General features: G+C 61.6%; 214 protein-coding genes, 3 tRNA genes and 1 pseudogene (1 of these 218 cut by a window edge). 115 read left to right on the forward strand and 103 right to left on the reverse strand.

Annotated features, from left to right (window positions below; translation table 11 throughout):
* Positions 1 to 135 precede the first annotated feature (135 nt).
* From A9K68_RS15760 to A9K68_RS15795, 8 genes are all read right to left on the reverse strand, one after another.
* On the reverse strand, positions 136 to 315 hold the full coding sequence (locus A9K68_RS15760) for a hypothetical protein (RefSeq protein ID WP_348640721.1): 180 nt from the start codon (positions 313 to 315) through the stop codon (positions 136 to 138).
* A gap of 194 nt (positions 316 to 509) precedes the next feature.
* Positions 510 to 2,639 (reverse strand): ASKHA domain-containing protein, encoded by a 2,130-nt coding sequence (locus A9K68_RS15765; RefSeq protein WP_065012253.1) that lies wholly within the window; start codon positions 2,637 to 2,639, stop codon positions 510 to 512.
* A complete protein-coding gene (locus tag A9K68_RS15770) occupies positions 2,590 to 3,564 on the reverse strand; it encodes a methyltetrahydrofolate cobalamin methyltransferase (protein ID WP_065012252.1) in 975 nt (324 codons plus the stop codon). Before A9K68_RS15770 ends, A9K68_RS15765 begins: the two co-directional genes overlap by 50 nt.
* Positions 3,565 to 3,643: 79 nt before the next feature.
* Positions 3,644 to 4,735 (reverse strand): methylenetetrahydrofolate reductase, encoded by a 1,092-nt coding sequence (locus A9K68_RS15775; RefSeq protein ID WP_029351936.1) that lies wholly within the window; start codon positions 4,733 to 4,735, stop codon positions 3,644 to 3,646.
* Positions 4,732 to 5,331 (reverse strand): methylenetetrahydrofolate reductase C-terminal domain-containing protein, encoded by a 600-nt coding sequence (locus A9K68_RS15780; RefSeq protein WP_065012251.1) that lies wholly within the window; start codon positions 5,329 to 5,331, stop codon positions 4,732 to 4,734. Before A9K68_RS15780 ends, A9K68_RS15775 begins: the two co-directional genes overlap by 4 nt.
* Positions 5,324 to 5,626, reverse strand: coding sequence for a virulence factor (locus A9K68_RS15785; protein ID WP_065012250.1), 303 nt, complete (start codon positions 5,624 to 5,626; stop codon positions 5,324 to 5,326). The genes A9K68_RS15780 and A9K68_RS15785 overlap by 8 nt, the downstream gene beginning before the upstream one ends.
* A gap of 242 nt (positions 5,627 to 5,868) precedes the next feature.
* Complete coding sequence (locus tag A9K68_RS15790) at positions 5,869 to 6,780, reverse strand: fatty acid desaturase (protein WP_246811387.1); 912 nt, start codon at positions 6,778 to 6,780, stop codon at positions 5,869 to 5,871.
* 281 nt (positions 6,781 to 7,061) lie between these two features.
* Complete coding sequence (locus A9K68_RS15795) at positions 7,062 to 7,634, reverse strand: DUF4893 domain-containing protein (protein WP_065012249.1); 573 nt, start codon at positions 7,632 to 7,634, stop codon at positions 7,062 to 7,064.
* Between the two features lie 123 nt (positions 7,635 to 7,757).
* Between A9K68_RS15795 and A9K68_RS15800 the strand changes: the two genes are divergently transcribed.
* Entirely contained in the window at positions 7,758 to 8,681 is a 924-nt protein-coding gene (locus A9K68_RS15800; RefSeq protein ID WP_065012248.1) for an NAD(P)-dependent oxidoreductase, read from the forward strand.
* A gap of 8 nt (positions 8,682 to 8,689) precedes the next feature.
* Here the strand turns inward: A9K68_RS15800 and A9K68_RS15805 are convergent, their stop codons facing one another.
* Positions 8,690 to 9,319: a DUF1638 domain-containing protein gene (locus tag A9K68_RS15805; protein ID WP_065012247.1), complete on the reverse strand. Its 630-nt coding sequence runs from the start codon at positions 9,317 to 9,319 to the stop codon at positions 8,690 to 8,692.
* Positions 9,320 to 9,383: 64 nt separating this feature from the next.
* On the opposite strand from A9K68_RS15805, the gene A9K68_RS15810 reads away from it, so the two are divergent.
* Together A9K68_RS15810 and A9K68_RS15815 are read left to right on the forward strand one after the other, a co-directional pair.
* Positions 9,384 to 9,524 (forward strand): entericidin A/B family lipoprotein, encoded by a 141-nt coding sequence (locus A9K68_RS15810; protein ID WP_023798937.1) that lies wholly within the window; start codon positions 9,384 to 9,386, stop codon positions 9,522 to 9,524.
* A gap of 273 nt (positions 9,525 to 9,797) precedes the next feature.
* Complete coding sequence (locus tag A9K68_RS15815; protein WP_065012348.1) at positions 9,798 to 10,013, forward strand: hypothetical protein; 216 nt, start codon at positions 9,798 to 9,800, stop codon at positions 10,011 to 10,013.
* Between the two features lie 308 nt (positions 10,014 to 10,321).
* On the opposite strand, the gene A9K68_RS15820 is transcribed toward A9K68_RS15815, so the two are convergent.
* Positions 10,322 to 10,540, reverse strand: a complete 219-nt coding sequence (locus A9K68_RS15820) for a Flp family type IVb pilin (protein WP_029351922.1) — start codon at positions 10,538 to 10,540, stop codon at positions 10,322 to 10,324.
* A gap of 382 nt (positions 10,541 to 10,922) precedes the next feature.
* Between A9K68_RS15820 and A9K68_RS15825 the strand changes: the two genes are divergently transcribed.
* Positions 10,923 to 11,111 (forward strand): hypothetical protein, encoded by a 189-nt coding sequence (locus A9K68_RS15825; protein WP_156768591.1) that lies wholly within the window; start codon positions 10,923 to 10,925, stop codon positions 11,109 to 11,111.
* A gap of 85 nt (positions 11,112 to 11,196) precedes the next feature.
* The gene (locus A9K68_RS15830) at positions 11,197 to 11,361 is read left to right on the forward strand and encodes a hypothetical protein (RefSeq protein ID WP_156768590.1); all 165 of its coding nucleotides are present in this window, start codon (positions 11,197 to 11,199) and stop codon (positions 11,359 to 11,361) included.
* A 1,143-nt stretch (positions 11,362 to 12,504) separates the two neighbouring features.
* On the opposite strand, the gene A9K68_RS15835 is transcribed toward A9K68_RS15830, so the two are convergent.
* Positions 12,505 to 13,203, reverse strand: coding sequence for a B12-binding domain-containing protein (locus A9K68_RS15835; RefSeq protein WP_065012246.1), 699 nt, complete (start codon positions 13,201 to 13,203; stop codon positions 12,505 to 12,507).
* A 271-nt stretch (positions 13,204 to 13,474) separates the two neighbouring features.
* Between A9K68_RS15835 and A9K68_RS15840 the strand changes: the two genes are divergently transcribed.
* From A9K68_RS15840 to A9K68_RS15850, 3 genes are all read left to right on the forward strand, one after another.
* Positions 13,475 to 15,049, forward strand: a complete 1,575-nt coding sequence (locus tag A9K68_RS15840; RefSeq protein ID WP_065012245.1) for a trimethylamine methyltransferase family protein — start codon at positions 13,475 to 13,477, stop codon at positions 15,047 to 15,049.
* A gap of 89 nt (positions 15,050 to 15,138) precedes the next feature.
* Positions 15,139 to 15,828: a 4Fe-4S dicluster domain-containing protein gene (locus A9K68_RS15845; protein ID WP_065012244.1), complete on the forward strand. Its 690-nt coding sequence runs from the start codon at positions 15,139 to 15,141 to the stop codon at positions 15,826 to 15,828.
* 104 nt (positions 15,829 to 15,932) lie between these two features.
* Positions 15,933 to 16,664, forward strand: a complete 732-nt coding sequence (locus A9K68_RS15850; RefSeq protein ID WP_065012243.1) for a dienelactone hydrolase family protein — start codon at positions 15,933 to 15,935, stop codon at positions 16,662 to 16,664.
* A 101-nt stretch (positions 16,665 to 16,765) separates the two neighbouring features.
* Here A9K68_RS15850 and A9K68_RS15855 read toward each other — a convergent pair whose 3' ends face one another.
* Entirely contained in the window at positions 16,766 to 16,963 is a 198-nt protein-coding gene (locus A9K68_RS15855) for a hypothetical protein (protein WP_163603037.1), read from the reverse strand.
* Positions 16,964 to 17,017: 54 nt separating this feature from the next.
* On the opposite strand from A9K68_RS15855, the gene A9K68_RS15860 reads away from it, so the two are divergent.
* The 3 genes from A9K68_RS15860 (at position 17,018) to A9K68_RS15870 (ending at position 20,533) form a co-directional block, all read left to right on the forward strand.
* Positions 17,018 to 17,830: a hypothetical protein gene (locus tag A9K68_RS15860; protein ID WP_156768589.1), complete on the forward strand. Its 813-nt coding sequence runs from the start codon at positions 17,018 to 17,020 to the stop codon at positions 17,828 to 17,830.
* Between the two features lie 94 nt (positions 17,831 to 17,924).
* A complete protein-coding gene (locus A9K68_RS15865) occupies positions 17,925 to 18,485 on the forward strand; it encodes an RNA polymerase sigma factor (RefSeq protein WP_065012347.1) in 561 nt (186 codons plus the stop codon).
* Between the two features lie 2 nt (positions 18,486 to 18,487).
* Positions 18,488 to 20,533 (forward strand): VWA domain-containing protein, encoded by a 2,046-nt coding sequence (locus A9K68_RS15870; RefSeq protein WP_065012241.1) that lies wholly within the window; start codon positions 18,488 to 18,490, stop codon positions 20,531 to 20,533.
* 111 nt (positions 20,534 to 20,644) lie between these two features.
* On the opposite strand, the gene bmt is transcribed toward A9K68_RS15870, so the two are convergent.
* Together bmt and A9K68_RS15880 are read right to left on the reverse strand one after the other, a co-directional pair.
* Positions 20,645 to 21,661: a betaine--homocysteine S-methyltransferase gene (bmt, locus tag A9K68_RS15875; protein ID WP_065012240.1), complete on the reverse strand. Its 1,017-nt coding sequence runs from the start codon at positions 21,659 to 21,661 to the stop codon at positions 20,645 to 20,647.
* 89 nt (positions 21,662 to 21,750) lie between these two features.
* Positions 21,751 to 22,593 carry a helix-turn-helix transcriptional regulator gene (locus A9K68_RS15880; protein WP_065012239.1) on the reverse strand — a complete coding sequence of 281 codons (843 nt, stop codon included), beginning with the start codon at positions 22,591 to 22,593 and terminating at the stop codon, positions 21,751 to 21,753.
* Between the two features lie 228 nt (positions 22,594 to 22,821).
* Here A9K68_RS15880 and A9K68_RS15885 point away from each other — a divergent pair, with 228 nt between their 5' ends.
* Entirely contained in the window at positions 22,822 to 23,832 is a 1,011-nt protein-coding gene (locus A9K68_RS15885) for a fatty acid desaturase (RefSeq protein WP_065012238.1), read from the forward strand.
* A 237-nt stretch (positions 23,833 to 24,069) separates the two neighbouring features.
* On the opposite strand, the gene A9K68_RS15890 is transcribed toward A9K68_RS15885, so the two are convergent.
* The gene (locus A9K68_RS15890; protein WP_156768588.1) at positions 24,070 to 24,252 is read right to left on the reverse strand and encodes a hypothetical protein; all 183 of its coding nucleotides are present in this window, start codon (positions 24,250 to 24,252) and stop codon (positions 24,070 to 24,072) included.
* Between the two features lie 98 nt (positions 24,253 to 24,350).
* Here A9K68_RS15890 and A9K68_RS15895 point away from each other — a divergent pair, with 98 nt between their 5' ends.
* Both A9K68_RS15895 and A9K68_RS15900 read left to right on the forward strand, forming a co-directional pair.
* Entirely contained in the window at positions 24,351 to 24,509 is a 159-nt protein-coding gene (locus A9K68_RS15895; RefSeq protein WP_156768587.1) for a DUF1778 domain-containing protein, read from the forward strand.
* 235 nt (positions 24,510 to 24,744) lie between these two features.
* The gene (locus A9K68_RS15900; protein WP_065012235.1) at positions 24,745 to 25,068 is read left to right on the forward strand and encodes a hypothetical protein; all 324 of its coding nucleotides are present in this window, start codon (positions 24,745 to 24,747) and stop codon (positions 25,066 to 25,068) included.
* Positions 25,069 to 25,128: 60 nt separating this feature from the next.
* Here the strand turns inward: A9K68_RS15900 and A9K68_RS15905 are convergent, their stop codons facing one another.
* The 9 genes from A9K68_RS15905 to A9K68_RS15945 form a co-directional block, all read right to left on the reverse strand.
* Positions 25,129 to 27,588 carry a hypothetical protein gene (locus tag A9K68_RS15905; protein WP_065012234.1) on the reverse strand — a complete coding sequence of 820 codons (2,460 nt, stop codon included), beginning with the start codon at positions 27,586 to 27,588 and terminating at the stop codon, positions 25,129 to 25,131.
* A 69-nt stretch (positions 27,589 to 27,657) separates the two neighbouring features.
* On the reverse strand, positions 27,658 to 27,792 hold the full coding sequence (locus A9K68_RS32290; protein ID WP_281409503.1) for a hypothetical protein: 135 nt from the start codon (positions 27,790 to 27,792) through the stop codon (positions 27,658 to 27,660).
* Between the two features lie 14 nt (positions 27,793 to 27,806).
* Positions 27,807 to 29,723, reverse strand: coding sequence for a hypothetical protein (locus tag A9K68_RS15910; RefSeq protein WP_065012233.1), 1,917 nt, complete (start codon positions 29,721 to 29,723; stop codon positions 27,807 to 27,809).
* A 9-nt stretch (positions 29,724 to 29,732) separates the two neighbouring features.
* Positions 29,733 to 31,331, reverse strand: coding sequence for a terminase TerL endonuclease subunit (locus A9K68_RS15915; RefSeq protein WP_163603038.1), 1,599 nt, complete (start codon positions 31,329 to 31,331; stop codon positions 29,733 to 29,735).
* A 369-nt stretch (positions 31,332 to 31,700) separates the two neighbouring features.
* Positions 31,701 to 31,973 (reverse strand): phage head closure protein, encoded by a 273-nt coding sequence (locus tag A9K68_RS15925; RefSeq protein WP_246811388.1) that lies wholly within the window; start codon positions 31,971 to 31,973, stop codon positions 31,701 to 31,703.
* Between the two features lie 38 nt (positions 31,974 to 32,011).
* Entirely contained in the window at positions 32,012 to 32,428 is a 417-nt protein-coding gene (locus tag A9K68_RS15930) for a DUF3168 domain-containing protein (protein ID WP_065012229.1), read from the reverse strand.
* On the reverse strand, positions 32,425 to 32,676 hold the full coding sequence (locus A9K68_RS15935; protein WP_065012228.1) for a hypothetical protein: 252 nt from the start codon (positions 32,674 to 32,676) through the stop codon (positions 32,425 to 32,427). Before A9K68_RS15935 ends, A9K68_RS15930 begins: the two co-directional genes overlap by 4 nt.
* On the reverse strand, positions 32,673 to 33,038 hold the full coding sequence (locus A9K68_RS15940; RefSeq protein WP_065012227.1) for an HK97-gp10 family putative phage morphogenesis protein: 366 nt from the start codon (positions 33,036 to 33,038) through the stop codon (positions 32,673 to 32,675). Before A9K68_RS15940 ends, A9K68_RS15935 begins: the two co-directional genes overlap by 4 nt.
* Positions 33,038 to 33,340 carry a head-tail connector protein gene (locus tag A9K68_RS15945; RefSeq protein WP_065012226.1) on the reverse strand — a complete coding sequence of 101 codons (303 nt, stop codon included), beginning with the start codon at positions 33,338 to 33,340 and terminating at the stop codon, positions 33,038 to 33,040. Before A9K68_RS15945 ends, A9K68_RS15940 begins: the two co-directional genes overlap by 1 nt.
* Positions 33,341 to 33,466: 126 nt before the next feature.
* On the opposite strand from A9K68_RS15945, the gene A9K68_RS15950 reads away from it, so the two are divergent.
* Complete coding sequence (locus A9K68_RS15950) at positions 33,467 to 33,655, forward strand: hypothetical protein (protein ID WP_065012225.1); 189 nt, start codon at positions 33,467 to 33,469, stop codon at positions 33,653 to 33,655.
* A gap of 411 nt (positions 33,656 to 34,066) precedes the next feature.
* On the opposite strand, the gene A9K68_RS15955 is transcribed toward A9K68_RS15950, so the two are convergent.
* The 9 genes from A9K68_RS15955 to A9K68_RS15995 form a co-directional block, all read right to left on the reverse strand.
* Entirely contained in the window at positions 34,067 to 34,450 is a 384-nt protein-coding gene (locus A9K68_RS15955; protein ID WP_065012224.1) for a hypothetical protein, read from the reverse strand.
* A gap of 54 nt (positions 34,451 to 34,504) precedes the next feature.
* Entirely contained in the window at positions 34,505 to 36,085 is a 1,581-nt protein-coding gene (locus tag A9K68_RS15960) for a phage major capsid protein (RefSeq protein WP_065012223.1), read from the reverse strand.
* Positions 36,082 to 36,444: a gene transfer agent family protein gene (locus A9K68_RS15965; RefSeq protein WP_065012222.1), complete on the reverse strand. Its 363-nt coding sequence runs from the start codon at positions 36,442 to 36,444 to the stop codon at positions 36,082 to 36,084. The genes A9K68_RS15960 and A9K68_RS15965 overlap by 4 nt, the downstream gene beginning before the upstream one ends.
* Positions 36,441 to 37,634 carry a phage portal protein gene (locus A9K68_RS15970; protein WP_065012221.1) on the reverse strand — a complete coding sequence of 398 codons (1,194 nt, stop codon included), beginning with the start codon at positions 37,632 to 37,634 and terminating at the stop codon, positions 36,441 to 36,443. Before A9K68_RS15970 ends, A9K68_RS15965 begins: the two co-directional genes overlap by 4 nt.
* Entirely contained in the window at positions 37,615 to 38,049 is a 435-nt protein-coding gene (locus A9K68_RS15975) for a hypothetical protein (RefSeq protein ID WP_065012220.1), read from the reverse strand. The genes A9K68_RS15970 and A9K68_RS15975 overlap by 20 nt, the downstream gene beginning before the upstream one ends.
* A gap of 424 nt (positions 38,050 to 38,473) precedes the next feature.
* Complete coding sequence (locus tag A9K68_RS15980) at positions 38,474 to 38,740, reverse strand: hypothetical protein (protein ID WP_065012219.1); 267 nt, start codon at positions 38,738 to 38,740, stop codon at positions 38,474 to 38,476.
* Positions 38,741 to 38,840: 100 nt separating this feature from the next.
* Positions 38,841 to 39,938 (reverse strand): hypothetical protein, encoded by a 1,098-nt coding sequence (locus tag A9K68_RS15985; protein WP_156768585.1) that lies wholly within the window; start codon positions 39,936 to 39,938, stop codon positions 38,841 to 38,843.
* A gap of 361 nt (positions 39,939 to 40,299) precedes the next feature.
* On the reverse strand, positions 40,300 to 40,527 hold the full coding sequence (locus A9K68_RS15990) for a helix-turn-helix domain-containing protein (protein ID WP_065012216.1): 228 nt from the start codon (positions 40,525 to 40,527) through the stop codon (positions 40,300 to 40,302).
* 121 nt (positions 40,528 to 40,648) lie between these two features.
* A complete protein-coding gene (locus tag A9K68_RS15995; protein ID WP_065012215.1) occupies positions 40,649 to 41,734 on the reverse strand; it encodes a tyrosine-type recombinase/integrase in 1,086 nt (361 codons plus the stop codon).
* 115 nt (positions 41,735 to 41,849) lie between these two features.
* Here A9K68_RS15995 and A9K68_RS16000 point away from each other — a divergent pair, with 115 nt between their 5' ends.
* Complete coding sequence (locus A9K68_RS16000) at positions 41,850 to 42,662, forward strand: PhnD/SsuA/transferrin family substrate-binding protein (RefSeq protein WP_065012214.1); 813 nt, start codon at positions 41,850 to 41,852, stop codon at positions 42,660 to 42,662.
* 6 nt (positions 42,663 to 42,668) lie between these two features.
* Here the strand turns inward: A9K68_RS16000 and A9K68_RS16005 are convergent, their stop codons facing one another.
* From A9K68_RS16005 to A9K68_RS16020, 4 genes are all read right to left on the reverse strand, one after another.
* Positions 42,669 to 43,988, reverse strand: a complete 1,320-nt coding sequence (locus tag A9K68_RS16005) for a Xaa-Pro peptidase family protein (protein ID WP_065012213.1) — start codon at positions 43,986 to 43,988, stop codon at positions 42,669 to 42,671.
* A 25-nt stretch (positions 43,989 to 44,013) separates the two neighbouring features.
* A complete protein-coding gene (locus tag A9K68_RS16010) occupies positions 44,014 to 45,591 on the reverse strand; it encodes a glycosyltransferase family 39 protein (RefSeq protein ID WP_156768584.1) in 1,578 nt (525 codons plus the stop codon).
* A 208-nt stretch (positions 45,592 to 45,799) separates the two neighbouring features.
* Positions 45,800 to 48,373, reverse strand: coding sequence for an FAD-dependent oxidoreductase (locus A9K68_RS16015; RefSeq protein WP_065012211.1), 2,574 nt, complete (start codon positions 48,371 to 48,373; stop codon positions 45,800 to 45,802).
* Between the two features lie 178 nt (positions 48,374 to 48,551).
* Entirely contained in the window at positions 48,552 to 50,129 is a 1,578-nt protein-coding gene (locus A9K68_RS16020; RefSeq protein WP_065012210.1) for a trimethylamine methyltransferase family protein, read from the reverse strand.
* A gap of 228 nt (positions 50,130 to 50,357) precedes the next feature.
* On the opposite strand from A9K68_RS16020, the gene A9K68_RS16025 reads away from it, so the two are divergent.
* Both A9K68_RS16025 and A9K68_RS16030 read left to right on the forward strand, forming a co-directional pair.
* Positions 50,358 to 52,226 (forward strand): phospholipase D-like domain-containing protein, encoded by a 1,869-nt coding sequence (locus A9K68_RS16025; protein WP_065012209.1) that lies wholly within the window; start codon positions 50,358 to 50,360, stop codon positions 52,224 to 52,226.
* 125 nt (positions 52,227 to 52,351) lie between these two features.
* A complete protein-coding gene (locus A9K68_RS16030; protein WP_065012208.1) occupies positions 52,352 to 53,512 on the forward strand; it encodes an MFS transporter in 1,161 nt (386 codons plus the stop codon).
* On the opposite strand, the gene A9K68_RS16035 is transcribed toward A9K68_RS16030, so the two are convergent.
* Positions 53,509 to 54,066, reverse strand: coding sequence for a hypothetical protein (locus tag A9K68_RS16035; protein ID WP_065012207.1), 558 nt, complete (start codon positions 54,064 to 54,066; stop codon positions 53,509 to 53,511). The genes A9K68_RS16030 and A9K68_RS16035 overlap by 4 nt on opposite strands.
* 155 nt (positions 54,067 to 54,221) lie before the next feature.
* Between A9K68_RS16035 and A9K68_RS16040 the strand changes: the two genes are divergently transcribed.
* The 3 genes from A9K68_RS16040 to A9K68_RS16050 all read left to right on the forward strand — a co-directional run bounded on the left by A9K68_RS16040 (position 54,222) and on the right by A9K68_RS16050 (position 59,766).
* Entirely contained in the window at positions 54,222 to 56,285 is a 2,064-nt protein-coding gene (locus A9K68_RS16040; RefSeq protein ID WP_082982790.1) for a prolyl oligopeptidase family protein, read from the forward strand.
* A gap of 208 nt (positions 56,286 to 56,493) precedes the next feature.
* Complete coding sequence (locus A9K68_RS16045; protein WP_065012205.1) at positions 56,494 to 57,873, forward strand: aspartate aminotransferase family protein; 1,380 nt, start codon at positions 56,494 to 56,496, stop codon at positions 57,871 to 57,873.
* Between the two features lie 1,017 nt (positions 57,874 to 58,890).
* Positions 58,891 to 59,766, forward strand: coding sequence for a hypothetical protein (locus A9K68_RS16050; protein ID WP_065012203.1), 876 nt, complete (start codon positions 58,891 to 58,893; stop codon positions 59,764 to 59,766).
* 433 nt (positions 59,767 to 60,199) lie between these two features.
* Here the strand turns inward: A9K68_RS16050 and mmsB are convergent, their stop codons facing one another.
* Positions 60,200 to 61,084, reverse strand: coding sequence for a 3-hydroxyisobutyrate dehydrogenase (gene mmsB, locus A9K68_RS16055; RefSeq protein WP_065012202.1), 885 nt, complete (start codon positions 61,082 to 61,084; stop codon positions 60,200 to 60,202).
* 21 nt (positions 61,085 to 61,105) lie between these two features.
* Positions 61,106 to 62,272, reverse strand: coding sequence for an isobutyryl-CoA dehydrogenase (locus tag A9K68_RS16060; RefSeq protein WP_065012201.1), 1,167 nt, complete (start codon positions 62,270 to 62,272; stop codon positions 61,106 to 61,108).
* A 150-nt stretch (positions 62,273 to 62,422) separates the two neighbouring features.
* Between A9K68_RS16060 and A9K68_RS16065 the strand changes: the two genes are divergently transcribed.
* Together A9K68_RS16065 and A9K68_RS16070 are read left to right on the forward strand one after the other, a co-directional pair.
* Entirely contained in the window at positions 62,423 to 63,037 is a 615-nt protein-coding gene (locus tag A9K68_RS16065; RefSeq protein ID WP_065012345.1) for a dimethylsulfonioproprionate lyase family protein, read from the forward strand.
* The gene (locus tag A9K68_RS16070) at positions 63,037 to 64,506 is read left to right on the forward strand and encodes a cobyric acid synthase (RefSeq protein ID WP_065012200.1); all 1,470 of its coding nucleotides are present in this window, start codon (positions 63,037 to 63,039) and stop codon (positions 64,504 to 64,506) included. Before A9K68_RS16065 ends, A9K68_RS16070 begins: the two co-directional genes overlap by 1 nt.
* Here the strand turns inward: A9K68_RS16070 and A9K68_RS16075 are convergent.
* The 4 genes from A9K68_RS16075 to A9K68_RS16090 form a co-directional block, all read right to left on the reverse strand.
* A complete protein-coding gene (locus tag A9K68_RS16075; RefSeq protein WP_065012344.1) occupies positions 64,503 to 64,925 on the reverse strand; it encodes a VOC family protein in 423 nt (140 codons plus the stop codon). The two genes, A9K68_RS16070 and A9K68_RS16075, sit on opposite strands and share 4 nt — an antisense overlap.
* Before the next feature lie 117 nt (positions 64,926 to 65,042).
* The gene (locus A9K68_RS16080; protein ID WP_065012199.1) at positions 65,043 to 65,876 is read right to left on the reverse strand and encodes an AraC family transcriptional regulator; all 834 of its coding nucleotides are present in this window, start codon (positions 65,874 to 65,876) and stop codon (positions 65,043 to 65,045) included.
* A gap of 99 nt (positions 65,877 to 65,975) precedes the next feature.
* Positions 65,976 to 66,146, reverse strand: a complete 171-nt coding sequence (locus A9K68_RS16085) for a hypothetical protein (protein WP_082982788.1) — start codon at positions 66,144 to 66,146, stop codon at positions 65,976 to 65,978.
* 52 nt (positions 66,147 to 66,198) lie between these two features.
* Positions 66,199 to 66,984, reverse strand: a complete 786-nt coding sequence (locus A9K68_RS16090; protein WP_065012198.1) for a TSUP family transporter — start codon at positions 66,982 to 66,984, stop codon at positions 66,199 to 66,201.
* Between the two features lie 207 nt (positions 66,985 to 67,191).
* On the opposite strand from A9K68_RS16090, the gene A9K68_RS16095 reads away from it, so the two are divergent.
* Positions 67,192 to 67,623 carry a TerB family tellurite resistance protein gene (locus tag A9K68_RS16095; protein WP_065012343.1) on the forward strand — a complete coding sequence of 144 codons (432 nt, stop codon included), beginning with the start codon at positions 67,192 to 67,194 and terminating at the stop codon, positions 67,621 to 67,623.
* A gap of 20 nt (positions 67,624 to 67,643) precedes the next feature.
* Here the strand turns inward: A9K68_RS16095 and A9K68_RS16100 are convergent, their stop codons facing one another.
* The 5 genes from A9K68_RS16100 to A9K68_RS16120 all read right to left on the reverse strand — a co-directional run bounded on the left by A9K68_RS16100 (position 67,644) and on the right by A9K68_RS16120 (position 74,254).
* On the reverse strand, positions 67,644 to 69,308 hold the full coding sequence (locus tag A9K68_RS16100; RefSeq protein ID WP_065012197.1) for a dipeptide ABC transporter ATP-binding protein: 1,665 nt from the start codon (positions 69,306 to 69,308) through the stop codon (positions 67,644 to 67,646).
* Positions 69,305 to 70,174: an ABC transporter permease gene (locus A9K68_RS16105; protein WP_065012196.1), complete on the reverse strand. Its 870-nt coding sequence runs from the start codon at positions 70,172 to 70,174 to the stop codon at positions 69,305 to 69,307. The genes A9K68_RS16100 and A9K68_RS16105 overlap by 4 nt, the downstream gene beginning before the upstream one ends.
* Positions 70,171 to 71,118, reverse strand: a complete 948-nt coding sequence (locus A9K68_RS16110) for an ABC transporter permease (RefSeq protein ID WP_065012195.1) — start codon at positions 71,116 to 71,118, stop codon at positions 70,171 to 70,173. The genes A9K68_RS16105 and A9K68_RS16110 overlap by 4 nt, the downstream gene beginning before the upstream one ends.
* Before the next feature lie 253 nt (positions 71,119 to 71,371).
* Entirely contained in the window at positions 71,372 to 72,850 is a 1,479-nt protein-coding gene (locus A9K68_RS16115; RefSeq protein WP_065012194.1) for an ABC transporter substrate-binding protein, read from the reverse strand.
* A 129-nt stretch (positions 72,851 to 72,979) separates the two neighbouring features.
* Positions 72,980 to 74,254, reverse strand: a complete 1,275-nt coding sequence (locus A9K68_RS16120; RefSeq protein ID WP_065012342.1) for an acetylornithine deacetylase/succinyl-diaminopimelate desuccinylase family protein — start codon at positions 74,252 to 74,254, stop codon at positions 72,980 to 72,982.
* 228 nt (positions 74,255 to 74,482) lie between these two features.
* Here A9K68_RS16120 and A9K68_RS16125 point away from each other — a divergent pair, with 228 nt between their 5' ends.
* The 4 genes from A9K68_RS16125 to A9K68_RS16140 all read left to right on the forward strand — a co-directional run bounded on the left by A9K68_RS16125 (position 74,483) and on the right by A9K68_RS16140 (position 79,329).
* On the forward strand, positions 74,483 to 74,911 hold the full coding sequence (locus A9K68_RS16125; protein ID WP_029351843.1) for a L,D-transpeptidase: 429 nt from the start codon (positions 74,483 to 74,485) through the stop codon (positions 74,909 to 74,911).
* Positions 74,912 to 75,134: 223 nt separating this feature from the next.
* A complete protein-coding gene (locus tag A9K68_RS16130; RefSeq protein ID WP_065012193.1) occupies positions 75,135 to 76,217 on the forward strand; it encodes a substrate-binding domain-containing protein in 1,083 nt (360 codons plus the stop codon).
* Positions 76,218 to 76,301: 84 nt separating this feature from the next.
* Positions 76,302 to 78,557 carry an ABC transporter permease gene (locus tag A9K68_RS16135; RefSeq protein WP_065012192.1) on the forward strand — a complete coding sequence of 752 codons (2,256 nt, stop codon included), beginning with the start codon at positions 76,302 to 76,304 and terminating at the stop codon, positions 78,555 to 78,557.
* A complete protein-coding gene (locus tag A9K68_RS16140) occupies positions 78,550 to 79,329 on the forward strand; it encodes an ATP-binding cassette domain-containing protein (protein WP_065012191.1) in 780 nt (259 codons plus the stop codon). Before A9K68_RS16135 ends, A9K68_RS16140 begins: the two co-directional genes overlap by 8 nt.
* Positions 79,330 to 79,617: 288 nt before the next feature.
* Here A9K68_RS16140 and A9K68_RS16145 read toward each other — a convergent pair whose 3' ends face one another.
* The 5 genes from A9K68_RS16145 to A9K68_RS16165 are packed head-to-tail and all read right to left on the reverse strand — an operon-like array spanning position 79,618 to position 84,533.
* Positions 79,618 to 80,613: a lipid A biosynthesis lauroyl acyltransferase gene (locus A9K68_RS16145; RefSeq protein WP_065012190.1), complete on the reverse strand. Its 996-nt coding sequence runs from the start codon at positions 80,611 to 80,613 to the stop codon at positions 79,618 to 79,620.
* A gap of 37 nt (positions 80,614 to 80,650) precedes the next feature.
* Positions 80,651 to 81,679, reverse strand: a complete 1,029-nt coding sequence (locus A9K68_RS16150; protein ID WP_065012189.1) for a zinc-binding dehydrogenase — start codon at positions 81,677 to 81,679, stop codon at positions 80,651 to 80,653.
* A gap of 37 nt (positions 81,680 to 81,716) precedes the next feature.
* Positions 81,717 to 82,988 (reverse strand): beta-ketoacyl-ACP synthase, encoded by a 1,272-nt coding sequence (locus tag A9K68_RS16155; RefSeq protein ID WP_065012188.1) that lies wholly within the window; start codon positions 82,986 to 82,988, stop codon positions 81,717 to 81,719.
* A gap of 16 nt (positions 82,989 to 83,004) precedes the next feature.
* The gene (locus tag A9K68_RS16160; RefSeq protein WP_065012187.1) at positions 83,005 to 84,195 is read right to left on the reverse strand and encodes a beta-ketoacyl-ACP synthase; all 1,191 of its coding nucleotides are present in this window, start codon (positions 84,193 to 84,195) and stop codon (positions 83,005 to 83,007) included.
* 56 nt (positions 84,196 to 84,251) lie between these two features.
* Positions 84,252 to 84,533, reverse strand: a complete 282-nt coding sequence (locus A9K68_RS16165) for an acyl carrier protein (RefSeq protein WP_006335407.1) — start codon at positions 84,531 to 84,533, stop codon at positions 84,252 to 84,254.
* A gap of 377 nt (positions 84,534 to 84,910) precedes the next feature.
* Here A9K68_RS16165 and A9K68_RS16170 point away from each other — a divergent pair, with 377 nt between their 5' ends.
* Positions 84,911 to 85,078, forward strand: a complete 168-nt coding sequence (locus A9K68_RS16170; protein ID WP_156768583.1) for a hypothetical protein — start codon at positions 84,911 to 84,913, stop codon at positions 85,076 to 85,078.
* A gap of 589 nt (positions 85,079 to 85,667) precedes the next feature.
* Here the strand turns inward: A9K68_RS16170 and A9K68_RS16175 are convergent.
* Positions 85,668 to 86,216 carry a histidine phosphatase family protein gene (locus tag A9K68_RS16175; protein WP_065012186.1) on the reverse strand — a complete coding sequence of 183 codons (549 nt, stop codon included), beginning with the start codon at positions 86,214 to 86,216 and terminating at the stop codon, positions 85,668 to 85,670.
* A gap of 154 nt (positions 86,217 to 86,370) precedes the next feature.
* Here A9K68_RS16175 and A9K68_RS16180 point away from each other — a divergent pair, with 154 nt between their 5' ends.
* The 6 genes and pseudogenes from A9K68_RS16180 to A9K68_RS16205 all read left to right on the forward strand — a co-directional run.
* Positions 86,371 to 87,318, forward strand: a complete 948-nt coding sequence (locus A9K68_RS16180; protein WP_065012185.1) for an AEC family transporter — start codon at positions 86,371 to 86,373, stop codon at positions 87,316 to 87,318.
* Positions 87,319 to 87,521: 203 nt separating this feature from the next.
* The gene (locus A9K68_RS16185; RefSeq protein ID WP_065012184.1) at positions 87,522 to 88,979 is read left to right on the forward strand and encodes an NAD-dependent succinate-semialdehyde dehydrogenase; all 1,458 of its coding nucleotides are present in this window, start codon (positions 87,522 to 87,524) and stop codon (positions 88,977 to 88,979) included.
* Between the two features lie 85 nt (positions 88,980 to 89,064).
* Complete coding sequence (locus tag A9K68_RS16190) at positions 89,065 to 90,096, forward strand: aldose epimerase family protein (RefSeq protein ID WP_163603039.1); 1,032 nt, start codon at positions 89,065 to 89,067, stop codon at positions 90,094 to 90,096.
* A gap of 481 nt (positions 90,097 to 90,577) precedes the next feature.
* Positions 90,578 to 91,675, forward strand: coding sequence for a branched-chain amino acid ABC transporter substrate-binding protein (locus A9K68_RS16195; protein WP_065007538.1), 1,098 nt, complete (start codon positions 90,578 to 90,580; stop codon positions 91,673 to 91,675).
* A gap of 83 nt (positions 91,676 to 91,758) precedes the next feature.
* Entirely contained in the window at positions 91,759 to 94,227 is a 2,469-nt protein-coding gene (locus A9K68_RS16200; protein ID WP_065007537.1) for an adenylate/guanylate cyclase domain-containing protein, read from the forward strand.
* A 94-nt stretch (positions 94,228 to 94,321) separates the two neighbouring features.
* Positions 94,322 to 94,951, forward strand: a pseudogene (locus A9K68_RS16205) (aldose epimerase family protein); the annotation flags it as partial.
* Between the two features lie 44 nt (positions 94,952 to 94,995).
* Here the strand turns inward: A9K68_RS16205 and A9K68_RS16210 are convergent.
* Positions 94,996 to 95,751, reverse strand: coding sequence for an SDR family oxidoreductase (locus A9K68_RS16210; RefSeq protein WP_065007794.1), 756 nt, complete (start codon positions 95,749 to 95,751; stop codon positions 94,996 to 94,998).
* Between the two features lie 144 nt (positions 95,752 to 95,895).
* Here A9K68_RS16210 and A9K68_RS16215 point away from each other — a divergent pair, with 144 nt between their 5' ends.
* Entirely contained in the window at positions 95,896 to 96,786 is an 891-nt protein-coding gene (locus A9K68_RS16215; protein ID WP_065007691.1) for an AraC family transcriptional regulator, read from the forward strand.
* Between the two features lie 269 nt (positions 96,787 to 97,055).
* Positions 97,056 to 97,844 (forward strand): thioredoxin family protein, encoded by a 789-nt coding sequence (locus tag A9K68_RS16220; RefSeq protein ID WP_065007692.1) that lies wholly within the window; start codon positions 97,056 to 97,058, stop codon positions 97,842 to 97,844.
* Positions 97,845 to 97,965: 121 nt separating this feature from the next.
* Here A9K68_RS16220 and A9K68_RS16225 read toward each other — a convergent pair whose 3' ends face one another.
* Entirely contained in the window at positions 97,966 to 99,987 is a 2,022-nt protein-coding gene (locus A9K68_RS16225; protein ID WP_065007693.1) for an EAL domain-containing protein, read from the reverse strand.
* A 287-nt stretch (positions 99,988 to 100,274) separates the two neighbouring features.
* Here A9K68_RS16225 and A9K68_RS16230 point away from each other — a divergent pair, with 287 nt between their 5' ends.
* Entirely contained in the window at positions 100,275 to 101,309 is a 1,035-nt protein-coding gene (locus tag A9K68_RS16230) for a class I SAM-dependent methyltransferase (RefSeq protein WP_065007694.1), read from the forward strand.
* Between the two features lie 166 nt (positions 101,310 to 101,475).
* Here A9K68_RS16230 and A9K68_RS16235 read toward each other — a convergent pair whose 3' ends face one another.
* Entirely contained in the window at positions 101,476 to 102,396 is a 921-nt protein-coding gene (locus A9K68_RS16235) for a sugar kinase (RefSeq protein ID WP_065007695.1), read from the reverse strand.
* A gap of 58 nt (positions 102,397 to 102,454) precedes the next feature.
* Between A9K68_RS16235 and A9K68_RS16240 the strand changes: the two genes are divergently transcribed.
* Both A9K68_RS16240 and A9K68_RS16245 read left to right on the forward strand, forming a co-directional pair.
* Positions 102,455 to 103,054: a FixH family protein gene (locus tag A9K68_RS16240; protein ID WP_246811164.1), complete on the forward strand. Its 600-nt coding sequence runs from the start codon at positions 102,455 to 102,457 to the stop codon at positions 103,052 to 103,054.
* 13 nt (positions 103,055 to 103,067) lie between these two features.
* The gene (locus A9K68_RS16245) at positions 103,068 to 104,270 is read left to right on the forward strand and encodes a cytochrome c peroxidase (protein WP_065007697.1); all 1,203 of its coding nucleotides are present in this window, start codon (positions 103,068 to 103,070) and stop codon (positions 104,268 to 104,270) included.
* Between the two features lie 225 nt (positions 104,271 to 104,495).
* On the opposite strand, the gene A9K68_RS16250 is transcribed toward A9K68_RS16245, so the two are convergent.
* Complete coding sequence (locus tag A9K68_RS16250; protein ID WP_065007698.1) at positions 104,496 to 104,948, reverse strand: Lrp/AsnC ligand binding domain-containing protein; 453 nt, start codon at positions 104,946 to 104,948, stop codon at positions 104,496 to 104,498.
* Between the two features lie 162 nt (positions 104,949 to 105,110).
* Here A9K68_RS16250 and putA point away from each other — a divergent pair, with 162 nt between their 5' ends.
* Complete coding sequence (putA, locus tag A9K68_RS16255; RefSeq protein WP_065007699.1) at positions 105,111 to 108,722, forward strand: bifunctional proline dehydrogenase/L-glutamate gamma-semialdehyde dehydrogenase PutA; 3,612 nt, start codon at positions 105,111 to 105,113, stop codon at positions 108,720 to 108,722.
* Positions 108,723 to 108,755: 33 nt separating this feature from the next.
* Here putA and A9K68_RS16260 read toward each other — a convergent pair whose 3' ends face one another.
* From A9K68_RS16260 to A9K68_RS16275, 4 genes are all read right to left on the reverse strand, one after another.
* Complete coding sequence (locus A9K68_RS16260) at positions 108,756 to 109,070, reverse strand: antibiotic biosynthesis monooxygenase (RefSeq protein WP_065007700.1); 315 nt, start codon at positions 109,068 to 109,070, stop codon at positions 108,756 to 108,758.
* A gap of 62 nt (positions 109,071 to 109,132) precedes the next feature.
* Positions 109,133 to 110,179, reverse strand: coding sequence for a TonB family protein (locus A9K68_RS16265; RefSeq protein WP_246811165.1), 1,047 nt, complete (start codon positions 110,177 to 110,179; stop codon positions 109,133 to 109,135).
* A 64-nt stretch (positions 110,180 to 110,243) separates the two neighbouring features.
* A complete protein-coding gene (locus tag A9K68_RS16270) occupies positions 110,244 to 110,687 on the reverse strand; it encodes a hypothetical protein (protein ID WP_065007702.1) in 444 nt (147 codons plus the stop codon).
* A gap of 5 nt (positions 110,688 to 110,692) precedes the next feature.
* Positions 110,693 to 112,867, reverse strand: coding sequence for a TonB-dependent hemoglobin/transferrin/lactoferrin family receptor (locus tag A9K68_RS16275; RefSeq protein ID WP_065007703.1), 2,175 nt, complete (start codon positions 112,865 to 112,867; stop codon positions 110,693 to 110,695).
* 319 nt (positions 112,868 to 113,186) lie between these two features.
* Between A9K68_RS16275 and hemP the strand changes: the two genes are divergently transcribed.
* The 5 genes from hemP to A9K68_RS16300 are packed head-to-tail and all read left to right on the forward strand — an operon-like array spanning position 113,187 to position 117,374.
* The gene (hemP, locus tag A9K68_RS16280) at positions 113,187 to 113,408 is read left to right on the forward strand and encodes a hemin uptake protein HemP (protein WP_065007795.1); all 222 of its coding nucleotides are present in this window, start codon (positions 113,187 to 113,189) and stop codon (positions 113,406 to 113,408) included.
* Between the two features lie 8 nt (positions 113,409 to 113,416).
* Complete coding sequence (locus tag A9K68_RS16285) at positions 113,417 to 114,511, forward strand: hemin-degrading factor (protein ID WP_065007704.1); 1,095 nt, start codon at positions 113,417 to 113,419, stop codon at positions 114,509 to 114,511.
* Positions 114,512 to 114,558: 47 nt separating this feature from the next.
* Positions 114,559 to 115,431, forward strand: a complete 873-nt coding sequence (locus A9K68_RS16290) for a hemin ABC transporter substrate-binding protein (protein ID WP_246811166.1) — start codon at positions 114,559 to 114,561, stop codon at positions 115,429 to 115,431.
* Between the two features lie 11 nt (positions 115,432 to 115,442).
* Complete coding sequence (locus tag A9K68_RS16295; protein WP_065007706.1) at positions 115,443 to 116,543, forward strand: iron ABC transporter permease; 1,101 nt, start codon at positions 115,443 to 115,445, stop codon at positions 116,541 to 116,543.
* Between the two features lie 42 nt (positions 116,544 to 116,585).
* Positions 116,586 to 117,374 (forward strand): heme ABC transporter ATP-binding protein, encoded by a 789-nt coding sequence (locus tag A9K68_RS16300; RefSeq protein ID WP_065007707.1) that lies wholly within the window; start codon positions 116,586 to 116,588, stop codon positions 117,372 to 117,374.
* 7 nt (positions 117,375 to 117,381) lie between these two features.
* On the opposite strand, the gene rirA is transcribed toward A9K68_RS16300, so the two are convergent.
* Positions 117,382 to 117,843 carry an iron-responsive transcriptional regulator RirA gene (gene rirA / locus A9K68_RS16305; protein ID WP_027156154.1) on the reverse strand — a complete coding sequence of 154 codons (462 nt, stop codon included), beginning with the start codon at positions 117,841 to 117,843 and terminating at the stop codon, positions 117,382 to 117,384.
* A gap of 192 nt (positions 117,844 to 118,035) precedes the next feature.
* Here rirA and A9K68_RS16310 point away from each other — a divergent pair, with 192 nt between their 5' ends.
* The 3 genes from A9K68_RS16310 to A9K68_RS16320 all read left to right on the forward strand — a co-directional run bounded on the left by A9K68_RS16310 (position 118,036) and on the right by A9K68_RS16320 (position 120,601).
* Positions 118,036 to 119,331: a DUF445 domain-containing protein gene (locus A9K68_RS16310; RefSeq protein ID WP_065007708.1), complete on the forward strand. Its 1,296-nt coding sequence runs from the start codon at positions 118,036 to 118,038 to the stop codon at positions 119,329 to 119,331.
* A gap of 96 nt (positions 119,332 to 119,427) precedes the next feature.
* Positions 119,428 to 119,856, forward strand: a complete 429-nt coding sequence (locus tag A9K68_RS16315; RefSeq protein ID WP_065007709.1) for a phasin family protein — start codon at positions 119,428 to 119,430, stop codon at positions 119,854 to 119,856.
* 244 nt (positions 119,857 to 120,100) lie between these two features.
* Positions 120,101 to 120,601 (forward strand): MaoC family dehydratase, encoded by a 501-nt coding sequence (locus A9K68_RS16320; RefSeq protein ID WP_065007710.1) that lies wholly within the window; start codon positions 120,101 to 120,103, stop codon positions 120,599 to 120,601.
* A 34-nt stretch (positions 120,602 to 120,635) separates the two neighbouring features.
* On the opposite strand, the gene A9K68_RS16325 is transcribed toward A9K68_RS16320, so the two are convergent.
* Positions 120,636 to 122,039, reverse strand: coding sequence for a PLP-dependent aminotransferase family protein (locus A9K68_RS16325; RefSeq protein ID WP_065007711.1), 1,404 nt, complete (start codon positions 122,037 to 122,039; stop codon positions 120,636 to 120,638).
* 106 nt (positions 122,040 to 122,145) lie between these two features.
* On the opposite strand from A9K68_RS16325, the gene A9K68_RS16330 reads away from it, so the two are divergent.
* Positions 122,146 to 123,009, forward strand: coding sequence for a DMT family transporter (locus tag A9K68_RS16330; protein WP_065007712.1), 864 nt, complete (start codon positions 122,146 to 122,148; stop codon positions 123,007 to 123,009).
* 63 nt (positions 123,010 to 123,072) lie between these two features.
* Here A9K68_RS16330 and A9K68_RS16335 read toward each other — a convergent pair whose 3' ends face one another.
* Positions 123,073 to 124,113 (reverse strand): zinc-dependent alcohol dehydrogenase family protein, encoded by a 1,041-nt coding sequence (locus A9K68_RS16335; RefSeq protein ID WP_065007713.1) that lies wholly within the window; start codon positions 124,111 to 124,113, stop codon positions 123,073 to 123,075.
* 32 nt (positions 124,114 to 124,145) lie between these two features.
* Positions 124,146 to 124,796 carry a maleylacetoacetate isomerase gene (gene maiA, locus A9K68_RS16340; protein ID WP_065007714.1) on the reverse strand — a complete coding sequence of 217 codons (651 nt, stop codon included), beginning with the start codon at positions 124,794 to 124,796 and terminating at the stop codon, positions 124,146 to 124,148.
* A gap of 157 nt (positions 124,797 to 124,953) precedes the next feature.
* On the opposite strand from maiA, the gene A9K68_RS16345 reads away from it, so the two are divergent.
* Positions 124,954 to 125,637 (forward strand): response regulator transcription factor, encoded by a 684-nt coding sequence (locus A9K68_RS16345; protein WP_065007796.1) that lies wholly within the window; start codon positions 124,954 to 124,956, stop codon positions 125,635 to 125,637.
* 127 nt (positions 125,638 to 125,764) lie between these two features.
* Here A9K68_RS16345 and A9K68_RS16350 read toward each other — a convergent pair whose 3' ends face one another.
* The 4 genes from A9K68_RS16350 to A9K68_RS16365 all read right to left on the reverse strand — a co-directional run bounded on the left by A9K68_RS16350 (position 125,765) and on the right by A9K68_RS16365 (position 129,121).
* Entirely contained in the window at positions 125,765 to 126,157 is a 393-nt protein-coding gene (locus A9K68_RS16350) for a hypothetical protein (RefSeq protein ID WP_065007715.1), read from the reverse strand.
* 87 nt (positions 126,158 to 126,244) lie between these two features.
* Positions 126,245 to 126,637, reverse strand: a complete 393-nt coding sequence (locus A9K68_RS16355) for a hypothetical protein (RefSeq protein WP_065007716.1) — start codon at positions 126,635 to 126,637, stop codon at positions 126,245 to 126,247.
* A 3-nt stretch (positions 126,638 to 126,640) separates the two neighbouring features.
* Positions 126,641 to 127,981, reverse strand: coding sequence for a hybrid sensor histidine kinase/response regulator (locus tag A9K68_RS16360; protein WP_065007717.1), 1,341 nt, complete (start codon positions 127,979 to 127,981; stop codon positions 126,641 to 126,643).
* A 9-nt stretch (positions 127,982 to 127,990) separates the two neighbouring features.
* Positions 127,991 to 129,121: an FIST signal transduction protein gene (locus A9K68_RS16365; RefSeq protein WP_065007797.1), complete on the reverse strand. Its 1,131-nt coding sequence runs from the start codon at positions 129,119 to 129,121 to the stop codon at positions 127,991 to 127,993.
* A gap of 245 nt (positions 129,122 to 129,366) precedes the next feature.
* On the opposite strand from A9K68_RS16365, the gene A9K68_RS16370 reads away from it, so the two are divergent.
* The 5 genes from A9K68_RS16370 to A9K68_RS16390 all read left to right on the forward strand — a co-directional run bounded on the left by A9K68_RS16370 (position 129,367) and on the right by A9K68_RS16390 (position 135,142).
* Positions 129,367 to 129,798: a hypothetical protein gene (locus tag A9K68_RS16370; protein ID WP_065007718.1), complete on the forward strand. Its 432-nt coding sequence runs from the start codon at positions 129,367 to 129,369 to the stop codon at positions 129,796 to 129,798.
* Positions 129,799 to 130,056: 258 nt separating this feature from the next.
* Positions 130,057 to 130,560 carry a (2Fe-2S)-binding protein gene (locus A9K68_RS16375; RefSeq protein WP_065007719.1) on the forward strand — a complete coding sequence of 168 codons (504 nt, stop codon included), beginning with the start codon at positions 130,057 to 130,059 and terminating at the stop codon, positions 130,558 to 130,560.
* Positions 130,561 to 130,664: 104 nt separating this feature from the next.
* Positions 130,665 to 133,016 (forward strand): xanthine dehydrogenase family protein molybdopterin-binding subunit, encoded by a 2,352-nt coding sequence (locus A9K68_RS16380; RefSeq protein WP_065007720.1) that lies wholly within the window; start codon positions 130,665 to 130,667, stop codon positions 133,014 to 133,016.
* A gap of 95 nt (positions 133,017 to 133,111) precedes the next feature.
* Positions 133,112 to 133,909 (forward strand): xanthine dehydrogenase family protein subunit M, encoded by a 798-nt coding sequence (locus A9K68_RS16385; RefSeq protein WP_065007721.1) that lies wholly within the window; start codon positions 133,112 to 133,114, stop codon positions 133,907 to 133,909.
* 210 nt (positions 133,910 to 134,119) lie between these two features.
* Entirely contained in the window at positions 134,120 to 135,142 is a 1,023-nt protein-coding gene (locus A9K68_RS16390) for an acyltransferase (RefSeq protein ID WP_065007722.1), read from the forward strand.
* Between the two features lie 11 nt (positions 135,143 to 135,153).
* Here A9K68_RS16390 and A9K68_RS16395 read toward each other — a convergent pair whose 3' ends face one another.
* Together A9K68_RS16395 and A9K68_RS16400 are read right to left on the reverse strand one after the other, a co-directional pair.
* Entirely contained in the window at positions 135,154 to 135,651 is a 498-nt protein-coding gene (locus A9K68_RS16395; protein ID WP_065007723.1) for a GNAT family N-acetyltransferase, read from the reverse strand.
* A 19-nt stretch (positions 135,652 to 135,670) separates the two neighbouring features.
* On the reverse strand, positions 135,671 to 136,468 hold the full coding sequence (locus A9K68_RS16400) for a copper homeostasis protein CutC (protein ID WP_082982308.1): 798 nt from the start codon (positions 136,466 to 136,468) through the stop codon (positions 135,671 to 135,673).
* 210 nt (positions 136,469 to 136,678) lie between these two features.
* Between A9K68_RS16400 and A9K68_RS16405 the strand changes: the two genes are divergently transcribed.
* Positions 136,679 to 137,134, forward strand: a complete 456-nt coding sequence (locus A9K68_RS16405) for a carboxymuconolactone decarboxylase family protein (protein WP_065007799.1) — start codon at positions 136,679 to 136,681, stop codon at positions 137,132 to 137,134.
* A 52-nt stretch (positions 137,135 to 137,186) separates the two neighbouring features.
* Here the strand turns inward: A9K68_RS16405 and A9K68_RS16410 are convergent, their stop codons facing one another.
* Positions 137,187 to 138,095, reverse strand: coding sequence for a LysR family transcriptional regulator (locus A9K68_RS16410; RefSeq protein ID WP_065007724.1), 909 nt, complete (start codon positions 138,093 to 138,095; stop codon positions 137,187 to 137,189).
* 130 nt (positions 138,096 to 138,225) lie between these two features.
* On the opposite strand from A9K68_RS16410, the gene A9K68_RS16415 reads away from it, so the two are divergent.
* Genes A9K68_RS16415 through A9K68_RS16425 form a run of 3 tightly spaced genes read left to right on the forward strand, consistent with a single transcriptional unit; the run spans position 138,226 to position 140,316 of the window.
* A complete protein-coding gene (locus A9K68_RS16415) occupies positions 138,226 to 138,729 on the forward strand; it encodes a nuclear transport factor 2 family protein (RefSeq protein ID WP_065007725.1) in 504 nt (167 codons plus the stop codon).
* Between the two features lie 52 nt (positions 138,730 to 138,781).
* Positions 138,782 to 139,762, forward strand: a complete 981-nt coding sequence (locus tag A9K68_RS16420; protein ID WP_065007726.1) for a CocE/NonD family hydrolase — start codon at positions 138,782 to 138,784, stop codon at positions 139,760 to 139,762.
* The gene (locus A9K68_RS16425; protein ID WP_065007727.1) at positions 139,759 to 140,316 is read left to right on the forward strand and encodes a nuclear transport factor 2 family protein; all 558 of its coding nucleotides are present in this window, start codon (positions 139,759 to 139,761) and stop codon (positions 140,314 to 140,316) included. The genes A9K68_RS16420 and A9K68_RS16425 overlap by 4 nt, the downstream gene beginning before the upstream one ends.
* Before the next feature lie 28 nt (positions 140,317 to 140,344).
* On the opposite strand, the gene A9K68_RS16430 is transcribed toward A9K68_RS16425, so the two are convergent.
* Together A9K68_RS16430 and A9K68_RS16435 are read right to left on the reverse strand one after the other, a co-directional pair.
* Positions 140,345 to 140,779, reverse strand: a complete 435-nt coding sequence (locus A9K68_RS16430) for a cupin domain-containing protein (protein ID WP_065007728.1) — start codon at positions 140,777 to 140,779, stop codon at positions 140,345 to 140,347.
* Between the two features lie 23 nt (positions 140,780 to 140,802).
* On the reverse strand, positions 140,803 to 141,672 hold the full coding sequence (locus A9K68_RS16435) for an AraC family ligand binding domain-containing protein (RefSeq protein ID WP_082982309.1): 870 nt from the start codon (positions 141,670 to 141,672) through the stop codon (positions 140,803 to 140,805).
* A 110-nt stretch (positions 141,673 to 141,782) separates the two neighbouring features.
* On the opposite strand from A9K68_RS16435, the gene A9K68_RS16440 reads away from it, so the two are divergent.
* Both A9K68_RS16440 and A9K68_RS31745 read left to right on the forward strand, forming a co-directional pair.
* The gene (locus tag A9K68_RS16440; protein WP_246811167.1) at positions 141,783 to 142,598 is read left to right on the forward strand and encodes an amidohydrolase; all 816 of its coding nucleotides are present in this window, start codon (positions 141,783 to 141,785) and stop codon (positions 142,596 to 142,598) included.
* A gap of 20 nt (positions 142,599 to 142,618) precedes the next feature.
* Positions 142,619 to 142,954, forward strand: a complete 336-nt coding sequence (locus A9K68_RS31745; RefSeq protein WP_246811416.1) for a M20/M25/M40 family metallo-hydrolase — start codon at positions 142,619 to 142,621, stop codon at positions 142,952 to 142,954.
* A 104-nt stretch (positions 142,955 to 143,058) separates the two neighbouring features.
* Here the strand turns inward: A9K68_RS31745 and A9K68_RS16445 are convergent, their stop codons facing one another.
* Together A9K68_RS16445 and A9K68_RS16450 are read right to left on the reverse strand one after the other, a co-directional pair.
* Positions 143,059 to 143,502: a hypothetical protein gene (locus A9K68_RS16445; protein ID WP_065007729.1), complete on the reverse strand. Its 444-nt coding sequence runs from the start codon at positions 143,500 to 143,502 to the stop codon at positions 143,059 to 143,061.
* A 72-nt stretch (positions 143,503 to 143,574) separates the two neighbouring features.
* Complete coding sequence (locus A9K68_RS16450) at positions 143,575 to 143,874, reverse strand: DUF1236 domain-containing protein (RefSeq protein ID WP_065007730.1); 300 nt, start codon at positions 143,872 to 143,874, stop codon at positions 143,575 to 143,577.
* Positions 143,875 to 144,174: 300 nt separating this feature from the next.
* Between A9K68_RS16450 and A9K68_RS16455 the strand changes: the two genes are divergently transcribed.
* The 3 genes from A9K68_RS16455 (at position 144,175) to A9K68_RS16465 (ending at position 146,711) form a co-directional block, all read left to right on the forward strand.
* Positions 144,175 to 144,366 (forward strand): DUF3606 domain-containing protein, encoded by a 192-nt coding sequence (locus tag A9K68_RS16455; RefSeq protein WP_029353282.1) that lies wholly within the window; start codon positions 144,175 to 144,177, stop codon positions 144,364 to 144,366.
* A gap of 267 nt (positions 144,367 to 144,633) precedes the next feature.
* The gene (locus tag A9K68_RS16460; protein ID WP_065007800.1) at positions 144,634 to 146,037 is read left to right on the forward strand and encodes a sensor histidine kinase; all 1,404 of its coding nucleotides are present in this window, start codon (positions 144,634 to 144,636) and stop codon (positions 146,035 to 146,037) included.
* The gene (locus A9K68_RS16465; RefSeq protein WP_065007731.1) at positions 146,037 to 146,711 is read left to right on the forward strand and encodes a response regulator transcription factor; all 675 of its coding nucleotides are present in this window, start codon (positions 146,037 to 146,039) and stop codon (positions 146,709 to 146,711) included. The genes A9K68_RS16460 and A9K68_RS16465 overlap by 1 nt, the downstream gene beginning before the upstream one ends.
* A 1,403-nt stretch (positions 146,712 to 148,114) precedes the next feature.
* On the opposite strand, the gene A9K68_RS16475 is transcribed toward A9K68_RS16465, so the two are convergent.
* Positions 148,115 to 148,864: a DUF1236 domain-containing protein gene (locus A9K68_RS16475; protein ID WP_065007733.1), complete on the reverse strand. Its 750-nt coding sequence runs from the start codon at positions 148,862 to 148,864 to the stop codon at positions 148,115 to 148,117.
* Between the two features lie 1,468 nt (positions 148,865 to 150,332).
* Here A9K68_RS16475 and A9K68_RS16480 point away from each other — a divergent pair.
* The 3 genes from A9K68_RS16480 to A9K68_RS16490 all read left to right on the forward strand — a co-directional run bounded on the left by A9K68_RS16480 (position 150,333) and on the right by A9K68_RS16490 (position 153,003).
* Positions 150,333 to 150,635 carry a DUF982 domain-containing protein gene (locus tag A9K68_RS16480; protein WP_029353270.1) on the forward strand — a complete coding sequence of 101 codons (303 nt, stop codon included), beginning with the start codon at positions 150,333 to 150,335 and terminating at the stop codon, positions 150,633 to 150,635.
* 360 nt (positions 150,636 to 150,995) lie between these two features.
* The gene (locus A9K68_RS16485) at positions 150,996 to 151,172 is read left to right on the forward strand and encodes a hypothetical protein (protein ID WP_156768275.1); all 177 of its coding nucleotides are present in this window, start codon (positions 150,996 to 150,998) and stop codon (positions 151,170 to 151,172) included.
* Between the two features lie 1,531 nt (positions 151,173 to 152,703).
* Positions 152,704 to 153,003, forward strand: coding sequence for a DUF1236 domain-containing protein (locus tag A9K68_RS16490; protein WP_029353259.1), 300 nt, complete (start codon positions 152,704 to 152,706; stop codon positions 153,001 to 153,003).
* 668 nt (positions 153,004 to 153,671) lie between these two features.
* Here A9K68_RS16490 and A9K68_RS31750 read toward each other — a convergent pair.
* Positions 153,672 to 154,226 carry a hypothetical protein gene (locus A9K68_RS31750; RefSeq protein WP_246811168.1) on the reverse strand — a complete coding sequence of 185 codons (555 nt, stop codon included), beginning with the start codon at positions 154,224 to 154,226 and terminating at the stop codon, positions 153,672 to 153,674.
* Between the two features lie 739 nt (positions 154,227 to 154,965).
* Positions 154,966 to 155,322, reverse strand: a complete 357-nt coding sequence (locus A9K68_RS31755; RefSeq protein ID WP_246811169.1) for a hypothetical protein — start codon at positions 155,320 to 155,322, stop codon at positions 154,966 to 154,968.
* Between the two features lie 1,110 nt (positions 155,323 to 156,432).
* On the opposite strand from A9K68_RS31755, the gene A9K68_RS16510 reads away from it, so the two are divergent.
* Positions 156,433 to 156,723, forward strand: a complete 291-nt coding sequence (locus A9K68_RS16510) for a hypothetical protein (RefSeq protein WP_065007739.1) — start codon at positions 156,433 to 156,435, stop codon at positions 156,721 to 156,723.
* Positions 156,724 to 157,054: 331 nt separating this feature from the next.
* Here A9K68_RS16510 and A9K68_RS16515 read toward each other — a convergent pair whose 3' ends face one another.
* The gene (locus A9K68_RS16515) at positions 157,055 to 157,591 is read right to left on the reverse strand and encodes an MgtC/SapB family protein (RefSeq protein WP_029353246.1); all 537 of its coding nucleotides are present in this window, start codon (positions 157,589 to 157,591) and stop codon (positions 157,055 to 157,057) included.
* Between the two features lie 1,189 nt (positions 157,592 to 158,780).
* Positions 158,781 to 159,425 carry a hydrolase gene (locus tag A9K68_RS16520; RefSeq protein WP_065007740.1) on the reverse strand — a complete coding sequence of 215 codons (645 nt, stop codon included), beginning with the start codon at positions 159,423 to 159,425 and terminating at the stop codon, positions 158,781 to 158,783.
* A 152-nt stretch (positions 159,426 to 159,577) separates the two neighbouring features.
* On the opposite strand from A9K68_RS16520, the gene A9K68_RS16525 reads away from it, so the two are divergent.
* The 4 genes from A9K68_RS16525 to A9K68_RS16540 all read left to right on the forward strand — a co-directional run bounded on the left by A9K68_RS16525 (position 159,578) and on the right by A9K68_RS16540 (position 164,090).
* Positions 159,578 to 160,471: a LysR family transcriptional regulator gene (locus A9K68_RS16525; RefSeq protein ID WP_065007741.1), complete on the forward strand. Its 894-nt coding sequence runs from the start codon at positions 159,578 to 159,580 to the stop codon at positions 160,469 to 160,471.
* Between the two features lie 175 nt (positions 160,472 to 160,646).
* Complete coding sequence (locus A9K68_RS16530; RefSeq protein ID WP_065007802.1) at positions 160,647 to 161,582, forward strand: pirin family protein; 936 nt, start codon at positions 160,647 to 160,649, stop codon at positions 161,580 to 161,582.
* A 96-nt stretch (positions 161,583 to 161,678) separates the two neighbouring features.
* Positions 161,679 to 162,932: a DUF5996 family protein gene (locus A9K68_RS16535; RefSeq protein WP_065007803.1), complete on the forward strand. Its 1,254-nt coding sequence runs from the start codon at positions 161,679 to 161,681 to the stop codon at positions 162,930 to 162,932.
* A 417-nt stretch (positions 162,933 to 163,349) separates the two neighbouring features.
* Complete coding sequence (locus tag A9K68_RS16540; protein WP_065007804.1) at positions 163,350 to 164,090, forward strand: SDR family oxidoreductase; 741 nt, start codon at positions 163,350 to 163,352, stop codon at positions 164,088 to 164,090.
* Positions 164,091 to 164,543: 453 nt separating this feature from the next.
* Here the strand turns inward: A9K68_RS16540 and A9K68_RS16545 are convergent, their stop codons facing one another.
* Entirely contained in the window at positions 164,544 to 165,503 is a 960-nt protein-coding gene (locus A9K68_RS16545) for a LysR family transcriptional regulator (RefSeq protein ID WP_065007742.1), read from the reverse strand.
* 78 nt (positions 165,504 to 165,581) lie between these two features.
* On the opposite strand from A9K68_RS16545, the gene A9K68_RS16550 reads away from it, so the two are divergent.
* From A9K68_RS16550 to A9K68_RS16570, 5 genes are all read left to right on the forward strand, one after another.
* Positions 165,582 to 166,040 carry a cupin domain-containing protein gene (locus A9K68_RS16550; RefSeq protein WP_065007743.1) on the forward strand — a complete coding sequence of 153 codons (459 nt, stop codon included), beginning with the start codon at positions 165,582 to 165,584 and terminating at the stop codon, positions 166,038 to 166,040.
* Positions 166,024 to 166,275 carry a hypothetical protein gene (locus A9K68_RS16555; protein ID WP_156768276.1) on the forward strand — a complete coding sequence of 84 codons (252 nt, stop codon included), beginning with the start codon at positions 166,024 to 166,026 and terminating at the stop codon, positions 166,273 to 166,275. Before A9K68_RS16550 ends, A9K68_RS16555 begins: the two co-directional genes overlap by 17 nt.
* A gap of 67 nt (positions 166,276 to 166,342) precedes the next feature.
* On the forward strand, positions 166,343 to 166,912 hold the full coding sequence (locus A9K68_RS16560) for a GNAT family N-acetyltransferase (RefSeq protein ID WP_065007744.1): 570 nt from the start codon (positions 166,343 to 166,345) through the stop codon (positions 166,910 to 166,912).
* A 150-nt stretch (positions 166,913 to 167,062) separates the two neighbouring features.
* Positions 167,063 to 167,605 carry a DUF924 family protein gene (locus tag A9K68_RS16565; protein WP_065007745.1) on the forward strand — a complete coding sequence of 181 codons (543 nt, stop codon included), beginning with the start codon at positions 167,063 to 167,065 and terminating at the stop codon, positions 167,603 to 167,605.
* Positions 167,606 to 167,849: 244 nt separating this feature from the next.
* Positions 167,850 to 168,083: a hypothetical protein gene (locus A9K68_RS16570; RefSeq protein ID WP_065007805.1), complete on the forward strand. Its 234-nt coding sequence runs from the start codon at positions 167,850 to 167,852 to the stop codon at positions 168,081 to 168,083.
* A 646-nt stretch (positions 168,084 to 168,729) separates the two neighbouring features.
* On the opposite strand, the gene A9K68_RS32485 is transcribed toward A9K68_RS16570, so the two are convergent.
* Both A9K68_RS32485 and A9K68_RS16580 read right to left on the reverse strand, forming a co-directional pair.
* The gene (locus A9K68_RS32485) at positions 168,730 to 168,900 is read right to left on the reverse strand and encodes a hypothetical protein (protein ID WP_348640685.1); all 171 of its coding nucleotides are present in this window, start codon (positions 168,898 to 168,900) and stop codon (positions 168,730 to 168,732) included.
* Positions 168,901 to 169,602: 702 nt separating this feature from the next.
* Positions 169,603 to 169,851, reverse strand: coding sequence for a hypothetical protein (locus A9K68_RS16580; protein ID WP_065007747.1), 249 nt, complete (start codon positions 169,849 to 169,851; stop codon positions 169,603 to 169,605).
* A gap of 771 nt (positions 169,852 to 170,622) precedes the next feature.
* On the opposite strand from A9K68_RS16580, the gene A9K68_RS16585 reads away from it, so the two are divergent.
* Entirely contained in the window at positions 170,623 to 171,126 is a 504-nt protein-coding gene (locus A9K68_RS16585; RefSeq protein WP_163603040.1) for a methyltransferase domain-containing protein, read from the forward strand.
* Here A9K68_RS16585 and A9K68_RS32295 read toward each other — a convergent pair.
* Positions 171,123 to 171,257 carry a hypothetical protein gene (locus A9K68_RS32295; protein ID WP_281409477.1) on the reverse strand — a complete coding sequence of 45 codons (135 nt, stop codon included), beginning with the start codon at positions 171,255 to 171,257 and terminating at the stop codon, positions 171,123 to 171,125. The two genes, A9K68_RS16585 and A9K68_RS32295, sit on opposite strands and share 4 nt — an antisense overlap.
* Here A9K68_RS32295 and A9K68_RS16590 point away from each other — a divergent pair.
* Positions 171,256 to 171,549, forward strand: a complete 294-nt coding sequence (locus tag A9K68_RS16590; RefSeq protein WP_082982312.1) for a hypothetical protein — start codon at positions 171,256 to 171,258, stop codon at positions 171,547 to 171,549. The two genes, A9K68_RS32295 and A9K68_RS16590, sit on opposite strands and share 2 nt — an antisense overlap.
* Positions 171,550 to 171,605: 56 nt before the next feature.
* Here A9K68_RS16590 and A9K68_RS16595 read toward each other — a convergent pair whose 3' ends face one another.
* The 3 genes from A9K68_RS16595 to A9K68_RS16600 all read right to left on the reverse strand — a co-directional run bounded on the left by A9K68_RS16595 (position 171,606) and on the right by A9K68_RS16600 (position 172,294).
* Positions 171,606 to 171,836 (reverse strand): hypothetical protein, encoded by a 231-nt coding sequence (locus tag A9K68_RS16595; protein WP_156768279.1) that lies wholly within the window; start codon positions 171,834 to 171,836, stop codon positions 171,606 to 171,608.
* Positions 171,837 to 171,970: 134 nt separating this feature from the next.
* On the reverse strand, positions 171,971 to 172,096 hold the full coding sequence (locus A9K68_RS32300; protein ID WP_281409478.1) for a hypothetical protein: 126 nt from the start codon (positions 172,094 to 172,096) through the stop codon (positions 171,971 to 171,973).
* A gap of 123 nt (positions 172,097 to 172,219) precedes the next feature.
* Positions 172,220 to 172,294 (reverse strand) — tRNA-Asn (locus A9K68_RS16600).
* Positions 172,295 to 172,515: 221 nt separating this feature from the next.
* Between A9K68_RS16600 and A9K68_RS16605 the strand changes: the two genes are divergently transcribed.
* The 9 genes from A9K68_RS16605 to A9K68_RS16645 all read left to right on the forward strand — a co-directional run bounded on the left by A9K68_RS16605 (position 172,516) and on the right by A9K68_RS16645 (position 184,176).
* Entirely contained in the window at positions 172,516 to 172,776 is a 261-nt protein-coding gene (locus A9K68_RS16605; protein WP_029353198.1) for a hypothetical protein, read from the forward strand.
* Between the two features lie 329 nt (positions 172,777 to 173,105).
* A tRNA-Cys gene (locus A9K68_RS16610) sits at positions 173,106 to 173,179 on the forward strand.
* 107 nt (positions 173,180 to 173,286) lie between these two features.
* Positions 173,287 to 173,955, forward strand: a complete 669-nt coding sequence (locus A9K68_RS16615) for a protein-L-isoaspartate O-methyltransferase (protein WP_065007752.1) — start codon at positions 173,287 to 173,289, stop codon at positions 173,953 to 173,955.
* Between the two features lie 186 nt (positions 173,956 to 174,141).
* Positions 174,142 to 175,551, forward strand: coding sequence for a TolC family outer membrane protein (locus A9K68_RS16620; protein WP_065007753.1), 1,410 nt, complete (start codon positions 174,142 to 174,144; stop codon positions 175,549 to 175,551).
* A gap of 211 nt (positions 175,552 to 175,762) precedes the next feature.
* Positions 175,763 to 176,680, forward strand: a complete 918-nt coding sequence (locus A9K68_RS16625; protein WP_065007754.1) for a PopZ family protein — start codon at positions 175,763 to 175,765, stop codon at positions 176,678 to 176,680.
* 220 nt (positions 176,681 to 176,900) lie between these two features.
* Entirely contained in the window at positions 176,901 to 179,684 is a 2,784-nt protein-coding gene (locus A9K68_RS16630; protein WP_065007755.1) for a valine--tRNA ligase, read from the forward strand.
* Positions 179,685 to 180,116: 432 nt separating this feature from the next.
* The gene (locus A9K68_RS16635; protein WP_065007756.1) at positions 180,117 to 181,349 is read left to right on the forward strand and encodes an OmpP1/FadL family transporter; all 1,233 of its coding nucleotides are present in this window, start codon (positions 180,117 to 180,119) and stop codon (positions 181,347 to 181,349) included.
* A gap of 279 nt (positions 181,350 to 181,628) precedes the next feature.
* Complete coding sequence (gene ilvD, locus A9K68_RS16640; RefSeq protein WP_065007806.1) at positions 181,629 to 183,353, forward strand: dihydroxy-acid dehydratase; 1,725 nt, start codon at positions 181,629 to 181,631, stop codon at positions 183,351 to 183,353.
* Positions 183,340 to 184,176 carry a tetratricopeptide repeat protein gene (locus A9K68_RS16645; protein ID WP_065007757.1) on the forward strand — a complete coding sequence of 279 codons (837 nt, stop codon included), beginning with the start codon at positions 183,340 to 183,342 and terminating at the stop codon, positions 184,174 to 184,176. Before ilvD ends, A9K68_RS16645 begins: the two co-directional genes overlap by 14 nt.
* Positions 184,177 to 184,260: 84 nt before the next feature.
* Here A9K68_RS16645 and A9K68_RS16650 read toward each other — a convergent pair whose 3' ends face one another.
* The 5 genes from A9K68_RS16650 to erpA form a co-directional block, all read right to left on the reverse strand.
* On the reverse strand, positions 184,261 to 184,551 hold the full coding sequence (locus A9K68_RS16650) for a hypothetical protein (protein ID WP_065007807.1): 291 nt from the start codon (positions 184,549 to 184,551) through the stop codon (positions 184,261 to 184,263).
* Positions 184,552 to 184,649: 98 nt separating this feature from the next.
* Positions 184,650 to 185,444, reverse strand: coding sequence for an exodeoxyribonuclease III (gene xth / locus A9K68_RS16655; protein ID WP_065007758.1), 795 nt, complete (start codon positions 185,442 to 185,444; stop codon positions 184,650 to 184,652).
* A 7-nt stretch (positions 185,445 to 185,451) separates the two neighbouring features.
* Positions 185,452 to 185,844 (reverse strand): VOC family protein, encoded by a 393-nt coding sequence (locus tag A9K68_RS16660; RefSeq protein WP_065007759.1) that lies wholly within the window; start codon positions 185,842 to 185,844, stop codon positions 185,452 to 185,454.
* Entirely contained in the window at positions 185,841 to 186,356 is a 516-nt protein-coding gene (locus A9K68_RS16665; protein ID WP_065007760.1) for a hypothetical protein, read from the reverse strand. Before A9K68_RS16665 ends, A9K68_RS16660 begins: the two co-directional genes overlap by 4 nt.
* A gap of 4 nt (positions 186,357 to 186,360) precedes the next feature.
* Positions 186,361 to 186,708 (reverse strand): iron-sulfur cluster insertion protein ErpA, encoded by a 348-nt coding sequence (erpA, locus tag A9K68_RS16670; RefSeq protein WP_006335221.1) that lies wholly within the window; start codon positions 186,706 to 186,708, stop codon positions 186,361 to 186,363.
* Positions 186,709 to 186,801: 93 nt separating this feature from the next.
* On the opposite strand from erpA, the gene A9K68_RS16675 reads away from it, so the two are divergent.
* From A9K68_RS16675 to A9K68_RS16735, 13 genes are all read left to right on the forward strand, one after another.
* Positions 186,802 to 188,016 carry a deoxyguanosinetriphosphate triphosphohydrolase gene (locus A9K68_RS16675; protein WP_065007761.1) on the forward strand — a complete coding sequence of 405 codons (1,215 nt, stop codon included), beginning with the start codon at positions 186,802 to 186,804 and terminating at the stop codon, positions 188,014 to 188,016.
* A gap of 62 nt (positions 188,017 to 188,078) precedes the next feature.
* Entirely contained in the window at positions 188,079 to 189,836 is a 1,758-nt protein-coding gene (argS, locus tag A9K68_RS16680; protein ID WP_065007762.1) for an arginine--tRNA ligase, read from the forward strand.
* Positions 189,837 to 189,939: 103 nt separating this feature from the next.
* Positions 189,940 to 193,923: an SPOR domain-containing protein gene (locus A9K68_RS16685; RefSeq protein WP_065007763.1), complete on the forward strand. Its 3,984-nt coding sequence runs from the start codon at positions 189,940 to 189,942 to the stop codon at positions 193,921 to 193,923.
* Between the two features lie 156 nt (positions 193,924 to 194,079).
* Entirely contained in the window at positions 194,080 to 195,099 is a 1,020-nt protein-coding gene (gene nagZ, locus A9K68_RS16690; RefSeq protein WP_065007764.1) for a beta-N-acetylhexosaminidase, read from the forward strand.
* Between the two features lie 127 nt (positions 195,100 to 195,226).
* Complete coding sequence (locus tag A9K68_RS16695) at positions 195,227 to 196,027, forward strand: ScpA family protein (RefSeq protein ID WP_065007808.1); 801 nt, start codon at positions 195,227 to 195,229, stop codon at positions 196,025 to 196,027.
* Positions 196,024 to 196,803: an SMC-Scp complex subunit ScpB gene (gene scpB / locus A9K68_RS16700; RefSeq protein ID WP_029353166.1), complete on the forward strand. Its 780-nt coding sequence runs from the start codon at positions 196,024 to 196,026 to the stop codon at positions 196,801 to 196,803. The genes A9K68_RS16695 and scpB overlap by 4 nt, the downstream gene beginning before the upstream one ends.
* A gap of 180 nt (positions 196,804 to 196,983) precedes the next feature.
* Positions 196,984 to 197,205, forward strand: coding sequence for a twin-arginine translocase TatA/TatE family subunit (locus tag A9K68_RS16705; RefSeq protein WP_029353164.1), 222 nt, complete (start codon positions 196,984 to 196,986; stop codon positions 197,203 to 197,205).
* A gap of 28 nt (positions 197,206 to 197,233) precedes the next feature.
* Complete coding sequence (gene tatB, locus A9K68_RS16710; protein WP_065007765.1) at positions 197,234 to 197,911, forward strand: Sec-independent protein translocase protein TatB; 678 nt, start codon at positions 197,234 to 197,236, stop codon at positions 197,909 to 197,911.
* Positions 197,912 to 197,955: 44 nt separating this feature from the next.
* On the forward strand, positions 197,956 to 198,765 hold the full coding sequence (tatC, locus tag A9K68_RS16715) for a twin-arginine translocase subunit TatC (RefSeq protein ID WP_051695763.1): 810 nt from the start codon (positions 197,956 to 197,958) through the stop codon (positions 198,763 to 198,765).
* Positions 198,766 to 199,106: 341 nt separating this feature from the next.
* Entirely contained in the window at positions 199,107 to 200,642 is a 1,536-nt protein-coding gene (gene serS / locus A9K68_RS16720; protein WP_065007767.1) for a serine--tRNA ligase, read from the forward strand.
* Positions 200,642 to 201,400 carry a 5'/3'-nucleotidase SurE gene (gene surE, locus A9K68_RS16725; protein WP_065007768.1) on the forward strand — a complete coding sequence of 253 codons (759 nt, stop codon included), beginning with the start codon at positions 200,642 to 200,644 and terminating at the stop codon, positions 201,398 to 201,400. Before serS ends, surE begins: the two co-directional genes overlap by 1 nt.
* The gene (locus tag A9K68_RS16730) at positions 201,397 to 202,062 is read left to right on the forward strand and encodes a protein-L-isoaspartate(D-aspartate) O-methyltransferase (RefSeq protein WP_203546846.1); all 666 of its coding nucleotides are present in this window, start codon (positions 201,397 to 201,399) and stop codon (positions 202,060 to 202,062) included. Before surE ends, A9K68_RS16730 begins: the two co-directional genes overlap by 4 nt.
* A 214-nt stretch (positions 202,063 to 202,276) precedes the next feature.
* A complete protein-coding gene (locus A9K68_RS16735; protein WP_065007769.1) occupies positions 202,277 to 203,773 on the forward strand; it encodes a peptidoglycan DD-metalloendopeptidase family protein in 1,497 nt (498 codons plus the stop codon).
* A 151-nt stretch (positions 203,774 to 203,924) separates the two neighbouring features.
* On the opposite strand, the gene A9K68_RS16740 is transcribed toward A9K68_RS16735, so the two are convergent.
* Positions 203,925 to 204,800 (reverse strand): ATP-binding protein, encoded by an 876-nt coding sequence (locus A9K68_RS16740; RefSeq protein WP_065007770.1) that lies wholly within the window; start codon positions 204,798 to 204,800, stop codon positions 203,925 to 203,927.
* A gap of 289 nt (positions 204,801 to 205,089) precedes the next feature.
* Here A9K68_RS16740 and yajC point away from each other — a divergent pair, with 289 nt between their 5' ends.
* From yajC to A9K68_RS16765, 5 genes are all read left to right on the forward strand, one after another.
* Positions 205,090 to 205,428, forward strand: a complete 339-nt coding sequence (yajC, locus tag A9K68_RS16745) for a preprotein translocase subunit YajC (protein WP_065007771.1) — start codon at positions 205,090 to 205,092, stop codon at positions 205,426 to 205,428.
* A gap of 78 nt (positions 205,429 to 205,506) precedes the next feature.
* Positions 205,507 to 205,764, forward strand: a complete 258-nt coding sequence (locus A9K68_RS16750; RefSeq protein WP_156768280.1) for a hypothetical protein — start codon at positions 205,507 to 205,509, stop codon at positions 205,762 to 205,764.
* A 121-nt stretch (positions 205,765 to 205,885) separates the two neighbouring features.
* Positions 205,886 to 208,438 (forward strand): protein translocase subunit SecDF, encoded by a 2,553-nt coding sequence (gene secDF, locus A9K68_RS16755; protein ID WP_065007773.1) that lies wholly within the window; start codon positions 205,886 to 205,888, stop codon positions 208,436 to 208,438.
* Positions 208,439 to 208,453: 15 nt separating this feature from the next.
* Complete coding sequence (locus tag A9K68_RS16760) at positions 208,454 to 208,843, forward strand: Mth938-like domain-containing protein (protein WP_065007774.1); 390 nt, start codon at positions 208,454 to 208,456, stop codon at positions 208,841 to 208,843.
* 1 nt (position 208,844) lies between these two features.
* Positions 208,845 to 209,696 (forward strand): phytoene/squalene synthase family protein, encoded by an 852-nt coding sequence (locus tag A9K68_RS16765; protein WP_065007775.1) that lies wholly within the window; start codon positions 208,845 to 208,847, stop codon positions 209,694 to 209,696.
* A 24-nt stretch (positions 209,697 to 209,720) separates the two neighbouring features.
* Here A9K68_RS16765 and trmFO read toward each other — a convergent pair whose 3' ends face one another.
* Complete coding sequence (gene trmFO, locus A9K68_RS16770) at positions 209,721 to 211,130, reverse strand: methylenetetrahydrofolate--tRNA-(uracil(54)-C(5))-methyltransferase (FADH(2)-oxidizing) TrmFO (protein ID WP_065007776.1); 1,410 nt, start codon at positions 211,128 to 211,130, stop codon at positions 209,721 to 209,723.
* A gap of 150 nt (positions 211,131 to 211,280) precedes the next feature.
* On the opposite strand from trmFO, the gene A9K68_RS16775 reads away from it, so the two are divergent.
* Positions 211,281 to 211,832: a hypothetical protein gene (locus A9K68_RS16775; protein ID WP_065007777.1), complete on the forward strand. Its 552-nt coding sequence runs from the start codon at positions 211,281 to 211,283 to the stop codon at positions 211,830 to 211,832.
* Positions 211,833 to 212,207: 375 nt separating this feature from the next.
* On the opposite strand, the gene A9K68_RS16780 is transcribed toward A9K68_RS16775, so the two are convergent.
* Together A9K68_RS16780 and A9K68_RS16785 are read right to left on the reverse strand one after the other, a co-directional pair.
* Positions 212,208 to 212,348 (reverse strand): DUF1127 domain-containing protein, encoded by a 141-nt coding sequence (locus A9K68_RS16780; protein WP_023802557.1) that lies wholly within the window; start codon positions 212,346 to 212,348, stop codon positions 212,208 to 212,210.
* Between the two features lie 54 nt (positions 212,349 to 212,402).
* Positions 212,403 to 212,543: a DUF1127 domain-containing protein gene (locus tag A9K68_RS16785; protein WP_006335194.1), complete on the reverse strand. Its 141-nt coding sequence runs from the start codon at positions 212,541 to 212,543 to the stop codon at positions 212,403 to 212,405.
* A 237-nt stretch (positions 212,544 to 212,780) separates the two neighbouring features.
* Here A9K68_RS16785 and A9K68_RS16790 point away from each other — a divergent pair, with 237 nt between their 5' ends.
* From A9K68_RS16790 to A9K68_RS16800, 3 genes are read left to right on the forward strand one after another with little or no spacing between them, the layout of a single operon-like run.
* Positions 212,781 to 213,896: a DUF2157 domain-containing protein gene (locus tag A9K68_RS16790; RefSeq protein WP_065007810.1), complete on the forward strand. Its 1,116-nt coding sequence runs from the start codon at positions 212,781 to 212,783 to the stop codon at positions 213,894 to 213,896.
* On the forward strand, positions 213,893 to 214,474 hold the full coding sequence (locus A9K68_RS16795) for a GDYXXLXY domain-containing protein (RefSeq protein ID WP_065007778.1): 582 nt from the start codon (positions 213,893 to 213,895) through the stop codon (positions 214,472 to 214,474). The genes A9K68_RS16790 and A9K68_RS16795 overlap by 4 nt, the downstream gene beginning before the upstream one ends.
* Positions 214,475 to 214,526: 52 nt before the next feature.
* Positions 214,527 to 215,966 carry an aromatic amino acid lyase gene (locus A9K68_RS16800; RefSeq protein WP_246811170.1) on the forward strand — a complete coding sequence of 480 codons (1,440 nt, stop codon included), beginning with the start codon at positions 214,527 to 214,529 and terminating at the stop codon, positions 215,964 to 215,966.
* On the opposite strand, the gene A9K68_RS32305 is transcribed toward A9K68_RS16800, so the two are convergent.
* Positions 215,963 to 216,094: a hypothetical protein gene (locus A9K68_RS32305; RefSeq protein ID WP_280950420.1), complete on the reverse strand. Its 132-nt coding sequence runs from the start codon at positions 216,092 to 216,094 to the stop codon at positions 215,963 to 215,965. The two genes, A9K68_RS16800 and A9K68_RS32305, sit on opposite strands and share 4 nt — an antisense overlap.
* A 239-nt stretch (positions 216,095 to 216,333) precedes the next feature.
* A tRNA-Leu gene (locus tag A9K68_RS16805) sits at positions 216,334 to 216,416 on the reverse strand.
* 485 nt (positions 216,417 to 216,901) lie between these two features.
* Here A9K68_RS16805 and A9K68_RS16810 point away from each other — a divergent pair.
* Complete coding sequence (locus A9K68_RS16810; RefSeq protein WP_065007779.1) at positions 216,902 to 217,696, forward strand: hypothetical protein; 795 nt, start codon at positions 216,902 to 216,904, stop codon at positions 217,694 to 217,696.
* A 554-nt stretch (positions 217,697 to 218,250) separates the two neighbouring features.
* On the forward strand, positions 218,251 to 219,723 hold the full coding sequence (gene tig, locus A9K68_RS16815; protein WP_065007811.1) for a trigger factor: 1,473 nt from the start codon (positions 218,251 to 218,253) through the stop codon (positions 219,721 to 219,723).
* Positions 219,724 to 219,802: 79 nt separating this feature from the next.
* Here the strand turns inward: tig and A9K68_RS16820 are convergent, their stop codons facing one another.
* Entirely contained in the window at positions 219,803 to 220,129 is a 327-nt protein-coding gene (locus tag A9K68_RS16820; protein WP_065007780.1) for a hypothetical protein, read from the reverse strand.
* A 23-nt stretch (positions 220,130 to 220,152) separates the two neighbouring features.
* Positions 220,153 to 221,040, reverse strand: coding sequence for an alpha/beta hydrolase (locus A9K68_RS16825; RefSeq protein WP_065007781.1), 888 nt, complete (start codon positions 221,038 to 221,040; stop codon positions 220,153 to 220,155).
* A 286-nt stretch (positions 221,041 to 221,326) separates the two neighbouring features.
* Between A9K68_RS16825 and A9K68_RS16830 the strand changes: the two genes are divergently transcribed.
* Both A9K68_RS16830 and A9K68_RS16835 read left to right on the forward strand, forming a co-directional pair.
* Positions 221,327 to 221,707: a cytochrome c family protein gene (locus tag A9K68_RS16830; protein WP_065007812.1), complete on the forward strand. Its 381-nt coding sequence runs from the start codon at positions 221,327 to 221,329 to the stop codon at positions 221,705 to 221,707.
* 63 nt (positions 221,708 to 221,770) lie between these two features.
* A protein-coding gene (locus A9K68_RS16835) for a heme o synthase (protein WP_065007782.1) crosses the window boundary here: on the forward strand, positions 221,771 to 222,272 show its 5' portion. Its footprint extends 446 nt past the window's final position; only the first 502 of its 948 coding nucleotides appear in the window; its start codon is at positions 221,771 to 221,773; its stop codon lies beyond the right edge, outside the window.

Consider the following 222,272-nt stretch of genomic DNA (forward strand, 5'->3'; position numbering starts at 1 on the left):
AGCAGCTAGTCATGGCTCGCTGCAATGCTCAGCGCCGGTGCAGCAGTGCTGCGCGCAACCGAGGGTCGCTTGCCGCCGGAGCCATATGACGGCTCCGGCGCTTGGCCAGCAGCTTGCATTTGTCGGCGAACGTCATCAGCGCGCCGAACCCAGAAGCAGGGCCGAGAAGGTGACCTGTGGGTCTTCGCGCGGCGACACTGGCCAGCCGATGTCCCTCTGAATTTCGGGCGGTAGGCTCTTCAGGGCCCGGACGGACTTGTTCCTGTTGTGCGCATGCTTGATGGCCGTACCAAAGCGGCCGAGGCTTTCGAACATCGACATCTTCATCCCTTGGAGTGCTGCGGCGGCTGGAAGTTATTTCCTGCCTGCCGTTCGATGCCGGTTAAATGCGCCGCGCATGTATCTGGTGGATTTCACGAAAACAGCGCCTTGTTTCATTTTGGGCTGGTCCGGAAACATTTGCATGCAAACGAGAATGAGGGCGAAGTGCTGCTTTCGCCGGCGGGATATTACCCCCGGCCGCGCCGGGCCGCGTGGCCTTCGCGCGAACGCCGCCGGGGGGCGGCGTCGCGGGCAATGCCGTCTTCGCTGACCGTCTTGCGCGGTGGCAGTTTCACCGCCGCCGAAAGTTTCGGGAACGGGTCGACCTTGTTCGGCAGCGCCATGGCGTAGACGAAGTGCTCCTGGAATTTCGGCTCCAGCGCGGTCTCGATCTTCTCGATCCGGCTCACCGTTTCCTCGATCTCGCGGCGATAGCCGCGGTTCAAAAGCGCCATGCGCGCGCCGGCACCGGCGGCATTGCCGACGGCCGAGACCTTGTCGAGATCGCAGTCGGGGATCAGTCCCAGCACCATGGCGTATTTCGGATCGATGAAGGAGCCGAAGGCGCCGGCGAAGTGGATGCGGTCGACATGATCGGTGTGCTGCTTTTCCATCAACAGCTTGATGCCGGCATAAAGCGCAGCCTTGGCGAGTTGGATGGCGCGCACGTCGGTCTGGGTGATGGTGATCCTGGGCTCGCCCTCCTTCAGCACGTAGGAGAAGGTGCGGCCATTCGCGGTGACCCGCGGCGAGCGGGCGGAGAGCCCGCCATCGACGACGCCGTCCTCGGAGATGATGCCGGCCAGATACATTTCGGCGACCACCTCGATGATGCCGGAGCCGCAGATACCAGTGACGCCGGTTGCCTGGACGCTGTCGCGAAAGCCGGGCTCGTCGGACCACAATTCCGAGCCGATGACGCGGTATTTCGGCTCTAGCGTATCGGGATCGATGCGCACGCGCTCGATGGCGCCCGGCGCGGCGCGCTGGCCGCCGGAGATTTCCGCGCCCTCAAAGGCCGGACCGGTGGGCGAGGAGGCCGCCACGACCCGCTGGCGATTGCCGAGCACGATCTCGGCATTGGTGCCGACATCGACGATCAGCATCATCTCGTCCTGGCGGTGCGGGCCTTCCGACAGCGTCACCGCAGCCGCGTCGGCGCCGACATGGCCGGCGATGCAAGGTAACATGTAGAGCCTGGCACCCTGGTTGAGCTTCAGGCCGATATCCGACGCCTTGATGTGCACGGCGCCGGAGACGGCCAGCGCGAAGGGCGCGCCGCCGAGCTCGGTCGGGTCGATGCCGAGGAACAGATGGTGCATGATCGGATTGCCGACGAAGACGGAATCCAGGATGTCGTTGCGCTGGACGTTGCCTTCCGCGCAAACCTTATCGACGAGACCAGAGATCGCCTCGCGCACCGCGACCGTCATGCCTTCGCGACCGTCCGGGTTCATCATCACATAGGAAACGCGGCTCATCAGATCCTCGCCGAAGCGGATCTGCGGGTTCGACGTGCCCGACGAGGCGGCGACGCGGCCCGACAGCAGCGAGACCAGATGCATGGCGATGGTGGTCGAGCCGATATCGCAGGCAAGCCCGTAGGCCTCGTTCTTGAGGCCGGGCCACAAAGAGATGACCCGCGCGGTCTCACTTTCGGCATCCTTGTGGATGGCGGCGGTCGCGGTCCAGTTGCCTTTGCGCAAGATGCCTTGCACCTGCGGCAGCAGATGGACGTCGAAATCGAGGCTCTTGAGTCCCCAGTCCTTCATCAGCGCGATCTTCAGGCGATCGAGATCGCCTAGCGGCTTGTGCATGTCGGGCTCTTCGATCTCGACATAGCACATGTGGATTGCCGAATCGCGGGCGATGACCCTGGTGTCGGCGTCCTTGCGGATGGTCTGCGCGTTGATGACCGTGTCCTGCGGCACGTCGACCACGAGATCGCCGAGGATCTGCGCCGAGCAGGACAGGCGGCGTCGTTCGGGAAGGCCGCGCACGCGTTCGTAGCGCTCCTCCTTGGCACCCTTGGGCGAGATGTGGTCGTTGGAAGAGACGATCTTATGCTTGGCGAAATTGCCTTCCTGCACCTCGACCTGGCAGCGCCCGCAAGTGGCGCGTCCGCCGCACACGCTCTCGACATAGACGCCGAGCTGGCGTGCGGCATCGAGCACCGGCGTGCCGACCGGAAACCGCCCGCGCTTGCCGGACGGCATGAACAGCACGAGCGGATCGGTGATGTTGGCAGGAGAGTTCACGATTGCGCGCTTATCCCCGGGCCATACGGGCTTCACGGCCGCCGCGCCGGCGGGCGCCATTGCCATTGCCTTCACCCGGCGTATTGACTTGCGTGGGCGCTGCGATCGCCTGGCCGCCTTCGGCCGCCTTGTAGTCCTTGTATGTCCTGATCCAGTTGGTGCAGTTCTCGTCGGTGCCGTTCAGCACATTGGCGCCGCGCACCGCCTCCATCTCCTGCGGCCGCACCGGGTTCATGATCGCCGAGGTCATGCCGGCGCCGATCACCATCGGGATGAAGGCGGCATTGATGCCGTGGCGATGCGGCAGGCCGAACGAGATGTTTGAGAGGCCGCAGGTGGTGTTGACCTTGAGCTCTTCACGCAGGCGGCGCAGGAGGGCAAAGACCTGGCGGCCGGCGTCGCCCAGCGCGCCGATCGGCATGACCAGCGGGTCGACGACCACGTCATGCGCCGGAATGCCGAAATCGGCGCAGCGCTCGACGATCTTCTTGGCGACGGCGAAGCGCACGTCCGGATCCATGGAAATGCCGGTCTCGTCATTGGAGATGGCAACCACCGGAACATCGTATTTCTTGACCAGCGGCAGGATGGCCTCGAGCTTTTCTTCCTCACCGGTGACGGAATTGACCAGCGGCCGGCCCTTGGCGACCTTGAGCGCCGCCTCGATCGCCGCGGTCACCGAACTGTCGATCGACAGCGGCAGGTCGACCAGGCCCTGCACGATCTCCAGCGTCTGCACCAGCAACGCCGGCTCGGTGGCGTTGGGATCGACGGCGGTGACGCCGGCATTGACGTCGAGCATGGTCGCGCCGCAGGCCGCCTGTTCCAGCGCGTCCCTGATGACGGTGTCGAAATTGCCCGCGATCATTTCGGCGGCGAGCTTCTTGCGCCCGGTCGGATTGATGCGTTCGCCGATCACGCAGAAGGGCTGGTCGAAGCCGATGATGATTTCTCGTGTCGCCGAGGCGACGATCGTCCGGGTCATGAAGTCTCTCCCTCGTGATATAAAGACTTCTTTATATCGTTTCTGATTTCGATCAAGCGAATGGTGGTCGTCCGCGCCATCAATGCGCGGTCTTGACCATATCCACTTGGGTTTCGGTGATCTCGTCGTGCAATATGTGGTCGAGCCGGTCGGCGACGAGCTGGTCGTCGCGGCGGATCTCGCGTTTCCAGGGCTGGCGGCCCTTCAGCACGCCCGATTCATCGACGATCTCGGCGACGTATTCCTCCTGGCGATAGGCCATAACATGGACGCCGGAGACGCCAGGAATTTCCTTCACCTCGTTGATGATGTCGATGCAGAGCTGCTTGCCTTCCTTCTTCTGATCCTGGGCGCCTTCCAGCCGCTTGACGATCGAATCGGGGATATGAATGCCCGGCACGTTGGACCGGATCCATTTGGCGGTCTTGGCCGAGGCCAGCGGGCCGACGCCGCACAGGATGAAGCATTTTTCCGTAAAACCGAGATCGCGGACCTGCTGCATGTAGGTGCGGAACATCGGCACGTCGAAGCAGTACTGGCTCTGCACGAATTGCGCGCCGGCGGCGATCTTCTTGCCCAGCCGGTAGGGGCGGAAATCGATCGGCGGCGCGAAAGGGTTGATCGCCGCGCCGAGGAAAAGCTGCGGCGGCGTCGTCAGCTTGCGGCCGGACAGGAACTTGCCGTTGTCGCGCATGATGCGGCAGGTTTCCAGGAGCGACATACAGTCGAGATCGAACACCGGCTTGGCGCCCGGCTGGTCGCCGGCCTGCACGCCGTCGCCGGTCAGGCACAACATGTTGGCGACGCCCATCGCCGCCCCGCCCAGCACGTCGCCCTGGATAGCGATGCGATTCCTGTCGCGGCAGGCGATCTGCATGATCGGGGCATAGCCCATGCGGGTCAGCAGCGCACAGATGCCAACCGACGACATGTGGCAGTTGGCGCCCGACGCGTCGACGGCGTTGATGGCGTCGACCCAGCCGTCGAAGATTTTCGCGCGGTTGTAGACGTCCTCCGGATCGGCGCTGTCGGGCGGGTTGAGTTCGGTGGTCACCGCGAACTCGCCGCGCCTCAGAACACGCTCCAGCCGGCCGCGCGAGGTGTGGCCGGGCAGGGGATCGAGTGGCAGGTGGATGCCGGCCGGGTTCTCGTCGCGCTGGCGGCCGATCATGCCGATGCTCCAGGGTTAGAGGTGTTGCGCGAGGCTTCGCGGGCGGCGGCAGCCTGTGCGGTCACTCGCAGCCATGCCGAGGTCTCACGCAGCGACTGGTCGACCGGCTTCTGCACGTCGAGAATCTTGTCGCCATGCACCATGTTGCGTGAACCTTCCCAGGCCTTGACCCAAACGCACGGCATATCAGGCTCGACCTCGCAATTGCCGTTGGCGCGCACACCGCCGCAAGGGCCATTGCGCAATTGCTTGGGGCAATTCATCGGGCACGACATGCCGGTAGAAGAAAGGATGCACTGGCCGCACATGCGGCAGTCGAACATAAAACCCTTGACGCGTTTTTCGACAAATTTGATCGGACCTTCGACGCGGCCGTAACCGATGCGCTTCCACAGCGGATGGAGGAGCAAAAACATGTCGGAGAACTTGGCGTAGAACCATTCGAGGAGTCGCGAGTGGCGGACGGACCACAGCCTGACTGCGAAGGAGCGCTGCACGCGCCGCTGCGGCGACACGTCGGCCGGCTTGTAGTCGGATTTCGGCGCTGCCTTCTTGACCAGAGTGGCCTGGGTAATCGCCGGGGTCGTTTCAGACATCTTCTTTCCCGCCCGCTTTAACCAGAGCGACCAGCCGTTCGCGGTCGTATTTCGCGTCGATGTCCTGAAGGGCTTTTTCGGCCTCGCCTTCAAGATCATCGCTGACCGGCACGGGGTCGGCCTTGCGCCATTCGGCCAGGTAGTCGTCGGTGCTGCCGGCGCCGGTGCGCATCGCACACATGTCGATCGCCTCGGTGAAACGCAGCGGCAATTCGCGCTTGGCGTTCTGCCGGCCTTTCTTGACGATGACCTGGGCGGGGATGTCGCGCCAGTATACGACGATTAGATCGGCCATGAATTCCTACTCCGGTAGAGCGCCGTGCGTCCAATCGGAAAGGACGCTCTACTACTTTGGCTCAGCTGCATCGTACTTTTCCGGAGATCGTTCCGATCTTCGGGCCGATGCAGTGGTTCGGAGCATTGCCGGAAGCGCTGTTGGGCTGCTTGTTATGGGACGACGCGCGCGCATTCAAAAGCGACGCAATTGGAGGCCGCAAAAGGAAAGGTGAGAGTTTTCGATATTTGGCTTGGTTTGGGTCAGCCGGTGCGACGATCGAAGCTACCGACAAGCTTCCTGTGGAAGCGGATATAGCCTCGCTCGGTTGTTCGCAGGTGTTCGGCGACGATCTGATGGAAACGCGGCAGGCGGTGAAAGGGAACGGCCGGATAGGAATGGTGCTCGGAGTGGTACGGCATGTTCCACGCCACGAAGCGCACCAGCCGCGTGGTAAAGGTGGTGCGGGTGTTTTCGAGCATGTTGGCGACATGCGGGCAAAGCGCGTGCTCGGCCAACAAATAGGCCCGCAAGAAGGGCTGGCCGACAAGCACCGGCACAATCCAAACCCACAGCAGCAGCGACGACTGCACGGCCAGTGAGATCATCAGCAGCACCGCATAGGCGGTCAGAAATAAGCGTGCTTCCGAAATCACCTTGTCGCGGCCCTTTTCCGGCACGAAGCCGTCGCGGTTGCGGCCGGCCGCGTTGACGACGATCACGCGCGCCATGCTGGTCCAGTAGGGGGCGCCGGAGAGATAACGCAGGTACTGGACTATGGTCTCCGGTTTCGGCGCCATCAGTTCGGGGTCGTTGTCCGGATCATGCGTATGGCGGTGGTGCGCGAAATGGAAATAGCGGAACCAGGCCGGCGGCAGCAGGATCAGGAAGCCGGTCACGGTGGCGATGGTCCGATTGAGCCACGCCGTCCTGAAGGCCGTTTCGTGGATGGTCTCGTGCAACAGCGTGAAGAAGAAGACGATCAGGACCCCCTGCGGCAGCATGAGAATGGGCCAGAACGGAATCCGGGCGGCGATCAGCACGCCCAGCACGACAACCAGCCCGCCGTGAACGGTCAGCCGGACAATGCCGGGCCTGTCCAGTTTGGCGGTGAGGTCGCGACGATCCTCGACCGAAAGGCTGGCGATGATGGTGCGGTGGTCGATTTCGCTCATACCGGCAAGCTTATCGCCGGGGCGCCGTCCGGTAAATCGGCGCTCGGTAACAGACGCAGGTTTTACGCCGGTCCAGAAATAGAGCCAGATCGTAGGATGACCACTGTGTCGAGGGCAGGCCCGGGATATGATATGGCAAGCTTGCCGGCTGCGCATCCCTGACCGCCTCGATGCTATCGCGTGAGAATGCCGCCTGCCGCAGCGCGTAGCTTGAAATCATATCGCCTGCCTCAGGCTTGCCGCGCACCTGCCGCAGCCGCCGCAAGCCAGGGATCGCGCGCTCAGCGCTTGAATTCAAGGATGTCGAGCTTCGATTCGTAATAGGGCGCCGGGAACTCGATGCGCCATTCGTTGGCGCTGTTGCGAAAGGTATAGCCGACCTGATCGCTTTGCGGGCCGCCGCCATAGGGTTTTGCAGGATCGTCGTTAACAGAAAGGGAGCCGAGATAGATCGAGCGCTTTTCGCCGTCGTCGAAGAAACGCCCCTTGCTGCGCTGCGAACCGGTGATTTTTTCCAGCATCCAGCCCGAACCGTCGTCGCTCACCTTGCACTTGAACCAGCCATAGATGACGAGCGGGCTCAGCCCGCCGGCCTTGATCGTACGGCACTGCCAGTTGCCGGTCAGGTCCTTGTCGGAAAACGAGACCAACGGCTTTGCCAGCAAGGCGTCGAGCTGCTTGACATCGGCGGCGTCGCCAGCCCTGGCTTCGTCAAGGGCTGCCTTGCGCGTCTCGTCATATTTGCCGAGCCGCACCTTGTCGGCGGGCGTGATCAGCTTCTGCACCTCGCCATCGGCGAGCGCGGGCAGGGCGAAGCAGACAACGCCTGCGGCAATCAGGAGGCGAGCGATCATCGGTGCGTTTCCTGGTCGAAAGCTGGAACAGCCTGTTTTCTCGTTTGGCATACAACTTACCCGTTCGCGGTGACATGTCATCCGTGCTTAACAGCGATCAGCTTAAAAATCGTGGTTTCGCCGATGCAGATCTTGCTTACGGGATCGTCAGGGTGGCTGGGCAGCGCGCTAGCGCCGCGCCTGCGGGCTCTTGGCCATGGCGTCATCGGTCTCGATCCCGCCCCGTCGGCGCAAACCCAGGTGATCGGCTCGGTCGCCGACCGTGATCTGGTCATGCGGACGATCAGGGAAAACCGCATCGAGGCGATCATCCACAGCGGCGCGCTGCACAAGCCTGACATCGAACACCAACGTAATGAGGATTTCATCGACACGAATGTGCGCGGCACGCTCAACCTGCTCGACGCGGCGGTGGTATCAGGCGTTCAGCGCTTCGTCTTCACGTCGACGACCTCGCTGATGATCTCGAAAGCCATACGCGTAGGCTTGACCGGCGGTACGCGCAAGGCCGCCTGGCTGACGGAAGACGTGTCGCCCGAGCCGCGCAACATCTACGGCGTAACCAAGCTTTCGGCCGAGCATCTTTGCCGCCTCTATCACGCCCAGTCCGGACTGCCGGTGATCGTGCTGCGCACTGCGCGGTTCTTTCCTGAGGCAGACGACATGGCGCATGCGATCGAGCAGTCGGACGCCAACACCAAGGCCAATGAGCTGTTGTTCCGCCGGCTGACCGTGGAAGATGCCGCCGAGGCCCATGTCGCGGCGCTGGAGAAGGCGCCACGACTGGGCTTCGACATCTTCATCGTCTCGGCGCCAACGCCGTTCCGGCCCGATGATTGCGAGGCATTGATTGCCAACGCATCGTCCGTCGTCGCGCACTATTTTCCGGAATTTCCGGCGCTCTATGCGCGAAAGGGCTGGACGATGTTTTCCTCGATCGACCGTGTCTACGACGCCTCGCGGGCGCGGGACAGGCTGGGCTTCGTCTGCAAGACAAGCTTTGCCGATGTGATTGCCGCGCTCGCAGCGGACGAAGGGGCCGCCTGACCGAACCGTCAGGCTTGTGCCGCCGCGCTGGCCAGCTCCGTCGTCAGGTCGCCATAGCCGGTCGAGCGGCGCTCATAGGCCAGGCCGAGCATTCTTGCGGCCTTCTCGGCGACCTTGTCGAGTTCCGGGTCGTCGGTCTGGGCGATATAGACCAGCTTCTCGTAATTGCCGAAATAGTCCTTGATCAGCTCCGGATGCCTGTCGAGGCCGAGCGGCTTCATGAAGAAGGCGTCGAACTGCCGGCACAGGAAATCGGTCATGTAGAACGACATCATGTCGTCGTCGGCGACCTTAGCATAGGAGTCCATGCCCTGGTAGAAGGCAAAGCAGTGCGGCCCCGCCATGCGCTCGACGCCATGCTTCTCGCAGACACGGTCAAGCAGGCCGCCGGTGCCGCAATCGGCGTAGCCGACGAAGATGTTACTGTAGCCGTCTGCCTTGCCCTTTTCGATTGCCTTGTCCATGGCTGGCGCGATGCGGTCCGGGTAGAAATGGAATTCCGCCGGGAGGCAGGTCAGGTCGAGATGGTCGAGCCCCAGCTGCTCCTTGACGGCCAGAACTTCGCGCGCAATCATCCCGCAGGCGATGACAAGCAGCCTGTCGCGTTGATCTGGTTTTAGCTTTCGCGCAATGCTCATGGAACCAGTCTAACCGATTTTCGTTGCTGTCCCACGAATCTATCTGTTGAGGGAGATACCATTCATGAAACCGCTACGCATTGCTCCGATCGCCATTCTCGCTTGCGCCCTGGCACTTTCGGCCTGCGCCAACACCGTCCGTGGCGTCGGCAGGGACGTCAAATCGACAGCCAACGCGGTTGAGGACACGGTCGAGAACCCCTGATCCGCAGTCTCGCCAAAGCGCATTGCTCTCAAGATAGTTCAAGCGATGCGTATTAAGTCGTTGTAACATCTGGGAACGAGAAAGTCGTGCTGCAAGGCGCGGATCGGATTATGGTCCATGCCGAATTCGCCCAGACGAGGCCGAAGCGCGGACGTCGTGTCCGCCTATTGCAGTTATTTTCGTTGGGGCGGGCACGAAAAGTTGACTTTTCGAGCGGGGGATATGCCGTTAATCTTTCCCTGTACCCTCAACAACGAAGCTAGGAGCCATAGGATGAGGACCGCTCTCTTAGTTGTCGCCGCTCTGGGCCTTTCGGTGTCCGGCGCCGCAGCGGAATGTGTTGGCCACACTAAAACGACGGCTTCCGTAGATCAGCAAACCAAAGCTGCAAGCGTAGATCAGCAGACCAAAGTCGCAAGCGTCGCGAATACGCCGACAACTGCCGAAACGCCGATCCTGAAAAAGGAAGAGGCGAAAGAATCAGAATAGGCGCTTCAACCCGCCCGATCCTACCATAAGCACTCTAGCCGCTAGCGCCGGATGCTGTCATCGCGGCAGCCGGCGAGGTTAAGCCGTTTACTAACGGTGTCGTTCTTTGGCGTGACACTGGATGCCGAAGGCCAGTCGAGTGGCTGGCAGCATGCGCAATGGTTGCGGCCATGCAACTGGCGTTAATGCAACAAACACCTAACAGAGTATAGGCCTGGGTGGCGGTGTCGTACAGAAATTCGTAAAAAGGGGCCGGCGCGACGAACGCCGACCCTTCTCAGGCAGTAAGAGCGCTGGGTTTTAGCGTGTCAGGTTCCGACGCCCGTTCCCTCGTTGCAGGTGCCGAGCGGCGAGGCTTCCAACGCGGCGCACAGGCCGGTAAAACGCCCGGTGACCCAGCCACCAATCGCCAGGATCGCAAGTATCGCTGCTGCGGCAATGATGCCGACAAGGATCGAATATTCGACCATGGCAGCGCCTGAATCGTCTTGGCAAAACTGCCGGGCCGTCGTCATGAGTGTGTCCATGGAATTCCCCTTTTAGACCCGACGTGTCGACGTCGGTCCAGCAAAATGCGCGGGAGCTAATGCAATAGCATCATTCGAACGAGGGACTAGAGCCCCCTAGAACCCAATTCTGATAAACTGCGGGCAGCCAGTCACCGCATAGCTTGGCGTCGTGAATGTCCCAACGCCCGTGAAATAATGGCAGATGAACCCGTCCGTTGGATCCTTTTCGTCGTGGTAGAGAACTGCGGTCGACGTAATCAGCAACCCGCCAATCGCCCCCGCCGCTAGAACTGTCAGCACCCCCAGAGAGACGACTGCTTTCCGCATTTTTTAGCCCGTGACTCGCCTTCAACGCGTTTGTTGCCGATTGGAGTCCAGACGCGGCCAAGGTCGGCTTTAGGTGGCGCGCGCCAAGCCAACGGCTATTCTAAAGCCGATCCGCCCGCGCCTCATGGCGGGAGTGCAGGTTTTAACCTCACCGATCGAAGCCGACTTCATCACAATGAACGGCGACAATCTCAAAGAGTCAGGGCATGACCGGCGCATCGGAATTCTGCTGGATCGAATAGATGTGTTGGCTGGGAAATAGCACAATTAGGCGCTCCGCGAAGGTAATCGCTGAGGCCGAGTGCGCCGAACGCGCCGCAAAGACGGCAAGATTGAAATCGCTTCGCATGGCAACTCAGGGTGACCTGAAGGTTTCGTTTCCGGAGGAGCTCGATTGCTCGCTGCTTGTCGCGGCACTGACTCAAGGCGAATCATCGGGCCAGCCTTTCAACCGTCTCAATGATGGCTTTGGCAAGGGCTTCGCCTTCATGGACAGGCTCGGAACCGAATAGCACAAACTGCTTCCTCGCTCGGCAACATCCCGGCTGGGCGGGTTTGTTCAATAGTTATGCGAACCAGTTTGAGGGCGGCCCAGGCGCTGCGGATGTTCTCTTGGACTCTATGCTGGCCACCAAGTCACGCAGCGGCTTGTTGCGCTTCTGGGGCCGGTATTTCTCCACCCGCCTGGTTCTCGCGGACCCGCTTTCGCACTGTAGTGGTGATCGCCTCCACGTCACCAATACCCCCATGCCCCGCGCCATGAAATTTGAGTCTGGAGCGCGCTAGAGCTTGGTCAAGATGTTGCTAATGTGCGGGACAACGCTCTTCGCTTTAGCGGGGCCGGCCCAGCGGCTTGGTTGCGAGGGGGACTGGCAGCTGGAGGCCGCTGGGCCTTGACCACCAGCGAGCTTAAGAGGAGGCGCTGTGCTGGCTGACCAAAACTTGCGTTCAAGGCAACGGAATAGCATCATTCGAACGAACACTGTTCGTCAGTATGTTCCTCATGCCGGACATTGGGGGCGCTCAATCTGCTCAACGGCAGGCCAGCGGACGATGAGCAGCCGCATTTTGCCGCCATGTCGAGAGGCTGACGGAATCTATTGTTCGGTCGGCAGCGGCTCATGGTCGAGGAGCAGCACCTCGCCAAGGTCCCGCTTGTCGAACGTCTGGCCACAAACGGGGGCAGGTAGAACAGCCCGACAGCCAATCGGGGGTGACCAGCGGGCCGCCGGGCCTAACCAGCGGGCAATTGGGTCCGTTCGCCGGGAGCCGGGCCTATCCCGGCGCTTAGCCCCCACTGCAGATCGGACCCGATTGGCCCCGCTCGGAGGAGGAGCGCGGGCTTCTCCTTGTCGGTCCGATGCGCCAGATTAGGGACGGCCGGCGCCGCTTTGGGGGGCGTTGGGAATAGATTGCCTTGTAGGGCGCCGGCCAGGCGGCGTTGGGGTCTGCCGCACGAATAAGCTAACAGAGGTTGGGACCGTGGGCATGGCGTGGTCGCGGAAGCACCGTGCGTCCAATAGCTAGCCGGCCGGCGCCTGCCGACGGCATGCCTATGCCGATCGAGAAATCCAGTGGCTAGCTTGCCGCCGAGGTCAATGGGACAAAGGCGCCGAGGGCACCGCGCCAGTCCCTCGGGAAATTGGCTAAAAAGCTCAGGCCGACGCGCGGACGTTGTGCTTGCGCTTCATGAAGTCCTTGGCGGTTTCGACCGCCACGGCCGCGTCGCGGCAATACGCGTCGGCGCCGACGGCTTTGCCGAACTCCTCGTTGAGTGGCGCGCCGCCGACCAGCACGACGTAGTCGTCGCGGATGCCCTTTTCCTTCATCGTGTCGATGACGACCTTCATATAAGGCATGGTCGTCGTCAGCAGCGCCGACATGCCGATAATGTCAGGCTGGTGCTGTTCGATGGCGTCGAGATATTTTTCCACCGCATTGTTGATGCCGAGGTCGATGACGTCGAAGCCGGCGCCCTCCATCATCATGCCGACGAGGTTCTTGCCGATGTCGTGGATGTCGCCCTTGACGGTGCCGATCACCATCTTGCCCTGCTTCGGCGCGCCGGTGGCGGCAAGCAGCGGACGCAGGATGGCCATTCCCGCCTTCATCGCGTTGGCGGACAACAGCACTTCCGGCACGAACAGGATGCCGTCGCGAAAATCCTCGCCGACGATGCGCATGCCTTCGACCAGTGCCTCGGTCAGCACCTTGTAGGGCGCCCAGCCGCGCTCGAGCAGGATGTTGGTGCCTTCCTCGATCTCTTCCTTCAGCCCGTCATAAAGGTCGTCGTGCATCTGCTGCACGAGTTCGTCGTCGGAAAGCTCGGAAAGGATGATCTCGTCGTCGGCCATTTTTAATCCAGCTCCTTGCCGCACAGATGCAATTGCGGGGCCTCAAATATCACGCCAATACCTAACCCGCTACAGGCGTACGTCCATAGCTGATTTGCGACTTCCCGCAAAAGGAAAGCGACTGCAAATCTATTGGAATTCTTGTCGATTTTGCGACAGGCGTTGGCGCTGGCGGGCCGTTTCGAATAGGGTGCATGGCTACGATCCGGCCAGAAGCCGCGATATGCGGCCGTAATAATCAGGCCAGAACAAAAGTCAGGGAAGAACGATCATGAGTGAGAACGCGCCGGTCGACCAGGAAGCGTCAAACGCGCGGCGCGGACGCGCCGCCAGCGGTGGTGCCGCTGCCCGACGGGCGGCGCGCTCGGGTGGCGGCCCCGGCACCCAGCTCACCTACATCAAGCGCAGGATCAACGTCTATGAGGTGCTGGACGAGGAAGGGCTGGCGCTGATCGAGAAGAACACCGACACGGTGCTCGAGGAGATCGGCATCATCTTTCGCGACGACGCGGAGGCGCTGCAGCTGTGGAAAGAGGCCGGCGCCGACGTCAAAGGCGAGCGCGTGCATTTCCCGAAGGGCCTCTGCCGCTCACTTTTGAAAACCGCGCCGTCCGTCTATACCCAGCATGCCCGCAATGCCGAACGTTCGGTGCAGATCGGCGGCAACGCCACCGTCTTCGCGCCGGTCTACGGCCCGCCCTTCGTGCGCGACCTCGATGGCGTCAGGCGTTATGCGACGATCGAGGATTTCCGGAATTTCGTGAAGCTCGCCTATATGGCGCCGTCGATCCATCATTCGGGCGGCACGGTGTGCGAGCCAGTCGACGTGCCGGTCAACAAGCGCCATCTGGACATGATCTACAGCCACATCAAATATTCGGACAAGCCGTTTATGGGCTCGGTCACCGCGCCCGAGCGCGCCGAAGACACGGTGGCGATGGCCAAGATCGTGTTCGGCGACGATTTCGTCGAAAACAACACGGTTCTAACCAGCCTGATCAACGCCAATTCGCCGATGGTGTTCGACGAGACCATGCTGGGTGCGCTGAAAGTCTATTCGCGTCACAACCAGGCCTGCATCGTCACGCCGTTCATTCTCGCCGGCGCAATGAGCCCGGTGACGGTCGCCGGCACGCTGACCCAGGTTCTGGCCGAAGTGCTGGCCGGCGCGTCGTTCACGCAGCTGATCCGGCCGGGCGCGCCGGTGCTGTTCGGCACCTTTGCCTCGTCGATTTCGATGCAGTCGGGCGCGCCGACCTTCGGCACGCCGGAGCCGTCGCTGGTTTCCTATGGCGCGGCGCAGCTCGCCCGCCGGCTCGGCCTGCCGTTCCGCACCGGCGGCTCGCTCTGCGCTTCGAAGATACCGGACGCGCAGGCGGCCTATGAGAGCGCCAACACGCTGAACTCAACGATTCTCGCCGGCACCAATTTCGTGCTGCATTCGGCCGGCTGGCTCGAAGGCGGACTCGCCTCCTGCTACGAGAAATTCATGATGGACATCGACCAGCTCGGCATGACGCAGAAATTCTCCGATGGCGTCGACCTGTCGGAGAACGGCCAGGCGATGGACGCCATCCGCCAGGTCGGCCCAGGCAGCCACTATCTCGGCTGTGACCACACCCAGGCCAATTTCCAGACCGCCTTCTACCGTTCCAACATTGCCGACAACAATTCCTACGAGCAGTGGCTGGCCGAGGGCGAAAAAACCGCACCGCAGCGCGCCAACGAACTCGCCCGCCGCTGGCTGGAAAGCTACGAGGCGCCGCATCTCGATCAGGGTATCGACGATGGGCTGAAAGAGTTCATCGCCACGAAGAAAGCGTCGATGGCTGACGCCTTCACCTGAAAGGAGCCCGAGTCAGGCGGGGCTAAAGTCGCCAACATCATCCATAAGGAAGTCTGGCGGAGCGCCTTCTCCGACCCGGACAGGAAGGGATGATCCTCGCGCGCAGCATGATCGAAACCATCGCGGCAGCGCTTTCCGCTCACGGTCTCACCTTGCGCGGCGGTTTCAATTTTGCAGGCGACGAGGAAACGCCTTCCGGCCTCTCTGGCGGTGCCGCCAGATCCGTGCTGCTGGTGGGGCAGGCGGGCGCCGCGCCATGGCCGCATTTCCTGCGCTGGAAAGAAAGCCAATTACAGGCCGTCGCCAATCCGCTCGATACATGGTCTCGCGAAGTGATCGGCGGGGTGGCGAACGACTTCGGCGCGCGTGCCGTGTCTCCGTCCGACAGACCGTATCTGCCGTTCCAGCAATGGGCGATGCGGGCCGAGGGGTTGCGGCCGTCGCCGCTCGGCATCCTCATGCATCCGCAATACGGACTCTGGCACGCCTATCGCGGCGCGCTGCTGTTCGAGGTCGAAATAGCGCTTCACGAACCCCGCGGCGTGATTCACCTTTGCGACACATGTGTCGACAAACCTTGCCTGAAATCCTGTCCCGTCAGCGCGTATTCTGCGGATGGTTTCGCGTATGAAACTTGTCTGGCGCATGTGCGTGGGCAAAGCGGCGCGCCTTGCCGCACCGGCGGCTGTCTCGACCGCAACGCCTGTCCCTATGGTGTCGACTACCGCTATCCGCCACAGGTTCAGGCCTTTCATATGGCGGCGTTCGCGGGTCGGTAGCGTCGCCGAATGCCGCACGCAATCTTGAAAGAGGTTGCCTCATTGCGACTTGCCCTGTTGGCCTGCGTGGATATTGATCGCGCGACAATCAGAAGGAGTGGGTGATGGCGAAGCGGGACATTCAGATCAAGACCAGCGACGGCTTGGCAAAAGCCGGGCTGTTCCGCTCGGCGGCCTCGGCCAAGGCCGCAATCATCCTCTATATGGACGCTTTTGGCCCGCGGCCGGCGCTCGACCAGATGGCGGAACGGCTTGCAGGCGATAATTACGCGGTATTGGTCCCGGACCTTTTCTACCGCAACGCGCCCTACGGCCCTTTCGAGGCCAAGACCGCCTTCAGCGACGAGAAGCGCAAAGCTGTCATCACGGGTCTCCTCAGCGGCACGACACAGGACATGACCATCCCCGACAGCGGCGCTTTCCTCGATGCGCTCGATGCCGAAGGCGTTACCGGACCGGTCGGCACCGTCGGCTATTGCATGGGTGGGGCGCGGGCGCTGAACGCCGCCGCGACCTATCCCGGCCGGATCGTTGCCGCGGCTAGTTTGCATGGCGGCAATCTGGCGAGCGATGCCGCCGACAGCCCGCGCCGAAACGCTACGTCGATCAAGGCGCGGGTCTATGTCGGCACGGCGGGTGTTGACAGAAGTTTTCCGCCGGAGCAGTCGGCACGGCTGGCCGAAGCGCTGCGCACGGCTGAAGTCGACCATGTCATCGAGAACTATGCCGGCATGGCGCATGGCTGGTGCGTGCCGGACCACAGCGCCTTCGACGCAACGGGCGCCGAGCGCCACTCGAAGCGATTGGCGACGCTGTTCAGTGAAACGTTGGGCTAGCTCGTCGGGGCCGGCGACATAGTCTCGAAACATAGCTCCTGAATACCGGCGGCAGTCGTTTGATCAGGGATATGATGCGGGTTTCTCTCGGGAGCAAGATTCTAGGCCTTTGCCTGTTGACCAGTGCGATGGTCCAGCCAGCCTTTGCCGATCAAGCAAAATGTTCCTGCCGCAACCTGCGCAGCGTTCAGGAAGAACTGAAGAACGCCGAGTATGAGGCGATGTTCTTCGCCGATATGGCGGCGAAGCTCAAGGCGGTCGAGGATCCGCTGATCGAGGCGCACAAGAACCCGATCCATCCCGATTCAGACGTTAACATCCAGGACCGATCGTCCAGGGCGCGCGCCGACGTCATGCGCACGTTCAAGCTCCCTCACAACCCGGCCTACGGCTATTCGGGTCCTTTGACGGTGGACATGAAGTTTGGCAGCTGCGAGCAGAAGCCGGCCGATCTTGAGGCACTGCGCGCCGGCTCGCAGTGCAAGGAAATCGCGGACATCACGTTGGCTCACGAGGCCGCGCACAGGGAGAGATGCGCAAGGGAAACCGCTGCGGTCTATTGGGACAGGTTGCCCAGTCAGATCGCCGCCGAAGAAGCCGAACGCTATCGGGAGCAGGCCAACGCCATGCGGGCACAGCTCAAGCGCATCGTGGATGAGGGGACAATCACCGTGGCAGCGAAGATGGAACCCCGCATCAAGGGTCCACAGTTCGATGTCACCTATTCCTTTGTGATGCCGTCGATCGAGATGGAGGGCAAGAGCTCGCCCGGGTCGGACAGTTGGACGGTGAACGGAAAGGGCAAACAATCCGGCAAGATCAAGAACGCGAAGATTGGCGGCATGACGTGCAAATCGAGCGGGCAACTCAACGACGACATCGATATGGCTCTGGATACGGATGGCTTTGTTATGAGCCTCAAGAGCAAGTCGAAAGGCAGGCCCGGCGACGTAAAGCTTCGCTGCATGGGCGGCTACGGCATGTCGATGCGTCCTCAAGGCGAAGTCGGCAGCGGCGAGGTGTTTGCAGCAGAACGCTTTGCGAGCGAGGCGGACATCTCGCAAGATGTCAGCACGATGCCGTTTGCCAAGATCGTGACACAGGGCGGCATGTCGGTCAGCGGCAAGCACACGGTCACCGTGCGCCTGGTCTGTCCCGGAGAGTGAGGAGCACCCATGGTTGGTGTTCTCGAAGGCGGTTTGTCCTTTTCTTTCCACCACCCCAAGGAACCGCCACTAGCCTTCGTCCAACAGGCAAATGATGGCGATGATGCTGGATGAAAGCGAAGCCTCCGACGCCGAGTTGATCGGGCGGGCGAAGGGCGGAGACAGGCGGGCTTTCGGCAAATTGCTCGAAAGGCACTATGAATTCGTCTATCGCGCCGCATATCGCTGGTGCGGGAAGAAGGCCGACGCCGAGGATATCGCCCAGGAAGTCTGCCTCCGGCTCGGCCGGGCGATCCGCGACTATCATGGCAGCGGCGCCTTCACCACCTGGCTCTACACCATGACGCTGAATGCGGCACGCGACGTGATGCGCAAGACGGTCCGCGAGACGATCAAGATCGAAGCCTACGGAGCTTACGAACTGATCACGGGAGAAGCCCCGGCCGAGCCCGAAGATCCGGCCGAGGCGCTTTGGGCGGCGGTGCGGATGCTGCCGGACAAGCAGCGCGACGCGGTGCTGCTGGTCTATGGCGAAGGGCTCAGCCACGCAGCCGCCGCCGAGGCGATAGGCATCTCGGAGACGACGGTTTCCTGGCACATCCATGAAGCGAAGAAACGGTTGAAGACGCTCATGCGTTCAGCCGGGGAAGTGTGATCATGGTCGACGACAACGAACTCAACAGACTGCGCGACATCGCAGCACCGGCACCGGGTACCGACGCGAAGGCGCGTGCCTTCGAGGCCGCCATGCGGGCTTACGACCTGGACGAAAAAACCTCACCCGCCGCCCAAGGATCGGCGAAAGGGCTTCGTCTTACAGAGCGAGCACAAAAGCTCTGGAGCGAAATCATGCAAAAGAAACTCTTCGTCACTCCGGCCATTGCCGGGCTCGTCGCCCTACCGATAGCCGGATACGCCACCATCTACATGCTGCAGGAGCAGCCATTCCATTCCGGTGGCGACGAGAAGATCGCCGAAACGCTGGCCGACAAACCAGTGGCCAGGAAGAAAGCCGATGCCGACGCCGAAAGCCGCGACGCAGCCGAGGCGCTTGCGCCGGCATCGCCGCCGAAGCCAGAGTCGGCTGCCGCCGGCGGCCTGACAAGGCAAGGTGCGCTGACCAGCAATGCGCCTCCGCCGGCGCCGAGCGGCGAGTTCGCACAGGACGGCGGCGCAAGCGCCCCAGCGGTCAAGGGTATGGCCGGCACAACAGCCGAGTCCAAACTGATGGTACAACCGCTTATGCCGGCCGACCAGATGCCGTTGCCGGAGCAAAATCGCGACCGCGTCGAGGATTTCAAGAGCAATCCGGTGCGTGCCGCGCTCGAAGACCCGGTCTCAACCTTTTCGATCGATGTCGACACCGCTTCCTATTCTTTCGTGCGGCGTTCGCTCAGGGAAGGTATTGTGCCGCGAGCCGACACCGTCCGCATAGAGGAGATGATCAACTACTTCCCCTATGACTGGAAAGGACCGGACTCTGCCTCGACCCCGTTCAACTCGACCGTCAGCGTCATGCCGACGCCGTGGAACGAGCACACCAGGCTGATGCATGTCGCTATCAAGGGTTTCGACGCCAAGCCGGCCGAGCAGCCCAAAGCCAATCTGGTGTTTCTGATCGACGTGTCGGGCTCGATGAACGAGCAGGACAAGCTGCCGCTCTTGCAATCGGCCTTCCGGCTTCTGGTCAACAGGCTGAGGCCCGCCGACACGGTTTCGATCGTCACTTATGCGGGTGATGCCGGCACCGTCCTTGAGCCGACGAAAGTTTCGCAGAAAGACAAGATCCTCAATGCCATCGACACTTTGACGCCCGGCGGCAGCACGGCCGGCGAGGCGGGCATCAAGGAAGCCTATCGGCTGGCGCAGAAATCCTTCGTCAACGACGGGATCAATCGCGTAATGCTGGCCACGGACGGCGATTTCAATGTCGGCCAGACCGACGACGACGATCTGAAGCGGTTGATCGAAAAAGAGCGCAAGATCGGGGTGTTTCTGTCGGTGTTCGGTTTCGGTCGCGGCAATCTGAACGATCAGATGATGCAGACCATCGCCCAGAACGGCAACGGCACCGCCGCCTATATCGACACTTTGGCCGAGGCCGAGAAAGTGCTGGTCGAGGATGCGTCCTCGACATTGTTCACCATCGCCAAGGACGTGAAGATCCAGGTCGAGTTCAATCCGAACAAGGTCTCGGAATACCGGCTGATCGGCTACGAGACCCGGGCCTTGAATCGCGAGGATTTCAACAACGACCGCGTCGATGCCGGCGAAATCGGCTCCGGCCATTCGGTCACCGCGATCTACGAGATCACGCCGAAGGGCAGCGGCGGCGAGCAGATCGATCAGTTGCGCTACGGCCAGGCTTCGGTGAACAATGGCGGCGTCGCCAACGCCGACGAATATGCCTTCGTGAAAATCCGCTACAAGCTGCCGAACGAGGATGCCTCGAAGCTGATCACCACACCGGTGACATCAGCCAACGAAGTGGCTGATTTCGACCAGGCCAGCACCGACCAGCGGTTCTCCGTTGTCGTAGCGGCCTTCGGCCAGAAGCTGCGCGACGAGGATGCGACCGCGAAGTTCGGCTATGACAAGATCATGGAGATTGCCACCGCCGCCCGGGGAGCCGACCCGTTCGGGTACAGGTCCGAGTTCCTCTCGCTGGTGCGCCTTGCCTCGGCGCTTGGCGGTAACCGGTAATCGTGATGACGTCCGATTTCGTCAGATGGGATCGTTCGGATAGTGGAAACCGACCCACGGGCGGGGAGGCAGGCCGGCAGGGGAAACCTTACCGGCCTTTTTCAACATTTGTCAGGCGCGGCTGCGCCGGCGCTCGCGGCGGGCTTCGCTGGTCTCGACGGTGTTGACCGTGGCCTGCTTGTTGCGCATCGGGCCAATGCGCTCGACGATTTTTTCGATGCTCGGGCGATCCGACCGGGTATGCGCATCGAGCGCCTTGCGCATTGCGGCGAGGTGGGCGAACGAGGTGCCGCAGCAACCGCCGACGATCTTTGCGCCGGCATCGACGGCCAGCCTGACATAGTCGGCCATCAGCTCGGGCGTGCCGGAATAATGGATCTCGGCGCCGCGAAATTCCGGAATGCCGCAATTGCCCTTGACGATCACCGTTGCCTCCGGCGTCGCCTCGGTCATGTCGAGCAGCGAAGCGAGGATGTCGGAGGCGCCGACGCCGCAGTTGGCGCCGACACCGAGCGGAGCCTGCGACAAGCCATCGGCGACGCCGTGGATGTCCTTCGGCAACAGCCCCATCATGGTGCGACCGGCGGTGTCGAAGGAGCCGGTGTAGGTATAGGGCAAGCCGACGCGGATCGCGGCTTCGGCTGCGGCGCGGATTTCGTCCGGCGCCGACATGGTCTCGATCCAGGCGACTTCGGCGCCGCCGGCTTTCAGGCCCTCGATCTGTTCGGCAAAGGCCTCGACCGCCTCGTCATAGGTGATCGCGCCGAGCGGCACCAGCAACTCGCCGGTTGGGCCGACCGAGCCCGCCACGATGACCTTGCGGCCGGCTCTATCGGCGACAGCGCGGGCGATCTCGGCGGCGCGCTTGTTCAGCGCATGCACGCGGCCTTGCGCATGATGCAGCTTCAGCCGGTGGCGGGTGCCGCCGAAGGAGTTGGTCAGGATGATGTCAGCGCCAGCATCGACGAAGTTCTGGTGCAGACTGGTGATGGTGTCCGGCGCCGTCTCGTTCAGCAACTCTGGAGCCTCGCCGGCCTCTAGCCCCATGGCGAACAGATTGGTGCCGGTGGCGCCATCGGCAAGCAGAACGCCCTTCTCAGCAAGCAGCGCGTCAATTGGATTGGTCATTGGAAATACGCCTTCCGGGGATTCTTTGTCGAGATAAGGATATAAAGAAATCTTTATATGGCGTCAATGTCGGCGCGATAGACAAGCCGTCAAAATCGCATCTCCGCCAGCCTTTGCGTGAAGCTGGCCGCCTCATGCGCGTTGATGTCGGCGGCGCGGATCAGATTGTCGAAATGGCTGGTCAGCGTGCGAACTGGCTGGGTCGCGTTCAGCACGAGATACATGTCGCCGACATAGATGGCGGCACGATAGGGCCCGAATATGGTGTAGGGAATCGAGTAGCGCATCCGTCCGTCATAGAGAAACAGGCGGAAGGTGGGATAAAGGTCGTCGAGCAGCGTCGCCATGTGAAGAAGCTGCTGGTGGCGGTCGGCCTCAGGAAAACGGTCCCAGACGCCCAGTCCGCGCGCAAAGATCTCCAGCGTGTGGCGCGGCATGCAGACTTCCATGTCGGTTTCCGGCCGCCGGTTGTAGTCGATGCGGTACTGCGTCTCACCGGCCTGGGCCTCGCGGCTCTTGTTGGCGATACCAGCCTCGTATTCGACGAGCGCCTCGGTGCGCAGAAGGTCGGGAATGCCGGCCGGCACGTAACGGATTTTCGTACCGGCGGCCTCGGCATGCCATCTGGCCAGCAGCGTGCGGTCGAAACCGTCGGGCGCTTCCTCGATCTCCAGGCTCTCGCGGATTTCACCGGTGACGCCTTCGTCCTGGCTGAGGCCGAGCAGCCAGTCGAGCGACACTTTGAATTCGGCGGCAATGTTGAGCAGCGTTTCGGCGCGGGGAAGGCGTGTCGAGGCGCCGGACAGCAGCTGCGAAAGCGCCGAACGATCGATGCCCACCGCCGTCGCGAAAGCGGACTGGTTCAAGTCGGATCGTGTCAGGAGCATTTTCAGGCGCTCCCGGAAGATCGTCGATAGGTCGCGCTTGTCCATATCGTCATTCCGGCCGTTGGGAGGAAAAAAATCCGCCGAATGCGTTTAAGTGGCAGTTTAGGCGTAAATTAATCCTTCAATTCGTTTACAATCTATAACGCCTGCGGCTAAAAATGCGCAATCGCAACATTTTGTGCGCCTTGTCGCGTTGCGGCATCTCGATGCTCCTGACAAAATGCTGTCAGGAATCAAAACGATTCCGGCGACTGGAAGGGCAGTGGTCGATCCATGACGAGCATGAATAACAGACGACGCAATGCACCGGCCATCGAATGGCCGACCGTGTTTCTCGCGTTTTTCTGTTACGGCACCTGGCTTGCAGCCGGCCTATTCCTGTGGCCGTCCTATCCGCTGCTGGCGCTCATCGTTCTGGCCTTGATGGCCGCGCTGCAATCCTCGCTGGCGCACGAAGTCCTGCACGGCCATCCGACTCGCAATGCGCAGCTCAACGAAGCTTTCGTCTTCCTGCCGATCGGTCTCGTCTGGCCGTTCCGTCGGTTCAAGACCATTCATCTGCGCCATCATGCCGACGAACGGCTGACCGATCCGCTTGACGATCCTGAAAGCTACTACAAGGCGCTGTGGCACCATGACGAATTGCCGCCGGCGATGAAGTTCCTGCTGAAGATCAACAACACCATGATCGGCCGTCTCATTCTCGGCCCATGGCTGTCGTGCATCGGCTTCTTCATCGACGATGCCAAGCAGGTGCTCGCCGGCGACAAGATGATCCGAAAGGCATGGCTGCTGCACGCCGTCGGCCTCGCCGTGGTGCTGCCGGTCGTGCAGTTCGGCTTCGGCATCCCGCTATGGCTCTACATCCTGGTTCCGGTGTGGCTGGGCCAATCGCTGATCTCGATCCGCACCTTCGCAGAGCACCAATGGTCGGAGCATCCGGAAGGCCGCACGGTGATCGTCGAGCGTTCGCCGCTGTCGTTCCTGTTCCTCAACAACAATCTGCATTTCGTCCATCACAAGAGCCCGACCGTGGCTTGGTACCGGCTGCCGAAGCTGTTTCGCGAGCGCCGTGACGAGTGGCTGCGGATGAACAATGGCTACGCTTATCCGAACTATTTGGCGCTTCTCAAGGCTTATGCGTTCAAGGCGAAGGAGCCGATCGTCCACCCGGTGCTGCGGCGCACGCCGGAACCGGGCCGGGCGTTCAAGCCGCGCGTCAGAGCGCGCAGCCTCAATGGGCTTGGCAGTGCGCCGGTGCCCGCCGAGCCGCCGAAAGAATGAATTTTGTGGCATCGCCGGCGGCGATGCCCAGGTGCGCGTCAATGGTCTCGTCAGTTTCTCAGCGTAACGATCAAAATTTCGGCATGAGCGATTTCGTTGCCGCCTTGCCGATGTACGATGGGACATAACGCCCAGAAAATAAGCGGTCTGGCATTTTGTTGTACTTTTGTTGTACCGGCCGCTAAAAAAAAGCCCGCCGGAGCGGGCCTTTGGTGTTGATGGTGGCCAGAGAAACGATCAATCGTCAAAGCCCAGGTCGACCATATCCTCGGCGCAAAACCAATCATGCACGAGCTCACCCTTGCGCTCAAACTGGACCCGGTATGAGGTGCGCCCATCCGAGCGCAGGCACTCACCCACAACTATCCCAGTAATCTGAACAATGGCGCCCTCGCTGATGGCGGCTGCTTCATTAAACATGTTTGTGGCTCCTCGTTGCGCTTCAATGTTGAACGTTATATAACGATGTTTAACAACCGTCAACAACAATGTTTAACATCGTTCAACAGGAGAAGAAAATGGTCCGCGCAACGAGCATCGGGATCCGGTTGTCTGAGGAAGTCAAGGCGGCGCTCGATAAGGCAGCCAGGGCGGACCGTCGCACTATCTCTGCGTACGTCGAGCTTCTTATCGTTGCCGACCTTGAGGCTAAGGGTCTCCTGCCCAAGACTGAGTAAAAGAAGGCGCGCCGCTATTTTCGAAGTTGGCGGCGCGCCCTGATGCCGAGGCGTCGGCGATCGGTCCTCGCGAAAACCAGCCGCCCCGATCTCGGGCCGGCCGCAGACCAACCTACTGGGTTTGCTCGGATCCAGCAACCTTTTCGGCAAACAATTCCCCTCACTAATTTGGTAAATCGGTACAGCAAAACAATAGCTTGACTTAACATGCTGTACTGTGGAATTCCCTGCCGACATGGGTGGGTTAGAAGACAAGATTTTCACAGTGGACGAGGCTGCTGATTACCTTCGCTGGACACGGCGCGGGGTAATCAAGGTCGCGAAGCGGCACGGTCTGTGCATGGTTCGCGGGCGGGAAGTGACGTTTACCAAGAGCCACATACTGGGCATCATCGAGGCCCTACGGCCCGCGCCGAATGAGCCTCGTGCTTTGACAGTGCGCGGGCACATCGATCGCCAGCCAGTCGGTTCGGCTTCCCCTAAACTGCGAAAACTGTTTCTCGAGCGGTCCAATCGGAAATGGGCCAAGAAGCTCCTAAAAGAAGAGTGTGGCGAATGAGCCGTTGTCGGAGCCAGGAGACTTTCCATCCGCCATCTAAAAGTTCCCTTCTTTAAGAAATCAGAACTCCCGCCACTCTCCCTCAAGGGTCATCCAGCCGTCACTGTCGGTTGGCGTCGCGGCCGTTCGCGTCGCCATCAACTGACTACTAACCACGGAAAACGTGACAAAATCCTCGAACCCGGTCGCCGGCAAATTCGGACCGGCCCATGCAGCATTGATGCTGTCGCCCGCATTATCTAACAAGACACGATACTCGGCCATCTTCAAGGTGTTGACCGAGCGCTTGGTTGCCGTGACCCTCACCCAGCCATTGCTGTTTGCCGAAATGCCAGTGGCCGTAGCAGACGTTCCTAGAGTCATACGCCCGGTCTTTTGAATGCCGTTTTCATCGCGCCGCACGGCCATGGAACTAGCGTTGACGGTGCCTGCCAAGCAGTGCGGCAGATTGATGTTGCAACCTGTGGACTGGTTATTCCCGTCGATCACATTGCTACGCGATACGTTGCCGCCGCGGATGGTGATATTTGTGTTCGATGACATGTGCCGAGCGAACACGCCGCCCGTCTGGCCTGCGCCGTTGGTGGATTTATTGAGCTTGTCGAAATCCACTTCCGTTGCGATGCTGTCATGACTGTCGACAAGAACATCGATCGGCAAGGTATACTCTGCAACTACGGCAGAGCCGCCACCGGTTGTGGTGGCGTTAGCCTGAGCTGCGCCCTGCTGGATCGTGTAACTGTGGGCATCTACGACAGTGACCCTGAACTTGCCGTTCAAGGTCAGTCCGGCAACGGCAGTAGCCCCTTTCAGGTTGATTTCATCGCCGGTCGCGAGACCATGAGCGGTATGAGCCACAGTCACAACCGCCGAGGCGTTGGTCGTCGCGAATGGACTTGCCGCCAGCGTGACAGCCGCAGTCGGCGTCGACTTGCCGTTCTGCTCAAGGTGGGTAACCCCCAGAACCTTGGCCCGCATGTTATTGATGTACATGCCTGCACCGAAGTTGCCTTCGATGTCAGGCGTGTCGATGGACACTTCCGCGATGCTCGCTCCGGTATTTTTGAGGTGCAAGCCAGTGATCGTAGTGTTACTGATGCGCGGCTGAATGATCTTGCTGTCGTTTAAGCAAGCATTAGCTTCCCACCAGATGCCGTACTTGCCGCCGCTGCCAAAAACTCCCTGCATAGTGCTTGAGTACATAGGCACAGTACCGCGTAGCGCAGACACGCGGACGGCGTTGACGCCGCGGATGTTTCGGAAATAGCTGCCCTGTAGGATCAGGCCGCCAGAGCCGTCAAAGTTCGCTCCGTCCGTCGCCGTGCTGTTGCCATCAATCTGGAAATCTTCCCAGCCTATGAAAATCTGCGCTGCGGTATTGGCGTGAAAAACCGCATCGATAGCGCCGATGGCCTTGAACACCGTGTCGTACATGCCGGCGCCGCGAATAAAGCTGGTGTCTGTGACAAGGGCCTTCACTGACGTTCTGTAGGTGCCAGCTTTGGCAATGAGGCGGTAGCCATTCGCTTGGCAGTAGGCATTGGCGCCAGGCCAGCGCGCTCCATTGTCGGTCAGGTTATCGCCGACAAGGCCAAGCGTTTCGCAAGTTACCTCGCCGCGCGGTACGATCAATTCGCCCCACAGACCGCCGCCGCACGCGACCTTAGCAATGTGCGACGGCTCAGAGGCGCGGACGGCGTAAAGGCCCGCGCCGGCATCATCAGCTGCGTTGTAGCCGCGCGTTTCAAAAGCAAGGAGGCCAACCGGCAATGTAATCGCCGACATGCCTACAGCAGTGGAGTAGACTGGAACGTTGCCTTGGCTTACTGCGGCAGATGCATAGCCAGCCGCGATGTCACGAGCCGCTTCAGAAGCCAGCGCGCTTGCTGCGGAGTCGCTTGCTGCGTCCTCTGCGGCGGCCTGAATGGCTGCACTTGCCAGGTCCGATAAGAGCCTGAAGGTGACGCCCGAAATAACGCCAAGCACAGGCCCAGCGGCAAGACCGCCAGCCACAATGTCATTGCCTGCCGCGGACTTGATTGTCAGAGGTGCGGAATCGTTGAATGTGATGGTTACGGGCGAAGACGTATTCGCCTCAAAAACGTCCAGACGAACGATCTGCGAGCCTGAAGCAGAAAGCGCAACGGAGGTCGTTGCAATGATCGCGTTAGGCGTTCCTGCGCCAGCGTCTACGGCATGGACGGTCTGTGCGCCAGGAACAAAATCAGTTAGCTGCGTCCACGAGCCAGTCGTGGTCGCGCCTACCTTCATGTAAAGGCCGTCTTGTCCGACAATATCGTCGCCGATCACAAGCGCTGGAGTGTTGGCCGCAGGCACAAGGTCAGCAAAAAGATCGGCCTTGCTCGAATAGACCTTACCACTGGTGAAAGACAGGCTGGCTAGCGACTCAAGCCAAACACCCCATTCGCGAATCTTGGATTTCGGCACCTTATACGGCCCGCTCGCGGGTACACCATCCGTAACAAAATTGCGCCAGACCGACGCGGCTAAATCAACCATGATATCTCCGGATACAAAAAGGCCCGCTCGATGGCGGGCTGATCAGTGCTAGGGTTTTTTTGGCGTTGGCTATTCGAAGCCGGCCCCGTCATCGAAAGTTGAGCCGTCGCTGAACGGGATACCGTCCTGTTCTGCGAAGTGTTCTTCCGGTTCGATAGGCGCGAGTGCAGGCGTTTCCGCCGCGGCGGATTTGGGATCTGTCATCGATTTTCCTTTGGCTAGAGTCGCCGCGACTGTGCAGAGGCTATAAGACCCGGCATTTTGCCCGGCAGTGCTTTGTCGAACCGGCCGAGGCCTGCCTGCGTGACCTTGACAGCCACGTCCCGCGAGTGAGCTTGAATAGTCGGTATGAACTCCGGCCCCGGCTCGCCAACAACGTGAAGTTCCACCACCTGCGGCCTGTTCTGGTTGCCTGCTGGCGCGATGCGTGGTGTGGCCAAGCTAGGAATGGCAGAAACCAAGCCGCCAGACGCATAACCGCGGCGCATTCTCTCGACGTTCTCCGCTCCGCCAAAACGCTTGACGTCATCCTGGCTAAAAACAACCTCGCCCTTGTGGACGACGCCTGCAGGCTGGTTTTTGCTACCGTTTCCGGTATAGCCGCCCTTCGCAAAGCCCAAGACGCTAAAGATGCCGCCGAAGCCTCCACCGCTACCGCTGAAGAGACTGTCCAGGCCGATCTCCAACAGCTTGTTGGCCACCTTGTCCAATGCGCCCGCCAACGCTTCAGCACCCGACTGGCCTGCCCGGAGATCACTGATCATTCCGCCAAGAACATCCTTGCCGATGTCCCGCAACTCTTGCGATGCATCCGCCGCCGCTTCCGTTGCCGCGCGCTCGCGATAGATCGCTTCCACAAGCTGCTCTATCTCGGCACGCTGCGCAGCCGTTGCCGCGCTGCCTGCCTGACGAAGAGCGTTTGCCTTTTCGCGCTCGACCTCAGTGGCTCCGATAAGGGCTTGCTCTTCCTTCAGTCCTTCGATGACACTCAGAACTGCTTCGGCTTCACGGATAGCCGCTGCCGCCGCCGCGTTGCGCCCACCACCGGCTCCTCCACCGCCGCCCGATGATTTCTCACCGGGGATGATGGTGGCCTTGCTTGCCGCGGCGCCGTATCGCTTTTGGAGCGCATCGACCAGGGCCGTGTCCGCCTTCTGGATCTCGCCCCCGAACGCCTGCGCGATGCGAGTATCGATTGCGTCCGGCTTGTCACTCCTGCCTGGCCCGGTGACCACATCACCCGGTTGACCGACCAGCGAACCCGCTAAGCTGCCCATCTCCGCCGCTTGCCGTTTAAGCAAGAACTCATTCATCCGGCTATTGAGACCGTCTAGTCCCTCGATAGCGGTCAGGATTGCCGATTGCGCACTGACGCTAAACCGGCGCCACGCCGCGTCCCATCGGTCGCCCAGTTCCTCAGCACGCCGAAGCAACTGCTCGTCAATGACGCCACCTGCATCCTCGGCGGCTTTCTTCATGTTGTTAATGCCGGCCGCACCGTCGTTAAGAGCATTCAGGAAGTCGCCGCCACCTTTGCCGAAAGCTTCGGTAACGAGCACCATCCGCTCTTGCTCAGACGCGGCGTTGCGCACCAGTTCGGCGTAGCTGGCTAGTAGCTGTTCAGAGCTTTTGATTTGCCCGTTGGTGTCGCGAATGGCAATTCCGTTGGCCTTCAGGATATCGGCAAGACGTCCGCCTTTTGTTGCTGCTTCACCGATTCTTTTTGAAAACTGCTCCAGGCCAGTTTCAAAAGTGGCCTGGTCGACACCAGCCTGGCTGAACCCGAACGATAGTTCCTGCAGAGCAGTGGTCGTCAGCCCGATGCGGTCCGCCACGTCGACAAGCCGGCTAGCGTCATCGATAGTCTTGAGTGCGGTATTAAAGAGTGCAACGGGCGCCAGTGCAGCCAGCGCTCCGCTTCCAATGCCTGTGAAGAACCCAAGCACATTGCCCTTGAGACCACTGCCGATTTTGGCGAACTGAGCATCGAGCCGGGACGTCATAAGAGCGCCGCGTTTCTCGATTGCGCCCATGGAATCCGACGACACCTTCTTGGCCTTGGCCATACCCTTCTCGAGCTTGTCGATCCTGGCGATGACGTCGACCGCCAGTTTTTTGCTTTGATCGTTCGCCATAACGGCTCCTTAAAAGAAGAATGCCTCTTCTGAGGCTGTTTCGTACATGCTGAGGCCGGAGGAGCCCGCTACGGCGCGCGAAACCGACATGATGGCTGCCACGGCCAAATCGATACGATCGGCAGCGCGCGCCTTATTTGGGCGGCGGTTGTCGTTCTGGTCGCGCATCATGACGGTATTCCCGATGCACCAGCGTAGCGCTGGGCTATCGTGGACTAGCCGACGGTTGAGAAACATGTCCTCGAACGTGTCGACTGGCTTGGCGAAGTTCATAAGAGTCTGCGGAAAGGCCGCAACGGGAATGCCGTCCGCCTCCAGATTCTCCATCAACTCACGGGCCAAAGCGATGTCAAAGACGCATTCTTGCACATCGAACAAATCCACCATGCGCCTGATGTATTCTTCGACAATAAGCCGATCGACGATGTCGCCGGGACACGCCTTCATCCACCCTTCCTCGGACCAACGAGCATACGGCGCGCCGTCAGCGTCAGCGCGCTTTCGGATCTGCGCCTCAGGGGTAAAGCCCATGCAATGGACGGCGAAGCGGTCGTCATCCAGTTCGATGGTGCAGACGACGGCGCTAAGGTCGATCCGCTTCGAAAGGTCGACTCCGATCCATGCCTTGCGACCGCGAAGCGCCTCAAGATCGATTTCGCCATGCCCTTCATCCCAGATGGCCAAATCCCATTCGGGGTTCGCCGCGCCATCCAGATATACCGAGAGGTGGAGCCGCCGAAATGACTCTCTTTCGCTTGGGCTGTGCTCGCACTTGTCCCGGTAGCGTTTGACCTTCTTCAAGTTCGGATAGCCATACGGCAGACCGGGGTTCGTAGCACTGAGCCAGTCGTCGTCGCGCCAGTCTGCGTCGGCCGGCGCCTCGAACAGGATGGGCAGGAACGTCTCGTCAACCAGCCGCCCGTCAGTGATCTTTTTGGCGTGCTCGTACTTCGCCCAAAATGGTCCAGTGCGCCCGATGCCTGCCGTGGATGCGGACAGCAGCAGGGTATTAGCCGACTTGTTCAAGCCGGTCTCCACGGCCTCTAGCAAGTCGTCCTTCTTCTCGGCGTGGCCTTCATCCCAGAACGCGCAAACATCCGTCCTGCCGTGAGCGTTCTTCGCATCGGACGACAGCGCCTCATACGCAATGTCGAGCTTCCGGTAGGTAATGCGCTTTTCCGTGTCCTGAATGCGCACCGCTTCAAGGATGCGAGGAGTGGCGCGGCAGATGCCTGCCATCTCTTTGAAGGTGAGTGCGGCCTGTTCACGGCTGTTGGCAATGCTCGCGATAGTGCTGCCCGGTACGCGCTCTGTTCCGCACAAAAACAGCATGAGGCATGCGGCCATAAGGCTGGTCTTGCGGTTGCCGCGACCGACCATGAGGAAGAGTTCGTTTATGCGGCGTGCGCCGTCCGGTAGGGTGTCACCGAACACGCGTAGGACAATTCGTTCCTGCCATGGCGACAGGTCAAATGCATTGCCTGGGAGTTTGGATTTAGGATGCTTAAGCGCCTTGATGAATTTTACTGCGGCAGCGCCTTTGCCGTGCGGATCTGGTATCGAGCTGTCGTCAAATATCCACGCCAAACCTGGAAGCTTCTCCGTCACCTGGTGCGCCTCCCGAATTCTTCCCGCGGCTGGCAGGGGTCAGCCCTAGCTCGGCAGCTAACCGGCGAGAGGCCTCTAGGTTTTCTTTTAGGATGGTGGTCTCGGGCCGGCGCTTTGGTCCGGATTCGGACATGAATGTCATGCCCTCTCGCTCCACGACTTCCTGCGCTAGCCGCATCGTTGCGACAGCCAGGCAGTAGCTCTCGACCGTGCTCAACTCATGCGCTGCAATCTTGCGATCGGCGACAAGCTGCGGCACCACTCGCCGCCACTCTGCACGCCCGTAAGCGGGCAGCCACTTAGGAGCAGGCGGCGCTTTGGATAGCGCACCATCCAGCGCCGTTACTGTCGCCTTACGTCCGCGTGCCATCAATCGAGCCTCTTAGTTCGCAACTCCAAACCGCGCCTTCTGCCAATTTCCTTGATCTCGATAAGGTTGTGCGGCTGGCCGTTGTACGAGACGCGGTCGGCAAGCGTGACTTCAGCCATATATCGAGTGCGGAAGATCGTGGCGGTTTCCGAAGACGCGCCGTAAGAGCGAATGAATTCTTCGGTGCTGGCCTCGATTAGCTGCGCACGAAGCGTGGCTAGCGGCGTCCATGTTTCGGTCTGATTTCCTGTGCCGTCATCCACAAGCGTCACGCGCTCGATGACGATTTCACGATCTAGTCTTCCCGCTCTCAAAACACACCCACCGTATCCTCGGCGTGAACCGAAAAGCTGATAACCGCGTGCGAGTGCTCGCCGCTAGGGTCCCGCAAGAACACGGTGTCCTCAAAGTCGAACGACAGGTCAAAGCCGTCCTGCACGCCCTCCTTGCGGCGAAGCGCGCGGCGGATTTCTCCCGCGATTTCCTTCACTGCGACCATGCCGTTTTCCTTTGTCCAGGCATGGATTTGCAGGAAGACTTCGGACAGGTCCGCGCAGTCAATGTCATCCCCGACAGTCTGGCCCTCGCCGACAATAACGCACGGAAAGACCTCCGGCCGCGAGTTGCGATCGAAGATGTTGGCGTCCGGCACAAGCGCGCCGAGAGCAATACTCTGCCGCATGGTGATGACGGCCAGCCGTTGGGCTGCCAAACTGGCTTCGCTCATTGGATTGCCTCCCATGCTGCCACCGCTGCGTCACATAGCTCGTCCCGAAACGGACCTGCCGCGCAGATGATGCCGCGACCAGACGCTCGCCCCGGCGTCATCGCGTACACATTGCCGGTCTCATGGTCACGGAATATCGTCCCACGCTTGATGGAAAAGCCGTTCGCAAACGCGTCAAACTCGCCGACAACATCTCGCGTTTCTCCCGGAAACCAGTGCCGGGAAACGCTCTTGATCTCAAAGTTCATTTGAAGGTGTCCTTAATGGCCGTGTTTATGGCCCTGTCGACGCGACCGCGAACTCGCTTTTTCAACGTGTTGACGGCCGGCCAGAAGAAACTGTTCCGATCCATGTCCGCAGTCCCGAACTCTTGGTAAAGCGCGTGGTCGTTGTCGGTCGTAACGGTCGTGGACAGTTCGTTATTCTTGACGGCGTGGATGCTCGACTTCAGATCGTCGGCAGCGGTTTTGGGATCGTCCGGCGCCAGGTATTGCATCCGAGCCACAAGCTCATCCGCGCCCTTGTCGATCGCCTTGGAGATGCCCTTGCGGGCCGCTTTTGGTATAACGTCGAACGCCTTGAGCAGGCTGGCAAGATCGTCGCGCGCCATTAGAAGCTATAATTCCTGCGTTCGCGCACGACGTCCCAAACGCCAAGCGGTAATTCCATAGCCGATATCCCGACGACGGTTGCTTCGCGATTCTCAAATAGGTGCGCGGCAAGCGTCATAACGGCGCCTATAAGGTCGGCCGGAACGACAAGAGGTGACGCGAATTCTTCCGCGATTACGAAGCCTAGAAGCTGCTCAATGTGAGCTTGCGCGGCATCAATCTGCGCAGAAATCAAGTCGTCATCGCTGTCGAGCGTGACGCCAAGGTGTGCCTTTTGCTCGGCTAAGGTGACGATTGCCATAGGTTCAAAATCCCATTTAAGGTTTATTGCGAATTGTGCGGCGCGGGTGGTCAGGAAGGGGTGGCAAAAAGTTGCTGACCCGGCCCCCGGTGCGCTATGAGGGATCCGAAAGCGAGGAATTGAGAGATGTCGTCGGCGTATGATGTGCTCAACAAGGCCAAGGGCCTGTGGGGCGAGATAGTAGCACTGCAAACTAAGATTGAGTTTGACGAGCGAAAGCGTGAGCTGTTGGCACACGCTGCCGAAGCTAAGGCAAAAATCGAAACCATCATCAGCGACTTAGAGGCGCTTAATAAGAAAGACCTTGGCTTATAGCGCGCCCAAAGCCGCCCTCGCTCTTGATACTCTTACGCCTATTGCACAGCCCATTCATGGGCTGCCAATTGGTGCGATCCCAGAACAACTGCATGTCGCCTTTCGGCGCCTTGATGTGGTCCACCATATCGGCTGGCCTACCGCATCCACAGGCACACAGCGGGCCGTCTAGGACTGCTAGGAACGCCTTGCTCTCACGTGCCCACTTGCCGTCATATCCACGCTCAGAGGCGCTGCCGCGCGCCTTGTCGTTAGCGGCTTGCCGTGTCTTGGCGTTGCGCACCTGGCAGGGGCATTTGCTGCCCTTCGGCACGCTGAAGCCGCACGCGCATATAACGTTGGCCATGGTGGCTCCTATGAATTGAAAGCGGATGGCAGCGCAAAGCATGCCACCCGCTAAGCCCACCTAATTTAGGAAACAGGCTTATTGGCCGCGTTGCCCTTAACAACGATGGCGCTAGCCGCGATGGAGGTGCCGCTGTTAAGCGTGATAACGGTCCTCAGGTAACGCTTGTTGCCAATATACCCCTGCTTGGCAACGCTTGAAGCGAGGAGCACGGCAGGCAGGGTACCGACAAGGTCAGCAGCCGCGACGTCGGCAAAGCCGCTACCTGAAGCGTCCGATTCCTGTAGCTTGGCAGTGAAGTTGCCAGCGCCGACAATGGCACCCGTTTCGATGAAAACCGCAGCGCTATTGAAGCCGAGCAGGTCAATCGCTGCAGAGGTGTTCGTGGCAGTGAGAACGGCGGGCGCTACGGCCTGCACGGCGCCAATGTTATTTGCGATATCGCGCATATCTAGATCCTTATGAAAAGAGGCGGGCGGCTGAAGCCGCCCTAAATGGATTGATTAAGCCGCAGCGACTTTGAGCTTACGGAACGCCTCGGCCTGCGTATTGGCACCACCGACGCGGCGACGCGCATGGAAACGAACCTTGCCGGTCGTTGCTTGGCTGTACGGATCGCGGAGGATCGACATCGCCACGCGATCATAGATGCGATAGCGGGTGAAATCGCCGAAGATGATCGGGAAGGTTCCGGCAGCGATATCGGGCATGTCCGGCGCCTCAACAATCGGACGGCCGAGCAGCGTTGCAGGTTCGCCTGCCTGGATGGAAGGCTGCCAAATATATTGTTTCGTCGTGTCCTTCAAGCGCCTCAGCGCTGCGATCGTGGTGCCATTAGCCATCCACACGCCGTTGGCGCGATATGCAGGCTTCAGGGCGTACATCAGGTTAATCAGACCGTCCGCAGAGCCATCGGCGTCAGCGATAACCGCGGCCGAACCCGATACCGTAAACGGAATGCCTGCATCCGTCATAAACCCGGTAGGCTTTTTGAAGCCGTCGCCATTCACGAATGCAACACCTTCCAGGCGGCCAAATTCCTCCGCGAGGTCCATGGCCACTTCGGACTCGACGTTGACCGCAGCGTCTTCGAGCAACTGCAGCGATACATCCACATAGCAAGCCGCTTCGTTGATCGGGATTTCGATTTGGCCATACGCGCTTTCCGTCGACTGGCGGTCTTCAGTCTCACCCACCCACGATGCCGTTGGCGTGCCGGTACGCTTAGGCAAGATCACGGAGCTAGATGCAGTGCTGCCCACGCGGGCGGCCTGGCGCACTGGCGAAAACTGCACGATGTTCTTGATAACTTCGGCCTGAAATTCAGCCGTCGCCAGATATCCGCCGCGGGTGTCGTCGGAAACGACAAGCGACTTGGCTTCCTCGCCTGGCATGCGCTCTGGGCCGTACTTAAGGAACGACTTGAATGCCTTGCGCTCTGGCGACGGCTCGTTGTCGTTGTTGCCCTTAAGAATGGCCGGGCGGTTGAGCTTCACTTCGAAGGCAGCAAGGCGATCGGCCAGCGTCTTGTTGTCGTTCGCGGCCTTTGTCTCGGCAGCGGTAACTTTGGCTTCGGCGGCAATGAGTTTCTGCTCAAGGGCGGCCAGGTCGAGATTGGTATTTTCAGTGGACAATGGAAGATCCTTAAGATTGGTGATGCGTGCCGCTGGGTGGGCCGGAACGGCTACCAAGGAGCACTCTACGAGGTCGAGGTTTTGGATGGTTCTGCCTCCCCCGCGGCGGGGGATAGCCTTGGTCGTTACGAAGCCCACGGATAGGCCAGTTATTCCGCCCGCCCTGCACAAGGCGCGGACTTCCGCGGCACGCACCACGTCATTGACGAGGAGCTTTCCGCTTACCTTAAGGCCATCGGCCTCGACGGTTACTTGGTCCCATACGCCAACGGCTTGCGCCTGGTCGTGAGCGAATAGCATTGGTATGGACTTGCCGACCGCACCGGCAAAGGCGGCGGGGTCGATCATGTCGCCGACCCTGTCGGGTGAAGAGAAGTCCCATGCCTTGCCTGTGATGGCGCCAGCATCGTCCGTCGTGAAGGCAGCCTTAAATTCAAGCCGCTCCATCATGCTGCGAACTCCGCTGGCACGGCCTCGCCCTTGCCGAACAGGATCGCGCCAAGCACCTCAAGCGCGAGAGCGGCGTGCTCTGTGAGCGGCTCATGATCAAAATAAGTTTTGATCAGCGCGGCTGCTTCCTGCGTGGTAGCACCGCCGCCAATAAGGCCTGTGCGTATCACTTCCCGGATAACATCCAGGCGATAGGTGCCGCTGTAAATCTGGCGGAACAGAACGAAGATGCCAGCGTCAAACTTGCGCTCGAGTTCGCGCAGCAAGTCTAGGCTATCGCCCGTCTTAGACTTGAGGCAGAAGTCCTTGTCGCCGTCACCGAAATGTGCGGCGACCGTGAATTTATCTGACGCACTCATGCTGCGTCCTCCTGTTTTGGTGGGGTGTTGTCGTTGGCGGGCTTGCTGCCGGTGTTAGGATTTTCGTACTTGTCGCCACCGTCGTAAGGCGGCAAGCCTTCCCACTCGCGCGCTTCATTCGGATTGATGACGCGGCTAGTGATGAGCGACGAATAGGCGATTGCGCGCTGCCCAATGTCGGCCCGCGTAAGGTCGTCACGCTCGAACCAGATACGGAAAGACTTCCGATCCTCCGGCGCAATCAACGCGCGCCTCAGCGCGGCCTCCAGCGCCATCAGATGAGGCTCTAGGCAGTAGGTAAGGAACTCACGCCCCATCTGCTCACTGTTCGACCACGTGGCCCTGTCCAGGCTGTAAATCATTGATGGCGGGACGCGGAAGGCGCGCGCGATTTCGTCTATGGCGAACTTACGAAGCTCGAGGAATTGGCTGTCCACGGACGAGAACGTGAGCGGCTTCCACTCCGCTCCGTCCCAAGTCACGGCCGTACCGGAGCTATTTCCGGAACCACCAAAGGCGGCTTGCCACCCGGCCTTGATCTTCTTCAGTGCCTCGTCGCCTAGCTTCGCACCGGCCGGGAACTGAAGAACGCCAGCCGGACGTGCTCCATTGGTGAACAGCTTGGCCGCGTGCTTTTCCATCTGATAGGCAACGCCGATTGCTTCGGCCGCAAGGTTGAGCGGAGACTTGGCGAATGGGCCTGTTAGATGGATGATGTCTGTGGCCGGTACAGGCTTGCCGGAAAGCCTGTAGGTCGGCTCGCCTGTGTCTGCGTATTCGACCGAAATGACGTGGTCTCGATAATGGATGATCTCGGATGGCTTGCCGTTGACTCGATTGACCCACGCCAGGCCGCCAACGTCTCGCGTTAGGGACTCAGCGACTAGGTCACGAATAACTTCGAACCCCGAGAGCCAAGGGCAGGCATCGCCGCGCAGGAGGTGCCAGGCGGGATGCTCTTCGTCATCAACCCATGTGTCGCCGTCCCTACGCTGGACCTTCACCTCAAGCGTAGCGGCGGCCTCAGAGATGACGCGGATGGCTGCGGACACCGCAGGCACGGTCAAAGCCACGCTTGCCGAGACGGCGGCCACGCCGGTCACGCTGGCGCCCAAGATGGCTAGCAGTTCCTCGTCGGGCGCGGCTAGGCTCTTCTGTTCGATGGCGGGCTTACTTTTCCACGGCCACATTCTCGGCCTCCTTAACAATTGTCTGACAAATCAGGCCGATTGGCACAATGATTTCGGAGCGCTCGAAGTTGAGCCGCGGCACATCGCGATCTGAGATGATGCGCGGCAAGCCGCATCCACGGCGGATGACAGCTGGCGCTATCAACAGCGCGTCGGCAGGCGGCGGATGTTGGAGGTTGTCAAAGGCGGCGCCGATCGCCATGAGCCAAGAACGGCCAGCGCGCTCTAGCTCGTGCGCTATTCGAAGGACGCAGATGTCCTTAACTGAGAACCAGCGTTTGGTGCCGCGCTTCTCCGTGAAGAGCACAGACACATCGCGGGCACGATGGGTAAGTACGTCAAGCGAGCCGCGCGGCATCCCGCACAGCACCGCGCATTCGTCGCGCGTGTAGGCGCGGTGCGTCCATGCGTTCATGGTTTTCGTCCGTAAGTTTTTCGCTTGGGCAAAAAGAAACCGCTGCCCAGCATCACGCAGGGGCGCGGTTCAAAAAGTCAGCATTCAGCGAGGGATGAATGCCCTTCACACTTATAGGGTTGCGAGGTGGTCGCTTTCCCTACCTATGCCGCTTTGCGAGATTGCAGAAAGCGGCGCCTTCACCTTTATAGGGGTAGCGGAGTCGTAGAAAGTGGACCTCTTCACATACATACGCTACAAGTGGCGCACATTTTTCTACCCCTCATATACATACCCTATAAGTGGCCAAGATAGTCAGGCTACTTCGCACTTTTTCCTTTGCCTATTGTCATTAGCTGCAACCAGAGCCACCCTTCACCATACTCTCCACCAAAATCCGTTTTCCCTACCTACCCACACCATGGGAATCGCAGAAAGCGGCAACTCAGCCTTGCTGTAGCTCGGCCCGCACGAAGAACAGGCTCGCCGTGTTAATGATGATCTCTTCTCTCGGTTTGCTCCGGTCTGCTTCGGCCATGAATTCGTTAAACGGGCTAGGCTTCGACCAGTCCGGACCAAGGCACTTCACCAGCGGACCCTCGACGGCCGCGACCTCGTGAACAATGGACGACTCGTAAGTCGCCCACTTGCCTTCGTAGTTATCGCCCGTCTCCAAAGTGACGAACCTATAAGACTTCCCAACTTCAAACATTCTCAAGCTTCCCTTTGTTGCCGTGCGGCAAACCGTTTCTTTCAATGTCTCGGCGATTCGCCACGATATTCCGCCAATGCGCCCGCCGGCATTCGACTTGTCAAGTCGTTGCGTGCGCACCCTCCTTCGTTTCGCTGCCAGCCAGGCGGTTCATTTCCGCCACGATTTGGTGCCGGTCGGGTCTGCTGGGATGCCAGAAGGTCCTACTGCCCGCGTGTCGATCGAGGATGTTCGCCAGATCGTAAAGGTTGATGTTGTCGTGCATCGCCTTGTCATTGTCGGGATCGGGCATCAGGTCACCGTTGAGCATCAGAAGAAACGGGACCCCGTACAGTTCCGAAAAGTCGCTGATCTGGTCGATTGCTGTGACCCTAGTTAGGTCGTTCAGTTTTGCCTGTCCTTCGGCTTGGCGATCGGATCTATCGGCCTGCAGGACAATCTCCAACTCACCACAGGCGTCGCCGGTTGAATCGCTTAACGTCAGCCGCGCCACCTCGCCAGACGGTTCCAGGTCAGACGCCGTGACCGAGACTAGCCGCGCACGCATCGCGGCACCGGGCGGTGGCCGAAAGGCCCACCCGCCCTGGTCGCCAGCGATCTTTCTTTCCCCTTTAGGGGAAGAAAGGGTTTGGTCCCCCACCTGGGGGCCTCTATGGGCTCTAGAGTCCCCCAAGGCGTCACCCGGCTGAGGTGACCTTTTGGGGGACTCTGAGGGTGACGCCTTGGGGGACTCCGATCTTGACTCGCGGCAGTCCAAGATCGGCTGGCCGCCGTTCTTCAAACGGACGTAGCCGCTGCCTCGGAAGAACCAATTTACCGACCACAGCGTAGAGGCTGTCCCGGCGCCCTTCCTGATGATCGACACTCGATTGCTTGCGACGATGATTGGGACATATTTCCCGACCACCTTCTTAGTTGTCCCCACCGCGGCAGCCAGGAAGGTCAGGGAGCATTTCGACTGGCCTGTGGCGTTGTCGTAGTTCTTCGCGATGGCTCCGATTAGGCCCTTCTGCACACCCGACAGGGTCGGATCGGCTTCAAGATCTTCCGCGAAGGCCAGCTTCTGCCAAACAAGCGGCCCGCCGATCTTTCGACGCTTACCGCTGCGGGAAGTCATGCCGCACTCCCCGCGACCAATCGGCCGCCCAGCCCCGCCAGGCGCGATCGTGCGCATCGCCGCGCGAAAGGAGCGGCTCATATAGGTTCCCGCTTGCGTCGCCCCCACGGGCCGCCACGCGCACGAAGCCGCTGGCAATCAACCGAGCGACGCAGCGCACCGCATTGCGGCGCGTACAGGTCGCGCGCTTGGCTAGCTCGCCATAAGTGAATCGCGCCTGGCCGGTTCGTAGGTGTTCGCTGGCGATTGCCGCGGCTATTGCCATCTGGGCACTCGATGGCTTGCCGGTCAAAGTTGATGCATACAGAAAGTTCAAATACGGACGGACGCTCTCCGCGTCCGGAACGGCATCGGCCGTTGCGGATGGTTGCTTGGGCAACTTCATTCCCCAGTCTGGTTGGTGGTCGTGTTTTTGGCGCCGGCTCGGCGTCCTAGCGGTAAGTTAGGCGGCGCGGGTCTGGGGACGCATGGCTCGTGCGTTATCGTTGGCGTGGTCATATACAGCCGTCCGCCGCCCCGCGGCAAGCCACGCTTCAAGGTCGGCTAGGGCATATCGGACGGAGCCGCCGAGCTTCAGATAAACAGGGCCGTCGCCCGTCATGCGGCTCTTATTGAGCCAGGATGGAGATTTACCGATCCTGGCCGCTGCGTCTTTCGTGGAAAAAAGCATTTGACGTACCCTTGAAGGTGGCGTAGGTAATTAACGGAAGGTGGACTCTGCGAGGCAATCGGCCAACGCAAACCTATATGGTCCCCTTTACCAAAATAAATGCAAGCTAATTCTCGTGCTGTCAGTCGCTTTCCGGCTGCTGCGGTTTTGGTGCGACAACATCGAGCCATCTCCAGCCGTCCCACTTGTCGCCCGTCTGACGAAGGTGGGTGTAGCGCTGTAGGTTTTGCCACGATCGATGTGCACTGACAGATGCGACCTGTGGAATTGTTCGGCCCATCTCGAAGAGCCGGGATACCCCCTCGTGCCGCATGTCGTGGAATTTCAGATCCTCGATTCCAAGGATGGTGCACGCGTCACGCCAGGCCACGTAAATAGTGTCCTCCTTGTATGGGAAAATGACGTCACCAGCGTGCGGCGTTGCCTTGATAATGCGTAGCGCTTCCGGTGTGAGTTCAGTCCAAATGTGGTTGCCTGCCGCGCCTCGAGGGTCCTTGGCGTCCCGCACTAAGATGCGTGAGTGGAGCTCGTCCAAGTCATCCCACCGAATACGAACAATCTCACCTTCGCGGCGCGTGCTGAATAGGGCAAAGGCAGCGATGCGCATCATGGGAACGCTGTCGGCCTTTCTCCCGCTGAAGAACTCCATCAGACGATTCATCTCGTCAACGGTCGGGCGCCTATCGCGCTGATTGGATCGGCCCGTCATCTCCAGTTTCGCAGCGACCGTAGTCGCGTCACTCATCGCCTTCTCGTCGAGCGGGTATCCCCAAGCTGGCCGAGCGACTTTGAACACGCCGGAAAGAAAGGTGAGATACCCGGCAACCGTCGACGGGCGTCGAGTTTGTGAAAGCTCCCGCGCTAGTGCCACTATATGCTCAGAGCGAATTTCGGAGCACCGTTTAGACGCGATGTCGAATTCCTTGAGGCTCTTTAGCACCGCGGCTTTGGTGCGGCCCAATCGCTTTGCTTCTTTCTCGTACCGCTTGATGGCATCGGCCAGAGTGGGGTCTTCGCGATTGATTTCCTCAACCGCGCCAGGCTTGGACAACTCGCCCTCGCGGAATGCGCCCCATGCCGCAGCCTCACGCCGCTTAGCGAATGTTTTGTTTTCGCGGTGCACAGTCTTGCCGTCGCGCTTGATTACGATCTGCGCCAAGAAAGACGACGTGCCGTCCTTCTTCTTTCGCTCTATGATGCTAGCCACGGTACAACATGCCTCCGTTTCGGTACGACATGTTGTACTTTAAAAGAAAAAAGATTAAAAGCGCGGAATTGGTTGGATAAAGGTACGCACATTAAACAATTGAAGAAGCTACGAAATGACAAAACCTGAAACGAAATTCGTTGCCGCCTTGCCGATGTACGACTGGCCCGAAATGCGGAGCGAGGTCGATGCCCAATGGGCGCGGCTGCGTGATGCCTTCCGGCAAAAAGGCATCGAAGCGCCGCAGACCATCGCTCGCTTCAATGCCGATCTACGGCCTGTGGAAGGCGGCATCCGCGACGCCGCTGGAAAGGTCATCGCGCCCGATCCGGCGACGCTGCCGCCGGGCGAACTGTATTTTCATGGCCTCTGGCTGCATCCGGCGCTGCTGTTCGCACAGACCTGCTGGGGCCCGATGGAGACCGGCCTGTCGGAGCATGTCCAGGTGATCGGCCAGCCGAACTACGATGCTTTCGAAGGCGGGCAGGGCGAACTCTATTCGAGCGCCATCGTGATGCGGGCAGGTGAAGCGCCATCGGTTGGCTCACCGGCCGACGGCAGCCCTCTCATCCCGCTCGATATCCTGCGTGGCAAGCACTTTACCTTCAACAGCCTCGATTCCATGTCGGGCATCGTCGGGCTGACGCGTGACCTGGAGGCGCTGGGCGAAAGCCTCGACATCTTCTCTGAGCGCAGCGAAAGCGGTGGCCACCGTGCCTCGATCGTCGCAATTGCCGAGGGCAGGGCCGATGTCGCCGCCATCGATTGCCTGAGCTGGGCGCTGGCGCAGCGCTTCGAGCCTGCAGCGGAAGCGGTGGCGGTGGTCGGCTGGACAAGGCGGCGCAAGGGCCTGCCGTTCATCACCGCCAGATCGACACCGGAGAAAATCGTCGTGGCGTTGCGCGAGGCTGTCGCGGCGCTCGCATAAAAACAATCAGCCGCCGAGCAGCCGCTCGTCGAGCGGATAGTTCGAAAGCTGCTCGTTGCCGGTTTCGGTGATCAGGATCTGTTCCTCGATCTTGACACCCTCGTGACCGCCAAGCCGGCCGATATAGCTCTCGACGCAAAGCACCATGCCTGACACAAGCACGCCGTCGGGCGTGTCTTCAGTCCAGTCGATCGCATGCGGCAGCGTCGGGTATTCGTCGGCCAGGCCGACGCCGTGATAGAGCACGCCGTAGCGCGTCGGGAAACAATCTCCGGGCGGCACCGCCGAGCGTTCGACAAGGTCGCGGAAGGACATGCCCGGCTGCATCAGGCGGGTGTTGTGGGCGATCTGGTCGGCGGCGATGCGAAACAGGTCGCGTTGTTCGATGGACGGCTCGGTGTCGCCGCAGAGCCAGGTGCGCGACAGGTCGGCGCAGAAACCATAAGGGCCGATCAGGTCGGTATCGAAAGCGACGAGATCGCCGGCTTCGATCGTTCTCGACGAGCATTCCTGGAACCACGGATTGGTGCGCGGGCCTGACGTCAAAAGCCGGGTTTCGACCCATTCCCCACCACGCGCAATGTTGCCGCGGTGCAGTTCGGCCCACAATTCGTTTTCGGAAATGCCTGGCCGCAATGCTGCTTCCATCTCGCCTATCGCCGCCTCGCAAGCGATGATCGACCGGTGCATGGCTAGGATTTCGTCGGGCGATTTGATCAGACGAGCATTTTCCATCAGCGCCTCGCCATTGCCGATCGAGATGCCGAGGCGGGCGAGCTCTTCGACGCCTTCGGTATTAATGTGGTCGACGGCGATACGACTGATACCGCCGCCATGCTCTTTCACCAGATCGGCGATGCCGGCAGCCCAGCGGCGGACCTTTTGCTCGGTCAACTCGCCGCTGTAGAGATACATCCACGACACTGCCGGCCGCACCTCGTCGACCACGCCGGAGTGGTCGGAAAGGTGCTCGCACGAAAAATAGTCGAACAGCACCACCGGGCCTTCGGTGGCAACGAAACAATGCCTTGTCGGGTTGTGCGCGACCCAGAGCTGCATGTTGGTCGAGTCGGTCGCATAGCGGATGTTAATCGGATCGTAGAGCAGGGCTCCTGCATAGTCGCGGCGCTTCAGCTCGGCGCGGATGCGGTCGAGCCGGTATTGACGCATGGCAGGCAGGTTGGGGGCAGCAATGCCGGCGGCGTGCCACTCGGCTTCCGCCAGTGCGCCATAGCCAAGCACATGCTGGTTGAGCTCAGCGGCCTTCTGCCGCGACTTCAGGCGCAACACATCGGTGGAGCCCGCTTCGTCCGGCTCGAACGGCATGATCTTGCGATGACGAGGAGGTCGATCAGTCGGGTTCCTGTCCACCCTCGGTTCCTTTGCTAACGCCTTCGTCGGGCGCTGTGGCTTTTTCCGCAGCCGTTTTCTTCAATCTTATGTAGGCGCCGGGCCGGGCAGGCTTGTCCGTGCTAGGCAATAGCGGAACCATGATTTGCCTTGGTTGGCCGTCCGGCTCATAGCCGGCTTTTTTGAGCTGCTCCAAAATGACCGGCCGCGGATCGTCGCGGTCGAGCCAGACGAGTACAGCCGGCTCTTGCACTAGCCTGTCGAAATTCGGCACTTCCTGGTCAAGCGCGACCAATTTTTCGTCGACCAACCGCAGATTTCCGACCCATGCACCGTCGGATATTGCGGTTTTCACCGGCCCGTCAGCAGTCAGCTGGCGATAGAGGGCCGGGTAATCCACCCGGATCATCCGCGAGAGACCACTGGTCCCGTTTATCTGGAAGTACCAAGTGGCGGGCGCGAGCACAACGGCGATGACCGCTCCGGCCGCGATCACCAGGAGCTGGGCGTCCCTGCCGCGTGGTGAAAGCCGTTCCATATAGGCGGCCATCGCCAGCGGCAAGATGATCAGGACCGGCACCAGCCAACGGGCCTTGACCTCGGTCACGCCGGTGGCCAGCACAAGTGTCGCCAGCATGGCCAAGCCGAGCGCCAAGGTACGCCACAAGAGAACTTCCCTGGCCGGAGCTTTGGGGTGCCGCTCGGAAAAACGAAACCCCGTCAGCGCGAAAGCCAGCGCGGAAACGAACACCGGCAAGACAGCGAAATTGAAGGTCCCCATGATAAACTTGCCGGCGCCGGTGGCCGCGGCCGTCATGCGCGGCTGCTGTAGGTCTATTCCGAACTTCTCGCCTCTCGCCAGCAAATCGGCAGGATGCATGAGGCTCCAATATGTGGTTGGCGCCAGCACCAATATCGCGACGGCAACGCTGATTGCGAATTTCGGATCGAGGATCGCGCCGCGCAACTCGCGCAGCGACAACACCGCCGCAATAAGGGCTAACACCAGGAATACGTCGTTGTATTTGGCAAGAATTGCCGCAGCCGTTGCCAAGCCAAACACCGCATAGGCGATCACGCTTCGCCGCTCGATCAGATTAGCCATCGCGAGCAGGAGGAGTGCGCAAAAGCCGACAACGGCGACCGAATGCGACAAGGCCCGCTGCGATTCCCAGGCGATTTGCGGGATTGTGAAAAGTCCGAGCATGGCCGCCGATGCCGTCGCTTTCGTGTAGCCGAACCGCCGCATGGCGGCGAACACACTGCAGGCGGCGAGGAACAGCACGGAGTATTTGACCAGCTTCAGCGTGAAAATATTGGTGCCGAAAATTTGCGCGGCCAGCCAGTTGATCCATGTATAGAGAGGCGGTTGCGAGCCGCCATATCCAGCCCAAAGATATGGAAGATAAATCAGTTGCTCCGCGTCATCGACGCCGACGCCAGTTCCTGCCCAAGTGGCCAGAATGGACAATATGACGGTTTGCAAGGCCAAATAAGCGGCGACCATGACGATCGCCGCCGGGAAGGGGCCGATCCTGCTCTCGGCAAGCCATTCGTCCCATTTCATCGAATACTTCAACGAGTTCTCATCGCCCGTGCCAGTTGCCGCCGGCTCCGCTAGCACGAAGACCGTGCCCCGCACAATGTGGCAGCGCTGATCGCTTCCAGGGCGGCGGGCTTCAAGTCGAATCGTACCGCCGCTCTAGCTTTTTGGTTAAGCATCGGGCTTCTCCAAAATCGGTCGCACCCCGGGTCGGGCCGGAGGGCAGGCCTTTGGGTGCGGTGCTCTAGGTCCGCATCTTCTCGCCGCTCGGGTCGAAAGGCGGCTCGACATTGATGCGGGCCGGACGCCGGCTTCCGAGGATTTCGATCTCGAACAGTCCGGCGCTCTCTTCCCCGGCTAACGCCGCTGGCACATAGCCTTGCGCCATCGATTTCTGGACGTAATGGGCATAGCCGCCGGAGGTGACCCAGCCGACCACGCGCCAGTCGCCATCGACGATGCCGCGCACGGCCGAAGCGCCTTCCGCGGCCCTGGAGCCGCGCACTTCCTTGCCGTCCGTATCGAAACGCGGCGCACCATAGCCGTGCGGCTTTTCCACCGTGCCGTAGTCCTTGCCGCCGACCTTGGCCCAGATCGGTTCGTCGCCCATGACATCGGCGTCCGCGGCATCGACGATGAAAGAGACACGGCGCAGTTTTGGCCCTTCTGCCTGCTCCCTGGCTGCCGCTTCGCGTCCGATGAAGTCGTTCTTCTCCAGTTTGACGAAGCGGTCCATCGCGCCTTCGAACGGTCCGTAGATCGGGCGCAGTTCGCGGAACCAGGTCGGGAAATTCTTCTCCAGTCGCATCGAGAGCAGGGCGCGCATGCCGAAATCGACGAGGCCAAACTCTTCTCCGGCATCCTTGATCGCCTTGTAGACGAGGCGCTGGTATGCCGGCGCCATCCAGATCTCGTAACCGAGGTCGCCCGTATAGGTAATTCGATTGACCATGCAGGGCGCGCCGCCGACCGCCATCTCGCGGAAATCCATGAAGCGGAAAGCCTTGGTCGAGATATCGACATCGACCAGTTTCTGCAGCAGGTCGCGCGATCTCGGCCCGGCGATTGAGAGACCGACAAGCGTCTGGTCAAAGCGGTGAATCCGGACGCTATCATCCTTCGGCAGGTGCTTCTCGAACCAGCGCATATGATACTTCTGCGCCGCCGACGAGCTCCAGATCATGAAGCGCTCTTCACCCGCCTTGGCGATGGTGAAGTCGCCGATCAGCCTGCCGAACTCGTTCAGCATCGGAGTCAGCACGATGCGGCCGGTCTTCGGCATGCGGTTGGTCATCAGCCGGTTGAGGAAATCCTCGGCTGCCGGCCCGGAGACTTCGTATTTGGCAAAGTTGGCGATCTCGGTGACGCCGACCTTCTCGCGGGTCGCACGCACTTCCTCGCCGATCGGCCCGAAATCGTTGGAGCGATGGAAGGAAACGATGTCCTTCGGCTCCGTGCCTTTCGGTGCGAACCAGAGCGGGGTTTCGAGGCCCCAGCTATCGCCCATGACGGCGTTTTTGGCCAGCATCGTGTCGTAGAGTGGCGTCGTTTGCGCTGGGCGCGCGGCCGGCAATTCCTCGTTGGGAAAGCGGATGGAGAAACGGCGCGAATAGTTTTCGCGCACCTTGGCATTGGTGTAGCGCAGCGTCGCCCATTCGCCGAAGCGCGCCACGTCCATGCCCCAGACGTCGAAGCCGGGATCGCCATGAACCATCCAGTTCGACAATGCCAGCCCGACGCCGCCACCCTGCGAGAAACCGGCCATTACGGCGCAGGCGCACCAGAAATTGGTCAGGCCCTGCACCGGGCCGACCAGCGGGTTGCCATCCAGTGCGAAGGTGAAGGGACCGTTGATGATCTGCTTGATACCGGCCTTCTCGATGCCGGGAAAATGCTTGAAGCCGATCTCGAGCGACGGCGCGATGCGGTCGATGTCGGGCTGCAGCAGCTCATGGCCGAAATCCCACGGCGTGTTGACCGGAGACCACGGCTTGCAGGCCTTTTCATAGGTGCCGAGCAGGATGCCGTTGCGTTCCTGGCGGGTGTAGATTTCGCCCTTGAAGTCCATCACGCCGATCATCTCGCGGCCGGTCGACCTGTTGAATTCCTCAACCTCCGGCATTGGCTCGGTCAAGAGGTACATATGCTCCATGGCCAGCAGCGGCAGCTCGATACCGACCATGCGGCCGATTTCGCGCGCCCACAGGCCGCCGCAGTTGACGACATGCTCGGCCTGGACCGTGCCTTGTTCGGTAACGACGTTCCAGGTGCCGCCGACTTCCTGCGTCAGCTCGACGACGCGGTTGCGCAGCACGATCTCGGCGCCGAGCTTCCTGGCCGCCTTGGCGTAGGCGTGGGTGGTGCCGGAAGGGTCGAGATGGCCTTCGACCGGATCCCACATGGCGCCGACGAAATTCGTCTCGTCCATCAGCGGGAACATCGCCTTGGCCTCGGACGGCGTGATCAGCTCGGTGTCCATGCCGAGATAGCGGCCCTTGGCGTGGGCAAGGCGCAGGAAGTCCATGCGCTCGGGCGTGTCGGCCATCATCACGCCGCCGGTCAGGTGCAGCGAACAGGACTGGCCGGAAAGTTCTTCGATCTCCTTGTAGAGCTGCACCGTATAGGCCTGCAGCTTGGCGACGTTGGGATCGCCGTTGAGCGTGTGGAAGCCGCCCGCCGCATGCCACGACGAGCCGGAGGTGAGCTCCGAGCGCTCGATCAGCATGATGTCGGTCCAGCCGGCCTTGGCCAGATGGTAGAGCACCGAGCAGCCGACGACGCCGCCGCCGATGACAACCGCTTTTGCATGAGATTTCATGAAGATAGTTCCGTTTTTGAAGAGATTGAATCGAGTGAGCGGGGGGTGAACACAAAGCGGAGAAGGGCGCCGGCTTGAATGATCTCACGCCCTCCCTCTACCCTGTCGACCGGGGGAGAGGTGTCGGGTGACGCTCGACGGAGTGGCGGTCGACTGTTCATCAAACCAATACAGATATTTAAAAATCGGTCGGCGCGCCGCCTTCGGACCGGCGTTTGTCGACGAAGGCGTTGAGCTCCTCGCGGATAGCCGGGTCCATATACGGCTCTTCATAGGAGGCCAACCGCTCCTTCCAGACCCGATTGGCCTTTTCGAGAGCCGTCGGCGATCCGGCTTCCGCCCAAGTCTCGAAATTGCGCCAGTCGGAGATGATAGGCGAATAGAAAGCGGTCTTGTAGCGGTCTTGGGTATGCTGGGTGCCGAAGAAATGGCCGCCCGGACCGACGGACTGGATGGCGTCGAAGCCGAGGGCCTCCTCGGAGAGGTCGAGCGGGGTCAGGAACTCGGCCACCATCTGCAGCAGATCGATGTCCAGAATGGTCTTCTCGTAGGAGCAGCGCAGGCCGCCTTCCAGCCAGCCGGCCGCATGCATCATCAGATTGCCGCCGCCCTGGATGGCGCCCCACAGCGAGAACACGCTTTCATAGGCCGCCTGCGCGTCGACCGTGTTGGCGGCGCAGGTGTTGGAGGTGCGGTAAGGGATGTTGTAGCGGCGGGCGAGCTGGCCGCCGACCAATTGCGCCTTCATATATTCCGGCGTGCCGAAGGCCGGCGCGCCGGACTTCATGTCGACGTTGGAGGTGAAACCGCCATAGCCGACTGGCGCGCCCTTGCGCACCATCTGGGCGAAGGCAATGCCGGACAGCGCTTCGGCATTCTGCTGCACCAGCGCGCCGGCGATGGTCACCGGCGCCATGGCGCCCGACAGGGTGAACGGCGTCACGATGACGACCTGGCCCTTGCTCGACATCTGGATGATGCCTTCCATCATCGGCACGTCGAGCTTGAGCGGCGAATTGGTGTTGATGATGGTGAACACCGATGGCTCATCGACAAGCTGTTGGTCGCTGATGCCGCGCGCGATCCTGGTGATCTCGATGCCGTCGACATTGCGCTCCTTGCCGAGCGAATAGATGTGGAACACCTTGTCGGTTAGCACGCTCAGATCGCGGATGCATTCGAGGTGCCGGACGGACGGATGGATGTCGATCGGCTCGACCGGATAGCCGCCCGTGCAGTTTAGGATGTTGTGCATCTGCGCAAGCTTGAGGAAGTTGCGGTAGTCCTGCTGATTGCCCGGCCGGCGGCCGCGGTCGATGTCGGAACAATTGGGCGCCGACGCCATCATCGAGATGATCAGATTGTCACCGCCGAAGCGGACATTGTGCGCCGGATTGCGGGCATGGATGGTGAATTCCGACGGGCAGTGGGAAACCAGCTCGAGGATCATGTCGCTGTCGAAGCGCACCCGCTCGCTGCCTTCACGGACATCCGCGCCATGCGCCTTCATGATGCGCCGGGCCTCGTCGTGCAGCACGTCGACGCCGATTTCCCGCAGCACGCGGAGCGATGCGAGGTGGATCGACTCCAGCTCGTCGTCGGAGACCAGCTTCGTCGGCGTCAGCGGGATTTTCAGTTGGCGGAAAGGCGGCTGCTCGAACGCCGCTGATCCGCCGGCGCGCTTTCCCGCGCGGCCGCCGCGACGGGCGCGGTCGTTTGCCAATGCCGGTTCGGCGGGATGAAGGGCGGCGGTCATGATAGTCCTCGTACGCTGCGATAAGTGCGGCGGCATAATGGACCGCCGGCTGTCCCGCCATTGCGGAGGCGACGACCACTAGGACGAGGGAAGCGACATGACAGCTCGCCAGCCGGACGCACCAGGGCGAAACCAGGTCTGTGCCCGAACTGTGAAACATGTCACGTTGCGATCACGTCATATTGAGTAAGTACATTGAATAAAACCGCCCTGAGGGAGACTATTTCCGTGTCGGATGTTGTCAGCGTGCGTGCAGCGACCAACAACGAAGTCGCCTTCATTGCCTGGGATATTGACGGAATGATCGACGGCTGTCTCGGCTTCGAAATCGTCCGCATCTATCCCGGCACCGGCGAGGAACGCTGTCTGGCGTCCTGGGTGCCTTTCAAAGGGCAACGCAACAAGGACTGGATTCCGCAGGATACCGGCGTCTGGCCGGTGCAGAAGACATTCTGGCGCGATCTTACGGTGCGGCGGCGCCGCGACAGCCTTGAGATCAGGCCGGATGGCGAACTGGTCGCCTACCGGGTGCGTCCGGTCGGTGACATGAGGCCCGGGCTCGATCCGGTGCCGGTGCGCCCCGAGAAAGCCTATACCGGAGCGGCGCGGCCGCTCGGCTATCTCGGACAAGGTGCCGTCAGCCCGACCATCTTTCTGGGATCGATGTTCGGCAAGGCGCGGCTCGCCTTCACCAACGGCGTACTCTCGACGCAATGGTTGTCGCGCGCCCTGGAAGACGCCGGCATCAAGGTCGGGCAACGCGATAAGATCAGGGACGAGCTTCAGCGTCCCGGCAGCAAGATACGCGCCTATCTACACGGCGAGGTTCCGGATGTGCTCACCAGCCTGATGAAACGGGCCAAGGCCGAGGGCGGCACTGTCAGGCTTGCCCTCTATGAACTTGCCGATGACGAATTGTGCGACGCGATCATCGACGCCAAGGATGTCGTCGACGTCATTCTTTCGAATTCGGGCAGGGATGAACAAACGAAGGCGTGGGACGCGGGCAACGCGCCCTTCAGAAAGCGGCTTCGCGAGGCGGGCGTCGTGCTGACCGACCGTCTGTTCAACAACAACCATATCGGCCATAACAAATTTGCCGTCTACCGCGATGCCCAGGGCAATCCGCAAGCGGTCATGACCGGCAGCACCAACTGGACGTCGACGGGCATTTGCGGACAGTCCAACAACGCCTTTATCCGCGACGACCCTGCCATGGCCGAAGTGTTCGATGCCTATTGGGAGCGGATGAAGGCCGACGTGTTCCCGCCGCCGGCGAGCGAAAGCGCTGCCGGACGTGTGGCGCAGAAGCAAGGCAAGCCGTTTCGCCTGAAGAATCGCACACCGAACCATGTCAGTGGGACCACCATCTGGTTCTCGCCAAACGATCCCGACCGCAGCAAAAAGGACATTTCGGTGCGGCCTGTCGATCTCGAAGACGTTTTCGCACGGATCAAGGCGGCGAAGGAGGCGGTGCTCTTTCTCGTGTTCAATCCTTCGCGGCTTGGCAACAATTCGGTCGTCGATCAGGCGGTCGCGGCGGCGACGGCGAATCCAAAGCTGATCGTGCAAGGCGCAATCAGCGATCACACCGCCATGCCCAACTATGTTGCCCCGACCAGGGATCCGGTCACCCGCAAATCGAACAAGGACGGCAAATCGCCATTCGTCTTTCCGGAGAAGGTCTGGGAGGCGCCGAACGTCTCCATCGTCAGGGCGGCGAACCTGACGGGGGCATCCGTTGCGCGGGATTTCCAGGCGGAAGTGCTGACCGTCGGCCATGCGATCGTGCACGACAAGATCGTCATCATCGATCCGATGGCCGACAACGCGACCGTCATCGCCGGCAGCCACAACCTTGGCTACAAGGCGTCCTATGAAAACGACGAGAACATGGTGATTGTAGAAGGCGACAAGACGTTCGCTGCGGCCTTTGCGGTGCATATGCTCGACGTGTTCGACCACTACAAGTTCCGCGCCTGGCGCAGAACGATTGGAGAAGGACCGTCGGACAATGATGGGCTCTCAATCGACGACAAGTGGCTGAAGCCTTACGCGGAGGGCAGGAAGGGGGCGATTGCCCGGTATTTTCCGTAGTAGTCTGAATGGTGCCGGGGACTCTTGACAAGTCATGCTCTGGCTGGCGCAAGCGGTTCTTGCCGCCGGTGCTTCCCGGCACGGCGCCGAAACGCTAATCGTGCAGGTTCTTATTGGTGCGGATCATGGACCTGGCGGAAGAGAACAGCGGCGAGACAATGCAGTGGGCGGCGATCACCGGCGTGATCGCCACCGTTTCGGTGTTCGCCATCGCGCAAGGGCTGAGCTATCCGCTGTTGAGCTTCATCCTGCAGCGCCAGGGCGTCTCGCCGGCCATGATCGGCCTCTCGGCGGCAATGACGCCGGTCGGCTTTATCGTCTCGTCGCCGCTGATCCCGTCGCTGGCGCGCCGGTTCGGGGCGGGGCGCACGGCGCTCACCTGCGCAGCTCTTTCCGCGATCATGCTGGCGCTGATCGGCTGGACGCAAAATGTCTATCTATGGTTCCCGCTGCGCTTCCTGATCGGCGTGGTGACCAATCCACTCTATGTGCTGAGCGAGATCTGGGTGATCGCGCTGGCGCCGCCGTTGCGCCGCGGCCGCGTGATGGGGGTCTATTCCACAGTCATTTCGGCTGGTTTCGCCGCCGGCCCGCTGTGCCTGCTTGCCGTCGGCACCGAAGGCTGGCCGCCGTTTCTCGTCGGCATCGCCGCATTCGTTTTTTGCGGCGCCTGCCTGGCGCTGGTGCTGCGACGGCTGCCGAAAGTCGATGAGGCCGGGCACCGGGTTTCGGTCATGGGGTTCATGCCGATGGCATGGCTGCTGTTGTCGGCGGTCGTCGTGGCCGCCGGGTTCGAACAGGGAGTGCTCGCGCTGCTGCCGGTCTACGGAGCGCATTATGCCATCGCGGAAACCCGAATGTCGGCGCTGCTGTCGATGATGATCGCCGGCAATATCGCCATGCAGGTGCCGCTGGGTCTGCTGGCGGAACGGCTGACGGCGCGTCTGGTCCGATTTATCTGTGTATCGCTAACGCTGCTCGGATGCGTGCTGCTGCCGGTTCTCATCGAGACGCCGCTGATCTGGCCATGCGTGTTTATCTGGGGCGCAGTCTCCTACGGCATCTACACGATGTCGATCATCGAGCTTGGCGAGCGGTTCACCGGCTCCGCACTGGTCGCCGGCAACGCCGCCTTCTCGCTGATGTGGGGCGTCGGCGGTATCGCCGTGCCGCCGCTGGCGGGCGGCGCCATGGATATTCTCGGTGCGGACGGCCTGCCAATCACGCTTGGCGCCATTTGCCTGGCGCTGGCGGTCACAACCGTATTGCGGGGGCGAGCAGTCTAATACAATTGCGGCGTGCCTTCATTTCCTTGCCATCTGGAAATCGCCCATAAATCACAATTGGCGTGGTATTCAGAGGGATGGATCCCGCGTAGACGGTCTCGAATTTCAACGGCACGATCAAAGTCGGGTATCAATCCAACGTCAGACAGTTCCGTGTTCGCAAACACGTCAGGAAATCCTCCGCAGTTGGTCAAAGCGCTTATGGAGACGTCTTGATCCAACAAGTCGTAGCCCAGGAAGGTAAATCCGTTCCAGTCGAGTGAACGGACGTCAACCGATGGTCTTCGGATCACATTGAGGACATTCAAGTCGCCCGGATCCGCCAACTCCGAAAGGAGGAAGTCCAGGTCCACGAAGAAATCGAGCATGTAGTCCTCGTTAACAATATGGGGCCAGTAGCTGTCCTTTATCTCTCCCAGAGCGACCGGCCCGAGCATTCCATCGAGTGAAACGAGCTCGCTTAATTGGGTCAGGCCGGACCAGTTGATGTACATGGTCCACGCAGTGCCGCTGAAAGGACCGAACTTCTCTTTCGCAATGTACAGATGTTGCATGAGTTCCCTCGTGGCCTGCGGGCGGCAGGAGGCCCCACCTTAGAGCGGCCAACAGCGCAACGGCTCGTTTTGCGCGTTCCAAGTTGAATATAGGTCGTCGCAAGACGATGTTTGCAACACCGAGCCTTGATGAGTTTATCGGAGACCATTTGACGATGTCGAACACAAAGACGCAGGCGAATTCGGCGGACGAAGATCCCTTTCTCTGGCTGGAGGACAGGACAGGCAAGCAAGCGCTCGACTGGGTTCACCGTCAGAACGAGGCTACAACAGGTGAATTGCAGGGTGATCCGTCCTACCAGGCCTACTTCCAAACCGCACTCGACCTGATGACGGCCGAAGACAACATTGCGGTCGGCTCTGCGCTCAACGGCCACGTCTACAATTTCTGGCAGGACAAGACTAACGTGCTTGGCCTCTGGCGGCGCACGACGGTCGCTTCCTACAGGACCGAGAAGCCGGATTGGGACACGATCATCGACTTCGACCGTCTTTCGGCCAAAGAGGGCGTGAAATGGGTGTTCAGCGGCGCCAGCCGGCTTTACCCCGACTTCAGCCGCTGCCTGCTCAGCCTGTCGCCGGATGGCGGCGACGCCAGTGAGATGCGCGAATTCGACATCGACACCAAGTCCTTTGTCGAGGGCGGCTTTCGTGCTCCAGCCTCGAAGTCGGGCTTCCGCTGGATGGACAAGGACACGGTCATCGTCTCGGCTGCCTTCGAAGAGGACGAAAAAACCCAGTCCGGTTATCCGCGCGTGGTTAAGCTTTGGCAGCGCGGCACCAGGCTGGAGGATGCGACGCCGATCTTCGAGGCGCAGAAGCAGGATCTCGCCGCCGGCGGTTCCCTCGAGTTCGACGGCGACAAGCGGCATCTGTTCCTGACCCGGACGCTCGATTTCTTCGCCTCGCACAGCTTTCTGCGTCTGCCTTCCGGCGAAAACAGGCGTATCCCGCTGCCGGACGACGTCACCGACACGATGCTGTTCAGGGATCAGCTCGTCTTCGGGGTGCGCAGCCCATGGTCGGCGCCGGACGGCACGCGATGCCGACCCGACGGCCTCTATTCGCTGGACTTCGCCCGCTGGATCGAGACCAATGCGCTCGGACCCGTCGATACCGTCCTCGAGCCGGCGGATCGTGTCTCGATCGCCGGCATCGCCCGTACGCAGGACCGGTTGTTCATTAATCTGATGGACAATGTGCGCGGCAGGGTCGTCGCCTGCCAACGCGGCGGCAGCGGCTGGTCGCTGCAGCCCGTGGCGCTGCCGAAAAACGGCAGTGTCGGCATCAGCCACGCCGAGCGTTTCGGCTCCAGCGTCTCCTTCTCGTTCACCGACTTCCTGACGCCGAGCTCGATCATCTGGTCGGATGACAATGCTGCGACGCTTATGACGGTGAAATCGCAGCCGGCGCGTTTCGATGCGTCGTCGCTTGTCTCGGAACAGTTCGAGGCGCGCTCGAAAGACGGCACCATGATCCCTTACTTCGTCGTCAGGCGACGTGATCAGAACGGGCCGGTGCCGACGCTGCTTTACGGCTATGGCGGCTTCGAAGTGCCGCTGTTGCCGGGCTATGCCGGCGTGCGCGGCCGGCTGTGGCTGGAAAAAGGCAATGCCTATGTGCAGGCCAATATTCGCGGCGGCGGCGAGTTCGGCCCGAACTGGCACCAGGCCGCGCTCAAGGCCAATCGCCAGAATGCCTTCGACGATTTTATAGCGGTCGCGCAAGACCTGGTGAAACGCGGCATCGCCACGCCGGCGACGCTCGGCATCCAGGGCGGCTCGAATGGCGGCCTGCTGACCGGCGTTTCGCTGACCCAGCATCCGGAGCTTTTCGGTGCGGTGATCATCGACGTGCCGCTGCTCGACATGCTGCGCTACACCGAGCTGCCGCCTGGCGCATCCTGGATGGCCGAATATGGTGATCCGGCGAAGCCGGAAGAGGCCGCGTGGCTGGCCGCCTACTCACCTTATCAGCATGTCGAGACCGATGCGGCCTATCCGCCGGTCCTGCTGACGACGTCGACCGCCGACGACCGGGTCCATCCCGGCCATGCGCGCAAGATGGCCGGGCGGCTGCAGGCTGCCGGCCACACCAAGACACTATTCTTCGAAGAAACCGAAGGTGGCCATGGCGGGCGCGGTGATCGCCGGCCGCAAGCGGCACAGGCGGCGATGAAGTATGTCTTCCTGCAACGGGCGCTGAACGGAACGGCTTGAACTGATCGCATCAGACCGCCTAAGGTGCTGCATGGCTCGGATGAAGACATGTCGCGCATTTGGGATGGCGGTGACGCCGTCGCCGCGCACGCTTCGCGCCGAGCTTTTGCGGCTTTGCGCCCGCATCGGCTATTCGCCGCCCGCGCTCCTCTGAACGAATCCGCCCCGGCAGCAAATTGCCGGATTGGTTCAAGAGGAAAGATCAGACATGACGTATCAGAATTATTCGCTGAAGCAGCTTCAGCAGATCGATGCTGCGCATCACCTTCATCCGTTCACCGATCACAAGGAGATGCGCGAGGCCGGCTCACGCATCATCACCCACGCCAACGGGCCGTTCATCTACGATTCCGAAGGGACGGAAATCCTCGACGGCATGGCCGGGCTGTGGTGCGTTAATGTTGGTTACGGCCGCGATGAACTGGCCGACGCAGCTTACGCCCAGATGAAGGAACTACCCTACTACAATTCCTTCTTCAAATGCTCGACCCCGACGCCGGTGCTGCTGGCCAAAAAGCTGGCGGAACTGGCGCCGAAGCACGTCAATCAGGTCATCTACGGCTCGTCCGGTTCGGAAGCCAACGACACGGCGCTGCGCCTTGTCCGCCACTATTGGGCGTTGGAAGGCAAGCCGGAGAAGAACCGCATCATCTCGCGCAAGACGGCCTATCATGGCTCGACCATCGCCGGCGCGTCGCTGGGCGGCATGGAGCCGATGCACAAGCAGCTCAACGGCGCGGTTCCAAACATCGTCCATGTGATGATGCCTTATGCCTACGAGCTGACTCTGCCCGGCGAAAGCGACCATGATTTCGGCCTGCGCGCGGCCAAGGCCGTCGAGGACGCCATCCTCGAGGCCGGCGCCGACAAGGTCGCCGCCTTCATCGGCGAGCCGGTGATGGGGGCAGGCGGCGTGAAGATACCGCCGATGAGCTATTGGCCGGAAGTGCAGCGCATCTGCCGCAAATACGATGTCCTCCTGATGCTGGACGAAGTCATCACCGGCTATGGTCGAACGGGCGAGTGGTTCGCGGCTCAGACCTTCGGCATCGAGCCCGATACCATCACCACCGCCAAGGCGTTGACCTCCGGTTATCAGCCGCTGTCAGCCCTGCTGGTCGGCGACCGCGTCGCGGCGACGCTGGTCGAGAAGGGCGGCGAGTTCAACCACGGTTACACTTACTCCGGGCACCCTGTGGCCTGCGCCGTGGCACTGAAGAATCTCGAGATCATGGAGCGTGAAGGTCTGGTCGATCGGGTCAAGAACGACACCGGACCCTATTTCGCCAAGGCGCTGCAGGAGCACATTGGCGGTCACGATCTGGTCGGTGAGGTGCGCTCGATCGGGCTGATGGGGGGAATCGAAATCGTTAGGGACAAGGCGACCAAGGAGCGCTTCCTGCCGGCCGGAAGCGCGGCCGTGCTTGTCCGCGACCACGCAATTGCGCAGGGCATGATGCTGCGCGCCACCGGCGATACGATGATCCTGTCGCCGCCGCTGATCTGGACGCGTGAGACGATCGACATGGCCTGCGACCGCATCGCCAAGGCGCTTGATCTGGCGCAAGCGGATTTGCGTAAGCGGTAAGATAGACGGATCGCCGGGCATCCTGCAGTCGGACGCCCGGCGTTTGAATGCTGCATTCTGCCGAAGAGTTCGCCAGGCGAGGATCAGCTGTGAGGGCGGCAGGTCTCCTACACCTTGGAGGAGCCGCTCACCAAGGGCTGCTACGAGGCGATCGCTTCGTCCGTCGCCGCGATTTACCTTGTCCGTCAGGACCTGTGTTTACCTGCCCTGGTTGTCGGCCGTAGCGTCGGTGCTGCTACGCTGGGCGTTAGCGCCGTCGCTCTGTTGCTCGGCCCACCCACCCGGACCGGTCGGAAAGCTCGGCTCTCCTTCCGCCTCTAGGCTCTCGTGGAACTCAGTGGCAGGTCTTCCTGGGTATACGCGGCCGCTCGACAGGTGCCCTTGATGGGCGGGATGGAGCTTTGCGTCATCGTTGCGGGCATGGTCCGGCGGCATAGGCTGCCGTGGCAAACAACGATCCGGCGCCGATGAAGAGTGCAAATGCGAGAACGTGCTTCATCGTGCTGTCCTCCAGTATTTGGACTCAAGATTCAGATAGAGCCCATCCAGGCTGTGTTGGGCAGCTTGGAATGAAATTGATTAAGGGGGGGCAGCACCTGCACATCCCCGGCCGTACGGTATGGCTTGCCCAATTTCGGCAATATCGACGAACCGAGCCTCGAGCCGATGATGCCTTCGGCGGACCGCATCGGCCGTCCGCGCAAAGGCGACTGGCTGGTGTTTCGATTAGACTCGCTTAGGCGTCGTTTTCGAACACCAGCCTCTCGCGGGCCGCCCGAGTACAGCGTCACGGGATGTGCGGAGTGCTTTTCATCCGCAGTACGGCTCCAAGAACAGTTGACGTTGGAACTGCCATTCATCTGGGGAATTGTAAAGTTGGCGAGGCTAAGCAGAAATTGCTTGGCAACGAACCTGTCAGAGCAATCGAAGCGTCAACCGTAAGCTTTTCAAGATCGCCTGCGCAATTTGCGGTTGCACTTTACATAATAGGTCAAAAAACAACATAGGGAGGTTATCATGATCAGGATTCAATCAGTTCTATTTTCTATTCTACTACTAGGAGTGGCAGGGTCACCCGCGACAGCGGAGGAGGTCTGGTCGCTTGACGGCTTAAAGGCCCCGGAGAGCGTACTTTTCGACACCAAGCGGAACGTCTTCTACGTTTCCAACATTGTTGGCGAGCCCGCCGGCAAGGATGGGGTCGGATACCTTTCGAAAGTTTCGCCTGACGGAAAGTTGCAGGCAGCCGAATGGGTGACCGGGTTTAATGCGCCCAAGGGATTGGTGATGCAAGACGATACGCTTTTCGTCACCGACATTGATCGACTTATGGCCGTCAACGTCGAGAGCGGTCAGATCACCGGAACATGGCCCGCAGAAGGCGCTCAGTTCCTCAATGACCCCGCCGTCGACGAGGCGGGTCGCGTCTTTGTTTCCGACATGCTGGCGAACAGGATTTATGTTCTGGACAATGATGCTCTCACCGTCTGGCTGGAGAGCGGGGATCTCCTGCATCCGAACGGTCTGCGCGTCGAAGATGGTCGCCTCCTCGTCGCCGGCTGGGGTCGCGATATCCAGCCGGATTTTTCGTCCAAGACACCCGGCCATCTGATCGCGATCGACCTGAACACGAAGGCTATCTCTGACATCGGGTCCGGCGAGCCTGTTGGAAATCTAGATGGTCTAGAACCGGACGGATTAGGAAATTGGCTTGTTACGGATTGGGTCGCAGGGGCGCTCTTTCGCATTCATCCGGATGGAAAAGTCGAGCAGCTGATGGACCTCAATCAAGGCAGCGCCGATCTGGAATTCCTGGAAGAAAAGAAGTTGGCAATCATCCCGATGATGATGGACGGCAAACTGGTCGCAACTCGATTGGGTGGAGCAACTTGAGAAGAGGCTCGCATAGTCCTCTCCCCAATTGGCCGTACAGGGTCATGACTTGCACTATCGAAGGGCCGGATCAGCGGCCCTTTCCACATCTGTGCCAGCTCTTGCGCGGTGCCGTTCCGAAACGCAAAAACCGCGCTCCATCGGGAACGCGGCTTTGCCAGATACGCATGGCGCTTCGCCAACAGAACACTTGCGAAACTTACGGGCTCCGGTACGCGAGACCTGATCCGGAGCGCCGGGCGGATGCGATATGCCGCCTCGCACTCCGTTCTACAGGGACATCGTTACCGGGTGGTTATCGATAGTTTAAGCAAATCTAAATTTCCGATGTTTCTCTTTGCCGGGAACGGAAAAGCCCGTCGAGTTCGAGGCTTAAGCGCGTCGCGTCTGAAGGGACGGTCAAGCCCGAGCGCAAGCTCTTGGGCGACATGCGTTACGCCGGGGTACCGCGTAGGAAATTTATGATGCCGGAAAAATCGGCACCGGCATGTCCCTGGGCGTTGAACAGCGCATAAAGCTGGGCGGCCTCGGCGCCCAGCGGCGTCACCGCACCGGCGCTTTGCGCGGCTTCCTGCGACAGTTTCAGGTCCTTCAGCATCAGTGCTGCGGCAAATCCCGGCCTGTAGCCATTGTTGGCCGGCGATGTCGGCACCGGACCGGGCACCGGGCAATAGGTGGTCAGCGACCAGCACTGGCCCGACGAGTTCGAGGCGACGTCGAACAGCGCCTGATGCGACAGGCCGAGCTTTTCCGCCAGAACGAAGGCTTCGGCGACGCCGATCATCGAAATGCCGAGGATCATGTTGTTGCAGATCTTTGCCGCCTGTCCGGCGCCGTCATCGCCGCAATGGACGATGCGGCCGGCCATCGGCTTCAGGATGGGTTCGGCCTTGGCGAATGCGTTCTTCGAGCCACCGGCCATGAAGGTCAGCGTGCCGGCTGCGGCGCCGCCGGTGCCGCCGGAAACCGGCGCGTCGATCGACAGCAGCTTATGTTTGGCGGCAATGGCGTGGGCTTTTCGTGCCGATTCGACGTCGATGGTCGAGGAATCGATGAACAGCGCGCCTTTTTTCGCCTTGGGCGCGATGTCCTCATAGACCGACAGGACATGCCTGCCGGCCGGCAGCATGGTGATGACCACATCGGCCTCTTTCACTGCGGCAACAGCATTGGCCATGACGACGACGCCATGCTCCTTGGCGATGACGAGATTCTCCGGCATCAGGTCGAAGCCGTGCACGGCATATCCAGCCTTGACGAGATTGGCGGCCATCGGGTTGCCCATATTGCCGAGGCCGATGAAGGCGATGGTGGTCATCGTTTTCTCCCGGTTTTGCCGTCAGCGGCCGATCAGGGCGCGTGCGATGATGACGCGCATGATCTCGTTGGTGCCTTCGAGAATCTGGTGAACGCGCAAATCGCGGACCAGCTTCTCGATGCCGTAGTCGTGCAAATAGCCGTAGCCGCCATGCAGTTGCAGCGCGTCGTTGGCGACATTGAAGCCGATGTCGGTGACGAAACGCTTGGCCATCGCCGACCATTTCGAGGCATCGGGAGCTTTGCGGTCGAGCTTCGAGGCGGCGGCGTAGAGGAAGATCCGTGCCGCCTGCAGCTCGGTCTCCATGTCGGCGAGCTTGAACTGCAGCGCCTGGAACTGGTTGATCTTGGAGCCGAAGGCCTTACGCTCCGCGGTGTAGGCCAGTGCCTTGTCGAGCGCCGATTGCGCGCCGCCCAGCGAACAGGCGGCGATGTTGAGCCGGCCGCCGTCGAGTCCGGCCATGGCGATGCCGAAGCCGGCGCCTTCGACTGAGAGCAGGTTTTGCGCCGGCACCTTGCAGTCCTCGAAGATGACCTGGCGCGTCGACTGCATGTGCCAGCCCATCTTGTGCTCGTTGGCGCCAAAAGACAGGCCGGACGCATCCTTCGGCACGACGAAGGTGGAAATGCCCTTCGGCCCGTCGGCGCCGGTGCGCGCCATGACGATATAGAGGTCGCTGTCGCCGGCGCCTGATATGAACTGCTTGACGCCGTTCAGCACATAGTCGCCGCCGCTTTTCACCGCGCGCGTCTTCAGCGCCGCAGCATCCGATCCCGAGCCTGGCTCGGTCAGGCTATAGCTGGCCAGCCATTCCATCGAAGTCAGCTTCGGCAGGAAGCGTTGGCGCTGCTCGTTACTGCCGAAGCGGTCGATCATCGAGGCCACCATGTTGTGGATCGAGATGAAGGAGGAAAAAGCCGGATCGGCGCGCGAAAGCGCCTCGAAGATCAGCACGGCGTCGAGCCGACCGAGCGCCGAGCCGCCGACATCGTCGCTGATAGAGATGCCGCCGAGACCGAGCGGGCCTGTCTCGCGGATCACGTCTGCCGGAAAATGCTTGTTGCGGTCCCAGTCGAGCGCGTTCGGCGCGACGCGGTCGGCGGCGAAGGCCTCGGCCATCTCCTGGATGGCGCGCTGGTCCTCGTTGAGTTCGAACTGGCTGGTGCCCGCATCGACAGCGGCGTCCATGGCGTGCTCCCTGATGTTGTCGGCCGGCTGGCCTGTCGTTTTTGGCTTTGCGCGCGGTTCAATCTAGACCAATGATGCCGCCGCGCAAGCTGACCGTCTGCATCCAACCATCTGGGAGCGCCGTGCGCGAATGCGTGTGTGGAGCAAGGCGTGACGACAGATTTCAATGAACTGTTCGAGTGTTTCCATGCCTATCTCGAAAGGTTCGATGATACGCTGGTGCGCGATGCCGTGGCCCGGATCGGCTGGGCCATGCCGGCGCGTCGGCTCGAGCCGCATCCGCTCGCCTGCCTGCGCCAACTCGACCGTATCGCCGAGCTCGCTCCGGCAAACGCCAAGCCGCTGGCGCGGCTGCTTGCGAAGCGTCGCGGTGAACTGCGCTGGGGGCAGACCTACAGCGAGGCGGATTTCGGCAAGACTTTCATCGACAATTATGGCTGGCTGGAGGTATTCGGCACGCGCGGCCATTTCGTCAACGACGAGGTCGCGGCCGGGCTGCTGATCCTTGGACCTGATGTCGTCTATCCCGACCATCATCATGTCGCCGAGGAGATCTACATTCCGTTGACCGGCGGCACCGAATGGCGCATGGGCGAAGGCGGTTTTCGCACGCGCGAGGCGGGTGAGGTGATCCACCACGCCTCTGATGTCAGCCACGCGATGCGCACCGGCAAGGAGCCGCTACTGGCGCTCTACATCTGGCGTGGCGGGCCGCTGGCGGCAAAATCCACGATCACCGGAACGACGGTACAGGGCAAGGACTGATGGCCAAGGCGATCATGCTGCAAGGCACGGGCTCCGATGTCGGCAAAACAGTGCTGGTCGCGGGCCTCTGCCGCGCGGCCAGGAAACGCGGGCTGCAGGTGCGGCCGTTCAAACCGCAGAACATGTCGAACAACGCCGCCGTTGCCGATATTCCGGGCGACAAACTCGGCGGTGAGATCGGCCGCGCCCAATGGCTGCAGGCGATCGCCTGTGGCGTTGCGCCCTCCATCCACATGAACCCGGTGCTGCTCAAGCCGCAGACCGATATCGGTGCGCAGGTAGTGGTGCAGGGCAAGGTGTTGGGGGAGGCGAGGGCACGCGACTACCAGGCGCTGAAGGGTCGGCTGATGGATGCCGTGCTGGACTCCTGGGCAAAGGTCGGCGAGGGCGCCGATCTGGTCATCGTCGAGGGCGCCGGCTCGCCGGCCGAGATCAATCTCAGGAGCCGAGACATTGCCAATATGGGCTTTGCGACGCGCGCCAATGTGCCGGTGATTCTGGTCGGCGACATCGATCGCGGCGGCGTCATTGCCTCGGTCGCCGGCACGCATCTGATCCTGCCGGAAGAGGACCGGCGCATGATCGTCGGCTATCTCATCAACAAGTTCCGCGGCGATGTCTCGCTGTTCGATGACGGCATCAAGGCGATCGAGACATTCACCGGCTGGCGCTGCTTCGGGGTCGTGCCGTGGCTGAAGGCGGCGGCGCGGTTGCCATCTGAAGATTCCGTGGTACTCGAACGCCTGGCGTCCGGCGAGAAACGCGCGCTGAAGGTCGCCGTGCCGATGCTTTCGCGCATCGCCAATTTCGACGACCTCGACCCGCTCAAGGCCGAACCGCAGGTCGAGGTGGTATTCGTGCCGCCTGGTCAGCACCTCCCCGAAGATGCCGGGCTGGTGATCATTCCCGGCTCGAAGTCGACGATCGGCGATCTCCTGAGATTTCGCGAGAACGGCTGGGACCGCGACCTTGCCGCCCACCGCAAGCGCGGCGGCCACGTCGTCGGCATTTGCGGCGGGTTCCAGATGCTCGGCCACGTCGTGCGCGATCCCGACGGCATTGAGGGCAGCGTGACCGAGACCACAGGGCTTGGCCTGCTCGATGTTGAAACGGTGATGGAGCCGGAAAAGACCGTGCGCAATGTCAGCGCGCGCTCGGTGCAGTTCGACCTGCCGCTCGAGGGCTATGAAATCCATCTCGGCCGCACTACCGGTCCGGATACGCTGCGGCCGTCCGCCGTCATCAACGGCGTCGATGACGGCGCCATCTCCGCCGACGGCAAGGTATCGGGCACCTATCTCCACGGGCTGTTTTCCGCCGACGCCTTTCGGGCGAAATTCCTGGAAAACCTTGGCGTGAAAGGCGGCGGCGTCGACTATCGCGCCGAGGTCGAACGGGCGCTGGACGAGGTCGCAGCCGAGTTGGAAACTCACCTCGACTGCGACGCCATCTTTGGCCTGGCGCGTTAGCTGGCGGGTTCGGTGGCCTTGGGCCAATAGGTGCCAAACGACCAGACATTGCCTTCCGGATCGCGGCAGATGAATTCGCGGCTGCCGTAATCGCGGTCCGTCAGTTCTTCCAGTATTTCGGCGCCGGCCTTTTTGGCTCTGGCATAAGCAGCATCGGCATCGTCGACGGCAACATAGATCGATCTGCCGCCACCCGGGCCCGGTGCACCGATCATCTGGCCAAACTTGTCGTCGCGCGCAGTGCCCAGCATGATCATCGAGGAGCCAAAAGTCAGTTCGGCGTGATGGACAATGTCGCCTTCGCCGTAGCGGGCATGAACGGCAAAGCCGAAGGCTTCGCCCAGCCAGTCGATCATGTTGACTGCATTGCGGTAGCGCAACGTGGGATAGAGCCTGGGCGGTTCCACATTTATGGTCATGGCGATCTCCTTCAATTGGATTGTCGATAACCCAGTCTGGGCGAAGGCTGTTCGCACGTCTTGAAGAAATGTTACCACGCGCGCGCCCGTTGGGCGTCGCAAGAGGCGTTCCAGAACCTATGCCTGGCCGGCAAGCGTCGTCGGCGTTTCGCCGGCAAGGTCGCGGAATTCGCGAACAAGATGCGCCTGGTCGGCATAGCCGCAATCGGCGGCGATATCAGCCCAATCGGATTTGTCCTGCCTTGACAGCCCGAGCGCCCGATTGAAGCGGACGATGCGCGACAGCGTCTTAGGGCCGACGCCGATCGCGTTGGAGAATTTTCCTGCGAGATGCTTGCGGCTCCAGCCCAGCCTGTCGGCGAGCGATGAGACGCGAATGCGGCCGCCCGAGACGATGATCCGGTCATAGGCCCAGGCGATTTCCGCCTGCGTTTCCCGGGCTTTGTCCAGCCGTGCTGCGACGAACGTCTCGACGATGGCAAAGCGTGCGCTCCAACCGTGCGCATTGCCAAGTCTTTCCCGCAGCGCGATGCCTTCAAGTCCGAGCACATCGTCGAGGCCGACCATGCGGTCGGTGAGTTCGCTCATCGCAAGGCCGAAGAAGCGGCGGGCGCCGAGCGGGGTGAAATTGACCTGGACGCAGCAGGCGCCACCGAAGGATTCGATCACCACCGGACCGACAAAAAGGCCGGCGGCGAAACTGGCGAAGCGGTCGTTGTCGCCCGGATGCTTGCCGAGTCCGATGGCGAAGGGTTCGGCAAAGCTGATGACCAGCGGCACGGTCAGCGATGCATATTCGACGTTGCGGAAACGGCCCGGTGCCGTTTCGCGATAGCCGCAGATGTCGGTGACCGCGCCCCGGAGGCAAGGGCCGGACGTACGCCGCACCATCTCGAACCGGTCGAGACCGGGATTTTCATGTCGGCTGCCGTCTTCGCTCTTGGCGGGCATGGGCTTTCCTTCCGCCCAAGGAGTCTAACAGAGCAGCCCTCAAAATCAAAAGCGCCCGGCTTGTGGCCGGGCGCTTCGAGTTGCCTGAGATTTGATTACTTAAGCGCCGCGAACCAAGCAGCCGCCAGCAAGCACAATATAAGCGATGAGGACGATCCACACCGCGGCCAAGGGAATGAACGCAAAAACGCCGAGAGCGGCGAGAAGGCCGATAATGGCGACAACAAGGGATATGATGAAAACAAGCTGCGTAGGCGCACTGAGATTCATGTGTGGCTCCTCCGACATGATTCGTACAACCGCATAGTATCAGGCGCGCCGTTCACGCACCAATCAGCGTGCGCAGCGGGTTCGCCGGATCGGCCAGCAGCTTGATGGCCAGCGCCAGACAGACCATCACCAGCAGCGGCTTGATCAGTTTTGCGCCATTGCGGATGGCGAGGCTGGCGCCGACGCGGGCGCCGAGGAACTGGGCGACACCCATCATCAGGCCGATCTTCCAGTAGACGACCCCGGCAGCAGCGAAGACGATGAAGCCGCCGATGTTGGAGGCGAAGTTGAGCAGCTTGGTGTGCGCCGTCGCCTTGAGCACGCCGTAGCCGGCTAGGGTGACGAAGGCCAGCATGTAGAAGGAACCGGCCCCCGGCCCGAACAGGCCGTCATAGAAGCCGACAATCGGCACCAGGATCAGCCCGAACAGGAACGGCGACAGGCGCCGGGCGCGGTCGACGTCACCCATGTCTGGCTTCAGGGCGAAGTAAAGGGCGATGCCGATCAGCAGGACCGGCAGAAGAGCGCGCAACAGGTCGCCCGGCATGAATGTCGCCAGCAAGGCGCCGAGAGCACTGCCGGCAAGCGCCAACAGGGCCGAAGGCAATTGCCGGCGCAAATCGACATGGCCGTTCGCGGCGTAGTGGATTGTCGCCGAGCCTGAGCCGAACATGCCCTGCAGCTTATTGGTTCCCAGCGCCTCGACCGGCGAGAAGCCCGCGAGCAGCAGTGCTGGAATGGTGATCAAGCCGCCGCCGCCGGCGATCGAATCGACGAAGCCGGCAGCGAAGGCGGCGGCGCCGAGAATGACGACGGTCTGGGTGGCAAAATCGAACATCGGATGGTTGCGGGAGGGGGGTTCCGGCCAGCGGGAAAATATCGCGCGTTCGACCACAGCCGACCCGTTTGCGCAAGACCGATTCCGCGCTACCTATGCCAAGCGCGCCGCGACGCGCTTGGCTCTTCTGTTTTATGCATGTCGTTATCTCAAAACCGCTGCGCACTTTTGAGCGACATGCATTTGACGAATCGGAAAGGGACGCTGATGGCATTCGCATTGCTTGACCAGATACGCTCGATCTTCGACGGCGACCCCGGCGTGCGCAAGGTTGCGGACGATCCTGTGCTGTCGGCGGAACTGCTGATGCTGTTTCGCATGATTCTGGCCGACGGCACGGTCAGCGAGAGCGAAATGGCCGCCTTCAGACGCATCTGCCGGGAAGCCTTCGGCATTCCGGAAGCCAGCATCGACAGCGTCATCGAATATCTCAACGAGTTCGGCTACGAGACCAACAGCTCGCAAGCCATCGCGCAGTTCCGTGACCTCGACGTCGAGAGGCGCAGCCTGCTTGCTCGCCATATGGCCGAGATCGCCAAGGCCGATTCGCAACTTGCCGGGACCGAGATGCAGCTCTTGCGGCGCACGCTCGACTTGCTCGGCATTAGCCCAGCCGATGTGGTGAAGCCGCAAGAGTAAGCCTCTGAACGGTCGGCTGTTCACCCCTGTTCCTGTAACCGCCGAGCAATCGCGCGGTGCAGGTCTGGGGCCGCAGCGACCAGCGCCTTCGCGGCTTCGGACTGCGGATGGTCGAGAACCTCCCTCGTCCTGCCGCGCTCGACAATCTTGCCGTCATGCATGATCATCACCTGGTCGGTGATGGCGCGGGCAACGGCCAGATCGTGGGTGATGAATAGATAGGCAACGCCGAGCTTCTGGTTGAGCTCGGCGAACAGGTCGAGAATCTGGGCGCGGATCGAGACATCGAGCGCCGAGACCGGCTCGTCGGCGACGACCAGTTTGGGGCGGGTGATGATGGCGCGGGCAATCGACAGGCGCTGGCGCTGGCCACCCGAAAATTCGTGCGGATACTTGTCCATATCGCGTGGGCTGAGACCGACCTCGTGCAGGGCCTTTGCCACCATCTCGCGCCGCTCCGTGTTCGTCGGCTTCTTCTCCAGGACATGCAGTGGTTCGGCGACCAGTTTTTCGACCTTCTGGCGCGGATCGAAGGAGCCGTAAGGGTCCTGGAACACCACCTGCATGTCGCGGCGCGCCGGCTTGAGCTCCGCCTCGCTCTTGCCGGTGATGACTTCGCCGCGAAACCGGATCGTTCCCGATGTTGGCCCGTCCAACGCCAGGATCATGCGGGCAAGCGTGGACTTGCCGCAGCCCGAACGCCCGACCAGCGCCACCGACTGGCCGGGATCAATCGAGAACGAGACATCGTCGACGGCGCGGATCGGGGCCGCCCGCTTCAACAGCGATTTGCGGCGTCCCTGATAGTCCCGCGTCACGCTCTCTACCTGAAGAAGAGGTTTGGCCACCTGAAGATGAGGTTTGGCTACCTGGAGCAGGGGGTTGTCTTGGCCGACCTCGTTTGTCCTGGCACGCGCTGGCACATGCGTCGAGGCCTGCGCCAGCTGTCGCGTGTAGGGATGAAGCTGTTCTGACAAAGTGCGCGCCGTGTCGCCGGCCTCTATCACTTCGCCGTGGCGCAGGATGGTGATGCGCTCCGCCATTTCCGTCACCACCGCGAGGTCGTGCGAGATCAAGAGCAGACCCATGCGATTTTCTGCGACCAGGTCGCGCAACAGGTCGAGGATCTGCGCCTGCAGCACGACGTCGAGCGCCGTCGTCGGCTCGTCGGCGATCAGCAGCTTGGGTTTTAGCGCGCAAGCAATGGCGATGACGACGCGCTGGCGCTGGCCGCCGGAAAGCTCGTGCGGATAGCGCGACAACGGGAATTGCGCCGCCGGCAGGCCTACCCGGTCGAGCATTTTTCGCGCGCGGTCTTCGGCGTCGGCGCGGCTTGCCCTGGTGTGCCAGCGTATGCCTTCGGCGACCTGCTCGCCAATGGTCTTGACCGGGTTCAGCGCCGTCATCGGCTCCTGGAAAACCATGCCGATATCATCGCCGCGCAGCGCGCACATCTGGTCTTCGCTGGCCGAAAGAACGTCGATGCCGTCGAAGGTGACGCGCCCGGTGGCGCGCGCCGCCCAGGGCAGAAGACGCATCACGGTCAGCGCCGTGATCGATTTGCCCGAGCCGGATTCCCCGACCAGTCCCATCACCTCGCCGAGCGCGACGGAGAGCTCGACATCCCGCAGGATCGGCGTGTCGCCGATCGTCAGCGACAATTTCTCGATTTCGAGCAGGCTCATCGCTGCCGCCGCGATTTGGGGTCGAGGATGTCGGCAACACCGTCGCCGAGCAGGTTCAGTCCAAGCACGGTGACGACGATCGCCATGCCTGGAAAGATCGCCATCCACGGCGCCGCCACCATACGGGTCTGCGCGTCGAACAGCATCCGCCCCCAGCTCGGCATCGGTGGCTGGGTGCCGAGCCCGACATAGGAAAGCCCGGCTTCGGCCAGGATACCGAGCGCAAACTGGATAGTGCCTTGCACCAGGAGCAAGGTGACGATGTTGGGCAACACATGTTCCAGCGTGATCAGTGTCCTGCCTTTGCCGGCGGCGCGCGCGGCGAGGATGAACTCGCGCGGCCATATCGCCAGCGCGCCGGCCCGGGCAACGCGGGCGAAGACCGGGATGTTGAAAATGCCGATGGCGATGATGGCGTTGAGCGCGCCCGGCCCGAAGATGGCGGTGATCATGATTGCCGACAGCAGGGCAGGGAAGGCGAAGACGAGGTCGTTGAGCCGCATCACGGCTTCGTCGACGATACCGCCGCGCGCCGCGGCAAAGGCGCCGAGCGGCACGCCGATACCCATGCCGATGCCAACCGCCACCAGCGCTACGGCGATCGAATTGCGGGCGCCGACCATGATCATGGAAAGAATGTCGCGACCGAAATGATCGGTGCCGAACCAGTGCGCCGGCGAGGGCGCTTGGGTCTTGTCGGCGACGATCAGCCTGGTGACGTCAAAAGGCGTCCAGAAGAACGAGACGATGGCGACCGCTGCCACTAGTGCGGTGATGACGAAACCGGTGAGGAACGAGCGGTTGGTGAAAGCCTTGACGAGGATGTCGGCAAAATTTTCCTCAGGGATGTCGAAGCGCAGCGTCATTGGCGGCTTCTCAGGCGCGGATCGACGACCGCATAGGAGAGATCGACGAGGAGGTTGACCGCGATGACGGCGGCGACCAGCAGCATGACGACGCTTTCGACGACGATCAGATCGCGCTGGGTGATCGCCTGGAACACCAGCCGGCCAAGGCCGGGCAGGTAAAAAACGTTCTCGATGATGATCGTGCCGGCGAGCAGAAAGGCGAATTGCAGGCCGAGAATGGTCAGCACCGGGATCATGGCGTTGCGCAGCGCGTGCCGCCACAGCACTGCGCGATAGCGCAGGCCCTTGGCGCGGGCGGTGCGGATATAATCCTCGTTCAACACTTCGATCAGCGCCGAGCGGGTGACGCGGGCGAGGATCGCCGCTTGCGGCAGAGCGAGCGCGATCGCCGGCAGGACCAGCGATTTAAGCGCCGGCCAGACGCCGGCGCTCCAACCAGGAAAGCCGCCGGCAGGCACCAGCCGCAGCCAGACGGCAAACAGGTAGATCAGCATCAGCGCGAACCAGAAGTTCGGCACGGCAACACCAAGCTGGGCGGCGCCCATCGCGATCGTGTCGCCGGCCCGCCCGTGCCGGCCGGCGGAAAACAGCCCGACCGGAATGGCAATGATGGTGGACAGCGCCAGCGCGATCAGCGCCAGCGGCAGCGAGACGACGACGCGCTCGCGGACCAGCTCGATGACCGGCACCGAATAGGTGTAGGAGCGGCCGAAATCGAGGCTCAGCAAGCCGCCGGCCCAGTGCAGATAGCGCGCGGCAAGGGACGCGTTGAGGCCCATCTGGTTGCGCAGCAGCTCGATCTGTTCGGCGCTGGCGTTCATGCCGAGCATCAGCCGCGCCGGGTCGCCTGGAATGATCTCCAGCACGGCAAAGACCACCATCGAGGCCAGAACCAGCGTGATGAGAGCGATAGTAAGGCGCTTGAGGAGATAGGCGGTCATGACGGCAGGACCGCTGCGCCGCTCAGCGCGACAAATGGATGAAGGTCGCGTTCCCGCCAACCCCCCTCTGTCCTGCCGGACATCTCCCCCGCAAGGGGGGAGATTGCGCGCTCAGCCGCTTTCGCCAATTTTGAACGTGGTAGGAGAGGCGTGCCGCCGAAACTGCCGATCTCCCCCCTTGCGGGGGAGATGCCCGGCAGGGCAGAGGGGGGTGGGAAGGATCGCAAGCTTCGCCTCTTTGGCCAGCAGTCCCTCACTCCGTCCACTTCACCTTGGTCAAGTCATTGGCCTGGATCGGGGCGTTTTCCCAAAAACCCTCGAGCTTGGCGTCCCAGACACCGGCTTTCGGCAGTTCGTAGAGGAAGCCGACCACGGCATCGTCGGCCAGGATCTTCTGCGCCTCGCCGAGCAGCGTCATGCGCTTGGCCTCATCCGAGGTGTGGTTCAGATCGGCGATGATCTTGTCGAAGGTCGGATTGTCGTAATTGAAGTAATAATCCTTGCGCGAATAGATATCGATGTCGTTGGGCTCGGTGTGGGAGACGATGGTCAGGTCGTAGTCCTTCTTGGTGAAGACCTGGTCCAGCCACTGCGCCCATTCCACGGGCACGATCTGCAGATCGATGCCGACATCGCGAAGCTGCGACGCGATGATCTCGCCGCCAAGCCGCGCATAGGAAGGCGGCGGCAGTTTCAGCGTCGCCTTGAAGCCGTTCTCCAGGCCGGCCTCCTTCAGCAGTGCCCTGGCCTTTTCGACATTGTGCGGATAGAGGCCGGTGAGGTCGACATAGGCCTTGTTGGCGGGCGACATATGCGAGCCGATCGGCACCCCAAGGCCGGCCGAGGCGCCGTCGATGATCGCCTTGCGGTCGAGCGCAAACGAAATCGCCTGCCTGACCTGCAGTCTGTCGAAAGGCGGCTTCTTGTTGTTGATCGAGAGAATGGTTTCACCCTCGGTCGTGCCGATCACCACCTTGAAGCGTGGATCGCCCTGGACCTGGGCGACGCTGTCGGGATCAAAAAAAGGGAAGGCCTGAACATCGCCGGAAAGCAGCGCCGGGACGGCGGCCGCGGCATCCGTGACGATGCGGAACTCTGCCTTGTCGAGGGAGATCGGGGCGCCCCAGTAAGCGTCGGATTTGATTAGCGTGATCGACGAGCCCTTGGCCCAGTTCTGGAACTTGAACGGGCCGGTGCCAACAGGCTTTTCCTTGTTGGTGTCGGCTGTCTCAGGTGCGACGATGACCGCGTCGCCCCAGCCCATGTTATAGAGGAAGGAGCTTTGAGGGTTCTTCAGCGTGATCTTGACCGTCGCCGGATCGACCACCTCCACCGCATCGATGGCGGCGAACAGGCCCTTTTGGGCGTTGACGGAGTTGTCGGCACGGGCGCGGTCGAGCGAGAATTTCACGTCGTCGGCGTTGAAGTCGGTGCCGTCGTGGAATTTCACGCCGGTATGCAGCTTGAAGCTGTAGATTTTGCCGTCGTCGGAAACGGTCCAGCTTTCGGCGAGATGCGGCAGCACCTCGCCGTTCGGACCGATGCGGGTCAGCCCCTCGAACACGTTGGCGTAAAGCACTTCGTCGATCGCAGCCGCAGCACCGGCGGTCGGGTCGAGATGCGGAGGTTCGAGCGGAATGCCGATGACCAGATCGGTCCGCGCGGCAAATGCCGAGGCGCCTGTTGCCAGCACCAGGCTTACAGCGGTGAGAATGGTTTTCCACAACTTCATCGTGCACTCCCGATACGCTCAAAAAAATGCTCAAAACCCGGTGGATAGAAGCGTGATTTCGCCAAGGAGTAAATTGCGTTTCGTGCTTTCCGGCAGCGCCGGCAGGAATGTTTTTCCGCCCATCACCGATCAGCGGGCGCCCCTGAGCAGAATGTTCAGCCCGATCGCCATCACTTTGGCCGCGTCCATCATGTCTGATATCCCAACCCATTCGTCAGGCCTATGGGCGAGGTCGAGAATGCCCGGGCCATAGGCAATGCAGTCATAGATGTGGCCAATGCGGGCAATGTGTTTCTGGTCGTAGGTGCCGGGCGAGATCACGTAGTCGGGCTCGTGGTCGAATATCTCCATGATGCCTTGCGCCACCGCCTTCACCACCGGCGCATCGCGCTCGGTCATCAGCGGCAGCACCTCCATAAGATCGCGGATCTCGTAGTCGAATTTTTTGCGCTCGCGCTTCAGCCGGTCGAGGATATCGGTCACCTCGCTCTTGACCGCGCCGAGATCTTCTTCGAGCAGGAATCGGCGGTCGATGGTCAGCCGGCAGGAATCGGGCACGTTGGGCGAGGGCAGGCCGGGCCGGAAATCCTCCGTCTGGCCGCCATGAATCGAGTTGATGTTCATGGTCGAGCGCCTTGCCCCATCGGGCACGACCGGCATGCGCGTCATCTTGCGGTCGAGCGCCGGGAACAGCTCGTCCTCGAAAGCGGTTAGCACGGCGCCCATATGGCGCACCGCATTGTCGCCGAGGAACGGCATCGAGCCGTGCGCGATCTCGCCCTTGGTCTCGATCTCCGCCCACCAGACGCCGCGATGGCCAAGGCAGATGCGATCCTTGTTCAACGGCTCGGGGATGATGACGTGGTCGACCTTTGGCCTGGAGAAATAGCCGAGCTTGGCCAGATGGGCGACGCCGCCAAAGCCGCCGGACTCCTCGTCGACCGTGCCCGAAATCTCGATGGCGCCGGGAAAGTCGGGGAATACCTCCATGAAGGCTTCAGTGGCGATGATCGAGGAAGCCAGGCCGCCCTTCATGTCGCAGGCGCCGCGGCCATAGACCTTGCCATCCCTGACGATGCCGGCGAAGGGATCGAGGCTCCAGCCGTCGCCGGCTTCGACTACGTCGATATGCGAGTTGAAATGCACGCAGGCGCCGGGCGAGCGGCCATCGAAGCGGGCGACGACATTGACGCGCGGGTAGCGGTCGGTGTCGCCGGGCGTGTCTTCGGCGCGGATGAATTCGACTTCGAAACCGCGTTTCTTCAGCCGCGCTCCGACGTATTCGGCGCATGGCCGATAGGCTTCGCCTGGCGGATTGATTGTCGGAAAGCGGATCAGATCCGCGGTCAGCGCGACCAGGTCGTCGACCCGATCATCGACCGCTTTCAGGAGCCGTTCGTTCATTTCGTTCATTCGACGAATTGAGCAGCCAACGGTGCGCTTTGGCAAGCCTCTTGGCGGACCGCGCCGCTGCTGCGTGTTGTAGCGGCAACTATCGCGGGAAATCGTTCAAATTCGCTGCTTTGGATTGGCGGATTCGTCAAGGAGTATGTGGTTACCTCACTTGTCATTTAAAAAATCAAGAATAGCGTGAAGGCAGGCGGGCAAGGGCAATCAAAGGGGTTTGATCGCATGAAAAAGACCGTTCTCATGGCAGCGTTACTGGTAACGATGCTGTTCGGTTCTTCGGTCGAGGGCTGGGCAGCCAAGCTGGTTGCAAGGATCGACGTGTCATCGCAGACGATGACTGTAAGATACGGTCAGGCGGTTTACCGATGGCGCGTATCGACGGCGCGCAAGGGGTATATCACGCCGCGCGGCAGCTACCGGCCGCAACGAACGGCACGGATGTGGTATTCGCGCAAATACGACATGTCGCCGATGCCGCATTCGGTGTTCTACCGCGGCGGCTACGCCATCCACGGCACCGGCGCGGTAAAATCTCTCGGGCGCCCGGCGTCGCATGGCTGCGTGCGGCTGCACCCGGCCAATGCCGCCGCCTTTTATTCGATGGTGCGGCAAGCCGGCTTCCGCAATACGCGGATCGTCGTGACCAACTAACTTTAGGTGGTTGCAAGCTCGTGGTTCCTACAAGAAGTCAGAACGGGCGCTTCTTGTGAGGCAACGCCGGCTTTCCGCTCTGAACCAATTCGTCGGCGAAAGTGGGAGCACTATTTACGTGGGCAGGCTTTGGGCAGAATATACGGGGTGGGAGGAAGCATTCGGAATCCCTGAATAATGCGCCCGAACGGCTTCCGACCGTTGGTTGCAAGGGAGGATATTCATGAAACGTATTTTCTCGCTCGCGGCGGGTGCCGCGGCGTTATCGCTCGGCGTATCGAACGCCTACGCACAATCGGGCGGCGTCGATAAGGCGGTCGGCGGCTACAGCTTCGAAGAAGCCGCAAAGGAGGCCCCTGGTACGAAGGACTTCCATTCGGCCGATGGTCACCTCACTTTCGCTATCGTGACACACACTGCCGGCAATGGTTTCTTCGATCCGGTCTACGTCGGCGCGACCGTCGCCGGCAACCTGATCGGCGCCAAGGTCCTGCTGCTCGGCTCGGAATCGCCGACCGACGACCCTGCCCGCGAGATCGAAATCCTGAACCAGATCGTGCAGGATCCGACGATCGACGGGCTGATCATGACAACGCCCCAGGTCGGCGCCTATAACGACATCGTCAAGGCCGCCGAGGCGAAGGGCATACCGGTCGCTACGACCAATTCCTTCGACGGAACGATCCTGAACCGCAGCGGCATCGGCCACACCGGCCAGGACGCCTCCGCTGCCGCAATCGCCGGCGAGGCGCTCGTCAAGTGCCTCGCGGACAAGGGTATCGAGAAGGGTTCGATCGTCCTGCCGTCGTCGACCGCAATGGGCAACATCGAGGTGAACAATCGCGTCACTTCGGCTTTCAACGCCATCGTCAAGGGCTTGAAGGATGCCGGCAAGCTTGATGCCTTCAAGGTCGACGCGGGTCCGGAGAACACCGGTATCGACACCAATCCGAATGACCCGGTGAACGGCATCGTGACGCTGTTCGAATCGCGAGGCGACGTCGTTGGCGCGTTCGCCGGCAATAATGTGTTCACGCCGGCGCTTGCCAAGGCCGTCGCTCAGACCGGACTGACCGGCAAGATCTGCGCCTACGGTTTCGACCTCGGCCCCGCCCAGCAGGATGCGATGAAGAGCGGCGATCTGACCGGCGCGCTCGGGCAGCAGCCCTTCTTGCAGGGCTTCTGGCCGGTCATGCAGCTCTATCTGGAGATCGATCGCGGTATCGCGGCATCCAACCTCGACACACGTGCCCAACTGGTGACGAAGGAGACCGTCGAGGATGTCGGCAAGCGCTTCGAGAACTGAGTCCGCTCGGAAGGTCTGAAATCATTGCGGGAGGGCGCAAGCTCTCCCGCAATGCGGCAGCAGGGAAATCGACCAGAAGAGACCATGGCGCTTACCGCGACCACATCACTCGGCCGTGCGCCGTCCCAGATTGTCGGCGGCTGGGAGGTGGGGCTCGTTGCCTTGCTTTTGCTGCTCTATCTCGGCGGCGCTCTCGTCAATCCCGCGTTCTTCGGGTCGACAGGAGCGTTTCACTCGCTGCTCCGCGACACCTCGCGGGTTGCCATCATCGCGGTCGGAGTGACCTTCGTCATCGTCAACAAGGACCTCGATCTTTCGGTCGGTTCAACTTACGGCCTAGTCGCCGTCGTCTTCGCCAGGCTGTTCGCGCCGAGCTTCCTTGACCTCGGCGTCGTCACGTCGGTGATCCTCTGCATGCTTCTCGGTGTGTTGATCGGTCTCGTCAATGGCGTGCTCGTTACCATCCTGAAAGTGCCTGCATTCATCGCCACCCTGACGATACTTTTCATCGGCCGCGGCTTCGTGCTGGCGCTCACTCACGGGCAGGCGATCTACTATCCTGCCAAGGCGACCGGCTATCCGCTTTTTTTTCACCTCGGCGAGACTAACCTCCTCGGCTTCAACAACCAGGTCGTGATCTTCGTTGTTGTCGCAGTGATCGGCGCCTATGTGCTCGCCAAGACGCGCTGGGGCTACGAGACCTTCGCCACCGGCGGCAACGAGCAGGCGGCGTCCTATGCCGGCATCCCGACCAACTGGGTGCGCATTCGAGCTTACCTGATCTCCTCGCTCTGCGCGGCGCTTGCCGGCCTGATGTCAGCTGCCCAGGACAAGGGCGTGACGCCCCTCTACGGCGTCAGTGGTGAGCTGACCGTCATTGCCGCCGTGATCATCGGCGGCGCCTCGATCCTCGGCGGCCGCGGCCGGGTCGCCGGATCCTGCCTTGGCGCCCTGCTGGTGGTGCTGCTCGACAAGGTGTTGCGCGAGGGCTGGCCGATCACGCGCACCATCAAGATCGACGACGAGGAGATCACGGTCAACGCCGTTTTCTCGCTGCCGGTCGGCGCGGTGCCGGTGTTCCTCGGACTGCTGCTCGTCGTGGCGGTGCTCATCGAGCCTTATCTCATCCGCCGCCAGGTGGCAGGGCGCCTCTGGGCCTGGCTCCGCGGCCGGCCACCGCCACCGGCCTACGAGATCGGTGGCATCGCGATCGAGGGAGTGCAGACCAAGGGGGCAATGGCGACCGACATGGCGCTGTCGGCCACCGGGTTCGGCAAGTTCCTCGCCCGGCGCGACGCGCTCGCCATCATCTTGACCGTGCTCCTGTGGCTGACCGGCCTCGCGCTCCGGCCGGACTACTGGTGGAACCTGTCCAACAGCTTCGCGATCCTGCTCAACTATACCGAGCTTGCGCTGATCACCATCGGGCTCACCTACGTCATCGCCGCCGGCGATATCGATCTCTCCGTCGGGGCGGTGCTCGCCCTCGCCGGCAGCACCGCCGCCTATTTTCTCAAGGTTCTCGGCGCCGACCCCGTGACCGCGGTGGCGATGGGCCTGCTCGCGGGCATGTGTGCCGGCCTCGTCAACGCGATCGTCACCGTCGGCTTCAAGCTGCCGGCCTTCATCGCCACGCTCGGCATGTTCTACATCGCCCGCGGCCTCGCCGCCTGGTTCGTCGCCGGGCAGCAGCTCACCGGCTGGCCCGAGGGCTACAACCTGCTTGGCCGCAAGGTGAACGACATCCTGCTGCACTACCGCATCTCGCTGCCGGACGGGCTGCTGCGCTCGACCGCCGAGGTGGTGAGCGTCCAGACCATCTGGATGCTGGTCGTCGCCGTCATTGCCGGCGTCGTGCTCGCCTATATGCCGTTCGGGCAGAAGGTCTATGCGACCGGCGGCAACATTCGCGCCGCCGCCTACGCCGGGATCAACACCAACCGGGTGCGGTTTCTCGCGCTTATGCTGGCGGCGCTCTGCGCGACAATGGCCGGGATCATCAACGTCGCCTACTTCCGCAGCTTCAACCCGGTGGCCGGCCAGTTCCGCGAGCTCGACGCCATCGCTTCGGTGATCATCGGCGGCGGTTCGATCTTCGGCGGCTACGGCACCGTGATCGGGGCGCTCGCCGGGGCGGCGGTGATCACCCTGATCCGGGCGCTGCTGCAGCTCAACGTCCAGGGCTTCACCATGCCGCAGCACTGGATCAACGTCTTCATCGGCGGCATCCTGATCGTGGCGGTGCTGATCGACATCTGGGTGCGCCAGGCCAACATCTTCGGCCGCCTGCGGGCGCGCCTCGCACGGCGCACAAGAACGGCGGAGACCACCCATGCGTGACCCGACCACGCCTGCACCGATCGTAGAAATGCGGGGCATCGAAAAAGCCTTCGGTGCAGTGCAGGCGCTCCGCAACGTCGACCTCGTGCTCTATCCCGGCGAGATCCTGGGCCTCGTCGGCGACAACTCGGCCGGCAAATCTACGCTGATGAAGATCCTGACCGGCGCCTACCAGCGCGACGCCGGCGAGGTTTTCGTCGCCGGGCAGCCGGTGCACTTCAAGAGCCCGCACGAAAGCCGCGATGCCGGCATCGAGATGATCTACCAGGATTTCGCTCTTTGCGGGAATATGGATGTCGGTCAGAACATCTTTCTTGGCCGTTGGCCGCGCAAGGGCCTTTTTGTCAATCGGCGGAAAATGTACGCGGAAGCCGACAGCGTGCTGAAGCGGCTCAAGGTCGACGTGAACTCCGTCTATCAAAAGGTCGAGAGCCTGTCAGGCGGACGCCAGCAATCTGTGGCGATTGCCCGCGCTATCTCCTTCCAGCCGCGCGTGGTGATCCTCGACGAGCCGACCGCCAATCTCTCGGTGATGGCGACCGAGCGGCTGCTCGAGACCATGCTGGAACTGAAAAAGCAGGGCGTTGCCCAGATCATCATCTCCCACCGCCTCGTTGACATATTCGCTGTGGGCGATCGCGTGATGGTGCTGAAGCGCGGCGAGAACGTCGGCGATCGCTACGTCAGGAACACCGGCGAGCATGAGGTCCTGGAGATCATCGTCTCCGGCACGCGAGAGCACGCACTTACGGCCGATGAGGCGAGGCCTTGACCGATCAGGTTCACTTTTCTCCAGGCGTGGCTGTCAAACAGCCCTTTCATTTCGGACGTGCTTGACGATTGGCGGTGAAACTTGCCACGCCGAAAGACCGAAACTTGAAACAAGGCCGCCATCGAGCGATCCGGCCGAAACAAAAAACCCGCCTCAGCGGGCGGGTCGTTGGCGCAGATCAAGAATGCTTAAATTCCTAGCATAAACTGCCGTCACTTGTCAAGTCGAAACTACCCATAGTTGCAGGGCAATCACTTCACGCTGCGCTGCATCTCAATACTTGCCGTTTCAGGCCGCTTCGCCGCGCTGTCTCGCCCGGCGATGCTTTCCGCGCGGGCCGCTGATCTCCCACCTTTTGTGGAACCACATCCACTGGCCGGGATCCTCGCGCACCCAGCGCTCGACCACGTCGTTGAGCAGCTGGGTGGTGCCGTGGACGTCGACACTGCCGCCGGCGGTGCGCGGCAAGGTCAGTCTGTCCTCGATCTCGAGCCGGAAGCGGTTGCCGGGCAAGCGCACGCAGCGCGCCGGATAGACATCGCAGTCATAGTGCCGCGCCAGGGTGCCCAGAACCCGGTTGCTCTCGCATGGGCGGCCGAAGAATGTCGTTTCGAGCCCGCTCGAGAATTTCTGGTCGACGAGCACGCCGATATTGCCGCCTTTCTCCAGGATTGCCGCCAGCGCGAACGAGGCGCCGGTGGAGGAGGGCAGAAGCGACCCCATGGTCGAGCGGCGAGTCGAGAGGATGTAGTCGGCAAGGTAAGGGTTGTTGGGCGGGCGAAACAGCGCCGTGATGTTCATGCCGAAAGTGGCTGCCGCCACCGGAAGCAGTTCGAAATTGCCGAGATGCCCGGTGAAGATGATATGCGGCTTCTGTTCCTCGGCGATATGCACGAAGTGCTCGACCCCCTTGACCTCGACGCGGCCCGGTTTCGTCGCGGCGGGATCGTAGTCGAACAGGGCGTCGAGAAAAATGTATTCTGCGGCAAGGCGGGCCATGTTGCCCCACATATCGGACGCGATGGCCTGGATTTCGCTGTCGCTCTTTTCCGGGTAGGCGTTGCGCAGATTGGCGATGGCGACATTGTGGCGTCCCACCCACGGACCAATGAGGCGGGCGGCTCGGTCGGCGAAATTGAGCGCTCTGTCGACCGGCAGCAGACGCAGCAGCCAAATTATCGTCATCGCGGCGCGCGCAAGCAGCCAATAGTTGAACTGGCGCAGCCCCCTGCCGTGGCGGAACGCCAAGTCCCGGCGGAGCTTCTTGAAGGTGTTGCCGACCATGCCTAGCCCATGACGTTTTTAGACAGCAACATCATGGTCAACCGACGCGCAGGATGATCTTGCCGAACACGTCGCGGCCTTCCATGCGCTTCAGCGCGGCGTCGATGCCGTCGAAGCCGACTTCGGTGTCGATAACCGGAAAAACCAGCCCCGCCGCCATTTTCTGCATGGCGTCGGCCATGTTTTGCATACGGCAGCCGAAGGAGCCGAGCAGCTTCAGCTGCTGCTGGAACAATTGCATCAGATTGATCTGCGTCGAGACGCCCGAGGTCGAGCCGCAGGTCACCAGGCGACCGCCGCGTTTCAGGCACAGCATCGAGGCGGCAAAGGTGTCGGCGCCGACATGCTCGAAGACGACGTCGACGCCCTTCTTCTTCGTCAGCTTGCGCACCACGCCTTCGAAACGGTCCTCGCGATAGTTGATAACATGGTCGGCGCCAAGCGCCTTCGCCTTGTCGATCTTGTCGTTCGAGCCGACCGTGGTGATCACAGTGCAGCCCATTTTCTTTGCCAGCTGGATCGCGGCGGAGCCGATGCCCGAGCCGCCGGCATGGATAAGGATGATCTCCCCGGGCTGCAGCCTGGCATTGTCGAACAGCATGTGTTCGACCGTGCCGAAGGTGACGGGCGCGACGGCCGCGCCGATGTCCGTCACGCCGGGCGGGGCGGGGACCAGCAGGCGCGCCGGCAGGTTGATCTTCTCTTGCGCAAAGCCATCGAGATGAAAGCCGTGAACGCCCGAGACATTATCGCAGAGATTGTCGCGGCCTTCGCGGCAGGCGCGGCAAAGCCCGCAGGTGCGCGCGCCGTAGATCGACACAAGCTGTCCGGGTACAAGGCTGGAGACGCCGGGGCCGACCGCCTCGACCTCGCCGGAAGCTTCGGCGCCGACGACCAGCGGCAGCTTGCGCTTGGCGAAGGCCATGCCGCGCCAGCCCCAGACGTCGATATGATTGAGCGCCACGGCTTTGATGCGCAGCGTCACTTCGCCCAGCGCAGGCTGCGGCGGAGGCGGCAGGTCCACCGTTTCAAGGCGGCGGTCCTCGATAAGTTGCAATGCGCGCATTGAGCCTGTCGGTTCTGTTGAGCGGGAAAAGGCTCGCTTAGACTGGTTCCCGCGCCATGACAAGGCAGGTGTTCTGGCCGCCGAAGCCGAAGGAGTTCGACAGCACCGTGCCCACCTCGGCGTTGCGCTTCTTGTTCGGTACCACATCGAGCACGATCGCCGGATCTGGATTGTCGTAATTGATGGTCGGCGGGATCACGCTCTCGCGCATGGTCATCAGCGAAAACGCGGCCTCGACGGCACCGGCGGCCGACAGCGTGTGGCCGATCATCGACTTGTTCGACGAGATCGGCATCGAGCCGATCCGCTCGCCGAACACGGTTGACAGCGACAGATGCTCCATCTTGTCGTTTTCCGGCGTCGAGGTGCCATGAGCGTTGACATAATCGATCTCGTCCTCGCCCAAGCCGGCATCGGCGAGGGCGGCGCGAACGGCGGCGATCGCCGGCGAACCGTCCGGCTTCGAGCGGGTGCGGTGGAAATCGTCGGCCTTCTCGCCGCAGCCGCGCAGGATGCCGAGGATGGTCGCGCCGCGGGCCAGTGCGGCCTGCAGCGATTCCAGCACAAGCGCGCCCGAGCCCTCGGCCAGCACGAAGCCGTCGCGATCCTTGGAGAACGGCTTGGACGCCCTTTCGGGGATGTCGTTATGCGTGGAGAGCGCCGAAAGCAGGGAGAAACGGATCAGCGCCTCGGCCGTTGCCGAGCCGTCGGCGCCGATCGACAGCGCCCTGTCGCATTCGCCGCGGCGGATCGCCTCGACGCCGAGTTGGATCGAGGTGGCGCCCGAGGCGCAGGCCGTCGACAGCGTGATCGGCAGGCCGCGCGTCCCAAAACGGTCGGCGAGCCGGTCGGCGATCGAACCGAACTGGGTGGTTTCGAAAACATCGAGTTCCTTCAAGCCGCGCGCCACGCGAAGCAGCCGTTCGGCGCCGATGTCGTGCTTGTCGGAATTGTAGAGCGAAAAGCGCTCGCTCCAGTCGAGTTCGACCGGCGGCGAGGCGAGGAAAAGCGGCCCGCCGAAATCGCCCGAATCAATGCCGGCTTCGGCCACGGCTTCCTGCGCGGCGATCTCGGCGAGATCGTAGGTAAGAAGACTGGCGCCCTTGGAGCTCGACGGCAGGAAATCGACCATGCCGGAGATGCGGGTGTTCAGATGCTCAACCGGAAAGCGGGTGATCGGATGGATGCCGGACTTGCCCGCGGTGAGCGCTGCCCAATTGTCGGCCTTGCCGACACCCAGCGAAGTCACCACGCCGATACCCGTGACGGCGACGATCGGCCTGCCCATGTGGTCGTTCAGATTGGCCATGACTTGTCCCGGATCTTTAATCGGCGGCGTTGACCAACGCCAAGCCCTCGAATTGGTGATAGCCGACCGCCGTTGCAAGGACGGTCCTGGGAATGCCATTGAACGGCTTCTCGGTGGCGGGGTCAAAAGCCGGGTAGGCGGCCTTACGTTCGACAGCCAGTGCCGCCAGCGCCACGGCGAAGGGAAACTGTGCTTCCTTCATGTGGCCGGTCAGCGTCGAAAAGCCGCGTGCGGCAATCGCCGGATTGGCGTCGAGCGCCGATTTCTCGGCAGCAGTAGCGGTATGGGCACCCGAAGCGCCCGAAATCGTCAGCAACTCGCCGTTCGGCAATGCCGCCTGCCTGAGCAGGGCGGCAATCTTGGCATCGAGTTCGCCCTGCCGGCGTTTTGCGCGTCCGGATATGACCGGGCCGAGTTCGGCATAGATCTTTCGCCCGCGGCTGATCGCATGTTCGCGCTGTTCCAGGACAAGAAACGCGCCGCCTGATCCAGTCACCACGCCACCGCCTTGCAGGCCTTGTCTCTGCCAGACCGGCCTCCAGGGGCCGCGATGCAGATAGCCGGCCAGTTCATAGCCAAGCAGCATGTCCGAATGCTCGGTCTGGAAGGCGCCGCCGACCAGGATATGCGTCGACTGGCCGGAGCGGATACGTGCGGCGGCCGTTTCGACGGCAGCGACGCCGGCGCCTTCCTCGCCCATGAAGGTGCGCGACGAGCCGGTCACCTTGTGAACGATCGAGATGTTGCCGGCGAGCAGGTTGGAAAGCTGCGCCAGAAACAGCGTCGGCCGCAACTCGGTGGTCAGTTTCTCGTTGAGCAGGACGTCACGGTCGTTGCGGCTTTCCGAAGCGGCGAGAATGTCGGCGTCGACGGTTTCGTCGCGCTCGCCGCCGCCGGCAGCCACCACCATGTCCATGGTCGTGCAAAGTTCGTCATTGCCCTTGATGCCGGCGTCGTCGAGCGCCATGCCGGCGGCGTAGGTGCCGAGCCTTTGCCAGGTTTCCATCTGCCGCTGGTCGCCGCGCTTGGCGATCTGCAGGTTCCAGTCGATCTCCGGCAGCGGGTGGATGGTGTAGGGCGAGAAGCGCGATGCTTCGAGCACGGGTTCCAGGCCGGGCTGGGCGAGTTTGCGCCAATGCGCATCCGGACCTTCGCCCAGCGAAGAGACAAGGCCGATGCCTGATATGACGACGTGGTGGGGACTCATGGGCGGTTGTTGTGGGTCAGGTTTGAAGGCGCATCAAGATCGCGGGCTGAACCATTTCAGGCGTTCTTGGCCGCGACCAGAGCGTCGATCTTGGCGCACAGGTTCTTCATGACGAAGTAATCGTCGGTCGAGGCCTTGCCGTCATTGACTTCTTGCGTCCACTTTTCCAGCGGCACCTTGATGCCGAATTCCTTGTCGATGGCAAAGACGATGTCGAGGAAGTCGAGGCTGTCGATGCCGAGATCGTCGATAGTGTGGCTTTCAGGGGTGATCGTGTCGATATCGATCTCACTGGTGTCGGCGATGATCTTGGCGACTTTGTCGAACGTGGTGGACAAGGGCTTTTCCTTCGGTTGCGGGCGGAATCTGTCCGCATGTGTTTGCGCGCTGTCTAATCGGTTTTTCCGGGCAGGAAAAGGGCCTGATACGTCGGGCGCAGATGGGGTGGCTGTTCTGCCAGGCAATAGGGTCGCGGGAACCTCCCGGCGATATGCCGCAACCATCCCATCTCTGGTCATTGCGTGAAGGTGCTCAGGGCCTTGGCCGAACATCGCGACATGAGCCTGAGTGACGCCGTCGAGGCATCGTGCTTTTGAAGGCCAGACGCCGTTTTCCCCGGTGACCCTGGAAACGATCGGCCAATTGAAGCGCATCTACGGGGCTGGAGCTTGGCGCAGCGGACAGCCACGGTCTGGCGGAAACCGGCGGGAGGAGGATGACGAACCATCTTGAGCGCAGCCACGGCATCGTGCTTTCGGGGCCGATGCTTTTCCCGTGTAGCGAACGCGAACGTCCGTTCAGGGCAGCGAGCGGCGCGACTGAATTTGCCACATCTACGTACCTTGCCGATGTCGATTCCGGCCACGACGCGCAGTATCATTAACGTGGGAGAAGTAGAGAGACATTGGCACGAGGTGCGAAAAAGCAACGCCAATACAGCTGATTTGTTACGACGTAGGTACTCTCGCAGATATGGTATTGGCCGTCCGGGGATTCCTGTACACGGTCCCGGGGGATGATGAAATTATGCGGCAAGTAAGTGTAACCACCGTCTATCCTGGACCGCACCGAAGACCGTGGTATGGCGCGGCAATCAGAACCACCGCAACACTTGAATTTCGTCTGTGGGTCAACCTTGTCCTCGTACCAATCGTGGGCGCTAGCGGCTGTCGCGGTTGCGATACACATTGCCGTGAAGATTAATCTTCGCATGGCATTCCTCAAGTATTTGGCAGCCGCTGCTCGTTCGAGCGTCTATGTATATTAGCGTTCCATTAAAAATACCATTGGCCCCCGACCGACTAACGCAGCTCCAGCAAGCGACGCTCGCAACTGAAAGACCGCAACGGGTCATGGCTTCCCCTTCAACTTTCTCCGAACAATGGCAAAGAAGGTCGGAACCGGTATTCCGCTTAGGGTACCAGCGCTAGATTTTCACCACTAGCGAACGGTTCAACCGCCTTCAGGGCAGATTAGAAGGTGACTCGGCCGAGCACGCGCAGGCCGTCGCCTTGCAGCTCGACGATCACGGCTTCGCCTTCGCGCGGCGAGATGCCGGTCAGAGCCATGATGTTCTCCAGATGGGTGACCATGACCACATTGTCGGAACCGGAATAGCCGCGGATCTCGTTTATGATCGCCTCGAGCTGGGCGGCTTTCTCGCTCGCGTCTGTCTTCAGAAGGTCAAGCGGCGCGAACGGTTCGGGTTCCGCTCTGAAAGCGATGCGGGCCGTGTCGAGGCAGCGGCAATAGCGGCTAGACAGCATGCGCTCGATGGGTGCGGCGCGGGCGGCGAACAGCGCGCCGATCTTGCGCGCCTGCTGCTTGCCGCGCACCGAGAGATTGACCTGGGTCGCGCATTTCTCGATGTCGAAATTCGCCGGATCGGCGGTGCCGGTGACCATGGCATGGCGAAGCAGCACGACATGTCCGCCGTCGCGCAACAGCGCCCAGCCGGCTTCGGTCGCACGGGCCGACGCGGGAATGACGAGCAGCATTAGCGCCAGCATAAATCGAAGCATCAGACGTCCTTTGCGGTCACCGCAGGTTGCATATAGGGACGGCAAAGCCGGCTGAAAAACAAGGCACCACCGGGCCCGGCTGTTGGCGAGGGCAGGCCGCTTCAGACGGCGGGGGTGATTGCGCTGCAATCCCGGCTCGCCTATCAGGAGAAAAATGTCTCCACTCATCGAAACCGTCCTTTTTGTCTTCGGCCTTGTCGCGCTCGGCTATCTGGCCGGGCTCACCGGCTATCTGAAGGCCGAGGCGGGCGAGGCCATCGCCGAATTCGCCGTCGGGGTGGCGATGCCGCTGCTTCTGTTCCGCACCATGGTCAATGCCGATTTCCATGGTGCCGCGCCCTGGTCGTTCTGGGGAGCCTATTTCGCGGCGGCGGCAGTCACTTGGGCCGCAGGCCATCTGGTCATCACGCGGGTGTTCGGGCGCGACGCGCGTGCGGGGGTCGTCGGCGGCGTGTCGTCGGCTTTTTCCAATCTCGTCCTGCTCGGTATCCCGTTCGTCCTCGGCACATTCGGGCCAAGTGGATTCGAAGTGCTGTCGCTGCTGATTTCCGTGCATCTGCCGACGATGATCATGGCGTCGATCATCTTGTTTGAAATCTTTGGCCGCGGTGACGAGCATGTGCATCCGCTGCGTATCATCCGGCGCTTCTTTCGAAAGCTGCTCTCCAATCCGCTGATCATCGGCATCCTGGCCGGATGGGCATGGCGTATCACCGGCCTGCCACTGCCGGGGCTGGCCGTCCGGCTGGTCGACGCATTGGCCAACATCGCCGGACCGGTCGCGCTGTTTGCCATGGGGCTTGGCCTGTGCCGTTTCGGCATCTCCGGCAACGTGCGGCCGGCGCTGGCGCTGTCGGCGCTGAAGCTGTTGCTGATGCCGGCCGTTGCACTCGGCCTGGTCTGGCTGTTCGGGCTGCCGCCGCTGTCAGCGAAGGTCGCGGTCGTGGCCGCCGCGCTGCCATCCGGGGTCAATTCCTACTTGATTGCGACGCAGTTCAACACCGGCCAGGCATTGGCATCGAACCAGATGACCATCGCCACCGCCTGCGCGGTCGTCACCACGGCGTTCTGGCTGACGGTCGTCGTCCACGTGTTTGGATAGCAACGTGTTTGGATAGCAATTTGGGCGCAAGTTGGCCTCGCCTTGCGCTGGCCCAAACCCTATATGCCATCTTGCGATTGATTGCGGGGCTTGCCCTAGGTAAAGAGCAGTGGCTCCCGGCGTGCCGGCACCGATGCCATTGCGCACGCCCACCAAAGAAATCCAGATAGCGGCCCGTCAGCGCGCCGAACGGAGGCTAGACCATGCTTCAGAAAACCAGCCATTTCATGCGCCAGGCCAATCTCATCAATGGCGAGTGGGTGCAGGCCGACAGCGGCCAGACGGTCGACGTCAACAATCCGGCCACCGGCCTCAAGATCGGCACTGTGCCGAAGTCGGGCAGGGTCGAGACGCGCCGCGCCATCGAAGCCGCCGACGCCGCTTTCAAGACATGGCGCAAGACCACTGCGCTCGAGCGTTCGAAGTTGTTGCGTAAGCTGCATGACGCGATGATGGACAATCAGGATGTGCTGGCCGAGCTGCTGACCATCGAGCAGGGCAAGTCGCTGTTCGAATCGAAGGGCGAGATCGGTTCGGCCGCCTCCTACATCCTGTGGTTTGCCGAAGAAGGCCGCCGCACCTATGGCGATGTAGTGCCGTCGCCCTGGGCGGACCGCCGCATCCTGGTGACCAAGGAGCCGGTCGGCGTCATCGCCGCCATCACGCCGTGGAATTTCCCGTCCTCGATGCTGGCCCGCAAGCTCGGCCCGGCGCTTGCCGCCGGCTGCACCGCGGTGGTCAAACCGGCCTCGCAGACGCCTTATTCCGGCCTCGCCTGGGGCGCGCTCGCCGAGGAAGTCGGCTTCCCCAAAGGCGTCATCAACATCCTGACCGGCGCCGCCGGCGAGATCGGCGACGAGATCTGCGCCAACCCGCTGGTCAAGAAGATCACCTTCACCGGCTCGACCGAGGTCGGCAAGATCCTGATCCAGAAGTCGTCCGTCACCGTCAAGAAGGTCTCGATGGAGCTCGGCGGCAACGCGCCGTTCCTCGTCTTCGACGATGCCGACATCGAACGTGCCGTCGCCGGCGCGATCACCGCCAAGTACCGCAATTCCGGCCAGACCTGCGTCTGCACCAACCGCTTCCTGGTTCAGGCCGGCGTCTACGACAAGTTCGTCGAGAAGCTCGCCGCTGCCAGCAACGAGCTGAAGGTCGGTTCCGGCCTCGAAGATGGCGTGCAGCAGGGGCCGCTGATCGACGAGAAGGCAGTCGAGAAGGTCGAGGAGCTGATCGCCGACGCCACCGCCAAGGGCGGCAAGGTCGTCGCCGGCGGCAAGCGCCATGCGCTCGGCGGTTCGTTCTTCCAGCCGACGGTGATCGCCGACGCCACGCCGAAGATGCGCTTCATGAAGGAAGAGATTTTTGGCCCGGTCGCGCCGGTGTTCAAGTTCGAAACCGAAGAGGAAGCCGTGGCGCTTGCCAACGACACCGAATTCGGCCTCGCCTGCTATTTCTACACCGGCGATCTCGGCCGCGCCTTCCGGGTCATGGAAGGGCTGAAATACGGCATGGTCGGCGTCAATGAAGGCCTCATCACCACGCCTGAGGCGCCGTTTGGCGGCGTCAAGGAATCGGGCCTCGGCAAGGAAGGCGGACATCAGGGCATCGAGGATTATCTCGACACCAAATATGTCTGCATCGGCGGCCTCGGCCTCTGATTTGGCAGGGCCTGTTGACCGTCAACAGACCCAAGCCGGCCCGAGAGGCCAGGCGGGGATGGATCAACCAACTGGCGTTTCGGGCATGGCGATGAAAGACGGCGAGGTCTTCGGTACGACGCAAGCGGGTGAGGCCGTCCGCCGCTTCACCATCCGCGGCGGCGGCCTCACCGCCAACATCATCGGGCTGGGCGCCATCGTCCAGGATCTGCGCCTGGCCGGGCACGATGCGCCGCTGGTGCTCGGCTATGGCAATTTCGAATCTTATGAAACGGATACGGCCTTCTTCGGCGCCGTCGTCGGACGCTATGCCAACCGCATCCGTGATGGCCGCTTCACTATCGCCGGCCAGCGTTACCAGACCGAGCGCAACTTCCTCGACAAGCACACGCTGCATGGCGGCTCGCAAGGTTTTTCGCACCGGCCATGGGAGGTTTCGCTGCATGGCAGGGATTTTGTCACGCTGACACTGCATGATCCCGACGGCACGATGGGCTTTCCCGGGGCGCTCGACGTGACCTGCACCTACAGGTTGAAAATCCCCGGCACGCTCAGCGTCGAGATGACCGCCACCTGCGAGGAGCCGACGCTGTGCAACCTCACCCAGCATTCCTATTTCAACCTGGATGACGGCGGCGCCGGCGATATCCTCGACCACCGGCTGATGCTGAACGCCGGCGCCTATCTTCCGGTCGATGGCGACCTGATCCCGACCGGCGTCGTGAAGCCGGTCGATGGCACGCCGTTCGATTTCCGCCAGGCGCGGCCGCTGCGCATGGAGAGCGAGGGCAAGCAGCTCGCCTACGACCAGAATTTCTGCCTTGCCTCGATGCGTGGGCCGCTCAAGCTGGCATCATGGGCGCAAGGCGCAAATTCCGGCGTCGAGATGGAGCTCTGGACCACCGAGCCGGGCGTTCAGCTCTATACCGGCCAGTATCTGGCGCCGCCTTCGCCGGGGCTCGAAGGACATCGTTACAAGGCTTTTTCGGGCTTTTGCCTGGAGCCGCAGGTCTGGCCGGACGCGCCGAACCGGCCGTATTTCCCACAGGCCACGCTATGGCCGGGCCAGATCTACCACCATGTCACGGAATACCGGTTCCGACTGCCTGGCGCCTGACACGGAAGTCGGGTGGTACCGGTTCTTGCTGCGCTACCTCCGGTTCGGACAGGATCGTGCGCAAGTTCAAAGGCCGTCGTTTGCGTTCCGATTGGACGCGCGACGCTCTCGGATCGGAACCCAATCACTGTCAGCGATCGAGTTCGGACCGTTCTCGAACATTTGAAGCCGATGGCCGGGACGAGGCAAGTTGACCCGAAAGCGACCTTCGTAGGTCGGGCCGGAACGTCTGCAAAAGGGACAATCCAATTTATAGCACGCGATGGCAACAACCACTTAGCACCCAATTTTGTTGAGAACCTCGGCAAGCGCGAGCGCTTTAGCCATCAACTAACCCGCGCAGGGATATGGCAAATCCAGGTAGAAGCCTAATCAACGACGAGACGAGTGCGCTGTATGACCAGCCAAGATATCTACGCTCGCGGAAAGGACTGTCGGCGTTGCCGGGATTGGCGTAAACTACTCGCTTGGGGTGTCATCCATGTACCGTATCATCACAGTGGCTTTTGTGGCGCTCGCGGTCGCGCTTAACTGTCCTGCGCAGGCGGAGGTGCTGATCGGGGTCGCAGGCCCGATGACCGGAAAGCTTGAGTGGACTGGCACGCAATTGAAGCGCGGCGCAGAGGTAGCTGTGGCCGACATCAATGCAGCGGGTGGCGTTCTAGGCCAACAGGTGCGGCTCATCACGGTCGACGACTTCTGCGATCCCGAGCAAGCAGTGGCTGCTGCCCAAAAGCTGGTGGCTGACGGTGTAGTGTTCGTCGTCGGGCACTACTGCTCTGGAGCCTCGATCCCAGCTTCGAAGGTGTACGAGGCGGCGGGAATTCTGCAGATTTCGCCATCCTCGACCAATCCGATGTTGACCGAGCAAGGTCGCGCCAACGTTTTCCGCGTCTGCAGTCGCGACGATGCGCAGGGCTTCGAGGCCGGCAACTACTTGGCCGATCATTGGAGCGACAAGAAGATCGCGATCCTTCACGACAACACGACCTATGGGAAGGGTCTCGCCGATGAGACAAGAAAGCAGTTGAACAAGCGGGGCGTGACCGAGACAATCTATGATGGCTACGCTCCCGGGAAAGACGACTACTCGGCCGAGATCAGTAGGCTACAGGGGGCGGATATCGCCGTGCTTTATATGGGAGGGTATCATACCGAGGCTGCGCTTATGGTTCGTGCGGCGCGCGACCGGGGCTACTCGCTTCAGCTGATCTCGGGTGACGATACGGCGACCGAAGCGTTTGGGCTCATTGCCGGCCCTGCCGCCGAGGGCACGCTCTTCACCTTTGTCCCCGACCCACGTCGAAATGCCGAAGCGGCGCAAGTCGTCGAACGATTCCGTGCCGAGAACTTCGAACCCGATTCCTGGACGCTGCATAGTTACGGTGCCGCCCAGACTTGGGCGCAGGCGGTCGCGAAGGCAGGCTCATTAGAACTCCAAGCCGTGATTGCGTCGCTGCGGAGCAATCAATTTGATACTGTGCTGGGCCGTATGGACTTTGATGACAAGGGCGACCTCACTGTTCAGAGTTGGGTATGGTATGTTTGGAAGGGCGGCGAATACGTGCCGTTGGAGTAACGGACCACCGAGCTGGCGGATCGCATTGAGCCAATCTGTGCAGATCTTATTGGCCGCGCCAGCTGATTCAACGCGTCGCCGCGATGCTTAAGCGTCTCGGCATACGCGGCCGCCTGTTGCTCGCTTTTTTCGGTATCAGCACCTTCGCGGTGCTCGCGACAGCAGCCGCTCTTTATGCCTTTCTCGAGGTGGGGGAGGTTCTCGACCGCATCACTAAGGACCGAGTGCCATCGGCGCTCGCATCCCTTCAGCTGTCGCGGCAGGCCGAGCGGGTCGCCGCCACTGCGCCCGCCGTACTTGCTTCGACCAGCAAGGCTCAGCATAACGAGGTGTCGGCTGCGATCGCGGCCGAGATGACGCGCCTAGAGGAACTGCTTGCCGCTCTCAAAGGCGCCAAGCCTGGCGCGGCGGTGGTGGCTGAGATCGAGGCTGCGGTGCTTGGTCTGCGCCGCAATCTCAATGCCCTCGATGACCTTGTCGCCGCCCGCCTCTCCGTGGTGGCGCACAAAGAGGAACTGTTACGCCGCCTATCGGCTACGACAAATGCAAGCCAGCGCCTTGTAGCGCCCGGTATGCTCGTGATGAATTCCAAACTCCAGCAATGGCGGGCGGTCACAGCCGGCACGTCGCTTGCGTCGGACCGAGGCACGGAGGCGACGGCCGACCTGGTTCAAGCGATCGCGGCCTACATCCCGCAGCAGAAGGCGCAGCAGGAGATCTCGGCGGTCAATGACGCGCTGGTCAACACGGCGGACGCGCCTACGCCAGGCGATCTGGCGTTGATCATGTTTCCGCTGCGCCGGTCGTTCGCCGTTCTAGATACGATTTCCGACGAGATCGACGAGAGGCTGCGAACCCGTTTCCAGCAGCGGGTCAACGAGTTCAAGGCATTGATCGACGGTGGAAACAGCATCCCGAAGACGCGGCAGGACGAGTTCGCCGTCCTTGCGCAGGGCGAAAAGCTTCTGGCCGAAAACCATCAGCTGTCGCGCAGTCTTACCGCTGCCGTCGATCGCCTGGTCGCCGCGGCAGACCGCGAGATCGCGGCGTCCGGTCTCGAAGCCGCGGTCGTCCAGCGCTACGGGACCGGAGTTGTCCTTGGCTCCGCCGTTCTCAGCCTCTTGAGTTCCGTTCTGTTTGTGTGGCTCTATGTCGACCGTAGCCTCCTCGCGCGGCTGGGAGGGTTGAGCCAAAGCATGCTCGCGATCGCCGGCGGCGATCTTCGTGCGCCATTGCCTGCCGCGGGCCACGACGAAATCGGCCGCATGGCCGAGGCGCTCAGGCTCTTCCGGGATACCGCAGTCGAGGTGGAGGAGAAGAACCTGCGCGAGGTCGCCGAAGCGCGTCAGCGGCTCATTGATGCCATCGAAAGCATCTCCGAGGGATTCGCTCTCTACGACGCGGAGGACCGGCTCGCCCTTAGCAATAGCCGCTACCGCGAACTGCTCTACAGCGACCTTGCGATCGAACTGACGCCCGGCACGGCCTTCGAGTACATCATCCGCCGATCCGCTGAGCGCGGCTATATCAGGGATGCTGAGGGACGGTTAGAGGAATGGGTCGCCGAGCGCCTCTCCCGGCACCGCAACCCTGGCGAACCGTGGCTGCAGCGGCGAGGCGACGGGCGATGGATTATGATTAGCGAGCGGCGGATCACCGGCGGCGGCACAGTCGCGGTCTACTCGGACATCACCGAGCTGAAGCAACGGGAGGAGAACCTCGCCGAGAAATCCGCGGCTCTCGAGGCGCTTTCCAGCAAGCTGGCGAAGTACCTGGCGCCGCAGGTCTACAACTCGATATTCACTGGCCGTCAGGACGTCAGGATCGCCAGCCAGCGGAAGAAGCTGACGATATGCTTCTCCGATATCGCCGGCTTTACCGAGACCACTGACAAAATGGAGTCCGAAGTTCTCACCCAGCTCCTCAATCACTATCTGACGGAAATGTCGAAAATTGCTTCGGATCACGGCGCGACGATCGACAAGTATGTCGGTGACGCGATCCTGATGTTTTTCGGCGATCCGGAGACTCGCGGCGTCAAGGAGGACGCGTTCGCCTGCGTGCAGATGGCTCTCGCCATGCAGAAGCGGATGAGCGAACTTGCCGAAATCTGGCGCGACATTGGAATTGAAACACCGCTGCGCTGCCGCATCGGCATCCACACCGACTACTGCACTGTCGGCAACTTCGGCAGCGAGGACCGGATGGATTACACGATAATCGGCGGCGCTGTGAATCTCGCCTCACGTCTCGAGCAGGAGGCGCAGCCAGGGACGGTGCTCATTTCTTATGAGACGTTTGCGCAAGTGAGGGACATGATCGACTGCGACGAACTGGGGCACATCCACGTCAAGGGGATCGCCTATCCGGTCGCCACCTATCGCGTCATCGATCTGAAGGCCAATCTTGTCGCTGCCCATCGCTCCTTTCGAACCGAACTGCCGCATCTCAGACTAGAAGCTGAGCCCGAGCTGATGTCTGCTGACGAGCGTGACCAAGCCGCCACTGCGCTTCGAGACGCGCTCGATCAACTTTGTCACAAGCCTAGGTAGTAGGGCCCGTACCTGAATTCTCCAGCGCTCACCTCGTCGACCAGCCCACAGCCAGGCATGCCTGTCGGCCACGTGTTCTTTGGGATCGAGACACGACGGCACGATGGGCTTTCCCAGGGCGCTCGACGTGACCTGCACCTATAGGTTGAAAATCCCCGGAACGCTCAGCGTCGAGATGACCGCCACCTGCGAGGAGCCGACGCTGTGCAACCTCACCCAGCATTCCTATTTCAACCTGGATGACGGCGGCGCCGGCGATATCCTCGACCACCGGCTGATGCTGAACGCCGGCGCCTATCTTCCGGTCGATGGCGACCTGATCCCGACCGGCGTCGTGAAGCCGGTCGACGACACGCCGTTCGATTTCCGCCAGGCGCGGCCGCTGCGCATGGAGAGCGAGGGCAAGCAGCTCGCCTACGACCAGAATTTCTGCCTTGCCTCGATGCGTGGGCCGCTCAAGCTGGCATCATGGGCGCAAGGCGCAAATTCCGGCGTCGAGATGGAGCTCTGGACCACCGAGCCGGGCGTTCAGCTCTATACCGGCCAGAATCTGGCGCCGCCTTCGCCGGGGCTCGAAGGACGTCGTTACAAGGCTTTTTCGGGCTTTTGCCTGGAGCCGCAGGTCTGGCCGGACGCGCCGAACCGGCCGTATTTCCCGCAGGCCACGCTATGGCCGGGCCAGATCTACCACCATGTCACGGAATACCGGTTCCGACTGCCTTAACTCGGACCCGGTATCAGTTTTTCAACGATGCCCTACCTGCTTCGTTAGATGGCCTGGCCGCCGGACACTTCGATCCGCTGGGCATTCACCCAGCGATTATCCTCGGATAACAAGCTGGCGATCATTGGCCCGATATCGTCCGGCATGCCGACGCGGCCGAGCGCGATCATATCCGCGAACACCCTGTTGAGGTCGGGCATGTCACGGACAGCGCCGCCAAGGAAATCAGTTTCGATCGCGCCCGGCGCCACCGTGTTGACCGCGATTCCGCGGGCGCCTAACTCCTTCGCCATGTAAACGCTGAGCACCTCGACCGCGCCCTTCACCGCGGAGTAGGCGGCAAAGCCCGGGTAAGACATCCTGGTGAGGCCCGAGGAGAGGTTTACGATACGTCCGCCGTCCGCGATCAGCGGCAGCAGCCTCTGGGTGAGGAAGAACACGCCCTTGAAGTGGACATTGACCAGCCGGTCAAACTGCGCCTCTGTCGTCTCTGCCATCATTGCCATGTCGCCATGGCCGGCATTGTTCACCAGATGATCGAACGTCTCGCGCTGCCAGGTCTCGCGCAACGCCGCCTGCAGGCGCTCAGTGAAGGAAGCGAAGGTGGCGACGTCGCCGGTGTCAAGTTGCAGGGCGACCGCCCTGCGACCGGTTGCCTGAATCTCCGCGACAACGGCCCGAGCGTCCTCGCTCCGGCTATGGTAGGTGAGGGCAACGTCACCGCCGCGGCGTGCGATGTTGAGTGCGGTGTTGCGCCCGAGCCCGCGGCTGGCGCCAGTGACGAGGGTGATCTTGGTCATGGCCTGCTCCTTTGTTTGCACCACTGCTGTGGCCACGCCGATATCGGCGCGGTGGGCAGGCTTTTGTTGCCGGAAGCTCGACCGTTTTTGCCTAATCCTCCAAAATGCTTTGCGTGTCGGGCAGCAAAGGAATAGCTTCGGTCCATGACCGCGCTCCTCAATGCCGTGCGCCGCTACGCAGACACCAATGCCGACCCAGACGGCATGGCGCACACCCCGATACCGGGTCTCAACACGGTGCGGGCGACGGCGCCCAGCGATCTGGTCTACGACATCTCCCGACCGCTTGCCTGTCTGGTGGTCCAGGGGAGCAAGCACGTCACAATGGGTACTCAAGGCTTCGCCTTCTCAGGCGGAGATTCGCTGCTGATCACTGCGGACGTGCCGACGGTGAGCCAGATCACCCGTGCCAGCATCGCTGCCCCCTACTACTCGCTTGTTCTGGAACTCGACCCGGCGGTCATTGCGGAACTGAGTGTGCAAATAGGCGCCCAGCATATGGCCGACCACGCGCCCGTGCGGGTTGACCCGACTGACGCTGAGGTCGCCGATGCGGCCCTGCGTTTGATGCGGCTGCTCGATCGCCCGGCATCGGTCCCGGTGCTGCAGGCCCAGCTTGTGCGCGAGATGCACTATTGGCTGCTGGCCGGACGGCATGGGTCGGCGATCCGACGTCTGGGGTGGCCAGACGGTCACGTGCAGCGAGTGGCGCGCGCGGTCGCCGTGCTTCGGGCAGAGTTCGCGCGGCCTTTACCGGTCGAGCGCCTGGCGGCTGTGGCCGGGATGAGTACGTCGTCGTTCCACCAGCACTTTCGCGCAGTAACCTCGCTCTCTCCCCTGCAATTCCAGAAGCAGTTGCGCCTGATTGAGGCGAGGCGGCTGATGCTATCGGAGGGAAAGACTGCGAGCAGCGCGGCGTTCGCGGTCGGCTACGAAAGCGTGTCGCAGTTCACCCGGGAATATGGTCGTCTGTTCGGCCGGACGCCTGTTCGGGATACCAAAGAAGCGAGAGGCAGAACCTTAGCCGCCGCTTGAGGCCGATACCCTGGAGGCGCAAAGCAGCCACGAAGCGTGAGCGGATGAGCACGGTCGCGCAGCGCCATGCGGTTCGAGCGCAGAGGGGATCACCCGCTTCGGGCGAACGCGCGGCGCCTGTAATCGGCGATTACCGCCACACTTGTTACTCCCACTGTTCGCTTTCCGGTGCCAAACTAGCTCACCACCAACGCGCGGTGAGCAGCGAATGGAATGGCGCTTCAGTCACGAGGCGCGGGAATTCGCCAAAATCAGGAGGTATCGAAGCCATGACTGCATCAGCCCAAAACGGACGGAAAAGCGGACAGCCTGCCATGCAGACACCACCGGTCGTGTCGCCTGAGGCGTGGGAGGCGGCCCACGAGCAGCTGCTCGTGAAGGAAAAGGCCCAGACCCGCGCCCGTGACGCGCTGGCCGCCGAGCGGCGGCGGATGCCGTGGATGGCCGTGGAGAAGACGTATGCGTTCGAGGGGCCTGACGGAAAGGCCAGCCTGCTCGACCTGTTCGACGGCCGGCGTCAGCTGATCGTCTACCGCGCCTTCTTCGAACCGGGAGTGTTCGGCTGGCCCGACCACGCCTGCCGCGGCTGCTCCCTGGTAGCCGACCAGGTCGCCCACGTCGCCCACCTGAACGCCCGTGACACCACACTTGTGTTCGTCTCGCGTGCGCCTCAGGCTGATATCGCGCGGCTGAAGGCGCGGATGGGCTGGGAGATGCCGTGGTACACGCTCACCGACAGCTTCGACGCCGACTTCGGCGTGGACGAGTGGCACGGCCACAACGTGTTCATCCGCGACGGCGATCGCGTGTTCCGCACCTACTTCATCAACAACCGCGGCGACGAGCAGATGGGGTGCACCTGGAATTATCTCGACATCACCCCGCTTGGCCGGCAGGAGGTCTGGGAGGACTCGCCCGAGGGCTATCCCCAGACCCCGACCTACAAGTGGTGGAACTGGCATGACAGCTACGCCGCGGATCCAGCGGCCGACAAGAAGTGGGCCGAGGTGTCGGACGCCGGAGAGGCGGCGTTCCGGGAGGCGAGCACGAAGCAATGAGCCCGGCCTGGTCCGGTGGAGATCGACGGCGGCGACGGTGGGTCGGCTAATACAAAGCCGCTGGACTATTGCTGAGGGAAGCGGCGACGGCTTGCAGGAGCGCAGGTCGCTCCGCCGCTGTTCATGCGGACTTGACGACCGAAAATGGGCGTTTGTAGGTGACCGGTCTCGCCCGGAAACTGGCGGCGGGAGCAGGGCGGCCGACGTGGAAGCCCTGGATTTTATCTATGTCAAATTCGCGTACAATGGCCATCTGCTCGTCGGTTTCAACCCCTTCGACCAGGATTTTATGGCCGCGATTTCGGACCAGGGCAATAATGTCTTGCAGCATCGCCTTGCCCCTCGGGGTGCCGCAGTCATGCAGAAACGAGCGGTCGATCTTCACCGTATCGAAATCGATTAGACGAAGCCATGAGAGGCCGGCGAAGCCCGTCCCGAAGTCATCGAGCCATATCCTGATCCCTAGCAGCTTCAGGTCGCTGATGCAGCGGAGAACGTCGGAGTGCATCTCCATCTCCAGCCCTTCGGTGATTTCGAGGGCCAGCCTGCTGCCGGCTACGCCAGTCTCGCTCAGAATGGCCGCAACAGAGGTTGCGAAGCCGGGCGTCTTGAGCTGAATCGGAGAGACGTTGACGCTGACGACACGGACGTGATCGTCCGCCAGAAGCTCAGTGCACACTGTCCTTATTGCCCAGCGCCCAAGCGCCAGGACCGCGCCAGTTCGTTCCGCGACGGGAATGAACAAGCTCGGCGGAACCGATGTACCGTCCAGCATTTTGAGGCGCATCAGAGCCTCGACGGCTTCAACTCGGCCGGACGTGACATTCTGGATAGGCTGATAGACGAGTGAAACGAGATCCTGGCCGATCGCGATCTTCAGCAAAGCCGCAATATTCTCGCTCTCGTCGCTGCTCTGGGGATCGTTTGGATCGAACAGCCAGGTACAATTTCGACCGCCTGCTTTTGCCAGATAGAGTGCGCGATCGGCCTCATGGATGATTTTTTCCAGCTTGGCGCCAGTCTGCGGCCTGGTGAATGCAGCACCAACGCTCACCGTCACAACCGAGATACCGTCTCTGCGCTGCTCGTGGGGAAGCGCGAGGTTCTCCACCGTGCTTCGAATGGCTTCGGCAATATCTGCGACCTGTTCTCTTTTCTCCATGCGAGCCAGAACTATGAATTCCTCACCGCCATAACGGCCGATTGAGCCATTGTGCTGCTTAATCATTTCGGCAAGGGCATTGGCGACGAGAATCAGGCAGCGGTCGCCTTCTTGATGTCCGTAATAGTCATTGAACCTTTTGAAGAAGTCCACGTCGATGAGGATCGCCACAAAACTGCTGCCAGACCTTTGCCAGTCGCTCCAGTAGTCCCGCAGCTTCTCATCAATCGCCCGCCGATTCTCCAGACCCGTAAGCGGATCGGTTCTCGACAGATTCAACAGCGCCTGTCCGCGCTCGGTGGCTTCCTTGTGCTGGATTTTGGCTTCGAGGGCATTGAGGAAGACGTTGTAGCGCTCCTCGTTCAGCTTCCAGTTAACGTAAGACGTAAACGTGAAGCATGAAATGTAAAAAGTTCCAAAAACCAGTTTGTACATCAATGTGGAAGGCACAAAGTAGTTTACGGCATACAATATTACTAAAATTATTGCAGACGTTACAATAGACAGGCTGAACTTAAATGTGAAGAAGAGATTGGCGCTCATCATGAAGATGGTGCCGAACACCATGTAATAAGAGACGCTTTCCTTGTCTGCACCCATCACCGCTGGGCACAGCCAGCCAACATAGCCAAAGATGATGGCTCCGGCGCAAGTGACGTCAATCCATTCCGTTCCGACGCCCCGGCGAAGTTGTGCCTCCAAGATCAGGAGTGCAGTCACTCCGACCGCGAAGCGTGCCATGATCGTATAGAGTGCCACATCCGGAATCAGCAGCAGATCCGTTGCCGAAAACAGCAGATAGATGGCAACAGCGATCCAAAGCCCTGGCCTGGCGTCCATTCTTCGCTTCGCTTGGCCTTCCTCTCGGTAGAGGTGGCGGAGCTCGTCGGACCGCGGCTCGTAGCGCGGTTCGAACGGCTCCGCATGGGCTATATCGGCCAATGCAGATGACGCGCATTCGTTCGTCACCACAAACCCCATCCGAACGGGACTTTGCATTCCGAACTCATTTCTAGCTTCTGCCCCCAATGCCGGCCGACTCCTCAGGCGCGACAGCGATTGCGGCGCCTCGCAAACAATATGCAGTCGCGCAAATAGGTTTTCGTTAACTCGTATCCGGAATCCCACCCACAAGGCGTCCAAAGAACCAGCATGGTTGGCGGGAAATTAACGACACCGCTAAAATGCCGGGGATGTGGCTTGGCAAAGGTAAAATTTTACGCAATATCTAAATAATATCTAGCTAATTGTAACTATGGGGTTATGTGGTGGCAACCATCCTTGATGGCAAAAGTCTGATTACTGCCGAGATGATCGCCGCCAGTCTCCCTCGAGGAAAGCTCGGGCCTCATAGCGAAGCGTTCGAAACTGCTCGCGTAGAGCTTGCGCTCATTCTCCACACGACACACCAGCAAATCGAGCAACGAAAGGATCCCGCGGAGATCATTCGTCGTCTGATGGCGCATCTCGAAGCAACCCGTTCCAAGGTTCATCCAGACGTTTGGCAAGCATTGATACCGGTGGTGCAGAACCACCCGGTCCTGGAGTACTTTCTTGAGGATCCGCTCACGCGGTGGTCCCATGACAAGCCCAGAGGTTATTCTGGCGACGCGCAGTTGCTCGACTATATCTATTGTGACCCGCACGTGGCCGAGAGCGTGGCAAACGCCTCGGAAATCGGCAAGGCGCTCTATAGCCATACCAAGGATGTCCCATCGTGCATCGCGGCACGGGAACGACGCGATCTTTTAACCCGATATGTCGATGAGATTGCGACCAAGAATGGACCGGAGGCCGAGATCCTGGCGATCGCGGCCGGCCATTTAAGGGAGGCCAATCGCTCGACCGCCTTACGGGAGGGCCGTCTCAAGCGCTGGGTTGCGCTCGATCAGGATCCTCAGAGCGTTGGATTGATCACGCGCGACTTCCAGGGCACCGCGGTAGAGGCGATCGACGGTTCGGTACGAACCATGCTCACGCGGGGCCACAAGCTTGGCAAGTTCGACTTCATTTACGCCTCTGGCCTTTACGACTACCTTGCGCACAACGTCGCCGTGAAGCTCACGAAAACCTGCCTGCAGATGTTGAAGCCGAACGGGACATTCCTCTTCGCGAACTACGCAGAGGGCAACCCTGACGCCGGCTACCGGGAGACGTTCATGAACTGGGTGTTGCTGCTGCGGTCGGAGGCCGATATGTGGAACATCATCAACGCCAGCGTCGACCGCAACACCGTCGAGGCGCAGGTGTTCTTTGGCGAGAACCGCAACGTCCTATATGGCGTCATCGAAAAGCGCGGATAGCGACCGCCTTGGGCTGCAAGGTTGTCGCCCATTGGCGGCAGCCAGTCTGATTGCGTTTTGACCCTAAAGCGCGTCGCGTTTGAATGGATTCATGCAACGCGCCTTAAGGTCTTGTTTTATGCATGTCGTCATCGCAAAACCGCTGCGCACTTTCGCGCGACATGCATTAATCTTCGAACGCCGCCCTTAACGTTTCGAATGGCGCCAGCGCGCCGCGCACCTGAACGACGGCCGCGGCGACGCGATGCGCGCGCAGCACGGCCTCAGTCGGAGCGTGCCCGGCGAGCCGGGCGGCGAGATATGCGCCATTGAAGGAATCGCCAGCGCCGGTCGTGTCGACGGGGACGGCGACTTGCACGGCCGGAACGGGTTGCAGGGTTCCGTTTGCGGCGATCAGCGCCGGCTCCTCGCCGTTCTTGACGACGACTTCGCCGACCAGCTTTCGCAGCCGTTCCGCGGTTGCCTGCGGCGCCGCGTCGCCGAACAGCATCTGCTCGTCGGGAAAGGTCGGTAGCGCTAGGTCGGTGACTGCGAGCGCATCGAGGATCGCGGCCTGCGCTTCCTCGCGCTGGCGCCATAACCGCGGCCGGTAGTTGGGATCGAAGGCGACAAGCGAGCCGGCGGCGCGTGCCTTGGCCACCGCTGCCAGCAATGTCTTGCGCGCAGCGCCATCCAGAATTGCCAAAGTGATTCCGGAAAAGTAAACAAGCGCCTGATTTTCAAGGCTTTTCGCCAAAGCAGCCGGGTCGGAGGCAAGCTGCCTTGCAGCCGCATCGCCGCGCCAGTAGGTGAAGGAGCGTTCGGCTCCGGTCAGCGTGATCGCATAGAGGCCGGGCCGGGCGCCTGATATGATCGGGCTGGCGCCGACGCCGATGCCGTTTTGCGCGAAGAAACCGATCTGGTCGCGCGAGAACGGGTCGTCGCCGAAGGCCGACACATAGGTCGCCGGCCGATCGCCGCTCAGCGCATGCAGCGCCCACAGCGTATTGAACGTGTCGCCGGCAAAACCCATGCGCCAGTTCGGCCCCGCCTGGCCTGAAAGTTCGAGCATGCATTCACCGATCGAGGCGACGCCGTTTCCTGTCATGAATCTCTCTCCTGGTGCATGTCGCCCAAACCTTGCGCAGCGGTGTTGGGATAACGACATGCACAAAACCAAGACCCGGTGCTGTAGCTTTTTGCGAGCGGCAGCGCCATGCTTGGCCATGGCGGATTTTGCGCCAACGGCGTTTTCTCACGCGGAAGGCGGGACGCAATCTGCCCAGCGAGACGTTATCTCCGGAAGAGGAAACGGTTTGGCATCGTTATGGCGTTATGTTCTGGCAGGTCTTGGTCTGGCTGCCTTGCTGGCCGGCATTCTCGCTGCCGTCTATCTGACCGCGCCGCAAGCGCCTCGGCTTGCGAGCCCCGAAGTCGCCCGCTCGAAGAAGACGACGAACGGGCTGTTTGTGGCCAGTTTCGAGCCGGAGCGGGGTGTCATCAGGCAAGGCGAGCTGCAATCCTGGCTGCTGACCCTGAAGACAGGTGCGGGAACCCCGGTGGAGGGCGCCGGGATCACGATTTCCGGGGGCATGCCGCGGCACAGGCACGGTCTACCGACCAGCCCGCAGGCGACCGACTATCTGGGCGACGGCTGCTATCGCATCGATGGGGTGAAATTCACGATGAGCGGATTGTGGCAATTGCATTTCGCCATTTCCGCGGCGGCCGGATCCGATACGGTGGTCTTCAATGTGTTGCTCTGAGCGCTGGAGCAAGATGAACCGCTTTGCGCGTCTTTTCGGGCTGCTGGCGATGGGCGTGCTTGCCGGCTGCGGCAAGCCGGAGTTTTCCGATGCCGAAAAGAAGACCATCGCCTCACTGGCTCTGTCGGCGCTACCGCCGCCGAAAACCGACACCACCAACCGCTTCGCCGACGTGCCGGCCGCCGCCGCCCTCGGCGCGACGCTGTTTTTCGACGTCGGGATGAGCGGCGACGGCAAGGTTTCCTGCTCGACCTGCCACAAGATCGACCGGCAATTCCAGGACGACCTGCCGCAAGCGGTCGGCGTCGGCCGCACCAACCGGCGCACCATGCCGCTGGCTGGCGTCGCGCATGATCCATTCTTCTTCTGGGACGGGCGGCGCGACAGCCTTTGGTCGCAAGCGCTGGCGCCGCTGGAGAATCCGCTGGAGCAGGCCGGCAATCGCGCCGCCTACGCGCATTATATCAAGGCGCGATTCGGCGAGCGCTATGAGCGCATCTTCGGGCCGCTGCCCGACCTTTCGACTGTGCCGGCCAATGCCAGCCCGCTCGGCAGCGATGCCGAGAAGGCGGCGTGGAGCACGATGACCAAAGCGCAGGCCGAGGGCGTCAATCGCGTCTTCGCCAATATCGGCAAGGCGATCGCCGCCTTCGAGCGGTCGATAGCGCCGCCGCAGACGCGCTTCGACCGGTTCGCTGCCGCCCTGGCTACCGGTATACAGTTGCCGCAAGGCGACGTTGCTTTTTCGCCCGAGGAAATCCTCGGGCTAAAGCTGTTCATCGGCAAGGCCAATTGCGTGACGTGCCACACTGGGGCGCGTTTCACCGACGGCAGCTTTCACAACACCGGCGTGCCGCCGGTTGCAAATCTGCCTGCGGATCGCGGCCGCATAGATGCGGTGGCGCAGGTCGAGGCCGACCCGTTCAACTGTTTCGGCGCGTTTCGCGATGGCGACGCCAGCGCCTGCGGCGAGCTGCGCTTCATGGTCAAGGCCGGACCGGAACTCGCCCGCGCCTACAAGACGCCGTCGCTGCGCGGTGCCGCCACCCGTCCCCCCTACATGCATGCCGGGCAGTTCTCGTCGCTCGAAGAAGTGGTGGCGCATTATTCGACGGCGCCGGCGAGTGTCGAGGGCATATCCGAGATCCATCCGCTGCAGCTTTCCGACCGCGAGCGCGCCGCGCTGGTGGCGTTTTTGAAGACATTGGCGGAGTGAAGGACTCGGAATAAAGGCCGGTCGGTAGCGATCCTTCGCGCCCCCTCTGTCCTGCCGGACGTCCCCCCACGAGGCCCCACGAGGGGGAGATTGGCTGTCCCCTCGGCTTTCGCCAATTTTCAACGTTGAAGAAAAGGCCGCTGTCGTCGAAGCCGTCGTTCTTGGAGATGTCCGGCAGGACAAAGGGGGGGCTGTCCCGCCGACGTTCACCGCAGCAGCGCTCTACTACCGATCCTTGACCGTCTCCATCGCCACAAAGGTTGAAGTCTGGGCGACGTGGGGCAGGGCGGAGATGCGCTCGCCGAGCACGCGGCGATAGGTGGCGATGTCGGTGGTGCGGACTTTCAGGAGGTAATCGAAGCTCGACGCCATCATGTGGCATTGCTCGATCTCCGGCACCGCCTGCACGGCGCGGTTGAAGGCGTCGAGCGCGGCCGAGCGGGTGTCGGACAATTTCACCTGGACGAAGGCGACATGGCCTTCGCCCATGCGCTCACGGTCGATGATCGCCTGGTAGCCGCGGATGATGCCGTCCTTCTCCAGCCGCTTGACCCGCGCCTGCACCGGCGTCTTCGACAGGCCGACCTTGGCCGCGAGTTCCGACATGGAAAGCCGGCCATTGGTGCCCAGCGCCGACAGGATGTTCCTGTCGATGCGGTCTAATTGGTCTACTGTCATCGAATTTGTGGTCGAACTGGAGAAAATCAGGCCCCACGATAATCCAATCGGCCTCTCCTGTCGATTTCTTTGGACCGATCGAAACCAAGCTTTGTGTTAGCTTGCGCCATTCGGTCCGGTGACCGCCGGACCGCTCCCTGATGCTTGCTCTATAGGACCGTCATGCCAGCGCTCGATGCCATCCGCCAGCAGATCCGTGCCAATTACTTGCCCGACGAAGACGAGGCCGTGAAGCGGCTGGCCGAGGCGACAGGGCTTTCGACGAAAGAGCGGAAGGCAATCTCGGCCCGCGCCGCCGACCTGGTGCGGGCGGTGCGCGGCTCGTCCGATCCGCGGCTGATGGAAGTCTTTCTGTCCGCTTATGGCCTTTCCACCAAGGAGGGCGTCGCGCTGATGTGCCTGGCCGAAGCGCTGCTGCGGGTGCCCGACACCGAAACGATGGACGACCTCATCGCCGACAAGATCGCGCCGCACGACTGGTCAGCGCATTCAGGGGGCTCGAGCTCGATCTTCGTCAATGCGTCGACCTGGGCGCTGATGCTGACCGGCCGGGTGCTCGACGAGGGCGAGGGCGGCATCGAAGGCACGCTGCGCGCCATGGTGCGCCGGCTGGGCGAGCCGGTCATCCGCAAGGCGGTCGCCGCCGCCATGCGCGAGATGGGCGAGCAGTTCGTGCTCGGCCGCACGATTGCCGAGGCCGTCAAGCGCGGCCGGCCGATGACCCAGAAAGGCTATTTCTATTCCTTCGATATGCTGGGCGAAGCGGCCCGCACCGAGGCGGACGCGTTGCGCTATCTCAAGGCCTATGCCGACGCCATCTCCTCGCTCGATGCCGGCGCCAATGGTCCCGACATCCGCCAGAACCACGGCATCTCGGTCAAGCTCTCGGCGCTGCACCCGCGCTATGAAGTGACGCAAAAGGAAAAGATGCTGCCTGTGATGGCCGAGCGGCTTTTGTCGCTGGCGCTGGCGGCGCGCCATTCGCGCATGGGCCTCAACATCGACGCCGAGGAGGCCGACCGCCTCGACCTGTCGCTCGAAATCATCGAGCGGGTGCTGGCCGAGCCGGAGCTTGCCGGCTGGAACGGTTTTGGCGTCGTCGTCCAGGCCTATGGTCCGCGCGCCGCCTTCGTCATCGATTGGCTCTATGCGCTGGCGAAGAAGTACGACCGCACCATCATGGTGCGGCTGGTCAAGGGCGCCTATTGGGACACCGAGATCAAGCGGGCGCAGACGCTCGGGCTCGACGGATATCCGGTCTTCACCCGCAAGGCCAACACCGACGTGTCCTACCTCGCCTGCGCGAAGAAGCTGCTGTCGATGACCGACCGCATCTATCCGCAATTCGCCACCCACAACGCCCACACCGTCGCCGCCATCCTGTCGATGGCTGGGGATCGTGACTCATTCGAGTTCCAGCGCCTGCACGGCATGGGCGAGGCGTTACATGAGACGGTGCGGCGGGCCGAGGGTACGAGCTGCCGCATCTATGCGCCGGTCGGCGCGCATTCCGACCTGCTTGCCTATCTGGTCCGCCGGCTGCTCGAAAACGGCGCAAACTCCTCCTTCGTCCACCAGCTCACCGACGAGGAGGTCGAGCCGGAGGATATCGCTCGCGACCCACTCGAAACCGTCGAGAAACAGGGTCCGGCCAGCAATCCGGCGATCCCCAGCCCGTCGGCGATCTTCGGTGCTGGCCGCCGCAATTCGAAGGGGTTCGACATCACCGATCCGGTGACGCTGGCCGCGATCGACAAGGCGAAGGCCGAGTTTGCCGGGCCGGACCGCTGGCACGCCAAGCCGATCACCCGGGCCGCCGGCTATGGCAAGCAGCGTCCGGTGGTCAATCCGGCAAAGCCGGAAGAGGTGGTCGGCACGGTCAGCGAGGCCACCGCCAAGCAGGTCGCGACCGCCGTGCGCATCGCGGTGGAGGCGCAGCCGGCATGGGCGAGGCGCGCCGTCGCCGAGCGCGCCGCCATCCTCAACCGCGCTGCCGACCTCTATGAGGCCAATGCCGTCGAATTCTTCGCGCTCGCCGCCCGCGAGGCCGGCAAATCACTGGCCGACGGCGTCGCCGAAGTGCGCGAGGCGGTCGATTTCCTGCGCTATTACGCAACCGAGGCCGCCAATGCCGAACCTGGAACCGAGGCGCGCGGCGTCATCGCGTGTATCTCGCCATGGAATTTTCCGCTCGCCATTTTCACCGGCCAGATTGCGGCAGCTCTCGTCACCGGCAATTCGGTCATCGCCAAGCCGGCCGAGCAGACGCCGCTGATCGCCTTCCGCGCCGTCGAATTGCTGCGCGAAGCCGGCGTGCCGGAAGACGTCATCCAGCTTCTGCCCGGCGATGGCCCCTCGGTCGGCGGCCCATTGACATCAGATCCACGCATTGCCGGCGTCTGCTTCACCGGCTCGACCGAGGTCGCCAAGCTGATCGAAAAGCAGCTGGCCGAGACCGCCGCTCCCGACGCCATGCTGATCGCCGAGACCGGCGGGTTGAATGCGATGATCGTCGATTCCACCGCGCTTCCCGAGCAGGCGGTGCGCGACATCCTGGCCTCGGCTTTCCAGAGCGCCGGACAGCGCTGCTCGGCGCTGCGCGTGCTCTATGTGCAGAAGGACGTCGAGAAGAAGATGCTGGAGATGCTGAAGGGCGCGATGGAAGCGCTCAGCCTCGGCGATCCCTGGCGGATATCGACCGATGTCGGCCCGGTCATCGACGACGAGGCACAAAAATCGATCCGCGACTATTGCACCGACATGGGCCTGCAGGGCCGGCTCATCGCCAAACTCGAAGCGCCGGAGGATGGCCGCTTCGTCGCGCCGCATGTCTTTCGGGTCAAGGGCATCGAGGACATGGAGCGCGAGGTGTTCGGGCCGGTGCTGCACGTCGCCACTTTCGACGCCGACGATATCGACGGGGTCATCGCCGCGATCAACCGCAAGGGTTATGGCCTGACCTTCGGCCTGCATACCCGCATCGAAGACCGCGCCCAGCATTTCGTCGACGGCATCCATGCCGGCAACATCTATGTCAACCGCAACCAGATCGGCGCCGTGGTCGGCTCGCAGCCGTTCGGCGGCGAAGGGCTTTCGGGCACCGGGCCGAAGGCCGGCGGACCGCACTATCTCAGGCGGTTCCGCAAGGGGCCGGAGGCGGGCACGCCTATTCCTGACGGCCGCAAGGTGACGGCGAGCGAACTCGCCGACAATCTGCCCGACCCGACGCTGGGCGGCTGGTCGACGCGGGCGGACCGCATTGCGGTGCTGAGGAAACATTTGCGCGGCAAAGGTGCGGCGGCCATCGGTGCCGCCGGCGGCATCGATTTCGGCCAGGTCGATTTGCCCGGCCCGACCGGCGAGGCCAACACGCTGTCGCTGGCGCCGCGCGGCCGCGTGCTCTGCCTCGGGCCGGACGCCGACACGCTGCTTGCCCAGACCATCCAGGCGCTGGCGGCCGGCAATGCGGTGCTGGCCGTCGCGCCCGATGCGCCGGCGGCACTGTCGTCACTGACCGGCAAGGGCCTGCCGCTGGCGGCAATCGACGGCCGGCCCGACCCGGTCGAGGCACGCGCGCTGCGTGTCGACCTCGTCGCCTTTTCCGGCACGCACGAGGCCGCGCGCATCGTGCGCAAGGTGATCGCCGACCGCGCCGGCCCGATCGTGCCGCTGGTCAGCGAAGTGCTCAACCCGGCGGCCTATGCACATGAGCGCGCCGTCTGCGTCGACACGACGGCTGCGGGCGGCAACGCCAGCCTGCTGGCCGCGGCTTAAGGCGGCTGCTTCTATCTGTTAGGCGAGGTCACCTCACGCGCCGTGGACGACCGAAAAGCCCTCGAACTGCGGATGACCGAGATAGTGCACCTTGCTGGAGCCAGCGTTGCGGTGCGCGGCGCGAAAGTTCTCGGATTTGGTCCAGGCGACAAAATCCTCATGGCTCGCCCAAACGGTGTGCGAGGCGAACAGCGTGTAGCCTTCGGCCTCGTTGACCGGACCGCGCAGCAGATGAAATTCTTTAAAGCCTTTCATCTGCGAAAGGCTCGAATCACGATTTTTCCAGACGTCCTCAAAAGCATCCTCAGAGCCGTTTTGTACCTTGAAGCGGTTCATGGCTATGTACATTGGTGGTTCCTTTCGGGATTGGCAAACTGTGGCGGAAGCTGGAAACGACGAGGCGAAGACTCTCAAAACGGACCGATCTCGCCTGTAAACACCAGATTGTTGCCGACCTTTGTCGGGATGGGAGGGAAGGGGGCTGCCTTCCGCACGATGCCGAGCACGACCTGATCGAAGTCTGACGATCCGGAGCTTTGCAGGATGCGCAGTTCATTGATGCCGCCACGATTGCCAATGACGAATGTGACTACGGCATTGTTGCGCGCGGTTGCTTGCACCGACGGCGGGACGCCGCGATTGACGCGGCTGAGCTTTCTTATGACGTCGCTGCGGTAGCTGGATTCCGCTGCGATGCCTGCTTCATTTTGTTTCTTGCCCTTACTCGCCGCCTGAGCAGAGCGGTCCTGGCCATCTGCCGTGCCACGCTTCTCATCAGCTTCGCTTGCTCTTGAAGGGGGACTTGGTCTGGCGCTGGGGATCGGCGGCTGCCCGGCAAACGCAGCAGGCGCCTCGGTGCTTTCTGTCTGAACAGTCGGCTGTGCTGGCGTCTTCGGGACCACGCTCTGGTCATCGGCCGCCCCAGACACCAATATGTCTGGCATGGCTGCCGACTGTTTGACAGCTTCCGGCAGAGGCTCAAGGGGCTGCTTCGTTGCTTCCGTGGTGGGCTGAGAAGGCTTTGTTGGCGGCACCGGTTTTTCGGCCTTTGCCGCCGCTGGTTTGGTCGGCTGCGGGTTAGGCACCAATGTGACCTTCATTGCCGGCGCTTCCCGATCCAGCGCGCTGCCGACCACGTTGGCGCCCGACTGATCGCTGCCCTCCGACTGAGTGGCATCCTGGAAGTCAGATGTTCCGGCAGGCGTAATCAGAAAAACCGCCGCGACCGCCGCATGTGCCAGGCAGGAGACGATGATCGCCGCGGCCCATCCTCGCTCTGTCGGCGCCTGTGCGAGCGGCTCGACCGGCGTTACGCCAATTTCGGCGCCGGTGTCTTGGCTGGTGTTTGGGCCGGTGCCTGGGCCGGTAGCTGAGATGGAGCTGATTTCCTGCATGTCGCGGAACGGAAACTGCAGCGACCCTCTTGTCAAATCAAGATCATTTGCCCCCAGCGGCAAGAGGCCGGCCAGCGGTCTCGCAAGGGTGTTTCGGGCGAGTGCGGGCTCCAGTCCCACTGTCTTCTCAGACCCCGAAGGCGATGCCGGTCTTGGTCTCTGTCTTCAGCCCACGTATGCAAGCGCCCGGCTCGATGCCGGTGCCCGCGCATTCGGTCGCGCTGTTGATCAGCACACGGCTGACCTTGGCGCAATCGGCGCCGGCAAGATCGAAACGCGTCACCTTGGTCTTGCCCGCCGGCAGGTCCTTGAAGTCGAGCACGGTCAGCCGGTCGACGACGCCGGCCTCGTTGAACAGCGCGATCTCGAACGCTGCTTTCGAGAGGTCGGCGCCAAGAGTGTTGTTGACCACGAACGTCAAACGGCAGCCCTTTTCGGAGGCCTGCGCACCATTGAGCTCAAGCGTGAGAGCAGGGACCGGCGCGGACTCTTGCGCCCACGCCGGACCCATCACAAGCGGCATGGCCAGCACCGAGGTCAGCAGGCGAAGCGATGCCGTCAAGCTTATCATTGTCGTCAGCCTCCAAATCGCATTGTCGCCGCCAGCTTGAGCGTGACGCCGGGCTCGTAAATTACACTCGTGGCCGATGCATTCAACGGGTTGGTGTATTTGACGTCGAACAAATTGTCGGCGCGGAAGTCGACCTTGAAATTGTCGGTCGCCTGGTAGCTGGCGAAGGCATTGACCAGCGTGTAGTCCTTGGCCACTGGGTTGCCCTTCGGCTTGCCATTGTACTGCACCTCGCCGCCGACGGTTAGCTTGTCCTCCAGAAAGCGGAAGCCGAGCTGCGCGGTGACTTGGGAAGACGGGACGGTGACGAGGTCTGCCCGCTCGCCGTCATAAGAGATGGTGTGGCCATCGATGATCGACGCCGAAAGCCCGGCGAAACCCCAGCTGGCGTCATAGACGCCTTCCATTTCAAAGCCGCGAATCTTGGCTTCTGCAAAGTTCTGGTACTGGAAGCAGATCGGGATGCCGGGGCCGAATGGGCAGCCGCTGGTCGGGTCGAATGCCGACAGGGTGACGCCGTCGATGTAGTCTTCGACATCGTTGTTGAAGTAGGCCGCCTTGAAACGAAACGCGTCGCCGGCTTCGAGGATGTCGTCCAGCTTGTGGTTGACACCGAATTCGACGGTCTTGCCGATTTCAGGTTTCAGATCGGGATTGGGGAGAAACGGAAAGCTGACGCCTGCCGGATGATTGCCACTGATGAGGGTTTCCGACAGCGACGGAGAGCGATATCCCTCCGCATAGGTGCCGTAGAATTGCAGCCCCGAAAGGCTGGCGGTTTCGAACGGCGAGAGGCCGACGGTGATGCGCGGCGACAGCCGGTCGCCGGAAGTTTCGCCGACATCGCTTTCGAGCTTGTAGCTGTCGTAACGCAGCCCGGCGATGACTTCGAGCCAGTCCCAGGTGAGCTTGTCCTGGATGTAGGCGCCGGAAACGTTTCGCTTGCCCGAAGGGGTGTAGAAACTGGCGCCGCCTGCGGCGCCACCCGTCTCGACGTCGTCGCCAACCCAGTCGCCGCCGTAGGTCAGCTCGTGCGCAATGCCGGCGGTCTCGAACCGCGAGGTGTTCCAGATGTCGATACCCGAAGTGGCGATATCGAAAGTCGACATCGAACCCACCGGCAGGACGATGGGAAGACCGGTGACCGGATCAAACCGGTTTTGCGGAACGAGGCTTGTCATCTCCAGCTTGGTCTTATTGTAGGAAGCGTTGACGTTAAGATCGAGCCAGCTCTTGTCCTCATCGGTGATGTTGTAGCGCGCCGTGAAAGTATTCGCCTCCAGGTCGACGTCATTCACCGGCGTGCCGCCGCTGACCTCGTTCCAGCCGTCGCTCGTGCCATTCCAGCCCAGTTTTAGTTCGCTGTTTTCACTAGAGCGGATGGTCGTCTTGAGAAGACCGCTTAAAACGTCGAAGCCGGTGCCGTTCACCGTATCGCCGCCACCATCCTTGTAGTCGTCATAGTCGCGATAGACGATGTTGCCGAGGACATCCCAGTTTTCGTTGAAACGGTAGGCGCCGGCGGCGCTGGTCGTCCAGCCTTCGCCGTTGCTCTCGTAGCGCCCGGTCGCGGACGCGGCCCATGTCTCGCCGTCGCGAAGATAGTCTTCCGCGTCCTTGGTCTCAAACATGACGACGCCGCCGATGGCGCCCGAGCCGTAGGTGTTGGCGACCGGGCCGCGGATCACGTCGACTGATTTGATGAGCTCCGGGTCGATGTAGAAGGTCGATTGCGTGCCGTGGTCGGAGCGCTGAAAATTCTGCCGCGCACCGTCGACGATCACTGCGACGCGGCCGAAATCCTGCAAGCCGCGGATATTGATGCTGGAGCTGACGCGCCTTGCGTCTGCCTGGACCGCTACACCCGGCACACCAAACAGCATTTCGTTGGGCGTCGTCGCCATGCGGCGTTCCAATTGCTCCTGATCGACATGGCTGACGGAGGCCAGGGCATCGATCGCCGTCTCGCCGGTGCGGCTGATGACCAGGATCTGGTCGAGCAGCGTTGCGCCTGCCGGGGCCGGCGCAACCTGTTCAGGCGTCTGCACTTGCTCGGCCTGCCGCTGGTCTCTTGCAGGTTGGGCGGCCTGTTGAGCATTGGCCGACTGAGCACTGGCCGACGGGGTGAGCAGCGCGATCGCCGCAGCACCCGCCAGCAGTGCGGCTATGCCCTTTGCCATTGATCGATGCGCCGGACTTCGATGCGCCGGATCTCTATGCCCCGGAACTCTATGCCAAGGATCTGGGCTGCTATTCGCCAGACCCAGCTGTCCCCAATTCGCCAACCCCATGCCCCAACTCCAAAGTCCAGGTTCGATGCTGGCTGGCGTGGCGCTTGCTGGCATTTTTCGTCGTGTCCGGCGTCTTAAATCTTGACTCACTTACTCCTGTATTGCACTGACTAATAAACATGATATTTCAAGTCAAGAAATGAATCGGCGTATCACGCAAGCGTCGAGCCAGCCGACCAAGCCCGGCCCAGGAAAGGGATCGAACCAGATGAACACACACAATCCCAGTGACTTTCGCCCCAATGACTTTCGCGATCGCGTTCGCCGTTCCGACGACAATTCGGCTCGTTTCGATCGGGTCCCGTTAACCGTCAGGACCCTGTCCAGCAACACGCTGTTCCAGGGCGAGCACGAAATCGGCATCGAGCATCACGGAGCGCTCTACCGGCTGAAGATCACCCGCCAGGGCAAGCTCATCCTCAACAAGTAGGTAATAAGATGGACCAGCGCGTAAAACCCGCTCCGCACGAGATCCGGCGGGCGCGGGCAGACAATCCGAAGACGCGCGAGCGCGATCTCGCCGCCCAGCTTGGCATTTCGGAAGCCGAGCTGGTTGCTGCGCATTGCGGCGACGGCGTCGTCCGCGTCGAGCCGCGCGTCAACGACCTTCTGACCGGCCTCGAAGCCGTCGGCGAGGTCATGGCGCTGACCCGCAACGAAAGCGCTGTGCACGAGAAGATCGGCGTCTACGACAAGGTCGTCACCGGCACCCACAATGCCATGGTGCTTGGCGAGAACATCGACCTGCGCATCTTTCCGAAAGTCTGGGCGCACGGCTTTGCCGTCGAAAAACGCGACGGCGGCGATATCAGGCGCAGCCTGCAGTTCTTCGATGCGGCAGGCGAGGCGGTGCACAAGGTGCATCTGCGGCCCGCGTCCAACCTCTATGCCTATCAGAAGCTGGTGGCCGAACTCGAATCGCCGAACCAGGAGTCAATGGTTGCGATTTCAGAGGGGGTCGCGATTTCAGAAGGGGCGATTTCAGAAGGCAGGCTCGAGAGCGAGGCCGGGCCTTCCTACGCTCCCGCTGATGTCGACGATCTGCGCGACCGCTGGAGCCGCCTGACGGACGTGCATCAGTTCTTCGGCATGCTGAAGACGCTGAAGCTCGACCGCCGCCAGGCGATGCGCATGGTCGGCCAGGATTACGCCTGGCTGCTCGACAACGATGCCGTCAGCGCCATGTTCCATCATGCCGCCGAGGGCGAGATGGCGATCATGTGCTTTGTCGGCAATCGCGGCTGCATCCAGATCCATTCGGGCCCGATCAAATCGATCAAGCCGATGGCGCCTTGGCTCAACGTGCTGGACGAAACCTTTCACCTGCATCTGCGAACCGATCACATCCAAGAGGTCTGGGCCGTGCGCAAGCCGACCAAGGACGGCCATGTCACGTCGCTCGAAGCCTATGGCGCCGACGGCAAGTTGGTCATCCAGTTCTTCGGCAAGCGCCATGAAGGCGAAAGCGAGCGCGGGGACTGGCGGTTTCTGGCAGAGAACCTGCCGCGCATTCCAAGCCCGACCGCAGCCTGAGAACAACGACAATGGCTCCTTTGCTTAGACGGGCGGGTGTTTTCAGTATGGCGCTTGGGGCCACCATCGGCCTTGCTCTGGCCTTTGCCGCATTGCTGCCGGTCCGTGCCGCCGAAGGGACGGAGGTCTTTGCGGACCCGTCGAGGATAGCGGCCATCGGCGGTTCGATCACCGAGATCGTCTTTGCGCTCGGCGAGCAGAATCGGCTGGTCGCTCGCGATTCGACCAGCCGTTATCCCGAGGCGGCGCTCAAGCTGCCTGACGTCGGTTACATGCGCCAACTGTCGCCGGAAGGTGTCCTGTCGGTCAATCCGTCGGGCATCCTGGCGCTGCACGGCAGTGGGCCTATGCAAGCCGTCGACGTGCTGAAGAAAACGAGCATTCCGTTCATCGAGGTGCCCGAGCGCTACGGCCATGAAGGCATTCTCGAAAAGATCCGCATCGTCGGTAAGGCGCTTGGCGTGGACGCCAAGGCCGATGCGCTGGCAGCCGAGATCGAGGCCAAGTTGAAGGCCGCCGAAAAGCAGACCGCTTCGATCAAGGACCGCAAGCGCGTCCTGTTCGTGCTGTCGATGCAGGGCGGCAAGATCCTCGCTTCCGGCAGCGACACTGCCGCCGACGGCATCATCAAGCTTTCCGGCGGTGTCAACGCGGTCGACGGCTTCTCCGGCTACAAGCAATTGTCCGACGAGGCTGTTATCACCGCCAGGCCCGACGTGATCCTGATGATGAACAATGCCGGTCCTGCCGCATCGGATGACGAATTGTTCGCGAACCCGTCTATCCTGTCGACACCGGCGGGTGCCGCGCGCAAGGTGGTCCGCATGGATGGCGGCTATCTGCTCGGCTTCGGGCCGCGCACGGCCGACGTCATCCACGACCTTGCCGCCTCGCTTTATGGCGGGCAGGCCGCGGACTGAGCGGGCACCCAATGGTGGATCAATCGATCGCTGGTGCGGGCACTATGGCGACAGCATCCGACGGCGACCGGTCGGGCCGTGCGCGCGTCGTCATCCTGCTTTTGTGCCTGGGGCTTGCCGTTGCCGTGCTGTTGTCGCTGACCTCAGGCGCATCCGATGCCTCGGCCGTCGGCGTCGTCGGCGACTGGCTGTCGGGTGCAGCACCCGGCAATGAGGCGCTCAGCGCCCGCGACCGCCTGATCGTCTACGACATCCGCCTGCCGCGCGTCATCCTCGGTGTGCTGATCGGCGCCGCCCTTGCCGTCTCCGGCGCGGTCATGCAAGGGCTGTTCCGCAATCCGTTGGCAGACCCCGGTCTCATCGGCGTTTCGGCTGGATCGAGCCTCGGCGCGGTGGCCGTCATCGTGCTTGGCGCCACGGTGCTGGCGCCGGCAACATCTCTGCTGGGCACGCTTGCCCTGCCGCTGGCGGCGTTCTGCGGCGGGCTGGCGACGACGTTGGTGCTCTATCAGGTCGCCACCAGGCACGGCCAAACCTCGGTCGCCACCATGCTGCTCGCCGGCATTGCGCTGGCGGCGCTTGCCATGGCGCTGACCGGTATCCTGATCTTCATGGCCGACGACCGGCAGTTGCGCGACCTGACCTTCTGGCAGCTCGGCTCGCTCGCCGGCGCGACCTGGCAAAAGATCGGCTCCGTCGGGCCTGTGATCGTGCTGGCGCTGGCGGCGATGCCGTTCCTGGCACGCGGCCTCAACGCGCTGGCGCTGGGCGAAGCCACCGCCGGCCATCTCGGTATCCCTGTGCAGCGGCTGAAATACACTGCAATCATCGGCGTTTCGGCGGCGGTCGGGGCATCTGTCGCCGTCAGCGGCGGCATCGGATTTGTCGGCATCGTCGTGCCGCATCTGCTGCGCCTGGCTATCGGCCCGGACAATCGTTATTTGCTGCCGGCCTCTGCCCTGCTTGGCGCTTGCCTGCTGCTTCTGGCTGACGCCGTCGCCCGCACCATCGTGGCGCCGGCCGAGCTGCCGATCGGCATCGTCACCGCGATCGCCGGCGCCCCGTTCTTCCTCTGGATCCTGCTGCGCAAGCGTGGCGTCATTGACCTGTGAGAGGGGACCTATGAGAGGGCTTTTCATGATCGAAGTGCGAGCATGATCGAAGCGCGGGATGTCTCGGTGGCAATCGGCGGCATGGGCATCGTCGCCAATGTCGATTTCGACATGCGGCCCGGCGAAATCGCGGCCATCGTCGGCCCCAACGGCTCGGGCAAGACGACCTTGCTGAGGGCGCTGTCCGGCGACCTGGCCTATTCGGGAGAGGTCACCATCAACGGCCGTGACCTGTCGGTGATAAAGCCGGTCGAGGCAGCCACGCTGCGCGCCGTGCTGCCGCAGGCGACGACGCTGTCTTTTCCGTTCACGGTGCGTGAGATCGTCAGGCTCGGACTGCTCGGCGGACGCTCGGGCGCGCTGCCCGGCGAGGACGAGCGCCTGCCCGAACGGGCGCTAGCGCGGGTCGATCTCGATGGCTTTGCCGGCCGTTTCTTCCAGGAGCTTTCGGGCGGCGAACAGCAGCGCGTGCAGCTGGCCCGTGTGCTCTGCCAGGTCTGGGCGCCGGTCCTCGACGGCAAACCGCGCTATCTCTTCCTTGACGAGCCGGTTTCCAGCCTCGACATCAAGCATCAATTGATCATCATGAATATCGCCCGCGATTTCGCCAGAAGGGGCGGCGGCGTGGTCGCCATCCTGCACGACCTTAATTTGGCGGCCATGTATGCCGACCGGATCTTCGTCATGCATCGCGGCAGGCTTGCCGCCACCGGCTCGCCGCAGGACGTGCTGAGCGACGATCTGATCGAAAAAGTATTCGATTGCCGGCTGAGGGTCGGCGTGCTGCCGGCTGGAGACATGCCGTTCGTGCTGCCGCAATCCGCAGCCTAAGCAAAAATCAGGCGGCCGGCGCCCTTTGCACCAGCATGTCGATGCCGAGCAGGTGCCGCACATTCGGGCGCGCCGCCACCATGTCGGCGATCGTATAGCGCTCGAGCACGGCGAAGAAGGCGTTGAGCGCCTCGCGCAGCGCTGAATTCAGTGCGCAACTGTCGACCAGCGGACATTCGGCGGCGTCGTTCTCGAAGCATTCGGCCATGGCGAAGCTCTCTTCGGTCACGCGCACGACGTCGAACAGGGTGATCGATTCGGCCGGGCGGCCGAGCCTGACACCGCCGTTCCTGCCGCGGACCGTCTCGACCAGACCATGCTCGACCAAAGGCTGCAGGATCTTGAAAAGAAAAAGTTCGGACACCGAGTAGGCGGCCGCGATCTCCGGGATGCGGCTCAGCCGATCGGTATTCGCGGCGCAATACATCAGGATGCGCATGGCGTAATTGGTCTGGCGTGTCAGCCGCATTTTGTCCTCACGAAGCAGTAGCTTGAGCCTAATATGGCCTATACCTTGGAATAATTCCAGACTGGCAGCGCAGAATAGCTGAATATCTTTATCAGGTTTGTGTGGGCGTTCGTGCAAACCATAATCCTGATATGGCGCGCATTCGGGTGGGCGGATTACTAATTAAGTCGATCGACCAGGAGCAGTTCATCCATGTCACAATCAGCACCGACTTTGGCATCCGCCCGGTTCGATGCCGACGCGGACGCCAAGCTTTCGGCGCTTCGGCGCACCAAGTTCGTCGCCACCGCAGCGCTCGCGCTCTGCGTCCTCGTCTTTGCGCTGGCCAAGTCTTTCGAGGGCCACTATCCGTGGCTGGCGTTCGTCGCTGCTTTCGCCGAGGCGGCGACGATCGGCGGGCTGGCCGACTGGTATGCGGTGGTCGCGCTGTTCAGACGGCCGCTCGGCCTGCCGATCCCGCACACCGCCATCATCCCGGAGAACCAGAACCGCATCGCCGACAATCTCGGCCGCTTCATCGAGGTCAATTTCCTGGCGCCCGAGCCGGTGCGCGAAAAGCTTGCCGAGGTCGATTTTTCCGCGCTCGTCGCCGACTGGCTGGCCGACCCCAACCGCGCCGCCGATCTGTCGCATTTCGTCGGCCGGCTGGTGCCGCAGACACTGGCGGCCGTCGAGCAGTCGGGCCTGCGCGGCTTCGTTACCAGCCGCATGCTGGAGCAGATCGAAAAGGTGCCGCTGGCGCCGCTCGCCGCCGAGTTGCTGTCGGCCCTGACCGATGACCGCCGCCACCGACGACTGTTCGACGAATTCACCAAGGTCGTCGGCCGGTTCCTGAGCGACGAGCAGGCGCTGGCGACGATGCGCGAGAAGATCCGCGAGGAACTGCCGTCGCTGTTCAACCTGTTTCGCGCCGACGCCTATCTGCTGAAGAAGATCGTCGCCTCGGCCGGATCGCTGCTCGACGAGGTGAGGGCCGATCCCGATCACCCGATGCGCGCCGAATTCGACCGTTTTGTCCTGACCTTCGTCGAGCGGCTGAGGACATCCAAACAATACGCCAAGCGCGCCGAGAAACTGAAGCGCGATTTCCTCGCCCGGCCGGAGCTGAAGGCGCTGGCCGGCGACATGTGGGAAAGCCTCAGCCTGTTCATCGAGCAGGACGCCAAGACACCGAATTCAAGGATCCGCGCCCATCTCGCTAACATGTTCGTCGAGGTCGGCCGCCATCTTGCCGGCGACGCCCAGATCAGGGCAGACATGAACCAGGGATTCGTCGTGGCGCTGTCTTCGTTCGTCGAAAGCCAGAAGAGCGGCGTCTCGAAATTCATCGCCGATCAGGTCAAGCGCTGGGACCTTGCCCAGCTTACCAGGCTGATCGAGATGAACATCGGCAGGGACCTGCAATATATCCGCTTCAACGGCATGGTCATCGGCGGCCTTGCCGGCGTGGTGCTCCATACGGTGGAACGGCTGTTCCTCGTCGGCTAAGGCGCGATGTGTTGCGCGGCCGAATGGACCGTGAGGCTCCAGTGCCCTATTGTTCTCTTCAGCTGCCGCATTCGCAGCAACAGGGGAGACGCCACCATGGCAAAGCGACCGGAATCCGACACCTTCATGGACATTTTCGGCAGGTTCGGCCGCGACCTGAAGCTGCCGAACGTCGATGTCGAGGCGATCCTCGACCATCATCGCAAGAACCTCGAGGCACTGGAAAAATCAGCCAGAGCGAGTGCCGCCGGAGCGTCGTCGCTGCTCTCCAGACAGCGCGAGATGCTGCAGGATACGCTGCACGAAATCGCCGATATGGCGCAGAGCTACCGGGCGCCGGGCGATCCTCGGGAGTTGATGGCCAAGCAAACGGCGTTCGCCAGGAAATCCTTCGAAACCGCGTTGAAGAATGCCGGCGAGGTGGCCGAACTGGCCAGGAAATCCGGCACCGAATCGGTCGAGATCCTGCGCGACCGCATCAAGGAGGCGATGGAGGAAATCCGCAGCGGCTACGACAAGAAGTAAGCCGTTCGCAAGCCAAAGCAGGCGGACTTTTCTCCCGTCATTTCGGTTCCTGAAAGCCGTATTGTTGGTCCTTGGCTCCGGCCAGGCGCACAAGGTTCCTCTTGCCCGGATAATCCTGTTCCGTCGCTGGACACCGGCATTGACGCGATCCGGTCTGGAATACCGCAGCGGAAGGCGCGGAGCGAATTGACAGAGGCGGCCGGTTCGTGGTCCGGACGCAGGGCAAGCGATCGGGAAAGCAGGAATGACGCAAACACGGCTGAGGACGCCGCCGACCTACGAACAGCTCAGGACGATGACAGGGCAGGAGCTTGGCGTGTCGGACTGGACGACGGTCGACCAGAGCCGCATCGACCAGTTCGCCGAATGTACGGGCGACCGCCAATGGATCCATATCGATCCAGAGCGGGCGAAGCGGCAGAGCCCGTTTCGCGCTACCATCGCGCATGGCTATCTAACGCTGTCGATCATCGGCGCGCTGGCGCTCGATATGGGCATCGTGCCCGAAAACACGCAAGCCGTCTTTAACTATGGTTTTGACAAGGTGCGGTTCCTGGCGCCGGTCAGGGCCGGCGCACGCATCAGGCTGCGCATCACGCTTTTGTCCATGGAGGACAAAGGCCCCGGCCAATATCTGATGAAGGCTGCCAACATCGTCGAGATCGAAGGTGAGCAGAAGCCGGCGCTGACCGCCGAAACGCTGGTTATGCTCTATGAGCGGCGGCGCAGGCGGGCAGGGGCGTGAGGGGCGAAGCGCTGCATTTTCGTGACAGCGAAAATCAACGCGACATCGCCTCTTCGAGCGTCCTGAAAATTCTCTCGTCTGCCGACTGCGCGACGTTGAAGCGCAGGAAACGGCTCGCAGTTTGGGACAGGCTGAACGCATTGCCGGGCGCCAGAACGACATTGGCCGACAAGGCGCGGCGGGCCATTTCAGCTGCATCCACGTCTTCCGGCAGGCTGCACCACAAAAACATGCCGGCCGGCTGGTCGATCCACGGCGTTATGCCGATTGCCTTCAGGCGGGTGCTTGTCTCAGCCATGGCGCGTGAAAGCCGCGTGCGCAGCAAATCCAGGTGCTTGCGATAGCTGCCGTCCTTCAGCAGCGTCAGCACCAGTTCGGAGGCAAGCCGTCCGCCGCCGAAGGACGTGGCGATCTTGAGGTCGGTCAGCCCTTCCATCCAGTCGCGCGGAGCCGCGATGAAGCCGCAGCGCACCGACGCCGAAAGCGTCTTGGAGAAGCTGCCGATATGGACGACGCGACCAAGGCCGTCGAACGCCGCCAGCCTGGGTGCGGGCGTGTGTTCGAAGTCGGCAAAGATATCGTCTTCGATGATCGTCAGATCCGATTGGTCGGCGAGCTTGAGCAATCGATGGGCGACGACCGGCGACAGAATTGCACCCGTTGGATTGTGAAGCGCAGAATTTGTGATGTAGAGGCGCGGCCGGTGCTCGAGCAGCGCCTGCGCGAACAGCTCGATATCCGGCCCCGACGGCGTGTAGGGAACGCCGACCACCTTGGCCCGGTGGGCGCGCAACAGGGCATGGAAGTTGAAATAGCAGGGGTCGTCCACCAGCACCGTGTCGCCCGGCTCGAGCAGGAACCGGCAGAGGAGGTCGATGGCCTGGGTGCCCGATTCCGTCAGCATGATCTGGTCGGGAGAGGCTTCGATGCCGTGCTCTGCCATGCGTCGTGCGAGCAGATGACGCAGCGGCGCCAGCCCGAGCGGGGTGCCGTAATCCGTCAGCGTGACATCATCGCCGCGTGCCATTGTTCGCAGTGCCCGGCGCAATCCAGCCTCCGGCATCCACGAGGCAGGCAGCCAGCCGCAGCCGGGTTTGAGCACGCCGTCGCCGGCTTCCAGCGACTGGCGCGAAACCCAGAGCGGATCGACAGCACGGTCAAGCCTGGGGCCGATCTCGGCCAGTGACAAGGGAGCCAGCGGTCCGGCGGCATAAAAACCCGAACCTGGACGCGAGCGGATGATCCCCTCTGCCGCAAGGCGCTCATAGGCTTCGACCACGGTGGATTTGGAAACCTGCATGGTTCTCGCGAAAGCCCGGATCGAAGGCAGTCGTGTTCCCGGTGTCAGGCTGCGCGCGGCGATCCTGTGCCTGATCGTCGACATGACACTTTCGACAAGCGTCCCGCTGCTCTCACTTGCCGTCGTCTCCTCGTCCATCCGTACTGCTCAACCTATCATGACAGTTTTATCGAACTGTACCTCATTGTCTCTGGTGGCGCCATACGTCCAGCCCGATAGAGGGCGAGAACATCAGGAGCATGCGATGGACAAGACGGCGGGTGGCTGGGTCAACGGATTCGTAGGCGTTCTGATTTTCAGCGGATCGCTTCCGGCAACGCGCGTGGCGGTGATGGATTTCGATCCGGCCTTCTTAACTGTCGCCCGTGCTGCCACGGCAGGCATACTCGGCCTCGCGCTTCTGCTCATTTTTCGCCAGAAGCGTCCGGAGCGGCGTGATCTGTTGTCGCTGGCCATCGTGGCGCTCGGCGTCGTGGTCGGCTTTCCCCTGCTGACCGCGTTGGCGCTCAAGCACATCACCTCGGCCCATTCCATCATTTTCGTCGGCCTGTTGCCGCTGGCGACCGCGATCTTCGGCGTCATTCGCGGCGGCGATCGCCCCAAACCGGCCTTCTGGCTGTTTTCGTGCCTTGGCAGCGCCCTTGTTGCCGGTTTTGCGGTGACGCAAGGCGTTTCGGCCTCGCCGGTCGGCGACATGCTGATGCTGGCCGCAATCATCCTGTGCGGGCTGGGCTATGCGGAAGGCGCCACGCTGTCGCGCAAACTTGGCGGCTGGCAGGTGATCTCGTGGGCGCTGGTGCTGTCGCTGCCGGTCATGCTGGCTATGACGCTCATCACCATGCCGCCGTCGCTCGAAAGCGTCGGCAAGGCCGCCTGGATCGGCCTGGCCTATGTCTCGCTGTTCAGCATGCTGATCGGTTTTGTGTTCTGGTATCGCGGACTGGCGCAAGGCGGCATCGCTGCGGTCGGACAGTTGCAGCTTCTCCAGCCTTTCTTCGGCCTTGGACTGGCAGCAATGCTGCTGCACGAGCGGGTCAGTCCTGCCATGGTAGCGGTCACTGCTGCCGTCGTGCTTTGCGTGGTCGGTGCGAAGAAATATGCGAGATAGGCGCCAGCCCTTCTTCCTTCTCCCCTTGTGGGTCCCACAAGGGGAGAAGGTAGAGCCGCACGGCTAGAACTTGGTCACCACGCCAATGCCGATGCCTTCGAAACCGCCCATCGCCATCAACGCCGCGGGCGCCTCGTCGAGGCTGATCCGCTTGCCGACCAGCAGTTCGGGCTTCAGCTTGCCGGTGCGGATCATCTCCATCATCGCCTGGTAGCGGTAGGCCTGCATGCCGTGGCTGCCGCGGATTTCGAGCTCGAAGGCGATCACCTTGTCCATCGGGATCTGTGGCCTGGCGTGATCGCCGAGCATCAGGCCGACCTGCACATGGCGGCCGCGCCGGCGCAGGTTCGCGATCGAGTTGAACGAGGTCGTCGGGTGGCCGAGCGCGTCCATCGACATATGCGCGCCGCCATTGGTGATCTGCTTGACCGCCTTGATCACATTCGGCGTCTTCGACGCGTTGATCGTCGCCACCGCGCCGATCTTGCTGGCGAAGTCCAGCTTCTCGTCGGTCAGGTCGATGGCAATCACGTTGGCGCCCATGGCACTGGCGATCATGATCGCCGACAGGCCGACGCCGCCGCAGCCATGCACGGCCACCCATTCGCCGGGCGTCACCCGGCCCTGGTCGACTATGGCGCGGAACGAGGTGACGAAGCGGCAGCCGAGGCTGGCGGCAGTGGCGAATTCCATTTCGTCCGGCAAGCGGACCAGATTGGTGTCGGCATGGTCGATGGCGACATATTCGGCGAACGATCCCCAGCCGGTGAAGCCGGGCTGGGACTGGTGTTCGCAGACCTGATGGTTGCCGGAGCTGCATTCGAAGCAGCGGCCGCAGCCGACGGCGAACGGCACGGTGACGCGCTCGCCGGTCTTCCAGCGGGTCACCTGACTTCCGGCGGCCACCACGACGCCGGCAAGCTCGTGGCCCGGCACATGCGGCAGGCGGATGCCGTCGTCATGGCCCATCCAGCCATGCCAGTCGCTGCGGCAGAGACCGGTCGCCTCGACCTTGATGACAACGCCGCCCAGTGCCGGCTCCGGATCGGGAACGGTCTGGATCGTCGGCGTTTCGCCGAATTTTTCGAAGACAACGGCTTTCATCGGCAATTCCTCACGCTTTAATCCAACCCGCTCTATTCGGCATCGATCTGGTTCTCGGGTGCTGCCTTTCGAAAGGCCGGCACCGCCATGCAGGCGGCGTGGACCCGTGTGATCGTCGGGTAGGGCATCAGGTCGACGCCGAAACGCGCATTGCTGGCGACCTGAGCCACCAGGCAAATGTCAGCCAGCCCCGGCGTGTCGCCGTGGCAGAATGTCCCGGTTTCGGACGAGGAAGCCAGAATCTTTTCAAGCGGCTGGAAACCTTCGTTCACCCAGTGCCCGAACCAGTTGGCGACGTCCTCGTCGCCGGCGCCGAACAGGGTGCGCAGCGAGGTCAGCACGCGCAGATTGTTCACCGGATGGATGTCGCAGGCGATCATCTGCGCCAGCATCCTGACGCGGGCCCGGCCAAGTGCGTCCTGCGGCAAAAGCGGCGGTTCGGGCCTGGTCTCGTCGAGAAATTCGATGATTGCCAGCGATTGCGTCAGCAGCGTGCCGTCGCCCAGGATCAGTGCCGGCACCAGCCCTTGCGGATTGACCGCGAGGTAGGCGGGCTCCAGATGCTCGCCGTGGCGCAGATGATGCGGCACGTATTGGTAGGTCAGTCCCTTCATCTCCAGCGCGATCCGCACCCGGTAGGAGGTGGAGGAGCGGTAGTAGTTGTGAAGGACGAGGTCGCTCATTTCTGCACATTCGGCCGATTTGGCCGACCGGGCAAGGCATGGTGGTCCGGAAATTGCCGTCTCCGCCCTTTAGGCCAGGATGGCGATGTACTATTTGCCAATAATCTGGCCATGGCCGCTGGGTTATTCTATCCTGCCTGAACCGAAACGAACGCCAATGACCGCAGTCAACGATCGCGCCCGGTTTCTGATCATCGACGACCACCCGCTGTTTCGCGAGGCGCTGCACAGCGCTGTGCAAATGGCCTATCCGGACGTCGACACTGTCGAGGCGCGTTCGATCACCGAGGCATTTGAGCTTCTGGCGGAGGCGAAGCCATTCGATCTCGCGCTGCTCGACCTCAGCATGCCTGATGTGCATGGCTTCGACGGGCTGCTGCAGCTTCGGACCCGCTATCCACGCCTGCCGGTGGTCATCGTTTCGGGGCATGAGGAGCCCAAGATCATTTCCGAAGCGCTGTCCTACGGTGCGGCCGGCTTCATCCCGAAATCGGCGCGCAAGAGCGATCTTGCCGCCGCCATCCGCTCAGTGATGGAAGGCGCGATCTACGTGCCCGAAACCTACGAAGGCCAGCCGCCGGACGCCGACAGCACCGACCGCGCCGAGATGGTGCAGCGGCTTGCCAAACTGACGCCGCAGCAATTGCGGGTGCTGCAGATGCTGCGCCAGGGCTTGCTCAACAAGCAGATCGCCTACGAGCTGCAGGTCGGCGAAACCACTGTCAAGGCGCATGTCTCCGAGATCCTGCGCAAGCTCAATGTCTACAGCCGGACGCAAGCCGTCATCGAGGTTTCGAAGCTCGACAATGCCGAGCTGTTTCGCGGCCAGGCGGGGTTTTGAACGGGTCGGTGCCGATACCCCTGCAAACGAAGCAGCAAGGCGCTGCGATCAGGTGAATGTCTCAAAGACGTTTGATCTGCTGGTCCCTATCCGAATGATATAGACGAAATGATTTCTCTCGTTTCGCCTAATTCCTCATCGATAAGATCGTATTCCTGCCTTGCGCGAGGTAGGTCACGAATGCAAAATCCTTTCCATTCGACAAATACCAGGCCGATAAGGTTTGATCTGTAGTCCGCGACGAAACGCCAACACACATTACGTCGCCAAATTTTCTCTCAAAAATCCGCTCGATATCTATGAAATTGTTTCGACAAAACTCGATCATAAACGTTCTAAGAACGTCGAAATCTGCGTTTGGCTTTTCCCCGCTTCGATATTTCGCAATAGAGAATTGAAGGGCGCCGCCGGCATCTGATCCTTTAACTAAGGTAGGCGGCGATCCCTCGGGGAGGTCGTCAGTTATGTCTTCCCATCCGACGGGCAAGTCGAAGGTGATGCCGTAGAACTGCACTATCATTGTGGGTTTCCTGGGTCCTCTCAGTCGCGCATGGGCATGCCCGGCATAGTCACGGCACCGCGTTGGCGCGCATAAGCGTCACCCTTGTTATCCGGTTTGCATGAGCGTGATATGAGATATGTATTGAATGATGCGCCTCGTCGAAGCGGTCCCAAGGGCCGTATTCACCCAAAAAGGATCTCTCCGTGCCGCGCCGCTTTTTGAGGGCACGCCCAATATACGCAACACATCGTTGCGGCTGAGTGAAAAGGAAATGTCCAAGAGGCTTCGATCCAAATTGTCAGCCTCTATGAATATGCTGTCTATTTTTTCATCGACATCGCAGATGAAGGAAAATTTGTTACGCGCAGAAACGTAGTCTATGCGGATTTCCGGAAGATCATTGTCAACAGTTCGTTTGAATTTCCAGGACTCGAACGGCGGTGACGTCAAAAGGGATGACGCCGGCTTTCCGAAGTAATCGAGGATCGCGTTAGTCATTCTCTAAGCCAGCAAATGCGCCAGCAGCGCGCGCAGTTGTGCCGGTTTCAGCGGCTTGCGCATCAGCTCGATGCCGGCCGCGCGGGCGGCTTTGGCTACGGGCTCCGAACCGTCGGCGGTGACGATCAGCGCCGGCACGGCGCGGCTGAGATAATCGCGGACCTCGGCAATCGTCGTGGTGCCGAGGTCGCCGCCGTCGAGATGCTGGTCGGCTATGACGATGTCCGGCACCCAGGCCGTATCGCCAAGCATATCGAGCGCAGCATCGGTCGAGGTGGCGGGGCGCACCAGGCATTGCCAGCGCTCGAGCAGGGATGTCATCGCCTGCAGCACCTCGACGTCGTTCTCGACCAGCAGCACCTTTGTGCCGAACAGACCGTAGCCGCGCGGCCGCTCCATGTCGGCGGTGCTGGCAATGGCATCGACGCTGGCGCCGATCCCGACCGGAACGTCGATATGGAAAATCGTGCCGTGCCCGACCTTCGACGAAAACGTCACGGGATGGCCGAGTGCGGCTGCGATGCGGCGCACGATGGCCAGGCCCAATCCCAGCCCGCCGCCGGCAAGCCCGGCATCGGTCGGGATCGTGCCGCGGTGGAATTCCTCGAACACCGCCTCGCGCTGGTCGTCGGGGATACCGCAGCCGGTGTCGGCGACATCGATGCGGATCGTGTCGCCGCGATGCCTGGTGCCGACCAGCACCCCGCCGGAGCGGGTGTAGCGCAGCGCGTTGGAAAGGATGTTCTGGAGGATGCGGCGCAGCAAGGTGCGGTCCGAATGCACGACGGCGTTGACCGGCCGGAATTTTAGCGTCAGGCCCTTCATTTCGGCGACCGGCAGGAAATCCGAGCGCAGCGACGAAAACAGCATCTCCAGGCTGACATCGCCGATATCGGGCTGCACGACGCCGGCGTCGAGCTTGGAAATGTCGAGCAGGGTGCGGAGCAGATCCTCCATCGTCTCCAGCGACCGCTCGACCTGCCGGACCAGTTTTTTGCCTTCGTCGCTGGTCTGCACCTCGGCCAGCGCCGAGACGGAGAGATGCGCGGCGTTCAGCGGTTGCAGCACGTCGTGGCTGGCGGCCGCCAGGAACCTGGTCTTGGACAGGTTCGCCAGTTCGGCGTTTTCCTTGGCGGCGCTGAGATCGATATTGGATTGTTCCAATCTACGCAGTGTCGAGTGCAGTTCCTCGGTGCGCGTACGCACTCGATTCTCCAGCGAAATCGCGGTCTGGAACAGCGAGAACGCATTGGCCTGCTGGTCCATCGAGCGCTCGACGCGGCTGACAAGGGCTGCGTTGATCTTCTTCAGCTTCTCCAGGTCGTTGATGTTCCTGAGCGGCATAAGAACCTCCTACTCCGCCGCCTGCCGCTCTCCGAAGGCGATGCCGGTGAAAGTCTGGTTCAGATGCATCGACCGGTACTGTTCGCCATAGGTGCCGAAGCCGATGACGTTGTTGACCTTGTAGAGTTCCGAAATCTCCCGAAAGACCTGGCGGTTGAGCGCGTCGAGCCTGCGCAGCACGCAGTCGAAACCGAGGATCATGTCGATGCCGCCAAGCCTTTCCTCGACATCCCTGAAGGCGGCACGTGTCGATTCAACCATGTTCTTGGGCTGGGCTATGGAAAGGACGACGCCATCGTCGATGGCGCAGAAGAACGACAGCGAGCCGTCCGCGTGCATTTTCTGGATCGAGCGGCAGTAAAACTCGCCGCCCACTTTCACCACCACCGGGTGCGACGCAAAACTCAGTGGCGTCAGCATCTGCCGGATGACGCCGACCGAGGCGGCATATTCCTCCGCGGCATTGGTGGCGTTGAATTCGCGTACGGTGCGGTGATCGGGATCGGACGCGGTCACCACCAGCTTCTCGTCGGTGGGAACGAAATTGTCGGTCTTGAACACGTGGAAAGGAATTTCCGTGGTGATCAGCACGACGATGGCGCAGTCGGAGGCAACCTTGCCGTTCGAGATCAGCCGCGTCGTCTCGAATTTCAGATCATCGCCGGCCGAACCGCCGATCAACGGAATGTCGTCGAGCCCCCAGTGGATGGCGGAGGTCACCGCTTCCTCGGCATAGGACAGCCCGTCGATGAAGCAGAGCGCGAAGGTGGTGTTGGACCGTTCGTACCCGACGCGGCCTTGCAGCGAGCGCCGCAGCGCCCCGACTTCACTGGTGATCCTGTCCATGCCCGACGTAGAGAGACTGTCGACCATGGTGCTCGCGACCGAAAACGATGCTGACGGAAGCAGCAAGGCGAGGATCTGGCCTTCCTCCAGACCGCGCGGCGTGATTTCGCCGGCGGTGGAGCAGCCGGCATAGGCAAGTGCCGGCGCGTTGATCTTCAGCGCGTCCGACAGGGCCGCCGCATCGACAAGGCTCTGGGAGAAAAACAGCAGGGCGAAGCCGGCATCGATGGCTGCGGCTTCGGCCGCGACCGCCCGGGTGAACGCATTGGCGTCGGGCTCATCCGTGGTGAGCACCGATAGGCCGCATGCATAGCGCGTCCGTGAACTGGCCAGCGGCTTCCTCCTCGATTCCTCCGACGCTCTTTTTGTGCGCGGCTCTTTTTCGTGTGCGTTTGGCGCGCCGGCGTCGAAGTCATTGTTGTCTTCAAGTGCTGCTTTGGCAATGAGCCAACACGATGGATTTGAAGTTTCTGCTATTTTGACGGCATCAGCGCTGAGAAACTTCGAATCAAAGACCACACCCGAAGGGAGCGTGATCCATGGAAGCGCAGGTCAGGGAGCTGTTCGAACGGTACGAGCAGCTTTTCCGGAAATCTCTCGCCGGCGATGCCGACATGGACGAAGTCACATCGGTCTATGCCTCCGCCTTCATTGCGGCGTCGCCTGCCGGCGTCATGGTCGGGAAGAACGACGACGAGATCAAGCAAGTTATGGAGCAAGGCTATGCTCATTATCGAGCGATCGGCACGAAGGAGATGCGGATACGGGATGTTCGCATCTCGCCGATAGACGAGCATCACTGCGTTGCCCACGTCGCCTGGACGTCGATCTATGCGCGCAAAGGCCAACCGGACGTCACGATAAATTTCGACGTCCACTACCTCGTGCAGAAGCTGGACGGAGAGCCGAAAATATTTGGGTGGGTGTCAGGCGACGAGCAGGAGGTTCTCAGAAAACACGGCGTCGTCTGAATCGGCTTGCCGTGCTAGCCGTTCGTGGCCGCAAGGCGGCATCGCCACAGCGATCGGGGTTTCGCTTTGCTCCGCCGTTCCGGCCTTTGCGTGACCGAAAGTACAATAGGCGGATGTTCGGGCGAACTGCATTCTCACGACTTCGGGATTGCAAGCTGCTTTTTCGGCACGTTATACGGGAGGGGAAGAGCGGCAGCCGGGAGCACTCACGCGGCATCGGCGACAAGACGACCAAGGTAAATTACCCAGGGAGGTTTCATGTCGGACAAATCGTTGACGGTGAACGGAAAGCGGGTCGGTGGCGTCACCGAAGACCGCACGTTGCTGGTTCATTTCTTGCGGGAGAATCTTGGACTCACCGGCACGCATGTCGGTTGCGACACTTCGCAATGCGGCGCCTGTGTGGTCCATGTCGACGGCAAGGCGGTAAAGTCCTGCACAATGCTTGCGGTGCAAGCCTCCGGGTCGACCATCGCGACGATCGAAGGCTTGGCGGACGGAGCCGACCTGCATCCGGTTCAGGCGGCGTTCAAGGAGCATCACGGACTGCAGTGCGGTTTCTGCACGCCGGGCATGATCATGACGGCGACCGACATGATCAACCGTCACCCCGAAGGCCTCGACGAGGCCACGGTGCGGGCCGAGCTCGAAGGCAATATCTGCCGCTGCACCGGCTACCACAACATCGTGAAGGCGATCCTCGCCGCATCCGAGACGATGGCCAAGGGAGCCGCCAAGGGCAAGGCTAGGCAAGCTGCGTGAGTAGGGGAATAGGGGAGTAGGGAGTAGCGATTTGGCTCTTAATTCCCTACTGCCCTACTCCCTTACTCCCCTATTCTCCTACTTTTTCGGGAGGACTTTCTGCGATGGGCATTGAAGGTGTTGGCGCTCGGGTAGCGCGCAAGGAAGACAAGCGGTTCATCACCGGCGCCGGCCGCTATGTCGAAGACATGGTGGTTCCCGGCATGAAGCATGCGGCCTTCGTGCGCAGCCCGCACGCGCATGCTGAGATCAAGAAGATCGATGTCAAAAAGGCCCAGGCCATGCCGGGCGTCATCGGTGTGCTGACCGGCAAGGAACTCAAGGCCGACGGCATCGGCAATCTCATCTGCGGCTGGATGATCCATTCCAAGGACGGGTCGCCGATGAAGATGGGGGCGTGGTCGCCACTGGCCTTCGACAGGGTCCGCTATGTCGGCGACGCGGTGGTCGTCGTGGTTGCCGAAACCAAGGGGCAGGCGCGCGACGCGGCCGAAGCGGTCGACATCACCTACGAAGAACTGAAGGCGGTCGTCAATGCTCCGAAGGCTCTCGAAAGGAGCGCACCACAGATCCACCCGGAAGCCGACGGCAACCTGATTTTCGACTGGGAGCTCGGCGACAGCACGGCGACCAACGCGGCAATCAAGGCCGCAGCCCACGTCACCCGCATGACGATCGTCAACAACCGGCTGGTGCCCAACGCCATGGAGCCGCGTGCGGCACTAGGCTATTACGACAAGGCCGAGGACCACTACACGTGCTGGACGACCTCGCAGAACCCGCATCTTGCGCGTCTGGTGATGAGCGCCTTCTACAATGTCGCGCCCGAAAACAAGCTGCGCGTCATCGCGCCGGATGTCGGCGGCGGCTTCGGCTCGAAGATCTATATCTATCCGGAAGAAATCATCTGCCTGTGGGCCTCGAAGAAGACCGGCGTGCCGGTCAAATGGGTCGCCGACCGCACCGAGAGCTTCCTCACCGACGCCCATGGCCGCGACCATGTCTCGACGGTCGAAATGGCCTTCGACAAGGACAACAGGATCACCGGGCTGAAGGTCGACACCATCGCCAATCTCGGCGCCTACATGTCGCTGTTCTCGTCCTGCGTGCCGACCTATCTCTACGCGACGCTGTTGTCGGGCCAGTACGATATTCCGGCGATCCACGCCAATGTGCGCGCCGTCTATACCAACACCGCACCGGTCGACGCATATCGCGGGGCAGGGCGGCCCGAGGCCACCTATCTGCTCGAACGCACGATCGAAACCGCCGCTCGTGAGATTGGCGTGTCGCCGGCGGAGCTTCGCCGAAAGAACTTCATCACATCGTTCCCGCACCAGACGCCGGTCATCATGAACTACGACGCCGGCGATTATGCCGCTTCGCTGGACGCGGCGATGGAGGCTGCCGATTATGCCGGTTTTGCCCAGCGCAAGGCGGCCGCCAGGGCGAATGGCAAGCTGCGCGGCATCGGCATGAGCTGCTATATCGAGGCCTGCGGGCTGGCGCCGTCGGCGGCGGTCGGCTCGCTCGGTGCCGGCGTCGGCCTGTGGGAATCAGCCGAGGTACGCGTCAACGCCGCCGGAACGATCGAAGTATTGACCGGCTCGCACAGCCATGGCCAGGGCCATGAGACGACTTTCGCGCAACTCGTCAACCAGCGCTTCGGCGTGCCGATCGACAGTGTTTCGATCGTCCATGGCGATACCGACAAGGTCCAGATGGGCATGGGCACCTATGGCTCGCGCTCGGGCGCCGTCGGCATGTCGGCTGTCGCCAAGGCGCTCGACAAGGTCGAGGCCAAGGCCAAGAAGATCGCCGCCCATCTGCTCGAGGCCGACGAGGGCGACATCGTCATCGAAAACGGTGCATTGAAGGTCACCGGCACCGACAGACAAGTGCCGTGGTTTCAGATGGCGCTTGCCGCCTACACCGCCCACAACCTGCCTGATAGCATGGAGCCGGGGCTGAAGGAGACTTCATTCTACGATCCGTCAAACTTCACTTTCCCCGCCGGCTGCTATGTCTGCGAGGTCGAGATCGATCCGGAAACCGGCGTCACCGAGATCGTCCAGTTCGTCGCCGCCGACGATTTCGGCAACATCATCAATCCGATGATCGTCGAGGGCCAGGTGCATGGCGGCGTCGCCCAAGGCATCGGCCAGGCCTTGCTGGAGGGCACCCGCTACGACGCCAGCGGGCAGCTTTTGACTGCGAGCTATATGGACTACACCATGCCGCGCGCCGACGACCTGCCGTCGTTCAAGGTCTCGACCTCGAACACGCCGTGCCCGGGCAATCCGCTCGGCATCAAGGGCTGCGGCGAGGCCGGCGCCATCGGCTCACCGCCGGCAGTGATCAACGCCATCACCGACGCCATCGGCATCACCGATATCGCCATGCCGGCATCGCCGTCCACGGTCTGGGCAGCGATCCGGGCGACGACGAAACACTGAAAAAGGAGTGATTGGTCAGTAGTGAGTAGTCAGTAGAGAAACACTGAAACTACTCACTACTGACTACTCACCAATTCACTTCACGGGAGCATCCCATGTACTCAGTCAACTATCACCGTGCCGCCTCGGTCGCCGATGCGGTCAAGCTGCTCGAGACCGGCGATGCGAAGCTGCTGTCGGGCGGCATGACGCTGATCCCGGCGATGAAGACGCGGCTTGCCGCACCGTCCGATCTCGTCGACCTTTCGCATATCGAGGAATTGAAAGGCATCGAGGTGTCGGGCAGCACCATCACCATCCGCGCCGGCACCACACATTACGACGTCGCCCGCGACGAGAGGCTGAAGACGGCCTGTCCGGCTTTGGCCCACATGGCTTCTCTGATCGGCGATCCGGCCGTACGCTACAAGGGCACGATCGGCGGCTCGATCGCCAATAATGACCCGGCGGCTGATTATCCGGCAGCACTTCTTGCGCTTGACGCCACTATCGTCACCAACAGGCGCGAGATCACTGCCGACGCGTTCTTCACCGGCCTGTTCGAGACGGCGCTGGAGGACGGCGAGATCGTCACCGCGGTGACCTTCACCGCGCCGGCCAAGGCGGCCTATGAAAAATTCCGCAATCCCGCATCGCGCTATGCGATCGTCGGTGTGTTCGTGGCCAAGGGCGCCGGCGGGGTCCGCGTCGCCGTCACCGGGGCCGGCGACAACGGCGTCTTTCGTTCGAAGGAAATCGAGGCGGCACTTGCCACAAATTTCGACGCCGCTGCCCTCAACGGAGTGAAAGTGCCGGCGAATGATTTGATGACTGACATCCATGCCTCGGCCGATTATCGCGCCAATCTGATCGTGGTGATGGCCAAGCGCGCGGTGGCTGCCGCCAACGCCTGACGATACCGATCGCCGGGTCTTGGGTTTGTCAGCTTTGGGAAGGGGCCTTCGCGGCCCCTTCGGCGGCCGTACAGGCCAAAGTGTGGCCATCTCGCACTTGCACAGTGCTCTATTGCACTGCAATATGCATGGAGGAATGCGAGCCGGGGCTCGGAGCGCACGGTTACAGCCTGCAGCCCTTTCGCATCATTCAAATGCGAAAGGACCGGCATGACGGATATCTCCGCGGCGCAGCTTGTCGTGTCCCGCTACGCCGCCGACACGTCGTCGAGAACAAGGCTGGCCTATCTCGACGGATGGCGCGGCCTGTCGATCGCACTGGTCCTGATCGGCCACTTCTTTCCCGTTCCCGGAATCAACCTCGGTGTCATGGGCGTCGAGTTCTTCTTCGTGCTCAGCGGCCGGCTCATGGCCGAGATTCTCTTTGTCGAACGCTATCCGCTCAAGGCGTTCTTCAAGCGCCGGTTCTCCCGCATCTATCCGGCGCTGCTAATTTTCGTCGTCGCTTCGATGGTTGCCTTGTCCGGCACGTTTGTCGCCTTCAAATGGAAGGCGGCGCTGACGGCGCTGACATTCACCTACAATTATGCCGGGATTCTCGTCAGCCGCGCCGGCGCGCTCGACCATATCTGGTCGCTATGCGTCGAAGAACATGCCTATGTCATCCTGGCACTGATCAGTTTTTTCGTTTCAGGGCGTGCCCGCGTCGTCATGCTGCTCAGCGCGCTGTCGGTGCTGGCCATGGCAAACGGCGCGATTTCGTACTGGGTCTTCGCAATGGACTACGAGACCACCTACTGGCGGACCGACGTGCACATCGCCTCGATCCTGCTGTCGGCGGTGATATGCCTGCTCAAGGCCGACGACAGGCTGCCAGCCTTGTTCAAGGGGCCGCATGTCGCCGTCGCGGCGTCCGTCGGGGCGGTTCTTCTGTTCATGGATGCGGTGACGACGCCGATCCATTATCTGGTCGCGGTGCCGCTGTTGGCGCTCGCCGTCAACTCGCTCGATTTCAGCACACGGTACCTGACCGGATTTTTGTCCTGCTGGCCGATGGCGACGCTCGGACTGTGGTCGTATTCGCTCTATCTGTGGCAGCAGCCGTTCTACAAATTCGTCTATTCACAGGGCAGTGCGCCGCTGCTGATGCTGGCCGGGGTGTTCGCTTGCGCTTTGTGCAGCTATTACATCGTCGAAAAGCCTGCCCGTGGCTGGCTGAACCGCAATTGGTAGGGCTTGTCGCCTCAGCCGGTGATCTGCCTGGTATAGTAGCGGACCGCCTTCTTGCCGCCGTGGATCACCGCGTCGCCGACCTCGACAAAGCCAAGCGCGGCGTGAAAGGCGTCTGAAGCCGGATTGGGCGGCTCGGCATTCACCTCGCAAGTGACGATGGTCTGGCCGGCATGCAATACATGGTCGAACAGATCCTCATAGAGCCTGCGGGCATGGCCGCGACCACGCGCTTCTCCTGCAACGACGACACGGTCGACATAGACGAAGCGCGGATAGCGCTCGCGAAACCACAGGAAGTTCGGGCTGTCGTAGCGGGCGTTCTGGTCGAAGGTCATGATGAAGGCTTCGTGCGCACCGATGCGGCGCGCATAAAACGCTTCGCCGAGCAGGAAGGACAGGCGCTCGGGTTCGAGCCACGACAACTCGGCCGCGTGTTCGTTGTTGAGGGCGAGAACGGCGGGCTCGTCCTGCGGCGAGACCAGGTCAATCGGCACGCGTGCTTGCGTCACGTGTTTTCTTTCTTCGGGATCATGCTCTCGCCGCCGCAATCGTCGCCGCCACCAGCGCCGCGTCGGTCACGGTGTTGCGGTACTCGCGGTCGAGGTCGGTGCCGCCCATGCCAACCTGGGGATTGCGGTAGCGCATCGCGCTCGGCACGTCCTTGAGCGCGGCGAAATGCATTTCCGTCAGTCCGGTTCTTTCCCGCACCTCGGCGATGTTCCTGGGGTTGAGCCCGCCGCAGCCAAGAATGACGATGCGCTTACCGGCCTGCTGGACGAGGCCCGCCAGCAGGGCCACGCCCTCCAATGCGGTATCGCGCTGGCCGCTGGTCAGCACGCGGCCGACCTTGCTGCGGATCAGCGCTTCCAGCGCTTCGGCCGGATCGCGTGTCATGTCGAAGGCACGGTGGCAGGTGATGTTCAAAGGCCCTGCCGCCTGCACCAATTCGCTCATGCGCTTTTCGTCGACGGTACCGTCGGCATTCAGGCAGCCGACGACGACACCAGCCACGCCAAGTTCGCTCAGCGCACGCACATCGGCGAGCATCGAACGGTACTCGGCTTCACTGTAGAGAAAATCGCCGCCGCGGGGCCGCACGATGACGTGGAATGGGATCGTCGCCAGCTCAAGGGCGGCACGCACTGTGCCAAGACTCGGCGTTATGCCGCCCTCGAAGAGGCTGGCGCAGAGCTCGACCCGGTCGGCGCCGGCGGCTTGCGCGGCGAGCAGGCCATCTATGCCTTCGACGCAGATTTCGATCAGCGGCAGGCGAGGGCGTTCGGTGTCGGTCACAGGGCGATCCGTTGGCGAATTCGAGTTGGTCATGCCCTAGCATCGGGCTCCTTGTAGCGAAAGCCGGAACTATTGGCTCAACGCGACGGGTCGTTGCCGTTTGCATTGCCGCCAATTTCCTGCTTGACACATTCATAACTGCAGAGTTATGGGTAAATCCATAGCTATCTAGTTATTGATTTGGCAGACAGGGCGCCGATCCCGGATGACTGGCATCGGGATCGGCAAAACAAGGAGACCACGATGCAAGCTAGACTGAAAAATCCTGTGCTTCTCATTCCCGGCGCCCTGCAGGCGCTGCTCGCGCTGGACAAGTCGACGGAAACGGCTGACCTGCCCTACGTGACGCGCAAGCTCGTCCATTTGCGCGCCAGTCAGATCAACGGATGCAGCGTCTGTATCGACATGCATGCGCGTGAATTGAAGAAGGCCGGCGAAAAGGATGAGCGCGTCTTCACCGTGTCCGCCTGGCGGGAGACGCCTTACTTCACCGACGCCGAACGCGCGGCTCTTGCGCTTGCCGAGGCAACAACCCGGCTCTGCGACCGGCCCGACCCGGTGCCCGACGCGATCTGGGACGAGGCCGCCCGGCATTATGACGAGAAGGTGCTTGCCGCCCTGGTGGTCCAGATTGCCCTGATCAACGCCTTCAATCGCCTCAACGCCGCCACTAGGCAGATGGTTGGCACCTGGGGATGAGGCGGCGGACCGGCTCGCCGATATGCGCCGTGGCTGGTTTCGCGGCGGCGCATCAGATCCGCAAATTGTGAGCGTTCGCGCGCACGAAATCGATGAAGGCCCGCAGCTTGGGCGGGACGAGGCGGCGGCTGGGATAATAGAGGTGGAGCGGTTCGTAGGTGGGACAGAAAGGCTCCAGCACCTTGACCAGCGCGCCTGAGGCGAGAAGCGGCGCAGCGAGGCCTTCGACGGCAAAGGCTAGGCCAAGCCCTTGCGCGGCGGCTGTGATGCAGAGCGGAAGTGTGTTCACGACCAGACGTGCGTCGGGCGTGAACTCGACTTGGCATCCGTCCACGACGAACTCCCAGGGCGAGATGGCGCGGGTGCGGGTGAAGGCGAAGGCGATGCAGCGGTGGGCGGCGAGGTCGGCGGGCCGCTTCGGCGTACCGTTACGCGCCAGATAGTCCGGGCTCCCCAACACGACCGTCTGGAGCGGCCCGCCCAGACGCGCGCCGATCATATCCTTCTCGAGAAGCTCGCCGATCCGCAGACCGGCATCGAAGCCCTGAGCGGCGATATCGACGAAATTATCGTCGAAGATCAGGCTAAGCCGCACCTCCGGGTAAGCGTCCATGAACGGCCCCATCAGCGGCTCGATCAGCAGTGGTGCGGCGATCCATGGCAGGCTCAGGCGCAGTGTGCCGGCGGGGCGGTCGCGGGTCTCGCGCAGCGCCGCGCCAGCCGCCCGGATCTCTTCGGCCGCTGGGCGCACGTGGTCGAGGTAGTGGGCGCCGGCTTCGGTCAGGCCAACGCTGCGGGTTGTGCGGTTGAGAAGCCGCACCCCCAGACGCTCCTCGAGCCCCTTGACCGCCTCACTCAAAGAGGCCGGAGCGACGCCAAGTTCGGAGGCGGCGCGGGTGAAGCTCCTGGCCTCCGCTACCTTCACGAAGGCGACGATGCCGCTGAACTGGTCGAGGCGCATTATGAGGTTATTCCAAATAGCCTTGTCGAACTATACGGGTTTTTCCGGCGAAGAAAAAGCCTCATGCTGGGTTTAGCCTCGCCGTTGCGACGGCTCGAAAGGCAACTCGAAAGGCAAGGAGACAGGATCGATGACCAGGCTCGCTTCGCTTGCCGCCGGCGCTCTCCTGGCGGTGTCTGCCGCTCCCGCGAATGGCGGTCCGCAGGAAGACCGCAACATCCAGCTGATCAAGGACTATTACGCAGCTTATGCGACCGGGAACCCGGAGGCCGTCCGGCCCTTCCTCGCGCCAGACATCGTCTGGCGCATTCCGGGCCATCATCCGCTGGCCGGCGACAAGCGCGGGCCGGAGGAAGTGGTCGCCTTCTTCCGTGGCCTGGCCGATGGCAAATTCAGGGCCGAGCCGATCTTCTTCCAGGCGCAGGGCGACCTCGTCGTCGACATCCATCGCGGCTGGTCGAACGTCGGCTCAGGTCCCGAGATCGACCAGCTCTACGCCCTGATGTTTCGCATCAGGGACGGAAAGATCGCCGAGGCGCAGAATTTTTTGACCGACATGTACCAGTCGGACGCCTTCTACTGGACGCATTACCCGCTGAAGCCACTGCCCGGCCGACTGGCGGATGACCGCTAGACGGCGGCGTGCCTCAACCTGCCGCTCCCGCGCCAAGCAAAGGAGATTTGCGATGCTGAAAACCCTGACATTAGCCGCAGCAATCGCCGTCGCGCTCGGCTCCAGCGCCTTCGCCGCACCGCGGGTCGAGCACGTCACTTTCACTTCGCACGGTGAGCAGATCGTCGGCGACCTTTATCTGCCCGAGGATCTGGACGCGGCGAGAATTCGGCCCGCGCTGGTCGTGACCGGCGCCTGGATGACGGTAAAGGAACAGATGCCGGCCCGCTACGCCCGCGAAATGGCCGACCGCGGATTCGCAGCCTTGACCTTCGACTTTCGCGGTTGGGGCGAGAGCGGCGGCGCCCGGCGCCAACATGAGGATCCCGGCGCCAAGATCGCCGACATCGAAGCGGCGGTCGCCTATCTCGCTACCCGGCCCGAGATCGGCAAGGATCGCATCGGCGGGCTCGGCATTTGCGCCAGCTCCGGCTACATGGTCACTGCCGCCGCTGAAGATGCCGCGATCAAGTCGATCGCCTTGGTCGCCCCCTGGCTGCACGATGCCGAGGTGGTCGAGCAGACCTATGGCGGCAAGGAAGGCGTCGCCAGGCTTGAAGCCGCGGGCGATGCGGCCGAGGCTGCGTATCGCCGCACCGGCAAGCAGGCCTTGCTGCCCGCCGCCAGCCCGACCGACGAGCGTGCGATCATGTTCAAGGTACCTTACTACACCGAGGCCGATCGCGGGATGATCCCGGCCTGGCGCAACGAGGCCGATCCGGCCTTCTGGCGCGGCTGGCTGACATTCGATGCGATCCAGGCTGCTCGGCGCCTGCATCAGCCCTTTCTGATGGTGCACAGCGAGGCGGCTGCCATCCCACAGGGTGCGCACAAATTTTACGCGCGGCTGACCGGGCAGAAGCAGGAGCTGTGGCTCGACAACGTCACCCAGTTCGACTTCTACGACCGCGCTGCGCCGGTGAAGGCCGCGAGCGACGCCGTTGCCGCGCACTTCAGCGCCACACTAGGCGATGCAGGGGAGGCGGGACAATGAGCCCCGTTACCCGCCGGCAGGTCGTGGCCTCGGCAGTCTTCGCCGCGACGCTTGCAGCTACCTCCTTGCCGGCCTTGAGCAAGCAGTCCACGGCTGCGCTGACAATCGAAGACAAGACCGCCATCGCCGAGGCAGTGGCGGGGATCGGCCTCTATGCCGATTTGCGCGAATGGAACCGGGTCAGATCCTATTTCGCGGCCCGCGTCACGACCGATTATACCAGCCTTGTCGGTGGCGAGGTTTTGACCAGCGACCGCGACGCGCTGATTGCTCAGTGGCAGGGCCTTCTGCCGGGCTTCGACGCCACCCAGCACCTCATCACCAACATCGTTATCGAAGGCGCGGGCAATGATGCGGTTGCGCGCAGCCACGTCCGCGCCACCCACTGGTTCGACACCCGGTTCTGGACAGTCGGCGCCAGCTATCTACACCGGCTGGTGCGGACGCCCGAAGGCTGGCGCGTCAGCGCCATCGCTATCCGCCGCCTGTACGAGGAGGGCGACCGCGCCGTGCTGGCCGCCGCCGCTGATCGGGTGAGCGCGGCGGCGAAGTGAGCAGCCGGCTGGTAGCCACTGTTGCCAGCTACTGGCGCAACACCGTGTTCTTGGTGCCTTCTTCGACCTGGTCGATGACCAACAGCTTGACTGGATCGGCGCCGACATTGGTGGCCTGATGCCACTGCCCGATCATTTCGATGATGAAATCGCCTGAGTTGTACGTGGTGCTCTTGCCGGTCTCGACATTGGTGACCTGAAGCGTTCCACCCTCAACATAGGCATAGCGGGGAAACGGGTGCTTGTGGACCGGTAACGTCGCGCCCGGCGCGATCTCATAGGACGAAACCAGGACCTGCACGTTTTTCTGAGGCAGCGTGATCGGCTGGCCGGACGCCGTCTCGGTGCGCGAGGCAAGCGGGGTCACGACGACTGGGGTGCCGCTGGCGTCCAGCGCGTGCGCGGCGGTTGCGGACAGGGCTGCCGTTAGCAGCAGCGTCGTCGATATCAGAATTTTTCGCATGATTCCCCCCCCCAAGCCCAACTTCACCATCGCGCAGCAAATTTCCGCGCGCAAGCGTCTCCTTTCGGGAGCACCCAGCCGCCTCTCCTGAACATGCCAGGCGTCATGCCGCGCGTCGCCCGGAACGTGCGGGAAAGGTGGCTCTGGTCGGCGAAACCTGCCGCGATGGCGGCATCGGCGAGGCCGAGCCCCTGTTCTATCAAGGTGCTGGCGCGACGCAATCTCCGGTCGCGGATATAGGCCGCGGGCGTCAGGCCAATCGCCTTCTTGAAATCCCGGATGACCTGGAACCGGGTGACACACGCGACGTCGGCAAGCCGCTGTAGGTCGAGCTGCGAGCCAAGTTCGCATTCGATAACGTCCTCGTAGATCGAGAACCTTTGTCGCGATCCCGAACTTTCGACCTCTTCGGTTCGCCCGCCCCAATCGCCATGCCGAACGATGAGATGCCTCAAGGCGACGAGCAGCGACGCCTCAGCCTGCGTTGAGTCGTGAGACGTCGAGCCCTCATGCGCCGCCGCCAACGCTGCGGCGAGGTTGCCGTCTTCGATGATCGCGCGTGAAAAAACCGGAGCGTCAGCCCCGCCCAACTCGCGGGCGACGGCCGTCAGCAGCGGCACCGAGGGATAAAACGTCCGGTAGGCCCAGCCTTCATCGGCACCTTGTTCGCCATCATGCCACTCCTCGGGATTGACGACGGCAATTGCGCCTGCCGGAGCGAGAACGCTGTGGCGCCCGATGCGAATACGTTCGCAGCCAGAAGTAATCAGTGCGATCACATAGGTTGGGTGCGTGTGCAGCTCATAACGGTGCTGCGTGAAGCGCGCCTTGAACAGGCCAAGGTCCGGGAAGCAGGGATGGCGCCAGTATTTCCGGATCTCTGTCGCGTCCACGTATTTCGTCCCCGCTGCGGTCAATCTGGTTCAAGACGCCTCTTGCGCGACCTTCTAATCGTGATCCCGGATCAAACCATGACCGCCTTTGCCGGCGTGGAAGGAGCATCATGCTGCATAATGACCCCATCGCCGCTCTGACACCAGAGGTCATAGCCTGGCGCCACCATATCCATTCCAATCCCGAACTCGGATTCGATGAGAACGAAACGGCACGTTTCATTGCCGAGAAACTGCGCGCCTTCGGCTTCGATGAGGTGCATGAGGGGATCGGCGGAACCGGGGTTGTCGGCGTGCTGCGCAACGGCGCGGGCAAGCGCGCCATCGGTCTCCGCGCCGAGCTGGACGCGCTTCCGGTCGTCGAGAGGACCGGCTTGCCCTATGCCTCCAGGAACGAGGGCGTGATGCACGCCTGCGGCCATGACGGCCACACAGCCATGTTGCTCGGCGCCGCAAGGCTGCTCAGCCAATCCCGCGCCTTCGACGGCATCGTCTACTTCATCTTCCAGCCAGCCGAAGAAAATGAAGGCGGCAGCTTGCGCATGATCGAAGACGGCCTGTTTAGGCGTTTCCCAGTCGAGGCGATGTATGCCGTCCACAACTGGCCGGGCGTCAGACTGGGGACCATCGCCGCTCGCGTTGGAGCGCAGATGGCCGCCGTCGACAATTTCGAGGTGACCTTCGAGGGTCTTGGCGCACATGCCGCCATGCCGCAGCTCGGCGACGACCCGATCCTGGCCGCGGGCGCCTTTGTCCAGGCCGTCCAGCGCATTGTCAGCCGCTCGGTCGATCCGCAAAGCGCGCTGGTCGTCAGCCTCACCCAAATCCATGGCGGCAATGTCGGCAACATCGTGCCTGGGAAGGTCTGGCTGCAAGGCACCTGCCGGTTTTCGAGCCCGGTCATTCCGATCATTGCGAGAAGCTGATCGGCGAGATCGCTGGGGGCATTGCCGCAGCCCATGCGCTCAAAGCCACGCTCGACTACCACAAGGGCTATCCGCCGCTCATCAACACGGCCGACGCGACCGCGCGCGCCATCTCGGCAGCCGCCGCCACCGTCGGCAGCGAGAACGTTTCGACCCAGTTCAGCCCGAGCCTCGGCTGCGAAGATTTCGCCTTCATGATCCGTGAGGCAGGCGGCTGCTACGCGTGGGTCGGAGTCGGCGATGTCGGGCCCGGCGAGGGCCTGCACGGCGACCGCTACGTCTTCAATGACGAAATCGTGCCGACCGTGCTGCGCTACTACGTCAATCTGGTCGAGCAGACGTTTCCCGCCTCCTGAACCGTCAGAGGGAAAACTGTCGGCTCAGCGAGAAATTCCGATCTGATGCGCTTCGTGGGCGATAGGCCGGGAAATAATCATGCGCGACACCAAGCCGACGCGCCTCACCCGACTGTGGCCACGAGTTGCGTTACCCGAACAGGATTTTCTAGCGCTGCCTGCGCGGTGTCGGCCTGGTTTTCATCGACCTGCGCCATCACAAAGATGACGCCTTGTTCAACGTTCGGCTCAGCCGGCTTTTTGGCAACATCGGCAGATGCCTGGAGAAGCCCACCAGCAAAGCCGCCGCAGGCCCCACCGACGAGGACCATGCCAGCCACGGCTCCGACAGGATCAATGCCGGTGGCTCCAAAAGCACCCAGGCCGATTAACAGACCAGCGACCGCGCCAAATGCGACACCGCCCGGACCGCGCAGGACAGCGCTGATTTCGTCGTCGTATGGTCCGATGACGCTGATCTGTTCGTGAGAAATTCCTGCCGCCTGAAGCGCGGCAACTGCACGCGCTGCCTGGTCGCGGGAATCGAAAAGTCTGCTGATTGTTCGCATTTGACAGAGCCCATAGCATAGTCTCCCGCCGCTCATTCGAAGCGGCGGGCGTCTCTCACCCTCGCGTTCAGGTCACTGAATGATCTTGACGATCTTACGTGTGCCGGGATCAACGACAACGGTCCGGTTGTCGACGACGACATAGCGGTATTCGGTGTCGGGAACTTCGTGAAGCACGACCGTCTCGGGCAGCGTTGAACCAATATTGAGTTCCACCCCCGGGAGTTCCACGGATGCGAGCGGCTGCTTTTTCACATATTCCCTGATGACTGTCTCCTGCTCAGGCGCGATGATCACGTCCTGAGCGGCAACGGCGCCGATACCTGCCAATAGCAGAAATCCCGCGGCTGCAGTGGAAAGACGCATTTTCATAGTTGCCTCCTTATGTGAGCTCTCTTGGCATCCATCTTCGCGCTAGGCTCGCTCAAACATGAGACCGCTGCAAACGTTCCTTGGCTGGGCTTCGGTCCGATCCGAGAAGCCTTGCCGTTGGACTTAAGTCTGACCTGCCGCGCGCAATGGGTCCGGCTATCGAGCCGCCCGGAACCGCGACCGCTCGCACTCGTTCGCCGCAAGTTCACAGGAGGAGCTCATGGAGAGAGTGTCCACCATCCTTCAGCCTGTTTCCAACCGACATTCAGCCCCGTGTTAGGCTTCGCCAGGAGAAAGGAAATGGCCGACAACAAGTGCAATCGAGACTTCCTCGACCACGACCGCCTGTCAGTCGACGAGTACTACGAGGTGGAACATTTCGCGCGAGAAAATGGCGTTTCGCCCAGCCAGGTCAGTAAGCTGATCAAAAAGAACGGTAACGATCGAATGACCCTTACACAAGCGGTGAGAGAATTGCGCGACCGGAAGTGAAAAATACGCCGCATCTTGTGCCTGGGGAGATCGAAAGCGTTGTGGTTGCCGCGTCATGACTTGCCGCCTCGCTCGACGAGACCGTGGCGCTTACGCAAAAAAACCGCTGGCTGCGGTTTCCGTCCCGTCTGTAAGCCCTAAGTTCCCTTGCGATTGATCGGTTGCAGATCAAAGATGGCGTCGCTAAGCGTCGTTCGACAACAGATTGGCCGGTTCTCTCGAATCGTGCCGCTGGCGCGACGCGCCGCCTACCGGGCCGTTGGGGACATGGCGCGATACAGAGCGACAAGACTGATCGATCGATGGAATGCACTGTCGCTGGCCACCCAATTTCTGCTCGCCGGCGGGCTGTTCTCGCTGTCGGCGATGATCGTGGTGGGAATTTCAGTGACAAGCCAGATAGAAGCAGCGGTCACCCGGAACTCGGCTTCTGCGACCGCTCTTTACGTCGACAGCGTTATCGCGCCGCTGCTCCCCGACATGCGCAGGAGCGAGGTGCTGGAGGAGAGCGTTGCCCACGCGCTGGATGAGACGCTGGGGCAAGGCGCACTCGGCACAAGGCTCGAATCCTTCAAGCTCTGGCGCCGCGACGGCACCATCCTCTATTCAACCAATAAAAATTTGGTCGGGAAGCGCTTTCCACTCAGCGACAATCTCCGGGCCGCATTCGCAGGCGACATAGTTGCTGAATTGGACAGGCACTATGATAACCAGGCTGAGAGGGACAGCGGCTTGCATCTTCTTGAAATCTATAATCCGATGCTTCAGCCGTGGTCGGGCGAAGTCGTAGCTGTTTTGGAATTCGACGAGATCGCTACCGATTTTGAAAAGGACCTCCGGCAGGCACTCGTTCGGACCTGGTTCGATGTCGCTGCCGTTACCGCACTTTTTTTCCTTGGGCTTTCGGCGATCGTTTTTCGTGGCAGCCGCACGATTCGTTCCCAGAGCCACTCCTTGAAGCGGCGCATTGCCGAACTTTCCGATCTGGTTGCTCAAAACAGAATGTTGAGATTGCGGGTGCAGCGTGCTTCGCAGCGCGCCACGGCACTTAACGAACGTTACCTCAGGCGGATCGGCGCGGACCTGCACGACGGGCCGGCGCAACTGGTTGCCCTCGCTGCGCTAGGGATTGACAGCCCCGTGCTAGCCGATCCTGCCACGCCGGCCGCGGCGCGCGCACGGGAATTGCAGGTGGTCAAAGCGAATTTGGACGATGCGATGCGAGAAATCAGGAATGTCAGCAAGGGCCTCATGCTGCCGCATGTCGAGAATGCCGAGTTGACGGAAATCCTTGAGCTTGCCGTGCGAGCGCACGAAGAACGGACCGGCGTCAAAGTGATGCTGTCCATGACCGGGGGGCACGCACCCTTGTCACCAGCGGCCAAGATCTGCATCCTTCGCTTCATTCAGGAGGCGCTGAACAACGGCTTTCGCCACGCCGGGGGTGCCGGTCAATCGGTCGCGAAACATTTCGACGGGGAGCGCGTTTCTATCGAGGTTTCCGACACCGGCCCAGGTTTCGACCCGAAGATCATCCACCCTGAAAGGCTGGGGCTCATCGGGCTACGTGAGCGGGTAGAAAGCCTCGGCGGCCAATTTGGTGTAACATCTTCACAGAATGGCACGGTGGTGAAAATGGTTCTCAACATAATTGAAATAGGACAGGCGTGATGGCACCCGCCATAAAGCTCGCCATCATCGACGACCATCCTCTGTTCAGGGAGGGCGTCGTGCGCACTCTCGAGCAGATCGGCGGGTTCGAGATCGTTGCCCAAGGCAGCAGTAGAGACGATGCCTTGCGGATATCGGGAGACAAGCAGCTCGATATTCTCCTGATGGACATCTCGGTGCCTGGAGGGGGCCTCAGTGCGATCGAACCGGCTCTGGAGCGGCATCCGGATCTGAAAATCGTAATGCTGACTGTTTCGGAGGAAAACCAGCATGTCATGACCGCCTTGCAGAGCGGGGCAAGAGGCTATGTCCTGAAGGGGGTCGGGTCGAGAACCCTGGCCGCCATACTGCGCACGGTGGCTATGGGCGAGCGGTATGTTTGCCCGCAATTGTCGGCGCGTGTGCTGGTCGACTTGTCTGCCCAGTCAACAGCGACCGCGAAACCCGACGCGCTGGCCGAACTCACCAGCCGCGAAAGAGAGATCCTGACGCTCGTTGCCGCGGGATTGAGCAACAAGCGGATCGGTCTTCAGCTGAACCTGCACGAGAAAACCATAAAGCATCATATGACGCGAATTCTCGCCAAGCTCAATGTGAGCAACCGGACCGAAGCCGCGATGACACTGCGCGACGCAACCGAACATCAGCATCCGCCTGCCCGCCATCCTGCGTGAAGCAAGGTAGCCTTGCGGCCTGTGAACTCGCCATCACTCGATCATGCCGAGCAGTCTTGCCCGATCGGAGTTCGTTGCCTGCCGCCGAATGATGGTGCGGCCCATCGCATCCCGCATTTCATAATGGCCACCGTCGATGCGCTCGCTGAGCCCATTGGAATGCACTACACCCACACTTGGCCCGCGCACTTCGATCCGGTCTCCAGTGGTCGCGTTGACATATACTTTTGGCTTGTTGGCGGGGTTTACCGCGGCAACTGGATTTGCAGGGGGATTGCCTTTTGACGATTTTGATTTGCCCTTGCCCGCGTTGGCATTGGAGTTCGAGCTCCCGGGAGTTCCGGCGTTCCCGGAGTTTCCAGCGTTCCCGGAGTTCCCGGAGTTTCCAGAGTTCCCGGAGTTCCCAGAGTTCCCGGAGTTCCCGGAGTTCCCAGAGTTCCCTTGTGCCTGGGCGGCCTGCGGGCTAAGCGTCAGGGACAGGCCGTCCTGTGCCACACGGTAGGGGCTCACGACGAGAATCAAGGTCGATGCGGTGAGGCAGATGGCGACGCGAAGCCTTCGAAGAGATTTGAGCCTGCGCTGCGATTGAGAGCACGAAGGCCGCACATTCATAATGGCGAGAACTCTTGCCTCACGAAGCCTCAGGCGTTGCGGCCGTATCGCGTCTGTGGTCAATGAATTTGCCAATAGCACGCTAGAACATCCTCTGACCGTTACGGTCTGCGTTGCATTTCCACCTGTTTCGAATTCGCCCGAGCCATTCCTCTGTACTCTGCACCATCTATCACGCTTTCGCCATCATCAGGCGGTGTCAAGACCCACCAGTCTCACGGGGAGAAACCGGTGGGTCTCGCTAGCGCAGGAAGGGACTCATTACTGCGCAAGTGTGTTGCCTTCATTGATCGGGCCCATCAGCCGATAATAAGCCGGACGGCCGCGACCCCGAACACCAAGCCAAATACCGGAAAAAGCAGCCAGCGTGCTTGGTGAATGCTGGGGTCCATTGCAGCCTCCTGTCACGGGTTGGCATCGCAACGACGCGTGCAGGAGCTCGGTTCCTGAAAACTCTCCCATCTCAGGCTTTTGCGATAGCGGTCCGGGACCAAAGCACTGCCTGTGCCAGCCCATAGTCTACCAGCGGACAGACTGAAGCCTTATCTCAGGCCTTTTCGACAAGGCCCTATCTCAGACCTTTTCGACAGGAAGGGCGCCGTCGAGGGTGATCCATGAGGTTACGGCTGGGAGGGTGCTCCACCGCAAAAGCCAGCCAGCTGGAACGGCGGGTGTACTGGGACGTAAATAGCCGCCGTTCGAGAAATGGAGACTCCTCTCCAACTTCAACCGATGCATGTTGAAGGGGACCGCCGTGGGGCCGCGGACCCCTCCTTTACGCCGAACAGGGGTTAGGTCAGAATAAGGACGATCTTAAGCGTACCCGGGTCGACGATCACGATTCGGCCATCGGCCAATACGAAATACTCATAGGATTCGTAAACCGGGACGATCTCGACGATTCGCGGTGGCAGACGACGCAGCTTAACCTTCTGCCGCGGAACCTCGACACCCACTGAGATATCAAAATCGACGCTGGCAACCGGTTCGACCCTTTCCTGCTTGAGGATTTGGGTGATTTCCGTTTTCTGTTCAACGGTCACATTGCTGATCGCGCCGGTCGAAGTCTCATCCTGAGTAGAGGTCGTGCCCTGAGTCTGCTGCTCGGTGGTGGCACCGGCCTCGCCCTGGGTCTGCTGCTCGGTCTGGACCTTGGCCTTGTCCTGCGCCTGTTGGTCGGTTGTGGCACCCGCCTCGCCCTGGGTCTGCTGCTCGGTCTGGACCTTGGCCTTGTCCTGCGCCTGTTGGTCGGTTGTGGCGCCAGCCTCGCCTTGGGTCTGCTGCTCGGTGGTTGCGCCGGCTTTGCCCTGGGCTTGCTCATCGGTCTGCATCTTCGCCTTGCCTTGAGCTTGCTCCTCGGTGATGGCGCCGGCCTTACCTTGGGACTGTTCGCCCATCGCACCTTCCGGGCAACCGGCCGAGCCGGCCGGGCAATTGGTGTCGGCGCCCGACTGGGTTTGCGCCGGCTGCTGTTCCTGAGCGAGCGCTGCTCCACAGCCAACGCCGATGGCCAGCATACTGGTGATCAGAACTTTTTTCACGAGACGTCTCCTTCGAAAAGTCTGTCCCTTCACGGGGAAAACCACCTCTGGAAAGTTTTGTTCCAGGCGAATTGACCGGGCGGAAGCGATCGGAGCCTGTTGGAACAAACAGTCCGCCTTCATGCGCGCTGAGCCATGGTGGGCGCGCCGAATAGGGTCCGTGTCTTTGTTCCAGCAGCAGAGGTGCGGGTTCCCTTATTCGGCCGACGCCAGGTCCTGGTAGGGGGCCGGAGATTGAAAAAATCCGCGCTCGCTGCCGGGCGAATCTCTTCCAACCGCCGGTTGGTAGACGCCGGGCAGCCGGCACGCGTATGATTTTTTTCGGTCCGCGCGCACCGGGCACATCCCAGCCCCCCAAGCCGTGCTTGGTGACCGCTTGATCGCCCCGTCGCACCTGCAGGTACGGCGGGCTTTTTTTGTCGGTGCTGGAACTTGCTGCATTCAGCACAGCATGTTCTTACGCAGACAATGCAAATGGCCAGCGCTCCATTGCACGACGCAGCCCTGGGAGTCAGACACCGTGGAAGAACCTATTTGGGAAACCAACAAAATCCATGCGGCGCGCGTTCGGCAGACCGCCGAACGCGGAAGGGCGCTCGTTGAGGACCTTCGCTACACACTGGCCCTGTCCAACGCTTGGTGCGGGCGTCGCGTGCGCTGCTGAAGCGGTCCAAGGACCAGGGCGTTGCGCCGAGCCTTGAAACCGAAAGCAGCCGAAATGGTCGGACCGGACCATCTTGCCGTAAAAACTGCCGAAAGCTAAATCTATACATTAGCAAGTTGGGACAGAGTTGAAGCAGAAGACTTGTTGGCGAAATGGACAAGAACACTGGCCGCAGTCTCCCTGAATGGCTTCAGAGGCATCTGCCCGATGATCCGCTGATCGCATGGGATGTTGCTACCAAGATTTCGAAAGAGACTCTGGGGAAAATGGGCTTGGCCGCAGCGTTATCAGGAAGGGCGCTCGAAACGAGAATTTGAACGAGAAACAAGACGAAGCTGACGACGTCGTCGGCGAGCCATACCCGGTCGCCTTGCTCCTGGTTCTTTCTATACTCTCGATGGTGGGCGGGGCAGTGTACGCGGTCCTTCGTCGGGAGGAGTTTCTATAGCGGCGGTATTGTCCCTCATACAAATGCTGTGAGATCGGTGGCCCCGACCAGCCCGCGTCCTCTCCCGGAGGGCGCGGGCTTTCTGCTGCCGCGTCTTTCCGTCGCCGCGAATTGTGCCGCCGGGCGGTCTTTGCGGTTTTCATCGGGAGCAATGGAGTTCAGAGCGTCCTCGGCTGCAGGTTGCAGCGGTACACAGCGACATTGCGCATGCGGTCCCAGTCCTGCGATGCGTTTTGCTTCAGTCCCGAATTGGTCCTTCCTTGACAGCAAAAAGCGCTCTTCACATATTTCCCCGCAGCCGTCGCTCACGGCTCTCGTGGAAGCTCAAACACTCGTTCAGTTGAATGGAGGTTCTAATGAACGACAGGACTTTCGACCGGCCTGTTTTCGTCAAGAGAGGGGAGTTCATGGTGGAGGAAATCGAATGCTTGGCTGATGCTTTCGAGTTCCTGCAGGAATGGCCGAAGAATCGCAGAGGGCCAATCTTTGACACGGCGTTCCGAGCTTGCCAGCGCGCCTACGATGGCCAAGTTCCCATTTCAGTTGCACGCGAGGCTTTCGCCGGCTTCGCGAGATCGGCCAAGATCCTCGAGGACGTCTCTGCAGCTATGCCCTGGATGACGGCACCGAAAACCGGTCGCGGTGGCGTGACGGCATAACCCATGTAGGTCCTTGGCGACGCCCTTGTGAAAATCGCCGGCATGGACAATCCGCCAAGCAGTTCCTGGCCGGTAGCGATGCCGTTACTGCGACAAGGGCGGCGCTTGAGGCACGGCTTGAGGAAATTCGCGCATTCGAGGACCCGTTCGATTCGACAGATGAGTCTTTCTAGGTCAGAGCCCGGAGAGCGGGGCCACGCTGGGTCGAACAGGCCCCGCGCGAATCTCGATATCGAGGAGACGAAACCGCCCCGGCCTCTGCGGGCTGCCGAGTCTGTAGCGGCAGGGCAGGGCACAGCGCGGGACATTCGCAATCTGGCCTCGTCGGGCATTGATGCTGACCTCGCGAGAAAGATCAGCATGGAGTTCGCCATTTATGGCGACGAGCAGGATGGCATCCTCTTGGCCAAGGCGGGTGACTGGGACGATGCGGCGCGCGCGAAGCATTCCGCGTCGCTGTCGTCCGCGACGTCGATAGGACCGTCGTTTGGATGCTGGTGGGGAGTGTTCCTCAAGCGGAACATTACCGTCCGCTAACGGTGTGTGGGATCAGTGGGTCTACCCCACGCTTAGCCTGCTGGAGATCGGGCTGCATCCGGTCGGCGCGCGCCCAGAGGAGTAGCGCCGGCTTTTGCTTGCGCTTACCGGCTCAGACTTTCGACCGTCTCAATTATGGCCGCAAGAGCCGTCGCCCTCGTGGATCGGCTCGGGGCGGTAAAGGAACAGGACGGCTCTTCGCTCGGCAGCACGCCGGCAGGGGCATGGCTGTTCAATAGCCTTACGCACGGGCTTGAGGGCGGCCCAAGCGTTGCTGATGTCATCGTGGCCGTCCATGCTTTCTTCGCCAGATGGACTGTCTCAACGTCGACCGTGAAGGCAGGGGCCCGGACGAGGCGAGGCCTGTTCCATCAAAGTCTAACAACTGCGAAAGCGCACTGGAAAGCACGTGCGGTAACAGTTGATTCAACCATTGCTGGTATTTGAGAGCAGTGTGGTGGCGGCTCCGGCAATGTGAGGCGGGGTGCTGAATTGCCGGAGCCGCCTGCGCAGTCCGGTTGGGTTTGACCGCGCCGTCCTATTCTGGGACAGCGCGGTCAACGATTCGTTAAAATGAGAACTAATTAAGCGTATGCTAATTGAGTCGCGGTTTTGCGGGTCAATGCATGCGCTTGAAGTTTGTCCCGCCACTAATGCCGACTTTGATGGAGAAGCCTCCCGAAAGCGGCGTCTGGCTTCATGAGCTCAAGTTCGACGGCTAGCGTCGCAAATGATCATTGACGAATGCGGAACGCGCATTTTCACCCGCCGTGGCTTGGACTGGAGGACCTCCGCCACGCGTCGCTGCAGGATTTTTGGGAGGGAGAATAACCGGAATTCCGCCTCGGTTTGCGGGAGTGTTCGTCAAGCGGAACATAAGCTTGTGCTACGGTTGTGTAGGATCAGTGGGCAACCCCCAAGATTTAGCCCCCCTGCAGATCGGGCTGCAATCCGGTCGGCCCGCGCTCGGAGGAGTGGGCGCGGGCTGTGCTTACGCTATTACCGGCTCTCAATCATCCTTCGCAAGCGCTTCGCCTCAAACTGGTTCTCATGTCGATCGAACAGACTTGCCCGCCAGCATGTTGCCGAGCAAGGAAGCCGCCTGTTGCATTGCGGGGCCTACAGGGGATCGAGCCGCGCCCAATTGAACGCGAAGAAAGGTTTATAAATGTCGGGGACGCCCCATATGTTAATTCGCTCACCAGGCGCAAGCGCGTAAGCAACGTTATACTGCTTAGTGGTGCCATGGAACCCTGAAAAATAACCGCGTTCCACCGTTCTGGATTGGTATTCCTAGCCTCCCACCATTCTTGTCCTGGCACGGTATGCTTCCAGATTTCGAGACGACCATGCGCAGGGGCGGTTCCGGGTGGCGCGATGTCGGCCTATTACGCCAAAACAGGCGAGACTTACGTCCCGTCGCGCATCAGACCAAAGTCCCGCAACAGGAACATTTGCAGCTGCCTGCGGTTTGGTAAATCTGGCGCGAAGACGCGTTCAGCGGAACATAGCTCACATAAAGGAGGCCATCATGAGAATGCATCTTTCCACTGCAGCCGCGGGATTTTTACTGCTGGCAGGCATTGGTGCTGCTGCCGCTCAGGACGTAGTCATCGAGCCTGAACAGGAGACGGTCATCAGGGAGTACGTGAAAAAGCAGCCGCTCGCCTCAGTGAAAATCCCTGGAGTGGAGCTCAATATCGGCTCAACCCTGCCCGAGACGGTCGAGCTTCATGAAGTCCCCGACACAAAATACCGCACCGTTGTCGTCGACAACCGGACCGTTGTCGTTGACCCCGGCACTCGCAAGATCATCAAAATAATTGAATGACTTAAGCGACTGGGAGGAAAGACCGCCGCGCCGAAAGGTGCGGCGGGCTTTTTTTGATCAGCTTATGGAGCGAAGTTGCCGGTGATGACGGCGAGTAAGAAAGCAACAACTCGGAACACATGCCAGCTACAGTCAAGCCGAGGCCGATTAACACAGCCCACGCAATCAGCTTACCTTAATTTCTCTCCGGCAGTTTCTTTCCACTTCGGTCGTTATCTTGCGGTTTAGCGAACAATCCCTCGTTATCATCCGATGCGGCAGGCCACTGCGCTTGCGCGGGCATCTCCGGCCTACGAATGGAGCCATGCGCCATCGACTGTTTTGGCGTCGAAAGCTACGGGCACGCTGTGAATCACGCACGCTGCCGCCAATATCTCCTCCAATTCGTGGTCGGTCGCGTTGCAAGCCGGCATAAGTTTCCGAAGGGCGCAGATTGCCTGTCCGATCGATAGGAAGCGGGCCTTGCCTATGGAAAGAACGTAGACTTCGGCGACTGTTTCTACCGTGACTGTGGGAAAAGAGTGAGTCATCGAGAATTCCTCCCTGAAACCTGACCAACACGATTTCCGGCCAAATGTGGCGGCCTTCAACGCTCTGTCTGATTGCGGACAGTTAGGCTCGCCGCCATTTCGGCCATTGTCTGTAGGCAATTCATTGAGTTGCTGATCCTAGAGAGGCCGGCCGGCGCGGCTCATTGCACGTGCGATCGCAAGCTGCGCCTCGACCTTGGCATTTTCCTTTTGCGTCATGTTGTCTGCGGAGATCAGCCGGCGTAGCGAGCGCATGATCTCTCCACGGGCCCAGCCCGCTTCCAGCATGCAATCGACGATCGCCTGAAAGCTTGGCTCAACGGCCTTCTGACAATCGATCTCGCGATCGGGATATTCGCCGGGTCGTTTCGGCGGGTTTCTCACCCGGTGCCGTTTTGTCCAGCTTGCGATTGTGATCCCGCAGGCCATGCCAGCACAGTCGGCAATCCAGTCGAATGCATCCGGACCGCGCCCTATCAGTTGCGCGCCCTGAACAACTTCAATCGCCACGCCCGAAAAAGCGAGGAGAACAATCAGCTTTGCCTTGTGTTTCGTCCAGCCAAGACTTGCCAAGGCCGCCAAAACGGTGAATGCGGCGGCGTGGATGAGCTTGCCATGATGCGTGAAGCTCACTCCCAAATTCTGCAGGAGCCACGCCGGAAAAAGGGCGAGCAGCAGGAGAACGCCGGCCAACGCGGCAAGGAAAGCAACCCTTGCCACGATCGGATATGAGCTTGCGCGCAACAATATAGGATAGCCCTTCATCCGAAGTCTGCAGAGGCGACCGCCAGCACGAAGCGGTCTAGAGCTGGGGCAGATTGTCAATTTCCAGCGGATCGGCGCATCAGCCGAATAGATGAAAGCTTTGAAGCTGCGGCCAAAGGAGGGCAAGATGCTATTCCCTTCGGACTGGGGTCCTTACCAGCCGGCTAGGAGCTCTAGTCAGAGCAAAACGCTCCCCCTCGGCACGGTGCTCGAAACAGAACCAGTGGGGCGTCTGCCTCGGCTTCGCAAAAGCCCATCCTGCATTCTTCCCGCAGCCGATGCTCGCACCTATGGTGCTGATGCCAAGGCGCGTGACGGGCTCCATTGCACTTGCAAGGCGGATCAGCTCGTCACTCATCGAATCTCACTTCAGTCGTGGAAGATTCGACAGCCGATCTTGACGAGCCCGGACGGCAAGATCCACTGGCTCACGGAAAAATTCCGGGGATGAACGGCTGATCGTGGCTCCCAGGAAGGTGGCCGGCGCCGCTTGGGGGGCGTTGGGGTAGATTGCCTGTAGGGCGCCGGCCTGGCGGATTGGGGTCCGCCGCACCAAGAAGCTAACAGAGCTTGCGACCGTGGATATGGCGTGATCGCGGAAGTACCGTGCTTGGAGTATGTTCCTATCCAGCCGCTTTAGCGCGATGGCCGACAAACCGGCGACAACTTACATCGTGAGTGTCTTCGAGAAACCGCACTGGCGAACGGTGCTGACCACGAAGGACAAGGCCAAGGCGGAAGCTATGGCGAGATCGGCGAGAAGGTTCAGATCGAAGAGATCACGCCGAAGGAGAAGCGCTAGCCGGTCAGCTTCGTGAAGTCGTGGCGGCGCGCGAACATGTGCCAGCAAATTCGTTTCATTGACCACCCCGGATTGGAAGAGAGTCAGCGTGGTCGAGGCCAGAATCTGGCCGTCTATCGAGGTGCTGTACCATTTAGCGTCGGCGGTTATCTGGTCGACCACCCGCTGGCAGATCGCCCGATCTTCAGGCTTCAGGAACTGGCTTTGCGGTGCTCGTAGCATCTCGACGCCTTTAAAGGGGAGTTACTGTGTCTCCCACGCGAAGCCATGCGTGGATCTCGGAGAATGGACCGTAAACACATTCAGACAGAAAGTTGCCATTCGTTCGACCCAAGAGGGTTGCTGCTATGCGGGACAACGCGCTTCGCTCCAGCGGGGACGGCCCAGCGGCTTTGTGTGGGGGGAGGCCGCTGGGCCTGACAAGCGAGCCTTCGGGGGGGCGCTCACCTGGCTGGCGGAAAACATGCGCTCAAGCTAATGGAGTCGAAACATTCGAACGAAGTATGTGGCGGCAATTCCGCTGTGTAGAAGCCATAAGGGGCGCCGCAATGGGTCAACACGTCTGGCACCGCAATTGCATGATCAGGTCTGGGGGAATGGGGTGGAGGCCCGTCGCTTCGCAAATGTAGCGGCGGGTCTGCTTCATAAAGGTGCCCCCGAGCCTGTGCGCTGCTTCCGTCTCGCTTCCTCGTCAATCGCCCGGACCGGCAGATAGGCGGCCGGCAACGCAATGGGTCAAGCCGGGGATCAAAGCCCGCGTGAAGCACGGGCGCGGCGAGAAGGACCTCCGCCACGTTTCGCTGCAGGATTTCTGGGACGAGGCCTAAAGCGGGACATCTCAGATCCCATACCTCAGGGCAATGAAGATCACTGGTGCAAAGATCAGGAAGATCGCCATTACTATAATCACCGCAAGGGCCAGGCACTCTGTTCGCCTGACGATTGCAGCGACCTCTTCGTCGCTCGGCGAAATGAGATCAACCGCCGAGAAATCTGTTGGGTCAGGAGTTTGATTGTCATTTGCGGGTCGGCTTGCGACCTCATCGACATTCTGTCTGCTCTGGGTAAGGGGCACAGTTGTTTCCGCTGTTAGAGAAATATCGGGCGCCCGCCGATGAGGGATACAGCGGGCACCCGGAACCACCGATGAAGGGACTTTGCTCGGCGGCCAAGACCAATCCGTTGGTAAGATCTTGGTTGCCAGCCTCAGCCCTCTGTCTTTAACGCAAAGACTTCAGTCTTACTGCATCATGGACCATAGCCCGGCGGCGGAACTAAGTGCCCGCCGGTCCCGTTGCCGACCAGTGATAATTCAGAATAGGAGAGATAGTCATGGCTGACGGTCCCACCGTTGTTAACTCAGGCGGAAATGGCGCCGGCACCGCTGTCGCCGTCGTTCTCGCAATTATCGCAATCGTGGTCCTGCTGTTGTTCACCGGCGTTATCAACATAAACGGCGGGGGCATCGGAAAGGACGTCGACGTAAAGGTTGAAGCGCCCAGGGTTGAAGCGCCGACGGTCGAAGCGCCGAAGGTCGAAGCGCCAACCGCGCCCGCTCCGGCAGAGCCGGCCGCACCTGCCCCAGCCGCGCCCGCTCCGGCAGCACCTGCTGACGGCGGCTAAAGGGACGCCTTCTTGGGATGCAGGATTTTTAAGAGGAATGACCGCCTCCGTTTGCGGGGGTGTTCGTCAAGAGGAGCATTAGCGTGCGCTAACACTGTCCGGGACCAGCGGGCTTTCCCCCCAATTTTAGCCCGCTGCAGGTCGGGCTGTAACCCGGTCGGCCCGCGCTCGGAGGAGGAGCGCGGGCTTTTCCTTGTCAGTCCGACGCGCCAGACAAGGCGGAAGGCCGGCGCCGCTAAGGGGTGAGGTAGAATGCCCAGGGACCAGCCCGGCGAATTGGGGTCCGCCACGCACTCCGCCGTCCGGCTCCTTGCGCGCGCGGCGTTTGTCCTCAGCCTTTGCGCCGCTTGGACACATCTTCTTCCGAAATGGGCTTTCCTTGTCCGGTGTTCTCGCCAATCCCGGACTTGGCTGCAAAACTATAAAGAAGGCCTGCCACGACGAGCACCAATAGCGTGCCGAGTGCCGCCACCTGCCACAGACCTAGCCCGCACGCTACGCCAATTGCCCCGGACAGCCACATGCCTGCACCGGTCGTCAGCCCGTGGACCTCGCCTCTCGAAAACAAAATCGATCCGGCAGCAAGGAACGCCACGCCAGCGGTAACCGCTTCGACGACACGAATCGGATCGACTTTCACGGAGTCCTGCAGAAACATCGGCGCGTGGACGATTTCAATCGTCAGAATACCGAAAGTAGCCGCTGCCACGCAGACCAGGATATGGGTGCGAAGCCCGGCAGGCCGATTTCGCCATTCTCGTTCGAAACCGATCGCAGCACCGAAGATCGACGCCAGCAGAAGCCTCGCCGCAATAACCGGAAACGGGAGGTATGTCGGATGGCCGAATTCTTGGAAAAGCTGTTGCATGCGTAACCCGGGCTGACCGGCCACAACGTGCTCGGGCCGGCCCGGTTCCCCAAGGTCTGTCGGAGGTAGCGCGCCTAGGTCAGGGCGGGGGGCTCTGCTAGCTTACCACTGACTTTGACCGGTTTCCCCTGCCGCTTGGGGGCCGGGGGCTGCCGTAGGAGGGATCGAGACGCTGACACGATCCTCCGTTACCCGCCCGCGCAGTGTCGCCGTGATGGCGACCTCGTCGCCGATGTTTATGCCCCGAGCCATCTGATGATGATGATGGGGCGGCACGTTGGCTAGTCAAGAGGTTGCTAATATGCCTTGACCGGCAATAGCACGGCCTAAGGTGGTTCCCAGGGCCGATTGCGACGCCGAAGGCGGCATTGGTTACAGTTGGAAAGGCGCAGCGCTCCCGCAGGCTGATTTGCGGGGTTTTCAGGATGCGAGCAAGATCATCAAGGGCGCTTTCCATGGCTGCTACCATAGATCGAAACGTTAAGTCTGTGAATTCCCCAGCGTAATGGCGTTATCGCACCAGTTTTGCTAGAACTTAGTGGGGGGATTTGCAGCGCGGAACTAAGCCTCTCCGACGGCGTTCAAAAGTTGGGTCGGTTTGCGTGAAAGGGGATTATCGGATGCGATCGATTCTTTCGGCTGTTCTGGTGATGGCATCGAGCGCGGCAATTGCTCAACAAGCTCCACTCGAACAGCAGCGATGCTGGCTAGGCGGCATGGGGTACTCCCCCGGCGCAACGGTGCGGGCCAGTGATAGCGTAATGATGTGTTCACCTGCCTTCGTTTGGGAGGCCACCAAAGCCTCTGCGTGGGGGTGCATCTACAAGGGCGAGTTCTATAGCGCTGGCGCTATCACGGGCGGAGACCTGGCCTGGAACGAGTGTCAACCTGATGGCACTTGGAGATGGATAAGCCCCAAATAGCAGTGCCCGATGGTGGCCAGGAAGGTCTGGTAACGGAGACTGCTGTCATGCCGTCGACCTGCGATACGCAAAACGGATTACGATCGCGGCAGGCCAAGGGTGAAGGTAGGAGGCATCGAGGAACTCCGCGAGTTATTCAAAAGGCGGCGGGTGGGATCACACGCAATCGCCGCACATGAGCGCGCTTCCCTGTGAGGTGAGGGCGGCGAGGGCCGGCAAACGGATCGATCCGACCCTCACCGAAATGCTCGCCATGCCGGCCAGGATCAGCCAGCTACTGGCGTGTTGAGAAGCTGCTGCTCCCAAAGATACGCGATGCCGCTGCCGCCGAAGTGCTGGATGAGAATCTCGGTCAGCTCCTCGACATGCTCGGTGCGCGTCCAATCGCGTTGCCATTCGCCAGCGAGCGCCATCACGGTCATCACGTTCGCGCCGGCCGCGATCATTCGCTGGATGGCAACTTCGTGAGACTCCTTCGAAATCCCGCCCGACGCGTCGGTGATCACGGTCACGTCCCAGCCTTCGCCGGCGGCCTGGATCACAGGCATTGCGACGCAGACCTCGGTCCACAGGCCGGCGATGATCAGCTGCTTGCGGCCGGTCGCCTTGATGACGTTCACCACATTCTCGTCCTGCCAGGTGTTCACCCAGGTGCGATCGATGACTTCCTGGTCCGGAAATACGTCGGTGATTTGTTTAAAGAGAAGTCCACCGCGCGCCGCGATCACGCTGGTGAGAATGGTCGGAACATTGAAGGCTTTTGCTAGCTTCGCCAGCGCGGTCGTGTTGTTGACCACCATGTGCGGATCGTGGCTGTTCAGGTTTGCAAGCTGATAAGGTTGGTGATCGATCAGAACGAGGACCGAATCTTCGGGGCGAAGAAGCGAATCAAGGCCGTTGCGAAAAGCCATTACGACTTCCTTTCCTGCTGTTGTAAGCGGCATCGGGTTTTCCGGTAGGCATCCGTCAGCGGCGACGTCGCCCGCCGCAACTTGTCGTCCCCCATCGCGATGCGGTAGTGCCATAGTTCGGTAAACTGTGTCGCGAGAAACGGAACGCCAGAATGGAAATCGAAGACCTAGAGACATTCGTCGCGGTAGCGGATGCAGGGGGCGTATCGGCGGCCGCGCGCCGGCTTGGCGTCTCTAAATCAATCGTCAGTCGGCGGTTGTTGCGGGTTGAAGCGGAACTTGGCGTTCAGCTGCTTGCACGAACGACCCGCGGCGCCGCGCTCACTGAGGCGGGGATCACGTTCAGGGAACATGCGGCCCGGGCCAGCGCCGAAATCGACACCGCCAAGGAAACGATCCTCCCGACCGGCGAGCTGCGCGGCCGCTTGAGGGTTGCCATGCCGCTTACTTTCGGCCCAACGCACTTCGCCCCGGTGCTCGCGGACATGGCGCGCCAGCACCCGCAGCTGCACATCCATACCTCCTACAGCGATCGCTTCGTCGATCTCATCGCAGAGGGTTTCGATTGCGCGATCCGCGGCGCCTACCTTCAGGACTCCAACCTGATCGCGAAGCGCGTTGGGCCGATCCATGGAAAGCTTGTCGCAAGCCCCGACTATATCGAAGCCCACGGGTCACCCGAGACTCCGGACGAACTCGTCACCCATCAGGCCCTCATGCAGGGAACGGAAGCCTGGCAGTTCATGGATGGCAGCAAAATTGTTACGGTCCAGCCGCAGGGCAGGTTCAAGGCCGACAGCGCCACGGCGCTTGCCGCCGCGGCGGCGGCAGGTCTCGGCATTGCCTGGCTCCCCGATTGCATCACACATGAGTATGTGGCCTCCGGCGCGCTGGTCCCGATCATGACACGCTATCCGGTACCTCCGGGGGCCGCGTATGTCATCCGTCCGCCGGGTCAGCATCCCACGCGGAAAGTGCGGGTGCTCACCGAAATGCTGACTGAGTATTTCAAACGGAACCCGGACCTTTGGGGTCTCGACCGCTAGAACGCGAACGGTTCAAAGGTTATCAAGGGAACCGTGTTCGACGGTCGCCCTACTTCGGCGACATGGCCCGCACGTTCCACTTGCTGCGACACAGCTTGACGTATCACGGGGCTAGTTCGGTTGACGGTCGTGCGCCAGTTTAGACATTCCGGAAGCCCAAGAGAGGATGGCGCGCATGAGTTGGAACCCGGCAATCGAACCGGGCTGCCCCGATGAGGTCGGAATCGACGCGATCGAAACCCTCATCGTTCCCCGTTCCCGCGACCTCGGCGGCTTCGAGGTCCGGCGCGCTCTGCCAGCGCCGAAGCGGCAGATGGTCGGGCCGTTCATCTTGTTCGACCAGGCGGGGCCGGCCGAACTATTGACCGGACGGGGCATCGATGTCCGTCCGCACCCGCATATCGGGCTCGGCACCATCACGTACCTTTATCGCGGCGACTTTCATCACCGCGACGGCACCGGCGCCGACCAGATAATACGCCCTGGCGCGCTGAACTGGATGGTCGCCGGGCGTGGCGTCACCCACTCGGAGCGCACCTCCGCGGCGGCCCGGAGCGGTCCGAACAGTCTGTTCGGGATCCAGACATGGCTGGCCCTGCCCGACACGCATGAGGATATGGCGCCCACCTTCGAACATCACGGCAAGGAGGCCCTGCCGATAATCGAGGATATGGGCGTCTCGGTTCGGCTCATTCTTGGAAGCGCCTACGGCAAGGTCGCGCCCGCGACGATGTTCTCCGAGACGTTCTACGCCGATGTGAAACTCGAGCGGGGAAGCCGGCTGCCCATGCCGGACGATCACGAGGACAGCGCCATCTACATCGTCGAAGGCTCGATCTCGATCGCCGGCCAGACTTTCGAGGCACCGCAGATGATGATCTTCCGCCCCGGCGACAGGATAACGGTCGCGGCCGGCGACCAGGGCGCGCGGCTGATGATCCTCGGCGGCGCAACGCTCAGCGGACCGCGTTACATCTGGTGGAACTTCGTCGCCTCGTCCCGGGAGCGCATCGAAGAGGCCAAGGCCGAATGGCGCGCCGAGAATTGGGGCAAGGGACGCTTCGATCTGCCCGTCGATGACCGAAAAGAGCACATTCCTGTTCCGGACTGAGTGACAATGATGGAGTGATTGCGCGGGCGCAATTCAAGCGACCCGGACCACACGAATGGCTCCCGTATAGGGCAGATGCTGAATGGAGAAGGCGGAATGAACGACAACTGGCCCCACCTCGACTACCTCAGTTGGCGCGAGACTTGTTCCGCACTGCATCTCTACCTGCAGGTCGCGGGCAAATACCGGCTGGCGCATACGCCGTGGCTGAACCATTCCTGGAACGCGACCTTCTATGTCACGCCGAACGGACTGGCATCCTCACCAATACCGGACGGTCCGGGCATCGAGGTCCTGTTCGACCTTCGAGAGCACAGGGTCATGGGCACCTGCGGCAACGGGCGCAAGGCATCGTTCGCACTCGAGCCGATGACCGTCGCGGCGTTCCACGCCAGCTTCGTGGAGTTGATTTCGGAGCTCGGCGGCACGCCGACATTCAACGGACAACCCAACGAGGTGCCCAACCCCGTACCCTTCGCCGAAGATCATCGCGAGCGGCCCTATGACCGCGACGCCGTTCGGCGCTTCCACCAAGCGCTCGTGGCGGTCGACAGGGTTTTCAATCGGTTCCGCACCTCCTTTGTCGGCAAATCCAGTCCCGTGCATCTGTTCTGGGGCGCTCTCGACCTGGCCGTCACGCGCTTCTCAGGGAGGCGTGCCCCGCTCCACCCCGGCGGTATTCCCGCCTTGCCCGACGACGTGGCCCAGGAGGCCTATGACCGCGAGGTCTCGTCAGCGGGCTTCTGGCCGGGCGGCGGCGGCATCGACTATCCTGCCTTCTACGCCTACGCCTATCCGACGCCGAACGGCTACCGGGCCGCGACGGTCCGGCCCGACGCCGCGTTCTGGCACGACGGCCTATCTGAATTCATCCTCCCTTACGATGCCGTGCAGTCGGCGGCCGATCCCGATGAGGCCCTTACGGAGTTTCTAGTCTCAACCTACGAGGCGGCTGCCGATCTGGGCAGATGGGACCGTGATCTGCTGGAATGCGCGCAAGGGCGTTCGCGTCAGGTACGCCGCCCGGACGCGGCGCTGGCAAAGGATGCGCCTTCAGCCGGCGACGAACGGGTTGAACGCGAGGATGGAGCATCGAAAGGGCGTTATCGGCTGATCATCGATGGCGTCGAGGCGGAGATGACCTACAGCCGGGCCGGTAAGAGGTTGATCATCATTGACCATACCGAAGTTCCGGCGGCCTTGCGTGGCCGCAAGGTCGGCGAGCGGCTGGTGAGACAGGCGGTCGAGGATGCCCGGCGCGACGGGGTCATCATCATGCCGCTCTGCCCGTTCGCAAAGGCGCAGATCGGCCGTCATCCGGAATGGCAGGACGTGCTACGTCGATCATAGGGGGCGTGGCTGTCCGCCGAAACACCAACAGGCCGCGGATATCGCCAAGCGTATCGGGCCCGCAAAGTCGCTTGATCACCAACGCAATCGAACTGAGGGCACCGTCCTCTGAAGCAGCGATGGTGGTACGGCGCGACCGAGGAAAGCGTAAGCCGAAACCGGAATTGCCCTTCGCGCAAAGGCCCGGCTTGAACGAGTCGGTGGCATCGGACCGGCCATCGCTCCGGAAGGTTGTCGCCCTGTCCGGCTTGAGAGGCCATCGGCCGGCGTTCCCCCTTCGCAACACAGTTTGGCATTTCTCGACACTGAAAGTGACAGATCCCGAAACCAAATTGGTGATCAGGCCTTTGACCGCCTGCCGCGTCTCACGCCAATCGCCTGGGCGCTTGAACCAACATGGTAGAAAAGGACAAACATATGATCGATCTTAATGGGAAGCGTGCAATGGTTACCGGAGCTTGCCGGGGCATCGGAGCCGCGATCGCGCTGGCGCTGGCAGAGAACGGTGCTGACGTCGCGTTCACGTACCAGAGCTCGGCCAAAAAAGCTGAAGCGATGGCCAAATCCATCGAGCGCACAGGGCGTCGCGCAGTCGCCATCCAAGCCGACAGCGCCACCCCGGAGGCTATCATGCGCTCTGTGAGCGAAGCCGTCTCGGCGCTCGGTGGACTCGATATCCTCGTCAACAGCGCGGCCATGGGCCACACTGGAGCGATCGCCGACATCGACGTGAATGACTATCAGGCCGTGATGGACGTTAACGTGCGAGCGCCAGTGCTGTTTGCGAAAGCAGTCATTCCGCATCTCAGCGAAGGGGGACGCCTCATCACTATCGGTTCGGCCTTGGGGGAGCGGGTCCCGTTCCCAGGCATAACGGCTTATGCGATGTCCAAGGCGGCACTTACCTCCTTGACGCGCGGTCTTTCGCGCGAACTCGGCCCGAACGGCATCATCGTCAATCTTCTGCAGCCCGGGGCGACCGATAGGGATTCAAATCCGGCGGATGGCGAGGCTGCCGATTTCCAGCGAAGCCTGACGTCTTTGGGACGCTACGCCCAGCCGCGCGAAGTCGCCAACGCTGTGGTCTTTCTGGCAAATCCCGCCGCGAGCGTGATTACGGGCGCCATCTTGACCGCCGACGGCAGTGCAATCGCCTGAGCCAACTTGATATTCGCCAGCAGGCCAATCGCCTGCTGCAAGCTGCATCGAGCACGGCCTCGTCGCGGACTGCATGTGCCGAAACCGAACCTGCCGGTCGCATTTAGGCCCGGCGCTACAGGGCAGGGCCGTTGGATTTCAGGCGGAAGGGAAAGTTTGTCTGAACGACTGAGTTGAAGGCGCGAACCAGACCAGGCAAATTTGCCTGAAAAGGGGCCGACAGCGGAATGGCGGCTTAGAGCCGCAAATATCGAAAGGCGGGCATTCGCGTCGGGGAGGGCATAGTCGTGACCTGACCTAGACTAAGCGGACCGGCAACTTGCGCACCGATCAGTCGTTGAGGAGGCCTTACCGGAATCCCAGCAGCGGAGATTTCATCGGGAGGATCCGCTGCGTATCCGCACCCTGTGCGATCAGGTGCAACCGGGTACCAGCTTGGGGCCGGGCCGGTTCTTATCCCGTCGCTGAAGGTCGCGCCGTTCGTTCGAGCAGGTCGAAAAGCCATGCCACACCCGCATCCATCAGGGCAGCCTTCGACGTGATCGCGCAGATGCGCGAACGAATGAGAGGTAATGGGGGCTCTACGCCGACCAGGCCGAAATACCGGCTATACATTGCCAAAAAACTCCTCGGAAGCGCAGCGATAAGATCCGTCTCCGAGATCACACCGAGCGCGAACATGAAGTTGGGGACGGTAAGCGCAGCCCGGCGCGTGCGTCCCTGCTCGGCAAGAAAATCGTCAACGAAGCCGTAGGCATCGCCGGTGAGCGAAACGACCAGATGCTGCTCCTGGCAGTAAGCATCCAGCGTCGCATTCTTGCTGAACGGGTGGCCAGCTCGCATGGCGATCACGAAATCCTCTTCGTAGAGGGCCCGGGCGACGAAGCGCGCCGGAACGGCGTTGTCAGCCGGGACCACCGCAATATCCATCGCCCGCGCCTCAATGTCCGGGAGAACCGGTTCCCAAACACTATCGGTCGTCCTAACGGCACGCGGCGGAAGGATCTGGCGGACGCTGATATCGACCCCCGGTGCGGACACATGCAGGGCGGAAAGCAACGGGGACAGGAAAACGGCCGAGACGCCATCGGGTGCGCCGATCGTGAAGCGGCGCGTGGATGTGGCGGCGTCGAATGGCTCGGCAGTAGCGATAACGCTGCGCGTTCGCGTGAGAATGTCGGCGATCGGTGCGGCCAGGTCCATCGCTCGCTCCGTCGGTACCACGCCCTTCGGTGTTCGCAGGAACAGCGGATCATTGAGCAGCCGTCGCAGTCGGCCGAGACCATGGCTGACGGCCGACGGCGAGAGACTGAGCCTTTCCGCCGCCTGGCCGACGTGCCGCTCTTCCAGCACGACCTCGAACAGGACGAGCAGATTGAGGTCAACTCGCGATAGATCAATCTCATTCAGCATATCGCTGAAAACATGTCACTGGATTCAGGTCTCTGCAAGTGCGATTTGCGGCGACAGACAAATCGTACGGAGAATTTCATGTCACGAGCAGCCGCTGAGGTCCTGCAACCAATCATTGCCAAACCCGGCACGCCTCCGATCTCCGCCGTCGGAACGTCCCTCGTTGTTCGAGAGTGGACGATGTCCGGCCCCGATTGGATGCATGTACATGAGTCGGACGACGAGGCATGGCATGTGCTGGAAGGGATGCTTCGCTTCAAGTTCCTGGATCGGGAGGTCGATGCCACCCCCGGAACGACGGTCTTCGTGCCCGCCGGCCTTGCGCACACCTATCAGGCGATCGAGCCGAGCCGCTACCTCATCATCCTGACGCCGAAGATCGACCGTCTCATCGAGAGATTGCTGGATCCGACGGAGGTTTCCGATTTACGCACGACGCTCGGCGAATTCGACACGGTAATGGTCGATCGCCCTGCAAACGACGGAGCAGACATTCACACGCCGCAGCATGGAGGCTTGGATGCCGTGGACGATTGAATGGGCCGCCCACATGCATGGGCTGTACTCTCGGGAGGCTTTTCTGGAGCTGGCAGCGCTCACCGGATTAGAGTTGCCGCATCGCAGTGCGTCTTCGAAAGAAGCCGCTCGAGGATCCGAGCAGGCACACAAGACCCGCGACGAACTGCATCGGCAGCGCGGCTACGCGCCCAAGGATCAGCGCGCGCGCTTGTCCGACGTCGTGACCCGATTGTGGAGACGGCAGCGGCTATGATTGCGGCAATGACCGGTCGTGCCGGGACTACGGCTGCCGAGCAGTTCTTACACAAGCGAACAAACAGATGATCATGCCTTCCGATCACGCCTCCCTATTCGCCCATCCCGTTCGTATCATTCCGATCACGGCCGAATTGCTTGCCATCGAAGAGCAGGGCGTCGCCGGACTCGCACGAATTCTCGATGTGGATCCGCCCCTCGAATGGCCGGCCGAATTCGGGGGAGAGCACTATCGGCGCGTGCTGCTGGACCTGATGCAGCGCCATCCGGCGCTGGGGCAGTATGGCGGCTGGTACGTGATCGCGGCTAACCGCCTTGTCGGGTTCTGCGGCTTCAAGGGTCCCCCGGACGCGCGCGGCCTCGTGGAGATCGGCTTTTCGATCGCCGCGCCGCACCAGCGAAATGGATACGCCCGCCAAGCGGTCGCCCTCCTCCTCGCTCGGGCTTCTGCCGACCCAATCGTGACCGGTGTCGCCGCAAGGACGCTTCCACACTTGGAGGCATCGCGTCGAGTGTTGGAAGCCTGCGGATTCAAGCTCAGCGAGACCATCGCGGATGACAAGCTCGGCATTGTCCTTCGTTACGTCCGCTCTCTCGATCGACGTGCTGAGTCAGTGATGAACAGAGGAGCTTAATATCCCACTGACAAACCGGGGGCTGGGTTCCACTGAGCACCCATCCAAAACGCAAGTAACCAAACCAGACCGGGAGCTTTTAAGATGTCGCCATCTCTTCGACGGGCTCGCCCGCATGATGATGCATGGACGAGCCCTCCCACTCTCCCCATGCAGCCCATTTTCCCAGTCGATGCCGTCGCATTCTGGCGCGAGGCAGGACCCGAGCTGTGGTTCGCAAAGGACGAAACCTTCGACCGGCGGTTCCGGCATCGCTTCTCAGACGCCCATGACGCGGCCGCCAGTCACGCCCTCGATCATTGGATGGCGTCCGCCTATGGCAGCCTGGCTCTGATCCTGTTGCTGGACCAGTATCCTCGCAACGCCTTCCGCGGATCGCCGCGCATGTACGCCACCGATGAAAAGGCACGTCGGCTCGCTTCCACGGCGATTGAGCTCGGACACGACAGGCAAGGACCTCAGGACCTGCGGCTCTTCTACTATCTGCCTTTCGGCCACTCGGAGGATCTCGTCGATCAGGATCTGTCCGTGTCGCTGGCTCACCAGCTGGGCGAGCCATATTTCGCGCGGGCGAAGCACCACCGAGAGATCGTCCGCCGCTTCGGGCGCTTTCCCCATCGCAACGCTTTTCTCTCACGTGAAAGCACCGCGGAGGAGCTGCATTTCCTGGCCAACGGAGGGTTCGCAGGATGAGGTGGACAACGTTGTTGGCAGCCAGCTTGTTGAGCACCGCGACAGCGCTCGGGGGCGGCGCGCGCGGGACGGTCAAGACCAAGGAGGAGGGGGTAGTTGAGGTCGAGCGCGCCTTTACTCGCCGAATCGTCAAGGCGGACTGGCGTTAGACATAAGCACCCCCTAATCGATGAACGCCTTATGTACGTTCCCGGAACAAATTGCGGGTGCTATGGTTTGCCCCGAAACCAACGTGGAGTTTGTCATGGAATTGGGCGAGATGCAGGCAATTGCCGATACGCTCATGCGTGTTGTGGCACCGGACATGTCACCGAGGCAAGTGCTGAAAGCTGTCAAGAAGGCGCACCCCAAGGCATCCAAGAAGGACATAGCCAGGGCGGCGTTCTTCTCGATCATTTCAAACGAGGACCAAGATCACGGCAAGGCCAAGAACCTTCAAGCGTTCGCCATAGCCGAGCGTGTCAATGACGGCCCGTAGCGCTGTCCAACCGTAGGGAATGGCTAGAATATTGCCGCCGCTGGCGATTCAATATCGGCCACCGGTAAGCGATAGCCCCGCATTTCCTTTGTAGAGGTAGACGGCATTCGACGGCCCGGCTTAGACTTTTCCGTTGAAACATCGAGCGTTTGACAAAGACAGTGGAGGATGCCGTCATTAAGGTTGAGCGCGCCTACACTCGCCGGATCGTCAAGGCGGACTGGCGCTAAATCCAGACCAGCAAACAAGACGCCGGCCGCCAAGCCGGCGCCAGGCCGCGCGAGGCGCGTCGGCGGCGTTATGACAGCGGCGATCGCTACGGCGAGAATGGTCGGCGCCTCTACAGTGCCTATGATGCCGCAACAGCAGCCCGGCCACGTCGCCAGATTTCACCGAAGCGATGGCGTCTTGTCGCCATTATCCTTGGCGTATTAGCCTTGCAGCGATCGCCATGATAAGTATGTTGCCGCACTAGCAGGAAGAAACCCGCCCGGCCGAGGGGCAACCGGAGCGGGTTTTTTATGTGGCCTGAAACGGGGGGTGCCTTCCGTTTCTACCATGTAATCAACTTGCAACCGCCATTTGGGTTCCGTTCAGGGCTGAAAGATATCTCGCCCAGCCAGCGCTATTTCGGGCTGATACAGCATCAAGTCCGCTTATCCACCAGCGGCGTCTTCCGATTCGGCGGGACATAGCTGGTCACCAGCCTGACCTTATCGATATCCACCGTGACCGCCGGGCTTAGACCGATCGTCGCCTTGCCCTCATCGACGCGCAGGACGTCCCCGACGAGTTCGATCTGGTGGCCGCGCTTCACCGTCTTGTCAACGATCGAATGCGGAAACCCATAGGAGGGGATGGAGACGCCGATCCTGTCCTCGGTGACGCGCCGACGGACTGTCGCGGTTGTCGCAACCTCATCACCGATCTTGATGCCCCCTAGCCATCCTTCGATTCTGGGGCGGCGTTTATGTAGTCAAGAGGATGCTAATATACCAGACAGCGCTCTTCGCTAGCGGAGGCGGTCCAGCGGCTTGGTTGCGGAGGGTGGCAGCTAGAGGCCGCTGGGCCTGACCAGCGAGCCTTAGGGGAGCTCGCCTGGCTGGCAGATACATGAGCTAAGGCTAATGGAAGCGAAACATGCGAACGAATTACGTGGCGGGAATTCGCCCGTCGCTTCGCAAATGTAGCGGCGGGGGAGCGGACGCCACTGATCGGCCGCGTCAAACACCCGCGTTGGCGAGGAAGACCTTCGGCATGCCTCGCTGCAGGACTTTCGCGAAGCAAAATGATCGCCACCCGATGGAACATTGCGCTGACTTAGAAGTTTGGGATTGGGTGAATCTAGCGCAAAATTTGCCCCGTCACGCCCACCTCAGTGGGTTTCGGGCCCGTCCCGGACCTCTCAAACGGAACGGGCTCTGGACGCAAAACCCCCTTAGGGAAACGCAAGCATAACCCGCCAAGAAAAAAGAAGCGTTCAGAAAGCCGCTGCTGCTAGATCTGCTTTGGGTGTGCCTCAGTTTGGAAACTGTAGAACGATTGCTTCGAAGATGAGATGGGTTCTCAAGCAGGGGTCGCCGTGCCCGTCACGTACAGTGATTGCCAGTTCCTGCCGATCGGCTCTGGGTATTACATTCTTTGACCATTCAGCGAGAGCTTGCGCAGCTTCCGCTTTGGCGGCCGCCAAATCCGGCAACTCCAAGCCAATGTCATCGACGATAGCGAGCTCGTTGCTTTCATCCCAATCGAAGTAAAAGCGAGGCATGATCGCTTCTAACCTCAGGCTGGGCCGGATGTTCCGCTCAGCCTTTCAACCTCTGAATAGATTTGGCAACGGCAAAGCATTCGTACCCGGCAGGGCGGGCTTGACAATTTCAGGCTTTCCGCAGCCTTACACCGGCGCCGTCGCCATTCTCGGGGATGAACTCGACGCCGGCCGCTTCAAGGGCGAGCCGCACAAAGTCTGGAGCCTCCAGGGAGCCGCCAAACTTCCCGGTCTCAAAGTTCGAGATTGAGTTTCGATGAACCCCCGCCGCCTTGGCCAGGTCTCGAAAGGGGAATACCATGCGAAAGACAACGCGCGCCGGAGCAGCCGGCGTGGGCATCCTGAAAACGGCCAAATCGCTTCCTATATTGGGCCGAAGGTGCAATCGCATAGGCGAGGGTGTCGCATGATCAGACTTGTCGTCAGTGCCCTGGTCGTCGCCGTGGCCAGAGCGGACCGTAAACCCTCTTCACCGCGAGGATTCTCGTCATGGCTAGAGAAGGGTCACTGAGAAGATCGACATCGGTCTTGACTAGGGCTCGGCGGCTCGGACGAAAGATCCTGCGCTGGCTGGAGGGAGACAGCCGATCCCAACAGCTCAGAGACGAAGTTCTGTTTTGGAGACACTGGTTCTCCACTCAGGGATCATTCTGGCCAGAGGACTACAAGGAACGTCTTGACCCCAATTTACCAATTCAGGATCACGTTGGACGATATGTCGACAGGTTGACGACCAATCCAGTTTCCATACTCGATGTGGGCGCTGGCCCCTTGACGAAGCTCGGCAAAGTACATGCCTCGAAAGAGATCATGATTACTGCAACTGACCTGCTGGCAACAGAATATGATCAAGTTCTGAGAGATTTTTGGATCCAACCTCTTGTGCGAACAGTCTTTGGTGACGCCGAAAATCTTAGCACCCAATTTGGCGATTACAGTTTCGACATCGTGCATGGACAGAATTGTATAGATCACACGGCTAGTCCACTCAAGGCAATACAACAGATGCTCTCGGTCACAAAACATGATGGTTTCGTCGTGCTTTATCATGCTGAAAACGAGGGAAAGACGGAATCGTACAAGCAGCTGCACAAGTGGGACTTCACATGTGAGAAAGGACATTTCGTTATCAGAGGGCCTGGACCGGGTGGGGATTCGGTGGATGCCACTGACGCGCTGGCCGCGGTAGGGTCTGTTGAATGTAGCTTGGATGACGGCGCGGTGCTTGTTGCAATCCGAAAGCATCCGCAAAGACTGTCTTCGACGAACTGCTAAAGGCGCCTTGCTACACCATGAAGGCCGTCCAGTTGAAGGCCGCTCTGCTTCTCGACGACAAGCTGGGCTACAGCGGCAATGATCTGGAACAGCAAGAGGCGCAAGCCCTTCTTTCCTGCTGGTGCAGTCATGAGCGCGGATCCGATCGTTGAGCCCTGCGTCTGTCATGACATTTTCTTCACCGGCGCCGGCCCGCTCCAGTTCATGGGCGGCAATCTCCGCCTGACGCTGTTTGTGAGGCAGCGCTCGACCTACGACGGCAGCATCGAAAACGCGGTGGTGGCCAAGATCGTCGGCAGCCGCGTCGACATGCTCAGGATCGCCGCCGGAATCGTCCTTGGCTGCAATCAGGTGTCCACGCCAAGAGATCGGGTGAAAGCTACTTTCGTGGAATTTCTGGAGGCGCCGAGGGAGCGGCACTGATCATTGCGCAAGCGAAACGATGCCCGGCCGCTTCGGTGGCCGGGCCCTTAAGGCCGTTAGCCTTCCGGGAATTTCGCGAGCACGTCTGCGGGCTGGATGCACGCAAAAAATGCCTCCACCTCGTTCATCAGTTCTCGCGAACCGATCGTCGCGCCCTCGATCTCGAAGATCAGCGATTTGCCGCCAACACTGACAAGACTGTTATAAGGGCCATCGACGGGACCGCGACGAGCTGACTTTTCCTGTTTGGCAAACGGCATCCGAACTTTGGCCAACTGCTCTTTCAAAGCGGCGGCCTCAGAGGCGATCTTGCTCGAAAAGCATTGCTTGTGTTACGTCATCGTTCGAATGATTTCGTAAGCACCCAACGTCCAAAACCGAAAAAGTCATACGCCTTCATGATATCCGGGCCGGGATCCTTCTAGTCTAGAGCCGCCTGGATCTCCAAAGCCATTCGCCGGAGCGACTGGAGCTGAGTCACTGTGTAGATTGAAAAGGCCTTCAGCGGATTGCGCCGGTACATTTCCTCGAACTGCCCGTCGTCCATGTCACACTCCTCGGCACTGTCAAACCATCGGCGGGTTTTGAATGTTGCCCCAGATGTTGCCCTGGGAGCAAATCGCCCAACTTGGCGATTGCGAAGGCTTCCAGCTTAAGAGCTTGAAATTGTTGGCTCCCCGGGCCGGATTCGAACCAGCGACCAACCGGTTAACAGCCGGTTGCTCTACCACTGAGCTACCGGGGAACAGAGGCTCTCATGTGAGTGCCGCAGCCTATAGCAAACCCGTTTCGGCTTTGCAAAGAAGCATTTCGTATTTTTCGGCGCTTTTTCGCGCGACGATTTCTAGCAATCATGTGCGCGCGTCCTCATATGAGCCGTCTGACGGGGGCGCGGAACCGAAAACGTGGTTGCGGCTTTTCGTCAGCTGGTGCTTTTACTTTGCCCGAATGGACCACCGACCAGACATGAGCGCAGCAAGCCACAACCATCCACCGGCACGGAAAATATCGGTCTTCGGCCGTCAGTTCACCATGCCGCGCTCGCGCGGCCTCAGGATTGCGATCGGCGTCGTGCTGATCTTCGGCGGCATTCTCGGCTTCCTGCCGATCCTGGGATTCTGGATGATACCGATCGGATTGCTGGTGCTCTCCTACGAGTTCGCCTTGGTACGCCGCCACCGGCGCCGGCTTGTCGTGTGGTGGGAACGGCGGCGGCGGCCGAACTGACAGTTTGCACCCCGTGGCAAGCCTCTGTGAAGGGGCGGTCTTTCCGGCTCGACTCAGCCCGGCTGATGCCGGGCGCGCTTTTTTCCGGCCCTTGCAACTCCTTCAAAACGGCGGACCTTCTGCTTACCCGACGTGAGGTCCAGGCCCCGGGCTTCCCTTTGCAAAACTCCGTACTTAACAGTTAACTAATATTTTGATTGCAGCATGCGTGTCGACGACGCGATGCGTGGAATCATGGTCGAGGGGAAACCGTCCGGAATGCACCATGGCCGCTTGACGGCATTTTCGCCGCAACCTATTGGAACCGGGTGGAACGCCGGGAGCAATGAGGCCTCGTGGCGGAGTGGTTACGCAGAGGACTGCAAATCCTTGCACCCCGGTTCGATTCCGGGCGAGGCCTCCAAATGCCCAAGCTCCCGCGCACCAGCGCCAGGGGGCTTGAGTTCCGGTCGAAATGAGCCGCGGTCTTGGCGCGGCAAGCAGATTGGTTTTGGGCGGATTGGTTGGAACATGAGCGCTGATTTTGCCGAACGTCGGGTGAAGATGGTCGACGGCCAGATCCGCACCACCGACGTGACCAGCGCGCCGCTGCTCGAGGCGCTGCTTGTCGTGCCGCGCGAGGCCTTTGTTGCCCCCGGCCAGCGCGATCTAGCCTATATCGACGAAGACATCCGCATTGCCAATGCAGCGGATGGCCCCCGCTACCTCATGGAGCCTTCGCCGCTGGCCAAGCTGATGCAGCTGGCCGAAATCGGCCCTGGCGATTCGGCGCTCGATGTCGGCTGCGGCACCGGGTATGCGGCGGCGATCCTGTCGCGGCTGGCAAAGTCCGTCGTTGCGCTGGAAAGCGATCCGGCATTGGCCGAGACCGCCATGTCGACTCTTTCGGCGCTTGGCTGCGACAATGTCAGCGTGGTCACGGGACCGCTGCCGGAAGGCCATGCCGCGGGAGCACCCTACGATGTCATTTTCATCGGCGGCAGCGTGGAGAAAGTGCCGGAGTCACTGCTCAACCAGCTTGCGGAAGGCGGTCGGCTCGTCGCCGTCGAAGGGCAGGGGAATTCGGGTGTGGCCCGATTGTTTCTGAAAACAGGGGGGGTTGTAGCCGGAAGAGGCGCATTTAATGCGGCAATTAAGCCACTACCGGGATTCGAACGTATTCGTGCGTTTGAGTTCTGAATGATTTTGGCTTGCAGCAAAGGCGTTGTCATGTTCGCTTGCGCTTGAACAATCGTTGCTGATCCGCATAACCGGGGTGTTCTTTTGGGGGCTGACAGCAGGGAACCTGAAACACACCGCGCCGGCTGCTCAAATGGGGGAAGCCGGCGCGGTGTGGTTCCCATGCAAAACGAATGAGGGAATAACGTGCCGTCTTTACGCAAGAGCCTTTTTGCCGCCGTCCTCGTTTCGGCGACCGCGCTTTCTCCGCTGGCCGCCTCGGCGGAAACTATTCTCGGTGCACTTTCAAAAGCCTACCAGAACAATTCCCAGCTCAATTCGGCTCGTGCCGGCGTCCGTGTCACCGATGAGGGCGTCGCCATTGCCAAGTCGGGGTGGCGCCCGACCATCACCGGTTCTGCGGACATCGACTTCTCCAGAAGCCATTTCGATGCCCGTAGCGATGGCCCCGGGTCGAACCGAAGCATCTCGTTGACCACTGGCAACTTCGGCGTCCAGATCGACCAGACTCTGTTCGACGGCTTTCAGACCAGGAACAACGTCGCTGCCGCCGAATCGCAGGTCCGCGCATCGGTCGAGAGCCTGCGCAACACCGAAGAGAACATTCTGTTCAACGCGGCAAGCGCCTACATGGACGTGATTCGCGACCGGCAAGTCGCGGTGCTGACGGAGCAGAACCTGCAGTTCCTGACCGAGCAGGCGCGCGCCGCGCGCTCGCGCTTCGACGTCGGCGAAGGCACCCGCACCGACGTGGCACAGGCCGATGCCGAGCGCTCCTCTGCCGTGGCGGAACTGGCCGCCGCCCGCGCCCAGGCGCTGGCAAGCGCTGCGACCTATCGCCAGATCGTCGGGGACGAGCCAGGCAGGCTCAGGGGCGCTTCGCCGTTGTCGAAGCTGTTGCCGTCGAACCTCGATGCGGCGATCGCGATTGCATCCAGCGAGCACCCGGCCATCCTCGCCACCCAGCATCTGGTCGACGCGGCGGCGTTTGGGGTGAAATCGGCCGAAGGCGCGCTGCTGCCGCAGCTTTCGGCTTCCGCCGGCGTTTCCAGCGCCTATCGCAGAACGGCCCCGGGCTCTGCCGATACGGGGCAGGATGGCACAACCAATTCGGCCAGCATCGGTGCCACGTTGACTATACCGATCTATTCGGGCGGGCGCACGTCGGCGATAGTGCGTCAGAACAAGGAATCGCTCAGCCAGGCCCGGATCGAGGTCGATGTGAGCCGCGACACCGTACGGCAAGCCGTGACCTCGGCATGGACGCAATATATCGCCGCCCAGCAAACCGTGGTGGCCAACAGGCAGGTGATCGCCGCCGCGCAGCTTGCCTTGAGCGGCGTCATCGAGGAGCGCAATGTCGGCCAGCGCACCACGCTCGACGTTCTCAACGCCCAAGCCACCCTCATCACCGCCAAGATCAACCAGGCCAGTTCCGAACGCGATTTGGTGGTGGCGAGCTATGCCATCCTCTCGGCGATAGGTCGTCTTTCGGTCGATCGTCTCGCCCTTCAGGTGACGAAATACAGGCCCGAAGAGCATTACAATGCGGTCAAGGACAAGTGGATCGGCCTGCGCACGCCAGACGGCCGCTGATCGCTCCACCAGTTTCAATTCCGTCCAGTTTCAAGGCATTAGAGCCCGCCGTTCAAAGGAACGCGCGGGCTCTAATCTGTTGAAATCCAACGCCCCCTCAGATTGGGGATTCTCGTAAGGCGATCCGTCGGTTACGCTGTTGCCATGATTCGAATCCGGCTTTGGCCGGACTGGAAATCTGCAACGAGTCACAAGGGCGGCGGATGTGACGATGGCGACAGCAAGCAGCGTACAGCGCGAACCTTCCATGGAGGAGATACTGGCTTCCATCAGGAGGATCATCGAGGACAACGATACCGGCCGCAAGCAGCCGGACGAAGCGGACGACCTGCTGCAGGATTTAGCGTCGGTTGCCGTGCCGGCACCGGCGGTAGGCGGGGCGCCACCGGCGGCAGGCGAGGCGCCGCCGGCGGCAGGCGAGGCGCCGCCGGCGGTAGGCGTGGCGCCGCCGGAGGCGGGTGCGTTTCGCGCCGAGTTGCGTCCGGGATTCGACGCCAGGAGGCCGGTCACGCTGACCGAGGTGCAGGCGCCACGGTCGGCCGCCGAGCCTGTCATCGCACGTATGGAGCCGCCGCTGCGTTCCGACCCGACTCCGGTCAAAGCGCCCGTGACGCTTGCTGGTGCCAGGGTCGCGGCCGAGCCGGGCCCGGCCGCCAAGCCGGAGTTGGATATGCCTGCGACGGCAAGGGTTGCCGAGACGACCGACAGCATTGTTGCCGATTGGCGACGTGAGATCGCCGCCGTCGGCGAAACGATGACCGCGGCCAAGCCGGACAGGGCCGAGGTGCGACGAACGCCGGACGCCGAACCGAAGGCCGAGGTTTTCGAGGACGCGGCCGAATCTGCTTTCGAGCCGGCCCCGCCGCGAAGCGGGTTGGCGCGCCCTGCGACAAGCGAGGCACCGTCCACTCGTCCGGCGATCCTTTCCGAACATACGGGCCGGCAGGTCGCCGCCGCCTTCGGCGAGCTTTCCGATGCGTTCGCCAGCCGCAGCAAGAAAACCTTCGACGAGATGGCCGAGGAGATGCTCAGGCCCATGCTGCAGGACTGGCTGGACAACAATCTGCCGACGCTGGTCGAGCGGCTGGTGCGCGAGGAAATCGAGCGCGTAGCGCGCGGCGCGCAGTAACAATTCCGACGGTTGGCGGATGGGGAACGCCGCCGCTGGCGGCGTTTTGTTGATGTGCGATTTAATGCCTACGGCCTCGGCAGTGGCATTGCCTGTGATCTTGTCAGATCTATCTGTATGGCAGGCGAGCCCGCTCGCCTGCCGCCTCGCGGTTGACTTGGCCAAGACCTTCCGATTTACACCGGACCAGCAAAAACCCGACAGCTCGGACCATTTCCCTATGCTCGAAAAAACCTACGACGCTAAAATCGTCGAGCCGAAGATCGCCAAAATCTGGGAGGAGGCCGACGCGTTTCGTGCTGGCGCGGGCGCCGAGGAGGGTGCGGAAGCCTTCACCATCGTCATCCCGCCACCGAACGTCACCGGCTCGCTGCATATGGGCCATGCGCTCAACAACACGCTGCAGGACATTCTGGTGCGCTTCGAGCGCATGCGCGGCAAGAACGTGCTGTGGCAGCCCGGCATGGATCACGCCGGCATCGCTACGCAGATGGTGGTCGAGCGCCAGCTTATGGAGAAGCAGATCCACCGCCGCGACCTGACGCGCGACGAGTTCATCGAGAAAGTCTGGGAGTGGAAGGCTGAATCCGGCGGCGCGATCTTCAACCAGTTGAAGCGGCTGGGGGCCTCGGCCGACTGGAGCCGAGAACGTTTCACCATGGACGAGGGCCTATCCAAGGCGGTGCTCGAAGTGTTCGTCACGCTCTACAAGGAAGGCCTGATCTACAAGGACAAGCGCCTTGTCAACTGGGACCCGAAGCTCTTGACTGCGATTTCCGACCTCGAGGTCGAACAGCAGGAGGTCAACGGCAACCTCTGGCATTTCCGCTACCCCGTCGAGGGCGAGGTTTTCGATCCGGAAAATCCTAAAACCTTCATCACCGTGGCAACGACACGCCCCGAGACGATGCTGGGCGATACGGCGGTGGCGGTGCATCCCGACGACGAGCGTTTTCGGCATCTGGTCGGCAAGAACCTCGTCCTGCCGATCGTCGGCCGCAATATCCCGGTGGTGGCGGACCAATATTCCGATCCGGAGAAAGGCAGCGGCGCGGTCAAGATCACGCCGGCGCATGACTTCAACGACTTCGAGGTCGGCAGGCGCCATAAGCTGACGGCGATCAATGTCCTCACCGTAGAGGCGGCGGTCACCCTCACGGAAAATGACGACTTTCTCGCCGGGCTGGAGGTGACGCCCGAGCGCCAGGCCGTCTGGGATGAACTCAACGGCCTCGATCGTTTCGTCGCGCGCAAAAAGATCGTCGAGCTGATGGTGGCGGGCGGTTTCCTCGAAAAGGTCGAGCCGCATCGCCATGCCGTGCCGCATGGCGATCGCGGCGGCGTGCCGATCGAACCGTTCCTGACCGAACAATGGTATGCGAACGCGGCGGAGCTCGCCAAACCGGCTATTCGTGCGGTGCGCGAGGGCCGTACCAATTTCGTGCCGAAAAACTGGGAAAAGACCTATTTCGACTGGATGGAGAACATCCAGCCCTGGTGCATTTCGCGCCAGCTCTGGTGGGGTCACCAGATCCCGGCCTGGTACGGACCGGATGGACGCGTCTTCGTCGAGAAGACCGAGGAGGAGGCGCTCGCAGCCGCCGTCGAATATTATCTGGCGCTGGAAGGGCCATGGAAGGCCTGGGTTGAGGACAAGCTCGAGAACTTCAAGCCGGGCGAGATCCTGACCCGCGACGAGGATGTGCTCGACACATGGTTCTCGTCGGCGCTGTGGCCGTTCTCGACGCTTGGCTGGCCGGACCAGACGCCGGAGCTGAAAACCTACTACCAGACCGACGTGCTGGTGACCGGCTTCGACATCATCTTCTTCTGGGTCGCCCGCATGATGATGATGGGCCTGCACTTCATGGACGAAGAGCCGTTCCACACCGTCTATGTCCATGCGCTGGTGCGCGACAAGAACGGGCAGAAGATGTCGAAGTCGAAAGGCAACGTCATCGACCCGCTCGATCTCATCGACGAATATGGCGCCGACGCGCTGCGCTTCACGCTGACGGTTATGGCCGCGCAAGGACGCGACGTGAAGCTCGATCCGGCCCGCATCGCCGGCTACCGCAACTTCGGCACCAAGCTGTGGAACGCGACGCGCTTTGCCGAGATGAACGACGTCGCGAGGAACGACGAGTTCTGGCTGAACGACGCCAAGCTGGCGGTCAACCGCTGGATCCTGACCGAACTGACACGCGCCGCGCGCGAAATCACCGAAGGAATCACCTCATACCGGTTCAACGAGGCTGCAGGTGCGGCCTACCGCTTCGTGTGGAACTTGTTCTGCGACTGGTATCTGGAACTGCTGAAGCCGGTGTTCACAGGTCCGGACGAGGCTGCCAAGGCCGAAAGCCGGGCTTGTGTCGCCTTCGTGCTCGACGAGATCTATAAGCTGCTGCATCCGATGATGCCATTCATGACCGAAGAGCTGTGGGCTGAGACCGCCGGCGAGGGCAAGGAACGGCCGTCGCTGCTTTGCCATGCCGCGTGGCCGTCGCCAGACTTTGAGGATGAGGCAGCGGCCGCCGACATCAACTGGCTGGTCGAGCTCGTCTCAGGCATCCGCTCCGTGCGCTCGGAAATGAATGTGCCGCCGGCCGCGATCGCGCCCCTGATGGTGATCGGCGCCAATACCGCGACCCATGAAAGGCTTGAGCGCCAGGCATCGGCCATCAAGCGACTGGCGCGGGTCGGCGACATCTCGCTGGTCGATACGGCGCCTAAGGGCTCCGCCCAGATCGTGCTCAACGAGGCGACCATCTGTCTGCCGCTCGGCAGCCTGATCGACCTTACCGCCGAGGCGGCGCGGCTGCAGAAGGAACTGGTCAAGGTGACCGAAGAGATCGCCCGCCTGCACAAGAAGCTGTCCAACGAGAAATTCATCGCCAACGCGCCGGAAGATGTCGTGGAAGCCGAGCGCGAAAAACTCGCCGAGTATCGCGAGGCGCAAGAAAAGCTTTCGGTGGCGCTGACACGAGTGCGCGAAGCCGGTTGACTTATTCTGGTGTTTGAGAATCGAATTGGCTGAGGTTCGGATTGACCAAAACCCGCTTCCGCTTTTGGGTCCGATGCTCAGGATTCGCGAGTCCTGCGACCTTGCTTTTCGGACGGCTTCCTGACGCGAAATAGGCATTCCGCAGCGTAAATCTTGACGTAAACGGAATGTTTTAGCCCCATTGTTGCCATAATGTAACAACGTGGCCTTGTCTTCGCAAAACCGGCCGTTTTGGCGTCGTTCCACGCGAGTTTTCTGAATTTTTTGTCGATTTGCAACCAAACGGGCCGTTTTCCGGCTTTGCGGCGAAAGCTGTCACTTTGTCTAAAATGCGTCGGCGAAGGTGTACATGTACCGCATCGGGAATTCATTGTTGCGCCGTTAACCTGAATTGGTTCTAGCTTAATCGCATTCGTATTCGGGAGGAGATTCATGAACAATTTGCGTCGGAAAGCGCTGCTGGGGGCGGGGTGCTTTTCTCTATTGACTTCGGGCGTTGCGAACGCCGGCGGCTTCGACCGGGGCGGTGTCAACATCGACCAGTTGTTTGATGCCGCGCCATATTCGTTCGATGCTGGCGTCACATATGTTTCGCCACAGCGCAAATTGAAGAATGTGCAGCGCTTGGATTCCCCGCCGAACCCGGTTGCGTTGTCGTCTTCATCAGTGGATGTTGGTGGCGACTATGCGGTGCCGCGCATCGGTATCAAGGCCAACATCTTTGAACCGGTGGATTGCCTTGCCACCTATACGGAACCGTATGGTGCGGAGGCAGACTTCGGAATGAACAACGCCTATTCGCCAACGGCGGTTGAATACTTCGTCAAAACAAATGATTTCGGCCTTACCTGCTCCTACAAGGTAAATGTCGGCAAGGGCTCCATGCGGTTCATCGGCGGCGTCTCCTACCAGGAGGTCGATGCGTTTCTGTCCCGCCAGACACTGCTGGCCTTCGGCAATACCGGCATCGGCGAGTTCAAGCTTTCTGACGAGGCGTGGGGCTGGCGTGTTGGTGCCGCCTATGAAATTCCCGAAATCGCCTTGCGCGGAAGCCTGATGTACTCTTCGAGCTACAAATATGACGAGCTGTCGGGAACTGTCGACACCACCGGTTTTAGGGGCGCCTTTCCGGCGGACCTGATTCCAGGCGCTACCGGGGTCTTCCCTGTCTCCGCCTCGGCCGAGATACCCCAAGCTGTGGAACTTAAGCTGCAGAGCGGTATAGCGCCTGGCTGGCTGGCCTTTGGTTCCATCCGCTGGCAGGAATGGAGCAGGCTTGGCGTCATTCCCATCAATGGCGTGCGCAGTCCGGTGACCGGCGCTCCCTCGCCCGTTTCTTTCGACCTGCTTTATCGCGACGGCTGGACGGTTTCGGGTGGCATAGCTCACAAGTTTTCCGACCAATTGTCTGGCGCGGTTTCGCTGACCTGGGATCGTGGAACCTCGACGACCTCCGGCTATCAGTCGGACACTTGGTCCGTGGCCAGCGGCATTTCTTATTCGCCGAACGACAAGATCGAGGTCAGACTTGGTGGTTCGATCGGTGTTCTGACCGGTGGGTCGTCGACCTTCACCGGTGTTGGCGACACGGCAAATGCCATCACCTACACATACGACGACGATCTGCTCCTTGCCGGCTCAGCTTCCGTTAAGGTCAAGTTCTAAACATAAGTTTTCAATAGCACAAAGGCCGGGCATTGCCCGGCTTTTTTGTTCGAGCGGCTTCCTGACATGCAGGCGGGGTTACAAAAACGCGGCACCCCTCTGCCTCCCGCGATTGTGACGTTTTGGCAACAGTTTCTGAGCAACCCTCGCACCACAAGGACGCCCGGGGAGATTGCCTATTTCCCGCCATAAACCCGGCGCACTCGAATTTGTCCCGGAACACGTGCCCAAAGAGGCTCGGCAATGGGGCAGGTCGCACCGCCCGCGGCAAGGAAGAGTATGAACGCCAGAGTCATCTCCAAGGCCAAGCTGCCCAGCCGCTATGTGACCGTCGGTCCGGCGCGCGCGCCCCACCGCTCCTATCTCTATGCGATGGGATTGTCGGCGGCCGAGATCGCGCAGCCGCTGGTCGGTGTCGCGAGCTGCTGGAACGAGGCGGCACCGTGCAACATCTCGCTGATGCGCCAGGCGCAGGTGGTCAAGAAGGGCGTCGCCGCGGCGAACGGCACGCCGCGCGAATTCTGCACCATCACCGTCACGGACGGCATCGCCATGGGCCACCAGGGCATGAAATCGTCACTGGTGTCGCGCGAGGTCATAGCCGATTCGGTCGAACTCACCATGCGCGGCCATTGCTACGATGCGCTGGTCGGCCTTGCCGGTTGCGACAAGTCGCTGCCCGGCATGATGATGGCCATGGTGCGGCTCAACGTGCCGTCGATCTTCATCTATGGCGGCTCGATACTGCCCGGTTCCTACAAGGGCCGGCAGATCACCGTGCAGGATGTGTTCGAGGCCGTCGGCCAGCACTCGGTCGGCACGATCGGCGACGCCGAGCTCCTCGAAATCGAACAAGCCGCTTGTCCGTCGGCCGGCTCTTGCGGCGCCCAGTTCACCGCCAACACCATGGCCACCGTCGCCGAGGCCATCGGTCTGGCGCTGCCATATTCCTGCGGGGCACCGGCGCCCTACGAGATGCGCGACCGCTTCAACTTCGCCTCCGGCGAAAAGATCATGGAGCTGATCGCAAAGAATATCCGCCCGCGCGACATCGTCACGCTGAAGGCGCTGGAGAATGCGGCGACCGTAGTCTCGGCCACCGGCGGCTCGACCAACGCAGCGCTGCATTTGCCCGCGATCGCGCATGAGGCCGGGATAAAGTTCGACCTCTTCGATGTAGCCAGGATCTTCGAGAAGACGCCCTACATCGCCGACCTGAAGCCGGGGGGCAAATATGTCGCCAAGGACATGTTCGAGGCCGGCGGCATTCCGCTCTTGATGAAGACGTTGCTCGACCACGGCTATCTGCACGGCGACTGCCTGACGGTGACCGGCCGCACTTTAGCCGAAAATATGGAGCACGTAGCCTGGAATGATAGCCAGGATGTGGTCCGTCCCGCCAACCGACCGATCACCCATACGGGTGGCGTCGTGGGCTTGAAGGGAAACCTTGCCCCCGAAGGCGCGATCGTGAAGGTCGCGGGCATGTCGGAGCTGAAATTCTCTGGTCCGGCGCGCTGTTTCGATTCGGAGGAGGAATGTTTCGAGGCGGTTACGGATCGCAGCTACAGCGAAGGCGAGGTCCTCGTCATCCGCTACGAGGGTCCGCGCGGCGGTCCGGGCATGCGCGAAATGCTATCGACGACGGCGGCGCTCTATGGCCAGGGCATGGGCGGCAAGGTGGCTCTCATCACCGACGGACGTTTTTCGGGCGCGACACGCGGCTTCTGCATCGGCCATGTCGGGCCGGAAGCCGCCGTGGGTGGTCCGATCGGGCTGCTCAGGGATGGCGATTTGATCTCGATCGACGCGGTGAACGGCACGATCGAGGTGGCGCTGTCCGACACCGAACTGGCGGCTAGGGCAAAGGCCTGGAAGGCCCGCGCGACCGACTATCAGTCGGGCGCGATCTGGAAATATGCACAAACGGTAGGGCCTGCCCGCGACGGCGCGGTCACCCATCCCGGTGGTGCGAAAGAAACACATTGTTATGCGGATATCTGAGTTGCTGAGGTTGTCTGTCTTTTCGGCACTGGTCGCTATCGCTGCTTTTGGCGCGACCTTGGGCGCCGCGGGCCAGGCCATGGCCTTCGACGACAAGGTGTTCGACGACAAGACCGGCGTGAAGCCGCAGTCCAGCCCGTGGGCGGTGTTTCAGTTCGGCTTCTCCGCCTATAAGAACGGCCGCAAGGAACAGGCCGCGGAGGCCTACAAATACGCGGCCGAAAACGGCCAGATCGGCGCCACCTGGAAGCTTGCGCGTATGTATGCCGAGGGTGACGGCGTGGAGCGCGACGACTACGCGGCGTTCAAGTTCTTCAGCGAGATTGCCGACCAGGACGTCGAGCCCGGTTCGCCGGAAGAGAGCTATGTGTCGGACGCGCTCGTGGCGCTCGGCGACTATTTGAGGAAGGGCATCCCCGGCAGCCCTATCACAGAGAACGAGGTGGCGGCCCAGGAATATTACATGCGCGCCGCCGCCAATTACCGCAACCCGAATGCCCAGTTCGAGATGGGCCAGATCTTCCTGAATGGCAAGGGCGGCGTCAAGGCCAGCATCAAGCAGGCCGGACGCTGGTTCCAACTCGCCGCGGAAAAGGGCCATGCCGGCGCGCAGGCAACGCTCGGCCATCTGCTTTTCCAGAGCGGTAAGATCGTTCGGGGGCTGGCGATGATGACCGCGGCGCTCGAACGGGCCTCACCTTCCGACCAGCCATGGATACGCGGCATGCAGGAAGAGGCGTTTGCCGCCGCGGGCGAGGCCGACCGCCGCACCGCGATTTCGCTGGCCGACGACATCCTCACCAAGGGCGGCGGCGACCAGTAGCCAAGAAGCCAGTAGCCACGAAGCCGATAGTGAGGAAGGCAATAAGTCGGAGGACTGGCTACTTCGAAAAATCAAGTCGGAAGATCAGTTCTCGGTGGGTTGCGTCGGAACGAGACCGGACTCAGGTGTTGAAATTGGCGTGGCCGACGGCGCCGGCGTCGTTCGCGGGCATTCGTCCCGAATCTTTGTCCATGACGTGTTGTTGAGCACCATATCGCAGCGGGCGAGGTGGCTCCGGCCGGACAGCGTCAGACAGGCGACCTGGCCGATCTGGAATGATTTTCCGTTGGCCAGGCATTCAGGATCGGCAAACGCCGGCGTCGCCGCGAGGGCGAGCGCGGCGGCACATGGGCAAAGCGCAAATCTGATCGTCATCTTGAACCCCGGCCGAACCCGGATTGCAGCGGAAACCCCGATTGTGGCGATATGACGGTCCATCAACCGGGAATCCGGCGGTCCGTGCCCCGAAATGATCAGATTGGCGCGAAAGCCAGTTCGACGGCCACCGGCACATGGTCGGAGGGTTTTTCCCAGGCGCGCACGTGCTTTTCGATCGAGGCTGAGGAAAAACGGTTGGCGGCTTCCGGCGAGAGCAGCAGGTGATCGATGCGGATGCCGTTGTTCTTCTGCCAGGCGCCGGCCTGATAATCCCAGAAAGTAAAGATGTCCGGCGCGTCGGTGACCGCGCGCACAGCTTCGGTGAAGCCGAGATTCTTCAGCCGGCGGAACGCCTGCCTCGTCTGCGGCTGGAACAGCGCGTCGCTCAGCCAGTTCTCCGGGAATTTCGCGTCGATGTATTCGGGGATGACATTGTAATCCCCGGCCAGCACCAGCGCCTCTTCGAGCATGAGCCGTTCCTCGGCCCAGCGCTCCAGCCGCGCCATCCAGGAAAGCTTGTAGGAGAACTTCTTCTCGTCATTGATCGGGTTGCCGTTCGGCAAGTAGAGCGAGGCAACGCGCAACGCGCCCTTGTCGGTCGAGAACACGCCCTCGATGAAACGCGCCTGCTCGTCGGTGTCGTCACCCGGCAAGCCCCTGATAACTTCGTCGAAGCGCAGCTTCGACAGGATGGCGACGCCATTGAAACCTTTCTGGCCATGGGTTTCGACATTGTAGCCGAGCGCCTCGACCTCGGCGCGCGGAAACTGCTCGTCGACCGTCTTGATCTCCTGCAGGCAGGCGATGTCAGGTGCGCTTTCGCTCAGCCAATGGGTGAGATTGCCGAGCCGGGCGCGGACGCCGTTGATGTTCCAGGTGACGATTTTCATGACGGCCTCATTGCGGTTGCGGCATCTGGCGTTCGACAAGGCCGATCGTATTGCCTGCGGGGTCCTTAAGGAAGGCCATCCATTCGCTTTCCCCCGCCGCGCCGAACAGGCCTTCGGTGTCGCGGTGGACGAGCATCGGCGGCGCGGTGAAGGGAACGCCGGCGGCTTTTGCCGAGGCGTGGAAATCGTCAAGGCCCGCTATGTCGAGATAGACGGTGCCGGCCGGCACACCATCGGTGAACAACAGGCGCACGCCGCCGGCCATGATGAAGGCGATGCCGGGCGGATCGTAGCGGGCGTGAACGGCCAAACCGAGCACGTCGCGCCAGAAGGCCAACGTCGCGTCAAGATCGCGCCCGGCCGAGAGCGCGACCTGACGGACCGCGCCGATGCCGCTCATTCCTCATTTCCGGGAAGCAGGCTCACGCCATTGTCAGAGAGTATCTGCTCGATCTCGTCCCTGAGATGCAATGCCTGGTCGCGCGTTGTGCGTTCGTCCATCCAGTCACAAGCGTCGTAGAGGCTGCCGAGCCAGTGCGGATAGTCGTATTTTTCCTCGATGGGAGAGACCATGCGGCAAATCTGGAGCGGTTCGATGTCGCTATGGAGGTAGGTGCGGATACGCCGCAAGAACAGCTTGCGCGCTATATCACCGGCTTCTGCAGACCTGTCGTTGAAATTAGGAAACCGTCGCGCGACCAATGACGTCAGATGACTATGCGCTTTTCCGAGAGCTAAGGCATTTCTCGGGTTGCATCGCACCAGTTGGAGATAGTCGCTGTCATAGGCATAGCTCAGCGGCGCCGTGTGACGGCTTGCCCAGTCAACGATATCCGCATCGGAAATCGCGTTCATCCCGCGAGCGACAAGGACCATAACCGGATCCTCGTTGCCTTCGAGAAGCGTCTTCATATCTTCAAATGCTAAAGCTCGTGCCGCAGCCGCAGGAGGCGACCGCATTCGGATTCCTGATCTGGAACGACTGGCCCATCAGATCGTCGACGAAATCGATCACCGAGCCACCCATATAGACCAGCGAGAGGTCGTCGATCAGCACGGTGGCGCCGTCCTTCTCGATGGCGACGTCGTCATCGTTGCGCGTGTCGACCAGGTCGAACTTGTAGGAAAAGCCGGAACAGCCGCCGCCTTCGACTGAAACGCGCAGCGCCGTCTTGCCGGCTTCGCCAGAGACAATCTTGGCGATCCGCCTGGCGGCAGCGTCGGTCATCTCGACTTTCATGGCAGTCTTGGCATCAGCGCCCATCGGCGTCACCTTGCTTTCAGTTGCATATGATAGGTATGAAGCGCGAGGGGGCAAGTCAACTGCGGCAAAGCCCATGGCAATGAGTTGGGGGCCATGACCAACGAGTTGGGCGAAATCGGATTCGGCTACCGGCCGCGTGCGGCCTATGCCAGCGATCCGGCCAAGTCGCGCGGGCGTTTGTTCGATGAGGTGGAAAGCCCGACCCGTACGCCGTTCCAGCGCGACCGCGACCGCATCATCCATTCGACAGCATTCCGCCGGCTGAAGCATAAGACGCAAGTGTTCGTCGCGCATGAGAGCGACCACTATCGCACCCGGCTGACGCATTCGATCGAGGTGGCGCAGATCGCACGCGCCCTGGCGCGGGCGTTGCGCGGCGACGAGGATCTGGCCGAGGCCGTGGCGTTGGTGCACGATTTCGGCCACACGCCCTTCGGCCATACCGGCGAAGAGGCGCTGAACGAGAAGATGGTCAAATGGGGCGGCTTCGACCACAATGCGCAGTCGCTGCGCGTGGTAACGCGACTGGAACGGCGCTACGCCGAGTTCGACGGGCTGAACCTCACCTGGGAAACGCTTGAGGGTCTGGTCAAGCATAACGGGCCATTGACCGATGCCCAGGGGAAAGGCCTCAAAGGGCCGGTGCCGCAAGCGATCCGCGACTATTCAGCGTTGCACGACCTCGAACTCGACCGCTTCGCCGGCATCGAGGCGCAATGCGCGGCGATCGCCGACGATATCGCCTATAACACCCATGACATCGACGATGGGCTGAGGTCCGGTTTCCTGACGCTGGACATGCTGGGAGACGTTTCGCTGCCGGGGTCGATCCTGGAAGGCGTGCGCCAGCGCTATCCGGCCCTGGACGATGTCAGGACGGGGCACGAACTCATGCGCCGCCAGATCACGATCATGGTCGAGGACGTCATCGTGTCGACGAACGCGAACCTGGCGCGCATCAAGCCGCAAAGCGCCGAAGCGGTGAAGGGGGCGGGCGAGACAATGGTGGGTTTTTCCACCGAAATGGCCGCGCTCGAAAAGCAATTGAAGGCCTTTCTCTACAAGCACCTCTACCGGCACAGCGAGGTGATGCGTGTGCGCGTCGATGCCGAGCAGATCGTCAAGGACCTGTTCGATGTCTATTTCGCCGATCCGCGCGCCATGCCCGATGGCTGGCGCGAAGGGCTCGACCGGGCCGAGGACCGTATCAAGGCACGGGGCGTTGCCGATTTCCTGGCGGGCATGACGGATACTTACGCTTTGAAGGAACACCGCCGTTTGTTTGACCATACGCCGGATTTGAGCTAGGGCGGGCACGATTTTGCCGGCCAACGAGCCGGCTTCCCTTAAAAGCCGCCAGAGCCACACCAATGAACATCTTCGCCGATTTCACCGCGCGAGTCGCAAGAGCTGTCGAAGCACTTGATCTGAAGGACAGTGAGGGCGCCTCACCTGATCTGTCGCGCATCGCCGTCGAGCCGCCGCGCGACGCCAGCCATGGCGACCTGGCGACCAATGCGGCAATGGTGCTGGCCAAGCCGACCGGCCAGCCCCCACGCGCACTGGCTGAAAGGCTGGCGCAGGCGCTGCGCGCCGACATCGACATCGCCGCTGCGGACGTTGCCGGTCCAGGCTTCGTCAATCTCAGGCTCAAGGACGCGTTCTGGCAGTTGCATCTGACTGTGCTGCTCGGCGAAGGCCGCGATTACGGCCGCTCGACGGTCGGCGGCGGCAAGAAAGCCAATGTCGAATATGTCTCGGCTAACCCTACCGGACCGATGCATGTCGGCCATTGTCGTGGCGCCGTGGTGGGTGATGCGCTCGCCAATCTGATGGCCTTCGCCGGTTATGACGTGACCAAGGAATATGTCATCAACGATGCTGGTTCGCAGATCGACGTGCTCGGCCGCTCGGTCATGCTGCGTTACCGCGAGGCGCTCGGCGACGACATCGGCGAGATTCCGGCCGGGCTCTATCCGGGCGACTATCTGGTGCCGGTCGGCCAGGCGCTGGCCAGCGAATTCGACCGCTCCCTGCTGCAGATGTCCGACGAGGAAGCGCTTGCCATCGTCAAGGACAGGACGATCGATGCGATGATGGCCATGATCCGCGAGGATCTGGCGCTGCTCAATGTGCATCACGACGTCTTTTTCTCGGAGCGCACGCTGCACGCCGACAACGCCCGGAAAATCCGTTCGGCCATCAACGACCTGACGCTCAAGGGCCATATCTACAAGGGCAAGCTGCCGCCGCCCAAGGGCGAGAAGCCGGACGACTGGGAGGATCGCGAGCAGACGCTGTTCCGCTCGACTGCGGTCGGCGACGACATGGACCGGGCGCTGGTCAAGTCGGACGGCACCTTCACCTATTTTGCCGCGGACGTCGCCTATTTGAAGGACAAGGTCGATCGCGGTTTCGTCGAGCTGATCTATGTGCTTGGCGCCGATCATGGCGGCTATGTGAAGCGCCTGGAAGCGCTCGCCCGGGCGATTTCCGGCGACGAGGTGAAGCTTTCAGTGCTGCTTTGCCAACTGGTGAGGCTTTTTCGCGAGGGCGAACCGGTGCGCATGTCGAAGCGGTCGGGCGATTTTGTGACGCTGCGCGAAGTGGTGGAGGAAGTCGGCCGCGATCCGATCCGCTTTATGATGCTCTACCGCAAGAACGATGCGCCGCTCGATTTCGACTTCGCCAAGGTGACCGAGCAGTCGAAGGACAATCCGGTGTTCTACGTGCAGTACGCTTCGGCGCGCTGCCATTCGGTGTTCCGGCAGGCGAGCGAACAGTTGGGCGAGGCCAATTTCGACCGCAATAGGCTGGCCGCCGCCACCGCTTCGCTGACCGACGAAGGCGAGATCGGCCTGATCAGGAAGCTTGCCGAATATCCGCGGCTGATTGAATCGGCGGCACTTGCGCTCGAGCCGCACCGACTGGCATTCTACCTCTACGATCTCGCCTCCAGCTTCCACGGACATTGGAACCGCGGGACCGAGAATCCGGACTTACGTTTTGTTAAGGTTAACGACCGACAATTGACGCATGCCAGACTAGGGCTGGTGCAGGCTGTTTCGGACGTTTTGACGTCCGGCCTGATGCTGATCGGGGCCGATGCGCCCACCGAAATGCGTTAGGTTTGACTAAAAAACCTGTCACCTTTTGCCCACATTGCACTGGTAAGGGCCAACCCTGCGCGACGTCCATGGCGTCCGAATGAGTGCGAGTTCGGGAACAATAATGGCAGACAGAACCCAGCTGAGAGCAGCCGCCCAAAACGATATCGCCGACGATGATCCCTTCGCGGAACTGACCAGGATCATGGGGTTCGACCCGCGCCAGCCGGTCAAGCCGCAGGCCCAGCCGAAGGCGGCCCCAGCCAGCCAGCCGGCGGACGAGGGCGATTTCGACATCGATCTCGAGAAGGAGTTGATGGGCGAATTCGGCGCCGACGACAACGACGGCGCAACCGAGATTCGCGAGCCGGCTTTCGAAACGGCTGCCACCGACGCCGTGGACGACGAGCTTGCCGCGTCGCTCGAACAGGAGTTCCTGCTCGACGATGATGCGGCGGACGAAACCGCCCATGCCGTTGCTGCCGACGACGCCCGTTCTGGTGTTGCCGAAACATCCGCGCCGGCTGTTGAAGCTGCGTTCGATGACGATTTCGACGATGCGCTTGCCAGTTCGCTCGAAGACGTGTCGCCTTTCGAAGACGATTTGGCAGGGAACGACAAGCTCGGGAACGACGAGCTTGCCGCGTCGCTCGAACAGGATTTACTGCTGGACGACGATGCGACGGACGAGACCGCCCATGCCGTTGCTGCCGACATTCGTTCTGCCGAAGCATCCGCGCCGGCTGTTGAAGCTGCGTTCGATGACGATTTCGACGATGCGCTTGCCAGTTCGCTCGAAGATGTGTCGCCATTCGAAGACGATTTGGCAGTGAACGACAAGCTTGGGAACGACAAGCTTGGGAACGGCGAGCTTGCCGCGTCGCTCGAACAGGATTTACTGGTCGACGACGCGACGGACGTGGCCGAACAGAATACTGCCGCCATCGAACCCGCCTTCGACGATGAATTCGACAACGCAGTCGCAAGCTCGCTCGAAGACGAGCTGATGCTCGACGAGCAGGTGCCGATGGAGCAGGTTGCCGAAGCCGCCGAAATCTCCGCGCCGGCTGCCGACCCCGCCTTCGACGATGAATTCGACAATGCGGTCGCAAGCTCGCTCGAAGACGAGCTGATGCTTGAAGAACACGTGCCGATGGAGCAGGCTGCCGAACCCGCCGACGTTTCCGCGCCGGCCGCCGAACCAGCCTTCGACGACGAATTCGACAATGCCGTCGCAAGCTCGCTCGAAGACGAGTTGATGCTCGACGAACATGGGCCGATGGAGCAGGCCGCTGTTGAAGCTCCTGCTGCGCCTGTTCGGGCTGTTTCGGACGAGTCCGATGAGGACTTTGGCGGCCATTTCGACGATGTCATGGTCGATGTCGACATGGATTTCGACGTTCGCACGGCTGAACCGGTCGAAATTGACGAGTCAGAAATCGACGAATCGGGGGCTATCGTCGCCAAGCACGAGCCTTCTGCCGAGACCCCGGGAGATGCGTTCGACGCCGATTTTGACCTGAGCTTCGAGGACGCGCTTGCCGAGGAAGCCGAAAAGCCGGTTGCGCAGGCCTCCGGCGTTGCTGCCCAACCGACGGCGCCGGCCGCCGTAGTCCAGCCGGCGGCGCCAGCCCCCATCGCTGACGAGCGGAGCCTCGAAGACGAGCTGAACGCGCTGTTGGGCACCATGCGCACACGGACTGCCCCCGTGGCGGCCTCCGCGGCCAACGAACCCGCTAAGGTTCAGCAACCTGTAGCCGCGACTGAAAAGGTCGCCATCAAACCAGCGAATCCCGTCGAAGAACTGGACTGGAGCCTCGACGAGCAAGACCTTTTGGGGTCGCCGGATAGTAGCGCGGTTCATGCCCCCGCCGCCGATCTCGATAGCGTTCTCCTCGATGAGCTCGAGGGCCAGGATTTCAGCGCTGAAGATGCCGCCGGGCAGGCCGATGTCGATTTCGACGACGACGCATTGCATACCGCGTTCGCCAAGGACATCGGTCTGGATCATGGCGACGGCGATGACGTTGCGGCCGCCGCTCCCCAGCAGGATCCGGCTGACGCGCTCAGCTGGATGGCGGCACCCCCCGCCCCGCCGACGCCGGCCCGTTCGTGGAGCCGCGTAACGCCGGTCGCACAGTCGCAGCCGGCCTTTGCAGCCCAGCCGACGACTTCGGTAAAGACCACGGAAGCGACACCGCCAATGGCTACGGCACCGTCCTATCAGGATGAGCCGGCCGAAGACGGTGCCGCCGATGCGGCATCTGCGCCGGCGCAAAGCGAACGGTCTTCGGCGTATGACGAGATGCCCGATGTCGAGACGGTCGATGTGCCCGAGCGCGTGGTGGCGCTGGCGGACGACCTCGATATTCCGGACCTCCACTTTAATGATGACGAACCGGCGGTGCCTGCCTATGACGATCTCGACACCGAGTTCGCCAGCCTTCTCACGGAAATGAATGCCGTAGACGTCGCTGCCGCCCCGGCGCGCAGCGCCGCCTATGACGACGAATCCTACAATGCCGGATTTCAGTCAGGGGCCGGATTTCAGTCAGGGGCCGGATTTCAGTCAGGGGCCGGATTTCAGTCAACGGCCGGGTTCCAGTCAGCGGCCGAGTTCCAGTCAGCGGCCGGGTTCCAGTCAGGCTATGAGCCCGACCGCGTTGAAACGCGGACCTATGCGGCGAGACCCGCACAAGCGTCTGTCAGTGCATCTTATGCCGATGCCGCCAGCGGCTTCGATCTGGGCGACTTGCCCAACGGCCGGCCGGCTTCGCAGGCCGACGACTTTGGCTTGGACGAACTCGACTACGACCCCGAACTGGATGAGGCCATGTCAGTACCCGGCTTGGCTGAGCACGATGCTGCGAGGCCGCGGAGCCGCGGCCTGCTGGTCGCCGCGGTCGTCGGCGCCGTGGCGCTCGCGGGCGGTCTCGGCGCCTTCGCGCTGTCTTTCGGCGGCACCGGCGGCACCGATGCGCCGGTCATCGTCAAGGCGGACAACGCACCGATCAAGGTCAGGCCGGAAAATCCGGGCGGCACCGTCGTGCCGAACCAGGACAATAAGGTCTATGACGCCGTGGCCAAGGGTGGCGCAAAGCCTGCCGAACCGGTCCAGGAAAAACTGGTCACCAACACTGAAGAGCCGGTGGACGTGGCGGCCAAGGAGCCGCCGCAGAGCCGTGTGGTCGATCTTTCGCCCGACGATATCGACACGGCTGAAGCCGCCGATGCGATCCGCAATGCCGAATCCGCCCCCGCTGAAGGCGCCAATGCGATCCGCGGCACGCAAGCGGCCGGAAATGCCGACGTCGCCGCCGTGCCGGCATCCAAATCCGAGGATCGTATCGCCCAGGTTCTGCAAGAGGCCGACCAGGGCATCGACCCCGACCTCGTCGCGGTTGCGCCGCGCAAGGTGAGAACCATGGTCGTCAAACCCGATGGCTCGCTGGTTGCTCGCGAGGATCCGGCGCCTGCGGCACCGCAGATCGCTGCCTTCGAGCCTGTCGATCCGGCGCCGCAGCATGTGGCCCCGACGGGTCAGGCCGACGACGCAGAACAACAGACCGGTACGGTACCGCCTGTTGCCGACCAGGCAAGTGACGACCTACTGGGTGGCGACCCAGTGGGCGGCGACCAGACCGAAGCCGCCAAGCCGGAAACAGCCAAGCCGGAAATAGTCAATCCGACGGCCGCGCCGGCAGCCGCGCCTGAGGCTGAGGCCCAAACCGCCCAGCCTGCCAATACGCCGGCCTCGGTTCCGGTGGCGCCGCAGCGTCCGTCCGACCAGCCGGTCGACGTCGTCGGCGAGGTCAAGCCCGACCAGGTTGCGTCCATCAATCCCGCGGCGGGCTCGACCGGCGGTGGCTCATGGTCGATGCAGATTGCCTCGCAGCCGACCGTCGAAAGCGCCCAGTCGACCTATCAGGATCTGCAGCGCCGATATGGCAGCGTGCTTTCCGGCCATACCGCCAACATCGTCAAGGCCGAGATCGCCGGCAAGGGAACGTTCTATCGCGTCCGCGTCCCGGCGAAGTCGCGCAACGATGCGATCAACCTGTGCACCAGCTACAAGGCTGCCGGCGGCAACTGCTTCGTGTCGCGCTAGCCATTTCAAGTCTCCCGCCCTTGGGCGGAAAGAACCGGCGCGGTCACGAACCGCGCCGGTTTTTTGTGGAAGGGAGTTCTTTGTGTGGAAGGGGTCCTGGCCGCATGTGGTTTGATGCGATTCCCTTTGTCCGCGTGAAGCTCTAAACTCCTGCCCATGACCGAATCAAAATCCATGATCCTCGGCTGCGCCGGGAAATCGCTCACACGCGAAGAAATCAATTTCTATCGCAATGAATGCCCGTGGGGATTCATCCTGTTTGCGCGCAACATCGGCGAGACCGAGCAGATCCGCGATCTGGTCGCCGCGATGCGCGACTGTATCGAGCGCCCGGACGCCCCGGTGTTCATCGACCAGGAAGGCGGCCGGGTGCAGCGCCTGCGCCCGCCGTTGGCGCCGAATTATCCGGCCGGTGGCGCGCTCGGGGCCCTGTGGCGCAACGACCACGACGCCGGCAACCGCGCCGCCTGGCTGATGGCACGGCTGCATGCCTTCGACCTGCTGCGCTACGGCATCACGGCGGATTGCCTGCCGGTGCTCGACGTTCCGATCGAGGGCGCCAGCGACGTCATCGGCGCGCGCGCCTATGGCAAGGAGCCTCGCTCCGTCATCGAACTGGGTCGCGCAGCGGCGGAGGGCCTGATGTCGGGCGGCGTGCTGCCGGTGATGAAGCATATTCCCGGGCATGGACGGGCCTTTGCCGACACGCATTTCGAACTGCCGACCGTCGATGCCTCGATGAGCGACTTGCAGCGGCATGATTTCGCCCCGTTCAGGGCGCTCAATCATTTGCCGATGGCGATGACGGCGCATGTCGTCTACAGCGCGATCGACCCGAAGAACCCGGCCACGACATCCGGCAAGGTCATCGATGAGATCATCCGCGGCGAAATCGGCTTCGACGGGCTGCTGATGAGCGACGACACCTCGATGAAGGCACTTTCTGGGGATTTCCCGACAAAGGCGGCCGCGATCCTTGCGGCGGGCTGCGATCTCGTCCTTCACTGCAATGGCGTTTTCGAGGAGATGGCCGGCATTGCGTCGCGCACAACGGGGCTTGAAGGCACGTCGCTGCAACGGGCGCAACGGGCGCTGACCTATATCAAGAACCGCGATCGGGCTGATGAAGCCGAGATACGCGCCGAATTCGCCACCTATTTCGATGCGGTGGCCTAGACCATGATCCCGAAAAATGGGAGCCGGTTGTTCGGAACAGATCATGGCCAAACAAGAAGATAGAACCAAAGGAAAGCAACAGGAAGTGGCGGAAACATTGGACAACAAGGCCGGCAAGGCCGCACCGATGGACCGTCTGTGGGCCGAGAACGACGATTCGCGGCTGACCAGCGATCCCGCGCTGGTCGTCGATGTCGACGGTTTTGAGGGCCCGCTCGATCTTCTGCTGCATCTTGCCCGCAACCAGAAGGTCGATCTGTCGCGCATCTCGATCCTGGCGCTGGCCGAGCAATATCTGGCCTTCGTCGAGAAGGTGAGGGCGCTCAGGCTGGAGCTTGCCGCCGACTATCTGGTGATGGCGGCGTGGCTGGCGTTTCTCAAGTCGAAGCTTTTGATCCCCAAGCAACCCGGCGACGATGGCGAAAGCGGCGAGGAGTTGGCGGCCGTGCTGCAATTCCGGTTAAAGCGGCTGGAAGCGATGCGCGACGCGGCGGCACGCCTGGTCAACCGCAACCGGCTCGGACGCGACGTGTTCGCCCGCGGCATGCCGGAAATGATCATCGTCGAGAAACGCAACGCCTATTCGGCCTCGCTCTACGATCTGCTGACCGCCTATGCGGCGCAACGCCAGAAGCAGGCCATCACTAATGTGACGATCGCCAGGCGCGGTGTGTGGTCGCTCAAGGATGCGCGCGATATCCTCAACAGGCTGATCGGCTCGCTTGCCGACTGGACGGCGCTGGACAGCTTCCTGGTCGAATATCTGACTGGCCCGGACGAGCGGCGTACCGCGATTGCCAGTTCGTTTGCGGCGACGCTGGAACTGGTGCGCGAAGGCAAAGTGGAAATGCGGCAGGACGAGGTGTTCGCGCCGCTCTATCTGCGCGGCCGTGCGCAAGGCATCAGGGCAGTCGAGGTGGCATCATGAGTGAACGCGCCAACGCTTCGGTCATTCCGTTCAACGTCGACGACGAGACCGAAGAGGGCGTGCTCGCCGGGGCACCGGCAGAAAGCCAGGCCCAGAACTTGTCCCAGAATCCTGGCGAGCGGCTGCATATGGCGGAAGCCGTGCGCATGGCCGAGGCGATCGTCTTTGCCAGCGCCGAGCCGGTCAGCGAAAAGCAGCTTGCCGCACGCCTGCCTGACGGCATCAGCATCGCCGCGGCGATGGCCGAACTGCAGCAGATCTATGCGCGGCGCGGCGTCAATCTGGTGCGCGTCGGCGATGCCTGGGCGTTCCGCACCGCCGGCGATCTCGCGTTCCTGATGAGCCGCGACACGGTGCAGCAGAGGAAGCTTTCCCGCGCGGCGCTCGAAGTGCTGGCGATCATCGCCTATCACCAGCCGGTGACGCGCGCCGAGATCGAGGATATCAGAGGCGTCGAGACCTCGAAGGGCACGCTGGACACGCTGATGGAGACCGAATGGGTGAAGATGCGCGGCCGGCGCCGCACGCCCGGCCGTCCCGTCACCTACGGCACCACCGACATCTTCCTCGACCACTTCGCGCTGGAGGAGATCCGCGACCTTCCCGGCATGGAGGAATTGAAGGGTGCAGGCCTGCTTTCGGGCCGCATGCCGTCGAATTTTACCATTCCGCTGCCACCGGCCGATCCGGATGCGCTGACCGACGACGAGGATCCGCTAACCGACATCGACCTTGAGGAACTCGGCTTGTTGACGCCGCGCGTCGAGGAAGATTGACCGCAAACGACGTGCCGAAAGCCGTTGGTATTTCGCGGCTGCGCCGATTGGTAGCGGGCTATGGCGCCGAAAGTGCGTGACTTCGGCCACTGATTTATAAAACTCTGTCGCGGTTGTGTTTGAATCCCGACGCGAAAGCGCATAGATCATCGTCAGAGAAAACTTTCGAGAGAGATTGTTATGGGTTCATTTTCGATTTGGCACTGGCTGATCGTGCTGGTGATCGTGTTGCTGGTGTTCGGCCGCGGCAAGATTCCCGAGCTGATGGGTGACATGGCCAAGGGTATCAAGAGCTTCAAGAAGGGCATGGCCGACGACGAGGTTGCCGAGGACAAGCGCACCGTCGAGCACCGAGCCGACGAAACCGTTTCGGCAGTGAAGGAAAAGGCCAGCAAGAGCTGAGCCCAAACTTTAGTCGGAACGCATCGCCATGTTCGACATCGGCTGGACCGAGATGCTGGTGATCGCGATCGTCATGATCGTGGTCGTCGGGCCCAAGGATTTGCCAAAGATGCTGCGCACATTCGGCCGCACGACGGCGAAGATGCGCGGCATGGCAGCCGACTTTCAGAAACAGTTCAACGACGCGCTGAAGGAGGCCGAGCTTGACGACGTCAAGAAGTCGGTCGATTCACTCAGAAGCCTCAACCCGGCCGCCGAGATCAGGAAACAGCTCAACCCGTTCGAGCAGGCGGCAGCCGATGTCCGTTCAGGCGTCGACGCGGTGATGAAGCCGAAGCCAGCAGTCGACCCGGTCACGCCAGCTGCTTCGACGCCGCAGGATACCGAGCTGAACAATGGCGCGACGGTGCTGCCGGGCGTCAAAGCCCCGGAAGCGGCGCCGGTGGCGCCGACCTTTCCGGCGATGACCGATGGTTCGGTGACACCGCCTGTCGCGACGGCGACGCCGGCCGCATCGCAAAACGCCTCGGCGGCGAAGACGAAGGGCGCGCCAGCGAAAGCGATGCCGGCCCCCAAGGCCGCAGCGAAGCCAGCGGCAAAACCTGCTGTGACAAAGACTTCTAAAAAGGCCGAGCCGAAGCCTGCACCGGCAGCGGTGAAGAAGCCGACTGCAGCCGCCAAAAAGACGGCGGGAGCCGCCAAGTGAGCATTTCGGAAAAGGACGAGATCGATAAATCGGCGGCTCCGCTGATGGAGCATCTGATCGAGTTGCGCCGGCGGCTGATGTGGTCGATCGGCGGGTTCTTCGTCGCCTTCCTGTTCTGCTTCTTCTTCGCGAAGCAACTGTTCAACCTGTTGGTTATCCCGTTCAAATGGGCAACCCAATGGGCAGGGCTCGACCCGCACAAAGTCGAGCTGATTTACACGGCGCCGCAGGAATTCTTCTTCACCCAGGTCAAGCTGGCGATGTTCGGCGGCATGGTGATCGCCTTTCCGCTGATCGCCACGCAGATCTATAAATTCATCGCGCCCGGCCTCTACAAGAATGAACGCAACGCTTTCCTGCCGTTCCTTATCGCTTCGCCGATCCTGTTCCTGATGGGCGCGTCGCTGGTCTATTTCTTCTTCACGCCGATGGTGATGTGGTTCTTCCTCGCCATGCAGCAGGCCGGCACCGACGACCAGGTGCAGATTTCGCTGCTGCCGAAAGTGTCGGAATATCTCAGCCTGATCATGACGCTGATCTTCTCCTTCGGGCTGGTGTTCCAGTTGCCGGTGGTGACCAGCCTGATGGCGCGGGTGGGCATGCTGTCGTCCGAGGCGCTGGTTGAAAAGCGCAAATGGGCGATCGTCATCGCCTTCGTGGTGGCTGCTGTGCTGACACCGCCCGACCCGATAAGCCAGATTGGCCTCGCCATCCCCACGATCATTCTCTACGAGGTCTCAATCTGGTCGGCCCGGCTGATCGAGCGCAGCAAGGAACGGGAACGTCTGGCGCGCGAGAAGCGGGAGGCTGCGGAAGCGGCGGCCGAAAAGCCGGTGGATGCGTCGTCTACGTAGTCTGCATCTACATAGGTTGCATCCTGTCGCGCCCCCCTCTGTCCTGCCGGACATCTCCCCCACGGGTGGGGAGATCGGCTGTCATCGCGACTTTCGCTAATCTGCAGGGTGGAATAGGTGAGCCGTCGGCAAAGCTGCCAATCTCCCTCCTTGTGGGGGAGATGTCCGGCAGGACAAAGGGGGCCCGAAGGAACTCGGCCTTCACATCTTGCATCGATCAAGGATGCGGTTTACGCCCTCAGGCCTAAAATGCGATGCGTTTTAGGTCTTTATTTTGGGCATGTCGTTGCCCCAAAACCGCTGCGCACTTTGGGCGACATGCCCGCCGAGGACGAACAACCATGCTCGACATCAAATGGATTCGCGACAACCCGAAGGCCCTTGTCGAAGCGCTCAAGAAGCGCTCGTGGTCGGCTCAGGATGCGCAGTCCACTGTCGATGATCTGATCGCCAGGGACGAGGCGCGGCGCGAACATCTGACCGAGCTGCAGACAAGGCAGGAGCGCCGCAACGCTGCTTCGAAGGAGATCGGCAATGCCGTGCGTTCGGGTGACGCCGCTCTTGCCGAAAGGCTGAAGGCCGAGGTCGGCGAGATCAAGGCTTTCATCCAGAACGGCGAGGCGCGCGAACGCGAGCTCGACAAGGCGCTGAACGACGCATTGGCGGTGCTGCCCAATGTGCCGCTCGACGACGTGCCGGTCGGCAAGGACGAGCACGACAACGTCGTCAAGCGCACCGTCGGCAAGGTGCCGGCCCGCCCGAACTGGGTGAAGGAGCATTTTGAGATCGGCGAAGCGCTCGGCATGATGGATTTCGAGCGGGCGGCGAAGCTTTCGGGCTCGCGCTTCACAGTGCTCAAGAGCGGGCTGGCGCGAATGGAGCGCGCACTTGGCCAATTCATGCTGGACCTGCACACGACCGAGCATGGCTATGAGGAGATCCAGCCGCCTCTGATGGTGAATGGCTCTACGATGTATGGCACAGGCCAGTTGCCGAAATTTGAAGAAGACCTGTTTCGTACTTACAGCGCGTTTGACGAGTTTGAAAAGGATCAGATCGCCGCAGAGACTCGATTGCTGGAGATGCAGCAATCTTGGAAGCGGCTCCAGGGATTTTTAGGTGCTGCTAATCCCACTCACGAGAATGTGGACTTCTTTAGGAAATTTATGAACGAGGTTGGGTACCCGTTGAGAGATCGGGTTGAGCGGGAAAACAACGAGGTCGAATATCTTAGGGTCAAACTTGAGGAACTTCGAAGGAACACTGGGAGCAAGTACCTAATCCCCACTGCCGAAGTCCCTCTGACCAATCTCGTGCGCGAAGAAATCACGCCGCATGAAAAACTGCCGCTGCGCTATACGGCGCTGACCTCGTGCTTCCGCTCGGAAGCAGGCTCGGCCGGGCGTGACACGCGTGGCATGCTGCGCCAGCACCAGTTCTACAAGGTCGAGCTGGTGTCGATCACCGACCAGGAGGCCTCGCTCGGCGAGCACGAGCGGATGACCGAATGCGCCGAGGAGGTGCTGAAGCGGCTCCGCCTGCCGTTCCGCACCATGACGTTGTGCACCGGCGACATGGGATTTGGCGCGCGCAAGACCTATGACATCGAGGTCTGGCTGCCGGGCCAGAACGCCTATCGCGAGATTTCGTCATGCTCGGTCTGCGGCGATTTCCAGGCGCGGCGCATGGACGCCCGCTACAAGGATAAGGACGGCAAGGGCAACCGCTTCGTCCACACGCTGAACGGCTCCGGCACCGCCGTCGGCCGCGCCCTCATTGCTGTCATCGAAAACTACCAGAATGAGGATGGCAGCGTAACCATTCCTGAAGCGCTTCGGCCCTACATGGGCGGTCTGGAAAAGATCGAATCGAAATAATGCGCATCCTCCTGACCAATGATGACGGCATCCATGCCGAGGGCCTTGCATCGCTCGAACGCATCGCCCGCACGCTGTCGGACGACGTCTGGGTGGTGGCGCCGGAGCAGGACCAGTCCGGCTACGCGCATTCGCTGTCGATCTCGGAGCCGCTGCGCCTGCGCAAGATCGGCGAAAAACACTTTGCCGTGCGCGGCACGCCCACCGACTGCGTCATCATGGGCGTGAAGAAGATCCTGCCGGCAGCACCCGACCTGATCCTGTCCGGCGTCAATTCCGGCGCCAACATCGCCGACGACGTCACCTATTCGGGCACCGTCGCCGGCGCCATGGAAGGCGCGCTGCTCGGCGTGCGTTCGATCGCGCTCAGCCAGGCCTATTCCTATGTCGGCGAGGATCGCGTCGTGCCTTACGAGACCACCGAGGCGCTGGCGCCGGCGCTGCTCAGGAAACTTGTCGCCATGCCGCTGCCGGACGGCGTACTGCTCAACGTCAATTTTCCCAATTGCGCGCCAGAAGAGATCGCCGGCACGGTGGTCACCTCGCAAGGCAAGCTCGTCCACAGCCTGTGGGTCGACGAGCGCCGCGACGGCCGCGGACTTCCCTATTATTGGCTGCGCTTCGGCCGCGAGCCGGTCGAGGGCAAGCAAGGCACCGACCTCTATGCCATGCGCAACCGGCTGGTGTCAGTAACGCCGCTGCAGCTCGATCTCACCGCTCATGAAATCCGCGATCAACTGACCAAGGCGCTCGCATGAACCTGAACCACGGTCCGACGCTCGACGACCGCGAAGGCTTCGCCGCTTTCCTGCTCCGCCTGCGTGGCAAGGGCGTTGTGCCGAAGGCACTGATCGCCGCCTTCGAGGCGACGCCGCGGCGGGGCTTCCTTTCCGCGCAGTTCCATCCGATCGCCTGGTCGGAGCGTATGCTGCCGATCGAATGCGGCGAGGCGATCGAGGGCGCCGATCTGCAAGCCGCAGTGATCGCAGCGCTTGCCATCGAGCCGGGCAACCGCGTGCTCGAGATCGGCACCGGGTCGGGCTACACGGCGGCTGTGATGTCGCGGCTTGCCGCGCGGGTCGTCACCATCGACCGCTACAAGACGCTGGTTGAGCAGGCCAAACAGCGCTTCGAGGCACTCGGCATCGGCAGTGTCATCGTGCGTCAGGCGGACGGCTCCAACGGGCTGCCAAATGAAGCGCCGTTCGACCGTATCGTCGCGTGGGCGGCCTTCGACAGCCTGCCACGCTTCCTGCTCGACCAATTGTCGAGCGGCGGCATCGTCATCGCCCCGATCGGACCCGAGGAGGGCGAGCAGGTGCTGGCCAAACTGACGAAGGTCGGCAGCCGCTTCGAACGCGAGGACATCGGCCTCGTCCGCCTGCAGCCGATCCTGCGCGGCGTAGCCGCGGTCATCTAGGGATCTGTCGATATTTTCAGGTGATGGCCGCAACCGAGCGGTCTGGTCGCTTCGCGCCCGTCCGCTACTGGGCCCTACCTGAACCTCAGGCCGACAGGTCCAGCCTTAAGTATTTTAACAAAATTTGCGTCTGATTCTAGAGGTTTAACCGACCAGTAACATTAACGCGCTTTAATCGCGGTCAGTCTGTACCGGGTATCTGCGGGTAAAAGCGATGCAATTCAGTATTTTGAAGGCAAACGGACGCAACCTGGCGCGTGGTTTCGCTGTCCTCATGGTTGCGGGCACCGCGGCGGGATGCAGTTCCCAGGTCTCGCGGTTCAACAGCGTCGATGACGTTTTCACCTCCTCGACCAACAACCAGCGCGCCATCATCGACAAGCAGGACGCCGCACAGCCTTATCCTGGCGATGCGCCGGTGTCGGCCGCGCCGCTCGACGGCAGCCATACCCAGTCGGTCAGCCGCTCAAGCCTCGAGCCGGTTACGACGCAGCAATTGCCGCCGGTCAGCCAGTCGCAGCCGGCGCCCGCCGCCAGTCCGGCGCGCACCGCTTCGGCGCCAGCCGCCCCCCAGGTCGACCGGATCGCAACGGGGACAGCGGCAAAGCCGTTCAAGGACGCACAGTCTGATGCTCCGCGCATGGCGACGGCAGGCGGCGCACCGCGTGCTACCGAGATCGTCGTCAAGGGCGGCGAGACGATTTCCGGCCTGTCGCGGCGCTACGGCGTGCCCGCCGATGCCCTCATGAAGGTCAATGGGCTAAGCGCGACCAACGGGCTGAAGACCGGCCAAAAGCTCGTCATCCCGGCCTATGCCTATTCGGGCAAGAAACCGGCGCCGAAGCTTGCGGACGCCAAGCCTGCGAACGACACCAAGCACGATTTGCCGGCCAAGGCGCCGGAGATGGTGGCCGTGCTGCCGCAGCAGCCGAAGCCTAAGGAGGGCAAGTCCGCCGCGCCGGTGGATGCATCGGCCGCAGCAAGCCAGCCGAAGGACGGAAAAGCCGCCCCCAAGACGACTGGTGCCGGCACCTACACGGTCCAGCAGGGCGATACGCTGTCGGCGATCGCCAGGAAGACCGGCGTCGGCGTGGTTGCGTTGAAGCAGGCGAACGGCATGCAAGACGGTCTGCTCAAGATCGGCCAGACCCTGAAGGTGCCGGCCGGCGGAACCGCAACGGTTGCCGGTGCCAAGCCGGCAAAGGTCGATCCGGTAACGACTGCCACCACCCCGCCTGCGGCAAAGACCACGCCGTCGGAGACGCTGGCCGCCTACACGCCGCCGAGGAAGGATGCCAAGGTCATCCAGCAGGCCGAGGACGACGACGCGGTGGCGCCAAACGCCACCGGTATCGGCAAGATGCGCTGGCCGGTACGCGGCCGCGTGATCTCCAGCTTTGGCGGCGGCAAGGATGGTGTCGACATCGCGGTGCCGGAAGGAACCCCGGTCAAGGCGGCCGAGAACGGTGTCGTCATTTACGCCGGCGATGGCCTCAAGGAATTCGGCAATACGGTGCTGGTGCGCCACGAGAACGGGTTGGTCACTGTCTATGGCCACACCCGCTCGATCGAGGTCCAGCGCGGCCAGAAGGTTAAGCGCGGCCAGGAAATCGCGCAGTCCGGCATGAGCGGTACCACCGACTCGCCGAAACTGCATTTCGAAGTGCGCAAGAATTCGGCGCCGGTCGATCCTTCGACCTATCTTGAATAAAGAAAGTCGATCCTTCGACCTATAAAAGAAAAGTCGATCCGTCGACCTATCTCGAATAGAACAAGAAAAGCAACTGCGCGCCGCCTGACCTCCAGTCCGGCCCGCCGGCTCAGCCCGCTCCGCAAGGGGCGGGCTTTTTCAGTCTTCGTCCCTAATCTTTGAGCGATTTGCCGAGCCGACCTGCCAGATCCTGGGTGAATTGCCAGGCAACGCGGCCCGAACGGCTGCCGCGCGTCGTCGCCCATTCCAGCGCCTCGGCGCGCAGCGTCTCGGGATCGATGGCAAGGCCGTGGTGGCGGACATAGCCGTCGACCATGTCGAGATACTCGTCCTGCGAGCATTTGTGGAAGCCGAGCCAGAGGCCGAAACGGTCGGACAGCGAGACTTTTTCCTCGACCGCCTCTGACGGGTTAATGGCGGTCGAGCGCTCATTGTCGATCATGTCGCGCGGCAGTAGGTGCCGCCGGTTTGAAGTGGCGTAGAAGATAACATTGGCCGGGCGGCCCTCAACGCCGCCTTCCAGCGCCGCCTTCAGCGACTTGTAGGACGTGTCGTCGTGGTCGAAGGAGAGATCGTCGCAAAACAGGATGAACCGGTAAGGTGCTGCCTTCAGCAAATTCATCAGCTTCGGCAGCGTGTCGATGTCCTCGCGATGGATCTCGATGAGCTTGAGCGGCAGGTCCAGCTTTGCCGAGGCATTGACCGCCGCATGCACGGCCTTGACCAGCGAGGACTTGCCCATGCCGCGTGCGCCCCACAACAGCACGTTGTTGGCTGCGTAACCGGAGGCGAAGCGCTCGGTGTTGTCGACCAGTATGTCGCGGACGCGGTCGACGCCGCGGATCAGGCCGATGTCGACGCGGTTGACCTTGAACACCGGCTCCAGATAGCCGGGATCAGCCTGCCAGACGAAGCAATCGGCCTCGCCGAGGTCGGTTTCCGGCACCGGCGGCGGGGCGAGGCGGGCGACCGCCTCGATCAGACGGTCTAGCTTCTTGTTCAGGGCTTCAATGGTGCTGTCGCTCATTTCTTGTCTTTTTGTTTTTGCATTCAGGAGTGTGACAACGGAACCTATTCGATTCCGGCGGTTTCGGACCGGCTCCAACCTTTTGTTAGAGCATGATCTTTTCCGAAACCGCGCTCCATTTTTTGGGATCATGCTCTAACACGGCTCAACCAGCCGGAAAAGCAGCTGAAATGCCTGGCCGCAGTTGCATTGGTAACTTTACCGACTATATTCCGGCCAAATTTCACGGGGCCGCCAAATTTCCCTAGGACGGTTTGGCGGCTGTTTTTCAAAATTCAGGAGTACTTCGATGTTCGTGACACCGGCATATGCCCAAGGCGTCGGCACCTCCCCGGATATGTTCATCAGCATTTTGCCGTTTGTTCTGATTTTCGTGATCATGTATTTTCTGATCATCCGGCCGCAGCGCACACAGTTGAAGAAGCGCGGCGAGATGCTGGCGGCGGTTCGTCGCGGCGACACGGTCATCACTGGCGGCGGTTTCGTCGGCAAGGTGACCAAGGTGATCGACGACAACGAGCTCGAGATCGATCTCGGCGGTGGCACCAAGGTAACGGCGCTGCGCTCGACGATCGCCGATGTGCGCGTCAAGGGCGAGCCGGTGGCGAACCAGAACGCCAAGAAATAACCGACATTTCTGGCGGAGCGATCCGCGGATACGCCCCCTGACGGACGACGCCATTTGCTGTATTTCTCGCGCTTCAAGATGACTCTGATCTGGGTAGCCGTGGCGATCGCAGGGGTTCTTGGTGCGCCCAGTCTTTTCGCCGCCAGTCCGCTCGCCAAGCAGCAGCCCGACTGGATGCCAAAACTCGAAAGGGCAATCGGCCTTGATCAACAGGGCGGTTCGCACATCCTGCTCAGCTTGGATCTGGACGATTTGATCAAGGGCAGGCTGGAGACGACACGCGATGAAATCAGGTCATTGCTGAAGAAAGCCCGATGGCAGCACCAAAGTGACTGACCCGTGCTCGATAATTGCCCATGTGCGGACCAACGGCGAGCCGCTGGCGAACCAGAACGCCAAGAAATAACCCGATTCCAGGCGGAACGATCCGCCAGAATGCCCTGACGGACGACGCCATATGCTTTATTTCTCGCGCTTCAAGATGATCCTGATCTGGCTTGCCGTGGCCGCCACAGTGATCCTCGCCGCGCCCAATCTTTTCTCTGCCAGTACGCTGGCCCAGCTTCCTAACTGGGTGCCGAAGCGCCAGATGACGCTTGGCCTCGATCTGCAGGGCGGCTCGCATATCCTGCTCAGGATGGATCCGAACGATCTGACCAAGGATCGGCTGGAGACGACGCGCGACCAAATCAGGACACTGCTGCGCGACGCCAAGATCGGCTACACCGGTCTTGCCGGATCAGGCCGGACCGTGCAGGTCCGCATCACCGATCCCGGTCAGGTCGATGCCGCCAAGACGGCGCTGAAGACATTGACCGATCCGGTGGCCGCCGGCCTGTTCAGCGGCGGCTCCGTCCAGGAGATGTCGCTGGATGATTCCGAGCCTGGCCTGCTCAAATTCACCGTCACCGATGCCGGCATCAAATACCGGACGTCGACGGCGCTGGCGCAGTCGCTCGAGGTCGTCGAGCGCCGCGTGAACGAACTCGGCACTACCGAGCCGATCGTGCAACGCCAAGGCGACGACCGCATTCTGGTCCAGGTGCCGGGCCTGCAGGATCCGCAAAGGCTGAAGGACATTCTTGGCCAGACCGCCAAGCTGACCTTCCAGATGGTCGACCAGTCCATGCCGGTGCAGGACGCGCTCAACGGCCGTCCGCCGGCGGGATCATCGGTTCTGTATTCGCAGGATGATCCGCCGGTTCCGTATCTGATCGAGAACCGCGTCATCGTTTCGGGCGAAAATCTCGTCGATGCGCAGGCGACGTACAACTCCCAGACCAACGAGCCGGTGGTTTCGTTCACCTTCGATTCCAAGGGAGCGGCGCGTTTCGGCCAGGCCACCTCGCAGAATGTCGGCAAGCTGTTTGCCATCATCCTCGACAATCAGGTGATTTCGGCGCCGCAGATCCGCGAACCGATCCTTGGCGGCAGCGGCCAGATCTCGGGCAACTTCACCGCCGACAGCGCCAACGACCTCGCCGTGCTGTTGCGTGCCGGCGCGCTGCCGGCGACGCTGACGGTGATCGAAGAGCGCACGGTAGGCCCTGGGCTCGGCGAGGATTCCATTCACGCCGGCAAGGTCGCCGGCGTGATCGGCTCCATCCTCGTCGTCGTATTCATGTTCGTGGCCTATGGCTTCCTCGGCTTCATTGCCAACATCGCGCTGGCGGTGCATGTGGCAATGATCATCGCGTTGTTGTCGTTGCTCGGCGCGACACTGACATTGCCGGGCATCGCCGGTATCGTGCTGACCATCGGTATGGCGGTCGATTCAAACGTTCTCATCTACGAGCGCATTCGCGAGGAGCGGCGAAACGGTCGCTCGGTGATCCAGGCGATCGATACGGGCTTTTCGAAAGCGCTGGCGACCATCGTCGATTCGAACGTCACCTCGCTGATCGCGACTGTGGTGCTGTTCTGGCTCGGGACCGGACCGGTGAAGGGCTTTGCCGTAACCTTCGCCATCGGCATTCTGACCACCGTCTTCACCGCGTTCACTTTCACCCGGCTGCTGGTGTCGATCTGGCTTCGCCGCGCCCGCCCGAAGGAGTTACCGCGCGCGCCGGTGACCTTCGTCCCGCCGGGCACGAGAATTCCGTTCATGGGCATCCGCCGCTGGACATTCGCGCTGTCCAGCGTGCTGTCGATCCTGGCGGTCGTGCTGTTCATGACTGTCGACATCAATTACGGCATCGACTTCAAGGGCGGTTCGCTGATTGAGGTGCAGTCCAAGGATGGCACCGCCGATATTGCCGACATCCGCAGCAGGCTTTCGGAACTCAACATCGGCGAAGTGCAGGTGCAGCAATTCGGCGACCCGAACGACGTCTTGATTCGCGTCGGCACGCAGGAGGGCGGCGAGAACGCCGAACAGACCGTCATCGACAAGGTGCGCGGCGAGTTGCAGGACCATTACGAATTCCGCCGCGTCGAGGTGGTAGGGCCAACGGTTTCCGGCGAGCTCGCCAAGCAAGGCACCATCGCCATGCTGATCGCCCTGCTCGGAATCCTGATCTATGTCTGGTTCCGCTTCGAATGGCAGTTCGCGGTCGGCGCCATCATCGCCACAGTCCACGATGTGGTCATGACGATCGGCTTCTTCGTCATCACCGGTCTCGAATTCAACCAGTCGTCGCTTGCGGCGATACTCACCATCATCGGCTATTCGCTCAATGACACGATCGTCGTCTATGACCGTGTTCGCGAAGACCTCCGAAAATACAAGAGGATGCCGCTGCCGCTGTTGTTGAACAACGCCATCAACGAGACGCTGTCCAGAACGACGCTGACCTCGGTGACGACGATGCTAGCGCTGCTGGCGCTGGTGCTGTTCGGCGGCGAGGTGATCCGCTCGTTCACGCTGGCGATGCTGTTCGGCGTCGTCTTCGGAACCTATTCGTCGATCTTTATCGCCGCCCCGCTGCTCATCCTGTTCAAGCTGCGGCCACAGGCCGCGACGGCCGACGAGGAGAAGCCGGTGAGCGGCGGCAAAGCCGTGGCAACCTGACGGGCGGCCAACGGGATGACCAAAGGCATCGTCATCCGTGAAGCGCATTTCCCCGGCCGCGCCCCGATCGAGGCCTACGGCAATGGTGGGTTTCGTTTCGCCGACATGTCGCATCGCGGCTCGCTCCTGTGCCTGCCGTCGGGCATCTACGGTTGGGAGCCGGCTGATCCGCTGGCACTGACGGCGGCGGATTTCGCCAAGCTGCTCAACGAGGCTGACAAGATCGAGATCCTGCTGGTCGGCGCCGGCAAGGATCTCAGGCCGTTGCCGGCGGCGCTGCGTGCTGCGCTGAAGGCGGTGGGCATTGCGGCCGATCCGATGTCGACCGGCGCGGCCGTGCGGACCTACAATGTTCTTCTGGCGGAAAACCGTGCGGTGGCTGCCGCACTGATCGCCGTCGAGTGACGTGAGCGAAATCGCCAAAATCGTCATGGAAACGGTGCGAGCCGCCGACCATGACCGCTATGTTTCCGCGCTCTATGCGCGCGAGGACAAGCGTGACGCGCTTTTTTCGCTCTATGCTTTCAATGCCGAGATATCAGGCATTCGTGACCGTATCCGCGAGGCGCTGCCGGGCGAGGTGCGGCTGCAATGGTGGCGCGATGTCATCGCAGCCGAGGACGCCGGAGCAGGCACCGGCCATCCGGTTGCGGACGCGTTGACGGCCACGATTTCCGCCCACCGCCTGCCGAAATCTGCCTTCGAGAACATGCTCGAAGCGCGTATTTTCGATCTCTATGACGACCCTATGCCGTCGCGGACCGATCTGGAAGGCTATTGCGGCGAGACCGCAGCGGCGCTCATCCAGCTTGCAGCGATGGTGCTTGATCCCGTCGAAGCACCACGGTTTGCCGAACTTGCGGGCAGAGCAGGTTGTGCACAAGCGATGACCGGCCTTTTGCTGCTGCTGCCGCTGCATCGCAAGCGTGGGCAATGCTTTGTCCCGGCCGACATTCTGGCTGCGGCAGGGTCGTCGCCCGAGGAGTTCGTTGCCGGCGAAGGTGGGCCTGGAGCGCAACGCGCTGTCGCCGCGATGATTGCACTAGCGCAGGAGCATTTGTCTGCTTTCGAGAAGAGTGCATCGGCCTTGCCAGTTTCGCTGCGACCGGCATTTTTGCCGCTGGCCTTGTCGCGCGCCTATCTCGGCAAGATGGAAGGTTCTCCTCATTCACCTCTGAACGGCGAGGCGCACCTCTCGGCCTGGCGCCGCCATTGGCTGCTCTTGCGTCGCGCAACGCGAGGCTGGCCGGCCATCTGAAGGCTGACACGAACTCCGTAACTGCTACTCCGCTGCTTCCGCCCGCGAAGGCAATCCCAGCCATTCGCGGCAGTCGGCCAGCGCGCGTGACGTCAGCGCACGCCGCTTGGCGACGGTCTTATCCTTGCCGCGCAGGCGCTTTCCCTCGGCTTTCGGCGCTTCCACAGGGGGAAACAGGCCGAAATTGATGTTCATCGGCTGGAAGGAGCGCTTTCCCGGCTCGTCGTCGGAAACGATGTGACCGCCGGTGATATGGTTGAGCAGCGCGCCAAAGGCAGTGGTCATCGGCGGCAGCGCCGGCGCGTGGCCCAGCCGCTCGGTGGCGGCAAAGCGCCCGGCAAGCAGGCCGATGGCCGCACTTTCGACATAGCCTTCGCAGCCGGTGATCTGGCCGGCGAAGCGCAGGCCGGGCCGCGATTTCAACTGCAGCGAATGGTCAAGCAGCGTCGGCGAATTGATATAGGTGTTGCGGTGCAGGCCGCCGAGGCGAGCGAACTCGGCGTTTTCGAGGCCCGGGATGGTGCGGAACACGCGCACCTGCTCGGCGTGCTTCAGCTTGGTCTGGAAGCCGACCATGTTGTAGAGCGTGCCCAGCGCATTGTCCTGGCGAAGTTGCACGACGGCATAGGCCTTCACCGATGGATTGTGCGCATTGGTCAGCCCCATCGGCTTCATCGGCCCATGACGCAGCGTCTCGACGCCGCGCTCGGCCATGATCTCGACCGGCAGGCAGCCGTCGAAATATGGCGTGCCTTCCCATTGCTTGAATTCGGTTTTCTGACCGTCGACAAGTGCCCACACGAAGGCAAGGTACTGCTCCTTATCCATCGGGCAGTTGATGTAGTCCTTGCCGGTGCCGCCAGGCCCGACCTTGTCGTAACGTGACTGGAACCAGCAAACGTCCATGTCGATCGTGTCGAAATGGACGATCGGCGCGATGGCATCGAAGAAGGCGAGCGCATCGGCGCCGGTCACTTCCGCGATCGATTGGGCGAGCGACGGCGCTGTCAGCGGGCCGGTGGCGATGATCGCCTGGTCCCAGTCCGCCGGCGGCAGGCCGGGCACTTCCTCGCGCTGGATGGTGATGAGTGGGTGCGCTTCGAGCTTTTTGGTCACCGCTTCGGAAAATCCGTCGCGGTCGACGGCAAGCGCACCACCGGCGGGCACCTGGTTGGCATCGCCAGCGCTCATGATCAGCGACCCGGCCAGCCGCATTTCGGCGTGCAGCAGACCGACGGCGTTGGTTTGCGCATCGTCGGAACGGAAGGAATTGGAACAGACGAGCTCGGCCAGCCCACCCGTCTTGTGCGCATCGGTGCCGCGGACCGGACGCATTTCATGCAGAACAACGGGAACGCCGGCTTCGGCCGCCTGCCAAGCGGCTTCTGAGCCGGCGAGACCGCCGCCGATGACGTGAATGGGATTCTTGTTCATGAGCGCCGAAATAATCCCTTGTAGCTGCGATTGCAATTGCATGAGTTCGTCGCACAGTTGGCGCCAAGTGCTGCAATCGTCTACTGTCGGAGAATGGACGGGAGTCTCGGGAACTTTGCCAGAGCGACCTTTTTGACAGTCGTGATCGCCATGGCCGGATCAGCGGCCGCCGGCGAGCTGGCCGCGACGGCTTCCAAGCGGATCCCCATATGCCACGGCTATAGTTGCAACTATCGCACGATGCTGGCGCTTGGCCCCGGTGACGGCGCGCGTTTCCGCTCTATCCTGCGTGCGGGCGCGGGTTCGCCCCAAGCCGAGCGTTCCGCTATTTCGAAGGCTGTCCGCTATTTCGAGCAGCGCATCTTCCGGGCCATAGGCATTCGCGATCTGCCGCAGTCGGAATTCGGTGCATCGCGCATCAGGGGCCAGATGGATTGTGTCGACGAATCGACCAATACGGATGCGTTGCTGGTCTATCTTGCCGAGCGAAAATTGCTCAGGTTTCACAAGGTCGAGGACAAGGCCTCGCGGGGCCTGTTTGTCGACGGGCGCTATCCCCATTGGACGGCGGTGATTAGCGACCGCGGGGGCACCGAATGGGTGGTGGATTCCTGGTATGCGCCGATGGGCGGCGCACCGGACATTTTTCCGCTGAGCCAGTGGAAGAAACGGGGCGTGCTGGAAAGCGGTGCGCTGGACTGACGACAGTCCCCCGCCAAAACGGCTCTCGGACTGCTTCGACTCTGAAACAACAACACCCGCCGGGGGAGGAGGTCCGGCGGGTGTCGTTTTGCTGGCCGATCCTCGGGAGGAGGTGAAGATCGACCGTATTCGTCATCGCCGGGGAGGAGGTCGGCTTTGACGAAATTCCTTTCGCCTGATGAAGGGGGCGAAACCCCTGGGGACGAAATTCGTTTCGCCCTGGGACGAAATTTGTTTCGCCTTGGGGAAACAACGCCCGCCGCGGGAGGAGGGTGCGGCGGGCGCCATTTTTGTGGTCAAACCCTCGGGAGGAGGTGAAGGCTGACCGTATTCGTCAGGGTTGGGGAGGAGGTCAACCCTGGCGAAATTCCTTGACTAGATCGCCTTGCGGGCGATGCTCTTGATCTCTTCGCGGACGATGCCGAGGTCATGCAGCTGGCGGTTCGAAAGGCGACCCAGCTCGGTAACCGTCGAGCGATAAACGCGCCAGTTACGATAGTTGCGGATCAGGTTCATTGTCGTTCTCTTTTCAAGTCAAACTGGTTCGGACCATTTGCGGTCCGAAGAGGATTAGACCGCCTTGCGGGCGACGTAGTGGATGTCGCTGCGGCTGATGCCGAGGTCGGTCAGTTCGCGGTTGCTCAGGCGGCTCAGCTCGGAAACGGTGTCCCGGTAGCGGCGCCAGTTGCGGTAATTGCGGATCAGGTTCATGGTATTTCTCGTTTCGTCTTTCTTTCGGATCATTCCGTCTTTGTGTACGACCTGAAGATAGGTGGGGTCATATCGATTTAAAACCGCTATTGGTGCATAGCAGCAATGCAAATTGTGCAATGCACCATCACCGCCAAATCACGTCTTCGACACAGATTAACCCGAATCGGAAAATGCCGTAGCGTCAACGGTTTGGCCGGAGCGGCTGAAAAAAAGACCAAGCTGGGGGAGAAAGGCATGGCGAGCTATTCGTCACGCGTCAGGACCGATATCGCGCGATGGCTGCAGGTTGGCCTGATCGATGCCTCGACGGCCGACGCGCTGACGCGCGACGTCGAGGCCAATGAGCGCAAATCACTGAGCTTCGGCTCGATCCTGGCGACGATTGCGGCGCTGCTTTTTGGTGCGGCCGTCCTGATCTTCGTCGCCGCCAATTGGCAGGCCATCCCGCGGCTGGCGCGGGTGGCAGCGCTCTTCGCCATCATCTTCGCCGGGTATGTCGGCGGCGCCGTGCTGAAGACACGCGACCATGCTGCAATGGGCGAGGCACTCTGGATCGTCGCCGCGGCGGCATTCGGGGGATCGATCGCGCTCATCGGCCAGATGTACCATTTGTCCGGCGACGAGGCATCGGCCTTGATCACCTGGGGCGCTGGCACGGCCTTGGCTGCGGTTGCGCTGCGCTCGAACCCGTTGACAGTCGCTGCTGTCGGCATTGCCGATGCCTGGCTGTTCCTGAAGGGCTTCGATTATTTCAGTCGCGCGGAATTTCCGCATCTTTTCGTCGTCATGGCGAGCGTGTTGTTCGCCATTTCGTTCTGGACCCGCAGCCAGGCGGCGCGCCACCTGATCATCCTGTCGGTCATCTTCTATCTCGTGCTGTTGTTTACGGAATACGAAACACTGCAGGTCGCTGTGCCGCTCGTCGTCGTGTCGGTGCTGCTTTTCTCGGCTGCGATCTTCGCTGCCGAGCCCGTCGACTGGATACTGCAGCTGGGCGGTCGGCTGCCCTTGCACACGCTGGTCGGATTTCTCACCGGCCTGGCGATGATCCAGTTCGAATTAGCCGATTTAAGCAGCTACAACAGCGGCTTCGCCATTGCCTCGGCCGTTGCGCTTGCCGGCATTGTCGCGGCAATCGTGCTGGGCGGACGCGACAGCAGGGGCTTGCGCTGGGTTGCCTATGCCGGCTTCGCCTTCGAACTCGCCATCATCTATGTGGTGATGTTGCAGTCGATGCTCGACACGGCAGGCTTCTTCCTGGCGGCAGCTGTGTTTCTCGGCATCCTTGCCTTTGTCATCCTCCGCGTGGAAAAGCGCATGAGGGCCCCGAGCGTGGAAGGAGCGGCATGATGACCGGTATACGGCTGATCATTTCGGCGGTGGTGCTGGCGCTCGTCCAGATCGGCTTCCTGAGCTGGATCATCGCTGGTCGGGCGGCGATCCTGCGCGACGGCAAGCAAGTGCTGCTTAGGGTCGAACCGATCGATCCGCGCGATATGCTGCGCGGCGACTTCATTCGCCTTGGCTACGATATTTCGCGCATACCGGTGAAGCTGATCGCCAACATTCCAGCCGGCAAGCTCACGAGCGACGACACGCCAATCGTCGTCAGGCTGAAGCAGGGCGCCGACGGCTATTGGCAGGCGACAGCGGCCTGGTTCGGGCACGCGCCGGCGCCGGCAGCATCCGACGAAACCGATATCGTCGGGCATGTGTCCGCGGGGTGGGATCTCAGCGCAGCCACCACCATAGCGCCGGATTACGGCATTGAACGTTTCTACCTGCCGGAAGGCGAGGGAATAGCGATCCAGGACGATATGCGGGTGCGGCCGTTCGGCGTCCGCGTCGCAATCGCAGCCGATGGCGCCGCGCAAATCAAGGCGCTGATGGACGGCGACAAGACGCTGTTCGAGGAACCACTTTATTAGAATTGGCCCGGATTAGAATTGGGAAAGCGTGGCCGCTCGGACAGCATCAAACATGACAACTATCCTGACGACACGAGAAGACATAAATCTCAGCTCTGTTTTCCGCGTCGCCTGGAAGAAAGACACGGTGCAAATCAGCGGCAAGGCTTTGCAGCGCATCGCAGAGTGTCGCGCGTCGTTCCTGCGTCTTATCGAAACCGACCCTGTGCCGGTCATCTATGGCGTAACCACCGCCATGGGAGAACTCGCGAGTAGGCGGCTCGAACTTGGCGAGCGGGATCGCCATGCGCGCATCAAGGCGTTCGCAGCCGCCACATCATTCGGCGAGCCTTTGCCAGATCGCGTGGTGAGGGCGATCGTGCTCGCCCGTCTGACGAATTTCCTCGAAGGAAATGCCGCGACTACACCGCGTATGGCGCTCGCCGTCGCCGCGATGCTGGACGGCGGACCCATGCCCATGGTGCCATCCTGCGGCCAGGGCGGCGCCGGTGAAATCCTCGCTCTTTATCCGCTCTTTGCAGAGCTTTCGACGCGCTTCGACCTGGAAATCAAGGAACGGGGATCCCTGATCAATGGCTCGCCCTGCGCTGCCGCACTCGTGGCCGATGCCGCCTTGGCGGCGCGCCGTCGCGTTCGCCTTGCCGAAAAGGTCTTTGCGCTTTCGATCGAAGCGTTTCGCGCGCCGCTCGAACATTACGATCCGGCGCTCGACGCGCTTTGGGGCGATGAACACGAAGCAGCGGCCCTGCGGGGATTGAGGGAGTTTCTTGCCAGTACCGGCACCGGGCGCCGCAATTATCAGGCGCCGGTCAGCTACCGCATCGTCCCTCGCATTCTGGGGCACGCGCATCGCGCGCTGGCATCGGCGGAGCGGGCGGCCACTGTGTCGCTCGCCTCGATATCAGACAACCCGGTCTACATACCGCCTGGCGACGGGCATCCGCTCGGGCGCTGCATCAGCACGGGCGGCTATCACAATGCCATCGCAACACCCGCCCTGGATGATCTGGCAGCGATATGGGCCGATATCTGCCTCTTATGCGACCGCCACGCCTCGAAGCTTTTGAACGGCAAGGTGTCGCTCCTGCCCGATCTGCTTTTGACGGGGCGGGATTGGAGTGACAGCGATGGTCACGGCAATGTCGGCTATGTGCCGATGGCGATCACGGGCTATCTGGAGCAGGCTAAACTCGCGGCGCAGCGCACCTTCATCCCGGGAACCGAATCGGCCGGCGCCGGCCAGGACGATGTAGCGACGACGGTGTTCCTCGCCTGGACGAAGGAAGCACGCACCGGCCGCTGCCTCGATGCCGCAAGCGCGTGGCTCCTCCGGCGCTTCAGTCGTTCGTCGCGGATATCAGAAGCATCGTGCCGCCAGTCGGCGGGGATCGCGTGCTGGGACCTGAACTTGCTAATTTGGCCGAATTGTTCACCCGCCAGGTCTTTGAGGAGTAAGCGGTCTGGAGTTTCACGATGCCCAAATGGCGGCTAAGACCAGAACGGGCCGAGGATGAACACGGCCATTAGGGCAACAAAAAGCACAGCGATGATCACGGCGCCCCACATGAAGACCTTTCCGGTGCCGCGTTTCTCTTCCTCGCGAGATAGGTCTTTCGCCATCGCACGCATCCTTTTGTGAAGGTCGATGACTTAGCAACGTGTTTTGCCGAGGCTGGTTCCCGGCAGTCATCTTGAGCAGGATCAGCTTTCGCAAGGGCCAATTGATGCTCTGCCGAACAGGTCGCACCTGGGAGAACGGGGCGTTTCCAGGCCTTCTGGCGAAAAACTTGGTACGATGAAGGGACACGAACCCTACGCTTTCGGCGCTGGAAGCTTAATCCACTTTTCTAGGGGAGCAGTGGTGCGGGTAGAGGGACTCGAACCCCCACGTTCTCACGCCAGAACCTAAATCTGGTGCGTCTACCAATTCCGCCATACCCGCTGGCTTTGTGTCACCGTAACACGTCTATGTCACAAGCTGTGTCATAAGTTCAAGACTTAGATTTTCGAGGTTTTTCGGCCCCCGCGTGCCGTCTATGCCAGTCGCCTGGGCAATTCCCCTGTCGGTGGACCGTGGACTTCACGCCGCGCCACGCGTCGGCATCGCCTCGAACTGACGGATCATATTCAGGGTTTCTTGCAAAGCTGTCGGCCAAGATGAGCATCAGATGGTGCCATAGGCGGCCACGGCGCGGATCTCCCGTCCAAAGTAGGCGACGGCGGCGGGAACGAACTCATCGGCGGTCGGTCTTTCTGCCTGGGAATGTATTCACAATTCTTTCAAATTGATTCGGAATTTTTTGCTACCCGTAAGTCACGATCGTAAACAAATTCCGGGTAAGCAAATTCAAAAACTCTCTGAGTTCGTTGTCGCCAAAGTAGCAGGCTTTGAAACTGCTGCTGAGGTAACTACCAAAGGAGAGTGTCATGGCAAATGTCGTTAAGCGTTTCGCCACAGCTTTGGCCGGTGGTGCAATTGTTGTATCTCTGTCTTTACCCTCCAGCGCCGGCGGCATTAGCGTCGGCGCCGGCGCATCGGTTGGCGGCAGTGGCGGCGTAAACGCCGGTCTTGGCGCCTCGATCGGCGGCAGTGGCGGCATCAATGCGGGAGCCGGAGCCTCGATCGGCGGAAGCAACGGGGTGAATGCAGGAGCCGGTACATCGATCGGCGGTAGCGACGGGGTGAATGCCGGTGCCGGTGCAGCGATAGGCGGCAAGAAACGCATTACCGCGGGTGTCGCCGCTTCGATCGGCGGTAGCGGCGGAGTGAATGCCGGTGCCGGTGCAGCGATAGGCGGCCGAAGCGGGGTGAATGCCGGCGCCGGTGTATCGATTGGCGGCAGCAAGGGCATTACCGCTGGTGCCGGCGCCAATATGGGCGGCACCGGGGGTATAACTGCTGGTGCAGGCGCAAGTGTCGGCGACACCAGGGGTGTAACTGTCGGCTTAGGTGCCGATGGTGGCGGCACTGGTGGTGTCGCCCGGGGTGCCGGTGTAGGCGTTGCAGGTGCAAGCCTTCTGGGTACACCGGGCACTCCTGGAACGCTGGGAACTCTTGGAACAGCCCGGGCGCCGAGCACTTCCAGCGTGCCGAGCGTGGTCTCGCAGTTGTCCAGCAGCCAACTGACTCGCATGAAGAAGCGTTGCGTCGACGTGCTCGGGAGCGGCGGCACGTACGATCGCGACCTACGTGAGCTTTGCTTGCTGATCGCACGCCGTTGAGGAGTCTGTTGCGCAAACGGGAGTATCGCATCCGCCGTGGAGGCTTTTGACAATACCCTCCTGGCCTCGCGGCCGGCCCGCCACTCGCAACGTGGCGGGCTTCTCTGCGTCAGGATCGCTGTGCTGAGCCATCATTCTGTCAATGTCGCCGTCAAAATAGGGGCCGTTCGCCGGCGCATGATCCCGAAAATCGAAAATCGATTTTCGGAAAGGATCGCGCGCCAAAATGAAAGTCCTACAGCGTCCTTTGCGCGCGTCCAAGACGACCCGCGGCGCTGTAGATGCGAAGATGGTTGAAAATTAGCCTCGCCTGTGACAAAAGGCGTGTCGAATGTGACGGGATGCGACGATCCGCTTCTGCAGAATGTGATAAGAAGTAGGAAAAACAAAGACTTATTCACATTTTGGAGCGTATTTCTGAAGGATTTGAGCCGCGTTGGGCGGACAGATCGCCAAGTCCCGCACCAAAAGCCATTCCCGGCAAGATAATACCGGCAGGCTGTAAACGGCAGGAGCCGTTTGGCTGCCTCATTGGTGGAAACAAAGGTTCTATGATGCAGGTCACCGAAACGCTCAACTCCGGTCTCAAGCGCGAGATCAAGATCACCGTGCCGGCGGGTGACATGGAAGCCAAGCTGATGGCGCGGCTTTCCGATGCCAGGAACAAGGTCCGTATCAACGGCTTCCGCCCCGGCAAGGTGCCGGTGCAGCACCTGCGTAAGGTCTACGGCAAGTCGTTCATGGCCGAGGTGGTCAACGAGATCCTCAACGATTCGACCCGTTCGATCATTACCGGGCGCGGCGAAAAGGCCGCCATGCAGCCCGAAGTGATCATGACCGAGGACGAGAAGGAGGCCGAGAAGATCCTGGCCGGCGGCGCAGACTTCGAGTTCCGCCTGAACTACGAGATCATTCCGCGGATCGAGATCAAGGATTTCTCCGACATCAAGGTGACGCGTCAGGTGTTCGACGTGCCGGATTCGGAAATCGACGAGCAGGTCCAGCGTGTCGCCGAATCGGCGCGCACCTATGAGCCGAAGGCCGGCAAGGCCGCCGAAGGCGACCGCGTGACGATCGACTATGTCGGCAAGATCGACGGCGAAGCCTTCAGCGGCGGCGCCGGCACGGACCAGCCGCTGGTGCTCGGCTCCAAGGAATTCATTCCCGGCTTCGAGGATCAGCTCATCGGCAGCAAGGCCGGTGACGAGACGCAGGTCACGGTCACGTTCCCGGAAAACTACCAGGCGGCGCATCTGGCCGGCAAGGAAGCGACCTTCGACGTCACAGTCAAGGAAGTCTCCAAGCCCGGTGCGTTGGAAATCAACGACGAAATGGCCAAGAATCTCGGCCTGGAGTCGCTGGAGCGCCTGCGTGAAGTGGTGCGCGGCCAGATCGAGAACCAGTTCGGTTCGATGACGCGCCAGAAGATCAAGCGCCAGCTGCTGGACCAGCTCGATGCCGCCTACTCGTTCGAGGCACCGTCGAAGCTCGTCGAGGCCGAGTTCAACAACATCTGGAACCAGGTCAACCGCGATCTGGAAACCGCCGGCCGCACCTTCGCCGACGAGGAGACGACGGAGGAAGAGGCGCGCGCCGAATATATGCGGCTTGCCGAGCGCCGCGTGCGTCTCGGCCTGGTTCTCGCCGAAATCGGCGAGAAGGCGGGCGTGACGGTGTCGGACGACGAATTGCAGCGTGGCCTGTTCGAGCAGGTGCGCCGCTATCCGGCCAACCAGCAGCAGGAAGCCTTCGAATTCTACCGCAGCAACCCCGAAGCGCTGAACACGCTGCGCGCGCCGATGTTCGAGGAGAAGGTGGTCGATCATCTCCTCGGCCAGATCTCCGTCACCGACGTTAAGGTCAGCAAGGAAGAGTTGATGGCCGACGACGAGGACACCGAGACGGCCAACGCGAAGCCGGCGAAGAAAGCCGCCGCGAAGAAGGCCGACGCCAAGCAGGCCGACGATACGGAAGAGCCCAAGAAAAAAGCCGCGCCGAAGAAGAAAGCCGCCAAAGACGCGGAATAACACGGCATTCTGCGAATTGTGAAAGGCCGCCCACGAGGCGGGCCTTTTTCGTTGCTGCCGACGTCGTAAGGCCGCCGCCCTAGTCGCGAGGCAATTGACTGACGAGGATCCGCATCACGGTCACTCGCCTGGGCAGTTCAATGAGAAACTCTTCGTCACGCGGCAGGTGGTGGATCTTGTGCGGGTCGCCGCCGGTGAAGCTCGCCATGGCTTCGACGTCTGGCCAGTACGAGATGGTCACGAACTCCGTTTCTTCTTCGCGATCTTCGCGAAACAATTGCAAGCCAAGTGCCTTCTCCTGAAGCGGCGGAATGCCTTCGCGGCGTAAATAGAGCTCGTAGGCGTCTGCCAGATCACGGCGTGTCCTTCCCCGCCAGATCCGGGCAATTGTGGCGTTGTCGGTCATGAAGTGCTCCTCTGTGCGGGCGGTTAATGCAGGACCTCGCCGAGGAACCGCCGCACCAGCGGCAGGGCGACCTCGAAATGGGTCTCCAGCAGCCAGTGTCCGGCGTCGTTCAGCAAATGCAGCTCGGCCTCGGGGAGATCGCGCAGATAGGCGCGCGCTGCCGGCTCAGGCATGTATTCGTCCTTCGGTCCCCAAAGGATCAATGCCGGCGGCCGCTGCTCGCGCAGGTATCCCTGGTAACGAGGGAACCAGTCGAGATTAGCCTTGAGCTTCTCCATCAGTCCGACTGAAAGCGCACGGCGCACAGGCGTATCCATCAGCGGCCAATGCAATTTCCACAGATCGGCCGGGACGCGTCGAGCGACGTCGTCATCGACTTCGCCTACGAACTCGGCGCGAAAGCCGTCCTCGCTCACCGCCTTTTCGAGCGGCGCGCGGTTCGCTGGTGAAGGATCCCGCCAGAAACGTCGGATCGTTTCGTATTTGGGGCCAAGAGCATCCGCGTAGATGTCGCCATTCTGGATGATGAGGGCCCTGATCCGCGATGGATGCGCTATGGCGTGCCGCAGGCCGATCTGTGAGCCGTAGTCGTGCAGCCACAGCGCGTAGCTGCCGAGCCCCAGCGCGTCGGTGAACCGCTCCAGAAAAGTGGCGTAAGCGTCAAAATCATAACCGAACCGTGCCGGATCGGGAGTTCCACTATAGCCAAAGCCGGGGAAGTCTGGCGCAACCGTCCGCCACCGATCGGCGAGCGCCGGCATCAGCCGGCGATATTGGAAGGATGAGCAGGGATAACCATGCGGAAGCAGCAACACCGGCGCGGCTTCAGGGCCTGCCTCTCTGTAAAAGACCGTGTCGCCATCGATCGTGAGGGTGCCGTGGCGCACCTCCAGGACGCTCCCGTCGTTCATGGACGCTTCTCTAATCTTTGATCTTCCAGATGCTTAACCGTAGCTGGTCTAACGCCTTTACGCGGTATGCGTTCCGACCGCGCCCCGACGCCGCTCGAGCCGCTTCGGGGGCAATCTGGCTGGTCGACTTCTTCTATCTGCCGGCCAGATTCTGTGGTATGTAGATGCCGCAATTCCATGCGGGGGACGCGGATATTCCGCTCTGTTCGTGCAAGGGGCGCATGCCGGCGAAAGTCTGCGCGCGCAGATCGTCCAAGGCAGATTTGGCGATCGGGGAGGAAATGCCATGCGTGCAATCGCGTTTTTCGCTACCGTATCCGTTGCGACGTTTATCACGAGCCAATCTCAGGCACAGGATGCCGCCGCGGGTGAGAAGGTCTTCGCCAAATGCAAGGCCTGCCACGTCGTGGACAAGGACACGAACAAGATCGGTCCGTCGTTGAATGGTGTTATCGGCCGGACGGCCGGCACGCATCCGGGGTTCAAGTATTCCAAACCCATGACCGAGGCGGGTGCATCCGGCGTCAAATGGGACGACGCCACGCTGACAGACTATCTTCGCGATCCCAAGGCTAAGATCAAAGGTACGAAGATGGCGTTTGCCGGCCTCAAGAAGGACGAGGACCTTGCCAACGTCATCGCCTACCTGAAGCAATTCTCCAAATGACCCGGTTCTTCAGCCGGCCGATGGGCCGGCCAGATTGCCTGCCCCAATCGGTGGTCACCTGAAATGTCGGCTCGGGAAAGCGGCCTCAAGGATACTGGTATCCGCATCTCGGAAGCGACAGTCAGCGATTTCTTCGCGCTTCTGAAACCACGCGTCATGGCGCTTGCTGTTTTTACCGCTTTCGTCGGGCTGATGGTGGCGCCTGGGGCGATAAATCCGGTCATCGCCGTGATTGCAATTGGTGCAATTGCGGTTGGAGCGGGAGCGGCCGGGGCACTCAACATGTGGTACGATGCCGATATTGATGCGCTGATGTCGCGCACATCAAAGCGGCCGGTCCCGTCAGGCCGGGTCATGCCAGGCGAAGCTCTCGGCTTTGGCCTGGTGCTTTCCGTGCTTTCGGTCATGACGCTCGGCGTGCTGGTGGGGTGGCTTGCCGCATCGCTGCTGGCCTTCACCATCTTCTTCTACGTCGTCATCTACACGATGTGGCTGAAACGCTCGACGCCGCAGAATATTGTCATAGGCGGCGCCGCGGGTGCCCTTCCTCCGGTGATCGGATGGG

The sequence above is a fragment of the Mesorhizobium sp. AA22 genome (assembly GCF_001672375.2).
GTDB lineage: Bacteria > Pseudomonadota > Alphaproteobacteria > Rhizobiales > Rhizobiaceae > Mesorhizobium > Mesorhizobium wenxiniae.

What these genes read in the sequence shown, in the direction of transcription:
- A9K68_RS16545 (WP_065007742.1), bottom strand. Translation starts at nt 165,503, where the DNA reads ATGCTGAATGAGATTGATCTATCGCGAGTTGACCTCAATCTGCTCGTC.
- A9K68_RS16370 (WP_065007718.1), top strand. Translation starts at nt 129,367, where the DNA reads ATGGAAGCGCAGGTCAGGGAGCTGTTCGAACGGTACGAGCAGCTTTTC.
- A9K68_RS15880 (WP_065012239.1), bottom strand. Translation starts at nt 22,593, where the DNA reads ATGGACAAGCGCGACCTATCGACGATCTTCCGGGAGCGCCTGAAAATG.
- A9K68_RS16285 (WP_065007704.1), top strand. Translation starts at nt 113,417, where the DNA reads ATGGACCAGCGCGTAAAACCCGCTCCGCACGAGATCCGGCGGGCGCGG.
- A9K68_RS15905 (WP_065012234.1), bottom strand. Translation starts at nt 27,588, where the DNA reads ATGGTTGATTTAGCCGCGTCGGTCTGGCGCAATTTTGTTACGGATGGT.
- A9K68_RS15965 (WP_065012222.1), bottom strand. Translation starts at nt 36,444, where the DNA reads ATGAGTGCGTCAGATAAATTCACGGTCGCCGCACATTTCGGTGACGGC.
- A9K68_RS16510 (WP_065007739.1), top strand. Translation starts at nt 156,433, where the DNA reads ATGGCTGACGGTCCCACCGTTGTTAACTCAGGCGGAAATGGCGCCGGC.
- A9K68_RS16760 (WP_065007774.1), top strand. Translation starts at nt 208,454, where the DNA reads ATGACCAAAGGCATCGTCATCCGTGAAGCGCATTTCCCCGGCCGCGCC.
- A9K68_RS16175 (WP_065012186.1), bottom strand. Translation starts at nt 86,216, where the DNA reads ATGCTTCGATTTATGCTGGCGCTAATGCTGCTCGTCATTCCCGCGTCG.
- A9K68_RS16695 (WP_065007808.1), top strand. Translation starts at nt 195,227, where the DNA reads ATGGACCGTCTGTGGGCCGAGAACGACGATTCGCGGCTGACCAGCGAT.
- A9K68_RS15980 (WP_065012219.1), bottom strand. Translation starts at nt 38,740, where the DNA reads ATGTTTGAAGTTGGGAAGTCTTATAGGTTCGTCACTTTGGAGACGGGC.
- A9K68_RS16685 (WP_065007763.1), top strand. Translation starts at nt 189,940, where the DNA reads ATGGCAGACAGAACCCAGCTGAGAGCAGCCGCCCAAAACGATATCGCC.
- A9K68_RS15990 (WP_065012216.1), bottom strand. Translation starts at nt 40,527, where the DNA reads ATGCTTTTTTCCACGAAAGACGCAGCGGCCAGGATCGGTAAATCTCCA.
- A9K68_RS16420 (WP_065007726.1), top strand. Translation starts at nt 138,782, where the DNA reads ATGCTGAAAACCCTGACATTAGCCGCAGCAATCGCCGTCGCGCTCGGC.
- A9K68_RS16045 (WP_065012205.1), top strand. Translation starts at nt 56,494, where the DNA reads ATGACGTATCAGAATTATTCGCTGAAGCAGCTTCAGCAGATCGATGCT.
- A9K68_RS15845 (WP_065012244.1), top strand. Translation starts at nt 15,139, where the DNA reads ATGATCCTCGCGCGCAGCATGATCGAAACCATCGCGGCAGCGCTTTCC.
- A9K68_RS16400 (WP_082982308.1), bottom strand. Translation starts at nt 136,468, where the DNA reads ATGACCAACTCGAATTCGCCAACGGATCGCCCTGTGACCGACACCGAA.
- A9K68_RS16415 (WP_065007725.1), top strand. Translation starts at nt 138,226, where the DNA reads ATGACCAGGCTCGCTTCGCTTGCCGCCGGCGCTCTCCTGGCGGTGTCT.
- A9K68_RS16540 (WP_065007804.1), top strand. Translation starts at nt 163,350, where the DNA reads ATGATCGATCTTAATGGGAAGCGTGCAATGGTTACCGGAGCTTGCCGG.
- A9K68_RS16040 (WP_082982790.1), top strand. Translation starts at nt 54,222, where the DNA reads ATGTCGAACACAAAGACGCAGGCGAATTCGGCGGACGAAGATCCCTTT.
- A9K68_RS16660 (WP_065007759.1), bottom strand. Translation starts at nt 185,844, where the DNA reads ATGAGCGGCATCGGCGCGGTCCGTCAGGTCGCGCTCTCGGCCGGGCGC.
- A9K68_RS16145 (WP_065012190.1), bottom strand. Translation starts at nt 80,613, where the DNA reads ATGGTCGGCAACACCTTCAAGAAGCTCCGCCGGGACTTGGCGTTCCGC.
- A9K68_RS16455 (WP_029353282.1), top strand. Translation starts at nt 144,175, where the DNA reads ATGGCCGACAACAAGTGCAATCGAGACTTCCTCGACCACGACCGCCTG.
- A9K68_RS15800 (WP_065012248.1), top strand. Translation starts at nt 7,758, where the DNA reads ATGCAGATCTTGCTTACGGGATCGTCAGGGTGGCTGGGCAGCGCGCTA.
- A9K68_RS15830 (WP_156768590.1), top strand. Translation starts at nt 11,197, where the DNA reads ATGGCAACTCAGGGTGACCTGAAGGTTTCGTTTCCGGAGGAGCTCGAT.
- A9K68_RS15910 (WP_065012233.1), bottom strand. Translation starts at nt 29,723, where the DNA reads ATGGCGAACGATCAAAGCAAAAAACTGGCGGTCGACGTCATCGCCAGG.
- A9K68_RS16480 (WP_029353270.1), top strand. Translation starts at nt 150,333, where the DNA reads ATGAACGACAGGACTTTCGACCGGCCTGTTTTCGTCAAGAGAGGGGAG.
- A9K68_RS16820 (WP_065007780.1), bottom strand. Translation starts at nt 220,129, where the DNA reads ATGACCGACAACGCCACAATTGCCCGGATCTGGCGGGGAAGGACACGC.
- A9K68_RS16570 (WP_065007805.1), top strand. Translation starts at nt 167,850, where the DNA reads ATGGAATTGGGCGAGATGCAGGCAATTGCCGATACGCTCATGCGTGTT.
- A9K68_RS16110 (WP_065012195.1), bottom strand. Translation starts at nt 71,118, where the DNA reads ATGACCGCCTATCTCCTCAAGCGCCTTACTATCGCTCTCATCACGCTG.
- A9K68_RS16795 (WP_065007778.1), top strand. Translation starts at nt 213,893, where the DNA reads ATGATGACCGGTATACGGCTGATCATTTCGGCGGTGGTGCTGGCGCTC.
- A9K68_RS16705 (WP_029353164.1), top strand. Translation starts at nt 196,984, where the DNA reads ATGGGTTCATTTTCGATTTGGCACTGGCTGATCGTGCTGGTGATCGTG.
- A9K68_RS16780 (WP_023802557.1), bottom strand. Translation starts at nt 212,348, where the DNA reads ATGAACCTGATCCGCAACTATCGTAACTGGCGCGTTTATCGCTCGACG.
- A9K68_RS32305 (WP_280950420.1), bottom strand. Translation starts at nt 216,094, where the DNA reads ATGGCGAAAGACCTATCTCGCGAGGAAGAGAAACGCGGCACCGGAAAG.
- A9K68_RS16075 (WP_065012344.1), bottom strand. Translation starts at nt 64,925, where the DNA reads ATGACCATAAATGTGGAACCGCCCAGGCTCTATCCCACGTTGCGCTAC.
- trmFO (WP_065007776.1), bottom strand. Translation starts at nt 211,130, where the DNA reads ATGAACAAGAATCCCATTCACGTCATCGGCGGCGGTCTCGCCGGCTCA.
- A9K68_RS16800 (WP_246811170.1), top strand. Translation starts at nt 214,527, where the DNA reads ATGACAACTATCCTGACGACACGAGAAGACATAAATCTCAGCTCTGTT.
- A9K68_RS16490 (WP_029353259.1), top strand. Translation starts at nt 152,704, where the DNA reads ATGAGAATGCATCTTTCCACTGCAGCCGCGGGATTTTTACTGCTGGCA.
- A9K68_RS16330 (WP_065007712.1), top strand. Translation starts at nt 122,146, where the DNA reads ATGGACAAGACGGCGGGTGGCTGGGTCAACGGATTCGTAGGCGTTCTG.
- A9K68_RS16345 (WP_065007796.1), top strand. Translation starts at nt 124,954, where the DNA reads ATGACCGCAGTCAACGATCGCGCCCGGTTTCTGATCATCGACGACCAC.
- A9K68_RS15785 (WP_065012250.1), bottom strand. Translation starts at nt 5,626, where the DNA reads ATGGCCGATCTAATCGTCGTATACTGGCGCGACATCCCCGCCCAGGTC.
- A9K68_RS16030 (WP_065012208.1), top strand. Translation starts at nt 52,352, where the DNA reads ATGGACCTGGCGGAAGAGAACAGCGGCGAGACAATGCAGTGGGCGGCG.
- A9K68_RS16210 (WP_065007794.1), bottom strand. Translation starts at nt 95,751, where the DNA reads ATGACCAAGATCACCCTCGTCACTGGCGCCAGCCGCGGGCTCGGGCGC.
- A9K68_RS16290 (WP_246811166.1), top strand. Translation starts at nt 114,559, where the DNA reads ATGGCGCTTGGGGCCACCATCGGCCTTGCTCTGGCCTTTGCCGCATTG.
- A9K68_RS16185 (WP_065012184.1), top strand. Translation starts at nt 87,522, where the DNA reads ATGCTTCAGAAAACCAGCCATTTCATGCGCCAGGCCAATCTCATCAAT.
- A9K68_RS16360 (WP_065007717.1), bottom strand. Translation starts at nt 127,981, where the DNA reads ATGCCGCTCAGGAACATCAACGACCTGGAGAAGCTGAAGAAGATCAAC.
- A9K68_RS16560 (WP_065007744.1), top strand. Translation starts at nt 166,343, where the DNA reads ATGATCATGCCTTCCGATCACGCCTCCCTATTCGCCCATCCCGTTCGT.
- A9K68_RS16730 (WP_203546846.1), top strand. Translation starts at nt 201,397, where the DNA reads ATGAACCTGAACCACGGTCCGACGCTCGACGACCGCGAAGGCTTCGCC.
- A9K68_RS16020 (WP_065012210.1), bottom strand. Translation starts at nt 50,129, where the DNA reads ATGACCGCCGCCCTTCATCCCGCCGAACCGGCATTGGCAAACGACCGC.
- A9K68_RS16235 (WP_065007695.1), bottom strand. Translation starts at nt 102,396, where the DNA reads ATGACAGGAAACGGCGTCGCCTCGATCGGTGAATGCATGCTCGAACTT.
- A9K68_RS16515 (WP_029353246.1), bottom strand. Translation starts at nt 157,591, where the DNA reads ATGCAACAGCTTTTCCAAGAATTCGGCCATCCGACATACCTCCCGTTT.
- A9K68_RS16380 (WP_065007720.1), top strand. Translation starts at nt 130,665, where the DNA reads ATGGGCATTGAAGGTGTTGGCGCTCGGGTAGCGCGCAAGGAAGACAAG.
- A9K68_RS15790 (WP_246811387.1), bottom strand. Translation starts at nt 6,780, where the DNA reads ATGAGCGAAATCGACCACCGCACCATCATCGCCAGCCTTTCGGTCGAG.
- xth (WP_065007758.1), bottom strand. Translation starts at nt 185,444, where the DNA reads ATGAAAATCGTCACCTGGAACATCAACGGCGTCCGCGCCCGGCTCGGC.
- A9K68_RS16355 (WP_065007716.1), bottom strand. Translation starts at nt 126,637, where the DNA reads ATGACTAACGCGATCCTCGATTACTTCGGAAAGCCGGCGTCATCCCTT.
- A9K68_RS16750 (WP_156768280.1), top strand. Translation starts at nt 205,507, where the DNA reads ATGACTCTGATCTGGGTAGCCGTGGCGATCGCAGGGGTTCTTGGTGCG.
- A9K68_RS16150 (WP_065012189.1), bottom strand. Translation starts at nt 81,679, where the DNA reads ATGCGCGCATTGCAACTTATCGAGGACCGCCGCCTTGAAACGGTGGAC.
- A9K68_RS31755 (WP_246811169.1), bottom strand. Translation starts at nt 155,322, where the DNA reads ATGCTACGAGCACCGCAAAGCCAGTTCCTGAAGCCTGAAGATCGGGCG.
- A9K68_RS16580 (WP_065007747.1), bottom strand. Translation starts at nt 169,851, where the DNA reads ATGCCTCGCTTTTACTTCGATTGGGATGAAAGCAACGAGCTCGCTATC.
- A9K68_RS15955 (WP_065012224.1), bottom strand. Translation starts at nt 34,450, where the DNA reads ATGCGCGATATCGCAAATAACATTGGCGCCGTGCAGGCCGTAGCGCCC.
- tatC (WP_051695763.1), top strand. Translation starts at nt 197,956, where the DNA reads ATGGAGCATCTGATCGAGTTGCGCCGGCGGCTGATGTGGTCGATCGGC.
- A9K68_RS16085 (WP_082982788.1), bottom strand. Translation starts at nt 66,146, where the DNA reads ATGAATCTCAGTGCGCCTACGCAGCTTGTTTTCATCATATCCCTTGTT.
- A9K68_RS15985 (WP_156768585.1), bottom strand. Translation starts at nt 39,938, where the DNA reads ATGAGCCGCTCCTTTCGCGCGGCGATGCGCACGATCGCGCCTGGCGGG.
- A9K68_RS15840 (WP_065012245.1), top strand. Translation starts at nt 13,475, where the DNA reads ATGAGTGAGAACGCGCCGGTCGACCAGGAAGCGTCAAACGCGCGGCGC.
- A9K68_RS16140 (WP_065012191.1), top strand. Translation starts at nt 78,550, where the DNA reads ATGCGTGACCCGACCACGCCTGCACCGATCGTAGAAATGCGGGGCATC.
- A9K68_RS15850 (WP_065012243.1), top strand. Translation starts at nt 15,933, where the DNA reads ATGGCGAAGCGGGACATTCAGATCAAGACCAGCGACGGCTTGGCAAAA.
- A9K68_RS16225 (WP_065007693.1), bottom strand. Translation starts at nt 99,987, where the DNA reads ATGGGGTTTGTGGTGACGAACGAATGCGCGTCATCTGCATTGGCCGAT.
- hemP (WP_065007795.1), top strand. Translation starts at nt 113,187, where the DNA reads ATGAACACACACAATCCCAGTGACTTTCGCCCCAATGACTTTCGCGAT.
- A9K68_RS32290 (WP_281409503.1), bottom strand. Translation starts at nt 27,792, where the DNA reads ATGACAGATCCCAAATCCGCCGCGGCGGAAACGCCTGCACTCGCGCCT.
- A9K68_RS16195 (WP_065007538.1), top strand. Translation starts at nt 90,578, where the DNA reads ATGTACCGTATCATCACAGTGGCTTTTGTGGCGCTCGCGGTCGCGCTT.
- A9K68_RS16825 (WP_065007781.1), bottom strand. Translation starts at nt 221,040, where the DNA reads ATGAACGACGGGAGCGTCCTGGAGGTGCGCCACGGCACCCTCACGATC.
- A9K68_RS16735 (WP_065007769.1), top strand. Translation starts at nt 202,277, where the DNA reads ATGCAATTCAGTATTTTGAAGGCAAACGGACGCAACCTGGCGCGTGGT.
- A9K68_RS16320 (WP_065007710.1), top strand. Translation starts at nt 120,101, where the DNA reads ATGACGCAAACACGGCTGAGGACGCCGCCGACCTACGAACAGCTCAGG.
- A9K68_RS16060 (WP_065012201.1), bottom strand. Translation starts at nt 62,272, where the DNA reads ATGGACGCCGCTGTCGATGCGGGCACCAGCCAGTTCGAACTCAACGAG.
- erpA (WP_006335221.1), bottom strand. Translation starts at nt 186,708, where the DNA reads ATGGGCGCTGATGCCAAGACTGCCATGAAAGTCGAGATGACCGACGCT.
- A9K68_RS15890 (WP_156768588.1), bottom strand. Translation starts at nt 24,252, where the DNA reads ATGTTTAATGAAGCAGCCGCCATCAGCGAGGGCGCCATTGTTCAGATT.
- A9K68_RS16535 (WP_065007803.1), top strand. Translation starts at nt 161,679, where the DNA reads ATGAACGACAACTGGCCCCACCTCGACTACCTCAGTTGGCGCGAGACT.
- A9K68_RS16350 (WP_065007715.1), bottom strand. Translation starts at nt 126,157, where the DNA reads ATGATAGTGCAGTTCTACGGCATCACCTTCGACTTGCCCGTCGGATGG.
- A9K68_RS15935 (WP_065012228.1), bottom strand. Translation starts at nt 32,676, where the DNA reads ATGAACTTTGAGATCAAGAGCGTTTCCCGGCACTGGTTTCCGGGAGAA.
- A9K68_RS16520 (WP_065007740.1), bottom strand. Translation starts at nt 159,425, where the DNA reads ATGGCTTTTCGCAACGGCCTTGATTCGCTTCTTCGCCCCGAAGATTCG.
- A9K68_RS15865 (WP_065012347.1), top strand. Translation starts at nt 17,925, where the DNA reads ATGGCGATGATGCTGGATGAAAGCGAAGCCTCCGACGCCGAGTTGATC.
- A9K68_RS16675 (WP_065007761.1), top strand. Translation starts at nt 186,802, where the DNA reads ATGACCAACGAGTTGGGCGAAATCGGATTCGGCTACCGGCCGCGTGCG.
- A9K68_RS15835 (WP_065012246.1), bottom strand. Translation starts at nt 13,203, where the DNA reads ATGGCCGACGACGAGATCATCCTTTCCGAGCTTTCCGACGACGAACTC.
- A9K68_RS16565 (WP_065007745.1), top strand. Translation starts at nt 167,063, where the DNA reads ATGCAGCCCATTTTCCCAGTCGATGCCGTCGCATTCTGGCGCGAGGCA.
- A9K68_RS16410 (WP_065007724.1), bottom strand. Translation starts at nt 138,095, where the DNA reads ATGCGCCTCGACCAGTTCAGCGGCATCGTCGCCTTCGTGAAGGTAGCG.
- A9K68_RS15765 (WP_065012253.1), bottom strand. Translation starts at nt 2,639, where the DNA reads ATGGCGCCCGCCGGCGCGGCGGCCGTGAAGCCCGTATGGCCCGGGGAT.
- A9K68_RS16385 (WP_065007721.1), top strand. Translation starts at nt 133,112, where the DNA reads ATGTACTCAGTCAACTATCACCGTGCCGCCTCGGTCGCCGATGCGGTC.
- A9K68_RS16460 (WP_065007800.1), top strand. Translation starts at nt 144,634, where the DNA reads ATGGCGCGATACAGAGCGACAAGACTGATCGATCGATGGAATGCACTG.
- scpB (WP_029353166.1), top strand. Translation starts at nt 196,024, where the DNA reads ATGAGTGAACGCGCCAACGCTTCGGTCATTCCGTTCAACGTCGACGAC.
- A9K68_RS16315 (WP_065007709.1), top strand. Translation starts at nt 119,428, where the DNA reads ATGGCAAAGCGACCGGAATCCGACACCTTCATGGACATTTTCGGCAGG.
- mmsB (WP_065012202.1), bottom strand. Translation starts at nt 61,084, where the DNA reads ATGACCACCATCGCCTTCATCGGCCTCGGCAATATGGGCAACCCGATG.
- A9K68_RS16180 (WP_065012185.1), top strand. Translation starts at nt 86,371, where the DNA reads ATGTCTCCACTCATCGAAACCGTCCTTTTTGTCTTCGGCCTTGTCGCG.
- A9K68_RS16485 (WP_156768275.1), top strand. Translation starts at nt 150,996, where the DNA reads ATGGAGTTCGCCATTTATGGCGACGAGCAGGATGGCATCCTCTTGGCC.
- A9K68_RS15940 (WP_065012227.1), bottom strand. Translation starts at nt 33,038, where the DNA reads ATGGCGCGCGACGATCTTGCCAGCCTGCTCAAGGCGTTCGACGTTATA.
- A9K68_RS16100 (WP_065012197.1), bottom strand. Translation starts at nt 69,308, where the DNA reads ATGAGCCTGCTCGAAATCGAGAAATTGTCGCTGACGATCGGCGACACG.
- A9K68_RS16430 (WP_065007728.1), bottom strand. Translation starts at nt 140,779, where the DNA reads ATGCGAAAAATTCTGATATCGACGACGCTGCTGCTAACGGCAGCCCTG.
- A9K68_RS16135 (WP_065012192.1), top strand. Translation starts at nt 76,302, where the DNA reads ATGGCGCTTACCGCGACCACATCACTCGGCCGTGCGCCGTCCCAGATT.
- A9K68_RS16190 (WP_163603039.1), top strand. Translation starts at nt 89,065, where the DNA reads ATGGCGATGAAAGACGGCGAGGTCTTCGGTACGACGCAAGCGGGTGAG.
- A9K68_RS16170 (WP_156768583.1), top strand. Translation starts at nt 84,911, where the DNA reads ATGACGAACCATCTTGAGCGCAGCCACGGCATCGTGCTTTCGGGGCCG.
- A9K68_RS16335 (WP_065007713.1), bottom strand. Translation starts at nt 124,113, where the DNA reads ATGAAAGCCGTTGTCTTCGAAAAATTCGGCGAAACGCCGACGATCCAG.
- A9K68_RS16050 (WP_065012203.1), top strand. Translation starts at nt 58,891, where the DNA reads ATGATCAGGATTCAATCAGTTCTATTTTCTATTCTACTACTAGGAGTG.
- A9K68_RS16625 (WP_065007754.1), top strand. Translation starts at nt 175,763, where the DNA reads ATGGCGACAGCAAGCAGCGTACAGCGCGAACCTTCCATGGAGGAGATA.
- A9K68_RS16325 (WP_065007711.1), bottom strand. Translation starts at nt 122,039, where the DNA reads ATGGACGAGGAGACGACGGCAAGTGAGAGCAGCGGGACGCTTGTCGAA.
- A9K68_RS16220 (WP_065007692.1), top strand. Translation starts at nt 97,056, where the DNA reads ATGACTGCATCAGCCCAAAACGGACGGAAAAGCGGACAGCCTGCCATG.
- nagZ (WP_065007764.1), top strand. Translation starts at nt 194,080, where the DNA reads ATGACCGAATCAAAATCCATGATCCTCGGCTGCGCCGGGAAATCGCTC.
- surE (WP_065007768.1), top strand. Translation starts at nt 200,642, where the DNA reads ATGCGCATCCTCCTGACCAATGATGACGGCATCCATGCCGAGGGCCTT.
- A9K68_RS16090 (WP_065012198.1), bottom strand. Translation starts at nt 66,984, where the DNA reads ATGTTCGATTTTGCCACCCAGACCGTCGTCATTCTCGGCGCCGCCGCC.
- A9K68_RS15820 (WP_029351922.1), bottom strand. Translation starts at nt 10,540, where the DNA reads ATGGACACACTCATGACGACGGCCCGGCAGTTTTGCCAAGACGATTCA.
- A9K68_RS15810 (WP_023798937.1), top strand. Translation starts at nt 9,384, where the DNA reads ATGAAACCGCTACGCATTGCTCCGATCGCCATTCTCGCTTGCGCCCTG.
- A9K68_RS16630 (WP_065007755.1), top strand. Translation starts at nt 176,901, where the DNA reads ATGCTCGAAAAAACCTACGACGCTAAAATCGTCGAGCCGAAGATCGCC.
- A9K68_RS15770 (WP_065012252.1), bottom strand. Translation starts at nt 3,564, where the DNA reads ATGACCCGGACGATCGTCGCCTCGGCGACACGAGAAATCATCATCGGC.
- A9K68_RS16440 (WP_246811167.1), top strand. Translation starts at nt 141,783, where the DNA reads ATGCTGCATAATGACCCCATCGCCGCTCTGACACCAGAGGTCATAGCC.
- A9K68_RS16405 (WP_065007799.1), top strand. Translation starts at nt 136,679, where the DNA reads ATGCAAGCTAGACTGAAAAATCCTGTGCTTCTCATTCCCGGCGCCCTG.
- A9K68_RS16120 (WP_065012342.1), bottom strand. Translation starts at nt 74,254, where the DNA reads ATGAACGAACGGCTCCTGAAAGCGGTCGATGATCGGGTCGACGACCTG.
- A9K68_RS16240 (WP_246811164.1), top strand. Translation starts at nt 102,455, where the DNA reads ATGCACAAAACCAAGACCCGGTGCTGTAGCTTTTTGCGAGCGGCAGCG.
- A9K68_RS16650 (WP_065007807.1), bottom strand. Translation starts at nt 184,551, where the DNA reads ATGACGATCAGATTTGCGCTTTGCCCATGTGCCGCCGCGCTCGCCCTC.
- A9K68_RS16070 (WP_065012200.1), top strand. Translation starts at nt 63,037, where the DNA reads ATGGCCAAGGCGATCATGCTGCAAGGCACGGGCTCCGATGTCGGCAAA.
- A9K68_RS32300 (WP_281409478.1), bottom strand. Translation starts at nt 172,096, where the DNA reads ATGGACGACGGGCAGTTCGAGGAAATGTACCGGCGCAATCCGCTGAAG.
- A9K68_RS16635 (WP_065007756.1), top strand. Translation starts at nt 180,117, where the DNA reads ATGAACAATTTGCGTCGGAAAGCGCTGCTGGGGGCGGGGTGCTTTTCT.
- A9K68_RS16645 (WP_065007757.1), top strand. Translation starts at nt 183,340, where the DNA reads ATGCGGATATCTGAGTTGCTGAGGTTGTCTGTCTTTTCGGCACTGGTC.
- A9K68_RS16105 (WP_065012196.1), bottom strand. Translation starts at nt 70,174, where the DNA reads ATGACGCTGCGCTTCGACATCCCTGAGGAAAATTTTGCCGACATCCTC.
- A9K68_RS16665 (WP_065007760.1), bottom strand. Translation starts at nt 186,356, where the DNA reads ATGAAGACGCTTCTCGAAGGCAACGAGGATCCGGTTATGGTCCTTGTC.
- yajC (WP_065007771.1), top strand. Translation starts at nt 205,090, where the DNA reads ATGTTCGTGACACCGGCATATGCCCAAGGCGTCGGCACCTCCCCGGAT.
- A9K68_RS16790 (WP_065007810.1), top strand. Translation starts at nt 212,781, where the DNA reads ATGGCGAGCTATTCGTCACGCGTCAGGACCGATATCGCGCGATGGCTG.
- A9K68_RS15805 (WP_065012247.1), bottom strand. Translation starts at nt 9,319, where the DNA reads ATGAGCATTGCGCGAAAGCTAAAACCAGATCAACGCGACAGGCTGCTT.
- A9K68_RS32295 (WP_281409477.1), bottom strand. Translation starts at nt 171,257, where the DNA reads ATGACTGCACCAGCAGGAAAGAAGGGCTTGCGCCTCTTGCTGTTCCAG.
- A9K68_RS16125 (WP_029351843.1), top strand. Translation starts at nt 74,483, where the DNA reads ATGAAAAAGACCGTTCTCATGGCAGCGTTACTGGTAACGATGCTGTTC.
- A9K68_RS16450 (WP_065007730.1), bottom strand. Translation starts at nt 143,874, where the DNA reads ATGAAAATGCGTCTTTCCACTGCAGCCGCGGGATTTCTGCTATTGGCA.
- putA (WP_065007699.1), top strand. Translation starts at nt 105,111, where the DNA reads ATGCCAGCGCTCGATGCCATCCGCCAGCAGATCCGTGCCAATTACTTG.
- A9K68_RS15900 (WP_065012235.1), top strand. Translation starts at nt 24,745, where the DNA reads ATGGGTGGGTTAGAAGACAAGATTTTCACAGTGGACGAGGCTGCTGAT.
- A9K68_RS16810 (WP_065007779.1), top strand. Translation starts at nt 216,902, where the DNA reads ATGGCAAATGTCGTTAAGCGTTTCGCCACAGCTTTGGCCGGTGGTGCA.
- A9K68_RS16530 (WP_065007802.1), top strand. Translation starts at nt 160,647, where the DNA reads ATGAGTTGGAACCCGGCAATCGAACCGGGCTGCCCCGATGAGGTCGGA.
- A9K68_RS16390 (WP_065007722.1), top strand. Translation starts at nt 134,120, where the DNA reads ATGACGGATATCTCCGCGGCGCAGCTTGTCGTGTCCCGCTACGCCGCC.
- A9K68_RS15895 (WP_156768587.1), top strand. Translation starts at nt 24,351, where the DNA reads ATGGTCCGCGCAACGAGCATCGGGATCCGGTTGTCTGAGGAAGTCAAG.
- A9K68_RS16775 (WP_065007777.1), top strand. Translation starts at nt 211,281, where the DNA reads ATGGCCGGATCAGCGGCCGCCGGCGAGCTGGCCGCGACGGCTTCCAAG.
- A9K68_RS15860 (WP_156768589.1), top strand. Translation starts at nt 17,018, where the DNA reads ATGCGCACGTTCAAGCTCCCTCACAACCCGGCCTACGGCTATTCGGGT.
- A9K68_RS16215 (WP_065007691.1), top strand. Translation starts at nt 95,896, where the DNA reads ATGACCGCGCTCCTCAATGCCGTGCGCCGCTACGCAGACACCAATGCC.
- A9K68_RS15855 (WP_163603037.1), bottom strand. Translation starts at nt 16,963, where the DNA reads ATGGATCGGGTTCTTGTGCGCCTCGATCAGCGGATCCTCGACCGCCTT.
- tig (WP_065007811.1), top strand. Translation starts at nt 218,251, where the DNA reads ATGCAGGTCACCGAAACGCTCAACTCCGGTCTCAAGCGCGAGATCAAG.
- A9K68_RS16590 (WP_082982312.1), top strand. Translation starts at nt 171,256, where the DNA reads ATGAGCGCGGATCCGATCGTTGAGCCCTGCGTCTGTCATGACATTTTC.
- A9K68_RS16245 (WP_065007697.1), top strand. Translation starts at nt 103,068, where the DNA reads ATGAACCGCTTTGCGCGTCTTTTCGGGCTGCTGGCGATGGGCGTGCTT.
- A9K68_RS16555 (WP_156768276.1), top strand. Translation starts at nt 166,024, where the DNA reads ATGCCGTGGACGATTGAATGGGCCGCCCACATGCATGGGCTGTACTCT.
- A9K68_RS15815 (WP_065012348.1), top strand. Translation starts at nt 9,798, where the DNA reads ATGAGGACCGCTCTCTTAGTTGTCGCCGCTCTGGGCCTTTCGGTGTCC.
- rirA (WP_027156154.1), bottom strand. Translation starts at nt 117,843, where the DNA reads ATGCGGCTGACACGCCAGACCAATTACGCCATGCGCATCCTGATGTAT.
- A9K68_RS16605 (WP_029353198.1), top strand. Translation starts at nt 172,516, where the DNA reads ATGAGCGCAGCAAGCCACAACCATCCACCGGCACGGAAAATATCGGTC.
- A9K68_RS16260 (WP_065007700.1), bottom strand. Translation starts at nt 109,070, where the DNA reads ATGTACATAGCCATGAACCGCTTCAAGGTACAAAACGGCTCTGAGGAT.
- A9K68_RS15870 (WP_065012241.1), top strand. Translation starts at nt 18,488, where the DNA reads ATGGTCGACGACAACGAACTCAACAGACTGCGCGACATCGCAGCACCG.
- maiA (WP_065007714.1), bottom strand. Translation starts at nt 124,796, where the DNA reads ATGAGCGACCTCGTCCTTCACAACTACTACCGCTCCTCCACCTCCTAC.
- secDF (WP_065007773.1), top strand. Translation starts at nt 205,886, where the DNA reads ATGCTTTATTTCTCGCGCTTCAAGATGATCCTGATCTGGCTTGCCGTG.
- tatB (WP_065007765.1), top strand. Translation starts at nt 197,234, where the DNA reads ATGTTCGACATCGGCTGGACCGAGATGCTGGTGATCGCGATCGTCATG.
- A9K68_RS16785 (WP_006335194.1), bottom strand. Translation starts at nt 212,543, where the DNA reads ATGAACCTGATCCGCAATTACCGCAACTGGCGCCGCTACCGGGACACC.
- A9K68_RS15975 (WP_065012220.1), bottom strand. Translation starts at nt 38,049, where the DNA reads ATGAACGCATGGACGCACCGCGCCTACACGCGCGACGAATGCGCGGTG.
- A9K68_RS16095 (WP_065012343.1), top strand. Translation starts at nt 67,192, where the DNA reads ATGGCATTCGCATTGCTTGACCAGATACGCTCGATCTTCGACGGCGAC.
- A9K68_RS16160 (WP_065012187.1), bottom strand. Translation starts at nt 84,195, where the DNA reads ATGAGTCCCCACCACGTCGTCATATCAGGCATCGGCCTTGTCTCTTCG.
- A9K68_RS16015 (WP_065012211.1), bottom strand. Translation starts at nt 48,373, where the DNA reads ATGAAATCTCATGCAAAAGCGGTTGTCATCGGCGGCGGCGTCGTCGGC.
- A9K68_RS16615 (WP_065007752.1), top strand. Translation starts at nt 173,287, where the DNA reads ATGAGCGCTGATTTTGCCGAACGTCGGGTGAAGATGGTCGACGGCCAG.
- A9K68_RS16525 (WP_065007741.1), top strand. Translation starts at nt 159,578, where the DNA reads ATGGAAATCGAAGACCTAGAGACATTCGTCGCGGTAGCGGATGCAGGG.
- A9K68_RS16310 (WP_065007708.1), top strand. Translation starts at nt 118,036, where the DNA reads ATGTCACAATCAGCACCGACTTTGGCATCCGCCCGGTTCGATGCCGAC.
- bmt (WP_065012240.1), bottom strand. Translation starts at nt 21,661, where the DNA reads ATGACCAATCCAATTGACGCGCTGCTTGCTGAGAAGGGCGTTCTGCTT.
- A9K68_RS16005 (WP_065012213.1), bottom strand. Translation starts at nt 43,988, where the DNA reads ATGCCGTTCGAGCCGGACGAAGCGGGCTCCACCGATGTGTTGCGCCTG.
- A9K68_RS15760 (WP_348640721.1), bottom strand. Translation starts at nt 315, where the DNA reads ATGTTCGAAAGCCTCGGCCGCTTTGGTACGGCCATCAAGCATGCGCAC.
- A9K68_RS15970 (WP_065012221.1), bottom strand. Translation starts at nt 37,634, where the DNA reads ATGTGGCCGTGGAAAAGTAAGCCCGCCATCGAACAGAAGAGCCTAGCC.
- ilvD (WP_065007806.1), top strand. Translation starts at nt 181,629, where the DNA reads ATGAACGCCAGAGTCATCTCCAAGGCCAAGCTGCCCAGCCGCTATGTG.
- A9K68_RS16035 (WP_065012207.1), bottom strand. Translation starts at nt 54,066, where the DNA reads ATGCAACATCTGTACATTGCGAAAGAGAAGTTCGGTCCTTTCAGCGGC.
- A9K68_RS16115 (WP_065012194.1), bottom strand. Translation starts at nt 72,850, where the DNA reads ATGAAGTTGTGGAAAACCATTCTCACCGCTGTAAGCCTGGTGCTGGCA.
- A9K68_RS15780 (WP_065012251.1), bottom strand. Translation starts at nt 5,331, where the DNA reads ATGTCTGAAACGACCCCGGCGATTACCCAGGCCACTCTGGTCAAGAAG.
- A9K68_RS16200 (WP_065007537.1), top strand. Translation starts at nt 91,759, where the DNA reads ATGCTTAAGCGTCTCGGCATACGCGGCCGCCTGTTGCTCGCTTTTTTC.
- A9K68_RS16375 (WP_065007719.1), top strand. Translation starts at nt 130,057, where the DNA reads ATGTCGGACAAATCGTTGACGGTGAACGGAAAGCGGGTCGGTGGCGTC.
- A9K68_RS16250 (WP_065007698.1), bottom strand. Translation starts at nt 104,948, where the DNA reads ATGACAGTAGACCAATTAGACCGCATCGACAGGAACATCCTGTCGGCG.
- A9K68_RS16270 (WP_065007702.1), bottom strand. Translation starts at nt 110,687, where the DNA reads ATGATAAGCTTGACGGCATCGCTTCGCCTGCTGACCTCGGTGCTGGCC.
- A9K68_RS15795 (WP_065012249.1), bottom strand. Translation starts at nt 7,634, where the DNA reads ATGATCGCTCGCCTCCTGATTGCCGCAGGCGTTGTCTGCTTCGCCCTG.
- A9K68_RS15885 (WP_065012238.1), top strand. Translation starts at nt 22,822, where the DNA reads ATGACGAGCATGAATAACAGACGACGCAATGCACCGGCCATCGAATGG.
- argS (WP_065007762.1), top strand. Translation starts at nt 188,079, where the DNA reads ATGAACATCTTCGCCGATTTCACCGCGCGAGTCGCAAGAGCTGTCGAA.
- A9K68_RS16155 (WP_065012188.1), bottom strand. Translation starts at nt 82,988, where the DNA reads ATGGCCAATCTGAACGACCACATGGGCAGGCCGATCGTCGCCGTCACG.
- A9K68_RS16130 (WP_065012193.1), top strand. Translation starts at nt 75,135, where the DNA reads ATGAAACGTATTTTCTCGCTCGCGGCGGGTGCCGCGGCGTTATCGCTC.
- A9K68_RS15930 (WP_065012229.1), bottom strand. Translation starts at nt 32,428, where the DNA reads ATGAGCGAAGCCAGTTTGGCAGCCCAACGGCTGGCCGTCATCACCATG.
- A9K68_RS15775 (WP_029351936.1), bottom strand. Translation starts at nt 4,735, where the DNA reads ATGATCGGCCGCCAGCGCGACGAGAACCCGGCCGGCATCCACCTGCCA.
- A9K68_RS16300 (WP_065007707.1), top strand. Translation starts at nt 116,586, where the DNA reads ATGATCGAAGCGCGGGATGTCTCGGTGGCAATCGGCGGCATGGGCATC.
- A9K68_RS16000 (WP_065012214.1), top strand. Translation starts at nt 41,850, where the DNA reads ATGACAAAACCTGAAACGAAATTCGTTGCCGCCTTGCCGATGTACGAC.
- A9K68_RS16425 (WP_065007727.1), top strand. Translation starts at nt 139,759, where the DNA reads ATGAGCCCCGTTACCCGCCGGCAGGTCGTGGCCTCGGCAGTCTTCGCC.
- serS (WP_065007767.1), top strand. Translation starts at nt 199,107, where the DNA reads ATGCTCGACATCAAATGGATTCGCGACAACCCGAAGGCCCTTGTCGAA.
- A9K68_RS15945 (WP_065012226.1), bottom strand. Translation starts at nt 33,340, where the DNA reads ATGGCAATCGTCACCTTAGCCGAGCAAAAGGCACACCTTGGCGTCACG.
- A9K68_RS16550 (WP_065007743.1), top strand. Translation starts at nt 165,582, where the DNA reads ATGTCACGAGCAGCCGCTGAGGTCCTGCAACCAATCATTGCCAAACCC.
- A9K68_RS16445 (WP_065007729.1), bottom strand. Translation starts at nt 143,502, where the DNA reads ATGCGAACAATCAGCAGACTTTTCGATTCCCGCGACCAGGCAGCGCGT.
- A9K68_RS15950 (WP_065012225.1), top strand. Translation starts at nt 33,467, where the DNA reads ATGTCGTCGGCGTATGATGTGCTCAACAAGGCCAAGGGCCTGTGGGGC.
- A9K68_RS16295 (WP_065007706.1), top strand. Translation starts at nt 115,443, where the DNA reads ATGGTGGATCAATCGATCGCTGGTGCGGGCACTATGGCGACAGCATCC.
- A9K68_RS16275 (WP_065007703.1), bottom strand. Translation starts at nt 112,867, where the DNA reads ATGGCAAAGGGCATAGCCGCACTGCTGGCGGGTGCTGCGGCGATCGCG.
- A9K68_RS16740 (WP_065007770.1), bottom strand. Translation starts at nt 204,800, where the DNA reads ATGAGCGACAGCACCATTGAAGCCCTGAACAAGAAGCTAGACCGTCTG.
- A9K68_RS16080 (WP_065012199.1), bottom strand. Translation starts at nt 65,876, where the DNA reads ATGCCCGCCAAGAGCGAAGACGGCAGCCGACATGAAAATCCCGGTCTC.
- A9K68_RS16465 (WP_065007731.1), top strand. Translation starts at nt 146,037, where the DNA reads ATGGCACCCGCCATAAAGCTCGCCATCATCGACGACCATCCTCTGTTC.
- A9K68_RS15960 (WP_065012223.1), bottom strand. Translation starts at nt 36,085, where the DNA reads ATGATGGAGCGGCTTGAATTTAAGGCTGCCTTCACGACGGACGATGCT.
- A9K68_RS16830 (WP_065007812.1), top strand. Translation starts at nt 221,327, where the DNA reads ATGCGTGCAATCGCGTTTTTCGCTACCGTATCCGTTGCGACGTTTATC.